Below are 225506 nucleotides of genomic sequence, written 5' to 3'. Positions count from 1 at the left end.
TTGGAAAAGGAGCTGCACAGCAGGACTCGGCCGTCTTCGTCGAAGGATTTGATCGTGCGTGGCCGCGGGTAGCTGTAGGAAAGTTCGCCATACACATCGTCTTCGATAATCGCCACGTCGAAACGCTGTGCGAGCAGCAACAACGCGCGTTTGCGCGATTCCGGCATGATGTAGCCCAGCGGGTTGTTGCAGTTAGGCGTCAACTGTATGGCCTTGATCGGCCACTGCTCCAAGGCCAGTTCGAGGGCATCGAGGCTGATCCCGGTGATCGGGTCGGTAGGGATTTCCAGGGCTTTCATGCCCAGGCCCTTGAGGGTTTGCATGGCGCCGTGAAAGCTTGGCGAGTCCACCGCCACAATATCCCCCGGATCGCAGATGGCGCGAATGCTGGTGGACAGCGCTTCGTGGCAACCGGTGGTCACCACCAGGTCGTGGGCCGTCAATTGGCAACCGGAATCAAGCATCAGGCGGGCGATCTGTTCACGCAGTTCGACGGTGCCGTAGATGTTGTCGTAATACAGGCCGGGCATGTCCTGCCGACGGCTGATCCGCGCCAGGCTGCGCAGCAGCGGTTTCATGGTCGGCGTGGTGATGTCCGGCATGCCGCGACCCAGTTGCACGACATCCTTGCGCGGGACGGCGCGGATCAATTCCAGCACCTGATCCCACTGCGAAATATCCACCGGTCGCTGGGCCGGGCGGCCAATGGCGGGCAGCTCCGGCAGTTCGCGACCCACCGGTACGAAGTAGCCGGACTTGGGTTTAGGAGTCGCCAGCCCGCTGTCTTCCAGCACGCGATAGGCCTGCTGCACCGTGCTCAGGCTGACCCCGTGCTCGACACTCAATGCCCGCACCGAGGGCAGCCGGTCACCGGGGCGATAGAAGCCCTGTTCGATACGCGTGCCGAGCAATTCGGCGAGGTTGACGTAAAGGGTCATGGCGCAGTCTCGGTGTGGGTGATTCGGTTAACCAATACAGATGGGGCGAAATTATAGGATTCAGACGCTGAATTGGAAAATCTGTATGGAGTTAATACAGATACTTTGAATCTGTAATGCTTTTCGCCGTCCGCGCATCATGAAAGCTCTGGCTACCCAAGTAAACAGGAGCAATCAAAATGAACGGCTTGAGTGATGTGCGGCTGACGATACACAGTCAGGAGCTGGCGGCAGGGCAAATCAACGGTGCACGCGAGGCGGTCATGCGCAACGCACCGTCCGGCCTGAGTCGCTGGGGCCTGTTCTGGCATCGCCTGCACACGCGCAAGGCGTTGCTGGAGCTCACGCCGCAGCAATTGAAGGATGTCGGATTGAGTCGGGAGCAAGCGCGGGAGGAGGGACTTAAACCCTTCTGGCGGATCTGAGTTTTGTGGCGGTCTTGCTGGCCTCTTCGCGGGCAAACCTCGCTCCTACAGGTTAGTGTTGATATTCCGACCGACGCATAACCTGTAGGAGCGAGGCTTGCCCGCGAAGGCGTCAATATAGGCTTTGAAAATCTTTCAGACCAACTCTTTCAGCCGATGCCACAACATCCCCAACGCCAACAGCGGCGAGCGCAGATGCTTGCCGCCGGGGAAGGTGATATGCGGCACCTTGGCAAACAAATCAAACCCGCCGCCCTGCTGCCCACTGATCGCCTCGGCCAGCAACTTGCCCGCCAAATGTGTGGCATTCACCCCATGCCCGGAATACGCCTGTGCGTAATACACATTCGGCTGATCCTTGAGTCGCCCGATCTGCGGCAGGCGGTTGGCGCCGATACCGATCATCCCGCCCCATTGATAGTCGATGTTCACCCCACCCAGTTGCGGGAACACTTCCAGCATCTTCGGCCGCATGTACGCGCCGATGTCCTTCGGATCGCGGCCTGAGTAGTGGCAGGCACCGCCAAACAGCAAGCGCCGATCCGCCGAGAGTCGGTAGTAATCCAGGGCCACCCGTTGATCGCAGACCGCCATGTTCTGCGGCAGGAGTGAGTGCGCCAGTTCTTCACTCAATGGCTCGGTGGCAATGATGTAGCTGCCGGCGGGCAGCACTTTGCCGCTGAGCTCCGGATTGAGTTCGTTGAGGTAGGCATTGCATCCCAGCACCAGCGTCTTGGCGCGAACCGAGCCTTGAGCGGTATGGACCTTTACTTCGGGGCCGTAATCGATGCGGGTCACCATCGATTGTTCGAACAGCTTCGCGCCCAACTGCTGCGCGGCGGAAGCTTCGCCCAGGGCCAGGTTAAGCGGGTGAAGATGGCCCGAACCCATGTCGATCAGGCCACCGACGTAACGGTCGGAACCCACCACCGTGTGCATTTCATTGGCTTGCAGCAGCCGGGTTTCGTAGCGGTAGCCGAGGCCGCGCAGCTCTTCGGCGTCTTCGGCAAAGCCTTCGAGGTCGCGGGGCTTGTTCGCCAGGTCGCAGTAACCCCAGGTCAGGTCACAAGGGATCTGAAAACGCTCGACGCGCTGGCGCACGATCTCTACCGCTTCCAGGCCCATGAGTTTCATCTGGCGCACGCCGTCCGCACCGATCACGCTGGTGAACTGATCGAGGCCGTGGCCGACGCCCCGAATCAATTGCCCGCCATTGCGTCCGCTGGCGCCCCAGCCAATTTTGTGTGCTTCCAGCAGCACCACACTGAATCCACGCTCGGCCAGTTCCAGCGCCGTGTTCAGCCCGGAAAATCCGCCGCCAACCACGCACACGTCCGCCACCAGTTCGCCTTGCAACACCGGATGATCGGGCTGCGGCAGGCTGCTGGCGGCGTAGTAGGAGGCGGTGTGCTGAGCACGGGCATTCATGTGAGCGTCCCTGATTCGTGTGTCTGGAAAATTTGACGGAGCATAAGCCGGACCTTCCGGCGCGAGCAACATTGGTCGGTTGATGCTGTCTGGATCGCGGCTTTTACGTCAGAATCCCGGTCTATTCCGCTTTTGGTTACCGCTTCGATGAGCTGCAACAGCCAGAAAATTCGCACGCTGCGCCAGCAGATTCCCTCGTTCGAGTGCGTGACCGGCTGCCATGACTGCTGCGGGCCGGTGACCACCTCGCCGGAAGAAATGTCCCGCCTGCCGCGCAAGACCCGGGCCGAACAGGATGCGGCGATGGATGAGCTCAACTGCGTGCACCTGGGACCCAATGGCTGCACGGTATATGACGAGCGGCCGCTGATTTGCCGATTGTTTGGTACCACCAAGACCTTGCCATGCCCGAATGGGCGGGGGCCGGTGGAGCTGATTCATCCGCGGGTTGAGAAGCAGATTCATGAGTACATGGCTTCTACCCGGCAGGTCCTCGTCTGAGGGAAGACCGAGTCGCCTGTAATCGCTAGCAGGCTAGCTCCCACACTGGATCTGTGTCGTGCACAGAATGTGTGTCCGCTGAAGATCAACTGTGGGAGCTAGCCTGCTAGCGATGGGGCATGAATAGACACCACAAAGTCTCAATCCGGAATCGGCAGGCACAAACTCTCTTTCACCTCTTCCATCACGATATAGCTCTTGGATTCGCGCACATGCGGCAGCTTGAGCAAAATGTCGCCCAGCAATTTGCGGTACGAAGCCATCTCGGAAATCCGCGCCTTCACCAAATAGTCGAAATCCCCTGACACCAAATGGCACTCCAGCACGTGAGGCAGCTTCAGCACCGCACGTCGGAACTCTTCGAAAGTATCGCCGGATTTGTAGTCGAGGCTGATCTCGACAAAGACCAGGAGACTACCCTTGAGGTGCTGCGGATTGAGCCGGGCGTTGTAGCCCATGATGATCCCTTCGCGCTCCAGCCGCCGGACCCGCTCGGTACACGGCGTGGTCGAGAGCCCGACCTTTTCCCCCAGCTCGGTGAAAGAGATGCGTCCGTCCGCTTGCAGGATCCGCAGGATATTGCGGTCGATCTTGTCCAGCTCACGTTTGGTTTGAGTGTTGGTACGCATAGGGGATGCGCCTCCGTGAAAAGGGTTTTTGCCGAGAATTCTCGCCAAATATAGGCAGTTATATAGTGAAAAGCACTGCCTAATCTTTTTTACACTGCGCACATCAATGCTCTACAACTACGAACGTCAGCGGCAAGCCGCGATGAGGGATATGAAAATGCGCGTTATGGTCTTGGGTAGCGGCGTCATCGGTACCACCAGTGCTTACTATCTGGCGCGTGCCGGGTTCGAAGTGGTGGTGGTAGACCGTCAGCCGGCCGCTGCCATGGAGACCAGTTTCGCCAACGCCGGGCAGGTATCGCCGGGTTATGCCTCGCCTTGGGCCGCGCCGGGCGTGCCGCTCAAGGCCATCAAGTGGCTGCTGCAGCGCCACGCGCCGTTGGCGATCAAGGCCACCGCCGACATCGACCAATACCTGTGGATGGCGCAGATGCTGCGCAATTGCACCGCCAGCCGTTACGCAGTGAACAAAGAGCGCATGGTCCGTCTGTCCGAGTACAGCCGTGACTGCCTCGACGAATTGCGCGCTGAAACCGGCATTGCCTACGAAGGCCGCAGCCTCGGTACGACCCAACTGTTCCGCACCCAGGCTCAGCTCGACAACGCCGCGAAAGACATCGCCGTGCTGAAAGAGTCCGGCGTGCCGTTCGAATTGCTCGACCGCGCCGGCATTGCTCGGGTTGAACCGGCGCTGGCCGGCGTCACCGATATCCTCGCCGGTGCCCTGCGCCTGCCGAACGACCAGACCGGCGACTGCCAGATGTTCACCGTTCGACTGGCCGAAATGGCCGTGAAACTGGGCGTGGAATTCCGCTTCGGTCAGGACATTCAGAAGCTCGACTACGCCGGTGATCGCATCAACGGCGTGTGGATCGACGGCAAGCTGGAAACCGCTGACCGCTACGTGCTGGCACTCGGCAGCTACTCGCCGCAACTGCTCAAGCCACTGGGCATCAAGGCCCCGGTGTATCCGCTCAAGGGTTACTCGTTGACCGTGCCGATCACCAACCCGGCGATGGCCCCGACGTCGACCATTCTCGACGAGACCTACAAGGTCGCGATTACCCGTTTCGACAACCGTATCCGCGTCGGCGGCATGGCTGAGATAGCCGGTTTTGACCTGTCGCTGAACCCGCGTCGACGCGAAACCCTGGAGATGATCGTCAACGACCTTTATCCTCAGGGCGGCGATCTGGCCCAGGCGAGTTTCTGGACCGGTCTGCGTCCGACCACTCCGGACGGCACGCCAATCGTTGGCGCTACGCCGTTCAGCAACCTGTTCCTGAACACCGGCCACGGCACACTCGGCTGGACCATGGCGTGCGGTTCCGGCCGTTTGCTGGCCGACCTGATGGCGAAGAAAACGCCGCAGATCAGCGCCGAAGGCCTCGATATTTCTCGTTACGGCACCAAACTTCAGGAGTCCGCAAAACATGTCAATCCAGCGCCAGCTCACCAATGAGCGCATGAGCCAGATCGTTGTCCACAGCGGCACCGTTTATCTGGCAGGGCAAGTCGGCGACGACATGAGTGCCGGGATTGAACAGCAGACCCGTGAAACCCTGGCCAACATCGAGCGATTGCTCGACCTGGCAGGCACCGACAAGAGCCGTTTGCTGTCGGTGACGATTTACCTGAAAGACATCGACGCGCATTTCGAAGGCATGAACGCGGTGTGGGACAAGTGGCTGCCAAAAGGCGTCGCCCCGGCCCGCGCGACGGTTGAGTCGAAGCTGTGCGAACCGGAAATCCTGGTTGAGCTGTCGGTTGTAGCCGCTCTACCGTAAGCCTGTCAGAAAGATCCCTCTCCCGGTGCTGTTGGCGGTTCACGCCGTCAGCCAGCGCCGGTTTTTATTTCCATGACCGCCTAGAAGCCTGCCGCCATGCGTCCAGCCCGTGCCCTGATCGACCTTCAAGCCCTGCGCCACAACTTTCAGATCGCCCGTGAACTCACGGGGGCCAAGGCCCTCGCCGTTATCAAGGCTGATGCCTACGGTCATGGCGCGGTGCGTTGCGCCCAGGCGCTGGAAGCCGACGCGGACGGGTTTGCCGTGGCTTGCATCGAAGAAGCCTTGGAGCTGCGCGCAGCGGGTATCCGTGCGCCGGTGTTGTTGCTGGAAGGTTTTTTCGAGGCCGATGAGCTGTCGCTGATCGTCGAGCATGATTTCTGGTGCGTGGTGCATTCCTTGTGGCAGCTCGAAGCCATCGAGAGCGCCGCGTTGAGCAAGCCGATCACGGTCTGGCTCAAACTCGATTCGGGCATGCATCGGGTTGGTTTGCATCCAAAGGATTATCAGGCGGGTTATCAACGGCTGCTGGCCAGCGGCAATGTGGCGAAAATCGTTTTGATGAGCCACTTCGCCCGTGCCGATGAGTTGCACGAGCAGGCCAGCGCCGAGCAGGTTGCGGTGTTTGAAGCGGCGCGTCAGGGGTTGTCCGCCGAGGTCAGCCTGCGCAATTCGCCAGCGGTGCTGGGATGGCCGCAGATCCCGAGTGACTGGGTGCGCCCGGGCATCATGCTCTACGGCGCCACGCCGTTTGAAGAAGCCAACGCCGTGGCGTCCCGTCTGCAACCGGTGATGACTCTTGAATCGAAAGTGATTTGCGTGCGTGAACTGCCGGCCGGCGAGCCAATCGGTTACGGCGCCAAATTCATCACCCCCAAGCCAATGCGCGTAGGCGTAGTGGCCATGGGGTATGCCGATGGTTACCCGCGTCATGCACCGACCGGCACGCCGGTGATGGTTGCCGGGCAGCGCAGCCAGTTGATCGGCCGCGTGTCGATGGACATGCTCTGCATCGATCTGACCGACGTGCCGCAGGCTGGCCTGGGTTCGACCGTCGAGTTGTGGGGCAAGAACATCCTCGCCAGCGAGGTGGCTGCCGCCGCTGACACGATCCCCTATCAGATCTTCTGCAACCTGCGCCGGGTGCCAAAGCTCTATTCCGAGGGTTAGCGGTCAGCAGGCCGTACCGGAAGTCGTTTGGCTGAACAGGATTCAGGCCAAAGTGTTGTAAATACTGAACGCTGTCGCCATGATAACGCTCAATATTCCAACAACCTGAATCCCTGGAGGCTCCAGCATTGGACGTCGGTGAACGACTGCAATCCATCCGTAAGCTCAAAGGTCTTTCCCAGCGTGAGCTCGCCAAGCGCGCGGGTGTCACCAACAGCACGATTTCAATGATCGAGAAAAACAGCGTCAGTCCCTCGATCAGTTCGCTGAGGAAGGTACTGGGCGGGATTCCCATGTCCATGGTCGAGTTCTTTTCCGAAGAAATCCTGCAGGAAAAACCGACGCAGATCGTCTACAAAGCCAACGAGCTGATCGATATTTCCGATGGCGCAGTGACCATGAAGCTGGTCGGTAGGGCGCACCCGAGCCGGGCTATCGCATTCCTCAATGAAATCTACCCGCCTGGCGCTGACACCGGTGACGAGATGCTCACCCATGAGGGCGAGGAGACCGGCATTTTGGTGGAAGGCCGACTGGAACTGGTGGTCGGACTCGAAACTTTTGTGCTCGAAGCCGGCGACAGCTACTACTTTGAAAGTACCAAGCCACACCGTTTCCGTAATCCGTTCGATGCGCCGGCGCGACTAATCAGCGCAGCTACTCCAGCGAATTTCTAAGAAAAGAGGCGTCCCGCCAGCATTGCGGAGGTGCCCGAGTTGTTTTTCCGCCACGCATAAGACCCCTTCGACTTTGGGGTTGTTTCAGTGCGGCGGGCTTACCGCTATACTTGCGCCCGCCTGCGAACCGTGGCCGTGGGCGTGACTAGCCACCATTGAGGGTGAACGCGTGAACCTAATTATGAAAATGCTGGCTGCACCAGCAACCGTATTGGCCCTATGGGCTGTCAGCGCTCAAGCTGCGACGAACGACGATATTGCAAAACGCCTTGAGCCCGTCGGCCAGGTTTGTGTGACGGGTAAAGAGTGCAAGGGAATGGAAGTCGCTGCTTCGGCGGGCGGCGGTGATGCCAAAACCCCTGATTCCGTGATTGCGAAACATTGCAACGCTTGCCACGGCACCGGCCTGTTGGGCGCGCCGAAAGTTGGTGATGCGACAGCCTGGGGCGACCGCGCCAAGAAAGAAGGCGGCCTTGACGGCTTGCTGGCGAAGGCGATCTCCGGCGTCAACGCAATGCCGCCTAAAGGCACCTGCGCCGACTGCTCTGATGCAGATCTCAAGGGCGCCATCCAGAAGATGTCCGGCTTGAAATAAGCCTTCATCTCCAGCGAAAAAGCCGCTTACGAGCGGCTTTTTTGTGCCTGCGATTTGCGTTCGGGGACTATTCTTTGCAGCAAAGGCCCGGCAAGCTCGGTCCAACCCCAATTCACGGAATGTAAGGGAGGATCAGATGGTGCAGCTGTGTTCTATCGAGCAGGCGGTCGATGATGTGTTGGCACGGTTGCCGGCGCATATCCACATGGGCTTGCCCCTCGGTCTGGGCAAACCCAACCACTTCGTCAACGCGTTGTTTCAGCGTGTCGCGCAACTGCCCGAACGGCAGCTGACCATTTACACCGCCCTGTGCCTGGGCCGTCCTGCCTTGGGTGACGGTTTGCAAAAACGCTTTCTCGAACCCTTCATCGAGCGAGTGTTTGGCGATTATCCAGAGCTGGATTTCCTCGCCGGCCTGCACAAAGACAACCTGCCGGCGAATATCCATGTCCAGCAATTCTTCATGCAGCCCGGTAGCCTGCTCCATAGCGCGTCGGCCCAGCAGGATTACGTCAGCAGCAACTACAGCCACGCTGCGCGGGACATCAACGCGGCCGGTTTGAACCTGGTCGCGCAACTGGTGGCCAGCCATTCCGAGCATCCCGATCGCCTCAGCCTGAGCTGCAACCCGGACATCACCCTCGACCTGTTTCCGATGATCGCCAAGCGCCGGGAAGCGGGGGAGACGATTCTGTTGGTGGGGCAAGTCCACAACGACTTGCCCTACATGCCGGGAGACGCCGAAATCGGCATCGACGCCTTCGATCTGCTGATCGACGAGAAGGACAACTCCACGTTGTTCTCCACGCCGAACATGCCCGTGGGTTTCCAGGATCACTTCATCGGCCTGCACGCGAGTACGCTGGTGCGCGATGGCGGCACCTTGCAGATCGGCATCGGTGCCATGGGCGATGCCCTGACCGCTGCATTGCTTGCGCGCCAGGCTGACAATGACGGTTACAAGGCGTTGCTGGCGGATATCAACCTCAGCCAGTGGGCGCAGTTGATCGAGCGCGAAGGCGGCATCGAACCTTTCGCCAAGGGCCTTTACGGTTGCAGCGAAATGTTCGTCAACGGCTTGCTGGTGCTGGCCGACGCCGGGATCGTGCGGCGCAAGGTCTACCCGGACGTGCCGACCCAGCAACAGGCGAATGCCGGCACCCTGGACGAGGCCGCGCAAACCGACGGCATCAGCGTGCACGGCGGGTTTTTCCTCGGGCCGCGCAGTTTCTACGAGCGCTTGCGGGAGTTGCCGCAAAGCAAGCGACTCGAATTCAACATGACTCGCATCAGCTACATCAACGAGCTCTACGGCCAGGAAGAACTCAAACGCTTGCAGCGCCTGGATGCGCGCTTCATCAACACCGTGTTCACCATGACCCTGCTCGGTGCGGGCGTGGCCGATCAGCTTGAGAGCGGGCGAGTGCTCAGCGGCGTTGGCGGGCAATACAACTTCGTCGCCCAGGGCCATGCGCTGGAAGGCGCGCGGTCGGTGCTGTTGTTGCGTAGCTGGCGCGAGGCGGGCGGTGAGGTCAGTTCGAACATCGTCTGGGAATACGGCCACTGCACGATCCCGCGGCATCTGCGGGACATCGTGGTCACCGAATACGGCATCGCCGATCTGCGTGGCAAGACCGACGCGGCGGTGATCGAGGCGTTGCTGAACATCAGCGACTCACGCTTCCAGCCGGGGTTGATCGAGCAGGCGCAAAACGTTGGCAAGTTGCCGAAGGGTTTCCGTATAGATCCGCGTTTTGCCGACAACAGTCCGGAGCGCTTGCAGGCGATTCAGGCGCGGCATGCGAATTTGTTTCCGGAGTATCCGCTGGGGTGTGATTTCACCGCTGAAGAGCGGGACCTGTTGCGGGCGTTGAACTGGTTGAAGAGCAAGTTCAAGCTCACGGAGATTCTGGAGCTGGGCAAGGCTGCGCTGGATGCGCCCGAGGCTTCGCAATACCCGGAGCATCTGGAGCGGATGCAGCTGACGAACCCGGAAGGGCTGAAAGAGGATTTGTTCCAACGGCTACTGCTCACCGGCCTCAAAGCCACCGCGCAGTAACAGCCAACACAAACCAACTGTGGGAGCCAGCCTGCTGGCGATGGCTGTCTGTCAGTCATGAAGATGTTGACTGACACGACGCCATCGCCAGCAGGCTGGCTCCCACAGGGGAAATGCGGTGTTGCGGGTTATTCGATGAAGGTGACAACGCCATCCTTCAGCGACTGCACACGAGCCAACGACTCAACCCGATAACCCTGCGCATCCAGTTCCGCACGGCCGCCCTGGAACGACTTCTCGATAACAATCCCCAAACCGGCCACGGTAGCGCCGGCCTGTTTGATGATCGAAATCAGCGCTTGCGACGCCTTACCATTGGCCAAAAAGTCATCGATGATCAGCACGCGGTCGCTGCTGGTCAGGTGGCGCGGGGAGATCGCCACGGTGCTTTCGGTCTTCTTGGTGAACGAGTAAACGGTCGCCGACAGCAGGTTTTCAGTCAGGGTCAGGGACTGCTGCTTGCGAGCGAAGATCACCGGCACGCCGAGGTTCAGACCGGTCATGATCGCCGGAGCGATGCCCGAGGCTTCGATGGTGACGATCTTGGTGATGCCCGAGTCCTTGAACAGCGCAGCGAACTCGTCGCCGATCAGCTTCATCAAGGCCGGGTCGATCTGGTGGTTCAAAAAGGCGTCGACCTTCAAGACCTGATCGGACAGCACAATGCCTTGTTCGCGAATTTTCTGGTGCAGTGCTTCCATGAAGCGTTCCTCTACTGGCGCCGGGTGCGCCCAGCTTGTAAAAAGTGTTTGGTTAAAAAGTAGGCAATTCTAGCGCTTTAACATCGCGCGTATATCAGCCAGTGCGGTATTTCCGCGAACCGCTTTAACTTCGACCGGCGTGTCGTCGTTGCCTTCCCACGCCAGGTCGTCCGGCGGCAGTTCATCAAGGAAGCGGCTCGGCGCGCAATCGATGATCTCGCCGTATTGCTTGCGCTTGGCGGCGAAGGTGAACGCCAGGGTCTGACGGGCGCGGGTGATGCCCACGTAGGCCAGGCGGCGTTCTTCTTCGATGGTGTCGGCTTCGATGCTGGAGCGGTGCGGGAGGATTTCCTCTTCCATGCCCATGATGAACACGTAAGGGAATTCCAGACCCTTGGAGGCGTGCAAGGTCATCATCTGCACGCCTTCGGCGCCGTCTTCCTCTTCCTGCTGACGTTCCAGCATGTCACGCAAGACGAGTTTGCCGATGGCGTCCTCGACGGTCATCTCGCCTTCTTCGTCTTTCTCCAAGGTGTTTTTCAAGGCCTCGATCAGGAACCAGACGTTACCCATGCGGTAATCGGCGGCCTTGTCGCTGGAGCTGTTGGTGCGCAGCCAGTTCTCGTAGTCGATGTCCATGACCATGCTGCGCAGCGCGGAGATCGGGTCTTCCCCGGCGCACTGCTCGCGGACCTTGTCCATGAAACGCTTGAAGCGCGACAGGCGATCGGTGAAGCGCGCATCCAGATGCTCGCCCAGACCGATTTCGTCGGTGGCGGCGTACATCGAGATTTTTCGCCCGGTGGCGTAGTTGCCAAGCTTTTCCAGCGTGGTCGAACCGATTTCCCGGCGCGGAACGTTGATCACCCGCAGGAAGGCGTTGTCGTCGTCCGGGTTCACGATCAGGCGGAAGTAGGCCATCAGGTCTTTTACTTCCTGACGTCCGAAAAAGCTGTTGCCGCCGGACAGGCGATACGGAATCTGGTGGTGCTGCAGCTTCAGCTCGATCAGCTTGGCCTGGTAGTTTCCGCGATACAGAATCGCGAAATCGCTGTACGGCCGGTCCGTGCGCAAGTGCAGGGTCAGCAGTTCCACGGCCACGCGCTCGGCTTCGGCGTCCTCGTTGCGGCAGCGGATCACGCGGATCTCGTCGCCGTGGCCCATCTCACTCCACAGCTGCTTTTCGAATTCGTGCGGGTTGTTCGAGATCAGCACGTTGGCGCAGCGCAGGATGCGGCTGGTGGAGCGGTAGTTTTGCTCGAGCATGACGACTTTCAGGGACGGATAGTCGTCCTTGAGCAGCATCAGGTTTTCCGGGCGGGCGCCGCGCCAGGCGTAGATCGACTGGTCATCGTCGCCCACCACGGTGAACTGGTTACGCGTGCCGATCAGTAACTTCACCAGCAAATACTGGCTGGCGTTGGTGTCCTGGTATTCGTCCACCAGCAGGTAGCGGACCTTGTTCTGCCACTTTTCGAGAATGTCGGGGTGTTCCTGGAACAGCTTCACCGGCTGCAGGATCAGGTCGTCGAAGTCCACCGCGTTGAACGCCTTGAGCGTGCGCTGATAGTGGGTGTAGACGATGGCGGCGGTCTGTTCCTTGGGGTTGCGTGCGTTTTCCAGGGCTTCGGGCGGCAGGATCAGGTCGTTCTTCCACGAGCCGATCATGTTTTTGATCTCGTCGACGCCGTCGTCGCCCGCGTATTCCTTCTGCATGATGTCGGTCATCAGGGCCTTGACGTCGGTTTCGTCAAAGATTGAAAAGCCCGGCTTATAGCCCAGGCGAACATGTTCCTTGCGGATGATGTTCAAGCCCAGGTTGTGGAAGGTGCACACCGTCAGGCCACGGCCTTCGCCGCCCTTGAGCAGGGTGCCGACCCGCTCCTTCATCTCGCGCGCCGCCTTGTTGGTAAAGGTCATGGCGACGATGTACTGGGCGCGGATGCCGCAGTTCTGGATCAGGTGCGCAATTTTGCGGGTGATCACGCTGGTCTTGCCGGAGCCTGCACCGGCGAGCACCAAAAGAGGGCCGCCGACGTAGCTCACGGCTTCTTGCTGCCGGGGATTGAGTCGGGACATACGAAATCAGGGAGTCATTTGCGAAATGGGCCGGCATTTTAACAGGCTCAGCGATTTGTGCTGCTCTCTCCGACTTGTGACGCAACACGCTTTCTCTAATTGCCGGTTTTGATACTTTCAAGCAGGATGCGCGGTGTATTGCGGCTAATGTTCGTATTCCAGACACAGCCACGTTTGATAACTGATGTCATTTGGTCATTGGTTACCGGCGCGGCATAATGCCCGCCGCCTACATCTTTGCAGAGTCTAGGGAGCTAGCTTGTCTACGCCTGTCGAACCCTTGCGTTTGCTGTTACTGGCCGAAGAGCCAGCGTGGGCAGCGTTGTTGCGCGAGTGTCTGGCTCCGATGGGGAGCTCGGCCGTGCTCATCAGCGCGCCAAGCTGGGAGTCGGTCAGCAGTCTGTTCGATGACAACCGCAGCGCGGTGTTGTTGACGATTCCTGCGCTTCAGCCTCTACCCGGTCGTTGCAGCTTGCCGACGGTGTTGCTGCTTGAGCACGAGCCACTGGCGCCACCCGATGGTGTGAGCGACTGGCTGGTGCGCGATCATCTCGATCCCGGCATGCTGCGCCGCTGCCTGCGCCATGTGCGTGAACGCGGCTTGCTGGAAAACACCCTGCAACGCCTGGCCGAACAAGATCCGCTGACCGGCATCGCCAACCGCCAGGGTTTCCAGACCTTGCTGGCCGCGCGTCTGGCGGAAAACGACGGCCGCGGGCTGGCCCTCGGTCACCTGGACCTCGACAACTTCCGTCACGCCAACGATGCCCTCGGCCACCAGGCCGGTGACCGGTTGATCCTGCAAGTGGTCGCGCGGCTGAAAAGCCAGCTTGAGGCCGGCGATCAACTGGCGCGGCTGGGCAGCGATGAATTCGCCCTGCTGATCGACACCCGCCGCGCGCCTCAGCGTGCCGAATGGATGGCCGAACGCATCACCGAAGCCCTGGCCGAGCCTTACTGGGTCGACGGCGAAAGCCTGTTGATCGGTTCCAGCCTGGGCATCGCCCACGCCAGGGCCCAGGCCGGCGCCGACCCGCTGATGTGGCACGCACACATCGCCATGCAGCAAGCCAAGAGCACTCAGGGCTGCACCTTTCATATCTTCAACGAACGCATCAACCGCAATGCCCGCAGCATGGCCGACCTCGAAAGCGAGCTGCGCCGGGCCTTGCGCCGTGACGAGCTGGAATTGCATTACCAGCCACGCATGAACCTTGAGGACGGCCAGATCGTCGGCCTTGAAGCCCTGGTGCGCTGGCGGCATGCCGAGCGCGGGTTGCTGGCGCCCAGCGAGTTCGTGCCGCTGGCCGAACAAAGCGGTTTGATCGTGCCGCTGGGTTACTGGGTGATTTCCCGGGCCCTGCGGGACATGCAGGCGCTGCGCGAACGTGGTTTGCCGGCGCTGCACATGGCGATCAACCTGTCGTTCCGGCAGTTTCAGGACAGCCAATTGCTGTCGACCCTGAGCCGGCTGATCGCCGAGCGTGGCGTCGAGGCGCAATGGCTGGAATTTGAACTGACCGAAACCGCGGTCATGCGCCGCAGCGATCTGGTCAAGCAGACCATGGACGCTCTCGGGCGCCTGGGCGTGCGCTTCTCGCTGGATGACTTCGGCACCGGGTTCTCATCCTTCGTGCACCTCAACAGCCTGCCGATTGCCTTGCTGAAGGTCGACAAGAGCTTTGTCGGCGGCATGGAGGAGCGCGAAGAGAATCGCAAACTGGTCCACGCCATGATCAACCTGGCGCACAACCTCAATCTTGAAGTGGTGGCTGAAGGCGTGGAGACGGCGGAGCAACTGGATTTGTTGCGCGGGTTTGGGTGCGATCAGGTGCAGGGGTATCTGATCAGCAAGCCGTTGCCGTTGGCGGAATTGGTTGAATATCTGACGTTTGGCAGCAGCCAACAGCCCGCCATGGAAGTCGTAGTCTAAACACGGACAAAAATGTGGGAGCGAGCTTGCTCGCGATGGCGGAGTGTCAGTCAACATCACTGTTAACTGAAAGGGCCTCATCGCGAGCAAGCTCGCTCCCACAGGGGATCTCAATCTGGCTGAGGGACTTCGAACCGGTGTACTGAAGGCTCCCGCCGAATCATCCGCTTCATCTTCCACTCAAACGCCAGCGTCAGACTCACCGCCGCGCACGCCAATCCCAGCGCCAACCCCCACCAGACGCCCGTCGGCCCCCAGTTCAAATGGAAGGCCATCCACCACGCGGCCGGTGCGCCGATCAGCCAATAGCAACCCAGCCCGACCAGGAACGTGGTCTTGGCGTCCTTGAGCCCGCGAATGCAGCCCATGGCGATGGTTTGCGTGCCGTCGAACAGCTCGAACCACGCCGCCACCGCCAGCAGGCTCACAGCCAGATTGATGACGTCTCGGAACGCCGGGTCGTTGTGGTCCAGGAACAAGCCGATCAACTGATTCGGCAGGAACCAGAAGACCATGGCAAAGCCCAGCATCGACGCCGCGCCAAAGGCGATCCCGACCCGACCGGCCAGGCGTGCATCGAGCAACTGCCCGGCGCCGTAATGCTGGCCGATGCGCATGGTGATCGCGTATGAAAGCCCTGCCGGGATCATGAACGCCACCGAAACAATCTGCAGGGCGATCTGGTGCGCCGCCAATTGCGTGCTGCCCATGGTGCCCATGCACAGCGCGGCAAACGCAAACAACCCGACTTCCACCGCGTAGGTGCCGCCGATGGGCAGGCCCAGGCGCCACAGCTCTTTCAGATACTGTCGGTTTGGCTTCGACAAACCCTGACGCAGCGGATAAGCGTCGTAAGCCGGATGCCGACGGATGTGCAGCGCCAGCGCCACGGCCATCAGGTTGGCGACAATCGCCGTAACCAGCCCGATACCCACCAGGCCCATTTTCGGCAGGCCGAACATCCCGGTGATCAACGCATAGTTGAGCAAGAAGTTGGCCACGGTGCCGCCGAGGCTGATGACCATCACCGGCGTCGCCCGGCCGATGGCGCTGGTGAAGCCGCGCAGGGCCATGAAACTCAGGTAGCCGGGCAGGGCGAACGGCAGGATCAGCAGGAACTGCCCGGCGGCCTGGACGTTGGTTTCGGTCTGGCCGAACAGCAGCAACACCGGTTTGAGGTTCCACAGCAGCAGACCGGCCACCAGCGCCATCAACCACGCCAGCCACAATCCGGCCTGGGTCAGTCGCGCGGCGCCAACGATGTCGCCCGCGCCCTGACGGATCGCCACCAGGGTGCCGACCGCCGCAATCACGCCGATGCAGAAAATCGACACGAACGAATACGTCGCCGCGCCCAGACCACCACCGGCCAACGCTTCCGGACTCAGGCGCGCCATCATCAAGGTGTCGGTGAGGACCATCAGCATGTGCGCCAACTGCGAGGCAATCAACGGCCCCGCCAGCCGCAGGATGGCCCAGAGTTCGGTACGTGCTGGATGCTGCATGGTCATCACGCCTCGATTATCAAAGTCGACAGGAGAGAGCCGATTCTCGGCGCTCTGCGGGCTTTTCACAAAGGGATAAAAAGGATGGGTGGCATGAGTCAGACTCATGCTGACAAGTTTCTGCTAACGTGGCGTAACCGCGCTATTGGAGCTTTGCGAATGTCCCGTCGTCTTCCTCCCTTGTATGCCTTGCGCGCATTCGAAGCGGCGGCGCGGCATAGCTCGTTTACCCGCGCCGCTGAAGAGTTGTCGATCACCCAAAGTGCGGTCAGTCGACACATTCGTACGCTCGAAGAGCATTTTGCCTGCCGACTGTTTCATCGCAGCGGGCGCAACTTGCAACTGACCGAGTCGGCGCGGCTGATCCTGCCCGGCATTCGTGAAGGTTTTACCGCGCTAGAGCGCGCCTGCAATACCTTGCGCGCCGAGGATGACATCCTGCGCATGAAAGCCCCGTCGACGTTGACCATGCGCTGGCTGTTGGCGCGCCTCAGCCGCTTCCGCCACTTGCAACCGGGCAACGAAGTGCAATTGACCAGCGCCTGGATGGACATCGACACCGTGGACTTCAACCACGAACCCTTCGACTGTGCCGTCATCCTCAGCACCGGGAATTTCCCCCCGGACTGGGAGGCCACGCTGCTGTTTCCGGAAGAATTGATCCCGGTCGGTGCGCCAAACCTGATGGACGATCAACCGTGGGATGTCGCGCGTCTGGCCAGCACTGAACTGCTGCACCCCGCGCCGGACCGGCGTGACTGGCGCACGTGGCTGTTACGCATGGGCCTGGCCGATCAGGTGTCGCTCAAGGGCGGGCAGGTGTTCGACACGCTGGAGCTGGGCATGATTGCGGCTGCGCGGGGCTACGGCGTGTCCATGGGGGATTTGCTGATGGTGGCGGAGGATGTCGCTCAGGGTCGTCTGAGTTTGCCGTGGCCGACTGCCGTCGCCAGCGGTGAGAATTATTACCTCGTCTGGCCGAAAACCCGCCCTGGAGGTGAACGTTTGCGCCGGCTCAGCGATTTCCTGCAAGGCGAGGTCCGGGCCATGGAATTACCGGATGTCGAGCGCTTGAGCTGAATCGATAGAGCCTCTGCAATAGAGGCCTTGCGCCATATCCCGGCTAATTACTCAAGTATTCAGGTTTGCCGCCGAAAATCTGCAGGTGGGACCTTCGTGCTGGTTCCAGGTAATTCCCCTTATTAGAATTTTGCCGAGTGTGCGTTGTGATCAGGATGATCCGGTCACTCGGCCAGGAGCTGTCATGTCTCAACCTCGTGCCCGGATCGCCTCACAGCTTGGTCTTGCGCTTGCCGTGATACTGGCGATTGTCATCACTGGCAGTACCGTGTTCGCCTTGCGCTCGCTGGACACCGCCAACCTCGCCACCCGCGAAGAGCACCTGGCCAGTGAAGCCCGGTTGCTGGCCGATCAGTTGAGTACCTTTCACGGCACGTTGCGTGAGAGCACCCAGCGTCTGGCCGGCCTGTTCGAGAAGCGCTTCAGCGCGGGTCTGAGCGTGCACCCGGACGAGCCGGTGGCCGTGGCGGGCGCGCAGACGCCTGGATTGCACCTGGGCAGCGAAGTGCTGAACAACAACTTCAAGGAAGTGGACGAGTTCAAGCAAATGACCGCGGGCGTTGCGACGGTGTTCGTGCGCAGTGGCGAAGACTTCGTTCGGGTCAGTACCTCTTTGACCAAGCAGGACGGCAACCGGGCCATCGGCACCTTGCTGGATCACGCTAATCCGGCCTATGCGCGCTTGATGGCGGGGCAGAGCTACGTGGGTCGCGCCTTGCTCTTCGATCGCTCCTACATGACGCAGTACACGCCCGTGCGCGACAGCAGCGGTAAGGTGATTGCCGTGCTGTTCGTAGGATTCGATTACACCGACGCGCAGAACGCGCAGTTCGAAAATCTCAAACGCTTCCGTATCGGCCAGACTGGCTCCCTGGCGTTGCTCGACGAGCAGAAAAAGTGGCTGGTGCCGATTGCAGGCGTGCAAGCGCTGGATCAGGCAGTCCCGGCCATCGTCGATCTGGCGAAAACCCCGGGCAAGGGTGACTTCTGGAGCGACAAGTCCGAAGATTTCTACAGCGTGGCGGTGCCGTTCGAAGGCGGCCCATGGTCGGTGGTGGCGAGCATGCCAAAAGCCGAAATCAGCGCCGTGACCTGGAGTGTCGGCATTCAATTGGCGATCGGCAGTCTGCTGGCGATGTTGATCGCGGTCGGCTCGGCAGTCTGGCTGCTGCGCAGCAAACTCGCGCCGCTGGGTGACCTGGTGCGTCAGGCAGAAGCCTTGGGCGCCGGTGATTTGAGTGTGCGCCTGAGCGTGTCGAGCAATGACGAAATCGGTCAGTTGGCCCGTGCCTTCAACCAGATGAGCCAGGCCTTGTCGACCATGGTCGAGCACATCCGCAAGGCCTCGGGCGAGGTCAACAGCCGTGCCCAAGCGTTGTCCGGCCTGTCCGGTGGCGCTTATGAAGGGATGGAGCAGCAGTCGGGCGAAATCACCAGCATGGCCGGCGCCGTGGAAGAGTTCAGTGCGACTTCGCTGAACATCGCCGACAACATGGGCAACACCCAGCGTCTGGCGCAGGAAAACGCACAACAAACGCAGATCGGTCGTACGTCGATGGATGAAGCGTCTTCGTCTCTTGAGCAAATTGCTGGCGCGTTGAACAGTACTGCGACGGTGATCAACACCCTCGGACAGCGTTCCCAGGAAATCGGCGGCATCGTCGGGGTGATTACCTCGATCGCCGATCAGACCAACCTGCTGGCGCTGAACGCGGCCATCGAAGCGGCCCGTGCCGGTGAGCAGGGTCGTGGTTTTGCGGTGGTTGCCGACGAGGTTCGCAACCTGGCTTCGCGTACGCGTCAGGCCACGGATGAAATCTCCGGGATGATTCAAAGTATCCAGCAGGAAACCGGTAACGCGATCAGCACCATGGAACAAGGCAATGTGCTGATGCAGGAAGGCTTGTCGCGTAATGCCAATGTGGCCTCGGCCCTGGCGCGGATCGATGAGCAGAGCCGTTCGGCAGGCCAGCAATTTGCGGCGATCACCACCGCAACTCAGGAGCAGAGCAGCACCGCGACGTTGCTCAGCAGCAACCTGCAAAGCATTGCGCTGGCGAACAGTGAGCAGCGTGAAGTGGTGTCGAACCTGGCCGTGACCGCCAAAGAGCTGGAGAAGCTGGCGGCGGACTTGCGTCATGAGGTTGACCGGTTTCGTTGAGTCGCCTCTGCAATAGCCATCGCGGGCAAGCCACGCTCCCACAGGTTATGTGTCGTTCCACTCTCTCGTGAACGACACAAATCCTGTGGGAGCGTGGCTTGCCCGCGATGGGCTCACCTCAATACTCAAGCCGAGTGACTAATCGCACTTGGCGTTGCTCGACACTTCCTTGCTCGCCAGTTTCAACTGCTTGCCCAGCTCCGCCGCGTTGGTGCTGCTGTAAACCCGGCCGCCGGTGTTTTCAGCGATGCAACGTGACGGGCCACCGGCACCGATTTTCACCACGTTGACCCGCAGGCGCGGTTGTTCCCTGGCGATTTGGCGGGACACGGCGCAGACATCTTTCTGGCAACCATCCTCACCGTCGACGAACATCACGATCACCGCATCGTTATTGCGTCCGTCGACGGTGCTTGCCGCGTGAGCCAGGCTGTCGGCCAGCGGTGTGCCGTCGTTGGGCACCAGGCCTCGAATCCCGTTGATCAGCCGCTGACGGTCGCCAAACTTGAACACGCCCTGGTCCGGTGTGCTTTCGCAGCCGGCGAAGGTGATGAGGCGCGTGTCGATCTTCGGATCGAGCCCGTTGATCATGCCGGCCAGCGAGTCCTTGGCGACGTCCATGCGGCTGGGTTTGGCAAAAATCTGCGTGGTGCGGTTCACATCCAGGTATTTGTTGAGCTCATTGCCGAAGAACCAGTCCTCGTCGGCTTTCACGGACTTGATGTTCAAATCCATCGAACCCGAGGTGTCGAGCACCACCACGAATTGCGGGATCTCTGCGTTCGGCGCTTTTTTGCGGCAAGCGAAGTTGTCCAGCGTTGGTGCCGGTGGCGGGGCGACAACCACAGGTTTTGGTGGCGGAACGGGCTTGGGTACCGGCACCGGTTCTGGCACGGGTGCGGGTGCGGGTTCCGGCTCTGGAACCGGTTCCGGCTCCACGACAGGCTCGGGCACAGGTTCAACCGGTTTCTCGACCGGTGTCACCACGGGCGCTACAGGTGGGACCACGACGACGGGTTCGCGGTGCATAAACCACCAGTAAGCCCAGAGCGCCAGGAGCAGCAACAGCAGCGCCAGCAAGGCGGCCGCGATCCACCAGCCACGGCGCGACGGCGGCACGACCGGCACTATCGGAGCCACCGGCGGCACGATCGGTTTGGGCGGACGTTGGTTCCAGCGCACCACCAGCGGCTCGCCATTGAGGCTGTAGAGTTTGTCCAGCTCGGGCGTGCCGAGCAGGCTGCGCAGGTCATCCGCGACCGTGGGCTGACCGCGTTTTTGCAGTTCGTCCGCCAGCTGTCCAAGGGACGTCTGACGCACTTCATAGGTTTCCAGCAAGCGTCGTTGCGCGTCCTCGTTGAGGTCGGCATAGGGCGTGGGTTGGCCACCCAGTTCGGTCCACCATTCCAGCACGTCGCCGCTGCCCATTCGCGGGATGGCGAAGAGGCTGGCGACGGTCGGCGGAAAGTGTTTCTGGATGAGGGCGACTTTGGCTTGCAGCGCACTCATCCCCTCCGGTGTGGCTTGCGCATCCCTGATGACCCGCTGCATGACGACGATTCCTGAAAAGGGTGCAGGCCTCCATCGAGAGGCCTGCGGGGTGAAAAGTTACTCTTCGTAACCGAGGCTGAATTGCAGCTGATTCACTTTCTTCTGCAAGACCTTCAGTTGTTCTTGCTTGGCGGCCAGCGTCGCAGGTGAGGCCTTGGTAACGGGCGCCGCCTGCGAGGCCTTGAGCTGCTGCTCGAGCCCGGCGATCTGCTTTTGCACCTGGCTTTCATTACCATGCCGGGCCTTGAGCGAGGTCAGCAACTGGCCCAGCGACTGGTTCAGCGCCGCCTGGGATTTCTGCTGGCTGGCCAGGTCGGTCTTGGTGCTGAGCTGCTGGGCCTGAATGTTCTCGTACACCTGGCGGAACATCGCGTTTTCCTGCCGGGACGCGGTCAGGGCCATTTCCTTCTGCTTGACCTGATCGCTGTAACCACCAGAGTAGTCGCAGTTCATCTTGGTCAGCATGCTGCTGTCGCGATTGGTCGCGTCGCATTCGCCTGGCTTGGTCGCGCAACCGCTCAAGGCCAGGACGGCGGTGAGGACCGCCAGCTGTCGTAGAGTCATGTGCTTAGCCCAGAGTGATCGCGGAGCGCTGGTTGTACAGACCGTCGACTTCCTTTTGCAGGGCGGCGACTTTCTGGTTCATTTTCATAATGCTCACGTCCACCTGCTTGATCTCGGCGCTGGCGCCTTGCGCACGCTCGGCGTCGGCCACTTTGGTGTACTCGGTGACCTTGTTGCGCATGTTGCCGAGGTCTTTACGCAGGCGCGCGATGTTCGAATCGATCTCGGCGATTTGCACTTGGGCCTTGGCCTTGTCGACTTTCTTGTTGGCGATGTCCTTTTTGATCTGGGCGATTTGCGCCTGATCATCATTGATCACTTGCTGAGCGGTCGCGGTACGGGCGATCACGTTCTGGGTGTCTTGCTCGACGTCGCTGTTCATCTTCGCCAGGCGGGTGGTGGTGTCGGAGTATTCGCTGCGACGCTGATCCAGGTAGTAGTTCGCGCCCATGGCCACGCCACACGCGGTAATACCGGCGGCAATGGCGCAAACCGCCTTGTTGCTGCTGTTGGACAGTGCGCAACCAAGGATGCCGACACCGGCGCCAACCGCGCAGGCCTGATAACCGGACTTGCTGAAGAACTCTGCGTCATTGCCCTGGGTCAGGCGCGGGTCGGCACCCTCGCTGCCGCCGAGCATCGAGCTGCCGGTGTTGGCGCAACCGGTCAGCAGCAGGCTGCCAGTGAGGACGAAAGCGATCTGAAGCTTGAAGCGAGTCCAAAGGCTGCGCGACATGGTGAAACTCCTTGGTGACGGTGTTGACTGTTGTTATTGAGAGAGTTATTGAGTGACGGTTTTGCAACTGGTCAGCCAGGCGTCAGTGTCGATCTTCTGCTTTTGCAGGAAGGTCTTCTGATTGGCCCAGTGGGTGCGCAAATAGGGTTTGAGTTCTTGCAGCTGTTTGTTGCGGGTGATGATTTCTTCCATCACCGGGACCTGCGCTTCAAGCAGCGGCTGGCCGTACAAGGTCGCCGACTCCACCAGGCTGCTGGCGTAGTAACGGCTGAGTTTGTGCAGGCGATCCTTCTGCTCGTCGAGCTTGCCTTTGCGCATGTCGCAGCTGGCATCTTTGTCCGCGGATTCGCAGTTCAGCTTGTAGTTCTTTTGCAAGAAGTCCACGTACTGGCCGTCGTCGAGCATCTTGGTGCAGAGGAACGCACCGAGGTTGAGGCTGGCGCGAATGGCCTGGTCGCGGGTTTCTTCCTGCTGCTGGTTGCTGGCGCGCAGTTGGTTTTCCAGGGCTTGGAGTTTTTCCTTGAGCGCTTTGTCTTCGATGCCCGAGGCCAGGGTGTTCAGGGATTGAACCGTGCCTTTATCGGCGGATTCGGTTTCCTTGCTGCCGGTGCCGAGTTTCTTCCAGCTGCTTTCAATGCTGGCGACACGCTCGCGTGAAGTCAGGGTCGGCGAGACCAGGACCAGTCGCATACCGGTGGTTTTGTTTTTTACCTGGCCTTCGGCGTTGTAGTACGGCTCTTCCTTGCGCAACCCGGTGCGCAGGTCGGCCTGAGCGGTCAGGTAGTTGCCGCCTCGGACCACGTAGCCACCGGCCTGACCATGCTGGCGGTCGAGTTTGTTCAGGCGGAACGGCTCGAACATCATTTCGTCGACGTTGCCGAGCATGTCGTGCAGGCCCAGCGGATTGGGTTTTTGCAGGCCGGACAGTTGCAGCTTGCCGTTGGACGATTGCGCCCCGGCGAACCATTCGTAAGCGTTGATGCCCTCGGCCATCGGATAGCGCGTGTCACGGAATTCCGCCGCGCCGACTTCCAGGCCTCCGCGCGCCGCGAACTCCCACTCGACTTCCGTCGGCAGGCGCAGGAAGCCCAGCGCGCCGTCTTCTTTCGGCAGCTTGGCCGCGGCGTTTTTGCGCAGCCACAGGTTGTACTTGTCAGCCGCTTCGACGGCTTGCACCCAGCTCACGGACACTTGCGGCAGGCGCATTTTGGTCGCGGCCGTAGGGCAGGTTGCGTCGGTCAGCGCGGCGTATTGGAGCTGACTCATCTCGTACTTGGCCATCAGGTAGTAGCGGGATTTGTCGTTTTTCGCGCCGGTGAAACTGCCGGCGATAAACGTCGGTCGAGTCTGTTCGACGTAACCGTATTCCGCGCCGTCCTGACCGATGTTGATCGGATAGTCGTCGAGCGGTCCGGCGACCGGAATGAACACTTTGCGAAACACCATCGAACCTTCGCACGGCATCGGCAACACGACGTCGCTGGCCTCGGGCATCGGGTTGTAATACCTCTCTTCCCAGCCCGCCGCCGAGGCGTCGAGCAGGTAGCCGAGGCTCAGGGGCAACAGCAAGCCCAAACGTTTATAGCTCACGCAGACTCTCCGCAGGTTGGATGTTGATCGCTCGCACGGCGCCGATCACGGCCACCAGTGCAGCGACCAGAAAGGTCAGGAGCAGGGCGGCGAGGCCGTGCCAGAGTGTGATGTGGCAGACAAAGGTGCCGGTGGCCTGGCTGCTGCCGAGCAGGTAGTCGAATAAATGGCTGCCCACGGCGTAAAAGCCCAACCCGCCGAGGTAACCGGCCAGACTCAGCACCAGCGCTTGCAGGACCACGAAACCGCCGACCGCCGTGCGTTTGAATCCCAGCAGGCGCAGGACCGCGAGGCTTTTGCGCTTGCGGTCGATGTTGGCCAGAAAGGCCCCGACCATCGACGCTACACAACCGATCAGCGCCGCCAGGGCAATCACCCCGAAGATCAACCCCAACACATGATTGATGGCTTTGACGTTGTCGATGTCGGCCAGTCGACTCGAGGTTTCGATGTGTTGTTCGTTGAGCCAGCGTTCCAGCGGTGCGACCTGGTCGATGTCGCGGGCGTAGAGGCGGGCGCGGGCATACAGCGGTTGCAGATCGCCCATCGGCTTGCCTGTTTCGATGCCGAACGCACTGACCTGATAACCGTCGCGAAAGCGCTCCAGGCTCAGCAGCAACGGCGGGGCGACAAACCCGGCCGCACGACCGAAACGCGCACCGTCGAGCACCGCCAGCACCGTCAACGTCATCTCGCCGCGTTCATTCACACCTTCCAGACGACGCAATACACGCATTTGCACACGGTCGCCGACCTTGGCCTGCAAGCGTTGCGCGGCGCGCTCGCTGAGTATCACTTGGTTGCCGGTGGGATTGAGTTGCGGCAGGTTCAGTTGCGGGTCGCCGGGTTCGGTGGCGATGATTTCCGCGCCTTCGACAAACCGTTGCATGCCGATCAGCAAATCCGCCTGGGTGTTGAGCGAGCGGGTCTGGCCGAGGGCAAAACCGGTCTCGGGACGCTGGCGCACGCGCTCGATCCAGGCGCTGTCGTAGTTGCCGTTGCTGAGCATCTTCACTTCAAGGTTGCGCGGGTCGCGCAGCAATTCGTCCTGCAACTGGCTGACAACGCCGTGTTTGAGGCCGAACAGCAGCAACAGCGGCGCGATCACCGCCACCAGCGAGGCGGCGATGCACAACGACACCTTGCGGTCGTGCCAGAGGTCTTGCAGGGCCAGTGAGCCCAGCAGGCGCAGTCGCTCAGTCCATCGGTTCAAACAGAGTCTCTCCCTGACGGCTGATAGCGCCGAGTCGCGGCAAGCCGAAATCCTTCAGCAGGGCCCAGTCATGGGAAACCACCAGGGCACTCAGGCCCATGCTCGACACCAGACTCAGCAGCAATTCGAACAAACGCCGGGCGCTGTGCGGGTCGAGTGCCGCTGTCGGTTCGTCGGCCAACAGCAGCAGCGGTTCATGGGCAATCGCACGAACGCAGGCCACGCGTTGGCGTTCACCGATCGACAGCGCTTGTGGCTGTTTATCCAGCAACCCTTGCAGGCGTAATACTTCAACCGCGTGATCGATGTGCGCGCTCTTTACCGGCATGCCGAGCAAGCGGCGAGGCAGGCTGATGTTGTCGCGCACGCTCAGGAACGGCAGCAAGCCGCCGCTCTGCAAAATGAACCCCAGATGACGCGAACGCACGGCTGCCAAGGCTGGCTGGTCGTCGCTGGCCAGCAATTGGGCGATGTCCTGATCGTCGGTTGCGCCCAGCCGAAAGCGCTCGAGTTCGACCGGCGCCAGCAACAGGCCGATGGCTTCGAGCAACGTGCTTTTGCCGCTGCCGCTCTCGCCGGTGATGGCGAGGATTTCCCCGGCACCGACCTGCAAGTGCGGCAGGCGCACGTGATGGGCCAGCGCGCCTTCACCACGGCGCACCAGCAGGTTCTTGATATCGAGCATCGGCGTCTCGTTAAGGCATCATTTCCAGGGGCACGGGGTAGACGTTGTCCCGTGCATCGCTGTCCTTGGCTAACGCCACCCAACGGTCGACGTCAGCGTTGTAACGCTGGTAGTGCCGCAGTTTGGTATTGAGCGTGCGGATGAATTTCTCCTGTGCCAGGCCATCCCAGCTTTTCCAGGTTTCTTCGTCCAGGTTCAGCACTTCGCTCTGGTAGGGCAGGTCTTCGAGGTACTCGCCGAGCACGCCCATGTCCGCCAGTTTGGCGTTGCCGTTCTGCTTGAGCTGGTTGGGATCGGCACCCATGGTCGCGGCGACCGAACGCAGGCGCTCGAACATTTCGGTCGGCGAGATCAGGCCTTCGTTGGCGGCGTCGAGGATCTTCTTCATCACGTCGCTCAAGTCACTGAGCTGGGATTTGGTCAGCAGCACCCGCACGTCGGTGGTCGGGATGTTCTGCTTGATCAGGTCGCGGTCAGTGATCCACGCCTTGAACACCAGAGGCGCCTTGCTGTTGGTCTTCTCGCCCAGATAAGCAAGTTGCATCGCGTGGCCGATCAGCGCCGCGTCTTCGAGCATTTTCTTCTCGGCCGGGTCCTGCTTGGCATTCACCGCACTGCCGATGGCGTCTTCGCCCATGTAGGCGGCTTTCACCTGTGTAGTGATCGCGGCGGCCAGTGCGTCGACCTTACGGCCGAACTCCTGCACATTGCCCGCATTTACCGGGTAGTACAGCGAGGTGTTGGTGCCCGGGTAAGTCGACAGATCCTGGTACTGCGCCGCGGCCTTGGCGTGGTCCTTGGCCCCGGCCGGGGTTTTCAAGTGCAGCGTATAGATAGCTACGCCCGGATTGGCGGCCTCGATACGCACCTGCGCTGCGCTCAATCCGGTCTTCGACAGTTTGTCGTCGCCCTCGATGGCGCCCGCATCGGTGATCAACACCACGTAGCGCGCACCGAACTGGCTCCAGTCGACTTTGTCGATGCTCTTCATGACGCCGGCAAATGAGTCCTCATCGAAGCTGCTGCTCGACACGCTGGCCTGTTTGAGGTCGGCGATCTTGGCGAAAAAGTCGGCACTGTCTTTCACCTTGGTAGGGTCGGCGTACATCTTGGTGGTGTATTCCAGCCCTGGCACCGCCTGGGTGTTGGAGCGGAAAGCGACCATGCCGAACTTGACCTGCTTGCCGAGGTTCTGCGCTTCGATCCGCTGATAGACCTTGCGGATCGCTTCTCGGGTGCGGTCGATGTACGGGTCCATCGAAATGGTGGAGTCGATGACAAACACCACCGCCGCGCTGAATTCCTTCAGCTGGCTGGCTGCTTTGTCCTCGGCTTCCTTGCCGCCGGCCGCGCCGCTCGCAGCACCGCCCTTGGCGTTCTTGTCATCCGGTTTACTGACCGATGCAACGTTAAGCAGACGTGTGCGGAAACCGCCTTCAGTCATCACTTCTTCGCCGCTGAGCACGGGCAGCAGGTAGAACTGCTTTTGCAGGTCGACGAAGTATTCAGGTTCTTCTGCCAGCACGCCGGGGGCTTGCTTGCCCTTTTTCAACGTGGCCCGCAGCGGGGCGACTTTGCTCACCGGGTCCGGCGCATCGAGGATGCCTTCGACCGTGGCGCGTTCCTTGAAGAACAGCAGCCGGTCGCGGTTGGCCGGGTTGGTGAAGGCCAGCGTCAGCTGCATTTTCCAGTCAGTGGTGCAGCTCGCGGGCAGCCAGCCAATGGTTTTGCCATAGCTGTCGGGGCCGACTTTCAGCCACTCAGCATTGGCCGCTTGCGCACGTTCGTACACATAGAAACGGCTGAACACCGGTTGCTCATCACCCGCAGCACCGCCCGCCGTCGGGCTGATTTTGCAACCCGGCGTGGTCAGCACGCGTTGGAACAAGGTCTTTTTACCGGCCTGGATCAATGGTTTGTCATCAGCCTGGGACAACGGGCTGATGCACAGCGCCAACAGTGCGGCGCCGCTCAGCAGAAAACGACTCAGGGGAGAACGCATCACTTCTGCAACTCCTCGAAACGCTGCTTGGCTTCGGCGTTGTTCGGGTCCTGGGTCAGGATCGTTTCGTACCAGTAGGCGGCGGTGGCGTTGTCCGCAGCCGGGAAGCACTCGCTGGCTTTCAGGTATTTCGGGTCGTATTCGCGGGCATAGGCGTTGGCAATCAAAGAGTCACCGGCCTGGGCACGATTGGCGTACAGACGCTGGGCGACGCCGCAGTGCTTGCCGGCCTTGGCTTCGTTGATGATCTCCAGCAACTTGGCGCTGTCGGGTGCAGCCTTGATGCAGGTCTGGACGAAGGTCAGCTCGGGCAGGCTGTTCATGCTGTCGAGGGTGCAGGCTTGTGCGTCGACGCCGACCGGTGCGGCGGCAGCAACTGCCGGGACAGGCGCTGGAGTGCGTTTGTAAAACCAGAATCCGGCCGCTGCGGCCACCAGCAACAGCACGACGAGCGCGAGGCCGATGAGGCCTTTGTTGCTCTTCTTCGGCGGAGGCGGGGTGTAGGCGGGTTCGTTGGGCACCGATTCCAGTTCGATTTCTGGCTCGTCGGTGGACAGGACCAATTCTGGCAATTCCGGAATTTCGGGTTCTGGCGCACTTGGTGCTGTCAGGTCTGCGCCGCCATAAGTCGAGCGCGTCTGGCCACCCGCAGTAGACGGCAGCAGGCCGAGGCCGGGGCGAATCACCCCTTTATCGCTATGATCGAGGCTCTGCTCACGCAGTTCGATCTGGAATTGCGCGTTGGCGCCGCCTTCGAGTAGCGGATCGACCACTTCCGGGCCGACCTGGGCCTCAAGGGCTTCACCACTGGCCGTAACGCTGAAGCGCGAGACCTTGAACCAGAACGGATTGTTGCTCCAGGCCTTCTGATCCTGGAGGTAGAAACCGTCCTGGTTACGCTGAATGGAGAACTCCAGCTGTTCTTCGCCACCCTGCCATTTCTTCACAGTGAGGCACGCCTGGCCAGGCACGTTGGGTTCTAAGGCGAGCAGGTCGACACGAATTGGCATTGCTTATCTCGCTGTGAAGGCTGTGAGCACATGGCCCAGCCGTTCATTCTGTTCAGGGGTGATTTCGCGACCGGCACCATGGCCGGCGTTGTCCTGCGTGATGTAGGCCAGGCCCGAAAGCCAGTCGCCCAGATAACGCTGCGCCTGGTTCGCCGGTTGTGGCGGCAACACCGGCACTTGTCCCGGACCGATGTCGGTGTAGAACGAGAACAACGGCGCCTTGGCACCGGCGCGGCTGTTCGGGCGCTCGTTGACCGGTTTTTGCAGGTAGCCAAACCAGGACACGAAATCGCGCAGCACCCGTTGCACTTCCAGCACTTGGCGCTCGACCAGTTGATCGCGCCGCGCGCCGCTTTGCGCACGCTTGAGCACCGCACGGCTCAGTTGGCCCGGCAAGTCCTGGCGGTAACCGGCGGTGATCAGCTCGTCGACCACCGCTTCGATCAAGGCCTTTTCCAGCCCCAACAGATTGAGCAGGCTTTGCCGGGTGGTCAGCTCGCGCAGGTGCGCAATCCAGGCCTTGAAAGCGGCTTTGGCAAAGCGGTGTTCGTTGCTTTGCAGTTCCGGCGCCGGGGTGTTGGTTTTGCTGCTGACCGGCGCTTCGTGATTCAGGTCGTCGCCGAAATCAAAGTCGAAACCGGCGTCGTTGCCGTACAGGCTCTGGCTCGGTGTCGGCGCGGCCGGCTCATCGCTGGCGGCGTGCGCGTCATCGGTTTCGTACACACCGCTTAGGTACAGGTCGCGCACCGATTCGCTCGGCATGTCGAGTTCATCGATGAACTCGCCGAGTACGGCCGGGCGACGGCCCAGCCCCGTCAGAATCATCTGCGCTTGGGCTTTCTTGGCGGCTGCCGCGCCGTCACCGTCGGCGTGATACCAGGTGCTCAAGCCGTGAGTGGTCAGGCCTTCGAGGCATTCGTTCAGCTGTTCGCGGATGCGCTGCAGTTTGAATTCAATGTTGGCCACGCCTTTGAAGCTGCCGCTGAAGTGGCTGATGCCACCGTCATCGTTGCGCAGCATTTCTTTCCAGGCGTTGGCAGGGTTGTTGATGTGTTTGCACACCAGCTCGTTGCCGGCGAAGCTTGTACCCAGGGCGTCGACGCGCTCCTGATAGCTGGCGTTGAGGCCGGTTTCGGCGCCGCTGGCGTCTTGCACGATGAACGCCGCATCCATGCGCGGTTTGCGCACCAGGAAGGTGTTCTGGAACGGCGTGCCGGCCCAATCGTTCATCCAGCTCAGGCTGCCGAAACGCTCGAGCATGGTCAGCTTGACCATGCCGTTCCAGCTCTCGTCGTACTGATCAGGCGTCAGGCTCAGGGAGTTGGTGATGCGCAGGTCGAGCATGGTCAGCGCCCAGATCAGGCCGGTGTCGCGTTTGCTGCGGGCGGCTGCGTCGGCGCCCTGGGTTTTCTCGATCCAGCGCGTCAGCACCGGGCCGACGTCGTTGACGTCGCTCTGTTTGGTCGAGCCGGTGCAGACCACCAGCGCGTTCATTTCCTGGTTGTCGGTGTAGCGTTCGAACAGGTAAGCGACCTTGCCGCGCAGGATCAGCTGCGAGACGGAGTTGTCCTTGGTAGCGGATTCCGGGTCGTTGGAGTTGGCGATTTCGTGCAGCTTTTTGCGCCCGCGATAACCGGGGAAGTCCAGCAAGTCGACCTGATTGACGATGTCGTCCGCCGGGGCTTCGATCAGGCCGAAGGTCATCTCGGCGGTCAGTGCCGCCAGTTGCGCAACCGGGATGCCCTGGCTGTTTTGCAAGCGTCCGTCGACCTGAGGCCGCACGTCGATCGGCAAGTCCCGCGGGCTGCCGAAGCGCTCGAGGATGTCGACGTTCATAATGCTGTCGCGCTGGCTGTAGGTGTCGTTTTCGAAACTCACCAAGGCCTTTAATGGCGCGAATACGGTCTCGGGCAAGCCGAGCTTGTGCAGCGCGCCAGCCAGTTGCTGGTACACGCGCGTCAGTTCGCTTTGCTCACCCCAAAGGATGGAAAACAGCTCGGCGCGTTCCTGGAAATTCAGGCGTGGCGCCAGTTGCAACGCCGTGGGCCAATACAGGTGTTCAAGCTTCTTCACCGAGTTGCGGAAGTTGTCCCGCAGGTAATCCCACAGTGACACCAGATCGTCGGCGTTGACGCCCGGTTGCATCGGCCCGGCCTCGCGGCCTTCGAACGGTTTCAGCACGCGCTGGATGCGCTCTTCGTCGATCTCGTAGGAGATCCGCTCAAGGTCGAAGTCCTTGAACCAGGAGTTGGCGAGAATCTTCGCCAGCTCGATTTCCTTGAACAGTGTCAGCTCGACCGGGAACTGCGGATCCTGGCTCGGTGTGGCCCGACGGCTGAAGCGCGTCACCAGGCCGGTGGCTTCCTTGCCGCCACCCACCGGGTTGATGTGCTTGATGAAGTCCAGGCGCTGGCCACCGAAATCGGTTTCCAGTTTGCCGTTCTGACCGGCCGCAAGCGCCGAGATCAGGTAGGACTTGCCGGCCTGGGACAAGCCGAAAAAGCCGATGGTCATCGGCGTGCAGGCCACGCGACCGAGGCTGTGAGCCAGGTTGCGGGCGCGGTGCAGGCGGATGTTCAGGTTGTCGGCTTCGCTGTCCAGGCGCGGCGCGTTGCCGCGCGTCTGGCCAATCCATTCCAGCGCCTGACCGGCACCTTTATAAACAGCGGCCCAACTGGCGGAGAGCTGAGTTTGATCGGGGGTCAGATCATTCATTTGCGTTTCACACTTCCACTGTCGAGCCAGTACTTGGTCTCGCTCAGGCCGGCGTCGAGCATGGTGTTGAGTTCCAGTTCGAGGTCGCTGCGCGGGTTGAAGTTGACGTTGTTACTGTTGGATTCGATGTCGCGTACCGAGAGGCGGTCGCTGACCAGATCCTGCTTGCGCGTGTACTTGTCGGCCGCTTTGACCTCGAAGCGCACCTTGAGCAGCGGCGCGCTGCCGTTTTCACCAATCGCGCGGGAGAACTTCTCCCGACCGGCCTTGGTGAAACGCAGGGTGTACAGCGGCGAAGCGGCCCAGCGATCGGCGGCCAACTGACGGAAACCGAGGCGCAGATCGCCGCGCATTTCCAGCTGCGGCGTGTCGGCGTCATCGCCCGTGCCGATTTCCGGCAACTTGATTTTGTAGTCTTCGGACTGGATGTCGCGGTACAGCACGTCGGCATCCTTGATCACGTTGTTCAGGTCGATGACACCGATATGCTTGACCGTCGAATACGGCTTGAGCGCCGAAGAGCGGAAGTAAAAATTCGGCACGCTGTGGTTGGCGCACAACAGGCAGAGCATGGCGCCCACCGAAGCGGTGCTTTTCGGGTCGTCGATGCGGCCGTTCTTGTGGAACGGATACCAGCCGCCGGTGCGGTAGTTTTGCAGCGCCAGAATGCGCCCCGGTGGCAGCGGCAGCACCTTGCGAATAAAGGCCTGGATGCCGGGCAGCCGCGAAGGGCGGCCGGTCAGCAGCAGGACATCGCACGGGTAATGGGCGACCACTTCACAGAGCGCACCGAGGATCTTGGTGATGTTGATCTGATCGTTGAGGAACGCGGCGTGGAGCTTTTGCAGGTCGAAACCGATCAGCGATTCGTAGAGGTCGAAACCGCTCTGGCCACCAACATCGCGACGCACGGCAGCGTTGACGTAGTCGAGCACGGTCTGGCTGATCGCGTTGTCGCCCAGTAACTGGCGGTAACTTTGTGGGCTGACTTCCTGCGGGACTTGCGGGTCGTAATGCTCGTAAGCCTTGAGCAACGCCAGGCCCAGCGGTGCGAACACCTGCAGGTTCAGTTGCTGGCGCAGGATCATGTCCTGGGCGCTGACCGATTCATCACCGCACAGCCGGGACATCAACGAATCCGGGGCTCTGACGCCGGCATTCTGCAAGGCCTTCTCGAAGCTCGGCAGGATGAAGTCCTGGATCACGTCCAGCAGGATGTCGTCGCCGGCCACTTTGAAGCCATCGCGAAAACGCTGTTCGGGCACGATGTGCACGTTGCTGCCGCTGCCCGTGTTGCCGGCGCGGTCGAGGCGATAGTCAGTGATGACCAGGTCGGTGGTGCCGCCGCCGATGTCGATGGTCGCCAGGGTAATGCGTTCGCGGTCGGTTTTGTCCGGCCGGGCGATGGTGTCGAAAAACTCTTCCGGGTGACCGGCGAAGTTCTCGTTGACCTCGGTGTACAGGTACACCAACTGGCCACACGAGGCTTCGTCCCATTCCACGCGGATGCTTGGGATCGGCGTGCGCGGGCTGACGGCCTGATCCTGATGCGGGTCTTCCTCGCCGGCGTGCCAGCCGAGGCTTTTCCACACCAGGCCGATGGCTTGCAGCATGCGCTCGTTGAGGATGCTGCGCTCGGCCTGCGGCATGCCCGGCGGCACGGTCAGGGTGATGCTGTTGAGCTGGCGCGGCACGCGGGTGTGACCCTGACGCGAGCGTTGGGCCGGGCTGTTGATTTGCGACAGCGCCTGGGCCAGCACTTCGGCGAGCATGAAGGTCATCAGCGAGCTGCGCGAGTAACGCGGCATGAACACCGGCAGACGATCGTCTTCTTCGAGGCTGTAAAGCGCCTCGCCGGTTTCATTGATCAGGTGCGAGAACGGCGCGGCCGTGGCGTACGGCTCGTTGTCGGTCTTGATGTAGGAGCAGTTGAAACGCCAGCCGTGGCCGTAGGCGTTCTCGTCCCACAGATAACGTTTCGGGCTGGACAGGCCAGTGGAACCTTCGGTGCCGCGACGACGGCTGGCCAGTCGGCTGGCCTCATTGCCGACGCGGGCGATCGTTGCCCACTGGAACGCATCGTGACGGCCACTCTTGACCGAGCAATGGTCCTTGCCGAAATACGCCTGGGCGAACTCGACGCGGCTTTCGAACGGCAGGTTGTAGGTGTGTTCGGGGGTGATCAGGTCGCGCAGTTCCAGCACGTAGTTCTGCTTCAGCCCGGAGCCGGCCTGGCCGTGATTCTCGATCAGGATGCCGCAGGTGCGCGAGTTGCCGACGTCCAGCACCAGGTCCACCGGAATCGGTTTGACCAGGCCATTGCTGTCGTTGGCGACCACTTTCAGTTCAGGGATTTCCACCTTCGGCCTTGCGGTCGACTGCGCCGCCGCTGACGGCGTGCTCAACAGGCTCAGCAGGTTGAGGTAGTGCGCCAGGTGGTGGTTGGCGCGGATATCGATGTCGAGCTCTTCGCGCGAACGGTGGGCATTGCCCTCGTTGAACACTTCGAGCAGCCATTCGTTGACCCACGGCTGCGCCAGGAACCAACGGGTTTCGCTGGCCTTGGTCGCCAGTTTGAAGGAAACGCCGGAACTGATGTCTTCTTCGTTCGGTGCCAGGTAGGCGGTGCCGTCACGCTTGGGCATGACGCGGCTGTCGAACGCCATCGTCAGGCGATGGGTATTGCCATCGATGTCGGGTGTCGCCAGTTTCACCAGGCGCATCCGCGACCAGTTGGTCGGGCCTTCGTCGAAGCGATGCGGCGGCATGAAGCGGAAAAACGGCGTCGGCAGCCAGACACCGTCCAGCAGTTCGAGGCTGCTTTTCATGTCGACGCTGAACGCCGGTTTGGCCTTCTCGACCTTTTCCGGTTCGGGCTCGTAGAAGTAGAAGTCTTTCTCTTCGTTGTACATCAGGCGGCAAATCAGCCCGCTGATCATCGGCGCGAACTCGCCCGCCGGTTCCTTGCGAGGATCCAGGCGCAGGGCGAAATCCATGAACTGGATACCGGTGTCACTGACGAGCGTGACGGTGTCTTCGAATTGGGTGACTTCAGGCAACATGTCGGGTTATTCCAGTCTTATTCGCCCATCTGCCGCATGGACATGGGGAATTGATCTTTTCCGTAACCGCCGGTGCAGTCCGCGACCGTGGTCGCCCCTTTGCGGCAGTTGACCTTGGGCATGTCGTAAGTGCTGCCATCGCCGCACACGGCCTGGCCCTGGCTGTCGATGGCGAGGCTGCCGCCCTTCATGGTGGCGGTGACCGGGCCGCTGCATTTCGAACCGTCGGCCTGGTGCACGGTGACTTCGCCTTTACCGTCTTTTAACTGGTATTCCAGACGCAGCGGCTTGCCGGTCCGGCGATCCTGAATGCCGGCACCGGCGCGGTACTGACCGTCGAGGAACTTGGCGGCACCGTCGGCGGCGTCAGGCGGAATGCTCAGGGCCGGGCCGGGTTTTGTGGTTGCGGTGGCGGGTTTTTGCGCGTCGGGCGGAGTGACGGCGGAAGGCGCCTCGGTTTTGGCTTCGGGTGGCGCGGTCGGTGATTCAGCGGCCGGGTCTTGGGTGACGTCGGCGGTCGCGGCGTCGGCTTCGTTACCGGCGACGGCCGGAGTTTCCACACCATGAGTGCCGGTCACGGCTGTGCCAGTGGTGGAGCCTGAAACGGTGCCGGTCACGGGAACGCCATTCAGTGTTGTGGCATTGCCGGTCAGTTGTGGCTCTTCCAGCTGTTTTTCCACCGGCACGATACCTTCGGGCAGCAAGTCCACCGCCACCAACGGAATCGGCACGCAACCGCGCAAGCCGAGCAACAGCCACAACAGCAGCAACAAGAACGGCAGCAGCAACAGCCACCACCAGCGACGCCACCACGGACGAGCCACCACCGGCACGACGGGCGCTACAACCGGTTCTTCGACCACGGGTGGCAGCGTGAACACGGGCGGAACCTGATAAAGGCAATGCAGGGGATCGCGATTACCGGTACCGGCGTGCTCGAAACCCCAGAAGGTCAGCACCGGTTTGCCTTGCACCAGGTAGACGAAGTTTTCGTCAGGGAAATGAATGACGCGCTTGAGCAACTTGCCGAACACGGCTTTGTCGCCTTGCTGCTGTTCAGCCGGATCAGTGCCCAGGAAACGCTGGCTCAATTCTTCGAGCGCAGTCTTCAGGGCTTCAAGTTGGCGACGGGCCGGTGCGCGTTCTTCTTCGGTCGCGCTGCTCCACGGGATGACATCGCCGTCGAGGCCGCTGTACCAATCAATCTGGTTGCCGAGTTCGTCGCTTTGAGGAATGGCCAGGTGATCGACCATGTCGGGGTTCTTGCGGCGAATGGCTTCGCGCAGTTGCAGGGCTGCCCGGTAGACCGGTTGACCTGTTTCGCCGAGGGCTGTGAATGACCCGCTCTTACCGCTGCGTAATAGTGCCCCGCGCATTCAAACTCCATATGTTCCGTTGCGCAAAAATGACAGACAAAAGTGTCTGTTCTTGCTCCTGCAATTAGCTGGCGACCTTAATGTCATAATGATGTCGCCGTCAATAAGAGGAGGCCCAAACCGTATGAGACTAACGTAAGTGTGCGGAGGTTGCATGAGGTCAATGTGATTTGAGTTTGTAAGACTCGGACGTCCGCTTTTTTAAGCTTGCTGAAACGTTTCATCAGCGCTATAAAAAACGCACAACTCCAAGAAAGGCTTTCCTCATGACCCCGCTCAAACTCGCCGTCGCCCTCGGCACGCTGACCGCTGCCTCCCACGCCATGGCCTGGGATTACGTGCTGCTCGACACCGACAAGGCTGCCCAGAACTGGCAGATCACCAGCCAGCAACTCGGCGTAAAAACCGACAAACCGTTCTCCGTGACCCTGCGCACCCTGCATGGCGGGCGGCAAGAGGGCGTCAGCATCGTCGACATCGATAACGGCACAATGAAACTCTCGGTGGTGCCGACTCGCGGGATGAACGTCCTGCAAGCATCGGTCGGTGATGTGCGCATGGGTTGGGATTCGCCAGTCAAGGACGTGGTCAATCCGTCCTTCATCGAACTCAATGGCCGCGGCGGACTGGGCTGGCTCGAAGGCTTCAACGAGCTGGTCGCCCGTTGCGGCTACGAGTGGGTCGGCCATCCCGGTATGGATAACGGCGAACTGCTGACCCTGCATGGCCGCGCCGCCAACATCCCGGCCAGCAAAGTGACCCTGCATATAGATGAAAAACCGCCGTACGCCATCAGCCTGCGCGGTGAGCTGAAAGAGCAGGCGTTCAAGAAAGTCGACTTCTCGGTGGTGACCGAACTGGTCACTGAGCCCGGTAGCGTTGCGTTTGCCCTCAACGACACCCTGACCAACAACGGTGATTATCCGAAGGAATATCAGGCGTTGTACCACAGCAATTTCAGCACCCCGTTCCTGGAACAGGGCGCCCGTTTTGCTGCGCCGGTTAAACAGGTGTCGCCGTTCAACGACAAGGCCAAAGGGGATTTGCCGGACTGGCAGACATACCGTGCGCCGACCAAGGACTATGACGAGACGGTTTACAACGTCGTGCCGTATGGCGATGCCAAGGGCGATACGTTGACTGTGTTGCATAACAAGGCGGGGAGTCTGGGCGTCTCCCTCGGCTTCAACACTCAAACGCTGCCTGTGTTTTCGCTGTGGAAAAACACCGATACCCAAGGCCAGGGCTATGTCACCGGGCTTGAGCCGGGGACCAGCTTTTCCTATAACCGGCGCTATCAGCGGCCGTTGGGCCTGGTGCCGACGATTGCTCCGAAGGAGAGCAAGCAGTTTCAGATCAGCTACAGCTTGTTGGCGGACAAGGGGGCTGTGGATAAGGCGCTGAAGCGGGTGAGTGATATTCAAGGTGGGCGAGAAACTGAGGTTCGGCAGGTACCGTTGGTGGATCTGAGCAAGGAGTAAGCAGCCTTGGAGATGAGCAGTGAGCCTGCGTTCACTGCTTATTGGAGGGCTAAAAGGGAAGTCTCATCTTTGAGGCTTGCGCGGCGTCAAACAAACGCCGGATGAAATCGAAGTCGTTCCAGGTTTGATTGGTATAAAACCGATATTCCTTATTTTCGATCTCGTCCAAGTAGTAGATGACGTACTCCGCATATTTTTCATCCGCGTTGAAGCTGTAACGCAATGAAAGAGAGAAGATTTTTTCTTTGAGTTTCACAAGCGAGTTGTTGTCGTCATAACTCCAGGAGAATTCGCCTTGCTCTATTCTCACGGTGAGTGTCTTGACGAAATCGAGAAATTTAGGCGGTAACATATTGTCGCCCTCTGGCTGGGTTGACCTTTTCAAGGTTCTCTTTAATGTTTTCGAGATTGTGGTGAATAAGAATTCTGATCGGTTTCTCGAGCGGAGCGCTTGCCGAAGCAAAAATACCTTTTCTGATGGCGATTTCAGTTTCTCCAAGGATTTTGTCAATCCTTTCGAACTCCTGACCTGTGCCGGGTATTTTGGCAAACAGAATCCTGAAATGCTGATAGCACTTCAGCGCCAATGGATAGTTTTCGGTGTCCACATAACCTGCTGCTTCATTGAGCGTCGCAAGGCATTCGCTTACGGCTGAGGCGCCTTCTACAGCTTTTGCCTCCTTGAGTACTTTTTTGGCTTCTGCACTGATGCTTCGTGAGTAACGAACACTGTGCAGAACTTCAGCTATTGAAATGATGAGCGCAACGATGGTTATCACCGTGCCGACGTAGGAAAAGTTGTTCAGGGATGTCGGAAAGCCAACAACGATTTCCTGCTGCAGCAGCGCCGCCCATACGATAGCAATGCTTATGAAGCAATAGACGAATCTGATCCAATGACTCTTTAGTAACTCCATGTATTACTGACGCTCTCTCTGAATAGTGATCTGAATGATTTGCTGGAATAGCCATCGGTTACGCTGAGGCTGGTCGGTATTGCAGCGCTTCTGCCAAATGCTCGCGTGTAATTGCATTTACCTGTTCAAGGTCTGCCAATGTACGGGCTACCTTGAGCAAGCGGTGGGCCGACCGGAGTGACAAGGTCAAACGCTCGCAGGCAGTTTCCAGCCACGCTTCGTCGGTTGTGGATAACTTGCAGTGTCGACGCAGCCCTGGCAAATCAAGGAATGCGTTGGCACAGCCTTGGCGTTTGTTTTGACGCTCGCGCGCGTCGGCGACCAGCACCGCAGCAGTGGCAGTGTCATCACCAGGTTTGAGCGCAGGATTCAACGCCGTGGCTTCCCGAGCGACGGTCAGATGCAGGTCGATCCGATCTAGCAGCGGTCCAGATAATTTGTTGCGATAACGCTGGACCATGTCCGGTGTACAACTGCATTTGCCGCTGGGTTCGCCAAGATATCCACACGGGCATGGATTCATCGCGGCCACCAATTGAAAACGGGCTGGAAACCGCACGCGATCCTTGGCTCGGGAAATCACGATATGGCCGGATTCCAGCGGCTCCCTTAAAACCTCCAACACTTTGCGGTCGAATTCCGGCAGTTCATCGAGGAATAGAACGCCATGATGGGCGAGGGTGATTTCGCCGGGTTGGGGTTTCGATCCACCACCCACCAATGCAGGGCCGGAAGCCGAGTGATGGGGCTGGCGGAATGGTCTTTGCGGCCAGTGGCTCAAAGGCACGCAACTGGTGACGGATTGAATAGCTGCGACTTCTAGCGCCTCGTTTTCGGCTAACGGGGGAAGCAGCCCCGGTAACCGACTCGCCAACAGTGTTTTCCCGGTCCCCGGCGGCCCGCTAAACAGCAGGTTATGAGCCCCAGCCGCGGCAATCAGCAATGCGCGCTTGGCCGAGATTTGCCCCTGCACCTCATTCAAGTCCGGATAGGGTTTGCTGGCGTAGAGCAAACCATTGGAAACGTAAGGTTCAACCGGCGTATGTCCATTGAAGTGCGCGACGGCTTCCAGCAGGTGGTCCACGGCAAACACCTTCAACCCGGACGCCAGGCACGCCTCCTCGGCGTTCGCTCGCGGCACCATCAACGAGCGTCCGGCCTTGCGAGCAGCCAGCGCAGCCGGCAACACACCTCTGACGGCACGTACCGCGCCTGACAACGCCAACTCTCCCAGGCATTCAATGTCATCCAGCGTCAATGTCGGCACCTGCACGCTGGCGGACAGAATCCCCAAGGCAATCGCCAGATCAAACCGTCCTCCATCCTTGGGTAAGTCTGCAGGCGCGAGATTCAACGTGATGCGCCGCGCCGGGAATTGCAGCCCCGAATTGATGATCGCGCTGCGCACCCGATCCTTGCTTTCCTTCACTGCCGCTTCGGGCAAACCGACCATTGTCAGCGATGGCAAACCGTTGGCCAGATGGACTTCGACGGTGACGGCAGGCGCATCCACGCCAATCTGGGCGCGGCTGTGAACGATGGAGAGGGACATGGTCGTTCCTTGAACTTTACGGGAACCGCTTCCTGCGGTTTTTGAAGGGTAGTCGGGTCGTGTGACGGCGCAGGCACCAAACTTTCGCAGGATGTTGCGAGTGGTTTGTGATGATGAAGCGTAAAGGAGTGTGGATCGCCGATGTAATCAGTCGCGGGATGATGTTTTTGTAGGACCTTGCCGAGATCAATGAAGGACGGCGGTGAAAGGGTGCGAGCGCTCTTGTCTGATTGACCGGGCTGCTTAAGATCATCAGCTGATCGCTGACGTTGGAGAGGGAAAAATGAGTAGTAGTGGAATGCGGCCGGTTCATCCTGGCGAAATCCTCAAGGAGGATTTTCTTGAGCCGTTGGGCATTTCAGAGTCCGCTTTCGCCCATTCGTTGAACGAGCCGGTAAAAGCGATAAACGAAATCGTGATGCAGCAGCGTTGTGTCAGTGCTGATCTAGCGGGGAAGCTATCTCGCCACCTGAACACCACGCCCGAGTTCTGGCTGAACCTGCAGTTGACTTACGATCTGCGTAAAGCCGAAATCGAGCGTGGTTGCGCTTTGGCCACCTAAAGCGATTGCAGCATCCGCGAAGCACGCTTCCACCACGGTGCATTGACCGCACGTTGCGTCCGCTCACCATCCGCAAGCATGTGCGGAACATCCTGCAACCGAATCCACGGCTGGTTATTCCAGTGCAGCAAACTCAGCGACATCTCTGGCCAGTTCAACAGACTCAGGACCGGGCGTTCGCTTGTTGCCGGTTGCTGGGCATCTCTGAGGGCTGGCACCACGTCGTGGGTCAGCCATTCACGCAGGCCCCGGTATTCGGGGCAGTAGTGGTAGACGAGTAGGGCGTAGACGCCGGATTCGCTGATTAGCAGGGTGTTTTCGATGCTGCCGTGGATGAGCATCTGCACAGTTTGTTGTTGGTCAGGGTCGAGTTTTCGGACGGCGCGTTCGTCGAGGAACAGTCGCAATAGGCGGCCTAGATCTCGGGCACTAAACCAGGCTTGGTTTTCCAACAGCAGGGCGTGGAGGTGGAGTTTGTGGCGGGTAAAGACGTTGGGTACCAGATAAGCGTCATCGCTATTCATTAATACAGCTCCTTTTGCTTAAGGGGCTGCCGTCAATCGTCGCCAAACGATTGGGGTGGCAGCTGTACGCGGGTTGGCGAACCGGAGCAAAAGGAACCCGGCAGACCCGAGGGTCTCCCACGCACAGCCGCCATGACTCGAGAGATGGTCGTCGTGCTCCTTAAGCTTCCAGGTCGCCAAACCCAGTGCTGAATATTCAGCTGAGGATGAGCTTAGGAACCTGGGCTTCACGGCGCTATCGGACGGCGGTGGTGATCTTTGTAGGACGTTGCCGAGATTGTGGCGGGGCGGAAGATCAAAAGCTCGCCGCCCTTGGCAACTCCTACAGGTAAATCTGAAGGTCGTTCCGACCTTATCGCGAGCAGGCTCGCTCCTACAGTGGATTGGGCTTCACCGTGGGATCGATGGGGTTACTCGGTGGGCGGACTCAGCTTCGCTTCCAGTTCCGCAACCTTCGCCTCAAGGCTCTCCAACCGTGCCCGAGTACGTGCGAGCACGACCATCTGGCTATCAAACTCTTCCCGGCTCACCAGATCCAGCTTGCTGAAGCCGCTCTGCAGCAGCGCCTTGAACTGGCTTTCAATTTCGCTTTTCGGCAACGGGGTTTCGCCGCTGAAGAGGCGGGAGGCGGTGCCGCTCAGGGCGTCGAGGAAGTCTTTGGGTGCGAGCATGGGAAATGTCCTGTCAACAATGGCGGGCAGTGTATCACGCAGTGTCTATAGTCAATTCCGACCGCAGGGATGCACGCTTTTCGCGCATGTGGATGGACGGCCGCGCACTGTTGTTGTGCGTATCCGCCGGGCCGTTTGGGCGAAGCGGCGGTTGGCAGCGGCCAAGGGATTGAATTCAGTGGGTTTTGGCGAGATGGCAAGCTTTCTGCTTAGTCGGTAGTGACCCATGCACTGATGCAGTCGCTGTGACGAATGCAGTGCGCCAAGCGGAACGGGGGAAGTGTTTCGTGCGGAGTGGTTAGCAGGCGTCGGACGGGCAATCAAAGGCCGACGATGCGTTACAAAGCCAGGCACTGCGCTTAGACTTGAGTCGGGTTTGTTTTCCTGGGGCAAGTCCACCAATTCGGGAGAGAGTTTTCATGAAGCTAGTCACTGCCATCATCAAGCCGTTCAAGTTGGACGACGTGCGCGAGTCGCTGTCCGAGATCGGCGTGCAGGGCATTACCGTTACTGAAGTCAAAGGCTTCGGTCGGCAGAAGGGTCACACCGAGCTGTATCGCGGCGCGGAATATGTGGTCGATTTTCTGCCCAAGGTGAAGATCGATGTCGCCATTGACGACAAGGATCTGGACCGGGTTATCGAGGCGATAACCAAGGCTGCCAACACCGGCAAGATCGGTGACGGCAAGATCTTCGTGGTCAATCTGGAACAGGCGATTCGCATCCGTACCGGCGAAACCGATACCGACGCGATTTAAACGCCGCCACAAACCCAACGCCCCAGGAGAAAACAATATGACTCTGCGTAAATTCGCAGGGCTAGGAGCCCTGTTGTCCCTCGTAATGCCCAGCCTGGCTATGGCGGCAGACGAAGTGGTGGCCCCAGTCCTCAATTCCGGCGATACAGCCTGGATGATGACCTCGACAGCCCTCGTGCTGTTCATGACCATTCCCGGCCTCGCGCTGTTCTACGGCGGCATGGTCCGGTCGAAAAATATTCTTTCCGTGATGATGCAGTGCTTCGCCATTACCGGTCTGATCAGCATTCTGTGGGTCATTTATGGCTACAGCATCGCGTTCGACACCACCGGTATGGAACAGGGCGTCGTCAACTTCAACTCGTTCTTCGGCGGCATGGGCAAGGCATTCCTCGCCGGTGTCACGCCTTCGAGCCTGACCGGTCCTGCGGCGCTGTTCCCTGAGGCGGTGTTCATCACCTTCCAGATGACCTTCGCCATCATCACCCCTGCGCTGATCGTCGGTGCCTTCGCCGAGCGGATGAAGTTCTCCGCCATGCTGATCTTCATGGGCGTGTGGTTCACCCTGGTTTATGCACCAATTGCGCACATGGTCTGGTCCGGCAACGGCGGCCTGATGTGGGACTGGGGCGTGCTCGACTTCGCTGGCGGCACCGTGGTGCACATCAACGCCGGTGTGGCCGGTCTGATTGCCTGCCTGGTACTGGGCAAGCGCAAAGGCTTCCCGACCACTCCGATGGCACCGCATAACCTCGGTTACACCCTGATGGGCGCCGCGATGCTGTGGGTCGGCTGGTTCGGTTTCAACGCCGGTTCCGCCGCTGCGGCCAACGGCACCGCCGGCATGGCGATGCTGGTGACCCAGATCGCCACCGCCGCCGCTGCACTGGGCTGGATGTTCGCTGAGTGGATCACTCACGGCAAACCAAGTGCACTGGGTATCGCTTCGGGTGTTGTGGCCGGTCTGGTTGCCATCACCCCGGCCGCTGGCACCGTGGGCCCGATGGGCGCGCTGGTCATCGGCCTGGCAGCGGGCGTGGTGTGCTTCTTCTGCGCCACTACCCTGAAACGCAAACTCGGCTATGACGATTCCCTGGACGCCTTCGGTGTGCACGGTATCGGCGGTATCCTCGGCGCGATCCTGACCGGTGTGTTTGCTGCACCTTCCCTGGGTGGCTTCGGCACCGTCACCGACATCGCCGCTCAAGTCTGGATTCAGTGCAAAGGTGTGGGCTTCACGGTGATCTACACCGCGATCGTCACCTACATCATTCTCAAGGTCCTGGACGCTGTCATGGGGCTGCGTATTACGGAAGAAGAAGAGGCCGTCGGCATCGACCTGGCACTTCACAACGAACGCGGCTACAACTTGTAGTACGCGCATAAAAAACTTGCCCGGCTTGCCGGGCATTTTTTTGTCTGGAGTTTGTCAGTGAAGGGCCTGCTGAAAGGTTTTTTCGTACACGTTTAGTGGCGTTTACGACGGGCGTTTTTCTGCGGCCAATGGCTTACATGATTGAAGGAATATTAGGGCCTTTGTTTTTTCCCAGAGCGCGCTAGAATGCGCCCCGAACGTGCGGAGAACTGTATGTGGCAACAGACTCTGATTACCCTGCGGGCACGGCCCCGGGGCTTTCATCTGGTAACGGACGAGTTACTCGCCGGCCTGCCTGAACTCAAGGCGTGTCGGGTCGGTCTGTTGCATTTGTGGCTGCAGCATACCTCGGCGTCGTTGACCATCAACGAGAACGCCGATCCGGCGGTACGTCGCGACTTCGAACGATTTTTCAATCGTCTGATCCCACAAGGAGCAGACGGCTATGAGCATAACGACGAAGGCCTGGACGACCTCCCGGCGCACTTCAAGGCCAGCGTGCTTGGCTGTCAGCTCAGTTTGCCGATTTCGGCAGGCCGACTGGCGCTGGGGACCTGGCAAGGTGTTTATCTGGGCGAGCACCGTGATCATGGCGGTGCCCGTAAAGTCCTCGCCACCGTGCACGGTGAAGAGGCATAAGCCGCTGGTCACAAGCGGTTACTGAATTTTTCCGGCGACTGTCGACAGACGGTGAAGCTGGGCTATAACTAATCTGCTTTTCGCAAGTCATGAGGTAGAACATGAGCGACGATGATCTGGAAAACGACGACCTCGAAGTAGGCGACGACGACGAAACCGAAGAAGGTCTGGAAACAGCAGCGGAAGACGTTGCTGAAGACGATGGCGGTGAAGCGCCCGTTCCGACCGCCAAAGGCAAAGCCAAGGCTGCGGTTTCGGTCGATGAACTGCCGAGCGTCGAAGCCAAGAACAAGGAACGCGATGCTCTCGCGCGGGCCATGGAAGAGTTTTTGGCCAAGGGCGGCAAGGTGCAGGAAGTGGAGGCCAACGTGGTCGCCGATCCTCCCAAGAAGCCTGACAACAAGTACGGCAGCCGGCCTATCTAAGCGTTTGCCCTTGCTTGCTGCAAAAGCCCGCCGTCGCTGCGGGCTTTTTCATGGGCGGAGCAAAAGTTTCGGGCTTGGCACGCCCCAATGTGGGAGCGAGCCTGCTCGCGATGAGGCCGTCACATTAAAATCTATGTCGGCTGACACACCGCTATCGCGAGCAGGCTCGCTCCCACAGGGGATATGTGTGATCTCAAGGATCATTGCTGGGCATTCCACCGCGCCAACAACGCCGGCAACTCGGTCAGGCTTCCAATCTCCGCATCCGGCGCCTTCTCGGCTTCCCACACTTTACCCGCCGGGTTAAACCAGATCGCCCGCAACCCCGCCTGCTGCGCTCCGGCAATGTCATCCCCTGGATGATCGCCAATATGCACCGCCGTCTCCGCCGTCGCCCCCCCGCGCTGCAACGCCTCATGGAACAGTCGCGCATCAGGCTTGGCGATGCCGATGTCTTCGGCGCACAAAGCGAACTTGAAGTAATCCGCCAGCCCCAGCCGGCGCACATCGGCGTTGCCGTTGGTGACCACGCCCAGGGCGTAATGCTTGGCCAGTGTCTCCAGCGTCGGCTCGACGTCGGGGAACACCTCAATCTGATGCCGGGCATGCAGAAACACTTCAAAACTCTTGTCGGCCAAGTCCGAAGCCTCGCCGTGGTTGTAACCGGCCTCTTCCAATGCATGGAACAACACCCGGCGCCGCAGCGCACTGATGCGGTGTTTCAGGCTCGGATCGCTGCTCAGGACCCGCTCGCGAATGGTCCACAAATGTTCCACCGGCACCGCGCCCAGGTTCGGTGCGTGCTCGGTCAGCCATTCGCGTAGTATGGCTTCGGCGCTGACGATCACCGGGGCGGTGTCCCACAGGGTATCGTCGAGGTCGAAGGTGATCAGTTGGATGGTCATGAATCATCGCCCTTAATGCGTTTGGCCCGTGGGTGGGCGCTGTCGTAGACCGTGGCCAGGTGCTGGAAGTCCAGGTGGGTGTAGATCTGGGTGGTCTTGATGTCCGAGTGGCCAAGCAATTCCTGTACGGCGCGCAGGTCCTGCGAGGATTCCAGCAAATGGCTGGCAAAGGAGTGCCGCAGCATGTGCGGGTGCAAGTTCTGCCCCAGCTCGCGCTCGCCGGCCGCCTTGACCCGCACCTGAATCGCCCGAGGGCCAAGGCGCCGGCCTTGCTGGCTGACAAACACGGCGTCGTCCGCCGGGTTGGTCAAGGCCCGCAGCGGCAGCCACAGCTCCAGGGCTTCACGGGCTTTTTTGCCCACGGGAAGCAGTCGAGTCTTGCTGCCCTTGCCGAGCACCTGAACCATGCCGTCGGCCAGATCCAGCTGATCCAGATTGAGTCCGGTCAGCTCCGACAGCCGCAAACCGGAGGAATAGAACAGCTCCAGAATCGCCTGATCCCGACGTGCCAGGAAATCATCCTCCACCGCGCCTTCAAGCAACTGCAGTGCGCGGTCAGTGTCGAGGGTTTTCGGCAGCCGACGTTCACCCTTGGGCGGCGCCAGACCGTTGGCCGGGTCGTGATCGCAGAGGCCTTCGCGGTTGAGGTAGTGATAGAGCCCACGAACTGCCGACAGCAGCCGCGCCAGGCTGCGGGATGATTGGCCCTGTGAATGCAGGCGCGCGATCAGGCTGCGCAGACGCTGAATATCCAGTGCGGCCCAGCTGCTGATGTTCTGTTTGACGCACCAGCCCAGCACTTTATCGAGGTCGCGGCGGTAGGCGTACAGCGTGTGGGGCGACACCTGTCGCTCACTGCGCAGGTGTTCGCAGTAAGCGTCCAGTTGTCGTTCCATGGTCAGCGTACCGAGCGCAGGGAGCTGTTGACCCGAGGCAGGACGCGACCCATGACTTCGGCGATGTAGCTCAGGAACAGCGTGCCGACCGAGCTTTTGTAGTGCTGCGGGTCGCGGCTGGCGATGGCCAGGACGCCGTGGATGCCTTGATAGCTGATGGCGACGACGGCGGTGGAGCCGATCTGCTTGCGCTGTTCCTCGCCGAACAGGAAGTCCAGTTCGTGCTCACGCAGGCTGCCGCTGACGCTTTTGTCTTCCGAGAGCAAGCCGCCAATGGCCGTTTGCGCGTCGGCATGGGTGACCCAGCGGCCCACCGGCATGGGATTGTCGCCCAGCAGGATCAGGCTGACAAAAGGCACCTGGAAGTCCTGGCGCAGACTGTCTTCGACGCTGATCACCACGTCTTCCAGGCTGTTGGCGTCCATCAGCGCGAGAATCAGGCGGCGGGTCTTGTCGAAGAGGCGGTCGTTGTCGCGGGCCACGTCCATCAAGTGCGAGAGGCGATGACGCAGCTCGATGTTGCGGTCGCGCAGGATCTTCATCTGGCGCTCGACCAACGAGACGGTATCGCCGCGCTGGTGCGGAATGCGCAAGTCCGGGAGCAGTTCTTCATGCTCGACGAAGAAATCCGGATGAGCCTCCAGGTACGCGGCAATCGCCGCCGCCTCAAGGCTTTCGGAAGAGGATTCGTCGGGCTGTTGGGCGGGAACCTGGGGCTTATCTTTCATGGATTCAACTCTCTCAAAGACGCACTTGTCCTTCATAAACGCGGACTGCCGGGCCGGTCATCATGACCGGTTGGCCAGGGCCTGCCCATTCAATGGACAAACGCCCGCCAGGCAGGTCGATCAATAGCGGCGAATCCATCCACCCCTGGCTGATCGCAGCCACTGCGGCAGCGCATGCGCCGGTTCCGCAGGCTTGGGTTTCCCCGGCGCCACGTTCCCAGACGCGCAACTGCGCACGGTTCCGGTCGATGACCTGGAGAAAACCGACATTGACCCGCGCCGGGAAGCGCGGGTGGTGTTCGATTTTCGGCCCCAGTTCATGCACCGGTGCGTTATTGATGTCGCTGACCCGCAGCACGGCATGGGGGTTGCCCATGGACACAGCGGCCAGTTCGACCGTCGCACCCTCGACATCGAGCTTATAACTCAGGGCCTGTTCTGGCGCCTCGAATGGAATCTCGGCCGGCACCAGGCGTGGTGCGCCCATGTTGACACCGATCTGGCCGTCGCTGCGGATATCCAGTTCGATGATGCCGCTTTTGGTCTCGACGCGGATCTGCCGTTTTGCGGTCAGGCGCTTGTCGAGTACGAAGCGGGCGAAACAGCGCGCACCGTTGCCGCACTGTTCCACTTCGGAACCGTCGGAGTTGAAGATCCGGTAGCGGAAATCCACGTCCGGGTTGCTCGGTGCTTCGACGATCAGCAACTGGTCGAAACCGATGCCGGTGTGCCGATCGCCCCATTGCTTGGCATGCTTGGGCAGAATGTGCGCGTGCTGGCTGACCAGGTCGAGGACCATGAAGTCGTTGCCCAGGCCGTGCATCTTGGTAAAACGCAGCAGCATGGTTTTACTCCGGCAGCAGGCTTTCGCCAGCAAACAACTCGGCTACCGTCTCACGGCGACGCACTTCAAATGCCTGATCACCGTCCACCAACACTTCAGCGGCACGGCCGCGAGTGTTGTAGTTGGAACTCATGACAAACCCGTAGGCGCCAGCCGAATGCACGGCCAGCAGGTCGCCTTCTTCCAGGGCCAACTCACGATCCTTGGCCAGGAAATCGCCGGTTTCGCAGATCGGGCCAACGATGTCGTAGGCACGAGCCGCGGTAGCGCGAGGGCGCACGGCGGTGACGTCCATCCAGGCCTGGTACAGCGCCGGGCGGATCAAGTCGTTCATGGCCGCATCAACGATGGCGAAATCTTTGTGTTCAGTGTGCTTGAGGTACTCGACCTGGGTCAGCAGCACGCCGGCGTTGGCGACAATGAAGCGGCCCGGCTCGAACACCAGCGCCAGGTCACGACCGTCGAGACGCTCGCGCACGGCTTTGATGTAGTCGGCAGCCAATGGCGGCTCTTCATCGCGATAACGCACGCCCAAACCACCACCGAGATCGATGTGGCGCAGGTAAATGCCGCAATCGCCGAGGCGGTCGACCAGGCCCAGCAGGCGGTCGAGGGCGTCGATGAAGGGCGGCAGGGTGGTCAGTTGCGAACCGATGTGGCAATCGACGCCGACCACTTCCAGGTTCGGCAGCTGCGCGGCGCGGATGTACACGTCTTCGGCGTCGGCAATAGCGATGCCGAACTTGTTCTCTTTGAGACCGGTGGAAATGTACGGGTGAGTGCCGGCGTCGACGTCCGGGTTCACGCGCAGCGAGATCGGCGCACGAACGCCCAGCTCGGCGGCGACCACTTGCAGACGCTCCAGCTCATCGGTGGATTCGACGTTGAAGCAATGGACGCCAACTTCCAGGGCGCGACGCATGTCGTCACGGGTCTTGCCGACGCCGGAGAAAACAATCTTGTCGGCGCTGCCGCCAGCGGCCAGTACGCGTTCAAGCTCGCCCCGGGAAACGATGTCGAAACCGGCGCCTAAACGCGCCAGGACATTGAGTACACCCAGGTTGGAGTTGGCCTTGACCGCAAAGCAGACCAGGTGCGGCATGCCGGCCAGCGCATCGGCGAAAGCCAGGTACTGGGCTTCAATATGGGCGCGGGAGTAGACGTAAGTCGGTGTGCCAAAGCGCTCGGCGATGGCGGACAGGGCAACACCTTCCGCGAACAGCTCACCGTCACGGTAGTTAAAAGCGTCCATGGCGTTCCCTTATTGGTAGACGTCGTGCTTGTGTGCTTTGGACGGCTGCTTTTGCGAGGACTGGGCCTGCTCGGCAGGGTCTTGGGAGTCATCGGGCAGGTACAGCGGGCCTTTTTGACCACAGGCCGACACAAGGCAGGCAACCGCGAAAAGCGCGGCAAGGGAAGAGATCAGGCGCTTCATGGCGAAATCCTTGAAAATGCGTTAATTGCGCCGGAGTATACCGACCACCCGGCAGCTTGCCTATGCGACGGGGCTCCCGTCCGGCGGGGCTTGGCCGATCCTCCTAGATCACGCATTCCCGGTGGGAGCGGGCTTGCTCGCGAAAGCGGAGTATCAGTCGACTTTTATATTGACTGACACACCGCTTTCGCGAGCAAGCCCGCTCCCACAGGTTTAGTGATCTGTCGGTTATCCTTTGCAATCACCGGGGCTCGGCCGTATCTTGCGGCGCTTGAGCGTGAACAGACACTTTTTGAGGTTGCCGTAATGAGTTTGACCGAAGCCCGTTTCCACGATCTGGTCGATGCCACCCAGCAGACGCTGGAGGATGTTTTCGATGAGAGTGACCTGGATATCGATCTGGAGAGCTCGGCCGGTGTGCTCACCGTCAAGTTCGAAAACGGCAGCCAGTTGATCTTCAGCCGCCAGGAACCCCTGCGTCAGCTGTGGCTGGCGGCGGTGTCCGGCGGTTTCCATTTCGATTACGACGCCGAGAGCGAGCGCTGGATGTGCGACAAGAGCGAAGAGCAGCTGGGCGAGATGCTTGAACGCATCGTCAAGCAGCAGGCTGGCGTCGAACTCGATTTCGAAGGCCTGTGAGATCGTGACGCAACCTGCGCCCGTTCGTCCGCCCAAGCCGCTCTACAGCAACGTCAGCCCGGCGGTGCCTTCGCCGTGCAGCGGTGTGTGCCGGCTGGACGAGCAGAAGGTCTGCCTCGGGTGTTTTCGCCATGTCGAAGACATCCGCGAATGGCGATCGGCGGACGATGATCGCCGCCGTGTGATCTGCGCCCAGGCAGTCCAGCGCAAAGTCTTGGCATAAGAGCTTTTGTGGCGAGGGAGCTTGCTCCCGCCGGGCTGCGAAGCGGCCCCAAAAAGCTCACGACTGCTGCGCAGCCGAGCGGGAGCAAGCTCCCTCGCCACAGGCAAGCCCCTCTCCAAAATGCCAGCGCAGGGTCGTGGTCGCCGCTGACTTGTATATTTATTGAGCTGTGATAGTGTCCAGAAACGCCTCAACCCATCGAGGCTCGTGAAAACCCCGCCTTTTTCTGGCGGGGTTTTGCTTTTTCTGTGCAGAAGAAAGGAGTCTGCCTCTATCATGACCGCACCTTCCATCACCCTTACTCGTCTGGACGTGCAACGTCTGGAACGCCTGATCGACAGCCTGGATGACACGCTGCCGGGCGTTATCGCGCTGCAAACCGAACTGGATCGCGCCGATACCCTGGTCGGTCACGAAGACGTGCCTGCCGATGTCGTGACCATGAATTCCCGTGTGCATTGCCGCGAAGAAATCAGCGGCAAGGACTACCACCTGACGTTGGTTTACCCCAAGGATGCCAACGCTGACGAAGGCAAGATTTCGATTCTGGCGCCAGTCGGCAGCGCACTGTTGGGCCTCAAGGTTGGTCAACACATCGACTGGCCAGCACCGGGCAGCAAGACCCTGAAACTGACCCTGCTGGAAGTCGAATCGCAACCGGCCGAGGGCGGCCACTTTCCGGAATAAACCGCTTAGACCTGCTCGAGCGCCTCATTCAACGCGCGCTCCAGGTCGGCCTTGTAGCGCAAGTACAGATTGCTTGAACTCTGAGCATCACCGAGCAGGCCCGACAAATCCAGATCGGTGATGTAGCAGCGATAGCGCTCGGCTTCCCGGCGCTGCTCGACGATTTCCTGGGCGACCACGCTGAATAACTGCTCGCCATACTCCAGCTCTGAAAATTCCCGCTGATTGCAATACAACGTGACCTGCACCTGGCCCGGTGCGGCTTTGCCGATGATCGCCTGCACGTCGTAGAACGGTTTGTTGATCGGGGTTTGCGGCGCTGGCCGGGCTTCGACTCGACGCGCTCGCCCGGGACCTGACGGCAATAGCTGGTAATACAACGTGTCCAGGTTCAGTGGCTGGGCGGTGTTCATCGGCAGCAAGGCGTCGCGTCGGTACTGGATCGATTGCAGGAACCGTTGCAGCGGCACCAGCAGGCTTTGCTCGTCGTGATAGGGCAAACGCTGCTGCCACAGGGCATTGAACTCATCCAGTACGTACAGATCAGCTTGCTGATCGTTGATTCGGTAAAACACCTGAATGCACTCGGGCTGGCCCATTGGCAGGAGCAGCGCCAAGTCGTGGTCTTCCAGGGCCATCGGGTCCAGGTGCAGCGGGCTGTAGCTCGCCAGTTCTTCACCCAGATAATCGAACAGCGCTGGCAGGGTGGCGAGGGCAACGTGATTGACGTGGCCGGGCACCAGTTCCAGAACGTGGTAATGCTGCTGGACTTGAACCAGGTAACGATGATTGAGCTTGCTCAACAGCAGGTTTTGCGCAGTATCGAGGACCTCTTCGACCCGTCGGGCGATGAATTGCGCACGGTTGTGGCAGAAGCAACGAACCCTCAATCTCGGTTGTTGGGGTCCGTCAGGCAGGTTGTTGAGGTAATCGCGCAGGCAGTCGAGCAGGGCGTGAGGGCCGTCGTAGCGGTTGACCAGAACTTCGTTCCAGCTGTTGAGCGTGACCTGGTCCAGGGTCAGCACCAGGTTTTCCCGCACCCCGGCGTAGCTCAGGGAGTCGGTGCGCTCGGTGGTCATCAGGATATTCAGGTCGCGATGGTGCTTGAGCGGATCGACGCCGACGTTCACCAGAATCAACACTTCACTCGGCACGCTGGCGCGCAACAACGGCTCTTCGGCAACGGTCGCCAACGGCAAGGCGATGCTTTGTTGCAGGCTGCCGAGCAGGTTGAACAGTTCAAATTCGCTCAAGTCGCTGGTGCCCGGATGCAAGGCGAGGCGGGTGCTGCTATCGATCACGCCATTGCGGTGGCACCAGGTCAGCAGCTCCAGCAATTGGCGGCTGCGCTTGATAGGCGCGAAATGTTCCCACTCGTGGGCTGTCAGACTGCCGTTATACAAACCCCACTGGGTTTGCCCGGGTTCTTTCTTGTTGGGCGCTTGCACCAGGGTCAGCGTGTCTTCGGCCAAGTCCGGGGCGATGCCAGGGTTGATGAACTCGACTTTGTCCGCCTTACGCTCAAAGGCTGCATACAGCCGTCGACCCAGCACGTTGAGGTCGCGTTTGTTGATCAGGCTGACGGTTTGCTCGTCGCGGGCGAACTGGGTCAGGAAGCGGTAGCTGTAGTTGAGCTCGTTGACCAAGGCTCGGCGCTCGGTGCTGACCTGGCGGACTTTCCATTGGCTGCGGCTGTCGAGCAGCGCCAGTTGCCGCTGATCCCAATTCCATTCATGAGCCAGTCGCTCAAGCAGTGAACGCTGCCAACTCTGGGTACGACTGCTGCCGGTGAGCTTGCGGTTGACCTTCAGGTACAGCGCGCGGCGTACCAGTTCCAGGCGCTCCGGCTCGCCACGAGCGGTCAGGTATTCCTCGATGCGTCGGTAAACGACGATATAGGGGTCGAGCTCGTCGAGGTCCAGTTGATTGGCGAATACCGCCTGCTTGAAACGCAGGCTCAGGCAGTGAACCTTCGGGTGTTCGCTGGCGTAAACCTCGATCAGCAGTAGCTTGAGCACGGACTTGTAGGGCGACTCGATGCCCTTGAACAACTGCCAGAGCCCGGCGCCGATAAATTCGCCGGGCGGGATATAGGCCAGATGCCCCAGGTCCAGCGCCTCGTCGGCGCGGATGAAACGCTTGGACAGCAGCGTGTGGGTATAACGGTCGTAGGCAGCTTCTTCGTAGACCGGCACCAGCCACCAGATCGGTGTGCGACCGGCCAGCCAGATCGCGGTGCGGTAGAACTCGTCCAGCAGCAGGTAGTGCTGGGTCGTGCCGCAGTCATCCGAGCTCAATTGCGTATCGCGCTCACCGAGCACGAAGCGGGCCGGGTCGATCAGAAAGAAATGGGCCTCGGCGCCCTGGCTGGCGGCCCAGACCTCGAGCAGTTGGCACTTTTTACGCAGCTCGGCGAGTTCGTTCTCGCTCAAGTCCGGCCTGTGACAGACCCACACGTCCATGTCGCTCTGATCGGCCTGGGCCAGGGTGCCAAGGCTGCCCATCAGGAACAGACCGTGAATCGGTCGCGGCGGGTTGCTGCCATGGCGCGGCTTATAGGAGAACGATCGGGTCAGGCGCTGGGCTTCAGCGAGAGCGTTGGCGTCCGGCTCGAAATTCGACAGCCCGGCCGGCGTGCTGCCCGACACATAACCCGGCAACAACGGATGATTCACGTGGAAGAACAGCGGCAGCAGCGTCAACACCGTTTGCTGGCGGGTCGACAACCCTTCCATGGCACGGGCCATGCGGCCTTCGTTGAGCTTGAGAAAACGTGCGCGCAGCTGGCTGAGAACCTTGCGGTCGATTCCCTCGTCCAGATCGGGGCGGATTTCATGGGTGCGGGTCATGTCAGCTCAAACCGGCTCGCGGGGCACGGACGTAGGGTCTGCGGATGAGGGGCAGTTTAGCGCCTCGGGCCCGGGACTTTTAAGCTGATTTTGTTTTTGACGTCAGATTTATATCGCGCGGCGATCGCAGATCACAAAGTGTGCCCGCGGAAATCCCGTAGCAGGGGTTTCCGTGGGCGATGCGGTAATACTCAGGCTGTTTCCTGGACGCTCAGGATCGTCAGAACGGTTTGTACATTTTGCGCGGCGTCACGACCCAGGCTGGTCAGATAACCACCATCGGGCTGGTCGATCAGTTCTTTTTCGTACAGGCGTTGAGCGGCAGCAATGGCTTTCGGGGCAGCGGTCTGATGAATTTTCAAACCTTCCTGGGAACTGTCCAGGTTGAAGAGGGCGAGGATTTCCAGTTCGGCAACCAACTCAGGGGTAAGCGACATAAGGACTCCAGACTTTCTAGGAATTGGACGACAGCGCCCCTAAGGTGAGCCCACTCGTGCGGCATGTCCAGTGCCTGCATCAGGGTTTTTTTCGCCTCGGGATGCGTTCCCCGGCGGGTGGTGCGGCAGCGGGGTGGATTCAGTGTAGTCAGGGTGCGGGGGAAGGCGGGGGAGATTGGTGACAATCTGTGTTGAGAGCGGGTTATGAGGCGAGGGAGCTTCTGCAGCAAAGGGGGCTTTTGTGGCGAGGGAGCTTGCTCCCGCTCGGCTGCGAAGCAGTCGCAAAGCTTGGGGCCGCTTCGCGCCCCAGCGGGAGCAAGCTCCCTCGCCACAGGAATCTGCGCCCTTGAGGTCGGAGTTACTTCTTTTCCGGCGGCAGCTCTGGCAACGCACGCAGTGCCGTTTCGTACCATTCGGTATTGAACGCGCGGTCTTCTTCGAGGATCGCGTCGATTTCTACCGCCAACACGTGAGCCATCAGGCTGAGGATTTCTTCACGCTCGTAACCCACCAGGGTCAGCTTGTTGAAGGTCGCCTTGGCGGCTGGCGGGTTGTCGCTTTCGATCTGGTTTTCGATGGCTTCGATCAGGGTGGTTTCGGTGAATTCTTCTTCGTCGTTATCGATGTCGGTTGGCTCGCTCATGGCAGGCTCCTCAAGTTTAAGGCGGCCAGTTTACCTGCATTCAGCGCTGTGATGCTGCTGGCAGAAATCGCCTCGGCGTTCTATAAACAGGCACTGCCAACCCCGCACGGCCTGGAGGCTATGTGATGCTCAAGCTTTATGGATTCTCCGTCAGTAACTACTACAACATGGTCAAGCTGGCGCTGCTCGAGAAGGGCGTGCCGTTTGAAGAAGTACCGTTTTACGCGGGCACCAGCCCGGAAGCATTGGCCATCAGCCCGCGTGGCAAAGTGCCGGTCTTGCGCACCGAGCAGGGCTTCATCAACGAAACGGCGGTGATCCTCGAGTACATCGAGCAAAGCCAGAAAGGTACGCCGCTGTTGCCTAGCGATCCTTTCGAACGTGCCCAAGTGCTGGCGCTGGCAAAGGAAATCGAGCTGTACATCGAGTTGCCGGCTCGCGCGTGCTACGCCGAGGCATTTTTCGGTATGCAGGTACCCGAGGCGATCAAAGACAAGACCAAGGCTGAATTGCTGCTGGGGTTTGCGTCCTTGGGCAGGCACGGCAAGTTCTCCCCTTATGTGGCGGGGGACAGCCTGAGCATTGCGGATCTGTACTTCCTGTACAGCGTGCCGCTGGCTTGTGCGGTGGCGCAAAAGCTGTTCGATCTGGATTTGCTGGCCGAGATGCCGGCGGCCAAGGCGCTGTTAAAACGTTTGGAGCAGAACCCGAACGTGCAGCGGATTGCGGCGGACAAGGAAGCGGCGATGCCGGCGTTTATGGCGATGGTCGCGTCCAAGAAGTAGGTTTGTAGTGTTCTGAAGTCAGTCATCGCGAGCAGGCTCACTCCCACATAGAACTTTGGTGTTCACAGAAATTGTGTGCACCATCAATCTAATGTGGGAGCGAGCTTGCTCCGGGCGGCGTTCCGACGATGCTTTTGACTTAGCGGCTGGCGAGCAATGCCTGACCGCGAACCACAGCCTTCTTGACCTGCGCCGGCGCAGTGCCGCCGATATGGTCACGGGCGTTCACCGAGCCTTCCAGGGTCAGCACGGCGAACACGTCCTGATCGATCTGGTCGCTGAACTTGCGCAGCTCCTCCAGGCTCATTTCCGCCAGGTCTTTACCGCTTTCCACGCCGTACTTCACGGCATGGCCGACGATTTCGTGGCAGTCACGGAACGGCAGGCCACGGCGTACCAGGTAGTCAGCCAGGTCGGTCGCAGTGGAGAAACCACGCAGCGCCGCTTCGCGCATCATCGCGTGCTTGGGTTTGATCGCCGGGATCATGTCGGCGAAGGCCCGCAGCGAGTCGCGCAAGGTGTCGGCCGCGTCGAACAGTGGTTCCTTGTCTTCCTGGTTGTCCTTGTTGTAGGCCAGTGGCTGGCCTTTCATCAAGGTCAGCAGGCCCATCAGCGCGCCGAAGACGCGACCGGTCTTGCCGCGCACCAGCTCTGGCACGTCCGGGTTTTTCTTTTGCGGCATGATCGAGCTGCCGGTGCAGAAGCGGTCCGGCAGATCGATGAACTGGAACTGCGCGCTGGTCCACAGCACCAGCTCTTCAGAGAAACGCGACAAGTGCATCATCGCGATGCTCGCGGCCGAGCAGAATTCGATGGCGAAGTCGCGATCGGAAACGTTGTCCAGCGAGTTGCCGCCGACCGCGTCGAAGCCCAGCAGTTGAGCGGTGAATTCGCGGTCGATCGGGTAAGTGGTGCCGGCCAGCGCGGCGCTGCCCAACGGCATGCGGTTGGTGCGCTTGCGGCAGTCCACCAGACGCTCGTAGTCGCGGCTGAGCATTTCGAACCAGGCCAGCATGTGGTGCCCGAACGTCACCGGCTGTGCGGTTTGCAGGTGGGTGAAGCCCGGCATGATGCTGCCGGCTTCGCGCTCGGCCTGCTCCAGCAAGCCTTTTTGCAGGCGGGTGATTTCCGCCAGGATCAGGTCGATCTCATCACGCAGCCACAGGCGGATGTCGGTGGCGACCTGGTCGTTGCGGCTGCGGCCGGTGTGGAGCTTTTTACCGGTCACGCCGATGCGGTCGGTCAGACGCGCCTCGATGTTCATGTGCACGTCTTCGAGGTCGATGCGCCAGTCGAACTGGCCGGCCTCGATTTCACCCTGGATGGTCTTCAAGCCATCAGTGATGCTGTCGCGCTCGGCGTCGGTCAGCACGCCGACCTTGGCCAGCATGGTGGCGTGGGCGATCGAGCCCATGATGTCGTGGCGATACAGGCGCTGGTCGAAAGTGACGGAGGCGGTGAAGCGGGCGACGAAGGCGTCGACGGGTTCACTGAAGCGGCCGCCCCAGGACTGATTGGTCTTGTCAGTGCTCATGAATTCGCTCGTGTCGGCTGGAGAAAAAATGACGGTGGAAGCTGCCGCGGATAATAACAGGGTTGCCAATCCTGTCGCTGACGCTGGTCGACAGGTTTTTTTTCCGAAGCGCAGTCCATACTCAGGACATGCCTTGTGGGAAATTACGCAACGATATTTTTCAATTGAGCAATATCGTCCCGGCAACCGTCTACAGTTGGACAATAGGATCAGCGCACTTCCCGGCGCTGCGGCTGACTATAAGAAGAGGGGGTGTTCATATTGCGTATCGGCAAACCCTACGGCGATACCTCGCTTACGCGGGCCAGAGCCTCCAATCACTTGGCAGATGAAAATTTAGCCGCCGGTCTCGCGGCACTTTTTGGCCCTCGCGCTAGTCTTAGCGTGGATCGCGGTGACGGACGTCACTTCACCTGTCTACGCTATCCTTGTGCGAGACTCACGCAGGAATCCAGCGCAATATGAATGTCCTGATCGTTGATGACGAACCCCTAGCCCGCGAGCGCCTGAGCCGAATGGTTGGCGAACTTGAGGGATACAGTGTCCTGGAGCCCAGCGCCACGAACGGCGAAGAGGCGTTGGCACTGATCGACAGTCACAAACCGGATATCGTGCTGCTCGATATCCGCATGCCGGGCCTCGATGGCCTGCAAGTGGCTGCCCGATTGTGCGAACGCGAAACCTCGCCCGCCGTGGTGTTTTGCACAGGGCCCGATGAATTTGCCGTGGAAGCCTTACAGGCCAGCGCCGTAGGCTATCTGGTGAAACCTGTGCGTACAGAACAATTGCATGAAGTACTAAAGAAAGCCGAGCGGCCCAATCGTGTCCAGCTCGCCGCCCTGACCCGCCCAGCGGCCGAAAGCGGTAGCGGCCCACGAAGCCACATCAGTGCCCGAACCCGTAAAGGTATTGAACTGATCCCGTTGGATCAGGTGGTCTACTTCATTGCCGATCACAAATACGTGACCTTGCGACATGAAGGCGGCGAAGTGCTGCTGGATGAACCGCTCAAGGCCCTGGAAGATGAGTTCGGCGATCGTTTCGTGCGCATCCACCGCAACGCTCTGGTCGCCCGGGAACGCATCGAACGCCTGCAACGCACGCCGCTTGGGCATTTTCAGCTATTCCTCAAAGGCCTTAATGGCGATGCCCTGATCGTCAGCCGTCGCCACGTGGCCGGCGTGCGCAAAATGATGCAACAGCTTTAATTCGCTGTTCACAGGCGAATTCCACACCCGTTTGCTGGACGTCCGAGGCCAGGGAGGCCACGCGGTTTCTGATACAAGTCAAAGTGGATTTGGCTGAGCTGTTATTATCCGCCGTATCTATTCAGTACGGATTGATCCATGTCCTCTCGCGAAATCCGCATCGCCACCCGCAAAAGTGCTCTCGCCCTGTGGCAGGCCGAATACGTCAAAACCCGTCTTGAAGTGGCCCATCCCGGTCTGATCGTGACGTTGGTGCCCATGGTCAGTCGTGGCGACAAGCTGCTCGACTCGCCCCTGTCGAAAATCGGTGGCAAGGGCCTGTTCGTCAAGGAACTGGAAACCGCGCTGCTGGAAAACGAAGCCGACATTGCCGTGCATTCCATGAAAGACGTGCCGATGGACTTTCCTGAAGGCCTTGGTCTGTTTTGCATCTGCGAACGCGAAGACCCGCGTGATGCCTTTGTTTCCAATACCTACGCCAGCCTGGATGAGTTGCCCCAAGGCAGCATCGTCGGCACTTCCAGCCTGCGCCGTCAGGCTCAGTTACTGACCCGTCGCCCGGACCTCGAAATCCGCTTCCTGCGCGGCAACGTCAACACGCGCCTGGCCAAGCTCGATGCCGGCGAATACGACGCCATCATCCTCGCAGCGGCCGGCCTGATTCGTCTGGGCTTTGAAGATCGCATCACCTCGGCGATCAGCGTCGACGACAGCCTCCCGGCCGGTGGCCAAGGTGCAGTCGGCATCGAATGCCGCAGCGCTGACAGCAAAATTCACGCGTTGCTGGCGCCACTGCATCACCAGGACACCGCCACCCGCGTGACCGCGGAACGTTCCCTCAACAAACATCTGAATGGCGGCTGCCAAGTGCCGATCGCCTGCTACGCCGTGCTTGAAGGCGAGCAGATCTGGTTGCGGGGGTTGGTGGGCGATCCGAGCGGCGGCCTGCTGCTCAGCGCCGAGGCCCGTGCGCCACGTGGCGATGCAGAAGCCTTGGGCGTGCAAGTGGCTGAAGATTTGCTGAGCCAAGGCGCCGACGACATTCTGAAGGCAGTCTATGGCGAGGCAGGTCACGAGTGACGGGCTGGCGCCTGTTGCTGACGCGCCCTGCGGATGAGTCGGCGGCGCTGACCAGCGTTTTGTCGCAAGTGGGGATTTTCAGCAGCAGCTTGCCGCTTCTGGAGATCGAGCCGATCCCTGTCTCTGACACAATGCGCGAGGTGATTCAGGGGCTGGATCGTTACTGTGCGGTGATCGTCGTCAGTAAACCGGCCGCCAGAATCGGTGTTGACCTGCTCAATCAGTATTGGCCGCAGCCACCGCACCCACGCTGGTTCAGCGTGGGCGCGGCGACTGCGCAGATTCTCGCGGATAACGGGCTGGAGGTGAGTTTCCCCGCCGAGGGCGATGACAGTGAAGCCTTGCTCGAACTTCCCTCGTTGCGCGAAGCAGTTGCCCGGCCCGATCCGCGGGTGCTGATCCTGCGCGGGGAGGGCGGGCGCGAGTTGCTGGCTGAGCGTTTGCGCGAGCTTGGTGCTAGTGTCGAATATCTGGAGTTGTACCGTCGCGGCCTGCCTCAATACCCGACGACGGTGCTGCCTGACCGGATCAAAGCGGAACGCTTGAACGGGCTGGTGGTCAGCAGTGGACAGGGTTTTGAGCACCTGCGCCAATTGGCGGGCGATACCTGGCCTGCGCTTGCGCAGTTGCCGTTGTTTGTTCCAAGCCCCAGGGTCGCCGAGCTGGCACGTGCCGCCGGGGCCCAAACAGTTGTGGATTGCCGTGGCGCCAGTGCCGCGGCTTTGCTGACGGCGTTACGGGAGCATCCCGAACCCGTTCTCTAATGCAAAGGATGGATACGTGAGCGAAACAGCCTTGCCTAAAGATGACGTGCTGCCGGTGCTTGAAGCGCCGGTTGAAACTCCACCCGCTGCTGAAGTGCAGCGCCGAGGCAATGGGCTGGCAATCGTCGCGCTGCTACTGGGCGCCGCCGGAGTGGCCGTCGGCGGCTGGGGTGTCTGGCAGGTGCGTCACCTGCAAGCAACCAATCAGCAGCAGTTGAGCCAGGTCCAGGCGTTGAACGATCAGGCGCAAAGTCTGAAGCTTAACGAACAGCGCCTCAGCGCGCGCCTTGAGCAAATGCCGGCGGCCGAAGAACTGGACGCTCGCAGCCGTCTGGTGACGCAGTTGCAAGGCGATCAGCAACGCTTGAATCAGCGTCTGGAAACCGTTTTAGGTGCGAGCCGCAAGGACTGGCGTCTGGCCGAAGCCGAGCACTTGTTGCGCCTGGCCAGCCTGCGTCTTTCTGCGTTGCAGGACATCAGCAGCGCTCAGGCCCTGGTCCAGGGCGCCGATGAAATTCTGCGCGAACAGAATGATCCGGGTGCCTATGCCGCTCGCGAGCAAGTGGCCAAAACCCTGGTGGCGCTGCGCAGCACTGCACAGCCGGATCGCACCGGGTTGTTCTTGCGGCTGGGTGCTTTGCGCGATCAGGTCATCGACCTCACCGAACTGGCACCCGAGTACAAGGACCGTGGCGAGTCGTTGCTGGGCCTGACGGCGGACGGTGACGGTGCCAGTCGTTGGGCGCAGTGGTGGGATCAGATTTCGCGCTACATCCGCATCGATTTCAACGCGGACAAGAACGTTCGTCCATTGCTGGCCGGGCAGAGCCTGAGTCAGGTGCGCCTGGCGCTGAGCCTGGCGCTGGAGCAGGCGCAATGGGCCGCGCTCAATGGTCAGGCAGCCGTTTACACCCAGGCGCTGGCGGAAGCGCGGGATGTACTGACGGGCAACTTCAACCAGGACAACCCTCAGAGCAAGGTCATGCTTGAACAGGTGGGCGAGTTGAGCAAGCAGCCGGTCACCGTGGTCACGCCGGACCTGACTGGCACACTGAGTGCGGTTCAGGGGTATCTGGAGCGGCGTAACGTCAATGCCGAAGACTCGATCAAACCGATGGCAAAACCGGGCGCGAACCCTGCGCAGGAGGCCACGCCATGAAACGCCTCTATGTGATCGTGTTCCTGGTCATCGCTGCGGCCGCCGCACTGGGCCTGGCGATTGCCGAGCATTCCGGTTACGTGTTGATCGCCTACAAGACCTTCCGCTATGAAGCGAGCCTCTGGGCCACCCTGGCGTTGGTCGCGGTGCTCTGGCTGGTGTTCTGGGGCATCAAGGCATTGGTCGAGCTGGTGACGACTTCCAGCGGCGTAGTCAACCCGTGGTCGCGGCGCAATCGCAGTCGCCGGGTGCAAGTGGCGATCGAGCACGGTCAGCTGGATTTGGCGGAAGGTCGCTGGGCCAGTGCGCAGCGTCATCTGCATCGCGCCGCCGAGGCCGAGCGCCAGCCACTGCTCTACTACCTCGGTGCTGCACGCGCCGCCAATGAACAAGGTCACTACGAGGAATGCGACAACTTGCTGGAGCGCGCCCTCGAACGCCAGCCCCAGGCCGAGTTGGCGATTGCCTTGAATCACGCCCAGTTGCAGAACGACCGTGGCGACACTGAAGGCGCCCTGGTGACGCTGCAAGCCATGCACGAGCGTCATCCTCATAACGTCCAGACCCTGCGCCAGTTGCAGCGCCTGCATCAGCAGCGCGGCGACTGGTCAGCAGTGATTCGCCTGCTGCCGGAGCTGCGCAAGGATAAAGTCCTGCCGCCCGCCGAACTGGCCGATCTGGAGCGCCGGGCGTGGGGTGAAAACCTTTCCCTGGCAGCGCATCAGGAAGCGGATGGCACGGTCGGTCTGCAATCGCTCAATCGCGCCTGGCAGCAGCTCACCTCGGCTCAGCGCCAGGAACCTCAGATGGTGCTGGCCTACGCCGAGCAGCTGCGGCAGCTGGGCGCACAGGTCGAAGCGGAAGAGGTGCTGCGCACGGCTCTAAAGCGCAAGTACGACAGTCATCTGGCTCGTCTCTACGGACTGGTTCGCGGTAGCGATCCGGCTCGTCAACTGCAAACGGCCGAGGGTTGGCTCAAGGATCATCCGGCCGACCCAAGTCTGTTGCTGACACTCGGCCGCCTGTGTCTGCAAAGCAGTCTGTGGGGCAAGGCGCGGGACTATCTGGAAAGCAGCTTGCGAGTGCAACGCAACCCGGAGGCTTGTGCGGAACTGGCGCGGTTGCTCGCGCAGCTCGGCGACACAGAGCGCAGTAATCAGTTGTTCCAGGAAGGTCTGGGTCTGCTGGACGAACGCCTTCTGGCGGCACCACTGCCAGCCCCCGTTTACGCCTGAAGCGACCCCTTTGTAGCCGCTGGCGCAGCCTGCGTCGGCCGGTCCGCGCTCGGGCGAAGTAGTCGTAAAACAGGCGCCACGGATGCATCAGGCAAATCGCGTTCAAATTGATGACGACTGCTCCGCAGCCGGACGCAAGCTGCGCCAGCTACTACAGGGGCGGGAGCCGTTGTTTGACGCGTGATTGTTTAGCATTGTGGTCCCTGATCGGCATCGTCCTACAGAGGACTACATCAAGTCCTCTCGACACTGTCGGGAATTCCCTACACTTCTGGTGAAGTGTCCGTGCTGGTCTGCCTTGAAAGGCTGGCGCGCTTTCCTCTACCGTAACCGCCTGTCTCTACTGTTACGGATAAGCCATGTTTTTGGCCTGCTCACGCTCCTTGTTTTTCATGGCTTTTATTGCAGGTGCCCTGGCCTTGGGCGTTTCCTATTACCTGGAATATGCAATCGGCCTTAAGCCTTGCGGGTTATGCCTGTTGCAGCGAGCCTGCCTGGCATTGTTTACCGGCGTCTGTCTGGTGGCTTCGGTGCATGGCCCCGGGCGCTTCGGGACTTTTCTTTATTGGCTGGTAGGTCTGTCATGCAGTCTGGCGGGCATGGTCATGGCGTCGCGGCAGGTGTTGTTGCAAAGCGATCCGGCGCATCAGCTATCGACCTGCTCAACCCATCCGGAGGCCCTGTACGAGAACTTGCCCTGGCTGTGCAAGGTGACGCGGATGTTCAAAGGGGACGAAGATTGCGCAGAAATTTCCTGGACGCTGTTCGACCTGAGCATCCCGGAGTGGAGTTTGCTGCTCTTCGTGGCGATGTCGATTCTGGGTGTTTATCAGCTGCTGCGCGTTGTCTGGCTTGCCTGCGAGAGACCGCTCAGCGGCATGTCGTCGCACCGGGGATTGACGGGTGATTAAACACTTGTATGAACTTTATCTCCTGCGTACCTTGAAGCCATTGTCGCGCGGGCATAATCTGGCCCGCACGTGTCATTGGAATTATGTTGCTCGATGACGCTCTGCCTGGCCGATTCTTGATTTTCAAGTTTGCGACAGGTGTAGGGCAGCATGACCCACAAGGGAAGAGAGATCACCATGCTCGAAAGTTGTCAGAATGCTCAGGAACGTTGGGGTGGAGTGCATCTGCTGATCGATCGCTGGTTGCAGGAGCGTCACGAACTGGTTCGGGCCTATGATGATCTCGGCGCCAAGCCTGAGTCTCTGGGCGAGAACCGCAAGCCGTTGCAGGAATTCTGCGGCGTGCTGGTTGATTACGTGTCGGCCGGGCACTTCGAGATCTACGAACAGCTGACTGGCGAAGCCAAGGCATTTGGCGACACTCGCGGGCTGGAGTTGGCCGAGACGATTTACCCGCGCATCGACGTCATCACCGAGAAGCTGCTGGCGTTCAATGACCTGTGTGATGCAGGCAGGTGCGTCGCGGAGAAATTCAAGGAGCTGGGCGGGCTGTTGCACGAACGCTTCGAACTGGAAGATTGCCTGATCGAAGTGCTGCATACGGCTCACAAGGAAGAGGACCCGGTTCAGGCCTGAACCTCTTCCTGCAAGACCCTCGCCTCCAGCGAGAAACTAAAAACGGTGCGCTATGCGCGCCGTTTTTCGTTTCCGGTTTTCAGCTTGTGGCACCGCGCAATTCAACTTCGAACACCAGTGGCGTGAACGGGGCGATCAGGTCGCCGGCACCGTCCGCGCCATAGGCTTGCGAAGAAGGAATCACCAGGCGCCATTTCGCACCGACCGGCATGTTTTGCAATGCGCTACGCCAGCCGCTGATCACGCTATCGAGACTGAACCACTGCGGCTTGCTGTTCTGGTCGAACACCGTGCCGTCGGGAAGGCGTCCGATGTATAAAACTTCGACCTTGCCGTTAGGGCCAGCCTTGGCGCCCGTGCCCGGTGCCAACTCGGTCAGCAGAATTCCATCCGCCAATTCACGAACACCCGGTTTGGCTTTTTCCTCGGTGAGAAAACGTTGCTCTTTTTCCAGTGCGACTTCACTTTGCGGGAGGGCGGGTTGCTCGGCGACCTGGGCTTCGTGCTCGGCCAGAATCTGTTCGATCTGCTCGTCTTTCAATGCCAGCGGCTTGCCTTGATAGGCTTGTTGCAGACCTTCGAGCAATGCCTGGAGTTGCAGATCCGGCACCTCTTGGCGCAAGCGTTCACCCAGGCTCGCACCCAGGCTATAAGCAAGATCGTGAGCCTCATTTGGGGTGGTTTTTTCGGCGGCCTGAGCCACGGAAAAACACACACACAACGATAAAAAAAAGTAGCGCGACATGGGCACACTCCGATCTGAGATGCGGTGGATTATGCCAGTGTGAATGCGCTCAAAGGTGAACTGGTTTTGCACCAGCGCAGAAGAATTTCAATCTGTTGCAACGCAGCGCTTTCGATACTGTCAACATGCCCTAGCGGCGGTGTCATCAGAGGTCTAGTATGAGCCGCACCCACGTCAGCCAGGAGGTAAACCATGTCGGCCACCAAGAAGCCTGTAAATACCCCGTTGCACTTACTCCAACAACTCTCGGGCAGCCTGCTCGAGCATTTGGAAAACGCTTGTTCCCAAGCCTTGGCTGATGCTGAAAAACTGCTCGCCAAACTGGAAAAGCAGCGCGGAAAAGCGCAAGAAAAATTGCACAAGTCCCGTACCAAATTGCAGGACGCTGCGGCAGCCGGTAAGGCCAAGGCACAAACCAAAGCGAAGGGTGCGGTGAAAGAACTTGAGGACTTGCTCGATGCCCTCAAGGATCGTCAATCCGAAACTCGCAGCTACATTCTGCAACTCAAACGCGATGCTCAAGAAAGCCTGAAACTGGCCCAGGGCGTCGGTCGTGTACAAGAGGCTGTCGGCAAGGCGTTGTCCCTGCGTTCGGCCAAGCCTGCTGCGGCACCTGCCAGGAAAGCCGCTGCCAAACCGACTGCTGCAAAAGCACCGGCCAAGCCTGCTGCCAAGGCATCCGTGAAAGCCGCAGCCAAACCTGTCGCAAAACCTGCGGCGAAAAAACCAGTCGCTGCCAGTGCTGCCAAACCGGCTGCTAAAACGACGGCTGCCAAAACTGCCGCCAAGCCAGTCGCTGCAAAAACAGCAGCCGCTAAACCTGCTGCAAGAACCGCAGCTGCAAAACCAGCTGCAAAATCGGCTGCAAAAACTGCCGCTGCCAAACCTGCTGCCAAGGCTGCCGCAAAACCTGTCGCGGCTAAAACCGCTGCAGCCAAGCCAGCCGCAAAACCAGCTGCGAAACCCGCTGCAAAAGCTGCGGCAAAACCGGCTGCGAAACCCGCTGTAAAAGCTGCGGCTAAACCCGCTGCCAAAACGGCTGCCGCAAAACCTGCTGCCGCCGCCAAGCCAGTCGCTGCCGCCAAACCTGCTGCAGCGAAACCAGCAGCCAAACCTGCTGTGGCTAAACCTGCCGCTGCTGCCAAACCGGCCACCACCAAACCCGCTGCCAAGCCAGCGGCGGCGAAGCCAGCTGCAAAACCAGCAGTGAAAAAACCTGTTGCCGCCAAGCCGGCCGCCGCGCCAGTTGCCAAGCCAGCCAACCCGGCTCCGGCAGCGACGTCTGCTTTAGCAGCAGCCACCTCGACAGCTACGCCAGCGCCAACGCCGGCCGCCGCATCGATCGCAGCAACCACCACCCCAACCAGCGCTTCCTAAGTGCCGGTTACCGCGACGCGCAGCTGATGCAGCGCGTCGCGGTCCAGGTTGGCGGCGCCTGCCGCCACACCTTCCAGCCAGGCCGTTAGATCGGTCGCCTCACACTGCGGCCAACTCTGCGCCGATCGCTCCAGTCGCAACAACAGATGTCGCTCGGCTTCCAGTTCCAGTGTCTTGACTTGTTCGCGCAACGTATTCAGCTCGGCGTCCTCAGTCGCGACGGTTTTCCATTGCATGCGCAATGCTCGCAGCGGTCGCACGACATCGGCGTCCCAGGGCTCGGTCACGTCGCGAAGTTGCTGCAATCGTTGCTCATTGCAGGTGACACCTCTTTCTCCCAGCCATACCCCACAGAGCAGCAGGCACACATTCACGCCTGCCGACTGCAATTGCAGGCACGCGCCTTCAACGCCGGGACGGGCATAAGAGGTAAGGGAAAAGCTCCACAGGTCAGAGGACATAGTGCTACTCGCGCCAGTTGCGAGCGAAGCTGGTAGACTCCGCCGCCATTATGATTCGACTTCAGAACCTGACTTTACAGCGTGGCCCGCAACGTCTGCTAGAAGACGCCGAGCTGACCCTGCACGCCGGCCACAAAGCCGGCCTCATCGGTGCCAACGGCGCCGGCAAATCGAGCCTGTTCGCCTTGCTTCTGGGCGACCTGCACCCGGACTCGGGTGATTGCTTCTTGCCGGCGGACTGGCGCATCGCCCACATGCGCCAGGAGATCGACACCCTCGATCGCGTGGCGGTCGACTATGTGCTCGATGGCGACCTGCGCCTGCGCGAGGTGCAACGCGACCTCGCCGCAGCCGAAGCGGCCCATGACGGAGCCGCTCAGGCCCGCCTGCACTCCGAGCTCGACAGCGCCGACGGTTACACCGCCGACGCCCGAGCGCGCAAGTTGCTGGCGGGGCTTGGGTTCACCAACGAGCAAATGGATCGCCAGGTAGGAGATTTCTCTGGTGGTTGGCGGATGCGTCTGAACCTGGCGCAGGCTTTGATGTGCCCTTCGGACCTTCTGCTACTCGACGAACCGACCAACCACTTGGACCTCGACGCCATCATCTGGCTCGAAGAATGGCTCAAAAGCTATCCCGGCACCTTGATGCTGATTTCCCACGACCGGGACTTCCTCGATGCCGTGGTCGATCACGTGGCTCACGTCGATCAGCGCAAGATCACCCTGTATCGCGGTGGTTACAGCGCCTTCGAACGCGCCCGTGCCGAACGTCTGGCCCAGCAACAGCAGGCCTACGAGAAGCAGCAGGTGCAACGTGCGCACATGGAAAGCTACATCGCCCGCTTCAAGGCCCAGGCCACCAAGGCCCGTCAGGCCCAGAGCCGGATCAAGGCGCTGGAGCGGATGGAAGAACTGTCCGCCGCCCACGTTGATTCGCCGTTTGACTTCGTCTTCCGCGAATCACAGAAAATCTCCAGCCCGCTGATTGACCTGTCTGATGCTCGGCTGGGTTATGGCGACAAAGCCGTGCTGGAAAAGGTCAAGCTGCAACTGACCCCCGGTGCACGGATCGGTTTGCTCGGCCCGAACGGTGCCGGTAAATCGACCCTGATCAAAAACCTTGCCGGTGAACTCTCGCCGTTGGCCGGTCGCCTGACCCGTGGCGAGAACACCGTCGTGGGTTACTTCGCCCAGCATCAGCTGGATTCGCTCGACGCCAAGGCCAGCCCGTTGCTGCATATGCAGCGCCTGGCGCCGACCGAGCGCGAGCAGACCCTGCGCGATTTCCTCGGTGGTTTCGACTTCCGTGGCGCGCGCATCGATGAGCCGGTGCTGAATTTTTCCGGCGGCGAAAAGGCCCGTCTGGCCCTGGCGTTGATCGCCTGGGGCCGGCCGAACTTGCTGCTGCTCGACGAACCGACCAACCACTTGGACCTGGAAATGCGCCTGGCGCTAACCATGGCGCTTCAGGAATTCAGCGGCGCGGTACTGGTGGTCTCCCACGATCGCCATTTGCTTAAAAGCACCACCGACAATTTCTACCTGGTGGCGGACGGCAAGGTCGAGGAATTCGACGGCGACCTGGAAGACTACACTCGTTGGCTGGTGGAGTACCGCCAGCGCAATGCCCCGGTCAGCAACACCCCGGTAAACCCGGACAAGACCGACAAGAAAGCCCAGCGCCAGGCCGCTGCTGCGTTGCGTCAGCAACTGGCACCGCACAAGCGTGAGGCTGACAAGCTCGAAGCCGAGTTGGGCAAGCTGCACGAGAAACTGGCGAAGATCGATACCAGCCTCGGCGACAGCGACATTTACGAACCGATGCGCAAGAACGATTTGCGTGATCTGCTGGCCGAACAGGCCAAGCTGAAGGTGCGGGAAGCCGAACTCGAAGAATCGTGGATGGAAGCTCTGGAACTGCTCGAAAGCATGCAGGCGGAGCTGGAGGCGCTGTCCTGATGGAAGCGTTCAAGCTGCCGCTGCCGGCGGGGTGGGGCGAGCCGATCTGGTTCGCCGCGCAAATCCTGCTGATCCTGTTGGCGGGTTACTTCGCCCAGCGCTTCGTCGCCAAATGCCTGACTCGCCTGGGCGAGCGCTATCCGTTTCCGCCGCAGTTGCTGATGCCACTGCGCGGCGGTTTGCGCTGGCTGATCATGGGCAGTGCGTTGATTTTCGTGCTGGAACGCCTCGGGGTCTCGGCCACGGTGCTCTGGACTGCGTTGTCCGGGTTTGTGGCGGTCGCGGCGGTGGCGTTCTTCGCGATGTGGAGCGTGCTCTCCAACCTGCTCTGCGCGATCCTGATCTTCACCGTCGGCCCGTTCCGTATCGGTGACGTCGTCGAGCTGGTGGACACCACCGACAAGCCCGGCGTCAAAGGTCGGGTGGTGGCGATCAATCTGCTCTACACCACGCTGATCGAAGCGGAAGAACTCGGGACCGGCAGCGCCATGGTGCAAGTACCCAACAGCCTGTTCTTTCAGCGTTCGGTTCGACGCTGGCGGGGCACGGATGTGTTTTCGTTGAGCGGGATCGAAAAGTAAGCCTTCTTTCGTCTGATATTCCGCCATCGCGAGCAGGCTCGCTCCCACAGGTTTTTGGGTTGGATTGCAGATATGTGATCAGCCGGGATTCCTGTGGGAGCGAGCCTGCTCGCGATAGCGGACTATCAGGCGATGAGCCTTTCGAGTCCTGAACGCTGGTCGGCGGCGGCAACATCCCTCAAAAAATCGGTAGTCATCCTCCCAAAGCCGCATTAGCTTAGACGTCTGTCACGAGTCTGAGTCGAGGTGTGCAATGGAGCTTCAAACATGGCTGGCGTTTTTTGCGGCCTGCTGGGTGATCAGTCTGTCTCCCGGTGCCGGCGCCATTGCGTCGATGTCCAGCGGTCTGCAATACGGTTTCTGGCGCGGTTACTGGAACGCCCTGGGCCTGCAACTGGGCCTGGCGGTGCAGATCGCGATTGTCGGCGCCGGGGTTGGCGCGATTCTCACGGCGTCGGCCACCGCGTTTTATGCGATCAAATGGTTCGGCGTGGCGTACCTGGTTTACCTTGCGATCAAGCAATGGCGCGCGCTGCCCAGCGACATGAGTGACGACGCCGCAGTGCGTCAGATCGGCAAGCCGCTGGCTCTGGTGTTCCGCGGTTTCCTGGTGAACATCAGCAACCCCAAGGCGCTGGTGTTCATGCTGGCGGTGTTGCCGCAGTTCATCGACCCACACGCGCCGCTGCTGGCCCAGTACCTGATCATCGGCGTGACCATGGTCTGCGTCGACCTGATCGTCATGGCCGGTTACACCGGGTTGGCGTCGAAGGTGCTGCGCCTGTTGCGCACGCCCAAGCAGCAAAAACGCATGAACCGCACGTTTGCCGGACTGTTCATCGGTGCGGCGGCGTTTATGGCGACGCTGCGCAAAGCGGCGGTGTAAACCTTTTTCCATGCTCATTCCCACGCTCTGCGTGGGAATGCCTCTACGGATGCTCCGCGTTCGGCTCTTGGGACGCAGAGCGTCCCTGGCTGCATTCCCACGCAGAGCGTGGGAACGATCATCGGCATCAGAGTTAGCGCAAGATGACCGGCGCAGTATCCGGCGGCAGGTCGTTGCGCGGCTCCGCTGGTCCTGACGGCGCATAACTGCCATCCCCGAGCTGTTCGCTCAACTGGCGAGCCACGTCCTCGCCCAGCGATCTCGACACGTCCCGCACCACCCGTGGCCGGTTCAGCGAAACATGGATATCCCGATCATTCACCAGTTTGGTGTCCTGTGCTTCGCCCATCGCCGTGAACGCCGAGGTGATCTCGTAAGTTTTGGTGTTGATCAGGCTGAAGTCCGCCACCAGGGTCAGTGCCAGCACCGCCGAATAGCTGTCAGTGTTGGCCAGCTCATTCATGTCCTGGGTGAAGTCGATGTCCGACAGCGTGCCGAACAGCACATAGTCGGCGCCTTTGAAGTGGCCGGCCTTGATGCGTTTGATCACGTCGTACACGTCGCTTTTGGCCCCGGCGGTGTAGGGCGTGCCCTGAATCAGCTGAAACATTCCGGTCTTGAGCATCTGGCCTTTGATGTCACCGCTGAAGCGCCGGATTTCGGTCTGTTCCAGGTAGCTGTTCTGCGTCGTGTACTCGTCATAACTGGAGGAGCCACTGGCGCCGTAATAATCCTGCTGCTGATTGTCCCGGGCCGAGATCACGTGAACGTATTGATCCACGCTGGCCTCATAGCCGAGGTCGGTGACAGCGATTTTCGGGGCCGCCTGGGCGCCAACGGCGCAGGCCAGGGCCAAGATGCCAATCCATGTACGCATTGCTTAGCGCTCCGTGGTTTTGCGGATTTCTTTCTCGTCCATCCACTCGGCCAGCCCGCTTTCGACGTCGATCAATTGCAGGCTGAATTTGTAGAAGACGTCCTTGTAATCATTGCTGCGCTTGACGATGGAGCTGATCGAGCCCTCCAGTCGATAGCGGGCGGCGATCATGTTGCCGGTTTTGGCCACCGTGCTTTTTTTGTACAGGCCACTCTGGTTTTGCAGCTTGAGGTGGTCAACCTGGCTCTGCATGTCTGTGTTGTCACTGGCAAAGCGTGCCGTGCCGGTGCGCATCAGCTGGGTCTTGATCGATGTGGTGATCTCGCGGGTGTCGATGTACTCGCTGGTTTTGTTCATCACGTCGTACACCTGAACCACCGGACGACCCTTCAGAGCGCCGGACTGGGCGAGTGAGCGGGTCATGCTTTCCGCAATCATTTGCAGGTCGGTCGAGCCGAATTCGTTGGTGACCAGTTCCACGGCTTTCGGGTCGCCGTAACTGATGTTGCCACTGCCCAACACCGGCGAGCGATTGTCCGCGCAGCCACCGATCAGCAGCGCGGCGAGGGCAAGGAACGAAACGCGTACAAACATGGGCGAAGTCTCAAGTGGGCGGTTCACGGCGTATTGATCTCCAGGCGGAAATCCACGGCTTGTGGCACGGGGGCAATGGCCGGCAGAAAACTCGTCTGCTCGGCATAAAGGGTCAGGCTTTTCCAGGTTTCGGCTTCGGCCACTGGAAAACCTTCCGGCCCCATCCAAAGATAGCGGTAATAGAGCGTTCGATTGCGAGTGTCGGTGTTGCTCAGCTGCGTGTTGACTGTCAGGAAACCGTTTTCCCTGGCCATGCGCATCGGACCGATGGCGACGTTTTCGATCGGTCCGGTGGCCATGACTTTGCTGGCGGCGCTGCCCGGTTCCGGCGGTGGCGGCGGGGTGGCGCAACCGGCCAACAGGGCCAGCGCAACAACGGCGAAGCATTTCAATCCCATGAAAATCTCCGTTCAGGGTTGGGCAGGGCTGATTGCAGCCTGCGGTGCGGGAAGGGTGTCGAGCTGCAGGGCGACATCGGCGGCGAATCGGCGGTTACCCACGGCGCGCAGGCTGAAGGCCTGGTGTGTCTGATCCACCTTGAACCTGACCGGTGTTGCGTCCGGCGCGTTGGGCAGCGTCAGTTGGTGCTGGCCTTTCTTGAGCCGCAGGCGGGCAACCAGCGTCTTGTCCGGCAACGTGCGCCAGCCGCGGGTGTCGGCATCCTCGCGTTGGGTCTGCTGCAGGATCGTTTCCTCAAGCTTCTCGGGTCTGTGCTTTTTCAGATAGGCCAGGTATTCGACATTGGACCGGGCGCGATGGAGCGTGCGCTGAATAATGCCCGGCATGTCATCACGCAAGGTGCGCCGCGACATATCACCAAAGCTGTTGAGCAACGTCAGTTTCTGTTTTTTGCCGTCCACCATCACGAAGTCCACCGGTGGCGTGGAGGTGTCAGGGACGAGGATCGGGAACGACATGTTGGTGATGTAGGTTTCACCTTCGACGTCCACCGAAATCGGCACGCGCACCGAACTGCGCGCTGGCGCCAGGCCGGTTTGCACGATCAGCAGAACGTCGACTTCGCCGGCCTTCAGCGGAGATTTGGCCAGGTTGCGCAGTGCTTGTTCGAGCAGCGGCGTGTTGGGGCGCAGTTCGATGGCCTGGCGATAGCCCGGCGCGGCGAGGTCTTTCTCGTTCAGCGATTCATAAATGAAACCGGCGAGGTAATGGCTGAATGCACTCTGGTAACTGTTCTTCAGTGAGACCACTTCGGGGGCGTCGAGGGTCGCCACGGGATAACCCTGAAGGTCCTGGAGTTTCAGAGAAACCCCTTGCTCCTTCGCCTGGTTTTCCAGTTCCAGGTACTGCTTGTCACGTTTGTCGGCGATGGTTGCTTCGCGCTCGTGGGTTTTCTTGATCATCACGCGAGCGATGTCCACTTCGGCACTGGAGAGGCTTGCCAGAGCCATTTGCGTGGTCAGGGCGACTTTCTCGAAGTCGTAGCCATCGTATAGGCGCACTTTGTCATTGGCGCCGTAGCTGTTGAATTCGGTGAATGCTTTGAAGGCGCCGAATCTCGGCGAGTTTTCCCAGCCCTCGATCAACTTGTCGGCGTAATCCCAGTTTGCGTGATTACCGGTGACATTGGCGCCGAGTCGCAATAATTCGCCTTTCTCCAGGTTAAAGAGCAGATCGCCCGGAGGGAAAGGATTGTTGCGGTCGAGCACGGCAACTGCGCCGTCGAGCTGACCCGCCTTGAAGTAATCGAGTGTCTCGTTCAGCTCCGCGCTGTAGTCACGCATGGTGGGGCAGCCGCTCAGTAGCAAGCATGCACTGAGTACAAACATGAAGCGCAGGCGGGTGGCCATTTGCTGTGTGTCTTCCTTGAAAATAAGCCGCCATGAGGCGGCAAATTATAGACTTGGATGATGGCACTTTGTTCCTGTACTCCAGCGGCCTCCGCAGACAAAGCTTGAGTGAAAGTCATTGGAAGTGAACAATGTGTTACTTCGTATTTCCAATTGAGATTCATTCATGACTGCCCCGTCCCGTTTCCTGGCCTGGCTGGTGTTGCCGTTGTTTGCCTTGTGCAGTTTCAATCTGCTGGCCGACACCGTGGAAGGCGCGCCGCAAGCCCTGCATTTGCTTGATTACATCGGGGCGGATTACCCGCATACGGTGCAAGGGGGCAAAGTCACCGACGAGTCCGAATACCGCGAGCAGCTGGAATTCATCAAGGTGTTGCAAGGCTTGATCGCCGCGATGCCGGCCAAACCGGAAAAAGCCGGGCTGGAGCAAGGCGTCAGTGCGCTGCGCAACGCCATCGCTGCCCGTCAGGACGGCGCAGACGTGGCCCGTCAGGCTCGGCAACTCGGTGCAAAACTGGCCGTGACCTATGAAGTCAGCCAAGCGCCGATCATTACCCCGGACCCGACTCGCGGGGCGCCGCTGTATGCCCAGAATTGCTCGGTCTGTCACGGCGATACGGGAGCCGGCGATGGCCCGGCGGGTGTCGGTCTGACGCCGCCCCCGGCCAATCTGCGTGACGCGGCACGCCTGGACCACCTGAGCCTCTACGCGATCTACAGCACCTTGGGCCTGGGCGTCGAAGGCACGGACATGCCGGCCTTCGCCGATCAGCTGGACGATCGTCAGCGTTGGGACCTGGCAACCTACATCGCCAGTTTCAGCGCCGATCCGGCCGCAGCAAAATCCGAAAAGACCTACAACATCGCCGACCTGGCGCGTCAGACGCCGGCCGAAGTGCAGGCTGCCGATGGCCCACAAGCCGCCGCGACGTTCCGTGCCCAGCGGGCACAACCGCCGCAGGTCAAGCGGGGCCCGGCGCAGTTGCTCGACTACACCGCGGCAACCCTGGACAAGAGCCTTTTGGCCTACCGTGCCGGCGATCACGATCAAGCCTATGACTTGTCGGTAGCGGCCTATCTGGAAGGCTTCGAGTTGGTCGAGAGCTCGCTGGACAACGTCGACGCCAACGTGCGCAAGGACACTGAAAAATCGTTGATGGCTTACCGTCAGTCGTTGCAGGACGGTTTGCCGGTGGCCCAGGCCCAGGAGCGTCTGGACGCGGCCAAGGCCAAGTTGAAGGAGTCCGCCGGGTTGCTGGGCAGCGACGGCTTGAGCTGGTCCCTGAGCTACATCTCCGGTTTGCTGATTTTGCTGCGCGAAGGCCTGGAAGCGATTTTGGTGTTGGCGGCAATCCTGGCGTTCCTGCGCAACACCGGCCAGCAGTCGGCGGTGCGCAGCGTCAACGTTGGTTGGGGCCTGGCGTTGTTGGCCGGTCTGGCAACCTGGGCGCTGGCGGCGTACGTGATCGATGTCAGCGGTTCGCAGCGTGAATTGCTGGAAGGTGCCACGGCATTGTTTGCCGCCGTCATGGTGCTTTGGCTCGGTGTGTGGATGCACGACCGTCGCCATGCGGCGGCGTGGCAGGACTACATCAAGAGCAGCCTGGTGGGCGGCGGTGGACGCTTCGGCTTCGCGACGCTGGCGTTTTTCTCGGTGTATCGCGAGCTGTTTGAAGTGATTCTGTTCTACGAGACCCTGTGGCTGCAGGCAGGTCCCGCCGGGCATAACGCGGTGCTGGCCGGTGGCGCGACGGCGCTGGTGTTGCTGGTCGGGCTGGCGTGGGTGATCCTGCGCGGCTCGCAGAAACTGCCGCTTTCGTTGTTCTTCAGCATCAACGCCGGACTGCTGTGCGCGCTGTCGGTGGTGTTTGCCGGGCATGGCGTGAAGGCGTTGCAGGAAGCCGGGATCTTCGGCACGCGGCCGGTGCCGTTCTTTGACTTCGACTGGCTGGGCATCCACGCGGATGCGTATTCGTTGAGTGCTCAGTTTGTGGCGATCGTTGCGATCATTGTGTTGTATGGCCGTAGCTGGGTGGCCGAGAAACGGCGGTTGCAGGTTTCTTAAAAGCATTCGCTGCGCTCATATTCGCGGGCAGGCTCGCTCCCACAGGTTTAGCGTTAACCTTGTGGGAGCGTGGCTTGCCCGCGATGCTTTTCAACTGAGGAAAACACGATGCGTGTCTGGATCGATGCCGACGCCTGCCCTCGGGCGGCCAAGGATCTGGTGGTGAAGTTCGCCCTCAAGCGTCAGTACGAAGTGGTGCTGGTGGCCGGGCAGCCGCAGATCAAGCCGGGGCTGGCCCTGGTGAAGCTGATCGTGGTGCCAAGCGGCCCGGATGCCGCCGATGACTATCTGGTGGAACACGCGGTGCCGGGTGAGCTGGTGATTTGCAGCGACGTACCGCTGGCCGATCGGCTGGTGAAAAAGGGCGTTGCCGCGCTGGATCCACGGGGCAAGGAGTTCGATGCGCAGAACATGGGCGATCGGTTGGCGGTGCGTAACCTGTTCACCGATCTGCGTGAGCAGGGCCAGATGAGCGGCGGACCGGCGCCGTTTGGTGAGCGTGAGAAACAGGCATTTGCCAATGCGCTGGACCGGATACTCACGCGGCTGACCCGCAAAACCTGAGCCTTACAAAGAACCCTGTGGGAGCGAGCCTGCTCGCGATGGCGGTTTAACAGTCAACATATGCGTTGAATCTTATGGCCTCATTTCGAGCAGGCTCTCTCCCACATTTGAATCGGGTCAGGCGTCGTTTTCGTGGGTCAGTTCAAGGACGCGGTCGACCAGTTTGTTGATCCCCGATGCGGCTTCACTGATGCTCTGCGCCAGCATGTACGCCGGGGTGCACACCAGTTTGCGCGCCTTGTCTTCGACAATGTCGCTCACCGCGCAATCTTTATGGGTAGCGCCCATCTTGTTCATGGCGGCTGCCGTTTCGGCGTCGTTGCCGATGGTGCAGGTCACGCCCGGCCCATAGATTTTCGCCGCCAGCGCCGGCGAAATGCAGATCAACCCCACCGGTTTGCCCGCTTCGGCAAACGCTTCGGTCAGCGCCAGGACGTCCGGTTGAACCGTGCAACCGGCGCCTTCGACGGCGAAGTTCGACAGGTTCTTGGCCGCACCGAAACCGCCGGGCACGATCAGCGCGTCGAAGTCTTCGACGCTGGCCTCACGAATATCCTTGATGTCGCCCCGGGCGATCCGCGCCGATTCCACCAGCACATTACGCGACTCGGGCATTTCGTCGCCGGTCAGGTGATTGATCACATGCAATTGCGAGATATTGGGGGCAAAGCACTGTACCTGAGCGCCACGCTGGTCCAGACGCAGCAAGGTAATCACACTTTCGTGGATCTCGGCGCCGTCGTACACGCCACAGCCGGAAAGGATCACTGCAATTTTTTTGCTCATGGGTTTTTCTCCAGATTCATGGCGTTAAATGTCCACTAATTTGTCACTCGTTGCCATAGGGTTAATTCGCGGCTACACCTAGCATCTGTCCTCAAGATTCCGATCAGGGCGCGTCAATGGACTTCATTCTGTATGCGGTGCCGTTTTTCTTTGTGCTGATTGCCGTCGAGCTGCTGGCGGACCGTTGGCGCGGGGTGAGCAATTATCGGGTGGCGGATGCGATCAACAGCATCAGCACCGGGGTGTTGTCGACCACAACGGGCCTGTTGACCAAAGGCGTCGGCCTGGTGACTTATGCGTTTGCCCTCAAGCATCTGGCGCTGTTCGAACTCGCGGCCGACAGCGTCTGGGTCTGGGTGTTTGCCTTCGTCCTCTACGACTTCTGCTACTACTGGCTGCATCGCATGGGCCACGAGCGCAACATCCTCTGGGCCGCGCATTCGGTGCATCACCAGAGCGAGGACTACAACCTCTCCACGGCCCTGCGCCAGACCAGTACCGGCTTCCTGCTGAGCTGGTTTTTCTACCTGCCGATGGCGGTGCTGGGCGTGCCGCTGCTGGTGTTCATCAGCGTCGCCGCGCTGAACCTGCTGTATCAATTCTGGGTGCATACCAAACACATTCCCAAGCTCGGCTGGTTCGAGTGGTTCTTTGTCACGCCGTCCAATCATCGGGCTCACCATGCACAGAACGCTCTCTACATGGATCGCAACTACGGCGGGGTGTTCATTATTTGGGACCGTCTATTTGGCTCGTTCCAGGAAGAGGACGACAACGAACCGGTGATTTTCGGCGTGACCACGCCGTTGGCGAGCTGGAATCCGCTGTGGGCGAACGTGCAGTTTTACGCGCAGCTTTGGGATGACGCGCGGCGGGCTGAAAGCAGATGGGACAAGCTGCGGATCTGGTTCATGCGCACCGGTTGGCGGCCAGCGGATGTGGCGGCCAGGTACCCGATGAACAAGCCGGACTTGAGTCAGTTCCGCAAATTCGAGGTGCCGCTGGACGGGCGTCAGCAGCTGTATGTGGCGCTGCAGTTCTGCGTCTACATTGCGCTGGGCAGCTACTTGATGAACCTGGAACCGCGTTTGCCGACAGCAGCGTTGGTGTTGGGCTGGGGCGCGGTGGCATTGGGGTTGTTTACGTTGGGCATGGCCCTGGAGAATCGCCCGCAGGCATTGAAGCTGGAGCTGCTGCGGCTGGTATCGAATGTGCCGCTGGTGTGGCTGGCGCCGGTGGTCGGGCTGTGGCCGGCCAGCGCGGTGGGCTGGATCGGCCTGCTCAGCTACAGCCTGCTCAGCGGCATCGGTCTCTACTGTTGCAGGGGCCGTTTCACTCGATTGGCGTCTTAGTCTCGGCGGCCTTGGCCAGTTCGGCTTGCTCGTCGGCGTAGATCTTCTTCGCCAGACGGGCATTCTTGAAGCGTCGGCGCAGCCACAGGCCCAGACCCAGTATCAGCAGCGCGCCGAGCACCCACAGTTCGTACTTCTTGACGCTGCCCAGCATGCCTTCGAGCACCGCGCCGAAGTGATACGCCGCCGCAGCCAGTGCAGCCGCCCAGATCGCAGCACCAATCCCGTTAAGCAGCAGATAACGTCCCGGTGGATAACCCGACAGGCCGATCGCCACCGGCATCACTGTGCGCAATCCATAAACGAAGCGGAAGCTCAGCACCCAGATGTCCGGGTGCTTGCGGATATGTTCCAGCGCCCGGTCACCCATCAATTGCCAGCGCGGTTTGCGCGCGAGCAATTTGCGGCCGTGTTTGCGCCCGAGGAAATACCACAGCTGATCGCCGGCATAACTGCCACAGAACGCCACGATCGTGACGATCTTGATGTCCATGTATCCGCGGAACGCGAGGAAGCCTGCGAGTACCAGGATGGTTTCGCCTTCGAAGAACGTGCCGAGAAAGAGGGCGAAGTAGCCGAATTCCTGAAGAAATTGTTGGAGCATTGTCTGGATGCTGGCGAAATGAACGCGCAGCCTAACCCTTCGGGCACATTCATGAAAGTGTCCAAATGTGTCTCGACGTGAACAATTCCTACAAGGACAATGGAATGCGGCTACGTGACGCAGGGATGCACATAACTGTCATACGTTGGTCATAATGGCCGCTTATAACTGTCACGCTCGCCCCCAGCGCGGGCTCAGGAGTCTGCCGTGAGCTTTACCCCCGCCAACCGTTTGTTTCCTGCAACCCGCCTGCGTCGCAACCGCCGTGATGATTTCTCGCGTCGACTGGTCCGTGAAAACGTTCTGACCGTCGATGACCTGATCCTGCCGGTGTTCGTGCTGGATGGTGAAAACCGTCGCGAAGCGGTGGCGTCGATGCCGGGTGTCGAGCGCCTGACCATCGATCTGTTGCTCGAAGAAGCGGCCAAGTGGGTCGAGCTGGGGATTCCGGCGTTGGCGCTGTTCCCGGTCACGCCGCCGGAACTCAAGTCGCTGGACGCTGCCGAAGCCTGGAACCCGGACGGCATTGCACAACGCGCCACTCGTGCCTTGCGTGCGCAGTTCCCGGAGCTGGGGGTGATCACCGACGTTGCGCTCGACCCGTTTACCACCCACGGTCAGGATGGCATCCTCGATGAAGAAGGCTACGTGCAGAACGACATTACCGTCGACGCACTGGTCAAGCAGGCCCTGTCCCACGCCGAGGCCGGCGCTCAGGTGGTGGCCCCGTCGGACATGATGGACGGTCGCATCCAGGCAATCCGCGAAGCGCTGGAGCTGGCCGATCACGTCAACGTGCGGATCATGGCCTACTCGGCGAAATACGCGAGCGCCTATTACGGCCCGTTCCGCGACGCGGTGGGTTCGGCGCTGAACCTGGGCAAGGCCAACAAGGCCTCTTATCAGATGGACCCGGCCAACAGCAACGAAGCCCTGCACGAAGTGGCGGCCGACTTGTCAGAAGGCGCGGATATGGTCATGGTCAAGCCAGGCATGCCGTATCTGGACATCCTTTACCGGGTCAAAGAAGAATTTAAAGTGCCGACCTTTGTGTATCAGGTCAGCGGTGAATACGCCATGCACATGGCGGCCATCCAGAATGGCTGGTTGAGCGAAGGGGTTATCCTCGAATCCCTGACCGCTTTTAAACGTGCAGGTGCTGATGGCATCCTGACTTACTTTGCCGTGCGTGCCGCCCAATTGTTACGAGAGCAGAAATAGCCCTCCCAGGAACATTCCATGAATACCGAAGGACTCACTGAAGTTGCCGTAAAAGAAGCTCAACCCGTGGTCGAGCAAATCGCCGAGACCCCGCCGGAGCTGGAGCCCGCTCCGCCCGCGGCGGTGTCCGAAACCGCAACAGCGGCACCGGCGATTGCCATTCCCGGTCTGGATGACAGCAGCCTGTATATCCATCGCGAGCTCTCGCAACTGCAGTTCAACATCCGCGTGCTGGAACAGGCGCTGGATGAGTCCTACCCGTTGCTGGAGCGGTTGAAGTTCCTGCTGATCTTCTCCAGCAACCTGGACGAGTTCTTTGAGATTCGCGTGGCCGGTCTAAAGAAGCAGATCACCTTCGCCCGTGAACAGGCCGGCGCCGATGGCCTGCAACCGCACCAGGCCCTGGCCCGCATCAGTGAGCTGGTGCACGGTCACGTTGACCGCCAGTACGCGATCCTCAACGATATTCTGTTGCCGGAACTGGAAAAACATCAGGTCCGCTTCATCCGTCGGCGCCACTGGACCACCAAGATCAAAACCTGGGTGCGCCGCTATTTCCGCGACGAGATCGCGCCGATCATTACCCCGATCGGCCTCGACCCGACGCACCCGTTCCCGTTGCTGGTGAACAAGAGCCTGAACTTCATCGTCGAGCTCGAAGGCATCGACGCCTTCGGTCGCGATTCCGGTCTGGCGATCATCCCGGCGCCACGCCTGTTGCCGCGCGTCATCAAGTTGCCGGAAGAAGTGGGCGGCGCGGGCGACAACTATGTGTTCCTGTCGTCGATGATCCACGCGCACGCCGATGACTTGTTCCAGGGCATGAAGGTCAAGGGCTGCTACCAGTTCCGCCTGACCCGTAACGCCGACCTTTCCGTCGACACCGAAGATGTAGAAGACCTGGCCCGCGCGCTGCGCGGCGAGTTGTTCTCCCGTCGCTACGGTGACGCGGTGCGTCTGGAAGTGGCCGACACCTGCCCGAAACAGTTGTCCGACTACTTGCTCAAGCAGTTCAACCTGCACGAAACCGAGCTATACCAGGTCAACGGTCCGGTCAACCTGACCCGCCTCTTCAGCATCACCGGTCTGGACAGTCAGCGTGAGCTGCAATACATGCCGTTCACCCCGCAGATCCCGAAACTGCTGCAGAACAGCGAGAACATCTTCAGCGTGATCAGCAAGCAGGACATCCTGTTGCTGCACCCGTTTGAGTCGTTTACCCCGGTGGTCGACCTGCTGCGTCAGGCTGCCAAGGACCCGCATGTATTGGCGGTCCGCCAGACTCTGTACCGCTCCGGCGCCAACTCGGAAATCGTTGATGCGCTGGTGGATGCCGCACGTAACGGCAAAGAGGTCACGGCGGTGATCGAATTGCGCGCGCGGTTCGATGAAGAGTCCAACCTGCAACTGGCCAGCCGTCTGCAAGCGGCCGGTGCGGTGGTGATCTACGGCGTGGTCGGCTTCAAGACCCACGCCAAGATGATGCTGATTCTGCGTCGCGAGGCCGGCGAGATCGTGCGTTACGCGCATTTGGGTACGGGCAACTACCACGCGGCCAACGCCCGTCTGTACACCGACTACAGCTTGCTGACCTCCGACGATGCCTTGTGCGAAGACGTTGGCAAACTCTTTAGCCAGCTGATCGGCATGGGTAAAACCCTGCGCATGAAGAAGCTGCTGCACGCGCCGTTCACGTTGAAGAAGGGCATGCTCGACATGATTGCCCGTGAAACCCAGTTCGCCCTCGACGGCAAACCGGCGCACATCATCGCCAAGTTCAACTCGCTGACCGATCCGAAGATCATTCGCGCGCTGTACAAGGCCAGTCAGTCCGGGGTGCGTATCGACCTGGTGGTGCGCGGCATGTGCTGCCTGCGGCCAGGCATTGCCGGAGTTTCGCACAACATCCACGTGCGCTCGATCATCGGCCGTTTCCTGGAACACACCCGGGTCTTCTACTTCCTCAATGGCGGCGAAGAACAGATGTTCCTGTCCAGCGCCGACTGGATGGAGCGCAACCTCGACAAGCGCGTCGAGACTTGCTTCCCGGTGGAGGGCAAGAAGCTGATCATGCGGGTCAAGAAAGAGCTGGAGCTTTACCTGACCGACAACACCCACAGCTGGAGCCTGCAGGCGGACGGTCGTTACATCCGCAACACGCCGACCGGCAACCAGAACCCGCGCAGTGCGCAGGCGACCTTGCTGGAGCGGTTGGGTAGTCCGATCCTGACCGTGCGTTAACGCACAAGTCGGGTAAAAAAAATGGCGATCCCTGCGGATCGCCATTTTTTTTAGTTCCGCCTGAGTAACCTGTGGCGAGGGAGCTTGCTCCCGCTGGACTGCGCAGCAGGCCTTCTTTTGGGGCCGCTTCGCAGCCCAGCGGGAGCAAGCTCCCTCGCCACAGGGATTGTGCCCGCTCCGGTTTTTAGCGGACGTTCAGGGTAAAGCTGACCCGGGTCAGCCATTCCGCTTCCAGGGCGAAGTCGGCCTGGGTCAGTTGGTTTTCGTCCAGCCAGTTTTCCGGAAACAACACATCTAGGCTGTCGCGCTTGGCGTGCAATACCACCTGCGGCATCTCTTGGGTGCCGCGGATGTGATGGAACAGGATCGCAAAGCGCAGCAGCACGCACAGGCGGATCAGCTTGATGCCGTCATCGCCAAAATCGGCAAACCGGTCCCGGGGAATATTGCGGCGGTGGCCACGCACCAGTAGCGCGAGCATCAGCTGGTCCTCGCGGGAGAACCCGGCCAGGTCCGAGTGCTCGATCAGGTAGGCGCCGTGCTTGTGGTACTGATAGTGAGCGATGTCCAGGCCCACTTCATGGACCTTGGCGGCCCAGCCGAGCAGTTCGCGCCAGACGCCGTCATCCAGGTCCCAATCCTTGGCCACTTGATCGAAGGCGTGCAGGGCTTTGCGTTCGACCCGCGCCGCCTGTTCCAGATCGACGTGATAGCGCTCCATTAGCGAGCTGAGCGTGCGCTCACGGACGTCTTCGTGGTGATGACGGCCCAGCAGGTCATAGAGCACGCCTTCACGCAGGGCGCCTTCACAGTGGTCCATGCGTTGCAGTTCGAGGGCGTCGAAAATGGCTTCGAGAATCGCCAGACCCGCAGGAAAAATCGCACGACGGTCGGGCTTGATGCCTTCGAAGTCGATTTTCTCGACATCGCCCAGCTTGATCAGTTTGCGCTTGAGCCAGGCCAGGCCTTCGGCATTGACCTCGCCCGTGCCATGACCGCCGGCCTTCAGTGCCAGGCCGATAGCGCGGATGGTGCCCGAGGAGCCGATGGCTTCATCCCAGGTCAGGCGGTGCAGGGCGTGTTCGATGCTCATGATCTCCAGCCGCGCTGCGGTGTACGCCTGGGCGTAGCGGGCCGGGGTGATCTTGCCGTCCTTGAAGTAGCGCTGGGTATAACTGACGCAGCCCATTTGCAGGCTTTCGCGCAGCAGCGGTTCAAAGCGCTGGCCAATAATGAATTCGGTACTGCCGCCGCCGATGTCGGCCACCAGGCGTTTACCCGGCGTGTCGGCGAGGGTGTGGGACACGCCGAGGTAGATCAGGCGCGCTTCTTCACGACCGGAGATGACTTCCACCGAGTGGCCGAGGATTTCTTCGGCGCGGCGGATGAATTCGCCGCGGTTGCGGGCTTCACGCAGGGCGTTGGTGCCGACGATCCGCACGGCGCCGGAGGGCATACCGTTGATCAGTTGGGCAAAACGCTTCAGGCAATCGAGCCCGCGCTGCATGGATTCTTCGTTGAGCTGGCGCTCTTCGTCGATGCCGGCGGCCAGCTGAACCTTCTCCCCGAGACGCTCGAGAATACGGATTTCGCCGTTCTGGGCCTTGGCCACGACCATGTGAAAGCTGTTGGAGCCCAGGTCGATTGCGGCGATCAGGGACAGATTCTTGGCTTGGGATTGCGGCATGGTCATGGGGTCTCGGTCGATAACCTCGACATCGTGCCACGATCAAAGGCTGCCGCCAACGCGCAGCGTTCAAAGCCTTGACCCAGAGCACGGACGGCAATGGTTCCTGTGGCGAGGGAGCTTGCTCCCGCTCGGCTGCGCAGCAGTCGCAAAACCTGCACATGCGATCTACTTGAAAGCGAGGTGATAGTTTTTAGGGCCGCTGCGCAGCCCAGCGGGAGCAAGCTCCCTCGCCACAAAGGGTTTAGCCTGTTGCTTCAACGGTGCCAATGAAGTTAGCCAACTCCGCCGTCTGCGGGTTCGCAAACAATATCTTCGGATCCCCCACCTCATGCACCTTGCCCTGATGCATGAACACCAACTTATCCCCAACCTCCCGGGCAAAACGCATTTCGTGGGTGACCATGATCAACGTCATGCCTTCCCTGGCCAGTTGCCGGACCACGCTCAGCACCTCATTAACCAATTCCGGATCCAGCGCCGAGGTGATCTCGTCGCACAGCAGCACCTTCGGCGACATCGCCAGCGCCCGGGCAATCGCCACGCGCTGTTGCTGCCCGCCCGACAGGCGATCCGGGAAGGCATCAAATTTCTCGCCCAACCCGACCCGTTCCAGCATTTCCCGCGCCAGCTCGACAGCCTTGGCCTTCGGCACTTTCTGCACCACTTGCGGCGCGAGCATCACGTTCTCGCCCACGGTCAGGTGCGGGAACAGGTTGAACTGCTGAAACACCATCCCGACTTTCTGCCGCAGGCTGCGCAGATCGGCACGGGCGGCGTCGAGGTATTCGCCGTCGACTTCGATCACGCCGTCGTTGATCGATTCCAGTCCATTGAGGGTGCGCAGCAAGGTGGATTTGCCCGAGCCGCTGCGGCCGATGATCGCCACTACCTGGCCTTCCTCGACGCTCAGGTCGATGCCTTTAAGTACATGGTGGTCGCCGTAATATTTATGCAGGGCGGAAATTCTAAGCAGAGGCATGCAGTCTCCTTTCCAGGTAGCGCGCACTGAGGGACAAGGGGTAGCAGAGCAGGAAGTAACCGAGGGCCACGAGGCCGTAGACCATGAAGGGTTCGAAGGTCGCGTTGGCGAGCATGCCGCCGGTTTTGGTCAGCTCGGTGAAGCCGATGATTGAGGTCACGGCGGTGCCCTTGACCACTTGCACCGAGAAGCCCACGGTCGGCGCCACGGCAATCCGCAGCGCTTGCGGCAGAATCACGTAGCGCAGTTGCTCCAGCGGGTTGAGCGCCAGGCTCGACGAGGCTTCCCACTGGCCGTTGGAAATTGAATCGACGCAGCCGCGCCAGATTTCGGCCAAATACGCGCTGGTGAACAGCGTCAGGGCCAGCGCCGCCGCCATCCACGGCGAAATCTCCACGCCGGCCAGCGACACGCCGAAAAACACCAAAAACAGCTGCATCAACAGCGGCGTGCCCTGGAACAGCTCGATGTACGTGCGGGCAATGTTGCGCGCCCAAGGCTTTTTCGAGATGCGCATGACCATGATCAGCAAGCCGATCAGCCCGCCACCGATAAATGCCACCAGTGACAGCGCCAGCGTCCATTGCAGGCCGGTGAGCAAGTTGCGCACGACGTCCCAGAACGTGAAATCGCTCATTGGCTGCTCCTCGTTATGTAACGACGCCCGATCCAGTTCAGCAACTGACGGATCAGCAGCGCCATGCACAGGTACAGCAGCGTGGTCAGGGCATAGGTTTCAAAGGCGCGGAAATTGCGCGATTGAATGAAGTTGGCGGCAAAGCTCAGCTCCTCGGTGGCGATCTGTGAGCAGACTGCCGAGCCGAGCATGACGATGATGATCTGGCTGCTCAGGGCCGGCCAGACTTTGCCCAGCGCCGGCAGCAGGATCACGTGGCGGAACGCTTCGAATCGGCTCATCGCCAAGGCAGCAGCGGCCTCCAGCTGTCCTCGGGGGATTGCCTGGATGCCGGCGCGGATGATCTCGGTCGAGTAGGCCCCGAGGTTGATCACCATCGCCAGCACCGCCGCTTGCCATTCCGAAATCTGCACGCCCAGCGACGGCAAACCGAAGAAGATGAAAAACAGCTGCACCAGAAACGGCGTGTTGCGGATCAACTCGACGTAGACCCCGAAGATCGTCGAGAACGGGCGGATATTCCACGCCCGCACCAACGCCCCGACAATGCCCAGGCCTACGCCGAACACAGCGCCGATGGCCGTCAGTTCAAGGGTGAACAGCGCACCGCGCAGCAGCAGGTCGGTGTTTTGCACCACCGGCAGAAAGTCGAACTGATAGGCCATAGCAAGTCTCCCGAGCGACGATCAGAGATCGGCCGGCAACGGCTCTTTCAGCCAGGTCCGGGAGTTCTTCTCCAGCGCGCCGTCGGTTTTGGCGGTGGCGAGGATCTGATTGACCTTGCCCAGCAGCGCCGGCTCGTTTTTGTTCACGCCGACATAGACCGGCGAGTCCTTGAGCTTCACTTTCAGTGCAGGCACGCGTTTCGGGTTTTTCTCGCTGATTGCCACCATCACCACGTTGCCGCTGGCGATCAGGTCGACTTGCCCGGCGAGGTAAGCGGCGATGGTCGAGTTGTTGTCTTCAAAGCGTTTGATGGTCACGCCTTCGGGAGCGATTTTGGTCAGTTCGATATCTTCGATGGCACCTCGGGTAACGCTGATGGTTTTGCCCTTGAGGTCGTCCAGGCCTTTGATGTCGGCGTCTGGCGGACCAAACACGGCGAGGTAGAACGGCGCATAGGCGCTGGAGAAATCGATGACTTTCTCGCGCTCGGGGTTCTTGCCCAGGCTGGAGATCACCAGATCGACCTTGCCGGTGGTCAGGAACGGGATGCGGTTGGTGCTGTTGACCGGGGTCAGTTCAAGTTTGACCTTGAGTTGGTCGGCCAGCAGTTTGGCGGTGTCGATATCGAGGCCGCGAGGTTTCATGTCGGGGCCGACCGAGCCGAACGGCGGAAAGTCCTGAGGCACCGCCACTTTGAGGACGCCGCGTTTGACCACATCCTCCAGGCCGTCGGCGTGAACGGGCGCCTGGCTCAGCATCAGGCTGGCAAACAGGGCGGTGAGCAGGGCGCTGTAACGCAGGGTCATGGCAAATCTCCGGATCGGCGAGAAGTGATTTCTGCGGATCGACAGAGCATGGGCCATGCCAAGAAGCGATTTTGGGTGCCCCAGGCCACGGTTTTGCTGGATTCATTCGGTCTTACTGGTCTGAACAGTGCAACGGCGTTTCGCACCCTCATAGCGCATCCGTGAAACGTGCCGAACCCCCATGGGGCACGACTTGCCGGGCGCCGCGAATAGCTTTACAACTAGCCGCTCATTGTCCTGGTTCGTCTGAAAAACCATGAATTCGATTTCCCGAGCCGTACCTGAAGTGGCGCTGCAAGCCATCCGGAAACTGATCACCGAACAGGGTTTTGTGCCCGGCGATGCCTTGCCTTCCCAGCGGGACCTGGCGGTGCAGTTGGGGGTCAGTCGGGCGTCGCTGCGTGAGGCGTTATCGTCGCTGAGTGCGTTGGGCGTGATCAGCATCCAGCCAGGCAAGGGTGTATTCGTGCAGTCGCCGGTCGATTTGCCGCGCGGCGATGCGGCGCTGAGCTGGCCCTTCGCGGCCCAGGCATCGCCGTTGGATATTTTCCAGTTGCGCTATGCCCTGGAAGGCTTTGCCGCCGGTTTGGCCGCGGTGACCCTGAGCACGCACGAACTCGATACGCTGGAAGACAACGTGGCCGCCATGCGCAACGAATTGAAGGCCGGGGACTTCGAGGCCGCGGCGCGACTGGATTTCGAGTTCCACCGACGCATCCTGCTGGCCAGCGGTAATCAGGCGATGCTGAGCATCCTGACGGCCAGCGCCGAGATTTTTCTGGAGAGCCAGAAGCTACCGTTCATCCGGGCCGAACGGGCCATGGAAACCTGGCAGGAGCACCGCAAAATCCTCCGCGCACTGGCCCGGCGCTCGTCCGGCGCGGCGCAGAAGGCCATGCAGGAACATGTGCGCAATGCAGCCCTGCGCACCGGAATTGCCTTCATCGCTCCCGCCACCCCGTGACTTGAGCTATACCCAAAGTCATGCGGCACCATAGCGAGACTCAATCAACTGCACCTTCCTGAACGAGGGAAGGGCGGCTATGATGGGCCACGTTTTTTTGCTTACAACCTGGAGACTTCCATGAGCAGCGATCTTATCAAACACGTCACCGACGCTAGCTTCGACGTCGACGTCCTCAAGGCCGAAGGCGCTGTACTGGTCGACTACTGGGCTGAATGGTGCGGCCCTTGCAAAATGATCGCTCCTGTTCTGGACGAAATTGCTGAAACCTACAAAGGCAAACTGACCGTTGCCAAGCTGAACATCGACGAGAACCAGGAAACCCCGGCCAAGCATGGCGTGCGTGGTATCCCGACGCTGATGCTGTTCAAGAACGGTAACGTTGAAGCGACCAAGGTCGGCGCACTGTCGAAGTCGCAACTGGCTGCCTTCCTCGACGCCAACATCTAAGCGTTGTCATAAAGCGTCAGGAAAAGGCCCCGCATATTGCGGGGCCTTTTCGTTATTGAGGGCTAGACGCTCCGAAACTCAGGTGGTACATTCGGCCCCGCACTGGTTTCTCCATTGCCCCCTGCTAGCCGTCGCCGACGCACTCCTTTTCGAATAAGTACGCGATCCTGTCGCCTTCTCTGCGGCGCGGCCTCATTAAGCCAAAAGCTTAATTTCCCCCCCTCCATAAATGATTACGTCATTCCTATATGAATCTGACTGAACTCAAGCAAAAGCCGATTACCGAACTGCTCGAATTGGCCGAACAGATGGGCATAGAAAATATGGCCCGTTCGCGCAAGCAGGACGTGATTTTCTCCCTGCTCAAAAAGCACGCTAAAAGCGGCGAGGAAATCTCCGGTGATGGCGTGCTGGAGATTCTCCAGGACGGCTTCGGCTTCCTGCGCTCCGCTGACGCTTCCTATCTCGCCGGCCCGGACGACATTTACGTCTCGCCGAGCCAGATCCGTCGCTTCAACTTGCGCACCGGTGACACCATCGTTGGCAAGATCCGCCCTCCGAAGGAAGGCGAGCGTTATTTCGCGCTGCTCAAGGTCGACACGATCAACTACGATCGTCCCGAGAACGCGAAAAACAAGATTCTCTTCGAGAACCTGACCCCGCTGTTCCCGACCGTGCGCATGAAGATGGAAGCCGGCAACGGTTCCACCGAAGACTTGACCGGTCGTGTCATCGACCTGTGCGCCCCGATCGGCAAAGGCCAGCGCGGTCTGATCGTTGCACCGCCGAAAGCCGGTAAAACGATCATGCTGCAGAACATCGCGGCAAACATCGCTCGCAACAACCCTGAAGTTCATCTGATCGTATTGCTGATCGACGAACGTCCGGAAGAAGTAACCGAAATGCAGCGCACCGTGCGCGGCGAAGTAGTTGCCTCGACGTTCGACGAGCCGCCAACCCGCCACGTGCAGGTTGCTGAAATGGTGATCGAGAAGGCCAAGCGCCTGGTCGAACACAAGAAGGACGTGGTGATCCTGCTCGACTCCATCACCCGTCTGGCTCGCGCCTACAACACCGTGATCCCGAGCTCCGGCAAAGTGCTCACCGGTGGTGTCGATGCCCACGCCCTGGAGAAACCGAAACGTTTCTTCGGCGCCGCGCGGAACATCGAAGAAGGCGGTTCGCTGACCATCATCGCCACCGCGCTGGTTGAAACCGGCTCGAAGATGGACGAAGTGATCTACGAAGAATTCAAAGGCACCGGCAACATGGAACTGCCTCTGGACCGTCGTATCGCTGAAAAACGCGTCTTCCCGGCCATCAACATCAACCGTTCCGGCACCCGCCGCGAAGAGTTGCTGACGGCCGACGACGAGTTGCAGCGCATGTGGATCCTGCGCAAGCTGCTGCACCCGATGGACGAAATCGCTGCCATCGAGTTCCTGGTCGACAAGCTGAAAACGACCAAGACCAACGACGAGTTCTTCTTGTCGATGAAGCGTAAGTAAGACGGTTTTTCAACCGCTAAAGATGGCGTCCTTCGGGACGCCATTTTTTTTTGCGGAAAAAGGGGAGGTTTACGGCTACGGTTGGTCAGTACAAAGGCAAAATGGGCATGCGCCCCAAAAAAACAATAACTGACTGGCCTTACTGTTTATGAGCACGCTTGCTTACCGAAGGGATATTGACGGCTTACGCGCAATCGCCGTGATTGCCGTGGTGCTGTTCCATTTTGGTGTTCCAGGGTTTACCGGCGGATTCGTCGGAGTGGACATCTTCTTTGTGATTTCCGGCTACCTGATCACCTCAATCATCTGGAACCAGCGCCAGGCCGGACGCTTCAGCTTTGTCGATTTCTGGGCCCGTCGTGCCCGACGAATCCTCCCGGCGCTGTTTGCGATGATCATTGCCGTGCTGGCGGTGGGCTGGTTCCTGCTGGCACCCAAGGACTATGAAGAACTGGGGCGCTCGGTGCGCTACCAGGTGATGTTCGTTTCCAACATCCTGTTCATGCGTCAGGACGGCTACTTTGACGTTGCTTCCGATCTCAAGCCGTTGCTGCACACGTGGTCACTGGCGGTTGAAGAGCAGTTCTACATCGTCTTCCCGCTGTTGCTGACGCTGTTGTCGAGTCGCCTCAAACATTGGCGCCTGGCGCTGTTTGCGGTGTTGCTGGTGTCCTTCGGCCTCAGTGTCTGGTCCGTTGCGCATCATCCTGAAAAAGCATTTTTCCTGTTACCGATGCGTGCCTGGGAGTTGTTGGCCGGCGCGATGCTGGCTGTTGCGCCCAGAGGCCCATGGCGCCTGACCACCGCTGGCGCTCAAGTGGTCAGCCTGACCGGGTTCGGGATGATTCTGCTGGCGGTGGTGTTTTACGACAGAACCACGCCATTCCCCGGTGCAGCGGCATTGCTGCCGACGCTTGGCGTGGTTGCGCTGATCTGGGCCAACGGCCACCGGCAGACCCTGGTCGGTGGATTGCTGGCCAGTCGCATGCTGGTCGGGCTCGGGCTGATTTCCTATTCCTGGTACCTGTGGCATTGGCCGGTGTTTGTCTTCGCCAGCTACGCCAGTGTCGAGGAGCCCGGTTCGTTTGATGTTGCCGGATTGATACTGCTCAGTCTGGTGCTGGGCTACTTGTCGTGGCGTTTCGTCGAAACGCCGTTCCGTGAGCGGCGGCTGTTGGCGGGGCGTCGGCAGATTCTGCTGGCGGCGGGCGTTGGTGTGCTGGTATTGGGTCTGGCCGGTCAAACGTTGCGCTGGACCGATGGCTTGCCTTCGCGCTTGTCCGATCAAGCGTTGCAGTACGCCACAGCGAAGGAATGGCGACCGGAACTGATGCGGTGCCTGGCCGACGACAAAACCCCTGACGACAAGCTCTTCTGTCACTACGGGGCGTCAGCGCTGTCCTCACGGGTGCTGGTCTGGGGCGACAGTCACGCGACTGCGCTGATTCCGGTGTTCGATGAGGGGGCGCAACAGCATGGCATCAGCGTGATTCTCACCAGTTCCCCGGGCTGCATCCCGGTTGAAGGGCTTGAACACGATCAGCGATGTGCCCGTTTCAATCGCCGGGTCGAGCAGGCCTTGAAGCCGCAATCAGTGAGCGACGTAGTGCTGGTCGCGCGCTGGAGCCTGTATCTTTATGGCGACGCGAAAGGCGATCTCGGGCATGCACTGAAAGATTCTCGTGGTCGCTACGACCGGGCCAATGCCGAGCAGCAACTGGCCGATGGATTACAGGCGACCGTCCGGCAATTGCGCAATGGCGGGCATCGCGTCTGGCTGGTCAAGGAAGCGCCGCTGCAACAATTCAGCCCGCCTTATCGCCTCAGCCGCCTGGCCATGTTGCATCGTCCGACCGATGACGTCGGGCTGGCAGTGGCCAGGCACTACAAGCGTCAAGCCTTCATCAGCCAACTGTTCGCGAGCATTGCGGCGGCCAACTCGGACGTGACCGTGGTGGATCCGGCACCGTTGCTGTGTGATCAGGCGGGCCTGTGCCGTGTCGAGCTCGACGGCCATTCGCTGTATACCGATGACAATCACCTGTCGGAGGTCGGTGCATGTTTCATCGCGCCGGTGCTTGAGCCGCTATTCAAGCGGTTGCAAACCCAGACACCACCGGCAATGGCAACGCAAATGCGGCCAAGTAAGCAGCGATAAGCTGCCAGCGGACGGCAGAGCAGGTAGGATGTACGCCTATTTTAGGGGTGCCATCGTCAATGAAATTCAAGGATCTTCGGGATTTCGTGCAGCAGCTTGAGCAGCGCGGAGAGTTGAAACGCATCCAGATCCCCGTCTCTCCAGTGCTGGAGATGACCGAAGTCTGTGATCGTACGCTGCGGGCAAAAGGCCCGGCGCTGTTGTTCGAAAACCCGACCGGCTACGACATTCCGGTGCTCGGCAACCTGTTCGGCACCCCCGAACGGGTCGCCATGGGCATGGGCGCCGAGGCGGTCAGCGAGCTGCGCGAGATCGGCAAGCTGCTGGCCTTCCTCAAAGAACCTGAGCCGCCGAAAGGCCTGAAGGACGCGTGGTCCAAGCTGCCGATCTTCCGCAAGATCATTGCGATGGCGCCGAAAGTCGTCAAGGACGCGGTGTGCCAGGAAGTGGTCATCGAAGGCGACGATGTCGACCTGGCGATGCTGCCGGTGCAGACCTGCTGGCCGGGCGACGTCGGTCCGCTGATCACCTGGGGCCTGACGGTCACCAAAGGTCCGAACAAGGACCGCCAGAACCTCGGCATCTACCGTCAGCAAGTCATTGGCCGCAACAAAGTCATCATGCGCTGGCTGAGCCACCGTGGCGGCGCGCTGGATTACCGCGAGTGGTGCGAGAAGCATCCTGGCCAGCCGTTCCCGGTCTCCGTGGCATTGGGCGCTGACCCGGCGACCATCCTCGGCGCCGTGACGCCGGTACCGGACAGCCTCTCCGAATACGCCTTCGCCGGTCTGCTGCGCGGCAATCGCACCGAACTGGTGAAATGCCGCGGCAACGACCTGCAAGTGCCGGCCACCGCCGAGATCATCCTTGAAGGCGTGATCCATCCAGGCGAGATGGCCGACGAAGGCCCGTACGGCGACCACACCGGTTACTACAACGAAGTCGACAGCTTCCCGGTGTTCACCGTCGAGCGCATCACCCACCGGATCAAACCGATCTACCACAGCACCTACACCGGCCGTCCGCCGGATGAGCCGGCGATTCTGGGCGTGGCGCTGAATGAAGTGTTCGTGCCGATCCTGCAGAAGCAGTTCCCGGAAATCACCGACTTCTACCTGCCGCCGGAAGGTTGCTCGTACCGCATGGCCATCGTGACCATGAAGAAGTCGTATCCGGGCCACGCCAAGCGGGTAATGCTCGGTGTCTGGTCGTTTTTGCGACAGTTCATGTACACCAAGTTCGTTATCGTCACTGATGACGACATCAATGCGCGGGACTGGAATGACGTGATCTGGGCCATCACCACGCGCATGGACCCCAAGCGCGACACGGTGATGATCGACAACACGCCGATCGACTACCTCGACTTCGCCTCGCCGGTCTCCGGCCTGGGTTCGAAGATGGGGCTCGATGCCACGCATAAATGGCCGGGCGAAACCACTCGCGAGTGGGGCCGGGTGATCGTCAAGGACGACGCCGTGACCCAGCGGATCGATGCCATCTGGAATCAGTTAGGAATAGATTGATGCGTGTAACCTTGCAGCCCTCCGGAGCAGTGCTAGAGATTCTGCCCGGCGAGCGGATTCTCGATGGCGCGCGGCGCATGGGCTTTGACTGCCCGCAAAGCTGCCGCAACGGTAATTGCCACGTGTGCGCGGCGTTGCTGGTGGAAGGTCGGGTCGAACAGGCAGGCCATGTGCGCGACCACGGCGAGTTCTACACTTGCATGGCAGAGCCGCTGGAAGACTGCATCGTGCTGTGGGATGGCGTGCTCGCGCTGGGAGAATTGCCGGTGCGCAGCTTGTCGTGTCAGGTCATTGAGTGCAGGGATGTGGGCGGCGATACCTTTCGCGTGCACCTGCGAGCGCCGGCCGGCAAGCCGCCGCGTTATCACGCCGGCCAGTACCTGATGATCGAGCGTGAGAACGGCGAGAAATCCGCCTTTTCCCTGGCCTCGGCACCCCATGCCGGGCGAGACCTGGAAATCCATGTGCTGGCGCGCGAAAGCAGTGCGCAGAACCTGATCGAACAACTGCAAGGCAACCCGCTGGTGCGGATCGAGATGCCGTTCGGCGATACCCACTTGGCCGAATTGCCGGACGGTCCGCTGGTGCTGATCGCCGCTGGCACCGGCATGGGCCAGATCCACAGCCTGATCGAACATTGCCGGGCTGCGGGCTTCAAGCACCCGGTGCATCTGTATTGGGGCGTGCGTCGGCCAGAAGACTTTTATGAAATCGAGCATTGGGATGAATGGCTGAAACTGCCCAATCTGTTCCTGCATAAAGTCGTCAGCGATCAATGCGGCTGGCAAGGGCGCTGCGGGATGCTGCATGAGGCGGTGTGTGAGGATTTCCCGGAACTGAAATCCTTGCATGTGTATGCCAGCGGCTCACCGGCCATGGTCTATGGCACGCTGGATGCGCTGGTTGACGCGGGGATGGATGCGCATCAGATGCGTGCTGATGTGTTTGCGTACGCGCCTAGAGGATAACGTCGACCCTGTAGGAGCGAGCCTGCTCGCGATGGGGGCCGGGACAACGCGTTCATCCTGTTGCAGCGCGTTATCGTTGACCTCCATCGCGAGCAGGCTCGCTCCTACAGTTTCCTTGGTTATAACTCCCTATATAGCCGATCGGTATTTATAAATTTATATAAATGCCGGTAGGTTATAACCCGATAAAGCAATTATTTAAGAACTGTGCCATGGCACTTAAATTGCCTTAAAACATATGTGCCTTATTGTTACAGCGGTGCGTTCTATTAAGTAATTCATTATTCGCGGGGAGCTGAACGCTATTCGCCATGAGCGCCATTGAATCTTCGTTTTTGAATCTGGCTTACCCTCCGCGGCTCGATCTGGGGCCGCAGCTTACGCACGAACAATTGCTCAGCTCGATGCAGTCGACCATGGCGCGTCACAAGGGCGGGCCGGTCTGGCTGTTCGCTTACGGCTCGCTGATCTGGCGCCCTGAATGCGCGGCGGTGGAGCGAGTGCGCGGTCGAGTCCATGGCTACCATCGCGGCTTGTACCTGTGGTCCCACGAACATCGCGGCACGCCGGAAGTCCCTGGCTTGGTCTTTGGCCTGGATCGGGGCGGCTCTTGCAGCGGCTTCGCTTATCGTTTGCCCGAAGAACAACTGGAAGCATCGCTGTATGCGCTTTGGCAGCGCGAAATGCCGTTCCCGTCCTATCGCCCACACTGGCTCAACTGCCGTCTCGAAGACGGAAGCCAGGTTCAGGCATTGGGATTTGTTTTGGAGCGACACCTGCCCAGCTATGCCGGCAACTTGCCGGATCATGTGCTGAGCCACGTGTTCGAAAACGCTTGCGGGCGTTACGGTACCACTCGCGATTATGTCGAGCAGACCGCCAACGCCCTGCGCAGTCACGCCATGCCAGACCGGAATCTGGAGGCGCGACTCAAGCGCTGCAAATCAAACGCTGATCAGGCGATCGCTTCGCGGCTCTGACTGGCGACGTTCTTGTGACCCAGCGTGGGTGCCAGGAAAGCCATCGCCAGCAGGCAGGCAACGACCAGCAGGATGAAACCGCCATCCCAGCCGAAATAGTCCACGGTGTAACCCATCAGGGCACTGGCCGCGACTGAACCACCCAAGTAACCGAACAGGCCGGTAAAGCCAGCGGCTGTACCTGCGGCTTTCTTCGGAACCAGCTCCAGCGCTTGCAACCCCACCAGCATCACCGGGCCGTAGATCAGGAAACCGATCGCGAACAGCGAGATCATGTCGACCATCGGGTTGCCCGGCGGATTGAGCCAGTACACGATTGTCGCAACGGTCACCAATGCCATGAACACCATGCCGGTCAGGCCACGGTTGCCACGGAAGACCTTGTCCGACATCCAGCCGCACAGCAGCGTGCCTGGAATGCCTGCCCACTCGTACAGGAAGTACGCCCACGACGTCTTGTCGAAGTCGAAGTGCTTGACCTCTTTGAGGTAGGTCGGCGCCCAATCCAGAATGCCGTAGCGCAGCAAGTAGACGAAGACGTTGGCCAGGGCGATGAACCAGAGCATTTTGTTGCGCAGCACGTATTTGACGAAGATGTCCTTGGCGCTGAATTCTTCTTCGTGGCTGGCGTCGTAGCCTTCCGGGTAATCGTTCTTGTACTTCTCGATCGGCGGCAGGCCAGTCGATTGCGGCGTATCGCGCATCACAATGAATGCAAAGACGGCGACCAGCAGCGCCACGGCGGCCGGGACATAGAACTTGCTGTGCCAGTCGTTGAACCAACCCATGCCGAGAATCGCCAACGGGCCGATCAAGCCACCACCTACGTTATGCGCGGTGTTCCAGACCGAAACCACACCGCCGCGTTCTTTCTGCGACCACCAGTGCACCATGGTTCGGCCACTTGGCGGCCAGCCCATGCCTTGTGCCCAACCGTTGATGAACAACAGGATGAACATCATGGTCACGCTGGACGTCGCCCACGGCGCGAAACCGAAAACGAACATCACCCCGGCAGAGACCACCAAACCGAAAGGCAAAAAGTAACGCGGGTTGGAGCGGTCGGACACGATGCCCATCAGAAACTTGGACAGACCGTAGGCGATGGCAATTGCCGACATCGCTACCCCGAGCTGGCCTTTTGTATAGCCTTGAGCGATCAGGTCCGGTATAGCCAGGGTGAAGTTCTTGCGCAGCAGGTAGTAACCCGCATACCCGATGAAAATACCGGCGAAGATCTGCCAGCGAAGGCGCTTGTACGTGTCATCGATTTTTTCTTCAGGCAATGGAGCCTGATGTGCGGCAGGACGAAAGAAAGCAAACATTCAAGAGCTCCAGATTCTTGTTTTGGCTGCGGATGCGAATGTTACAGTTTCGTTACCGAAAATAGCACCGGTTCGCATCGACCAAATAGCGGAAATGTGGGAGATCGTGTGTTCCTTTATGAACATGTCGCACAGGTATAAGTGGAGGACGTTGTGGGAAACGTCGCGAGTGGCCGTTGATGACGCCTTTCGGTCTTGGGTAGGACGGGGCTTTGGGAAATGTCCTGCGACCGAACAGGAAGTCGCGGCGTTCTGTTTCGGGCCCGTGAGCCATAACCTTTGTGCTGGTGCCGGGATTGGTATTTCAGTGGTGAAGGGGAGGGGATATGCGGTGGTTGGCGTTTGTGCTTTTGTTGGTTGGGTCGGTGGGTGTTTGGGCTGAGGAGGTGTTTTTGATTCCCGAGAGCAATCCGAAGCCGATTTATCCTAGAGAGCTGTTCAGGGCAGGGATCACGGGTGAAGTCCGGGTCAGATTCACGGTGTATGCCGACGGCTCGGTCAACAAATTAAGCATTTTGCAAAGCGACCATCCCGATCTGGCTGAAGCGGCCAGGAAGGCAATCACTCAGTGGCGTTTCAAGCCGTGGGCGGTCGAAGGTGACAAGCCCGCCGAACAGGAAGTGACGGCACCAATGGTTTTCAGACTGGATCTGGATACACCCATTCACGCTAACCAATGGCTCAAGCGGTTGAGATGCCGTGATGTTAATGAGGCGATGGGCGACACTCCGGAATACGCATGGGTTGATGCAGCCTTGTTTGGTTACACGCGGGCCTACCTGTCGAACGTGATTTATACGCAACAGTTGGAAAATGAGCAGCGCCTGGCATTAATTTCCAAGCTGAATAAGCGCGTGCCGAAAATTGTCAGGGATTGTCGGGCGAGTCCGGCTCGCAAATACATGAGCTTGCTGCCGGAAGATATTCGGAAGTTGCTTTAGCCCCGGACAATAAAAAAGCGGTCCGGACAATCCGGACCGCTTCTTGAGGCTCAGCGAACCTGAACCACCACCTTCCCGACTGCCTTGCGCTGGCCAAGATCATTGATCGCCTGCGCCGCATTGCTCAGCGGATACACCTGCGACACCAACGGCTTCAACTTGCCCTCGGCAAACCAGCCAAACAATTGCTGGAAGTTCGCTGCGTTGTCCTGCGGCTGACGTTGGGCGAACGAACCCCAGAATACGCCGACCACTGCCGCACCCTTGAGCAGCGCCAGGTTCACCGGCAGTTCCGGAATGCGTCCGCTGGCGAAACCCACCACCAGAAGCCGGCCATTCCAGGCGATGGCACGGATGGCCTGGTCGAACAGATCACCGCCGACCGGGTCGTAGATCACGTCGGCGCCCTGGCCGTCGGTCAGGCGTTTGATTTCGTCCTTGAGGCTGGTTTCGCTGTAGTTGATCAGCTCATCGGCGCCGGCCGCCTTGGCCACCGCAAGTTTTTCGGCGCTGCTGGCGGCGGCGATCACGCGGGCGCCCATGGCTTTGCCGATTTCCACGGCGGCCAGGCCGACACCCCCGGAAGCGCCGAGCACCAGCAGTGTTTCACCCGGTTGCAGGTTGGCCCGTTGCTTGAGGGCGTGCATTGATGTGCCGTAGGTCATGCTGAACGCGGCGGCGGTGTTGAAGTCCATCGATGGCGGGATCGGCAACACGTTGTAGCCCGGCACGGCGACCTGTTCGGCGAAGCTGCCCCAGCCGGTCAGGGCCATGACCCGGTCACCGACCTTGAGGTGGCTGACCTTTTCACCCACTGCGCTGACCACGCCGGCCGCTTCGCCACCCGGGGAAAACGGGAAGGGCGGCTTGAACTGGTATTTGCCCTCGATGATCAGCGTGTCCGGGAAATTCACCCCGGCGGCATGCACATCCAGCAGGATTTCATTCTTCTTCGCGACAGGACTGGCGACGTCTTCCAGCACCAGCGATTCGGCAGGGCCGAAGGCTTTGCACAGCACGGCTTTCATCAGGGCTATTCCTTTGGGAGTGATGGCCGATAAGTGTAGGTGTGTGAGTCGATGGGTCAACGAGCATGCCCGACCCTGATAGCCAGCCATAAGCTTGTGCTTGAGCGGCGGGTCGTTATGCTAGGCCGCAAACCGGATAAGGAGCGAATTGTGAAAGCGTGGATCATGTTGTTGCTGGCCCTGTCTCTGCCCGTGGCAGCGATGGCCGAAGAAGCCAAAGAAGGTGAAGCTCCGAAGGTCAATTACATCACCCTGAGCCCGCCGTTCGTGGGTAACTACGGGCTGGACGGTACGCCGAAGCTCAAGGTGTACAAGGCTGATGTGGCATTGCGGGTGACCGGCGACGAGGCGACCAAAGCGGTCAAGGCCAACGAGCCGTTGATCCGTAATCAGCTGGTGGCGTTGTTTGCGCAGCAGACAACCGAAGCGATGAGCAATGTTGAAGCCAAGGAAAAGCTGCGTCAGGAAGCCCTGAAACAGACCCAGCAAGTGATGAGCGATGAGACCGGCAAGCCGGTGGTTGAGGATTTGTTGTTCAACAACCTCATCATCCAGTAATGCTGGATCTGTAGGAGCCGGCTTGCTGGCGATAGCGGTTTAACATTCAACATCCATATTGATTGTTACATCGCCATCGCCAGCAAGCCGGCTCCTACAAAAAGCGTGTCAGCGCAGTGCAATCACCGCCGCCCACTGCTCAGCGGTAACCGGCATTACCGAAAGCCGCGACCCCTTCTGCACCAACGGCATCTCCGCCAACGCGGTTTGCTGCTTCAAATAATCCAGCTTCAACACCTTCGCAAACGTCTCGACATGCGCAACATCAATCGCGCTCCAGGCGTTTTTCTCTGCCGTGGCCTTTGGATCGTAGTAATGACTTTCCGGCTCCAGCGCCGTCGGGTCTGGATACGCCGCTTCAACAATCTTTCCGATCCCGGCAATTCCGGGCTCCGGGCAGCTGGAGTGATAGAAGAAAAACTCGTCACCCACCGCCATCGCCCGCAAAAAGTTACGCGCCTGATAGTTGCGAACCCCGTCCCAGCGCGCTTTGCCAAGCTTCGCAAGGTCTTTGATCGAGAGTTCATCGGGCTCGGATTTCATCAGCCAATAGGCCATGGGTTTTGCTCCTTGCGAGGTGAGTGGGCAAGTTGTCGGGCAATTTTATGACAAACCGACAGTCGGTTGACGCCAGCGTTTGCGTGTCAGTTCACGTTGTCGCAAAATGCCGGCCTTCTAAGCTTGACGCTGCTGCACGGCCTACACCTACAACGGAAACCGCTGCTGTCATCGTGTTGATATGCCTTTGGGGGGCAATCGATGAAACGCAAACCGGATTTACTATGGATTTTGGTTATTTTGTTCGGCCTCGGCGTCGTGACCACCGGCTATGCCCAAAGCCTGTGGAACAACAAGACCGACGCGCCGATCGAAATCGCACAGCAACAGCAGCCGTCGGCCTTCAAGCGCTGAGCCTGTTTCTGGACGCCACTGATTCCAGTGGCGTCTAGCCGGCGAAATACCACGCCTTGTCTGTAACCGTTCCTTGCAACGGCACATCCCAGCTTGCCTGAGCCAATCGTTCTACTTTCTGACATTCGTGGGCCAGCCCCAGTAGCGTCGGCTTGCGCCAGTTTTTTCGCCGCGCCAGGTAAGCGAGGCTTCGATCGTAGAAACCACCGCCCATTCCCAGGCGGCCGCCAACGTCGTCAAACCCCACCAGTGGCATCAGCACCAGGTCCAGCGCCCAGACTTTGCGTTGGCGGGCGAGGTTGTGCCGGGGTTCGAGAATACGAAAGCGGTTGGGTTTCAGTTTTTCACCGGGACGAATCCGCTGGAACACCATTTTGGTTCGCGGCCAGGCACTGAGCACCGGTAGATAAGTGGCCTTGCCCCGACGTTGCGCAGCGCGCAGCAGCACGCGAGGGTCGATTTCACCGTCGGTGGGCAGGTACAGGGAAATGTGTTTTGCTCGGCGGAACAGAGGGTGCTGGGCCAATTGCTTGTACAGCCCGCGAGCAGCCTGGCGCTGCTGACTGGGTGTCAGTGCGCGGCGGGCCTTGCGCAGCATGCGTCGAAGTTGCGGGCGGGGCAGCAGCGCAGGTTCGGTCATGGATTCAGGCTTCGACAGGACGGATACGTAAAGCGTATCCGTAAAAAAGCCGATGCCGGTATTTAAACCGGCATCGGACTGGAATCAGGCTCCCCGGATGTACCGCTGTCGACTTAGCCCTTGAACCCGAAAGTTCAAGGTGGAAGATGCAGTAGGCTTTAAGGCTTTCCGTCTAGCGGACATGCACACCAGCCCAACGTGCAACCTCCAGGGTATAGCAAATCGGCTCAGGGACATCGCCAACTGGCAAGCACCCCAGGGAGTGTTGCGAGTATACCCCAAGCGGTTTCGTGTTTCAGCCCTTGGTGACGTCCGGATCGGTGGCGAGCACCAGATCGACGCGATCCAGCAGGTCGCGAACCTGCTCGCGAGTCGAGCCGCTGGCCTGCACATCCGGGCGTTCTTCCTTGTGCAGAAGATCGTGGGTGATGTTCAGCGCGGCCATCACGGCGATGCGGTCGGCACCGATGACTTTGCCGCTGCTGCGGATTTCGCGCATCTTGCCGTCCAGGTAACGGGCGGCGCTCACCAGATTGCTGCGCTCTTCCTGGGGGCAAATGATCGAATACTCTTTATCGAGGATCTGCACGGTAACGCTATTGCTTGAACTCATGAGTCTTGCTCCAGGGCCTTGAGGCGCGAAATCATTGATTCGACCTTACGCCGGGCGATTTCGTTCTTTTCAATGAGGTGAGCGCGTTCCTCGCGCCAGGTTTTTTCCTGAGCTAATAGGAGTCCGTTTTGACTCTTAAGTTGCTCGACCCGATTAATTAGCAGTTCGAGTCTGGCCATCAGTGCTTGCAGGTCGGTGTCTTCCATTGTGTCCACTGAATAGTCTGATGGGTGGTAACGGGCGGACAGCCTTTAATAGTCTTGGCGAGTCTGTCGATGTAGGATACAAGGCCTTCATTCTAGACATAGCGCCGTCTGGCGCCTAGCTGCCCATGCCCATTCAGAATTCCCCGTACCAAGCCTTCGCCACGCTGCTGACTTCCAGCGGTCATAACGTCTCGCCTGCCGAACTGCATGGCCTGCTGCTCGGCCGCAGCTGCGCCGGTGCCGGCTTCGATGCCGAAGGCTGGCTGGTTGATGCTGCCGAGCTGCTCGAAAGCGAGCCACAGGACAATGTCCGCAATGCCCTGATCGGCCTGCAAGAGATGGTCAAAGGCGAACTCACCGGCGACGACGTGACCGTCGTTCTGCTGCTGCCGACTGATGACGAGCCACTGGCTGACCGTGCCGCTGCACTGGGCGAATGGTGTCAGGGCTTCCTCAGTGGTTTCGGCCTGAACTGCCGTGACAGCAGCATGCTGAGCACCGAAGCCACCGAAGTGTTGCAGGATCTGGCCGCTATTTCTCAGGTGCAAGACGCCCTGGAAGAGTCCGAAGACGGCGAAAGCGACTACATGGAAGTCATGGAATACCTGCGGGTTGCGCCGCTGCTGCTGTTCTCCGAAACCAAAAAAGCAGATGCGCCGGCTGCGGCCAAGCCGTCGTTGCATTAATCGCGAGCCAGGAAAAGCCATCTGCCCATGATTCATATCCCGAAATCGGAATACAGCCGTCGCCGCAAGGCCCTGATGGCGCAGATGGAACCCAACAGCATCGCCATCCTGCCCGCCGCCGCGGTGGCCATTCGCAACCGTGACGTCGAGCACGTTTACCGTCAGGACAGCGACTTCCAGTACCTCAGCGGCTTCCCCGAGCCTCAGGCCGTCATCGTCCTGATGCCCGGTCGCGAACATGGCGAATACATTCTCTTCTGCCGTGAACGCAACGCCGAACGAGAACTGTGGGACGGCCTGCGCGCCGGCCAGGAAGGCGCGATCCGCGACTTCGGCGCCGACGATGCGTTTCCCATCACCGACATCGACGACATTCTGCCGGGCCTGATCGAAGGGCGCGACCGGGTGTATTCGGCCATGGGCAGTAACCCGGAATTCGACCGGCACCTGATGGAGTGGATCAACGTGATCCGCTCTAAAGCGCACCTTGGCGCCCAGCCGCCGAACGAATACGTTGCCCTGGATCATCTGCTGCACGACATGCGCCTGTATAAATCGGCGGCAGAAGTGAAGGTGATGCGCGAAGCCGCACGGATTTCCGCCCAGGCGCATATCCGGGCGATGCAGGCCAGCCGGGCCGGGCTGCACGAGTTCAGCCTCGAAGCCGAGCTTGATTACGAGTTCCGCAAGGGCGGGGCGAAGATGCCGGCTTATGGCTCGATCGTCGCAGCCGGACGCAACAGCTGCATCCTGCATTACCAGCAGAATGACGCGGTGCTCAAGGATGGCGACCTGGTGCTGATCGACGCCGGTTGCGAGATCGACTGCTACGCCAGCGACATCACCCGCACCTGGCCGGTCAATGGAAAGTATTCGGCGGAGCAGAAAGCGATTTACGAGCTGGTGCTGGCGTCGCAAGAAGCCGCGTTTGCCGAAATCGCCCCGAACAAACACTGGAATCAGGCGCACGAAGCCACGGTCCGAGTGATTACCACCGGGTTGGTGAAGTTGGGCCTGTTGCAGGGCGACGTTGACGAGTTGATTGCCAGCGAAGCTTACAAGGCGTTTTACATGCACCGCGCCGGCCATTGGCTGGGCATGGATGTGCATGACGTCGGCGAATACAAGGTTGGCGGCGAGTGGCGTGTGCTGGAAGTCGGCATGGCGCTGACCGTGGAACCGGGCATCTACATTGCCCCGGACAACCAGAACGTAGCGAAGAAATGGCGCGGCATTGGCGTGCGCATCGAGGACGACGTGGTGGTCACCAAAAACGGCTGTGAAATCCTGACCCAAGGCGTGCCGAAAACGGTCGCCGAGATCGAGGCCTTGATGGCCGCCGCGCGGGCACAAGCCGCATGAGTCGAGTCAATCTGGCGATTATCGGTGGCGGTCTGGTTGGCGCCAGCCTCGCATTGGCGTTGCAGGCCGGGGCCAAGGCCCGTGGCTGGAAGATCGTATTGATCGAGCCATTCGCGCCGGGCCACACCTACCAACCGAGCTACGACGCCCGTTCTTCGGCGTTGTCCTACGGTGCCAAGCAGATTTATCAACGGTTGGGCGTGTGGCAGGAAATCTCCCGCCGCGCCGAGCCGATCAAACAGATTCATGTCTCCGACCGTGGGCGTTTTTCCACGGCGCGGCTGTCGGCGATGGAAGAGGGCGTTCCGGCGCTGGGTTATGTGGTGGAAAACGCCTGGCTCGGCCAATGCCTCTGGCAAGGCCTGGACAAGGACGTGGTCACTTGGCGCTGCCCTGCGGAAGTGACGCGCATGGAGCCGTTGACCGATGGCTATCGCCTGACCCTCAACGATGAAACCATGCTGGAATGCGACCTTGCAGTGCTTGCTGATGGCGGCCGATCCGGCCTGCGCGAGCAACTGGGGGTCGGCATCAAAAAGCGTCCGTACAACCAGAGCGCGCTGATCGCCAACATCACGCCGAGCGAAGCGCACAACGGCATGGCCTTCGAGCGCTTCACCGATGACGGCCCGATGGCGTTGCTGCCGTTGCCGGAAAACCGCTGCGCCCTGGTCTGGACCCGATTGGGCATGGACGCGCAACGACTGGCGGCGCTGGATGAACGCAGCTTCCTCAGCGAATTGCAGGGCGTGTTCGGTTATCGCCTCGGCACATTGAAGCAGGTAGGCGCGCGGCATCTTTACCCGTTGACGCTGATCGAAGCCGAAGAACAAGTGCGCCCGCATCTGGCGATCCTCGGCAACGCCGCGCACAGCCTGCACCCGATTGCCGGCCAGGGTTTCAACCTGTCGCTGCGTGATGCACAGGCTTTGGCCGATGCGCTGCTGGCGAGCGAAACATCCCCCGGCGACTTCGCGACCTTGCAGGCCTATCGCGAGCGCCAACGCATGGATCAGAACCTGACCGTGGGTTTCTCCGATCAGGTGACCCGTTTGTTCGGCAGCACCCAGCCACTGGTTTCGTTGGGCCGTAACATCGGCCTGCTCGGCCTCGATCTGCTGCCGCCGGCCAAACGCTGGTTCGCCCGGCAAGCCATGGGCCTGGGTACGCGTCCCGATGCTTAAGTGGCTGGTTGGCAAGTTCGGTAAAGCGCGGTTGATGCGTGGGTTCATGTCCTTCTATCCGCCTTACCTCGGTGCCGGCGTTCGAGTGCGGCACATCAGCGATGACTTTCGGGATATCCAGGTGTCCATGGGCCTGAGCTGGTACAACCGCAATTACGTCGGCACGCAGTTCGGGGGCAGCCTGTATTCGATGGTCGACCCGTTCTACATGCTGATGCTGATGGAGAACCTCGGTCACCGGTACATTGTCTGGGACAAAGCCGCTGACATCGATTTCATCGCACCGGGCAAAGGCCCGGTGTTCGCCCGTTTCAGCATCGACGATACCTTGCTCGACGAGATCCGCCGGCAGACGGCGGACGGCGAAAAATACCTGCCGCAGTTGCAGGTCGATATTCATGACGGCGCCGGCAACCTGGTGGCGCGGGTCGGAAAAACCCTTTACGTGCGGCTCAAGCCGCAAGCGAGACAGGCTTAAAGCATGGAAATGCGCGCAGATCTGCTGATTGTCGGGGCTGGAATGGTCGGTAGCGCCCTGGCGCTGGCGTTGCAGGACAGCGGACTGGAAGTCCTGCTGCTGGACGGCAGCCCGATGAGCGTCAAGCCCTTCGACGAACAAGCGCCGTTCGAACCGCGAGTGAGCGCCTTGTCGACGGCCAGCCATCGGATTCTCGAACGCCTCGGTGTCTGGGACGGTATCGCCAGCCGGCGCAGCAGCCCTTATACCGACATGCACGTCTGGGACGGCAGCGGCACCGGGCAAATTCATTTTTCGGCGACCAGTGTGCACGCCGAAGTGCTCGGGCATATCGTCGAGAACCGCGTGGTTCAGGATGCCTTGCTGGATCGTCTGCACGACTGCGACCTCGGGATGCTGGCCAATGCGCGCCTGGAGCAGATGCGCCGCTCCGGCGATGACTGGCTGCTGACCCTGGCCGATGGCCGCACCTTGCGCGCACCGTTGGTGATTGCGGCGGATGGCGCCAATTCGGCGGTGCGGCGCCTGACCGGCGTGGCCACGCGCGAGTGGGATTACCTGCATCACGCGATCGTTACCAGCGTGCGCAGCGCCAAATCCCATCAAATGACCGCTTGGCAGCGCTTCACCGACAACGGTCCGCTGGCGTTTCTGCCGCTGGAGCGAGACGGTCAGCAGGATTGGTGTTCGATTGTCTGGTCGACCACCCCAAGTGAAGCCGAACGGCTGATGGCGCTGGGTGACGCAGAATTTTGTCTTGAGTTGGAACGCGCCTTTGAAGGCCGACTCGGCACGGTGCTCAGCGCCGACCCGCGTGTGTGCGTGCCACTGCGTCAGCGCCATGCCAAGCGTTACGTGGCTGAAGGCCTGGCGCTGATCGGCGACGCAGCCCACACCATTCACCCGCTGGCCGGGCAGGGTGTGAACCTCGGTTTCCTCGATGCCGCCGTGCTGGCCGAAGTGCTGCTGCAAGCGGCGGAGCGCGGTGAGCGGTTGGCGGATGTGAAAGTGCTCAGTCGTTACGAGCGTCGGCGCATGCCGCACAACCTGGCGTTGATGGCGGCAATGGAAGGCTTCGAGCGTCTGTTCCAGGCTGATCCGTTGCCGGTTCGCTGGTTGCGCAATGCCGGGTTGAAGATGGTCGACCAGATGCCGGAAGCCAAGGCGTTGTTCGTGCGAGAAGCGCTGGGGTTGATCGGGGATTTGCCGGCGCTGGCCAAGGCCTGAGATCTTCGTTGTGGCTGATGGCCTCATCGCGAGCAGGCTCGCTCCCACAGTTGAAATGCAGTCCCATGTGGGAGCGAGCCTGCTCGCGATGGCGTCGGTACATTCAATACATCTCCGCGCCGTGCAACATCTGGTAACTCCTCCGCCAACTGATCGATTGAGATGGTAAATGTGAGTCCTTATCATTTGTCTTCAATTTTTCCAATCGAGAGACCGCTCCCATGTTGGCACCGAAGCGTCTACTGACTGCACTCGCCCTGACCCTGATCGGTAGCACCGCTGCCCAGGCCGCCGACGAGGTGGTGGTTTACTCCTCGCGTATCGACGAGCTGATCAAACCGGTCTTCGATGCCTACACCGCCAAAACCGGGGTGCAGGTGAAGTTCATCACCGACAAAGAAGCGCCGCTGATGCAGCGGATCAAGGCCGAGGGCGAGAACGCCACCGCCGACCTGCTGCTGACCGTCGATGCCGGCAACCTCTGGCAGGCGGAGCAGATGGGCATCCTGCAACCGTTCACCTCCAAGGTGATCGATGCCAATATCCCGCTGCAATATCGCTCCTCCGCTCATGCCTGGACGGGCCTGAGCCTGCGGGCGCGGACCATCGCCTATTCCACCGATCGGGTGAAGCCGGGCGAGCTGACCACTTACGAAGGGCTGGCCGATAAAAACTGGGAAGGTCGCCTGTGCCTGCGCACGGCGAAGAAGGTCTACAACCAGTCCCTGACCGCCACCATGATCGAAGTGCACGGTGCCGACAAAACCGAGAAGATCCTCAAGGGTTGGGTCAACAACCTGTCCACCGATGTGTTCTCCGATGACATCGCGGTGCTGGAAGCAATTAATGCCGGGCAATGCGACGTCGGCATCGTCAACACTTACTACTACGGCCGCCTGCACAAGCAGAAGCCTGACCTGGCGGTGAAGCTGTTCTGGCCGAACCAGGGTGATCGTGGCGTCCACGTCAACCTGTCGGGCATCGGCCTGACCAAGCACGCCCCGCACCCGGAAGCGGCCAAGGCATTGGTTGAATGGATGACCACCGCTGAAGCGCAGAAGATTTTCGCTGACGTGAACCAGGAATTCCCGGCCAACCCCGCCGTTCAGCCGTCTGCAGAAGTAGCGAGCTGGGGCAAGTTTGTGGCAGATACGCTGCCGGTGGAAATTGCCGGCAAGCGTCAGGCTGAAGCGATTCGGATGATGGATCGGGCGGGTTGGAACTGACACCCCTGTTATTGCGGCGAGTGGTTACCTGTGGGAAGGGAGTTTACTTGTGGCGAGGGAGCTTGCTCCCGCTGGGTTGCGAAGCAACCCTCAAAACATCCAGCGCTGCTCGCTCAAGATGATCTGATAACCTCCGGCGGTTGCTTCGCACCCGAGCGGGAGCAAGCTCCCTCGCCACAAATTGGAGCTGACTGCTGACCTGCGTCGGCTCCCTTATTTTTCTAGAGAATCCCCTTGGCCCACCCCGCCCAACGCCGCTGGTATCCCCTGGTCTTCGCCATCGCCGCGCTGGTCCTGCTGCCCCTGAGCGTCCTGCTTTTCTCCTGGCAAACCATCGATCATCAAATCTGGTCCCACCTCTGGGACACCCAGATGCCGCGCCTGCTGGGTAACACGCTGACGTTGGTGCTCGGCGTCGGTATCGGCGTCACGCTCCTGGGCGTCAGCCTCGCCTGGCTGACCAGCCTCTGCGAATTCCCCGGTCGGCGCTGGCTGGACTGGGCGCTGATGCTGCCTTTTGCGATTCCGGCTTATGTGCTGGCCTTCGTCTTCGTGGGCCTGCTGGATTTCGCCGGCCCCGTGCAAACCTTGTTGCGCGAATGGTTCGGCACCGGCCTCAGGTTGCCGCGAGTGCGTTCCACCGGCGGCGTGATCCTGGTGTTGGTACTGGTTTTCTATCCCTACGTTTACCTGCTGGCGCGCACCGCCTTCCTGGCCCAGGGCAAAGGTTTGATGGAAGCGGCGCGCGTGCTGGGACAATCCCCGTGGCAGGCGTTCTGGCGCGTTGCCTTGCCCATGGCGCGGCCGGCCATTGGTGCCGGCGTGGCGTTGGCGCTGATGGAAACCCTGGCGGACTTCGGTGCGGTGTCGGTGTTCAACTTCGACACGTTCACCACGGCCATTTACAAAACCTGGTACGGATTCTTCAGCCTCTCCACCGCCGCGCAACTGGCCAGCCTGTTGCTGCTGGTGGTGATGATCGTTTTGTACGGCGAACGTCGTGCGCGCGGGGCCAACCGTACGAGCAATGAGCGACCGCGGGTCAAGGCGCTGTACCACCTTCGTGGCTTCAAGGCGCTGGCGGCCATGAGTTGGTGTGGCCTGGTGTTCGCTTGTGCCTTCGTCATTCCGATGCTGCAACTGGTGGTGTGGTTCTGGCAGCGTGGGCGCTTCGATCTGGATGAGCGTTACGCCGGGCTGATCGTCCACACCTTGTACCTGGGCGGCATGGCGGCGTTGATCACCGTCAGCGTTGCCCTGGTGCTGGCATTTGCCCGGCGACTGGCGCCGACCCGGGCGATCCGCTCCGGTGTCAGCCTGGCCAATCTCGGCTACGCGCTGCCGGGGTCGGTGCTGGCGGTGTCGATCATGCTGGCGTTCAGTTATCTGGATCGCGAGCTGGTGATCCCGGTTTCGGGGTGGCTCGGCGGCGCCGGCAAGCCCTTGCTGCTGGGCAGTCTGTCGGCGTTATTGCTGGCCTATCTGGTGCGTTTCATCGCGGTGGCTTACGGGCCGCTGGAAAGCAGCCTGGCGCGAATACGGCCATCTTTGCCCGAAGCGGCACGTAGCCTTGGCGTCAGTGGGCCACGACTGTTTTTCAAAGTGTATCTGCCGTTATTGCTGCCCGGCACGTTGAGCGCCGCGTTGCTGGTGTTCGTCGATGTGCTCAAGGAAATGCCCGCGACCCTGCTAATGCGCCCGTTTGGCTGGGACACGCTGGCCGTCCGGATCTTTGAAATGACCAGCGAAGGCGAGTGGGCGAGGGCTTCGTTGCCCGCCCTGACCCTGGTTTTGGTCGGGCTGTTACCGGTCATCGGATTGATTCGACGTTCGGCGCATCGAAACGCCTAGGTGTCAGTCCTACACCTTGAGGCTACAATGCGCGGCATTCGGTGCGGTCCGTCCTACGGACCTGGTAGCTGAAACCGGCTGAAAGCCTTCTATTTCAAGGCTTTCGCCCGTTAAGCACTTGCCCGCACCTTCGCCACGCCCGGAAGGAGAAACCCATGGGACAGCGTACGCCTCTGTATGACCTTCATCTCGCCCTCGGCGCGAAGATGGTCGATTTTGGCGGTTGGGATATGCCTTTGCATTACGGCTCGCAGGTCGAGGAACACCATCAGGTGCGCCGCGATTGCGGGGTTTTCGATGTATCCCACATGACCGTGATCGATGTCGCCGGCCCCCAGGCCAAAGCCTGGCTCCAGCATTTGCTGGCCAATGACGTCGAGCGCCTGCACAGCCCCGGCCGTGCCTTGTACAGCACCATGCTCAACGAGCGCGGCGGCATCGTCGACGACATGATCGTCTACCGTCTCGAGGATGGTTATCGGCTGGTGGTCAACGCCTCCACCCGCAATCAGGATCTTGCCTGGATGCAGGCCCATATCGATGGTTTCGATGTGCAGCTCAATGAGCGCAGCGAACTGGCGATGCTGGCGATTCAAGGCCCCCATGCCCGCCACAAAATCTCCGAACTGGTCACCCAGTCCCGCGGCAACCTGATCCAGATGCTCAAGCCTTTCGAAGGCCAGCCTGATGGCGACTGGTTTATCGCGCGCACCGGTTATACCGGTGAAGATGGCCTGGAAATCGTGCTGCCGGCCAATCAGGCCCCAGGGTTTTTCAACGACCTGGTGGGCGCGGGCATTTCCCCTATCGGTCTGGGCGCCCGGGATACTTTGCGTGTCGAAGCCGGCATGAATTTGTACGGCCAGGACATTCATCAAGACGTTTCACCGCTGGCGTCCAACATGGCGTGGAGCATTGCCTGGGAACCGGCCACTCGCCAGTTCATCGGTCGCAGTGCCCTGGAAGCCGAGCGGGCGGGTGGCGTGCAGCACAAACTGGTCGGTCTGGTCCTTGAGGAGCGTGGGGTTTTGCGCGCTCATCAAGTTGTCCGTATCGCCAATGTTGGCGAAGGAGAGATCACCAGTGGTAGTTTCTCTCCTACGCTTAGCAAGTCGATAGCACTGGCGCGCGTGCCGATGGCAACTGCCGACCGCGCAGAAGTGGAAATCCGTGGCAAGTGGTACCCGGTCCGAGTGGTCAAACCGACCTTCGTACGCCATGGCAAAACCTTGATCTAACCTTTTTTGGCGGGCACGACCGCTGACAATTTTCTTGAGGACACAGAACATGAGCGATATCCCTGCCGACCTGCGTTTTGCCGAAAGTCACGAATGGGCCCGCCTGGAAGCCGATGGCACCGTCACCGTGGGCATCAGCGATCACGCTCAGGAAGCCTTGGGCGATGTGGTGTTCGTTGAGCTCACCGAAGTCGGAAAAGTCTTCGCTGCCGAAGATCAAGCCGGTGTCGTTGAATCGGTTAAAGCCGCATCCGACATCTACTCCCCGGTATCCGGTGAAGTGATCGCGATCAACGAAGACCTGAGCGCTAATCCGGAACTGCTCAACTCCGATCCGTACAGTGCCTGGATCTTCAAACTGAAGCCTAGCGACAAGGGTGAGCTGGACAAGCTGCTCGATGCAGCCGGCTACAAGGCCGCCATCGGCGAGTAAGCCTTAAGCGTCATCCCCAAAGCCCCGACTTGTCGGGGCTTTTTCATTCTCAAGATCAAAAGGATCGCAGCCTCGTTTCACTCGACAGCTGCTACAGGGGATCGCATTCGGATGTAGCAGCTGTCGAGTGAAACGAGGCTGCGATCTTTTGATCGTCAGAGGCACAGCGACATCGGCTGCTATGCTGGTTTGACCGTGTTGCATCGACGTTGAGCGCCAGTCAAGAGAGAGCCCGTCATGTCCCAGTTGCCGTCCTTGAGCCAGTTACGCGACCCCAATGCCTTTCTTCGCCGCCATCTCGGGCCCGATGCCGCCGAGCAACAGGCGATGCTCGACAGCCTCGGCCTCGGCAGCCGGGTCGAGCTGATCGAGCAGACGGTGCCGCCGGGAATCCGCCTGAACCGGGCACTCGATTTGCCGCCCGCCCTTGACGAAGAAGCCGCGCTGGCCAAGCTGCGCGGGTACGCCGAGCAGAACCAGGTCTGGACCAGCCTGATCGGCATGGGCTACCACGGCACCCTCACACCCACCGTCATTCTGCGCAACGTGCTGGAAAATCCCGGCTGGTACACCGCCTACACACCTTATCAACCGGAGATCGCCCAAGGCCGACTCGAAGCGCTGCTGAATTTCCAGCAATTGACCATAGACCTCACGGGGCTCGAACTGGCCAACGCTTCGCTGCTCGATGAAGCCACGGCGGCAGCGGAAGCCATGGCACTGGCCAAGCGTGTCGCCAAGTCCAGAAGCAATCTGTTCTTCGTCGATGAAAATTGCCATCCACAAACCATCTCCGTGGTGCAGACCCGCGCCGAAGGATTCGGGTTCGAGCTGATCATCGACGCTGTGGATAACTTGAAGCAGCACCAGGTGTTTGGTGCGCTGCTGCAATATCCGGACACCCATGGCGAGATCTGCGATCTGCGTCCATTGATCGATCATCTGCATGCCCAGCAGGCGCTGGCCTGTGTGGCGACGGATCTGCTGAGCCTGCTGTTGCTGACCCCGCCGGGGGAACTGGGCGCCGACGTGGTGTTCGGCTCGTCCCAGCGTTTTGGCGTGCCGATGGGTTACGGCGGACCGCACGCGGCATTTTTTGCTAGCCGCGAAGAGTACAAACGAGCGATTCCCGGGCGGATCATCGGCGTCTCGAAAGATGCTCGTGGCAACACCGCTTTGCGCATGGCCCTGCAAACCCGCGAGCAACATATCCGCCGGGAGAAGGCCAACTCGAACATCTGCACCGCTCAGGTATTGCTGGCCAACATCGCCAGTTTCTATGCGGTCTACCACGGTCCGGAAGGGTTGAAGCAGATTGCCCAACGCGTCCATCGACTGACCTGCATTCTCGCCGCCGGCCTTGAGCGTCACGGGATCACCCGCCTGAACACACACTTTTTCGACACGCTGACGCTGGAGGTCGGTGGCACACAGACGGCAATCATCGAAAGTGCCCTGACCGCACAGATCAATTTGCGCATTCTCGGGCGCGGGCAGTTGGGGCTGAGCCTCGACGAAACCTCTGACGAAACCACGGTAGCGAAACTGTTCGATGTATTCCTCGGTGCCGATCATGGGTTGATCGTCGATGAACTGGATGCTGAAGTCCTTGCTTCCGGTATTCCCGCAGGTCTGCTGCGCACCTCGCCTTATCTGCGTCATCCGGTGTTCAGCGCTCATCACAGCGAAACCGAGATGCTGCGCTACCTCAAGCAACTAGAGAACAAAGACCTGGCACTCAATCAGTCGATGATCCCGCTGGGCTCTTGCACCATGAAACTCAATGCCACCAGCGAGATGATCCCCATCACCTGGCCCCAGTTCGCCCACCTGCACCCGTTTGTACCGAAAGAGCAGGCAGTGGGTTATTCGCTGATGATCGAGGAGTTGGAGCGTTGGCTTTGCGCGATCACCGGTTTTGACGCGATCTGCATGCAACCCAACTCCGGCGCGCAAGGCGAGTACGCCGGGCTACTGGCAATCCGCAAATACCATGAGAGCCGTCATGAAGGAGCGCGAGACATCTGCCTGATCCCGTCCTCGGCCCACGGCACCAACCCGGCCTCGGCGCAGATGGCCGGGATGCGTGTGGTGATTGTCGAGTGCGACGAGGCGGGTAACGTCGATCTGGATGACCTCAAAGACAAGGCTGCGGAGGCGGGCGACAAACTCGCCTGCCTGATGGCGACGTATCCATCGACCCATGGCGTTTACGAGGAAGGCATCAGCGAAATCTGTGAAGTTATCCACAGCCACGGCGGCCAGGTGTACATGGATGGCGCCAACCTCAACGCTCAGGTTGGATTGGCGCGGCCGGCGGACATTGGCGCCGACGTGTCCCACATGAACCTGCACAAGACCTTTTGCATTCCCCATGGCGGCGGCGGGCCGGGCATGGGGCCGATTGGCGTGCGCGCGCACTTGGCGCCGTTCGTCGCCAATCACCCGGTGGTGCCGATTGAAGGGCCGCTGCCGCAGAACGGCGCGGTCAGCGCAGCGCCGTGGGGCAGTGCGAGTATTTTGCCGATCAGCTGGATGTACATCGCCATGATGGGGCCGCAATTGGCGGATGCCAGCGAGGTAGCAATCCTCGCCGCGAATTACCTGGCGCAGCATTTGTCCGGGGCCTTTCCGGTGCTCTACACCGGGCGTAACGAGCGGGTGGCTCACGAATGCATTCTGGATTTGCGGCCATTGAAGGCGCTGACCGGGATCAGTGAAGAGGACGTGGCCAAGCGCCTGATGGATTACGGTTTCCATGCGCCGACCATGTCGTTTCCGGTGCCGGGAACGCTGATGGTCGAGCCGACCGAGAGTGAGTCAAAGGCCGAGCTGGACCGGTTTATCGGCGCAATGCTGAGCATTCGCGCGGAAATCACCGAGGTGCAAAACGGTAATTGGCCGGCCGAAGACAATCCGTTGAAGCGAGCACCGCATACCCTGGCCGACATCACCGGCATTTGGGAGCGGCCTTACAGCATCGAGCAAGCGGTGACGCCGGATGCGCACACCAAGGCGCACAAGTATTGGCCGGTGGTGAATCGGGTGGATAACGTGTACGGAGACCGCAACTTGTTTTGCGCCTGTGTCCCGGTCGACGATTACCGCTGATAGTACCGTCCCCTGTAGGAGCGAGGCTTGCCCGCGAAAGCGGTGTGTCAGTTGACGTAAATGTTGAGAGTTAAATCGCTTTCGCGGGCAAGCCTCGCTCCTACAGGGGGTTTGTGTCGGGCAAAAAAATGCCGCTCATGTGAGCGGCATTTTTTGTTCAGCAATAGCGCTTATTCCGAGGCAACAGCATTCTTCGCCAGGATCGCATTCGCCAGTTCCATGTCCGTAGCCTGCAGGCCCGGATTGTCGGCGCGGACTTTCTGCATCGCGGCCTCCAGATAAGGACCGCGGATGCCGCCGTCACTGGCGACGAAGCTGCCGGCATCGTCCTGCGCGGCAACGATCAGCTTGTGATCCTTGAAGGTCAGGTAGGTCGAACCGGTGGTCGCACCGGACGAAATGACGTTACGCCAAAAGCTATCGGCCATCGCCGAACCGACTGGAAGGGACAACAAGGCGATGGTAGCGACAGCAAGTTTGAGACGCATGATGGTGACTCCACTGGTTAACTACGGGGTTGGATGCCGTTCCCCCAATCCAGTTCCGTGATGGCCGCGCCTACTTTTGCTCGCTCTGCGGCGTCACTCGCAATACTTCTTCAATCGTCGTCAAACCGGCGGCCACTTTCTGCGCCCCCGACAAACGCAAACTGCGCATGCCTTCCTTGAACGCCTGACGCCGTACCGCCAGCAAATCGGTGTCGGGATTGATCAGTGCTTTCACACCGTCAGTCAGTTGCATGATTTCGTAGACCCCGGCGCGGCCTCGATAGCCGGTGTCGCGGCATTCCAGACAGCCGATGGCGCGCTGGGCATTGGTGGGAAGCGGCGCTTGCCAGGGTTTGGTCAGGGTTTGCCAGTCTTCCTCACCCAACGTCAGCGGTGCCTTGCAGTGCGGGCACAAGGTACGGACCAGGCGCTGGGCCATGACGCCGAGTACCGTGGCTTTGATCAGGTAATGCGGCACGCCGAGTTCCAGCAAGCGGCTGATGGCGCTCGGCGCATCGTTGGTGTGCAGCGTCGACAGCACCAAGTGACCGGTCAGTGCAGCCTGGATCGCCATTTCCGCGGTTTCGAGGTCGCGGATCTCACCGATCATGATGATGTCCGGATCCTGTCGCATCAGCGCGCGCACGCCGGCGGCGAAGGTCAGGTCGATGTTGTGCTGGACCTGCATCTGGTTGAACGCCGGCTCGACCATTTCAATCGGGTCTTCGATGGTGCAGAGGTTGACCTCCGGCGTCGCCAGTTTCTTGAGCGTGGTGTAGAGCGTGGTGGTCTTGCCTGAACCGGTCGGGCCGGTCACCAGAATGATGCCGTTGGGCTGGCTCGTCATGTCCTGCCAGCGGCGCAGGTCTTCGGCGGAGAAACCCAACTGATCGAAATCTTTGAGCAGCACTTCCGGGTCGAAAATTCGCATGACCATTTTTTCGCCGAACGCCGTCGGCAATGTTGACAGCCGCAGCTCGACTTCGCCGCCGTCCGGGGTCTTGGTTTTCACCCGACCGTCCTGGGGTTTGCGCTTTTCCGCGACGTTCATCCGCCCGAGGCTTTTCAGGCGGCTGACGATGGCCATGGTCACTTGCGGCGGAAATTGATAGACGTTGTGCAGCACGCCGTCGATGCGAAAACGCACCGTGCCTTGCTCGCGCCGGGGTTCGATGTGGATATCACTGGCGCGCTGCTGGAAGGCGTACTGGAACAGCCAGTCGACGATGTTGACGATGTGGGCGTCGTTGGCGTCCGGTTCCTGATCGCTGGCGCCGAGGTTGAGCAGTTGCTCGAAATTGCCCAGGGAGCTGGTTTGCTGATCGGCATTGGTCGCACCGCTGACCGATTTGGCCAGGCGGAAAAACTCGACGCTGAAGCGCTGGATGTCCACCGGGTTGGCCACGACGCGTTTGATCGGCAGCTTCAACACGTGGGTCAGGTCAGCTTCCCAGCCGTTGACGTAAGGTTGGGCGCTGGCCACGGTCACCGCGTCGCGGTCGATGGACACCGCAAGAATCTTGTGGCGCTGGGCGAAGGCGTAGGACATCAGCGGGGTAATGGCCGCGACGTTGATTTTCAGCGGATCGATGCGCAGATAAGGCTGACCGGCCTGTTGTGACAGCCACAGGGTCAGGCTTTCCAGGTCGAGGTGTTTGCCCGGACGGCTGAGGTCGTCCAGGTGTTGGCTGGCGATGAATTCCAGGGGATGCATCTGGCCATTGGCGGCGTGGCGGCGACGGGCATTGAGCGCGTGTTCGGCCGAGTCCTGGCTGATAAAGCCCTGGGCGACCAGTTCACGCAGCAAATCATTGAGATCCAGCCAGCGGTCCTGAATGGCAAGTTGAACGGACATGCGGGCTCCTCATGAACAACAGTTCGCAAAGGATAGCCGCGGACCCGCCGACCGTTGGGCCACTACCCGACGAAGCCGTGTCGAGGTTTGTCAGCCTGCCGCCTGAGCCGGCGCTTCCCGCATGGAGTCAGCCGCTTGCAGCTCGACCGAACACACGCTGATCAGGTTACGTAATTTTTCCGCAATCACTTCGGCTCGATGCCAGCTCAGTCCGTCCATGACGATGTCGATCGACATCAAATCGTCCATCCGCTGCGCATTGACCGATTGCGGCGTCAGGAACTGTAAAGCGAAAAAGTTGAGCGCCCGGCAGAGCAGGTCCGGCTCGGCTTCGGCCAGCAGTTGGTAATGAACGCGGCAATGAGCGTTGCCGGCGTTCCAGACATCGGCGCGGGTGGGCGAGGTGTTCACAGCTTCCAGATGCGGCATGGTCGGTCTCCAAATCAATGGAGGAATTTTTACATTCGGTGCGGGGTATTTCTTATCTATGATTGGGCTTATTGCCTGCTTTTCGAATTGTTTGATTCGGCGGGCTATCAATCACGGGTTTATTTATGCACAACGAGCTGGATGGCTACGACCGCAAGATACTCGCGTTGCTGCAAGAAGACGCTTCGCTCTCCAGCGCGCAGATCGCCGAACAGGTGGGGCTCTCGCAATCGCCGTGCTGGCGGCGGATTCAGCGGATGAAGGAGGAGGGGATCATACGCGGTCAGGTAACGTTGCTCGACCGGAAGAAGATCGGGCTTAACACGCAGATTTTTGCCGAGATCAAACTCAACGCGCACGGGCGGTCGAACTTCACTGAGTTCACCGAGGCGATTCGCGGTTTTCCCGAAGTGCTGGAATGTTATGTGTTGATGGGGGCGGTGGATTTCTTGCTGCGGATTGTCACGGCGGACATCGAGGCGTATGAGCGGTTTTTCTTTGAAAAGCTGTCGATGGTGCCGGGGATTCAGGAAGTGAACTCGATAGTGGCGTTGTCGGAAATCAAGTCCACCACCAGTTTGCCGGTCTGAAGTTTTGCAGTGAATTTGCTGGCCTCATCGCTAGCAGGCTAGCTCCCACAGGGGAACGCATTCCAACTGTGGGAGCCAGCCTGCTGGCGATGGCGGTCTTACATACGCAGCAGCATTTTCCAGGCACGGTTCTGATACACCGCAATCGCCTGGAGTTTTGCGGTGACTGTGCTGGCCTCATCGCTAGCAGGCTAGCTCCCACAGGGGAGCGCATTCCAACTGTGGGAGCTAGCCTGCTGGCGATGGCGGTCTTACATACGCAGCAGCATTTTCCAGGCACGATTCTGATAAACCGCAATCGCCTGGAGTTTTGCGGTGACTGTGCTGGCCTCATCGCTAGCAGGCTAGCTCCCACAGGGGAACGCATTCCAACTGTGGGAGCCTGCCTGCTGGCGATGGCGGTCTTACATACGCAGCAGCATTTTCCAGGCACGGTTCTGATAAACCGCAATCGCCTGCTGCTTACGCGCATCCAGCGATTCATCGGTAATCGGCTCGTTAGCCAGTTGCGCCAACAGTTTCAGCTCACCGTACAAGCGATCCATTTCCGGGATGTCCAGCACGCCACGGGCGTGGTGTAGCCAGGCCTGGATGCGTTCGATGCGGGGCAGTTGCTCGGCCAGATCTTCCGGCTGTTGCTGATAACGCTGCAATTGCAGGGACGTCGCCTCTTCACCCAGCAAGCGCGGCAACCAGCTGCCCAATTGCGCAGCGCCCTGGCGATTGCCACGGACGTTACGATCAGCTGCCCAAGTGCGGGCCAGCAACCAGCGCGAAGTGTTCAGCGAGAACAAGCCCCAACGCGGGTCTTCCAGTTCTTCGAGGAACTGCTCCGGCGCGGCTTTGCGCACGTCTTCGTCGTCGATACCGGCTTGCACCAGTGGACGCCAGTCTTCGAGCAAGGCATCCAGTGCGATGCGCAGGTCGTGCGTCGACTGACGCGGTGCGGCTTGACCCAGGCTGCTGAGCAACGCGCGCAATTCAGCGAGGTTCTCGACCCAGTCCTGCAACAACCGCCAGTGGCCGTTGAAACGATACTGCTCGGCCAGACGCTGGCTGCTGCTCAGCAAATGCCAGCTCAGCGCGGCAAACGCATCATCCAGCGGCATTTCGGCAGTGATCTGCGGCGCCGGCAGGCTCAACGAATAGCTGTTGGCGTCGTACAAACGATAACCGCGCTCGGCCTTGCTGATGTCACACGGCATCAGGGCCAGGGTCGCGGCCAGTTCGGCAGCCAGTTCCAGCAGAGCAGCCGGCTCGCCTTCGCGCAGTTCCAGTTCCAGCTCGCAGATTTCTTCTTTCTGCTTGCCGACTACCACGTGGCCCAGGTCCAGCGCAGCTTCGATGACCACTTTGGTCTTGCCACGGCCCCAAGCGATTTCGGCGCGTTCGCGAACGAAATCGGTGGTGAAGATCGGCTTCAGGGTTTTCTTGTCCAGCTCGGCCAACTCTTCAGGCCAGCATTCGCCGTCGAGTTTTTTCACATCGAGCTTGGCTTTGGGCAGGTTCCAGTCGTATTCGTTACGCTCGGACAGACCGGCGACGCTCTGGCCACGGGTCTTGAGCGTTTGAATCACTTCTTCGCCATCCTTGCGCAGGCGCAGGGCAACCTTGGCGCGGGCCAGGTCGCGCTCAGGCGTGTCGAAGTATTGGTTCATCAACTCACGGCGTTCCCAGCCACTTTTGTTGCGTTTTTTCAGGAGCGGGTGCTCGCGCAGAGCAGCGAGGGTTTCGCGGCTGACGCGGAGTTTGATTTCGGTTTCTTTCTGCATGGCCGGAAAATCCAGGATCGGGAGCGCAGCCGGGGGAATGTGTGGCTGCCAAGGTCGTGCAGTGTACAGGACTCGTCCATCCTACGCGCCGCGGCGGTTTATTCCTGTCGCCAGATGGTTCTATGATGGACTTCAATTCGCGAGTTGGAGTCAGCGATGCCTTTGCCGTCCATGAAAGATCAGTTCGCTGCGCTGATTGCCGCGCCGTCGGTCAGCTGTACCCAGCCCAGCCTTGATCAATCCAATCGTCCGGTCATCGACTTGCTGGCGACGTGGCTCGGTGACCTGGGGTTTGCCTGCGACATCCAGCAGGTCAGCCCTGGCAAGTTCAACTTGCTCGCCAGTTTCGGTTCCGGCCCCGGTGGCCTGGTGCTGGCGGGTCATAGCGATACGGTGCCGTTCGATGGCGCGTTGTGGCAGACCGACCCGCTGAAGCTGACGGAAGTCGATGGCCGCTGGGTGGGCCTGGGCAGTTGCGACATGAAAGGCTTTTTCGCCCTGGCCATCGAAGCGGTGATTCCTCTGCTCGATCAGCCGTTCAAGCAACCGCTGCTGATCCTCGCCACGTGCGATGAAGAAAGCTCGATGTCCGGTGCTCGTGCTTTGGCCGAAGCCGGCCGTCCGTTGGGACGTGCGGCGGTGATTGGCGAGCCGACCGGCCTGAAGCCGATCCGCATGCACAAAGGCATCATGATGGAGCGCATCGACATCCTCGGGCAGAGCGGCCATTCCTCGGACCCGCGTCTGGGCCACAGTGCCCTCGAAGCCATGCACGATGCCATCGGTGAACTGCGTGGCTTGCGCCTGTTGTGGCAGCGTGAATTCCGCAATCCGCAATTCGGTGTGCCGACACCGACAATGAACTTCGGCTGCATCCATGGCGGCGACAACCCCAACCGCATCTGCGGCCAGTGCTCGCTGGAATTCGACTTGCGGCCGTTGCCGGGCATGGACCCCAAGGCCCTGCGCGCGGAGATTCTGCAGAGGCTCAAGCCGGTTGCCGAACGCCATCAGGTGAAGATCAACTACGCGCCGCTGTTCCCCGAAGTGCCGCCGTTCGAGCAGGCCGAGGACGCCGAATTGGTCCGGGTCGCCGAAAAGCTGACCGGCCATCTCGCCGAAGCAGTGGCGTTCGGCACCGAAGCGCCTTATCTTCAGCAACTCGGCTGCGAAACACTGGTGCTGGGCCCGGGCGATATTGCTTGTGCGCACCAACCGGGGGAATACCTCGAAATGTCACGTTTGCAGCCTACGGTGCATCTATTACGACAATTGATTGAACATTACTGCCTGACGCCGGCCAAAACGCCAGTGTCAGTCGGTTAAACCTGTAGGAGCCGGCTTGCTGGCGATGAACGATGACGCGGTTCTCCTGATGGACCGCGGCGCCTGCATCGCCAGCAAGCCGGCTCCTACAGGTATAAATTACCAGCGTCCCAACCCGTATTCATGAGGAGAGCGCGCGTGTCGCCAAGCCTGTTCCGACGATAACCATCAGCCCGCTGTGCGTTTTCAGTTTCGCCCATTTTTTGGCTGCTATTTATTACAGGCCCAGGTTCATGCCCGAATACGTTAATTGGCTTCGTCACGCTTCGCCTTACATCAATGCCCACCGCGATTGCACTTTTGTCGTCATGCTGCCCGGCGACGGCGTGGAGCATCCGAACTTCGGCAACATCGTCCACGACCTGGTGCTGTTGCATAGCCTCGGCGTGCGACTGGTGCTGGTTCACGGTTCCCGTCCGCAAATCGAAACCCGTCTCGCCGCGCGCGGCCTGACGCCGCATTACCACCACGGGATGCGCATCACCGATGCCGCAACCCTCGAGTGTGTGATCGACGCCGTTGGCCAGCTGCGCATCGCCATCGAAGCGCGGCTGTCCATGGACATGGCCTCGTCACCGATGCAGGGCTCGCGTCTGCGGGTGGCCGGCGGCAACCTGGTGACGGCACGGCCGATCGGCGTGCTGGAAGGCGTCGACTATCACCACACCGGCGAAGTACGCCGGGTCGACCGCAAGGGCATCAACCGTCTGCTGGACGAGCGCTCCATCGTGCTGCTGTCGCCGTTGGGCTACTCGCCGACCGGTGAGATCTTCAACCTTGCCTGCGAAGACGTCGCCACTCGCGCGGCCATCGACCTGGGTGCGGATAAGCTTCTTCTGTTTGGCGCTGACCTGGGCTTGATCGATGAAAACGGTCGGCTGGTTCGTGAGTTGCGTCCGCAACAAGTGCCGGCGCATTTGCAACGTTTGGGCAGCAACTATCAGGCGGAACTGCTGGATGCGGCCGCTGAAGCGTGCCGGGGCGGTGTCGCACGCAGCCATATCGTCAGCTACGCCGAAGACGGCGCGCTGCTGACCGAACTGTTCACCCGCGACGGTGGCGGTACGCTGGTGGCCCAGGAACAATTCGAAATTGTGCGCGAAGCGGCCATTGAAGATGTCGGTGGATTGCTGGACTTGATCAGCCCGCTGGAAGAGCAGGGGATTCTGGTGCGTCGTTCCCGTGAGGTGCTGGAGCGCGAGATCGAGCAGTTCAGCGTGGTGGAGCGCGAAGGCATGATCATCGCCTGTGCGGCGTTGTATCAGATTGCCGATTCGGATGCGGGGGAGTTGGCGTGTCTGGCGGTGAACCCGGAATACCGCCATGGCGGTCGCGGTGATGAGTTGCTGGAGCGCATCGAAACCCGCGCCAGGGCCCAGGGCTTGAACACCTTGTTCGTGCTGACGACCCGGACCGCTCACTGGTTCCGCGAGCGTGGGTTTGTGCCGAGCAGCGTTGAGCGCCTGCCGTCGGCGCGGGCGTCGCTGTACAACTATCAGCGTAATTCGAAGATCTTCGAAAAAACCCTGTAACCGCAGTCTTTTGTGGCGAGGGAGCTTGCTCCCGCTGGGGCCGAAGGCCTCCCAAACCCAATAACTCGGTCTATCAAACATAACGCGTTTACCGGGTTCGGGGCCGCTCCGCAGCCCAGCGGGAGCGAGCTCCCTCGCCACAGGTTTTGTGTTACTCCTGCACAAATCTCGCGCTGACATACGCCGAATAATCCGGCAGCACTGTCTCTACCTTCCCTTGCTCCTTCAGGAACTTCGCCGTCTCGCCAATCGCCTTGGCCGTGCCGCCGTCCAGCAGCGCGGTGGTTTGTTGGGCCTTGGCATTCGGGAACGCGGAGCCGGCCAGCAACTCCGGCACATCAGCCGCATTGGCACCGGTCAATTTAGCGATTTTCTGCACCGGTACCGAGTCAGCGGTCCAGCTGTCTTTATGCGCGGCATAGTCGGCGAACGAGTCGAGGGTGACCTTGGCGAATTTGGCCACAACGTCTGGATGCTTCTCAGCGTAATCCTTACGCACAACCCACACCTCGAACGTCGGCGCGCCCCACTGACCCACCTGTGCCGCGTCGGTCAAGGTCTTGCCTGTCTTGCGAATTTCCCCAAGCGCCGGCGACCAGACGAACGCGCCATCGATGTCGCCACGCTTCCATGCGGCAGCGATTTCCGCCGGTTGCAGGTTCACCACTTTGACCTTCGAGGCATCCAGGCCCCAGTGCTTCAGCGCGCTGAGCAGACTGTAATGGGAGGTTGAAACGAACGGGGTGGCGATCGTCTTGCCGATCAGATCTTCCGGTTTATCGATGCCACTGCCATTACGCACCACCAGTGCTTCGGCAGCGTTGATCTGTGCGGAAACTATGAACGCAACAATCGGCAGATTGCGCGAAGCGGCCGCCGCCAGCGGGCTTGAGCCGAGGTTGCCGATCTGTACGTCGCCGGACGCAATGGCGGTCACCACTTCCGGGCCGCTGTTGAAACGACGCCAGTCGATTTTCTCGCCGATGGTCGTTTCGTAAACACCGTCGGCCTGGGGGACTTTGCTGGGATCGATGCCGGTTTGATAGCCGACGGTGAGGTTCGCCGCGTGAGCGGAAACAGAAAGTACAAGCGATACACAAACTGTAACAAATGGTCTGGATAGTGCGCGTTTGGTCGTCATGGCGTCGCCTTTCGGTAGGGGATTGTTTCCGAATTGCGTCAACGCTAATCGATCTAAAAAAATGCTAACAAATACCTTTTAGGAATTAGCTTATGAGACGACCGCTCTGGCGCGGGGCGCTGAGCGTATTCCTAAAAGGTATTAAAAAAGAACTGACCAATTCTTTTTGGGTTTGTGACGAACTCATGACCCCGCAAGGACCAAAAAACGGGGATTAGACCATGGTCGTAGACACACATAGTTACGATTGACTTGTGGGTCACGGTCTGGCGCTAATCGCGCATCTTAGGATCTGGGGCATTGACTCCGGGCCAGGAATACAAGAATTAGAATCGAGAGGAGTGAAGCAATGAACAAGTCGACCTTGGCCTTGGCCGTGGCTGTAGGGGTTTTGGCGCAGCAGGCAGGCGCCGCCGGTTTCATCGAAGACAGCAAGGCTTCCGTTAGTTCGCGTACCTATTATTTCGACGCCGATAACCGCGAAAATGCTGTCAACACCACTTCCAGTACTCCTTCAAACAGACAGCGCGAGACCGCTGAAGGTCTGAAGTTCGATTACCTGTCGGGCTTTACCCAAGGTGTCGTCGGTTTCGGTATCGATGCCCAGGCGCTGGTTGGTATCCATCTGGACGGTGGCAAGGGCCATCACCCGGACAGCAACTCCTTCAATCCTAGCGATACCGATAAATCGGCATCGGATTCGTGGAGCCGTGTGTCGGGCAACGTCAAGGCGCGTTTCTCCAAGACCGAGGCCCACCTGGGCGGCGCTCTTCAGCCAAACATGCCGATCCTGATTGCGAACGACAGCCGCGTGCTGCCGCAAACCTTTGAAGGTGGCACCATCACCTCGAAGGAAATCGACAACGTCACCTTCAACCTGGGTCAGCTGGAGCACGCGACAGGTCGCGCCTCCTCGAACTCCACTGGCCTGTCTGTGGCGGGTGCTACTCAGGACAGCAACCAGTTCCGTTACGCCGGTGCTGACTGGAAGGTCACCAAAGACCTGACGCTGCAGTACTACTACGCGAACCTGGAAGACTTCTATAAACAGAACTTCCTCGGCCTGGTGCACGTTTACCCAATCGCCCCGAACCAGTCGTTCAAGACTGACCTGCGTTATTTCGACAGCAGCTCCGATGGCAAGAACGGCAACGGCAGCGCCGGGTACCAATTCAACAACAACGGTGGCTTTGCCAAGAACAAGGGCGAGGTCGATAACAAGACCTGGAACGCCACGTTCACCTACACCCTGGGTGGCAGCGCATTCCTGCTCGGGCATCAGCGTGTCAACGATGACGGCGGCTTTGTCTTCTTGAACCAAGGTAACGTTGTTGATGGCAACGGGCGTCCAGAAGGCGGCGGCGGCGCCAGCTTCTACTCGTTTACCGACGCCACGGTCGGCAGCTTCATCCGTGCCGGTGAAAACACCACGTACGGTCAGTACTCCTATGACTTTGCTTCGCTGGGCGTACCCGGCCTGAAAGCTTCGATTGGTTACCTGAGTGGTCAAGACATCAAAGCGACCAGCGGTAGCGGTAAAGACCTGAGCGAGCATGAGACCGACGCGCGTATAGATTACGTGATTCAAACGGGCGCGCTAAAAGGTTTTGGCACCACTCTGCGTCACGGTACTTATCGTGGCGACGGCACCTCCCTTGTTGACCAAGACCAGACCCGTCTGATCTTCAACTACACCTACAGCTTCCTGTAACAAGCTTCGCAAAAGAGCCTCGCCGTTTGGCGAGGTTTTTTTTGCGATTTTTTTCATATTCTAATTAGGCATTACGTAGGAATTTATTATTCTTTTTGGCTTTTAAAATAAACACCTAAAGTGCATTCCGCCGGTGCCGATACGTAGTGTCCAGCAGCGATTAAAATGCCGTTTTTTATTCCCGTACGGCATGAAAAATAATGAAATAAATATATTTACGTTTACCATGCCGGCCCATTCATTGCGCTAAGACCCTTGACTTAGACGCATCATTCGAGTGGCGCGCGGATTGCGGTTGGCGGTATCCGCACATTTCAGGATCCAGAGCATTCGACTCAGGACCGAAAAAATTAGAAACGATAGGAGCGAAACAAATGAACAAGTCCACCTTGGCCCTGGCTGTGGCCGTAGGGGTTTTGGCGCAGCAGGCAAGCGCCGCCGGTTTCATCGAAGACAGCAAGGCAACGTTGGGGCTGCGTAACTTCTACATCAATACCGATAACCGTGATGGTCCGGGCGCGAACAAAAACGAAGAGTGGGGCCAAGGCTTCGATCTGCGTTTCATCTCCGGTTACACCCAAGGCACTGTCGGCTTCGGTATTGACGCGATCGGCCTGCTGGGCGTGCGTCTGGATTCGGGCGGCGGAACCAACGGCGCCAGCAATAACTCGTACGGCGGCACTGTTTTCCCAAGCAAATCCAACGGCGAAGCGGTTGATAACTTCTCCAGCCTGGGCCTGACTGCAAAAGCCAAGATCTCCCAGACCGAACTGAAACTCGGCACGCTGCAGCCAAAAAACCCGGTTATCGTGACCAACGACGGTCGTCTGTTGCCACAAACCTGGCAGGGTGGTCAGATCACTTCCGGCGAGATCAAGGACCTGACTCTGGTCGGCGGTCAGATCGAAGCCGTGAAAGGGCGTAACTCCAGCAACAATGAACAGCTGAGCATCGGCGGTGCCAACGCTCGTACGGCCAGCGGTCGCGACAGCAACAAGTTCATCTATGCCGGTGGTGACTACAAAATCACTAAAGACCTGACCGCGCAGTACTACTACGGCAACCTGGAAGACTTCTACAAGCAACACTTCCTGGGTCTGGTGCATAACTGGGCAATCGGCCCGGGTGTGTTGAAGTCGGACTTGCGCTACTTCAACAGCTCTGATGACGGCGCTAACGGGCACGATCCGCTGTACTACAGCTCCGGCAACTACAGCAGCACTTCCAGTGGTAAAGGCAAGGTCGACAACAACTTGTACAGCGGCCTGTTCCTGTATTCCGTTGCCGGTCACACCTTTGGTGGTGGTTATCAGGTCAGCAACGGCAGCAGCGACTTCCCTTGGCTGAACCAAGGTGATGGCTCGTCGAACTACACCATCACCGACATGCAAATCCAGAAGTTCGGCCGTGCCGGCGAACGTACCTGGCAAGCTCGCTACTCGTTCGACTTCGCCAAAGTCGGCGTGCCTGGCTTGACCGCCGGTATGGTTTATCTGCGTGGCGACGATATCGACACCAACCGCACCGCTACTGCTGCAGCCGGTAACAACAGCACCGAGTGGGAACGCGACCTGACTGTCGGTTACGTCGTACCAGAAGGCCCGTTGAAAAACGTTGGCTTCATGTGGAAGAACGCTACATGGCGCACCAACATCCCGGGCGTTCGCTCCCAGGATGAAAACCGCCTGATCCTCAGCTACTCGATCCCGCTGTTGTAATAGCGTGTGGGAGCGAGCCTGCTCGCGAAAACGGTGTCATTCAGCACATTTGTGACTGACACGGCGCCGTCGCGAGCAGGCTCGCTCCCACAGTGGCTAATCGATGTAAAAAAAGCCCCGCCCGGCATCTCGCCGGGCGGGGCTTTTGCGTTTTCAAGGCGAGGTCACCCCCGTAATCCCGCCCTGAAATTTTCCCTCTTTGCAGCAACTCAAGGCCTTCTCGAACCTTGTCGGCGATGTTGGTCGGGATACGCCCGCAGGTCCAGTGAACAGATTTTTAATATTCACTTATGATCTAAATAAATCGATATTTATTCTTTTTAATCCATAGGGAACGCAGGCACAGTTGAGCTCAACCAGCACTCACCAGGAGCAGCAACATGAGCCTCAGACTGGGCGATATCGCCCCCGACTTCGAACAGGATTCCAGCGCCGGCACCCTCCGTTTCCACGAATGGCTGGGCGATAGCTGGGGCGTGCTGTTTTCCCATCCGGCGGACTTCACGCCGGTGTGCACCACCGAACTGGGCTTCACCGCCAGGCTCAAGGATGAGTTTGCCAATCGCGGTGTGAAAGCCATCGCCCTGTCCGTGGATCCGGTGGACTCGCACCACAAGTGGATCGAGGACATCAATGAAACACAGAACGCGGTCGTCAACTTTCCGATCCTGGCGGATGCCGATCGCAAGGTTTCGGACCTCTACGACCTGATTCACCCGAACGCCAATGACACCCTGACCGTGCGCTCGCTGTTTGTGATCGACCCGAACAAAAAGGTCCGGCTGACCATCACCTACCCGGCAAGTACCGGACGCAATTTCCACGAGATCCTGCGGGTGATCGACTCGCTGCAACTCACCGACAATTACAAGGTGGCGACCCCGGCCAACTGGCAGGACGGTGATGAAGTGGTGATCGTGCCGTCGCTCAAGGACGAGGACGAAATCAGGAAGCGCTTTCCCAAGGGCTATCGCGCGGTGAAGCCGTACTTGCGCCTGACGCCGCAGCCCAACAAGTAAATCCATAGCATTTTCGGTGTGGCTGAAATCGCTATCGCGAGCAGGCTCGCTCCCACAGGTAAACGCGATCCAATGTGGGAGCGAGCCTGCTCGCGAAGGGGACTGACAGACACCGCAATATCCATAAAGCAGGGGATTTCGGGCCGTTTATACGGCCCATTTTTTGGCCTGGACCAAGCTGTCTCGTATAGATCTACAACGCATAACCAAATGAATAAATATGATTTATGGATATAACAATCACCTGTTAAGGTCACTTCCATCAAAGCGAGATCGCAAACCGCGAATCGCCAACACCGTTCAAGGAATCGCCTGAATGCTGGTCGTCTCACTCGGTGGCAGTCCCAGCCAACGCTCCCGTTCCGGGGTGCTGCTGGAGCGCTCTCAACGCTGGTTGCAAGCGCAAGGTGTGGAAGTGGTGAGTTACCAGGTGCGGGACTTCCCGGCAGAAGACTTGCTGCATGCGCGCTTCGACAGCCCGAAGGTGATCGACCTGCTGCAACAGATTGAAAACGCCGACGGCCTGCTGATCGCCACCCCGGTTTACAAGGCGTCGTTCTCTGGCGCGCTGAAAACCGTGCTGGACCTGCTGCCCGAGCGCGCGTTGGATCACAAGGTGGTTTTGCCCATGGCCACTGGCGGCAGCATCGCGCACATGCTGGCGGTGGATTACGCGCTCAAGCCGGTGCTGTCGGCGTTGAAAGCTCAGGAAATGCTCCATGGGATTTTCGCGGTGGACAGCCAGATCGCTTACGGCGAAGGCAGCGCCCAGGCGCAGTTGGCGCCGGAGCTGGAACAACGATTGAACGAATCGCTGGAGTTGTTTTTCAGCGCCATGGCGCGACGGCCAAAGCCGCTCGATCCGAACCTGTTGAATGAACGTTTGTTGAGTGCTCGCTGGAGCATTTGAGCCCGCACCCAAGCCACCCCTGAATTTGCTTCACTCCACCTTACTCAGCCGCCAACGGCCAAGCAGGTGCAGCCAAAACCCAACCGCAAAAAAGGAGAGCGCCATGCGCACTGTCATTTTGCGTCGTGGTCTGGTCGCTCTGTTTGCAGCGGCTGTCACCTTCGGCGCCATTACTCACGCTCAAGCCGAGACTCTGCGAATCGGCTATCAGAAATACGGCACCCTGGTGCTGCTCAAAGCCAAAGGCACCCTCGAAAAACGCCTCGCCGCTCAAGGCGTTGATGTGAAATGGACTGAATTTCCCGGCGGCCCGCAGCTGCTTGAAGGCCTGAACGTCGGCTCTATCGATTTCGGTGTCACCGGCGAAACGCCCCCGGTTTTCGCCCAGGCTGCCGGCGCCGACCTGCTCTACGTTGCCTACGAACCGCCAGCGCCCAAAGGCGAAGCGATTCTGGTGCCGAAGGACTCGCCGATCAAATCGGTGCAGGACCTCAAGGGCAAGAAAGTCGTCTTGAACAAAGGCTCCAACGTTCACTACTTGCTGGTCCGTGCTTTGGAAAACGCCGGCCTCAAATACACCGACATCCAGACCGTATTCCTGCCGCCCGCCGATGCCCGCGCCGCGTTCGAACGTGGCAGCGTCGATGCCTGGGTGATCTGGGACCCGTACCAGGCTGCCGCCGAACAGCAACTGCAAGCGCGCACTTTGCGCGATGGCCAGGGCATCGTCGACAACCATCAGTTCTACCTCGCGACCAAACCTTACGCACAGAAAAATCCTGAGGTGATCAAGACCCTCGTGGAAGAAGTGCGCGCGGTCGGCGAATGGGCCAAAGCCAACCCTGAAGACGTGACTCAACAGGTTTCGCCACTGATCGGCTTGCCGGCGGACATCACCCTGACCTCTATGAAACGCCAAGGTTACGGAGCGCTGTTTCTGACCCCGGAAGTGATCGCCGCGCAACAGAAAATCGCCGACAGCTTCTATCAGCTCAAGCTGATCCCGAAACAGTTGAGCATCAAAGACGTGATCTGGACGCCACCGGCAGCCGTTGCCAACGCGCAGTAATCCGATTCCCCAAGGAGACCACTCCATGAGCCTCAATATTTTCTGGTTCCTGCCTACCCACGGCGACGGCCATTACCTTGGCACCGCCGAAGGCGCTCGCGCCGTCGACCACGGTTACCTGCAACAAATCGCCCAAGCGGCGGATCGCCTGGGTTTCGGCGGGGTGTTGATTCCCACCGGGCGCTCCTGCGAAGACTCGTGGCTGGTGGCGGCGTCGCTGATCCCGGTGACCCAGCGGTTGAAATTCCTTGTCGCGTTGCGCCCCGGGATCATTTCCCCGACGGTGGCCGCGCGTCAGGCCGCGACACTGGATCGCCTGTCCGGCGGCCGTGCGCTGTTCAACCTGGTCACCGGTGGTGATCCGGAAGAATTGGCCGGCGACGGTTTGTTCCTGACTCACGAAGAGCGCTATCAAGCCTCGGTGGAATTCACCCGCATCTGGCGCCGTGTGCTGGAAGGCGAAACCGTTGATTACGACGGTCAGCACATTAGTGTGAAGGGTGCCAAGTTGCTCTATCCACCGATCCAGCAACCGCGTCCGCCGCTGTACTTCGGCGGCTCGTCGGAAGCGGCGCAAGACCTCGCGGCCGAACAGGTGGAAATGGTCCTGACCTGGGGCGAACCACCTGCCGCCGTTGCCGAGAAGATTGAACAGGTGCGCGCCAAAGCCGCGAAGCTGGGTCGCACCGTGCGCTTCGGCATTCGCTTGCATGTGATCGTCCGCGAAACCAACGCCGAAGCGTGGCAAGCGGCGGATCGGCTGATCTCCCATCTGGACGACGAAACCATCGCCCGTGCCCAGGCTTCTCTGGCGCGTTTCGATTCGGTCGGTCAGCAACGCATGGCCGCGCTGCACGGCGGCAGCCGTGACAACCTGGAAGTCAGCCCCAACCTGTGGGCCGGCGTCGGTCTGGTGCGCGGCGGTGCTGGCACGGCGCTGGTGGGCGACGGTCCGACCGTGGCCGCCCGCGTGAAGGAATACGCAGACCTGGGCATCGACACGTTCATCTTTTCCGGTTATCCACACCTCGAAGAGTCTTACCGCGTTGCCGAGTTGCTGTTTCCGCACCTCGACATCGAACGTCCGCAGCTGCCACAAGGTGCCAACTACGTCAGCCCGTTTGGTGAGATGGTCGCCAACGACATTCTTCCCAAAGCCGCGTCCCAGAGCTGAGGCGCGCCATGAAGAAAATTATCCACAGCCTCGCGCCCTGGGCGTTGCCGGTGTTGCTGCTGGCGGTATGGCAGTTGTCGGTGTCGGCGGGCTGGTTGTCGACACGGATTCTGCCGGCGCCGATCGCCGTCATTGAGGCCGGCGTGAGCCTGGTGCGCAGCGGCGAAATCTGGACGCACCTGGCAATCAGCGGCTGGCGTGCCGCGCTGGGTTTCACCATCGGTGGCAGCATCGGTCTGGTTCTGGGTTTCATCACCGGCCTGTCGAAATGGGGCGAACGCCTGCTCGACAGTTCGGTGCAGATGATCCGCAACGTGCCGCACCTGGCGCTGATTCCTCTGGTGATCCTGTGGTTCGGCATTGATGAGTCGGCGAAGATTTTCCTGGTGGCATTGGGCACGTTGTTCCCGATCTACCTGAACACTTATCACGGCATCCGCAACGTCGATCCGGCGTTGGTGGAAATGTCGCGCAGTTATGGCTTGTCCGGTTTCAGCCTGTTTCGGCAGGTGATTCTGCCGGGGGCGCTGCCTTCGATTCTGGTCGGCGTGCGCTTCGCACTGGGCTTCATGTGGTTGACGCTGATCGTGGCAGAAACCATTTCCGCGAGCTCCGGCATTGGCTACCTGGCGATGAATGCCCGGGAGTTTTTGCAGACTGACGTGGTGGTGTTGGCGATTCTTTTGTACGCGGTGCTGGGCAAACTCGCCGACCTCGCGGCCCGTGGGCTTGAACGTGTTTGGCTGCGCTGGCATCCGGCTTATCAGGTTGCCAAAGGAGGTGCCGCATGACCGCTCAACAACCTCCACGCCTGCTGCGCGGAATTCCGCTGGTGGTGCGCAAGCTGCAAAAGACCTTTGGTTCACGGCAGGTTTTGCGCGAGATCGATCTGCACATTCCGGCCGGTCAGTTTGTCGCCGTGGTCGGACGCAGTGGCTGTGGCAAAAGTACCTTGCTGCGGTTGCTCGCCGGCCTCGACAAACCCACCGGCGGTGAATTGCTCGCCGGCTCCGCGCCGCTGAGCGATGCCCGGGAAGACACCCGATTGATGTTCCAGGAAGCCCGTTTGCTGCCGTGGAAAAAGGTCATCGACAACGTCGGTCTCGGGCTCAAGGGCAACTGGCGGCCGCAAGCGCTGGAAGCGTTGGAGTCGGTGGGTCTGGCAGATCGCGCCAATGAGTGGCCAGCGGCGCTGTCCGGTGGCCAGAAGCAACGGGTGGCCCTGGCTCGCGCGCTGATCCACCAACCGCGCCTGCTACTCCTGGACGAACCCCTGGGTGCGCTGGACGCCCTGACCCGAATTGAAATGCAGCAACTGATCGAACGGCTCTGGCAGAAGCACGGCTTCACCGTGTTGCTGGTGACCCACGACGTCAGTGAAGCGGTGGCGATTGCCGATCGGGTGATCCTGATCGAAGAGGGTGAAGTCGGCCTCGACCTGCACGTTGAGCTTCCACGCCCTCGGGCCCGTGGCTCCCATCGGCTGGCGGCGCTGGAAACCGAAGTACTCAATCGCGTACTCGCACTGCCCGGCCAACCGCCGGAACCGGAACCTGTTTCACCCTTGCCTACGCAGTTGCGTTGGGCGCAATAACTCAAGCCTTATCCAACGACAGGAATCAACATCATGACTATCAAAGCCATCAACGTTCGTAACCAGTTCAAAGGCTCGATCAAGGAAATCGTTTTGGGTGACGTGCTCTCGGAAATCGACGTTCAGACCGCTTCCGGCATCGTTACTTCGGTGATTACCACCCGCTCGGTGAAAGAGCTGGAACTGGTGGTCGGCAGCGAAGTGATCGCGTTTGTGAAATCCACCGAGGTGTCGATCGCCAAGTTGTGAGGGCGTGGGCAGTCAGTGAGATCGGCGGCGCGGCCATCGCGAGCAGGCTCACTCCCACACTTGATCTCGAGCGAACACAACATTTGTGTGCGACAAAGATCCCCTGTGGGAGCGAGCCTGCTCGCGATGGGGCCAGTGAGACGGATAACAATCAGGCTGGTACAGCGCGCTTCGGCAGGTAAGGCGGCAGATACAGCCCCAGATACGCATCAAACACCCGCATCCCTTCCTCAGCCATGCGCGGCGTGATCTGCCCATGCTGCTGCACCGAACGCGCATAAACGCGGTCGCCGAGCTCCATCGCCAATGCAAACACATCGACATCGCTTGGCAACTTCGGCAGCTCGAAGTGATGATCGAACAGCTTGTGCATCAGGTCGCCGAGTTCGATGTCGTGCTGGCGGTCGGCCTGGGTAACTTCGGTGAGGCCGTGCTGGGCGAGGATCAGTTGCCGGGCCGCAGCATCTTCGTCGTAGATGTCGAGCATGCGTTGTTCAACCAGCCGCGACAGGTCGCGCCAGCCGCCGAGGGCGTTGTGGTCGATGGGTGCTTGCAGGCAGGCGCGGAACGCCGCGTGGACGTCGGCGGTCAGGGCTTCGAGCAGCGCCGGGACGCTGGCGAAGAAATGGTAGACGGAGGAGGGCGGGATCTCCGCGCGCTCGGCGACGCTGTAGATCGACAGACTGGCCACGCCCTCGGCGGCCAGTAGCGTGCGGGCGGCATCGAGTATCGAATCGATCCGGGCCTGGCTGCGGGCGCGGGGTTTGCGAATAGTGGCGGTGCGCGTCATTGGAGTCCTCCTGCGGGGCAGGGGGCATTGTACGAGCAGGCATCTGTGTTGTCTGCCAGGACGCCATCGCTAGCAGGCTGGCTCCCACAGGGATTTCCGGTGTACACAGAATTTATGTTCACTGGAGATCAACTGTGGGAGCTAGCCTGCTAGCGATCCGCCGCAGGCGGCAATAAAAAACGCCGCAGGCCTTGTCAGCCTGCGGCGTTTGTTTTTACTGCAACCACTTACACAGTATGCAGGTACCAGTTGTACTCAAGGTCAGAGATGGAGTGTTCGAACTCCTCCAGCTCACTTTCCTTACAAGCCACAAAGATATCGATGTATTTCGGATCGATGTACTTGGCCATGACTTCGCTGTCGTCCAGCTCACGCAATGCATCGCGCAGGTTGTTCGGCAGGCTTTGCTCGTTCTGCTCGTAGGAGTTGCCTTCCACGGGCGCGCCCGGTTCGATCTTGTTGGTCAGGCCGTGATGCACGCCTGCCAGGACCGAAGCCATCAACAGATACGGGTTGGCGTCGGCGCCGGCCACACGGTGTTCGATGCGCACGGCATCGGAGGAACCGGTCGGCACGCGGATCGCCACGGTACGGTTGTCCAGGCCCCAGCACGGCGAGTTCGGCACGTAGAACTGTGCGCCGAAACGACGGTAGGAGTTGACGTTCGGGCAGAGGAAAGCCATCTGCGCCGGTAGGGTCTCGAGCACACCGCCGATCGCGTGACGCAGTGCGGCGTTCTGCTCGGGATCCTCGCTGGCAAAAATATTTTTGCCTTCTTTATCAAGAATCGAAATGTGTACGTGCAGACCGTTGCCCGCCTGGCCCGGGTAAGGCTTGGCCATGAAGGTGGTGTCCATCTCATGGTCGTAGGCGATGTTCTTGATCAGACGCTTGAGCAGGACCGCGTAGTCGCAGGCCTTGATCGGGTCGGCCACGTGGTGCAGGTTCACTTCGAACTGAGCCGGAGCACTTTCCTTGACGATCGCGTCGGCCGGGATGCCTTGCTCTTTCGCACCTTCCAGAATGTCCTGGAGGCAGTCGACGTATTCGTCGAGGTCGTCGATCAGGTAGACCTGTGTCGAGTGCGGGCGTTTGCCGGAGACCGGCGAGCGTGGCGGTTGCGGACGACCGTTCACGTTCTCCTGGTCGATCAGGTAGAACTCCAGTTCGAACGCAGCGCAGATGGTCAGGCCCATTTCATCGAACTTGCGCACGACATTAGCGAGCACTTCCCGCGGGTCGGCAAAGAACGGCTGGCCTTCAAGTTCGTGCATGGTCATTAACAGTTGCGCGGTGGGGCGCTTCTGCCAGGGTTCATTGCACAGGGTGTCAGGGATTGGATAGCAGATTCGGTCAGCATCGCCGATGTCCAGGCCCAGGCCGGTGCTTTCCACCGTCGAGCCATTGATATCCAGAGCAAATAGAGAGGCCGGCAGGTTGATGCCTTTCTCGTAAACCTTGTGGAGGCTGGTGCGTTCAATGCGCTTGCCGCGCACCACACCATTCATATCCGCAATCAGAAGGTCAACGTACAGAACCTCAGGATGTTCCTTAAGGAACGCGTTCGCTTCGTTAAGCTGAACGGCACGCGGGGGTACCGACATGATGCAACACCTTTGTTGTTAAAAATATCAATCATTGATCTCTTCGGGTTTCAGTCAACCCGAACGGCCTGCCGAAGTCAAGCGAGGCCTTTTTTGCCCTAAAAAAGCGCTCGTAGGGCTTTTTTGAGGCGGTTTGGGGCGTTTTTATGCCTTTGAGCGCTTTGGCGCCCGCGAGCTTGAGCGGGCCGTGTTGTATTTTTTACGGGGGTGTTGTGTAAAAAAATGAACAAGGCTAAGCTCGATTCAAACCCATAACAGCAATAATACCGGGGTGCTTCATGTCTCGCCTGCCGTTAATCGGCGTCGCCATCTGCTCAAGGCAGATCGGTCTGCATGCTTATCACATCAGTGGCGATCGTAGTGTCCACGCCAAGGCAAGCGTTGCCAAAGGCGTGCCGTCGACTCTTCCTTCCCCGACGATTCTGCTGTCCCCGTCCGATATTCTGGACGGTCTGTACGACATTCTCTTTACTGGCTCTCCTTCCAATATAGAACCGTTTCACGCTGGCAGCCCGACCAACGCGTCGGCTTCTGCTCATGATTCTGCACGTTCCACTACGCTCTCGCTGACCCACGCTATTACCCGTGTGGGTACTTGCACGCGGCCATTGCAGTGGCAATCTGTATCACGCGACGCCCATGCGTCAAACAACGCCTGACTTATAAGAGTCAGGAAACTCAGCCTAAGAGGCATTTATGAGTCACAACCTCGACCAGCTCACCGATTGGTTGAAAGACCACAAGATCACAGAAGTCGAATGCATGATCGCCGACTTGACCGGGATCACCCGGGGCAAGATTTCGCCGACCAACAAGTTCATTGCCGAAAAAGGCATGCGTCTGCCCGAGAGCGTTCTGTTGCAGACCGTGACCGGCGACTATGTCGAAGACGACATCTATTACGAACTGCTCGACCCGGCCGACATCGACATGATCTGCCGCCCCGACCAAAACGCGGTTTACGTGGTGCCGTGGTCCATCGAGCCGACCGCCCAGGTGATCCACGACACCTACGACAAGCAAGGCAACCCGATCGAGCTGTCGCCGCGCAACGTGCTCAAAAAAGTCCTGAAACTCTATGCCGACAGGGGCTGGCAGCCGATCGTGGCGCCGGAAATGGAGTTTTACCTGACCAAGCGCAGTGACGACCCGGACTACCCGCTGCAACCGCCGATCGGCCGTTCCGGGCGCCCGGAAACCGGTCGTCAGTCGTTCTCCATTGAAGCGGCGAACGAATTCGATCCGCTGTTCGAGGACGTCTACGACTGGTGTGAATTGCAGGAGCTGGACCTCGACACGCTGATCCACGAGGACGGCACGGCGCAGATGGAAATCAACTTCCGTCACGGCGATGCCCTGTCCCTGGCCGACCAGATCCTGATCTTCAAGCGCACCATGCGCGAAGCCGCGCTCAAGCACGACGTGGCGGCCACCTTCATGGCCAAGCCCATGACCGGCGAGCCGGGCAGCGCGATGCACTTGCACCAGAGCATCATCGACATCGAAACCGGCAAGAACGTCTTCTCCAATGAAGACGGGACCATGAGCCAACTGTTTCTGCACCACATCGGTGGCTTGCAGAAACTGATCCCCGAGCTGTTGCCGCTGTTCGCGCCCAACGTCAACTCGTTCCGCCGCTTCCTGCCGGACACCTCGGCGCCGGTGAACGTGGAGTGGGGCGAAGAGAACCGTACCGTGGGCCTGCGGGTTCCGGATGCCGGGCCGCAAAACCGTCGGGTGGAAAACCGTCTGCCGGGCGCTGACGCCAACCCGTACCTGGCGATCGCCGCGAGCCTGCTCTGCGGTTACATCGGCATGGTCGAAGGCTTGAACCCGAGTGCGCCGGTGGTGGGCCGTGGCTATGAACGCCGCAACCTGCGCCTGCCGCTGACCATCGAAGACGCGCTGGAACGCATGGAAAACAGCGCGACCGTCGAGAAATATCTGGGCAAGAAATTCATCACTGGCTACGTCGCGGTCAAGCGGGCCGAGCATGAAAATTTCAAGCGCGTGATCAGTTCGTGGGAGCGGGAATTCCTGCTCTTCGCCGTCTGATGCGCCGGGCGCGACTGCACTTGGTCGCGCCCTTCACTGAAATCTTAGGAGAATTCGCATGACCAGCAACAACCCGCAAACCCGTGAATGGCAAACCCTGAGCAACGATCACCACCTGGCCCCGTTCAGCGATTTCAAGCAGCTGAAAGAGAAAGGCCCGCGGATCATCACCAGCGCCAAGGGCGTTTACCTCTGGGACAGCGAAGGCAACAAGATCCTCGACGGCATGGCCGGCCTGTGGTGCGTAGCAATCGGCTACGGTCGCGATGAACTGGCCGATGCCGCCAGCAAACAAATGCGCGAATTGCCTTACTACAACCTGTTTTTCCAGACGGCTCACCCGCCGGTGCTGGAGCTGGCCAAGGCCATCGCCGACATCGCGCCGCAAGGCATGAACCACGTGTTCTTCACCGGTTCCGGCTCTGAAGGCAACGACACCATGCTGCGTATGGTTCGTCACTATTGGGCGATCAAGGGCCAGCCGAAGAAGAAAGTCATCATCAGCCGCAAGAACGGTTATCACGGTTCCACCGTGGCCGGCGCGAGCCTGGGCGGCATGACGTACATGCACGAGCAAGGCGACTTGCCGATCCCGGGCATCGTCCACATCGCCCAGCCATACTGGTTCGCTGAAGGCGGCGACATGACACCGGAAGAGTTCGGTATCTGGGCGGCCAATCAGCTGGAAGAGAAGATTCTGGAAGTCGGCGTGGACAACGTCGGCGCCTTTATCGCCGAACCGATCCAGGGTGCCGGCGGCGTGATCATTCCACCAGACACCTACTGGCCGCGCATCAAGGAAATCCTCGCCAAGTACGACATCCTGTTCGTGGCGGACGAAGTGATCTGTGGTTTCGGCCGTACCGGTGAGTGGTTCGGTAGCGATTTCTACGACCTCAAACCCGACATGATGACCATCGCCAAAGGCCTGACGTCCGGCTACATCCCTATGGGTGGCCTGATCGTGCGTGACGAAGTGGTTGCGGTGCTCAACGAGGGCGGTGATTTCAACCACGGTTTCACCTATTCCGGGCACCCGGTGGCCGCTGCGGTGGCACTGGAAAACATCCGCATCCTGCGCGAAGAAAAAATTATCGAGCGCGTTCATGCGGAAACGGCACCGTATTTGCAGAAACGCTTGCGGGAACTGAACGATCACCCGTTGGTGGGGGAAGTGCGTGGGGTCGGTCTGTTGGGGGCTATCGAACTGGTTCAGGACAAGGCCACTCGCAAGCGTTACGAAGGCAAGGGCGTGGGCATGATCTGCCGCACCTTCTGCTTCGACAACGGCCTGATCATGCGCGCCGTGGGGGACACCATGATCATTGCTCCACCGCTGGTGATTACCAAGGCTGAAATCGATGAGCTGGTAACCAAGGCACGCAAGTGCCTGGACCTGACCCTGAGTGCGTTGCAGGGCTAAGTGCTAGGCTCTGGGCGGGAGTCATGAAACTTTCGCTCAGAGCAGTTCTAAAGGGTGGCCTTTCCTTGAAAGACCGCCTCGGATCTTGCCAGACTAGCCGCGGTTCCAGTTGTCCGGGTTCGGCCGCTGAACAAAGTGGTTCAAAAAAGAAAAATTTGGAGCATTACGCATGAAGGCATTAGGAAAAAAGCTTGCTGGCAAGACACTCCTCGCCCTGTCCCTGATGGGCATGATGGCGAGTGCGGTTCAGGCGGACGACAAGGTGTTGCACGTCTATAACTGGTCCGACTACATCGCTCCGGACACCATCAAGAAGTTCGAAACCGAGTCCGGCATCAAAGTCGTCTACGACGTATTCGACAGTAACGAAACCCTGGAAGCCAAGTTGCTGGCAGGCAAGTCCGGCTACGACATCGTCGTGCCGTCGAACAACTTCCTGGCCAAGCAGATCAAGGCCGGTGTTTACCAGAAGCTGGACAAGTCCAAGCTGCCTAACTGGAAGAACCTGAACACTGACCTGCTCAAAGCGGTGTCGGTGAGCGACCCGGGCAACGAACATGCTTTCCCGTACATGTGGGGTTCGATCGGTATCGGCTTCAACGCCGAGAAGGTCAAGGCTGCACTGGGTGCCGATGCACCCACCAATTCCTGGGACCTGCTGTTCAAACCTGAAAACGCCGCCAAGTTGAAGTCGTGCGGTATCAGTTTCCTCGATTCGCCAACCGAGATGATTCCGGTGGCGTTGCACTACCTGGGCTATCCAACCGACAGCCAGGACAAAAAACAACTGGCCGAAGCTGAAGCACTGTTCCTGAAGATTCGTCCTTCGGTGGGCTACTTCCACTCGTCCAAGTACATCTCCGACCTGGCCAACGGCAACATCTGCGTCGCCGTGGGTTACTCGGGTGACATCTACCAGGCCAAGTCCCGTGCGGCTGAAGCTGGTGACAAGGTGAAAGTCAGCTACAACATTCCGAAAGAAGGTGCCGGCAGCTTCTACGACATGGTCGCCATCCCTAAAGATGCCGAGAACGTCGAAGGTGCCTACAAGTTCATGACCTTCCTGATGAAGCCGGAAATCATGGCTGAAATTACCAACGCCGTACGCTTCCCGAACGGTAACGCGGCCGCTACTGCATTGGTTGATAAAGAAATCACCGCCGACCCGGGCATCTACCCGCCGGCAGACGTGCTGGCCAAGCTGTACGCGATTGCCGACTTGCCGGCCGCGACCCAGCGGATCATGACCCGCAGCTGGACCAAGATCAAATCCGGTAAATAAGTAAAACCCTGTAGCAGCTGCCGAAGGCTGCGTTGAGGTCCGAAGGACCTCCGCTTTTTCAACAGCACAACTGCTCCGCAGTTGAACGCAGCCTGCGGCAGCTGCTACAGATCTTCATAAAGTTTGCTGGAACGGTTTTTCGAGGGTAAGTTGCGCGCCGGTTTTGTTGCTGGGCAGCCATGCCTGTCATGTAACGCGGGGCAACTTGGGCCCAACTAATTTTAGAGGACCTCCACTTGCCTATTTTTTCTTTGTTGCGCAATGCCATGCTGGTCGGCGCCGGGCTGACACTCGCTGTCAGTGTCCAGGCGGCCGGCACTGTGCATATTTATAACTGGTCGGACTACATCGGTCCGACCACCTTGGCCGACTTCCAGAAAGAGACCGGCATCAAACCGGTTTACGACGTCTTCGACTCCAACGAAACCCTGGAAGGCAAGTTGCTGGCCGGGCGTACCGGTTATGACGTGGTCGTGCCGTCCAACCACTTCCTCGGCAAGCAGATCAAGGCGGGCGCTTTCCAGAAGCTCGACAAGAAGCTGCTGACCAACTATTCCAACCTCGATCCGGTGCTGCTCAAGCGTCTTGAGCAAAACGATCCGGGTAACCTGTACGCCGTGCCGTACCTGTGGGGCACCAACGGCATCGGTTATAACGTCGACAAGATCAAGGCGGTGCTGGGCGTCGACAAGATTGATTCCTGGGCTGTGGTATTCGAACCGGAGAACATCAAGAAGCTGCACAGTTGCGGCGTGGCGTTCCTCGATTCCGCCGATGAAATGATGCCGACCGTCCTCAACTACATGGGCCTCAACGCCAACAGCACCAACCCCGAAGATTACAAAAAGGCCGAAGCCAAGTTGCTGGCGGTTCGGCCTTACGTGACGTACTTCCATTCTTCCAAATACATCGCGGACCTCGCCAACGGCGACATCTGCATCGCCATCGGTTTCTCCGGCGACATGTTCCAGGCCAAGGCCCGTGCTGAAGAAGCCGGCAAGGGCATGAACATCGCCTACTCGATTCCGAAAGAGGGCGGCGCGCTCTGGTTCGACATGCTGGCGATCCCCAAGGATGCGGCCAACGTCAAAGAGGCCCACGCCTTCATCAACTATTTGTTGAAACCCGAGGTGATCGCACAAGTCAGTGATTCCGTTGGCTATGCGAACCCCAACCCTGGCTCGGACAAATTAATGGAACAGTCCATCCGCACCGACGAGTCGGTTTATCCGCCGCAAGCCGTCCTCGACAAGACCTACGTGTCCGTCGAATTACCACCAAACATTCAACGTTTGATGACCCGCAGCTGGACCAAGGTCAAGTCGGGTAAATAGCGACAAGGCTCAAACTATCCAAGGTTCGCCCACCTCGGGCGTTCTGCAAATTTTGTTGGGAGTTTCGTAAATGGCAGTTGCCTCCGGCGCCTATAAGAAAGCCCTCGAGGGCGACCAGACACCTAAACAGGTGTTGGTCAAAATCGACCGGGTCACGAAGAAGTTCGACGAGACGATTGCCGTGGACGATGTGTCCCTGGAAATCAAGAAAGGCGAGATTTTCGCCCTGCTCGGCGGTTCGGGATCGGGCAAATCCACGTTGCTGCGCATGCTCGCAGGCTTCGAACGGCCCACGGAGGGGCGCATTTTCCTCGATGGCGTAGACATCACTGACATGCCGCCGTACGAGCGGCCGATCAACATGATGTTCCAGTCCTACGCCTTGTTCCCGCACATGACCGTGGCGCAGAACATTGCCTTCGGCCTCAAGCAGGACAAAATTCCTGCCGCTGAAGTCGATGCCCGTGTCGCGGACATGCTCAAGCTGGTTCAGATGACGCAGTACGCCAAGCGTAAGCCGCATCAGTTGTCCGGTGGCCAGCGTCAGCGTGTGGCCCTGGCGCGTTCCCTGGCCAAGCGGCCGAAGCTGTTGCTGCTCGACGAACCGATGGGTGCGCTGGACAAGAAGCTGCGTTCGCAAATGCAGCTGGAGCTGGTCGAGATCATCGAACGCGTCGGCGTAACCTGCGTCATGGTGACCCACGACCAGGAAGAAGCCATGACCATGGCCGAGCGCATCGCGATCATGCACCTGGGCTGGATCGCCCAGATCGGCAGCCCGATCGACATCTACGAAACCCCGACAAGCCGGCTGGTCTGCGAGTTCATCGGCAACGTCAACATCTTCGACGGTGAAGTGATCGACGACGCCGAAGGCTACGCGACCATTACCTGCAAGGACCTGGATCGCCAGATCTACGTCGGTCACGGCATTAGCACCTCGGTGCAGGACAAATCCGTGACGTACGCGATCCGTCCGGAAAAACTGCTGGTGACGCCGACCATGCCGACCTGCGAATACAACTGGTCCAGCGGCAAGGTGCACGACATCGCCTATCTGGGCGGGCACTCGGTGTTCTACGTCGAACTGCCGAGCGGCAAGATCGTCCAGTCCTTCGTGGCCAACGCCGAACGTCGTGGCCAGCGCCCAACCTGGGGTGACCAGGTTTACGTGTACTGGGAAGACGATAGCGGCGTGGTACTTCGCTCATGAACATGCGCAAATTCAAACGCCGCCTTAATCGAATAATTCCCGGTGGCCGCCAACTGGTCATCGGGGTTCCGTTCATCTGGCTGTTCCTGTTCTTTATGTTGCCGTTCTTCATCGTATTGAAGATCAGCTTCGCCGAAGCCGACGTGGCCATTCCGCCGTACACCGAAATCTACAGCTTCATCGACCAGAAGCTCCAGGTGCTGCTTAACCTGGGCAACTACGCGATGCTGGCCGGTGATGAGCTGTACATCGCCGCCTACCTCGGCTCGCTGAAGATGGCGCTGATCAGCACCGTCCTCTGTCTGCTGATCGGCTACCCGATGGCCTACGCCATTGCCAGTGCCCGTAAAGAGATGCAAACGGTGCTGGTGCTGCTGATCATGATGCCGACCTGGACCGCGATCCTGATCCGCGTGTATGCGTGGATGGGCATCCTCAGCAACAACGGTCTGCTCAACGGTTTCCTGATGACCATGGGCTGGATCGACGAGCCGTTGCAGATCCTCAACACCAACCTGGCGGTGTATATCGGCGTGGTTTATTCGTACCTGCCGTTCATGATCCTGCCGCTCTACGCCAACCTGGTGAAGCACGACAACAGTCTGCTGGAAGCCGCATCGGACCTGGGTTCGAGCACCTTCAACAGCTTCTGGAAGATCACCATTCCGCTGTCCAAGAACGGTATCGTCGCGGGCTGCATGCTGGTGTTCATTCCGGTCGTGGGTGAGTTCGTGATCCCGGAACTGCTCGGCGGTCCGGAAACCCTGATGATCGGTAAAGTGCTCTGGCAAGAATTCTTCAACAACCGCGACTGGCCGGTGGCGTCTGCGCTGGCAGTGGTGATGTTGCTGATCCTGATTGTGCCAATCATCCTGTTCAACCGTAGTCAGGCCAAAGAAATGGAGGGCAAGGAATGAAACGCTTCCGTTTCTCGAGTTTCATGCTGATAGCCGGTTTGCTGTTCATCTACGCGCCGATGCTGATCCTGGTGATCTACTCGTTCAACGCCTCGAAACTGGTGACGGTGTGGGGCGGCTGGTCGATCAAGTGGTACGTCGGGTTGATGGACAACACCCAACTGATGGGCTCGGTGGTGCGCTCGCTGGAAATCGCCTGCTACACGGCGGTGGCGGCGGTGGCCCTGGGTACATTGGCGGCCTTCGTCCTGACCCGTATCACCCACTTCAAGGGTCGCACGCTGTTCGGTGGCCTGGTCACCGCGCCGCTGGTGATGCCCGAAGTGATCACCGGTCTGTCGCTGTTGCTGCTGTTCGTGGCGATGGCGCAGATGATCGGTTGGCCACAGGAACGCGGCATCGTCACCATCTGGATCGCCCACACGACGTTCTGTGCGGCGTATGTGGCGGTGGTGGTGTCGGCGCGATTGCGTGAGCTGGACCTGTCCATCGAAGAGGCGGCCATGGACCTCGGTGCGCGGCCGTGGAAGGTGTTCTTCCTGATCACCATTCCGATGATCGCGCCATCCCTGGGGGCCGGCGGCATGATGTCGTTCGCCCTGTCCCTGGATGACCTGGTGTTGGCGAGCTTCGTGTCGGGCCCGGGTTCCACGACCCTGCCGATGGAAGTGTTCTCGGCGGTACGTCTGGGGGTTAAACCCGAGATCAACGCCGTGGCCAGTCTGATCCTGTTGGCGGTATCGCTGATGACGTTCCTGGTCTGGTTCTTCAGCCGCCGTGCCGAAGAAGCGCGCAAGCGAGCGATCCAGCAGGCGATCGAAGAAAGCGCTGCCGACTCCTGGAAACAACCGGACGTGCGTCGTGCCCAGCAGGCGCCGGAAGCGGCTTGAGCCTGATGGGTTGACCACAAATCTGTGGTCAACCCGGTTCCCTGTGGGAGCGAGCCTGCTCGCGATGGCGGACTGACACTCAACATCAATGTTGACTGTCACGCCGCCATCGCGAGCAGGCTCGCTCCCACATTTGCTTTATGCAGCCCAAGGGGACTTGCGGATGATCTCGACAAAGTTCATCGGCTTGAACCCCGGCTCGCTGTCCACCAGTACATCCGCGTTCACCGTGCCGAACGTGGTGTCCGGTTTGTGTTTGAAGCCGTTGGCGAACGCACACAGGATGCATTCCTTGAAACCTTCGCCCCGTGGATGCGCATGCACCACCGCTTCCCGCTGCACCGTGGAAAACGCGGCGTAGTCGATGCCCAGCACATCCATTTCCACACCGGCCGTGACCAGCGCAACGTTAGGCCGCAAGTGTTGCGGCACGCCCGGGGTGGTGTGCAGGGCAATCGACAGCCACACCTGTTCGATATCACCATCCGACAAACCATAAGGCTTGAGAAACGCCTTGGCGGCGTTGGCGCTATCGACTTCGAAACGCTCGTTGTCCGTGCGATGACCTTCCACCAGGCCCAGGTCATGGAACATGGCGCCGACGTAGAGCATTTCCGGATCGTAGGCCAACTGCTTGCGCTCACCGCTCAGGGCACCGAACAGAAACACCCGGCGCGAGTGGTGGTAAAGCAGGTCGGACTCGGCGTCGCGAATGTATTCAGTGGTGGCCCGGGCCAACGCGCTGTCGGGGATTTTGATACCGGCAATGTTGCTGCTCATGGTGCTTTCCTCGTGGGGAACGCCGTGGCGGCGCTGATGGAGCAAGTCTGTTCCCGCCTCCCCAACCGGACAATCGATCCATGGCTGCGATCCCGGCCAATGAACAGGCATATCGCGCCAACCTCGCTTGTTGCGCCCGGATTGGCTAGGGTTGACGCAGATAACCCGGGTTGTACGCATGCCCTGTAGCAGCTGCCGAGCCTGCGAGGCTGCGTTCGGCTGCGAAGCAGTCGTAAAATCAGACGCCTCGGTATTCCAGACAAACCGCATGCTCAGGGTTTACGACTGCTTCGCCCGAGCGCGGACCGAGCCGAACGCAGCCTCGCAGGCTCGGCAGCTGCTACAGGTCGTGTGCTGGCTCACAATTGAGGCGATCCCTGCCATGAGTAAAACCGTTGCCATCGTGGTGTTCTCAGGCGTCCAGTCGCTGGACGTCACCGGACCCATGGATGTGTTTTCCGAAGCCAATCGTTTTCTCGAGCCGCAAGACCATTACCGGTTGGAGGTTATCGGCGTCGAGCGCGGGGTGATGCCGTGCTCCAACGGTTTGTCACTCAATGCCCATCGGCATTTCAGCGAAGCGCTGGACGCCTTTGACTTGCTGCTGGTGGCCGGCGGGCCGCAGTTGCCGTTTCTGGATTTCGGAGCGGCATTCAATGCCTGGTTGCGTGATGCCAGTGCGTTGGCACAACGGTTTGGCTCGATCTGCAACGGCGCGTTCATGCTGGCCCGGGCCGGATTGCTCGAAGGACGGACCGTCACCACCCACTGGGGCGATGCCGCGGCGTTGGCCACGTTGTGCCCCTCGACTCAGGTTGAGGCCGATCGTCTCTACGTTCAGAACGGCGAGCTCTTCACCTCGGCCGGTGTCACGGCGGGGATCGATTTGTCGCTGTACTTGCTGGCGCAGGACCACGGAGCGGAAGTGGCGTTGAGCGTGGCCAAGCGGCTGGTGGTGTTCACCCAGCGCTCGGGCGGGCAATCGCAGTTCAGCCCGTTTCTCACGCCCCACGCCGAACCGACGTCGGCGGTGGCGCTGGTGCAGCTTTACGTCCTGGCCAACCTCACCGGCGACTTGACCATTGCCGATCTGGCGAGCGCCGCCAACATGAGCGCGCGTAACTTTTCCCGGGTGTTCGCCAAGGAAGCGAAAATCACCCCGGCGGAATTCGTCGAGCGGGCGCGTGTGGATGCGGCGCGGGTGCTGCTTGAAAGCACCCATTCGCCGCTCAAGACGGTGGCGTATCAGTGCGGATTTCGCGATGCCCAGCACATGCGCACAGTGTTCAACCGCCGGCTGGGGGTGACGCCGCAGCAGTTCAGGCTGAATTTTGCGGCGATGGTTTGAGCCATGAATATGCGTTGTTCTTGCGGGCCTCATCGCTAGCAGGCTAGCTCCCACAATGGATCTGCGTGCACAGGACCACTGTGGGAGCTAGCCTGCTAGCGATGAGGCCAGTCCAGCCATACAAATCTACTGAGCACTGCGCGCCGGCAACAGCTTCAGCGTACTGCGCGTATTGGCCGTGACTTCTTCGTCATTGAAATGCGCCTCGTAGTAAATCCCTTCGACATACGCCTCCGCCTGGTCGTCGTAGTGGCTGTCGAACGGCACGCCGCTCTGGCCGACCGGGTTGATGGTCAGGCTGTGGGCCGGGTCGGCGAAGTCGATCAGCCGCCGCGTCGACGGACCATAAGTCACGGGCCACGGTGCCGGGCCGATCTTGGCCGAGAGGTTGTTCGGCACTTCGTGGGTACCTGGCGCCGCGAACGGGCCGACGTTGAAGATCCGGTCGAGCGGCTTCTGCATGCCCAATGGATGACCATGGGTCAGGGTGTGCGCCTTGCCCCACTGCCATTGCGCGAAGTCAGCGCCAAGGGTGGTCTTGAGATGGGCGATGCTCGCTTGCCAGGCCACCTTCACCGTGTCGGCGCGGGTTTCCTTGCCTAGGGTGTTGCGGTTGTCCCACCACGGTGAGTCGGCGGTCGCGGCCAGGCGTGGTAGCGCGGCGTCGATCACACGGGTCGAGAGCAGGGTTTCGAAAAAATCATTGCCCAGCTCATCGTGCATCGTCGCGTCGGCCAGGTTGAACAGGAACTGGTTGAACAGCGTGGCGCTGGTGGAATCCAGCGGGTAATCGCCTTTCCATTGCGCCAGTTGCTCAACCAGTTTGAGCTCGGCAGGATCGCTGACCACTTCACGCAGCACCGGCAGCAGCGGCGCCAATAGACGCGGACCGTAGGCGGTGGTGGTGCCCAGTTGCAGCTTCTGGTTCGCCTCGTTGTCCCACTTCACGTTCTTGTCGCTGAGCTGGCGATTGAGTTGCTGGCCACGATCGGCGAGGTTGTAGTAGCCGGGAATCTCCATGCCGGTCGGCGACAAGGGCTGGAAGTTGGCCGAGACGATGTAGCCGCGCGCCGGGTTCTCTTCCTGCGGGTTGGCGCTGAACGGGTAGAAACCTTCCTTGTCCGCCTGATGGGTGCTGCCATCGAGGATGAATCCGGGTTTCACCCCGGCCGCGCGTTTGGGCAGCAGCGCCGAGGCCCACCAGCCGATGTCACCCTTGGCGTTGGCGTAAACGATGTTCAAGCCCGGCGCCTGAACCTTGGCGGCTGCGGCGCGAGCCTTGGCAAGAGTGTCGGCGCGGTTGAGTTGGTAGAAACCCTCGAGGATCGGGTTCGGCGTTTCAAGGAACGCCCACCACATGGCCACCGGCGTCTTGCCGGCGGCGGTGCCGAGTGCATCGTTGATGATCGGGCCGTGGGGCGATTGGCGTAGCGTCAGGGTGACCGGTGCCTGGCCCTTCACTGCGATCTGTTGCTCGGTGTTGACCATGTCGACCCAATTGCCGCGATACCAGACCTGGTTCGGGTTGTCCGGGTTGACCTTCTCGGCGATCAGGTCGAGGTCGTCGTTCTGGAACATCGTCAGGCTCCAGCCGAAATCCACGTTGTGGCCCAGAAAGGCAAACGGCACCAGTGCCTGATGATGACCGTACAGGTCGAAGCCCGGCGCCGATAGTTGCGCCTCGTACCACACCGACGGCACCGAGAAGCGAATGTGCGGGTCACCGGCCAGCAGCGGCTTCCCGCTTTTGCTGCGGTTGCCGGCAATCACCCAGGCGTTGCTGCCTTCGAATTGCGGCAGGCCGTTGTCGGCCAATGCCTGTTCGCTGAGGCGGGCGAGGGCGTTCAGGTCTTTCCAGTCGCCGGCGGCGAGGGCGGGGCCGGGTGTTGAGCGCGATTTGGCCAACACGCCCTTGGGCTGCCAGTCGAGGTCGAAAATGTTCAGGTACTCGGCGCCCAATTGGTCGCGCACAAACGTCAGCAAAGGTTCGGTGCGAAACGCGGCGGCAAAACTGTAAGCCATGTAACCGGCGACGCTGATGCTGTCTTCGGCGGTGAAAGGGCGCTTGTGGATGCCCAGTACGTCGAACTCCATGGGCGCCGCGTGAGTGTCTTGATATTGATTGATGCCATCCAGATAGGCTTCCAGCGCTTTCCACGCCGGTGACTGACGATCCAGCGCGGCCACGTAGCTCTCGGCGCGTTCGCGTATGCGCAGGCTGCGGAACAGTTTGTCGGTGTCGACCAGTTTCGGGCCGAGGATTTCTGCCAACTCACCCCGGGCGAGGCGGCGCATGGCTTCCATCTGGAACAACCGATCCTGAGCCTGCACATAGCCAAGGGTGCGGTAGAGGTCGGTTTCGTTTTCGGCGCGGATATGCGGCACGCCGCGCTCGTCGTAACGCACGGTCACCGAACCCTGAAGACGCTGCAACTCCACTTGGCCCTGACGCGTCGGCTGCTTGATGTACACGTACCCGCCGACCCCGATGACGAGCGTGACGATCAGCAATACCAGTACGGTCAGGACGCGTTTCATGGTGACTCCTTGTTCTTCGGGATTGCCGCCCGTGCGGGCTGCAAACATGTAGCACAGACCTCCTGTGCTGGGCATCGCGGTCCTGGAAAAGTCAGGATTGCCTTACTTCACTTCCTCCGGCCAAGGGCAGTAGCAACCGACCGCCAGCGTATGGGTGGCGCCCACCGCCCGACCTTCGCTGAGTGCTTGCAGGATGGGCTCGATAAAGCTGTTGTTCGAATTGCAGGTCAGGCCTTCGCTGTATGGGCCGAAATACGCCAGTTTGCCGCTGCGGTCCCAGATCGCCACCGCCGGGCTGGCAGGAATCTGTTCGGAGCCCGGGAGAAGGGTGATGGTTTTCAGGCGGCTCAAGGTGCTGGGCAACTGGCCGTGGCTGCCGGGTTTTTGTACCGCGTAAAACTCCACGCCCTGCGTTACGTAGTGCTCGACCAGTTCGGTCAGGTGTTGTTGGTTGCCGACATTGCACGGGCAGGCCGGATCCCAGAAATGCACCAGGCGGATGGCACCGGGGCCGGCGAGGTCGTCGGGCAGGCGCAGCGGGTCACCGGAAAATACCGCGGTGTGCGAACTGAAGGCGCGCAGGTAGCGACCCTGAAACCAGTCATAGGCCGCCCACAAGACGCCGGCACACACGAGGGCGAGCAGGCTGGCAAGCAGTGTGGTGCGGTAGGCCGGACGCATGGGTTTCAATCCTCGAAGGTCGGCTAGCTTGCCATGCTTGCCGCGACAGATGAATATCGCAGGCCCATAAAGTCTGTTTAGCGCTCTGGAATAGCTCATGTCTGCCACTTTCGACCCCGATCATTTGCGTGCCAGCCTGCGGCCACTGGCCGAGTGGCAGCCGCTTTCGGTGGAGGCGCTGGCCTATCAGCGCTTCTACGGGCTGGATTTTCCGGGGCGAACCCAGCGCAGCGGGTTGGGGCGTTTCGAGGTCGATGGCTATGAGGTGGTCAGTCAGGTCTGGTGGCCCGAGCTTGCGAAGGCGACGCTGTTTCTGTTCCACGGCTTCTACGACCACACCGGGCTGTACCGGCATGTGATTGAGTGGGCGCTGGATCAGGGCTTTGCGGTGATTGCCTGCGACTTGCCGGGGCATGGTCTGTCCAGCGGCGAGCGGGCGAGCATCAAGGATTTCGCCGAGTATCAGCACACGCTGGAAGGGTTGTTTGCCGAGGCGCAGTCGCTGGACCTTCCGCAGCCGTGGCATCTGTGCGGGCAGAGTACCGGCGGAGCGATTGTGATTGATCACGTGCTCAATCAGGGCGTGAACAGTCCGGCGCAAGGCCAGGTGATTCTGTTGTCACCCCTGGTTCGGCCGCGCGCCTGGGGTTGGTCGCAACTCAGTTATTACCTGCTCAAGCCTTTTGTGAAAGCCATCGCCCGGCGTTTCAGCGAGAACTCCAACGACCCTGACTTCTTGCCGTTCCTGCAAGCCGACCCGTTGCAACCGCTGCGATTACCGACGGCCTGGGTTGGCGCATTGGCGCGGTGGATCAAGCGAATCGAGGCGGCGCCGAACAGTCCACGGCAACCGCTGATTGTGCAGGGGCAGGCGGACATGACGGTGGATTGGGCGCATAACCTTGAGGTGTTGAAGGCCAAGTTCGATCGGCCGCAGGTGCTGATGTTGCCGGAGGCGCGGCATCATTTGGCGAATGAGACTTTGGCGATGCGGGAGGAGTATTTCGGGTTTTTGAGTAAGCGGATCAAGGGCCGGAATCTTTAGCGGCAGAGAGGGACTCATCGCGAGCAGGCTCGCTCCCACAGGGTTATGTATACACCGTACAAATGTGGGAGCGGGCTTGCTCCGGGCGGCGTTCCGACGATGGCGGTGTATCAGGCGCCGAAGATTACTGGTTGAGGTTCGAGGTGCTCTGCCCCACCGCCAACCCCGCCCGAATCGCCGCCAACGCGGCCTGGTAATACGCCTTGCCCTCGGTGGACTCGGCAAACGTGGCGAACTCTTCCAGCTCTTCATCCGACAAGTCGCGATAGACGTACAGCAACGTGTTGTTCAGATCAGCCCCGATTTGATCCATCAAGCGCTGGCGCTGTCCGTTCAACATGCCCTGCGCCTGCCCGCCACCGAGCAAACCGGGGATCATCGAACTCAGGCTGTCAGCCGCGACGCCGGCAATCGCCAGGCTGACTTCCGCACCGGCCTCGCGAGCGGGCAGGGCCTGGGCCAGGTGGCCGATGATCAACATGCGGCTGTCGCTGGCTTGAATCTTGGGCAAACCCTTGGCGTTTTTCGCCAGCTGATCGCGACGGGTCGCCAGCAATTCGGCGGCGACGATTTTCTTGCCCAGGGGCGATTGAAAGAAGGTCAGTGCGGGTTTCGGGTCGGAGAGGCTTTTGCGCAACTGCGCTTCGGCGCGTTGGTCCACGGCCTGGGGGGCGAAACGTTGATTGCTGTTGTTTACCAGGGCCTGAAACACAGCCGGTGGCAGGCTGTTCTGGTAGCGCTGCTGGGCGGCTGAAAGGGCGTCGTTAAAATGCGCGCGCTGATCTGGCCAACCGGCGACCTTGTACAACTGGTCGTGGCCGTCTGCCCAAGCGGGCAAAACACAGAGCATCAGCAGTGAAAAAAGCAAACGGCGCATAGGGACTCCTGTCAGCAGGCGACTATTCTCCGTGCGGCTTCCGTACTTGTCGAGAATTCGTATCAGTAATCCGACAAATCCTCCGCTGCGCGGCTCTGTCGGATTTGCAGGCACAGGCATACTATGCGCGCCATGCAAATATCCTCTGATCACCCGCTGCTGTTACGTATCGTCGACGACCTGGCCGAGCGCGGCTGGTCGCAGCAGAATATTTTCCTGCCTCTGGGTCTGACCCGGGAACTGGCGGCTGAGTGCCGTAAACGTGCCGCCGAGGGCGAACTGGCCCCGGCGGCCGTGGGGCGCGGGCCGACATCGGAGATTCGCGAGGGGATTCGCGGCGACCACATCCAGTGGATCGAACCCGGCCAGGCGTTGGCGTGCGACAGTTACCTGGGCTTGATGGACAGCCTGCGCGAGGCGATGAATCGCGGGTTGTATCTGGGCCTGGAAGATTTCGAAAGCCATTTCGCGCTGTACCCGCCCGGTGCGTTTTACCTCAAGCATGTCGATCGTTTTCGTGACGACGACCGGCGCATGGTCTCGGCGGTGATTTACCTCAATGACGCGTGGCTGCCCGAGCATGGTGGCCAGTTGCGCATGTACCTGAATGAAGGCATCGAACACGACGTGGTGCCCACCGGCGGATGCCTGGTGGTGTTTCTGTCGGGCGAAGTGCCCCACGAAGTCCTGCCCGCGACCCGGGATCGCCTGTCGTTGACGGGCTGGTTCCGGCGTCGTGGTAACGAGCCGTTCTGATCATGCAGAAAATTCTGGTAAGCCGCTGCCTGCTCGGCCACCGCGTGCGTTACGACGGCGGGGCGAGCGGGCCGTTCGATCAGCTTCAACAGTGGATCGACGAAGGCCGAGTGGTACCGCTGTGCCCGGAAGTGGCCGGTGGTTTGCCGACGCCCAGGGCCGCGGCGGAAATTCCGGGCGGGCAGGGCGGTGAAGTGCTGGATGGCCACGTCTCTGTAATCACCACCGAGGGTGAGGACGTCAGCGCCGAGTTTCTCTCGGGGGCTTATCAGGCTTTGGAACTGGTGCGAAAGCACGGTATCCGCATTGCGGTGCTCAAGGCCAACAGCCCGTCGTGCGGGAATGTGCTGACGTATGACGGAAGCTTCAGCGGCGTAAAGGTCAGTGGCGAAGGGGTGACGGCGGCGTTGCTCAAGCGCAATGGGGTGCAAGTTTTCAGCGAGCTGGAGTTGCCACAAGCGGCACAGGCTCTGGCAACACTCATCTAACAACCCGCACAAACCCCTGTGGGAGCGAGCCTGCTCGCGATGAGGCCATCCCAGTCAGCATTGATGTTGAATGTAAGGCCGCCATCGCGAGCAAGCCCGCTCCCACAGGGTTATTCGTCAGCTTGGGATCAAGGCTTCGGCGCCACACTGGTGTCCGCCTTAAACCACTTCTGCTCCAGCGCCTCCAGTCGCCCGTCCTCCTTTATCCGCTTCAGCGCACTCTCCAGGCTGGCGTGAAATGCCGGGTTGCCCTTCTGAAACGGAATCGCCAGGTCCACAGCCGGGGCGGCTTTCGGCTTTTCTTCTGTCAGCGACTGCACCAGCAGGATTGAACGCGGCTCTTCTTCTTTCTGCGCGATCAATTGCACATTGGTGTGAATGTAAGGTTCGGTGAAGTCGAAACGATCCTTCAGTTCCGGGGTCATTGCTATGTGGTTGATGGCGATGTCGTATTTGCCGGTTTCAACACCGGGCAACAGATCGGTGGAGTCTGTAACGACAAAGTCGGCGCGCACATCCAGTTCGTTGGCCAGCATTTGCCCCAACTCGACTTCGAAGCCAGTGAGTTTGCCGTCGTCCTTGAAATTGAAGGGCGGTGTATTAGCCTCGATAGCAATGCGCAGTTCGCCACGATCGAAGACATCGTCAATCAGTTCGGCATGAGCCAAAGGGCTCAAAAGGGGTAGCAGGCAGATCAGGCCAGGCAAAAAGCGCATGGTCACTCCTTTGAATTCATTATGGCGATGCTCTGATTCAGGCTCGCTTTGCTATGGTTGTCGAGGTCCTTCGACAACGAATGGCCGTGAAGTTGTCTCGGCCACGCGGATTTTACGGAAAAACTGGAGAAGAGAATGAAAACGTTTATGTCACGAGCAGCATTGGCTGGCCTATTGATGGGCGTTTCGGTGCTGGCCAGTGCTGCAACGCCGGCCCCCAAAGGCGCCGAAGTGTCCATCGTTTCTCCTGAAGATGGTGCGACTGTCCCGCAAACTTTCAAAATTAAATTCGCTGTGGAGAACGTTGCGTTGGCGCCGGCGGGCGATACCACCAAGAATACTGGGCACCATCATTTGCTGGTCGATGCCAAGGATGTAGTTGCAGCAGGGGCAGTCATCCCGGCAGATGCCAATCACGTTCATTTTGGTAAGGCGCAGACAGAAACCGAGCTGACGCTGACACCAGGCAAGCACACCTTGCAGTTGGAGTTGGGCGACATGAACCATATGGCCTTCGATCCACCGATCGTCTCCGAGAAAATCACCGTCAACGTTAAGTAACCTGCTCGGAATAAAGAACCGCGCCCATGAAAAAGGAGACCCCAAGGTCTCCTTTTTTTGTCGCTCAAGTCGCTGTCAGAACAACACGCGGCAACGAATAGTGCCGTTGATGTGCTGCAGCTTCTCTTGGGCAATTTCCGAGTAATCGGCGTCGACGTCGATCACGACGTAGCCGACTTTCTCGTTGGTCTGCAGGAACTGACCGGAGATGTTGATGCCGTTTTCGGCGAAGACCTTGTTGATCTCGCTCATCACACCCGGAATGTTCTCGTGGATGTGCAGCAGGCGGTGCTTGCCAGGGTGAGCCGGCAGGGCCACTTCCGGGAAGTTCACGGACGATACCGAAGTACCGTTGTCGCTGTACTTGACCAGTTTCTCTGCCACTTCCAGACCGATGTTGGCCTGCGCCTCAGCGGTGGAACCGCCGATGTGCGGGGTCAGGATCACGTTGTCCAGGCCACGCAGCGGGCTTTCGAACTCTTCGTCGTTGGAGCGAGGCTCTACCGGGAACACGTCGATGGCCGCGCCGATCAAGTGCTTGTCCTTGATCGCGTCCGCCAGGGCTTGCAGTTCAACGACCGTGCCGCGCGCCGCGTTGATCAGGATGCCGCCCTTCTTGATGGCGCGGATTTCCTTCTCGCCGATCATCCACTGGGTCGCAGCGGTTTCCGGAACGTGCAGGGTGACGATGTCGGACATGCCCAGCAGATCGTGCAAGTTGCCGACCTGAGTGGCGTTGCCCAGCGGCAGTTTGGTCACGGTGTCGTAGAAATACACCTGCATGCCCAGGCCTTCCGCCAGGACCGACAGTTGAGTACCGATCGAGCCGTAACCGACGATGCCCAGCTTCTTGCCGCGGATCTCGAAGGAGTTGGCTGCGCTCTTGATCCAGCCGCCACGGTGGCAGGAAGCGTTTTTCTCAGGAATGCCGCGCAGCAACAGGATCGCTTCGGCCAGCACCAGCTCGGCAACGGAGCGAGTGTTGGAGTACGGTGCGTTGAACACCGCGATGCCGCGTTCGCGAGCCGCGTTCAGGTCGACCTGGTTGGTGCCGATGCAGAAACAGCCGACAGCGACCAGTTTCTTCGCCTGATCGAAGATCTCTTCGGTCAGTTGAGTGCGGGAGCGAATGCCGATGAAGTGCGCATCAGCGATCTTTTCCTTCAGCTGGGCTTCCGGCAGAGAACCGGTGAGGTACTCGATGCTGGTGTAGCCCGCCGACTTGAGAACGTCGACAGCCGATTGGTGGACGCCTTCGAGAAGAAGGAACTTGATCTTGCTCTTATCGAGAGAAGTCTTGCTCATCTGCGTAAACCTGTATCCCGGAGAAAAATGGCAGGAAATGGTCAACAGATGCTGACCCCGACGGCAAGAAAGCCGTCGCCGCAGAATAGCCGTTGGGCTCTATGCTGCGGGGTCGGTATGCTAGCATACGCACCCCGCTAAACACTCATTCCTGCGACGTGAAGCGTTCTCAGGATGACCATGAATTGTTCGAGAGTTCTGTCGATGACCAATCCTGCCCTGATTGATGAGCTGAAGACCCTGGTAGAGCCTGGCAAGGTGCTGACCGACGCCGACTCCCTGAATGCTTATGGCAAGGATTGGACCAAGCATTTCGCCCCGGCCCCAACGGCCATCGTGTTTCCGAAGACCACCGAGCAGGTTCAGGCCATTGTGCGTTGGGCCAACGAGCACAAGGTGGCGCTGGTGCCGTCCGGCGGCCGCACCGGTCTGTCCGCCGCTGCCGTGGCGGCCAATGGTGAAGTGGTTGTGTCGTTCGACTATATGAACCAGATTCTCGACGTGAACATGACTGACCGCACGGCAGTGTGCCAGCCGGGCGTTGTGACAGAGCATCTGCAAAACGTCGCCGAAGAAAAGGGCCTGTACTACCCGGTGGACTTTGCTTCGGCAGGTTCGAGCCAGATTGGCGGCAACATCGGCACCAATGCCGGCGGGATCAAGGTCATTCGCTACGGCATGACCCGTAACTGGGTGGCTGGCATGAAAGTCGTCACCGGCAAGGGCGATCTGCTGGAACTCAACCGCGACCTGATCAAGAACGCCACCGGCTACGACCTGCGTCAGCTGTTCATTGGCGCCGAAGGTACCCTCGGATTTGTGGTCGAAGCGACCATGCGTCTGGACCGTGCGCCGAAAAACCTCACCGCGATGGTCCTCGGCACCGCCGATTTCGACTCGATCATGCCGGTGCTGCACGCGTTCCAGAGCAAACTCGACCTGACCGCCTTCGAATTCTTCTCCGACAAGGCCCTGGCCAAGGTCATGGCGCGCGGCGACGTGCCGGCGGCGTTTGAAACCGATTGCCCGTTCTACGCGCTGCTGGAATTCGAAGCCACCACTGAAGAAGTGGCCAACCACGCCCTGGAAACCTTCGAACACTGCGTCGAGCAGGGCTGGGTGCTGGACGGCGTGATGAGCCAGAGCGAAACCCAGTTGCAGAACCTGTGGAAGCTGCGCGAATACATCTCCGAAACCATTTCCCACTGGACGCCGTACAAGAACGACATTTCGGTCACTGTGTCGAAAGTCCCGGCGTTCCTGAAGGAAATCGACGCGATCGTCGGCGAACACTACCCGGACTTCGAAATCGTCTGGTTCGGCCACATCGGCGACGGCAACCTGCACTTGAACATCCTCAAGCCGGAAAACCTGAGCAAGGACGAGTTCTTCGCCAAGTGCGCGACCGTCAACAAGTGGGTGTTCGAAACCGTCGAGAAGTACAACGGCTCGATTTCCGCCGAACACGGCGTGGGCATGACCAAGCGTGATTACTTGACCTACAGCCGCTCGCCGGTTGAGATCGAGTACATGAAAGCCGTCAAAGCGGTGTTCGACCCGAACGGCATCATGAACCCGGGCAAAATCTTCGCTGTTTGACTTTTGAACTTAAGCGCTACGAAACAGGAGTCGGTAATGAGCTATCAGCACCAGTATGTCGACGGTACGCGTATTCATTTCCCGCTCGGGAAGGTGGTGTGCATCGGCCGCAACTACGCCGAACACGCCAAGGAATTGGACAACCCGGTGCCTACCGAGCCGCTGTTGTTCATCAAGCCGGGCAGTTGCGTGGTGCCGCTGGAAGGCAGTTTCAGCATTCCGACCGGGCGTGGCTCGGTGCATTACGAAGCGGAAATCGCGGTGTTGATCGGCAAGCCTTTGTCGACCAAGCCAAGCCGTGAAGAAGTGCTGGATGCCATCTCCGGCTTCGCCCCGGCCCTGGACCTGACGCTGCGTGACAAACAGGCCGAGCTGAAATCCAAGGGCCTGCCGTGGGAAATCGCCAAGTCCTTCGACGGCGCGGCGGTGATTGCGCCGTTTGTGGCCGGCAGCACCTTTGCTGACCTGACCGACATCGGCATTCGCCTGACCATCAACGGCGAAGTGCGCCAGGACGGCAACAGCAGTGCGATGCTCAACCCGATCGTGCCGATGATCCAACACATGGCCGGCTGCTTCTCGCTGCAGGCCGGTGATGTGATCCTGACCGGCACGCCGGTGGGCGTCGGTCCGCTGAATGTCGGCGACGAGATCGTGCTGGAACTGCCGGGCGCGAGCAGTTTCACCAGCTCCGTCCGTTAACCTTATAGAGCTGTTGTGGCGAGGGGATTTATCCCCGTTGGGCTGCGCAGCGGCCCCCAGGTTTTTGGGGTCGCTACGCGACCCAACGGGGATAAATCCCCTCGCCACACGGACATACGCTCACATTCAGAATTGTGAATCTGCCCGCAAACACGCATGGCTTTCCTGCCATTTCCCGTTTTTTTCACATCCTGTCTGGATAATTCCGCGGATTCTGGCGTCTGAGCCGGTCCCAATTGTGCTATTACCCGTAGCCTGAATTTCTGGAACGCATCCTGAATGGCCACCCGACCGCTGCCCACTGTCAAAACTGCCCGCCGCTCGCGCTTTGTCATGCGTTGGTATTCCTGGCTTTTGCTGGTGGCCGCCGCTGCTTATGGCCTCGCCTTTGCGATGCATTGGGATGATCGCGGTGTGCTCTGGCTGCGTGAACGTTTTGAAAGCCCTGCCGAGCGTCAGGAAAGTATCTGGCTGCCGGATTACCGCGCGGTGATCGACGCCAAGCTGCTACCGGGCATGGAGAAGGACGAAGCGTCGGACCTGGCCTACGACCCGCAAACCAAAACCCTGTTTTCCGTCATGGGCAAAAAACCGTTCCTCGTTGAGCTGAGCTTGCAGGGCGACGTGTTGCGCAAGATGCCGCTGGTGGGCTGGAGCAACCCGGAAGGCCTGACCGTGATGGGCAATGGTCTGCTGGCCATCGTCGATGAGCGTGAGCACATGCTCTCCATCGTCAAGGTCGATGCCGACACTCGCGAACTGAACCGCGATAACTTCCCTAAATACGACCTCGGCCCTTCGAAAGACCAGAACAAGGCCTTCGAAGCCATCGTCTATGACCCGCGCCATCAACAAATTCTGCTGGGTGAGGAGCGCCCGCCGGCGCTGTTCAGCTGGAAAAGCGACGGCAGCCAGATCCTCAAGGGCGACAAGCAGAAACTCGCCAATGACGAACTGGACATCCGCAACCTGTCGGGTCTGGCCATCGACCCGCGCACTGGCCACACCCTCGTGCTGTCCGCCGATTCCCACTTGTTGCTGGAACTGGACGAGAAGGGCGAGCAGGTCAGCTTCATGACGTTGCTGGGCGGTTTCAACGGTCTGAAGAAGACCATTCCGCGTGCCGAAGGCGTGACCATGGACGATGCGGGCAACCTGTACATGGTGAGCGAGCCGAACCTGTTCTACCGTTTCGAAAAGCAGAAATAGGCGCCGCGAATCCAGCAGTTGTGGTCAAAGGCAACTGGCCATTAAGCTTGAATTCATACAGGCGTGATATTTCATCCGCCTGTTTCTGTTTCCGAGCTCGCCTGAATGCGCCGACTTGCCCGTCCCAAACCCCTCATTCTGATCCTGACAGTGATTGCACTGATCGCGCTGGTTGCGGTTGGCCAATACATGCGTCTGTTCGAGCGCGCCTGGTTCAACCTGCACACCCTCTGGCAACCATTAAGCAGCGAATCCATCGGTCTGGATCAATACCGGGTGGAGATTGAAGCCCGGGTCATCGACGGGCTGAACGACGATGTTTCGGCGCTGACCTTCGATCCGGTGCGCAAAAGCCTGTTCACCGTCACCAACAAAAACGCAGAGATGATCGAGATGTCGCTGGACGGGCGGATCATTCGGCGCATTGCGCTGGTGGGTTTCGGCGACCCGGAGGCAGTGGAGTTCATCAGCGCTGACACGTACGTGATCACCGACGAAAGCCAGCAACGGCTGATCAAGATTCATCTTGAGGAGGGCACTACGTTCCTCGACGCGGCGGATGCCGAGCAGATGACCCTCGGCGTGCACATGAGCGGCAACAAGGGTTTCGAAGGCTTGGCCTACGACTCGGTGGGCAAGCGCCTGTTTGTCGCCAAGGAGCGTGACCCGATGCTGATCTACGAAGTGCAGGGCTTCCCGCATTACAACCCGGAGAAATCCTACGCGGTGCACGTGGTCAACAACCCCAAGCGCGACGCCGGGATGTTCGTGCGAGACCTGTCGAGCCTGCAATACGACGAGCGCAGCGGCCATTTGCTGGCGCTGTCCGATGAGTCGCGGCTGATTCTGGAGCTGGATGTGGACGGGCGACCGCTGAGCACCATGTCTCTGAGTAAAGGGCGTCAGGGGTTGCAGAAGACCGTGCCGCAAGCGGAAGGCATCGCCATGGATGACGACGGCACGATGTACCTCGTCAGCGAACCCAACCTCTTCTACGTCTTCAAAAAACCACCGCAACCCTAAGCAACACCCCAACCTCCTGTAGGAGCCGGCTTGCTGGCGATAGCGGTTTAACAGCCAACATGGATGTTGAATGTTAAGTCCTCATCGCCAGCAAGCCGGCTCCTGCAAGGGGTGGCGTATTTCTTACTCAGCGCGCAGGGTTTTCACGCCTTCACTGGTGCCCAACATCAGCAAATCCGCCGGACGCGCCGCAAACAGGCCATTGGTGACTACGCCAACAATCGCGTTGATCTGCGTTTCCAGCTCAACCGGGTTGGTGATCTGCATGTTGAACACGTCGAGGATGATGTTGCCGTTGTCGGTCAGCACGCCTTCACGGTAGACCGGGTCGCCGCCCAGTTTCACCAGCTCGCGAGCCACGTGGCTGCGGGCCATCGGGATCACTTCGACCGGCAGCGGGAACGCGCCAAGTACCGGCACCAGTTTGCTGCCATCGGCGATGCAGATGAAGGTCTTGGCCACGGCCGCGACAATCTTCTCGCGGGTCAGGGCCGCGCCGCCGCCCTTGATCAGGTTCAGGTGCTCGTCGCTTTCATCGGCGCCGTCGACGTAGAACTCCAGGTCGCTGACGGTGTTCAGCTCATACACCGGAATACCGTGGCCCTTGAGGCGGGCGGCGGTGGCTTCGGAGCTGGCGACTGCGCCATCGAACGCGCCTTTGTGCTTGGCCAGGGCGTCGATGAAGCAGTTGGCAGTGGAGCCGGTGCCGACCCCGACGATGCTCTTGTCGTCGAGTTTCGGGAGGATGAAGTCGACGGCGGCCTGAGCCACTGCCTGTTTGAGTTGATCCTGGGTCATGCGGGCTCCGAGGTGCCGAAGGAGGGAACGAAAGGCCGGCATTATAGGCTTGGCAATGTGGCAGGTCATTGCCCGATTGGCGGGTGGTGCAGATTTGCTTTTGTGGCGAGGGAGCTTGCTCCCGCTGGAGTGCGAAGCGCTCCCCTGCATTCATTCAGGTGCACAGCTCAAACAGTTTTACGACTGCTGCGCAGCCGAGCGGGAGCAAGCTCCCTCGCCACAATCAGTCCCTGGGGCTTTCGAGTGGCTAAAACCACCTGTTTAGTGTGGTCGCCCGCCCGAAAGCCGGGTTAGACTCCTTGACCCTGCCCAACCCGCTCAGTGATGCTTTCCGATGCTCGAACAGTACGTCAAAAAGATCCTCACCTCGCGCGTTTATGACGTTGCCGTAGAAACCCCATTGCAGACGGCCCGCCAGCTCTCCGAGCGGCTGGGCAACTCCATTTGGCTCAAGCGTGAAGACTTGCAGCCGGTGTTCTCGTTCAAGATTCGCGGCGCCTACAACAAGCTGACCCAGCTGAGCGACGAAGAACGCGCTCGCGGCGTGGTCACCGCATCGGCAGGCAATCACGCGCAGGGTTTGGCCCTGGCGGCGAAAGTGTTGGGCGTCAAAGCCACCATCGTGATGCCCAAGACCACCCCGGAAATCAAAGTAGAAGGCGTGCGTTCGCGCGGCGGTAAAGTGGTGCTGCACGGAGATTCATTCCCGGAAGCCCTGGCCTACTCGCTGAAACTGGTCGACGAAAAAGGCTACGTCTACATTCACCCTTACGACGATCCCCACACCATTGCCGGGCAGGGCACCGTGGCCATGGAGATTCTGCGCCAGCACCCTGGGCGTCTGGATGCGATCTTCGTCCCGGTCGGCGGCGGCGGGCTGATCGCCGGGATCGCGGCGTACGTGAAGTACCTGCGCCCGGAAATCAAAATCATCGGCGTCGAGCCGGACGATTCCAACTGCCTGCAAGCAGCCATGGCGGCCGGCGAGCGCGTGGTGCTGCCGACCGTGGGCCTCTTCGCCGACGGCGTCGCGGTGGCACAGATCGGTCAGCACACCTTTGATATCTGCAAAGACTACGTCGATGACGTCATCACCGTCAGCACCGACGAAATCTGCGCGGCGATCAAGGACATCTACGACGATACCCGCTCGATCACTGAACCTGCCGGCGCCCTGGGCGTGGCCGGGATCAAGAAATACGTCGAACAGAACGGCGTGACCGGCCACACCTTCGTGGCCATCGACTCCGGCGCCAACGTCAACTTCGATCGCCTGCGCCATGTCGCCGAGCGCGCCGAACTGGGCGAAGGTCGTGAGGCGATCATCGCCGTGACCATCCCCGAGAAGCCAGGCAGCTTCAAGGCGTTCTGCGAAGCCATCGGCAAGCGCCAGATCACCGAATTCAACTACCGCTACAACACCGGCAGCGAAGCGCACATCTTCGTGGGTGTGCAGACACATCCGGAAACCGACCCACGCAGTGCGCTGATTGCCAGCCTCGGCGAGCAGGGCTTCCCTGTGCTGGACCTGACCGATAACGAACTGGCCAAGTTGCACATTCGCCACATGGTGGGCGGTCGTGCGGCCCACGTGGTCGATGAAGTGATTCTGCGCTTCGAATTTCCGGAGCGTCCGGGCGCGCTGTTCAACTTCCTCAACAAGCTCGGCGGGCGCTGGAACATCTCGATGTTCCACTACCGCAATCATGGCGCGGCGGATGGCCGCGTGGTCGCGGGGCTGCAAGTGCCTCACGACGAACGTCATCTGGTGCCTGCGGCGCTTGAGGAAATCGGCTACCCGTACTGGGATGAAAGCGACAACCCGGCCTATCAGCTGTTTCTTGGCTGAGCGGCTACGCTGATGGGCAGGCTCTAAGGAAATCGAACTATGGAAACGTTAACCGCCCTGAAAGTGGCGCATATGGTGGCGACGGTGTTGCTGCTGGTCAGTGCGCTGGGGCTGGCGATCTGGGTCTGGCGCACGCGGCGTAACGGTGATGCGACAGCGCATGCCCGGACGCTTCAGCGACCGCGGGTGTTCATCTGGCTGTTGATGGGCCTGGCGCTGCTGAGCATGCCGTTTACCGGCTGGTGGATGGTGCATCTGGTGGGCTGGCCGCTGGGGCAGACCTGGTTGCTGGCGTCGAGTGTGCTTTACACCGTGGCGGCGTTGGGGTGGTTTTGGTTGCTGGTGCGGCTTAACAAGTTGCGCACTGCACCGGGAGGCAGCGGCAAGTTCACCTTTGCCCTCGCACTGTTCAGCTTCGTTTGTTTTGTCGCGATTGCGGGGTTGATGGGTGCCAAGCCTGTGTAGGAGCCGGCTTGCTGGCGATCAACGATAACGCGGTGTATCTGCAAAACCGCGTCGATCCGATCGCCAGCAAGCCGGCTCCTACAGGATGGTGCGATCAGTCGCGCAACGACATTACCGGCCAGCCACGCTTCTCGGCTTCGGCGCGTAAGTTAGGATCTGGATCGACCGCCACAGCGTGAGTCACCTGCTCCAGCAGCGGCAAATCATTCATCGAGTCGCTATAGAAGTAACTGTCTTCCAGCGAATACCCGGTCTCTTCCAGCCAACGATTCAACCGCGTGACCTTGCCCTCGCGGAAGCAAGGAACATCAGTGCTGCGCCCGGTATAACGCCCATCGACCATCTCGCATTCAGTGGCGATCAGGGTTTCAACGCCCAGGCGCTGGGCAATCGGCCCGGTCACAAAACGGTTGGTGGCCGTGATGATCACCAGTTTGTCGCCAGCCTCACGGTGCTTGGCCAACAATTCAATAGCCTTGGGCAGCACAATCGGCTCGATGCAATCGCGCATGTAATCCAGGTGCCATTGATCCAGCGTGGCCATCTCGGTGCGGCCGAGGACTTCCAGGCAGAAGTTCAGGTAGGCGTCGTTATCCAGCTTGCCGGCCAGGTAGTCCTGATAGAACTCGTCGTTGCGTGCCTTGTAGGCGACGGCGTCGAGGAAGCCGCGTTCGCACAGGTAATCGCCCCAGGCGTGGTCACTGTCGCCGCCCAAAAGCGTGTTGTCCAAGTCGAATAAAGCCAGCCGCATTGCAGTTACTCGCTGAAAAGTCTGTAGAAAGGCGTCCAGAATACGGACTTTTCACAAGAGTGCACATAAGGTAGGTCGGCTCGTTGCTGCCTTCACAACCTTTGTGGAACAATGCGGCGACATGCGTTTGCGAGGTTGTTGCCGTGATCGACCCCGATGGTTTCCGCCCCAATGTCGGGATCATTCTCACGAATGATGCCGGACAGGTGCTATGGGCTCGCCGTATCAATCAAGATGCCTGGCAGTTTCCACAGGGCGGGATCAACCCCCAGGAGACGCCGGAAGACGCCTTGTATCGCGAGTTGAACGAAGAAGTGGGTCTTGAGCGCGAAGATGTTGAAATTCTCGCCTGCACCCGGGGCTGGTTGCGCTATCGTTTGCCGCAACGTCTGGTCAGGACGCACAGCCAACCGCTGTGCATCGGCCAGAAACAGAAATGGTTTCTCCTGCGCCTGATCTCCAACGAGCAGCGGGTGCGGATGGATTTGACCGGTAAACCGGAGTTCGATGGCTGGCGCTGGGTCAGTTATTGGTATCCGTTGGGCCAGGTGGTGACATTCAAGCGCGAGGTGTATCGACGCGCTCTCAAAGAGCTTGCCCCGCGCCTTTTAACGCGCGACTGACGACGGAGTTCGACCCCGAGCCATGCTCAATACGCTGCGCAAGATCGTCCAGGAAGTTAACTCCGCCAAGGATCTCAAGGCGGCGTTGGGGATTATTGTGTTGCGCGTCAAAGAGGCCATGGGCAGCCAGGTCTGCTCGGTCTACCTGCTTGACCCCGAGACCAACCGCTTCGTGCTGATGGCCACCGAGGGCTTGAACAAGCGCTCGATCGGCAAAGTCAGCATGGCACCCAACGAAGGTCTGGTCGGCCTGGTCGGCACGCGTGAAGAACCCCTGAACCTCGAAAACGCCGCGGATCACCCGCGCTACCGTTACTTCGCCGAGACCGGTGAAGAACGCTACGCCTCCTTCCTCGGGGCGCCGATCATTCACCACCGCCGCGTCGTCGGCGTGTTGGTCATTCAGCAAAAAGAACGCCGCCAGTTCGATGAAGGTGAAGAAGCCTTCCTCGTGACCATGAGCGCACAGCTCGCCGGTGTAATAGCCCACGCCGAAGCCACCGGTTCGATCCGTGGCCTGGGCCGTCAGGGCAAAGGCATCCAGGAAGCCAAGTTCGTCGGTGTACCGGGCTCGCCGGGTGCGGCGGTCGGTACCGCGGTGGTCATGCTGCCGCCGGCCGATCTCGATGTGGTGCCCGACAAGACCATCACTGACATCGAAGCCGAGCTCGGCCTGTTCAAGACCGCCATCGAAGGCGTGCGCGCCGACATGCGCGCCTTGTCCGCCAAATTGGCCTCGCAGCTGCGTCCCGAAGAGCGGGCCTTGTTCGACGTCTACCTGATGATGCTCGCCGACGAGGCGCTGGGCAACGAAGTGACCACGGTGATCAAGACCGGTCAGTGGGCCCAGGGCGCGTTGCGCCAGGTGGTGACTGAGCACGTCAACCGTTTCGAACTGATGGACGACGCCTACCTGCGTGAGCGCGCCTCGGACGTCAAGGACCTTGGCCGGCGTTTGCTGGCGTATCTGCAGGAAGAGCGCCAGCAGAACCTGGTCTACCCGGAAAAAACCATTCTGGTCAGCGAAGAACTGACGCCGGCGATGCTTGGCGAGGTGCCGGAAGGCACGCTGGTCGGTCTGGTCTCGGTCCTCGGCTCAGGTAACTCCCACGTCGCGATCCTCGCTCGGGCGATGGGCATCCCGACGGTGATGGGTCTGGTTGACCTGCCCTATGCCAAGGTCGACGGCATCGAGTTGATCGTCGATGGCAATCGCGGCGAGGTCTACACCAACCCCAGCGACGTGCTGCGCAAGCAGTTCGCCGAGGTGGTGGAGGAAGAGAAACAACTGGCGCTCGGTCTTGATACCCTGCGCGACTTGCCGTGCGTGACCCTCGATGGCCATCGCATGCCGCTGTGGGTCAACACCGGCCTGCTGGCGGATGTTGCGCGAGCGCAGAAGCGTGGCGCCGAAGGCGTTGGTCTGTACCGCACCGAAGTGCCGTTCATGATCAACCAGAGGTTCCCGAGCGAAAAGGAGCAGCTGGCGATCTACCGCGAGCAACTCGCCGCGTTCCACCCGCAACCGGTGACCATGCGCAGCCTGGACATCGGCGGCGACAAGTCGCTGTCGTACTTCCCGATCAAGGAAGACAACCCGTTCCTCGGCTGGCGCGGCATTCGCGTCACCCTCGACCACCCGGAAATCTTCCTGGTGCAGACCCGCGCGATGCTCAAGGCCAGCGAAGGCCTGAACAACCTGCGGATTCTGCTGCCGATGATCTCCGGCACCCACGAACTCGAAGAAGCCCTGCACCTGATTCACCGGGCCTGGGGCGAAGTGCGCGACGAAGGCACCGATGTGCCGATGCCGCCGATTGGCGTGATGATCGAGATTCCGGCGGCTGTTTATCAGACCAAGGAGCTGGCGCGCCAAGTGGACTTCCTGTCCGTCGGCTCCAACGACTTGACCCAGTACCTGCTGGCGGTGGACCGAAACAACCCGCGAGTGGCCGACCTTTACGACTACCTGCACCCGGCGGTGCTGCAAGCCTTGCAGAACGTGGTGCGTGATGCCCACGCCGAAGGCAAGCCTGTGAGTATCTGCGGCGAGATGGCCGGTGACCCGGCGGCGGCGGTGTTGTTGATGGCGATGGGCTTCGACAGTCTGTCGATGAACGCCACCAACTTGCCGAAAGTGAAGTGGATGCTGCGCCAGGTCAACCTGAGCATGGCCAAGGAATTGCTGGCTGAGCTGATGACCATCGACAACCCGCAAGTTATCCACAGCTCGCTGCAACTGGCGCTGAAGAACCTTGGGTTGGCGAAGATGGTCAATCCGGCTGCCGCCAAAGCCCTCTAAATATGGACTGGCCCTGTGGCGAGGGAGCTTGCTCCCGCTGGAGTGCGAAGCGCTCCCAGTCCGGCCGATGAGTTGCTTTGGAAGGACCCATTGGCCGGTTGACGGCTGCTTCGCAACCGAGCGGGAGCAAGCTCCCTCGCCACAATTCATCGCCAGACGGTCAAATCTTTATCTCCACTTCCCCCAGATGCCCGCCATACGGTCCGAAACTCCTTTCGACCATAAGCCGCGTCCCATCCGCCTGAACAATCAACGCCGTACACGCCCGTGTCCCATACGTGGGACTGGCAATAAACACACTCGACAACAACGTCTCGGTCGCCAACCCCACCCCGGTGTCCGGCAACTCAGCAAACGGCGCTGTCTGCGGATCGTTCAGCAAGGCCAATAACGCCTCTGGCTGCGGATCCTCCAGCACTTCTTCCAGCGCCGCCCGCGCCTTGAGCAGTTTCGGCCACGGCGTGTCCAGACCGGCGTTCGACAACCCGTAAACCCCAGGTGGCAGCATCACCGCCTCAGACGCCCGCGCATTGAAGTGCCACAGTTCGTTGGCATTACCGATCAGCAGGTTAAACCCGGCATATTCAAGCGATCGTCTGACAACGTCGCTTAAGTAATCATCAATCGGCATGTTGCCCAAGAGAAAACCTGCCGCCAGTTCACCTCGCGATTTTCGCGACGGCGGCTGATGCGGATCACGGATATTTGTCAGCGCAGCGAAGCGCCCATTGGCCCCGATACCGAGCCAGGTGCCGCCGGCTTCCAGGTCGCGACCGGCATAGACCTGAGGCGCTTCGGGCCATTGCGCCAAAGGCAGGCTGGGCCGGGCATAGAATTCGTCGCGGTTGGCCGCCACGATCAGCGGCTGGGCGTGGCCCGGTCGCCAGGCAAAAACAATCAGGCACATAAGGTGGTCCTAGTGTGTTTTTTGCTCACTCTACGCAGTCGTCGTGTGGGTATCCATCGCCATCCAGTGGAGCTTGAGGCCATGCATCCGTTACCATGCCGCTCTCATTTGGGGATGCGCATGGAATTTCTGCTTTATCTGGCCCTCGGGGCCTGTGCAGGCGTGCTGGCCGGGCTGTTCGGGGTCGGCGGCGGGATCATCATCGTCCCGGTGCTGGTGTTCAGTTTCACCTTGCAGGGCTTCGACGCCTCGATCCTGACCCACTTGGCGGTCGGCACTTCCCTGGCGACGATCATCTTTACGTCGGTCAATGCGGTCCGCGAGCATCAGCGGCGCGGCGCAGTACGTTGGCCGATATTCGTCTGGATGACCGTTGGTATCCTGATGGGCGCCGGTTTTGGTGCGCTGACGGCCGAAGCCATCTCCGGCCCGAACCTGCAGAAGATCATCGGTGTGTTTGCATTGATCATCGCCGTGCAACTGGCGCTGGACGTCAAACCCAAGGCCAGCCGAACCGTGCCAGGCAAACTCGGTCTCACCGTGGCCGGCAGCGTGATTGGCTGGGCCTCGGCAATTTTCGGCATTGGCGGCGGCTCGTTGACCGTACCGTTCCTGACCTGGCGCAGCGTGCCGATGCAGCAGGCGGTGGCGACTTCGTCGGCCTGCGGTCTGCCCATCGCCTTGGCCAGTGCATTAAGTTTCATGATTCTGGGCTGGCACGATCCGTTGCTGCCGGCCCATAGTCTCGGTTTTATTTATTTGCCGGCGCTGCTGGGGATTGCCCTGACCAGCATGTTCTTCGCCCGCATCGGCGCACGACTGGCCCACAGGCTGTCGCCGAAGTTGCTGAAAAGGCTGTTCGCCGCTTTGCTGTTCTGCGTTGGCCTGAGCTTCCTGCTCTAGCTCGCAATGCTGGCTTAATCCTGAGGTGGCAGCGTCGCCCGGGAATTCTGGTTTCAACTTAACAAGGAGTCGCAATGCTGCCTTACCCGCAGATCGACCCGGTGGCCCTGGCCATCGGTCCGCTGAAAATCCACTGGTACGGTCTGATGTACCTGATCGGCATCGGCGGCGCCTGGCTGTTGGCATCGCGCCGGCTCAACCGTTTCGACCCGACCTGGACCAAGGAGAAACTCTCCGACATGGTCTTCTGGATGTCGATGGGCGTTATCGTCGGCGGACGCCTGGGCTATGTGCTGTTCTACGATCTGCACGCTTACCTGGCCAACCCGACGCTGATTTTCGAGGTGTGGAAGGGCGGCATGTCGTTCCACGGCGGGTTCATCGGCGTGATGCTGGCAGCGTTGTGGTTCGGCAAAAAGAACAACAAGTCGTTCTTCCAGCTGATGGACTTCGTCGCGCCAATGGTGCCGATTGGCCTGGGCGCCGGGCGTATCGGTAACTTCATCAACGCCGAGTTGTGGGGCAAGGCGACCGACGTGCCGTGGGCGATGATCTTCCCGACTGATCCGGCTCAATTGGCGCGTCACCCGTCGCAGCTGTACCAGTTCGCGCTCGAAGGCGTGGCGCTGTTCGCCATTCTCTGGTTGTTCTCGCGCAAGCCGCGGCCGACCATGGCCGTGTCCGGGATGTTCGCGCTGTTCTACGGCATCTTCCGTTTCATTGTGGAATTCGTCCGCGTCCCAGACGCGCAACTGGGCTATCTGGCCTGGAACTGGCTGACCATGGGCCAGGTACTTTGCGTACCGATGATCGTCGGCGGGCTGTTCCTGATCTGGCTGGCGTATCACCGCGCCCCGGCAACTCCAGCGGCCGCCGTATAAATTCGAATCCCGGGGTGACGACCCCGGGTTCAAGGACACAGGTAACTCATGAAGCAATATCTCGAACTGGTCGCCCACGTCATCAAGAACGGCACCAAACAGGCCAACCGTACCGGCGTGAACACCATCAGCTTTCCGGGCGCGATGCTGCGTTATGACCTGAAAGAAGGTTTCCCGGCGATCACCACGCGCAAGATGGCCTTCAAATCCGCCATCGGCGAGATGTGCGGTTTCCTGCGTGGCGTGAACAACGCCGCGGAATTCCGTGCGCTGGGCTGCAAGGTCTGGGACCAGAATGCCAACGAAAACGCGCAGTGGCTGGCCAACCCGTTCCGCCAGGGCGAAGACGACCTCGGCGAGATCTACGGCGTGCAATGGCGCAAATGGCCGGCGTACAAGCAGATCCCGGTCAGCAATCAGGCCGCCATCGAACAGACCCTGAGCCAGGGTTATCGTCAGATCGCCGAAGGCGAAGAAGACGGTCGGGCCTACGTGGTTCTGTACAAGGCGATCGACCAGATCCGCCAGTGCGTCGACACCATCATCAAGGACCCGGGCAGCCGCCGCATCCTGTTCCACGGCTGGAACGTCGCCCAGCTCGATGAAATGGCCTTGCCGCCGTGCCACCTGCTGTACCAGTTCCACCCGAATGTAGAGACCAAGGAAATCTCCCTGACCCTCTACATCCGCTCCAACGACCTGGGCCTGGGCACGCCGTTCAACCTCACCGAAGGCGCCGCGCTGCTGAGCCTGATCGGTCGCCTGACCGGCTACACGCCGCGTTGGTTCACCTATTTCATTGGCGACGCCCACGTCTACGAAAACCATTTGGACATGCTGAACGAACAGCTCACTCGCGAGCCGTTCCCGATGCCGAAACTGGTGATCAGCGACCGTGTGCCGGAGTTTGCCAAGACCGGTGTTTATCAGCCGGAGTGGCTGGAGTTGATCGAGCCGGGTGATTTCTCGCTTGAGGGTTATCAGCACCACGCGCCGATGACCGCGCCGATGGCGGTTTAAATCCGACTGAAAGCGATGAAATAAGATGGTTTCTGATACGAGCAGTGACGGTGGACTCCACCGTACCTGTTCGTATCATATAGAACTATTTAAGATTGAACCTTACTGCACCAAGCCCATACCAAAAATCAAAACTAGCTGAACTTGAAAGCAATGCAAGTTGTACGTAAATACTTGCCCCGCTGGAGCCTTGATAAAATTCGGGGGCTATAAAAAATGTATAGGCGGACCCTTGATGCTCTGCAGCTATAATCTGTTGATGTCGAGGTTGTTCTGAATGGTTCCACTGCATGACCAGATGAGTATGAGGTCCCAGGTTGGACAAGACCAGAGTTGTAACTATAAGTCCATTCGGGTACGCCTCTGCATCCAGAAAACCATCAATCACACCCTCGACGCTATTATTTCCTGCAGCTTCGAAGTGCGGTGAGACGAGTAGTCCCTTAGGTAGGGAAGGAACGTCATGTTCATCTAGGCGTTCACGGACGCAGACAATATCCGTAGGAACTCCTTCGAATTTTTTCACTTCGTCGCTTGGCAAAAGAAAGCGAAGTGGTTGCTCGATACACCTGACTTCCCGGCTCTCTGAGATGTACTTTCTGCTCCCGTCCCGTGCTGTCCACTCAACTCGCAGGTGATCGGATGGCTTGACGTCGTGTGACGTGTCTGCTGCCACCGTTATCCAGAATAGAAAGTGGTTATTCACAATGGGCAATACATATAGATCGCCAATGTAGCTGAGCGTCCCATAAAGTTCTTCATATTGGTTTTTTTTGTATTGAACAACTGGAGCAGGAGTTTCTGCGTCATGCTTACTTTTCGACGTATGAGTGTTAGTTAAAATTGGGCCGTCAAGTGGATATTTGCGTTCAGCGATATCATTCATGTTAGTTCCTCTGCAATTGCCAAAATTTCGGTTGGCTTATAAGAGAAAGGCTAAACGCTAATTGTGTGTGTATCTACTGTCATAAATGACAGGTGTGGATACTCATTTCGTATAAAGCGAATGGCTTATACATCTATTCGTTCTATGGAAGAATTAATTCTTCAAATAGCCACTGCCTAAAGATCAATGGCCGTGGCTTCGGCCGACATGAGAAGGCTCAACCTCGGTCGCCACAACCCCGCCACTCACTTCCAGCCGCTGCAAAATCCCGCACTGATCAATCTCCGGCCCCTCGCTACAGCGTTGGCGCAGGTCGAGCAGTTGCGCCTGCAATGCCATCAGCCCATCGATCCGCGCTTTCACGTGATGGATGTGTTCGTCGATCAACGCATTCACGCTTTCACACTGATCCTGCGGACTGTCGCGCAGAGCCAGCAGGCTCCGGATTTCCTCGAGCGTCATGTCGAGGGTGCGGCAATTGCGGATGAAGGTCAGGCGTTCGGCGTGGGCCTGGGTGTAGACGCGGTAGTTGCCGTCGCTGCGGGCCGGTTCCGGCAGCAGATTTTCGCGCTCGTAGTAGCGGATGGTTTCCACGGCGCAATCGGTGAGTTTGGCGAGTTCTCCGATCTTCATGACGGCAGTCTCCAAATAAGTGCTTGACCCTATAGTGGCTACAGGGTCTTTACTTGGCAACAGGCACCTTCATGGACGCAACCCAATGAGCGATTCCCTTCACACCCACAAACCCGAGGCTGATCACGATCACGATCACAGCCACAAGCTGCAGCCTGTGCAGAAACATGACCACGGCGGGCACGGGGACTCTTGCTGTTCTTCGAAAGCGGCAACGCCTTCGCTGATCAAGTTGAGCGGCAAGCCGACCGACGGCTCGCGGCTGAGCAGTTTCCGCATCGACGCCATGGATTGCCCGACGGAGCAGACGCTGATCCAGAACAAACTCGGCAAACTCGCGGGTGTGCAGCAACTGGAATTCAACCTGATCAACCGCGTGTTGGGCGTGACCCATGACCTGCCAACCACTGCGCCGATCATCGAGGCGATCAAGTCGCTGGGCATGGTGGCCGAACCGATGGAGCAGGGCAGCGAAGCGCCTGCGCCGATCCCCGAGAAAAAACACTGGTGGCCCTTGGCGCTGTCCGGCGTGGGTGCGCTGGCTGCAGAAGTGATCCACTTCACCGACGCCGCACCGACGTGGGTGGTGGCAATTATCGCGCTGATTTCGATCCTCAGTGGCGGCCTCACCACTTATAAGAAAGGCTGGATCGCGCTCAAGAACCTCAACCTGAACATCAATGCGCTGATGAGCATCGCGGTGACTGGCGCGATCCTGATCGGCCAATGGCCGGAAGCGGCGATGGTGATGTTCCTGTTCACCGTGGCCGAGTTGATCGAAGCGAGGTCGCTGGACCGGGCGCGCAACGCCATTGGCGGCCTGATGCAGATGACCCCGGAACAGGCCACGGTGCAGCTAGCCGACGGCAGTTGGGTCGAGCAAGACGTCAAAACCATCGAGCTCGGTGTACGAGTGCGGGTGCGTCCCGGCGAGCGGATTGGCCTGGACGGCGAAGTGGTGTCGGGCAGTTCGACCATCGATCAGGCGCCGATCACCGGCGAAAGCCTGCCGATCGAGAAGACGGTGGGCGATAAGGTCTTCGCCGGCACCATCAACCAGGCGGGCTCGCTGGAATACACCGTGACCGCCGCGGCCAATAACTCGACCCTGGCGCGGATCATCCACGCCGTGGAACAGGCCCAAGGCGCGCGGGCACCGACCCAGCGCTTCGTCGATCAGTTCTCGAAAATCTATACCCCGGCGGTGTTCTTCCTCGCCTTGGCGGTGGCGGTGATTCCGCCACTGTTCATGGGCGCCGTGTGGTTCGACTGGATCTACCGGGCGCTGGTCTTGCTGGTGGTCGCTTGCCCATGCGCCTTGGTGATTTCCACCCCGGTGACCATCGTCAGCGGCCTCGCAGCGGCAGCGCGTAAAGGCATCCTGGTGAAGGGCGGTGTTTATCTGGAGGGCGGTTACAAGCTCGATTACCTGGCCTTGGACAAGACTGGCACGATTACCCACGGCAAACCGGTGCAGACCGATTATTTGTCGCTTGATCCAACCGCTGACGCATCCGCCCCGGCGATTGCGGCGGCGTTGGCCGGTCGCTCGGATCACCCGGTGTCGCTGGCCATCGCCAATGCGGCTGTGGAAAAACAATTGGCGCCACTCGTTGTGGATAACTTCGAAGCCCTGGCCGGGCGTGGCGTTCGCGGTGACATCAACGGTCAGACCTACCACTTGGGCAACCATCGTCTGGTGGAAGATCTGGGCCTGTGTTCGCCTGCGCTGGAAGAAAAGCTGTTCGCGCTGGAAAAACAGGGCAAGTCCGTGGTGTTGTTGCTCGACACATCGGGCCCACTGGCGCTGTTCGCCGTCGCGGATACGGTCAAGGAGTCCAGCCGCGAAGCGATCCAGCAGCTGCACGATCTGGGCATCAAAACCCTGATGCTGACTGGCGACAACGTCCACACCGCTCAGGCGATTGCCGCGCAAGTCGGCATCGACGAGGCCAAGGGCGATCTGCTGCCGACCGACAAGCTGCAAGCCATCGAAGCGCTTTATGCACAGGGCCATCAAGTGGGCATGGTCGGCGACGGCATCAACGATGCGCCGGCGCTGGCCCGGGCCGAGATTGGTTTCGCGATGGCTGCGGCAGGCACCGATACCGCCATCGAGACCGCCGATGTCGCCCTGATGGACGACGATCTGCGCAAGATCCCCGCGTTCATCCGCCTGTCGCGGCAGACGTCGAGCATCCTCAAACAGAACATCGCCCTTGCTTTGGTCATTAAGGCGATCTTTCTTGGGGTAACCTTCGCCGGGATCGCCACCATGTGGATGGCGGTGTTCGCCGACATGGGCGTGAGCCTGTTGGTGGTGTTCAACGGTTTGCGCCTGCTGCGCAAGTAAGCGATGAGGAAAGGGTGTGCTGAGTGCCGAGCTGAAGGCGTTTTACATGGTTGCCCGCTTGGGCAGCATTACCCTGGCGGCGAAAAAGCTCGGCCTGAGTCAACCCACGGTGACCACGCAGATCCGTAATCTGGAAAGCCAGTACTCGGTTGAGCTGTTCTACCGTGGCGGCCGCCGCCTCAGCGTCAGCGATGAAGGCGCGCGACTGTTGCCGATGGTCAAGGCGTTGTTGCAGCAGGAAGCCGATATCGAGTTTTTCCTGCGCAACAGCGGCCAGGTCCAGGGCACGTTGCGCATCGCCGCCACGGCGCCGTATTACATCCTCGATCTGGTGAAGACCTTCCGCGAGCGCCTGCCGCAGGTGGAAGTGTCGGTGGAGATCGGCAACTCCCAGCAGGTGCTGGAGGCGCTGGAGGATTACCGGGTGGATGTCGCGGCGTCCTCGCAGTTGCTCGACGATGCGCGGCTCATTCGTCGGGTGCTCGGCAGCGATCCGCTGGTGCTGGCGGTGCATCGCAATCATCCGCTGGCGGTGCATGATCATGTGCCGCTGAGTGCGTTGGCCGGGCATACGTTGTTGATGCGCGAGTCCGGCTCGACCACTCGGCGATTGACCGAAGAGTTGCTGGCCAGCGCCGGGGTGAGTTTCGGGCCGCTGCTGGAGATTGGCAGCCGTGAATCAATTCGTGAGGCGGTGCTGCGCAACATTGGCATCAGCATCATTGCCCGGCAGGAAGTGCCGCATGACCCGCAACTGCGCGTGCTGACCATCGAGAATGCGCCGCAGATTCCCGAGTATCTGTACTGCCTCAAGGAACGCAAAGGCGCGCGGCTGCCGGCGGCGTTTCTGGGGTTGGCGCAGGAAATGGCCCCCGCGTAACGATCGTTCCCACGCTCCGCGTGGGAATGCCTCAACGGACGCTCCGCGTTCGGCTCTTGATGGGACGCGGAGCGTCCCGGGCTGCATTCCCACGCGGAGCGTGGGAACGATCGGCGGTGAACCCAAATCCCCGAATACCACTATCAGCCGTTTTTGCCTCACTGCCACATGACCGACGCATTACAAATCTAGGATGGCTCTCATCTGCTTGATGAGGTCTGTCCATGAACCACTCGATCGCAACTGCCCTGACCAACCCCGGCGCCCCGATGAAGGTGCGCGGCGTGCAGAAACGCTTTGGCGCCTTCACCGCGCTGGACAATGTTTCCCTCGACGTGGCGGCCGGTGAGTTGGTGTGCCTGCTGGGCCCGTCGGGCTGCGGTAAAACCACCTTGCTGCGCTGCATCGCCGGTCTGGAGAAGCAAGACAGCGGCGAGTTGTACCTCGGCGATCGCGACGTTTCCCACCTGGCACCTCAAGCGCGGGACTACGGCATTCTGTTTCAGTCCTACGCGCTGTTCCCCAATCTCACTGTCGAAGCGAACATTGCCTACGGCCTCGCTGGCAGTGGTCGCGATGAAGTGCGCAAGCGCGTGGGTCAGATGCTGGAACTGGTCGGCCTGATCGGCAGCGAGAAAAAGTACCCCGGCCAACTGTCCGGCGGCCAACAACAACGTGTTGCACTGGCTCGCGCATTGGCGCCGGCGCCATCGTTGTTGTTGCTGGACGAACCGATGTCGGCCCTCGACGCCCGGGTTCGCGAGCATCTGTGCACCGAGCTGCGTCAACTGCAACGCAACCTCGGCGTCACCACGCTGATGGTCACGCACAATCAGGACGAGGCCATGCTGATGGCCGACCGCATCGCCGTGATGAACAACGGCAAGGTCGAGCAGTACGCCACGCCGCAGGAAATCTACGACCGCCCGGCAACGCCGTTTGTGGCGGAGTTTGTCGGCCAAGGCAATTGGCTGCCGTTCAGCCGCAGCAGCGACAGCCACGCGCAGGTCGGCGGGATGAGCATGCGCCTGGCGGATGGCAGCGCTAAAACGACATCGGGCCGTTTGTTTTGCCGCCCGGAAGCGATCAACGTCAACCCGCTGGTGCATGAAGAAAACCTGTTCCCGGCCAAGGTTCGCGAGATCACCTTCCTCGGCAACCGCTGCCGCATGAGCTTCGAACTCGATCAACTGCCGGGTCATGCATTGCTGGCCGAACTGGCACCGGAAGCCATGCCGCGCCTTGGCGCCCAGCAGATCATGGTCGCCTTGCCACCGCGCAGCCTGCAGGTGTTTGCCTGATGAGCGCGAACATCGCGCTGCCGATCCCGCACAAGCAGGTTCGGCAGACCTCCCGTGCCGAGATCGGCGACCGGGTGTTCGTGGTCGGTGGCAAAGTCCTTTTACTGGTGCTGCTCGGCATTGCGGTGTTGATGCCGTTGCTGGCGATCTTCTGGCGCGGCTTCAGTTCCGAGGCCGGGCAGGGCGGAGGTCTGGTCGCGGCTCGTGAACTGGTGACCAGTGCGAACTTCCACTGGCTGCTCGGCAATAGTTTGAAAGTTTCCCTCAGCGTCGCGGCCATTGTCGTACCGCTGGCTTACCTGTTTGCCTACGCGCTGCAACGCACGTTGATTCCTGGAAAAGGTATCTGGCGCGGGATGTCGTTGCTGCCGCTGATGGCGCCGTCGATGTTGCCGGGCATTGCCCTGGTTTATCTGTTCGGCAACCAAGGCATGTTGCGTGGTTTGCTCTCGGACAATATCTACGGCTTCTGGGGCATTGTTCTGGGTGAGGTCATCTACACCTTCCCACACGCTTTGATGATTTTACTGTCGGCGCTTTCCCTGGCGGATGCGCGACTGTTCGATGCCGCCTCCAGCATGGGCGCCAGTCCGGCCAAAGCCTTTCGCAGCATCACCTGGCCGGCGACTCGTCAGGCCGTGTTCGCCGCGTTCTGTCTGGTGTTCACCCTGACCATCACCGACTTCGGCGTGCCTGTGGTAGTCGGTGGCGACTATCAAGTGCTGGCGCTGGAAGCCTACAAGGCAGTGGTCGGCCAGCAACAGTTCGGCCGCGGCGCATTGATCGGCATGGTCCTGCTGCTGCCGGCGCTGTTCAGTTTTGCGGTCGATGCCTGGTTGCGTCGGCGTCATGGCGACTCCATGAGCGGCCGGGCTCAGGTGTTTCAACCGGCGCCGTCGAAGCTGCGGGACGGCTGCTACCTGGCGATCGTGTTGCTGATCTGCGCGGTGTTGCTGCTGGTGTTCGGCATGGCGGTGTTCTCCTCGCTGGTGAAATTCTGGCCGTACAACCTGTCGCTGTCGCTCAACCACTACCAGTTCAACGACACCGCGGGTGGTGGCTGGCTGGCCTATGGCAACAGCGTGAAGATGGCTTTGTGCACCGCGTTGATCGGCAGCGTGCTGATCTTCACCGGCGCCTACTTGATGGAAAAAACCAAGGGCCAGCGCGGACTGAACCTGACCTTACGCATGCTCAGTTTCGTACCGATGGCGGTGCCGGGTCTGGTGCTGGGCCTGGGTTATGTTTTCTTCTTCAACCTTAGCGGCAACCCGCTGCACGTGCTCTACGGGACCATGACCCTGCTGGTGGTCTGCACCATTGCTCACTATTTGACCACCGCGCAAATGACCGCGACCACGGCGCTGCGCCAGCTCGACGCCGAGTTCGAAGCCGCCGCGTTGTCGCTCAAGGCGCCGCTGTATCGGCATTACCTGCGTGTCACCGTGCCGATCTGCCTGCCGGCGCTGCTGGACATCGTGCGCTACCTGTTCGTCTCGGCCATGACCACCGTCTCGGCGGCGATCTTCCTCTACAGCCCCGACACCATCCTCGCAGCGGTGGCGGTGCTGAACATGGATGACGCCGGCAACGTCGGCGGCGCGGCGGCGATGTCGACCCTGATTCTCTTGACCTCGGCGGGTGTGTCCCTGCTGCTGGCCTGGGCCTCGCGCGGTTTGTTGCGCCGCTCCCAGGCCTGGCGGCAGACCGCGCCTGGCAATTAATTCGCTGCTCCTAAAACCGAAAGCCCCTCAACTCAACAGGAAAACGATCATGTTCAAGCCCCTGGCCCTGGCCGCTGCTGTCCTCACCGCTTTCAGCCTGAACGCCTTCGCGGCGCAAACCGAGTTGACGGTGTACACCGCCCTCGAAGCCGAACAACTGAAGACCTACAAAGAAGCCTTCGAAAAAGCCAACCCGGACATCGAGATCAAGTGGGTGCGCGATTCCACCGGCATCATCACCGCCAAGCTGCTGGCCGAAAAAGCCCGCCCGCAGGCTGATGCCGTCTGGGGCCTGGCGGCGTCGAGCCTGGCGATCCTCGATCAGCAAGGCATGCTGCAAAGCTATGCGCCGAAGGACTTGGGCAAGATCGGCGGCAACTATCGCGATGCTGCTAACCCGCCAGCCTGGGTCGGCATGGACGTCTGGGCTGCGACCATTTGCTTCAACACGGTTGAGGCCGAGAAACAGGGTTTGAGCAAACCGGTGAGCTGGCAGGACCTGACCAAGCCTGAGTACAAAGGCAAGATCGTGATGCCCAACCCGGCCTCGTCCGGCACCGGTTTCCTCGACGTCAGCGCCTGGCTGCAAACCTTCGGCGAGAAGCAGGGCTGGCAGTACATGGACGACCTGCACCAGAACATCGGCCAGTACGTTCACTCCGGTTCCAAGCCTTGCAAACTGGCGGCGGCGGGTGAATTCCCGATCGGTATTTCCTTTGAATACCCGGCGGTTCAGTTGAAGCGCCAGGGTGCACCGCTGGACATCATCCTGCCGAAGGAAGGCCTGGGCTGGGAGATCGAAGCAACGGCTGTGATCAAGGGCACGCCGCATGAAGAGGCGGCGAAGAAACTGGCTGACTTCTCTGCGAGTCCGGCAGCGATGGAGCTTTATAAGGAGAACTTTGCCGTGCTCGCGCAGCCGGGGATTGCCAAGCCGCAGACCGAATTGCCGGCGGATTATGAGCAGCGTTTGATCAAGAACGACTTTGCCTGGGCCTCGAAGAATCGCGACGCGATCCTGACCGAGTGGCGCAAGCGGTATGACGGCAAGTCTGAAAAAGTCGCTGCCAAGTAAATCTTCGTAGGCTGACAGGGCCTCTTCGCGGGCAAGCCTCGCTCCTACAGATGATCGCGTATCCCTGTAGGAGCGAGGCTTGCCCGCGAAGGCGGCTTCGAATTCAGGACACCTCTTCATGACACAACACAACGACATGCTGATCGTAGGCGCCGGCATCCTCGGCCTGTCCCACGCCTACGCCGCCGCCAGGCGCGGCCTCAAAGTCACGGTTTTCGAACGCAGCGAAACGCCCTTGGGCGCCTCGGTCCGCAACTTCGGCCAGGCCCTGGTCACTGGCCAGCCCCCGGGCCCGATGCTCGAACTGGCCAAAGCCAGCCGCGAGATCTGGGGCCAATGGGCACAACTGGCCGGCCTGCAACTCAAGCGTAATGGCTCGTACCTGTTCGCCCGCACCGAAGCCGAAGAGCACTTGCTGGAAGCCTTCTGCGCCGGCCGCGCCGTGGAACACGGTTACCGCGTCGACCTGCTGCGCGGCGCTGCATTGCGCGACCTGTACGGCGGCCAGTTTCGCCATCATCGCGCCGCGTTGCACGGCATGGACGATCAGCAACTGTATTCGCGCGAAGCGATTCCGGCGTTGATCGACTACCTGCACCGCGAACTCGGCGTCGAGTTTCACTTCTCCACGTTGGTGCGCGACATCGAACCGGGTCGCCTGCACAGCACCGCCGGCACTTTCAGCGCCGAGCAGATCATCGTCTGTTCCGGCCACGACTATCAGACGCTGCTGGCCGAGCCGATCGCCACGCTCAACCCGCAAATCTGCCGCCTGCAAATGCTCCGCGCCCGACCGCAGATCAACCTCAATTTGCAACACGCGTTGCTCACCGGTTTAAGTTGCGTGCACTACGGCGCCTTCGCCGATCTGCCGGAAGCGGCGGCGGTGCAGGCGCAGATTCTGCGCGAGGAACCGCACCTGCACGAAAACGGTATCCACCTGCTGATCAGCCCGACGCCTTACGGCGAACTGATCATCGGCGACTCCCACCATTACGGCAGCGATCCGTCGCCGTTCAATGCTGAGTTTGTGGATAACTGGATGATTGAACTGGCCGAACAAACCCTGGGTTGCAAGGTGCAAGTGGTCGAGCGCTGGCAGGGTGTCTATGGTTCACGGGGACCAGGGCCGTTCTCGTTCTTGCGGCCGATGCCGGGTGTTAGCGTGGCGCTGATGCACACCGGGGTCGGCATGAGTGTCGGGCCGGCGATGGCCGAACGTAATGTCGCTCACGTGTTGGGGGAAGATTGATGGCGCGTCCTGAGCAAGTGATTGCCGAGGTGTTCGGTTTGTACGAGCGTTTTGGCGACAGCGATTACATCGGCGAGCCGGTGTCGCAGATCGAGCACATGTCCCAGGCTGCGGAATTGGCCATGGCGGAAGGCTTCGATGATGAAGTGGTGCTGGCCGCGTTCTTCCATGACATCGGGCATATCTGCACCGACAGCGCGGAGAACATGGGTGGTTTCGGCGTGGTCAGCCACGAGCGTCTGGGCGCTGATTATTTGCGTCGAGCGGGTTTCAGCGAGCGTCTGGCGCGGCTGGTGGAATACCACGTTCAGGCCAAGCGTTATCTGACACTCAAAGAGCCCGGGTACTACGAGCGATTGAGCGAAGCCAGCCGCCGGACCCTCGAGTATCAGGGCGGGGTGATGACGACTGCCGAGGCTGAAGCTTTCGAGCAGGACCCATTGTGCGAAGTCAGTTTGCGCATGCGGCAGTGGGATGAGTTGGCCAAGGAGATGTGGGTGCCGGTGATTGACCTGGGTGTATTGAAGGAGAAGGCGTTGCGGTTGTTGGCTGCGTAATAGTTCGAAACCGGGTCGCTGCCATCGCGAGCAGGCTCGCTCCCACAGGGGAACGCATTCCAATGTGGGAGCGAGCCTGCTCGCGATGGGGCCAGCCCAAGCACCTCAGTCACCAAGGTTTACAACTGCTGCGCCAACCCCTCAACCTGCTCCTGCCTTTCCGCCTGACTCAACTTGGGATGAGGATTCAACGACGACCACTGCGGATGCGCCCGGGCCTTGTGCAGGGCTTCGGGCAGTTTGCCTTCGCGCCAGGTCTTGTCCTGCGGCGTGGCCACCTGGATGCTGTCCATCGCCGCATGCCCACGCGCATTCAGCGCTTGCAGCAGTTGCCGCTGACGCAATGCCAACAATCTCAACACGCTGTCATCGACCGTCAATTCTCGCTGGCCTCTGATCTTGCCCATCAGCCGGCTGCCATAGCTGCGAGCGGTTTGCAGTGCGCCGCCGGCAATCGCGCCGGCCAGTGCCGCCGCGCCGAGGGTCAGGCCGCCCACCAGCAAGTCGACCCCGGCTCCGGCGGCTGCCCCGGCCGCGATGCCACCGCCGACTCTCACACCGAGTTGCTTGAGGGTTTCCGGGTTGAACAAATCATCGCCCCAACGACCATCAAGCAGCGGCAGATCACTGGCCGCCGCATCCTGTGGGCGGAAGGCGTAGAGCTTGAGCAAGGCTTCGACGCAGCGCTGTTCCCGTTGGCGAACGGCTTTGCGCAGTTCGCTGATGGCCTGCTGTTCCTGTTCCGCATCGCTGACCACGCTGCGCCGGCACGCGGCGCAATCGATCAGCAACTCGGAAATCAGCCGCGCCGCACTTTGCTGACGGGCCAGGCGTTGAGCCTGTTGATCGGCGATCAGGCGCTCCAATTGTTCGCGAGAGTTTTCCAACAGCAAGGCGAGGCTTTCATAGAGTCGGCGTTCGCCATCCTCGGGCGGCGCGACGCTGTCGAAACGCACCAGAGCATGCAAGCCCAAGCGCGCCAGGGCTTCACGCCAATCCGGTTCGCGATGGTTGGCGCTGCTGACGAAATTCAGCACCGGCAGCAGCGGTTTGCCGCAACTGGCCAGTACTTCCAGTTCGTCGCGGTACTTGGCCAGCACCGGCTCCCGGGCGTCAATCACATAGAGACCGGCGTCCGAGGCGAGCAATTGCCGTAGCACCTTGGCTTCCTGTTCAAAGCGCTGCCGGGCTTCGCTGCCCTCCAGGAATCGTGCCAGCCGTGCCGGGCCGTCGAGGCGTTCGCCGGGGCGCTCCAGGCGTTCGAGGTAGTCGAGCAGGGCGATGGCGTCTTCAAGGCCCGGCGTGTCGTAGAGATCAAGCAAGGGTTCGCCGTCCACCGACAATCGTGCGCCTTCGACATGGCGCGTGGTGCTGGGGCGATGGGACACTTCGCCGAATCCGACATCCCGGGTGAGCGTGCGCAGCAACGAAGTCTTGCCGACGTTGGTGTGGCCGACCACAGCCAGCTTCAAGGGCGCTTTCCAGGCGTTAGTCATGACCGGTCTCCAGCCAGTTCACCGGCACGCAATCGGCGAACGGCAGGTCCAGCTGTTGCAGCGCCACATGCCAGTCACCGAGGCGTTCGGCATCCAGTGCTTCGCCGGGCGGCGCTTGCAGCAACCAGACGCGGGTGGCGGCGGCATTGCGCGCCAGTTCGGCGATCAGTGCCAGGCTGCCACGGTCCGGTGAGCGTCGCGGATCGCAGGCAATCGCCAGGCGGGCCGGGGGGAAACGACTCAGCTGTTCGAGCAGTTTGTTGCGCGATTCACGACTGTCGAGGATGCCGGCATTGTTCACGGTTTTCGGCAATGGCGGCGGCCACGGGCGTTGATCGTCCAGCTCGATGGCCACCAGCAGCGCGCCATCGCTTTGCTGATCACTGACACCACTTTCGACACGATGAAGTTGCGCAGGCGCGGCATCGCTGATGCCGAGGCGTTCGCTGGTGGGCATCAGGCGTTCGCGCAGTTGGGCATAACCGGGCAGGTTCAAATCCAGGCGCAAAGCCGCTTGGCCGGATGTCCAGCGCCACCGGCAGAACATCGCCAGCAACAGACGCGGCAACACGCCGTAGACCAGCAACACGCCCACCAGCCACGCCGCCCAGGCCTGGCGAGCGCTTTCGATGTTCAGCGCGGCATCGCCACTGGCGCGGATCATCTCCACAGTGGGCACGCTGAAACCGAGCAAGGCCGGCAGGGCGCCGAGGGCCTGGGTCATGGCGACGAAGGTGTCGCCGTTGAGAATGGTGGTCTCCCAGACGAAGCCGTAGCGCCGGGTGGCCATCAACGTCAGCAAGATTGCCAGGGCGCTGAGCATCGCCAGCAACCACAAGCCGTTGACCAGCACGCCGATTGCCCAGCGATTGAGTTTGCGGCGCTGCAATAACAGCAGCAGGGCCGGCGCCAGTTGCGCGGCTTTGGCATCGCGAGCGAGTTTTTCGCTGAGCCACAGCCACAAGCGTCCAAGGCTGGCGCCGTGTTCACCGGCAAACACCAGCCCCAACGCCCAGCTCAACAGCAGAATAAGATTGAGCCCAAGCAGACTGCCAAGGGCCCAGAACACATTCACCGGAGTCTGGCCGTCACCCAGCGCGGCAAACGCCAGGCCAGCGCCGCTGACGATGGCCAGCACCGCCATGACGATCAGCGCCAGTCGCGCGCCTTGCAGCCAGTGGTTGAGGGCGTCGGCCAAACCGTCGCGCTCGGCCAGCCACACGGCCCGGCGCTGAATGCGCGTCGGCAGATCGCCGCCGGCGCTGCGGGCCAGTCGGTTGGCTTCCAGATCATCCAGGGGCCCGGCGTGTTCTTCACGCAGGCGCACCGTCTCGGTCAGCCAGAGGTTTTGCAGTGGAGTCAGTTCAGTCACGCAGCATCCCGTCGCTCAATTGAGCTGTGAGCATAACCGCTGTGGCGCTTATCGGGGTACGGGAGGCTCTGGTATCCTCGCCGGCATGACTAAATCACTCCCCCTCAGCCTGATCGCAGCCCTCGGTGAAAACCGTGTGATCGGCGTCGACAACAGCATGCCCTGGCACTTGCCGGGGGACTTTAAATACTTCAAGGCCACCACTCTGGGCAAGCCGATCATCATGGGTCGCAAGACCTGGGATTCCCTCGGTCGTCCGCTGCCTGGCCGGTTGAACATCGTGGTCAGCCGTCAGGCGGATCTGGTGCTGGAAGGCGCGGAAGTTTATCCGTCGCTGGAGGCTGCGGTGGTTCGCGCGCAGGAATGGGCGAACGAGCAGGGCGTCGACGAGGTGATGTTGATTGGCGGGGCGCAGTTGTATGCGCAAGGGATGGCGCAGGCGGATCGGTTGTATCTGACGCGCGTGGCGTTGAGTCCGGAGGGGGATGCGTGGTTTCCGGAGTTTGATTTGGGGCAGTGGAAGCTGGTGTCGAACATCGAGAATCCGGCTGCGGATGACAAGCCGGCGTATAACTTCGAGGTTTGGGAAAAAGCCTAAAAGCATCGCCAGCAGGCTGGCTCCCACAGTGGGTTTGAGGTGAAACACAGATTGTGTGAGCACCCCAAATCCCTGTGGGAGCCAGCCTGCTGGCGATAGCGGTCTATCAGACGCAGATCAAGTGTGAGCCAGCTCCCCATGCTCATCCGCACCCAGCAATTCTTTATCCGTCTGCTGCATCATCTGGCTGGTAATCGCCCCGGCCGTAATCGAACCACTCACGTTCAACGCCGTGCGGCCCATATCGATCAGCGGCTCAACCGAAATCAGCAACGCCACCAATGACACCGGCAAGCCCATCGCCGGCAGCACGATCAGCGCGGCAAACGTCGCGCCACCGCCCACGCCCGCCACACCGGCCGAACTCAAGGTCACAATCGCCACCAGCGTCGCGATCCACAGCGGGTCCAGCGGGTCGATGCCCACGGTTGGCCCAACCATCACCGCCAACATCGCCGGGTACAGGCCGGCACAGCCGTTCTGGCCAATGGTCGCGCCGAACGAAGCGGCGAAACTGGCGATGGACTGCGGGATGCCCAAGCGGCTGGTCTGCGCTTCAATGCTCAGCGGAATCGTCGCGGCACTGGAGCGGCTGGTGAAGGCAAACGTCAGCACCGGCCAGATCTTGCGGAAGAACCGTAGCGGATTGATCCCGGCCGCCGACACCAGCAGGCCATGGACCACAAACATCAGGCCCAGGCCGATGTAGGAAACCACTACAAAACTGCCGAGCTTGATGATGTCTTGCAGGTTGGAACCGGCGACCACTTTGGTCATCAGCGCCAATACGCCGTACGGGGTCAGCTTCATCACCAGACGCACCAGACGCATCACCCAGGCTTGCAGGGTGTCGATGGCGTTGATCACTTTCTGACCTTTCTCCACGTCATCCTTGAGCAGTTGCAACGCGGCGACGCCGAGGAACGCCGCGAAGATCACCACGCTGATGATCGAGGTCGGCTTGGCGCGAGCGAGGTCGGCGAACGGGTTTTGAGGAATGAACGACAGCAGCAATTGCGGCACATTCAGGTCGGCCACCTTGCCCGCATAATCGGTCTGGATGGTTTGCAGGCGGGCCATTTCCTGGGTGCCGGCCACCAGGCCTTCGGCGGTCAGGCCGAACAGGTTGGTCAATCCGATACCGATCAGCGCCGCGATGGCGGTGGTGAACAGCAGCGTGCCGATGGTCAGGAAGCTGATCTTGCCCAGCGACGACGCGTTATGCAGGCGCGCCACGGCGCTGAGGATCGAGGCGAACACCAGCGGGATGACGATCATTTGCAGCAACTGCACGTAACCGTTGCCCACCAGATCGAACCAGCCGATCGAGGCTTTCAGCACCGGGTTGCCGGCACCGTAAACGGTGTGCAGGGCAACACCGAATCCCACGCCGAGCACCAGCGCGAGCAAGACTTTTTTGGCCAAGCTCCACGTGGAGTGACGGGTTTGCGCCAGGCCAAACAGCAGGGCAAGGAACACCAGCAGATTGAGAATCAGCGGCAGATTCATAAGGACTCCAATAAGACTTGTGCCAGCCACCTTCCGGGGTGGCTGCGAACCGGCAAGCCTAACAGCTTGATTTCCAATGAATTAATATCAAAAAACTCTGGTGACTGTCGTTTTTGGAATAAGCCGATGTCGTTGTCGGGGATGCAGCTGGCGCAATAGGTGCGTTGACGGTCGCAGGCAGACGGGGACTGTCACACTAATTTGATAGCGTCGATATCTTTGAATCAGGGAGAAATGAAGATGAAGTTCGCACCAAAATTTCTGGTTGCCGCACTCTGTCTTGGCCTCGCCGGCCAGGTACTCGCCACGGATCTGAAGCATTGGCCTGCCGATCAGGCCAAGGCGCTGGACGCGATGATTGCGGCCAACGCCAACAAAGGTAACTACGCGGTGTTCGACATGGACAACACCAGTTACCGCTACGACCTCGAAGAGTCGTTGCTGCCGTACATGGAAAACAAAGGCCTGATCACCCGCGAGAAACTCGACCCCTCCCTGAAACTGATTCCGTTCAAAGACACCGCCGACCATAAGGAAAGCCTGTTCAGTTACTACTATCGCCTCTGCGAACTCGACGACATGGTTTGCTATCCATGGGTCGCCCAGGTGTTCTCCGGCTTCACGCTCACAGAGCTCAAGGGTTATGTCGATGAGTTGATGGCGTCCGGCAAACCGGTTCCGGCCACTTATTACGAAGGCGATGTGGTCAAGAAACTCGACGTCAACCCGCCGAAAGTTTTCACCGGTCAAACCGAGCTGTACAACAAGCTGATGGAGAACGGCATCGAGGTCTACGTGATGACCGCCGCCTCCGAAGAGCTGGTGCGCATGGTCGCTTCCGATCCGAAGTACGGCTACAACGTCAAACCGCAAAACGTCATTGGCGTGAGCCTGCTGCTCAAGGATCCCAAGTCCGGCGAACTGACCACATCGCGCAAGCAAATCACCGCGGGCAAGTATGACGAGAAGGCCAACCTCGGCCTCGAACTAACCCCGTACCTGTGGACCCCGGCAACCTGGATGGCGGGTAAACAAGCGGCGATCCTGACCTACATCGATGAGTGGAAAAAACCGGTGCTGGTGGGCGGCGACACCCCGAGCAGCGACGGTTTCATGCTGTTCCACAGTGTCGACGTGGCCAAGGGCGGCATCCACTTGTGGGTCAACCGCAAGGACAAATACATGACCCAGATTAACGGCATGATGGCCAAGCACGCCGCCGCACAGGCCAAGGAAGGGTTGCCGGTGACGGCGGACAAGAATTGGGTGATCGTCAAGCCTGAAGAAATTCAGTAAACACCAAAGATCCAATGTGGGAGTGAGCCTGCTCGCGATAGCAGTGCGTCAGTCAACATTGATGCTGCCTGACACACTGCTATCGCGAGCAGGCTCGCTCCCACAGTTGATCTCCAGAGTGATGATCGTTCCCACGCTCTGCGTGGGAATGCCTCTAGGGACGCTCCGCGTCCAGTGACGCGGAGCGTCACGGGCTGCATTCCCACGCGGAGCGTGGGAACGATCAGGCAAAAAAATGCCCCGCACTTGGCGGGGCATTTTTGTTTCAGCGATTGACGCTTACAGCCCGTCAAGCATCGCCTTGTTACGCACAGCACCCTTGTCGGCGCTGGTCGCCAACAAGGCGTAGGCTTTCAGTGCGGTGGTCACTTTGCGTGGACGTTTCTCAACCGGTTTCCAGCCTTTCTGATCCTGCTCGGCACGGCGCCCGGCCATTTCTTCGTCGCTGATCAACAGGTTGATCGAGCGGTTCGGAATGTCGATCAGCACTTTGTCGCCGTCCTGCACCAGACCAATCGCGCCGCCCGCAGCCGCTTCTGGCGAAGCATGGCCGATGGACAGGCCCGAGGTGCCGCCGGAGAAACGACCGTCGGTGAGCAGGGCGCAGGCTTTGCCCAGGCCTTTGGATTTCAGGTACGACGTCGGGTACAGCATTTCCTGCATGCCCGGGCCGCCTTTCGGGCCTTCGTAACGGATGATCACGATGTCGCCGGCCTTCACTTCGTCAGCGAGGATGCCGCGTACGGCGCTGTCCTGGCTTTCGAAGATCTTCGCGTTGCCTTCGAAGACGTGGATCGATTCGTCGACGCCCGCAGTTTTCACCACGCAGCCGTCCAAGGCGATGTTGCCGTAGAGAACGGCCAGGCCGCCTTCTTTCGAGTAGGCGTGTTCGACACTGCGGATGCAGCCGTTTTCACGATCGTCGTCCAGGGTTTCATAGCGGGTCGACTGGCTGAACGCGGTTTGCGTCGGGATGCCCGCAGGACCGGCCTTGAAGAAGTGATGCACCGCTTCGTCGTCGGTCTGGGTGATGTCCCACTTGGCGATGCCTTCGGCCAGGGTCTTGCTGTGCACGGTCGGCAGGTCGGTGTGCAGCAGGCCACCGCGGGCCAGGGAACCGAGGATGCTGAAGATCCCGCCGGCACGGTGCACGTCTTCCATGTGGTACTTCTGGATGTTCGGCGCGACTTTGCACAGTTGTGGCACGTGGCGGGAGAGGCGGTCGATGTCGCGCAGGTCGAAATCGATCTCGGCTTCCTGGGCGGCGGCCAGCAAGTGCAGGATGGTGTTGGTGGAACCGCCCATGGCGATGTCCAGCGTCATGGCGTTTTCGAACGCCTTGAAGTTGGCGATGTTGCGCGGCAATACCGATTCGTCGTTCTCGCCGTAGTAACGCTTGCACAGCTCGACGATGGTGCGGCCGGCCTGCAGGAACAGCTGCTCGCGGTCGCTGTGGGTGGCCAGGGTCGAACCGTTGCCGGGCAATGCCAGGCCCAGGGCTTCAACCAGGCAGTTCATCGAGTTGGCGGTGAACATGCCGGAGCACGAACCGCAGGTCGGGCAGGCGCTGCGCTCGTACTCAGCGACTTTCTCGTCAGAAGCGCTGGAGTCGGCGGCGATTACCATGGCGTCGACGAGGTCGAGACCGTGGCTGGCCAGTTTGGTCTTGCCGGCTTCCATCGGGCCGCCGGAAACGAAGATCACCGGGATGTTCAGGCGCAGGGACGCCATCAGCATGCCGGGGGTGATCTTGTCACAGTTGGAGATGCAGACGATGGCGTCGGCGCAGTGGGCGTTGACCATGTATTCGACGGAGTCGGCGATGATCTCGCGGCTCGGCAGCGAATAGAGCATGCCGTCGTGGCCCATGGCGATGCCGTCATCCACGGCGATGGTGTTGAATTCCTTCGCTACACCGCCGGCGCGTTCGATTTCGCGGGCGACCAGCTGGCCGAGGTCCTTGAGGTGGACGTGGCCCGGTACGAATTGGGTAAACGAGTTGGCAATGGCGATGATCGGCTTTTTGAAGTCGTCATCTTTCATCCCCGTGGCGCGCCACAGTGCGCGGGCGCCGGCCATGTTGCGGCCATGGGTGGATGTTTTCGAGCGGTAATCAGGCATGAAGCACTCCGGGCGGCTAATCAGGTATCAAAAGGGAAGTGAGCTTCTATTGACGTCTGGAACACCCAGAAATGGCCGTGTGTCCGGAAGTTGCCGATAACTTTGCGGGATCGCCGCGCGCTTCAGCTTGAGCTCATAAACCCGCCGGGGGATGACTGGCGATGAATGTCGCGATTCTACACGGCTGGCGTCAGGAGGGAATGCCGGGAAGTGTTGATCCAGCGCTGACACAACGTGCGGGATGACGACTGGCAGGTTTCAGCCCACCTTCAGCGCCAGATGCCTTCGTGTAATCAGTACATTCAAGCCAAGCCCCGTTGCACTCAAGGTAAGGAAACACAGGGCAAGTGCCGTGGTCAGGTCCTCGGACGCGAGATTGATCACCACGCTGATCACTCCGCCGCACATGAAAATCAGCACCCCGCCAACCGAGGTAGAGGTTCCGGCATTCTGTGGGTAGAGGCTCATGGCTTTGGAGTTGGCGATGGGCCTGGCAATGGTGGTGCCTGCGGTACAAATCAGCATGGGTATCAAAACCGCTGCGGCAGAGAGCCCGAACTGATCCGCCAACCACAGCATGACCAACCCTGACAAAGCGATCAGCCCCAGGCCAATGACTATTTGCGTGTTGGCCCGCAGGTGCCGATGCAGAACACTGGCGACAATCCCGCCAAATACATAGGCCACGCCATACAGCAACAACGCCCAGGCAAACTCGTATGGTGAAAGCGCCAGCCGCTCCATGAAAATGATTGGTGAAGTGACGATGAACGAGAAATGGCAGGTGAAAGCCAAGGCTGAAATAAGCCAGTAACCCATGAAGCGCAGATCTGAACACACCCGCCAATAGGCACTGAAAAATCGCTCATGTGTTGTGGTGTGAAGGTGCGGGTTTTCCCTGAGCAGGAAAAGGGCTTTGAGCCAGACAATGACAGCGAGGGTGATAAACACATAAAAGCTGCCCTGCCAGCCTAACTGCAATTGCAGCCACGTCCCGAGCAGGGGCGAAATCGAAATGAACACCCCGCCGCCGGTCACCATCCAAATTCTGATTCGCTCCTGTTCCTTGCCTACGAACAAATCCTGAACCAGTGCCTGTGACAGGACAAAGGATCCGCAGCCTACGGCCTGGATCACGCGGAAGAACAAAAACCAGCCATATTCGCTGGAAGCCACGCATCCCGCGGCACCGACCACCGCGATCGCGATACCTGCCAGCAGCAGCTTCTTGCGCCCCCATAAGTCTGACAACGGTCCCACCAGTACCACGGAGAACGCCAGGCCAATGGCGAACAGGCTGACGGATAGGGCAATGTCGGCCGGTGAGGTCCGAAAATAGTCAGAAAGATCGGGAAAGGACGGGAGCACCACATCCAGGGGAAAGACGCCAAGCAACGTCATGGTCATCAACAGAATGACCATCACACGATGTTTTTCGACACGGGGTACATGCTTTCCGTCATTCATCGAGAAGCCCTGCTCTGGAGAACAGTTGCCGATTGGCAGGCAGATCGAAGAAACCGGCCTTTTTCATTGCGTTGAGCGTGGCACCAGCACCCGAACGGGCGCGCAGGCGTTGTGCTTGCGGGCCGCTCAAATCACAAAGGATTTGCGCCACAGGCGCTTCACCCAGGCCGGCGCTGCGCAGACTTTCGCCAAGCCAGCGTTCATCGATTTCAAAGAAAATCAGCAGGATTTCCAGGAGCATCCTGGCGGTGAACGTGCGTTGGCCGCAGCTCAGCTGCAGCCACAGATAATGGAACACTTCGCAAAAGTAGCGGCTGTGTCGCGCCTCGTCGGCGAGGTGGTCCCTGAGCATTTCCTGAACGCTGCTGACCAGCGTGTCGCGGCAAACGTCGAGCAGTTCCTTGGCGATGATCGTTTCCGAGACGAAGCCGACGAGAAACCACCCCAGTGCTTTGTGCTTGTCCGGTGTGCGGTCGAGCAGGGCGTTCAGCCGGGCTATCCGCTGGGGCATGACCGGGCGATCAGTCATGCCGTAAATGTCAGCAATCTGCTCGGCGAGGCTATTGGAGAACAGCGCGTGATAAGCCTCATCGGTGTAGAGCTGCAGCGCGGCCGTTTTCATCCGTTGGGGGATGGAAACACCCAGTTCGTTGTGGACGATGGTTTCCACGGATCGGTTGACGATGCGGTGTTCGAGCAGGGTGGTGTAGTCGAGGAAATGCACCAAATGGTTGGCGGACAGACGGTGAATGATTCCTCTGCCTGCCGCTTTGATCGCCGGATGATTCAGGTAGGGCAGGAAGGCTGGTGGAAACCAGTGGCGTGTTTCCAGTTGCTGTTGCAGGTCCGAGGGCAGTTGATAGGCGTGTTCGCTGATGCGCACCGAGGCTCGGGTATTCCAGTCTCCAAGGGTGAAGCGATTGGGCCAAGAGGCGGGGAAGTACGCAGGTTCGATGAGGGGCTCGGTCATTGTTCCTGCCCTCGATTGCCAAGGAGCTCTTTCAACTCCTTGCACATCACTTGCCCGTCGCTCTGGCCGCAGCCGACAAAAAACAACGGTTGTTCTGCGCTGTCCTCAAGGCCCAACAGTGCTTCGACCTGATCATCCGTCAAGGCACCGGTCAGCCAGGTGTTCAATCCCAGCGAAGTGGCCGCCAGTTGAAAGGTCTGAGAAATATGGCCGGCCTCCACGTAGGCCATTCGGTAGGCCCGCGAGTGTTCATATTTCCACCACAGCTTGTCGAATCGACTGGTGATGAACAGGCCTGCGGGCAGGTTGTTGATGAAATGTTGCCCACACATCAGTTGCCCCAAAGGCTGAGGAGGCAGCGGATTAGCGAAACTCAGTGCGTGCCCGATGGGGTGATAGGCGTAGAGACCGGGTTGCAGGCCGCTGACGTTCTGCACCAGCAGAAAGCCTTCGCAGGCATTCAGTCCGCCACCGGACGGGCTGCTTCGCCGGGCGCCGAGGCCTTCGACAATGCTTTCGTCGACGTCGTTTTCGCGCTCATGCAGATAGCCAAGGGACAGGTACAGCAATGTACTCACCGCTTCGAGGGAAACGGCTTCACCCGTGAAGGTGCGGCAGGTTTTCCGGTTGACCAAGGCGTTTGCCAGGGAGCCTTCCGGCAGGGAGGAAGGTTTTGGCAGGGCAATCAGCTCGCCTCCCATGTGTTCCGAGCGCCTGGCTTTTGGTGAAGGTGTGGCCAACACGTCAGTGCAATGATCAAGGTATTGTTTTGACCATTCATTAATGTCTTGCGGAATATGTTCACACGGGATGTTCTTGGTGCCGATATGATATATCTTCGATAGTTCATCCCAGCCCCATTCAATAATGTCTGCTGTTAATGTTGTCAGAATCCCGGCGTCGAGTAGTTGAGTGTCAATGGTATTGCGGTAATTGAACTTTTCGGGGTTGTCGATAAGTTCGGCCAGTCGAGTCGAATACTTGAGGTTAAGTTCAAATTGCTTATGGTTCTTGTAATCCCAGACTATTTGACCAGGCGTACGAGGAAGTATGAATAAATAAGGGCTGATCTGCATGATGGGCGGTTCGCTCTGGGCAATGCCATAGAAAACGCTGGGTAGCCGGCACTCCCCAGCGTCTCATTTACTTAGCGGGCTTTAGGGGCAACCAGAAAAGCCAGGTTAGCGATGCTGTTAGCTTCCAGAGTAATTGCTTTCATGTGGAACTCCTTGTAATTGAAAGTGAGTGTCACTTCGTTGTGACACTTTCAATCATAGAGTGTAATGAGCGCTTATCAAGGCAATATTAGGTAGGAATCTTCCAGAAATTTTGTCGGAACGATCATGGGCGTGAACAAGTTTTGTCAGGGGTATTCTTTTTAATTAAAAATGCAGGGAAATGTCCTGCAAGTTTGTAGGACTGCAAGTGTAGGAAGTTTGAGGGGGTTCAATAACAGATAATAGAACGGGGAGCCGGCTGGCTCCCCGTCAAACCGGCGTAATCAGCTGTTTGGCAGCAACCGGCAGGTGATGCTCTTGATGTAGCGGGTTTCGGCGATGGCCGGGTGGACCGGGTGATCCGGGCCCTGGCCGCCGCGTTCGAGCATCTGGATGTTGCGGTCCAGGTGACGGGCGCTGGTCAGCAGGATGTTTTGCAGATCGTCTTCGGGCAGGTGCATCGAGCACGACGCGCTGACCAGGATGCCATCCTTGCTGAGCAGGCGCATGGCTTGCTCGTTCAGGCGACGGTAGGCGCCTTCACCGTTCTTCATGTCTTTCTTGCGTTTGATGAAGGCGGGCGGATCGGCAACGATCACGTCGAAGCGTTCTTCGCTGGCTTTCAGCTCTTTGAGGGCTTCGAACACGTCGCCTTCGATGCAGGTCATTTTCTCGGCGAAACCGTTCAGCGCGGCGTTTCGCTCGACGCCGTCGAGGGCGAAGGCCGAAGCGTCGACGCAGAACACTTCACTGGCGCCGAACGCGGCCGCTTGCACACCCCAGCCGCCGATGTAGCTGTAGAGATCGAGTACGCGTTTGCCTTTGGCATAAGGGGCCAGGCGCGCGCGGTTCATGCGGTGGTCGTAGAACCAGCCGGTTTTCTGACCCTGGATGACCGGTGCTTCGAATTTCACGCCGTTCTCTTCCAGCGCGACCCACTCCGGCACCAGGCCGAACACGGTTTCGACGTAGCGGTTGAGGCCTTCGGCATCACGGGCAGCGGAGTCATTCTTGAACAGGATGCCGCTTGGCTTGAGCACTTGAGTCAATGCCGCGATCACGTCTTCTTTATGGGCTTCCATGGTCGCCGAAGCGATCTGCACCACCAGGATGTCGCCGAAACGGTCGACCACCAGGCCTGGCAGCAGGTCGGAGTCGCCGTAGACCAGGCGATAGAACGGCTTGTCGAACAGGCGATCGCGCAGGGACAACGCAACGTTCAGGCGATGGACCAGCAGCGACTTGTCCAGCGGCAACTTGATGTCGCGCGACAGCAGACGGGCGCAGATCAGGTTGTTCGGGCTCATGGCCACGATGCCCAGTGTCTTGCCGCCGGCGGCTTCGAGGATCGCCTGGTCGCCGGCTTGAAAACCGTGCAAAGGGGTCGCCGCTACATCGATTTCGTTGCTATAGACCCACAAGTGGCCGTTTCGCAGGCGACGGTCGGCGTTGGCTTTGAGGCGCAGGCTAGGCAGGGACATGACGTCGCTCCGGAAAAAAGAGCGGGAGTATAGCGTGTTGCAGCGCTGACAGGTTTGGAGGTGGACATGTGGCGAGGGGGCTTGCCCCCGTTCGGTCGCGAAGCGGCCGCTAAACATGCGAGCGCGGTCTGCCTGATAAATCACAATGAACGATTTCAGGGCCGCTTCGCGCCCCAACGGGGGCAAGCCCCCTCGCCACAGGAGGGTGCGCTGTACTTTGAAGAGGGATTGGGCATTTGATGAAACTTTGGCCGATGTGCAGGGCGGTCTGTCGGATCCAACTTTATAAAGGTTAGAATCGCCACCTGGCCCAGAGTGTGTACTTATGTCCCAAGAGCTGACTTCCGAACAGATTCAACAGTCCCTGCAAGGCATCAGCGTGCCTGCTCAGCCGCAAATCATGGTGGATTTGCAGATGGAGCAGTACATGCCCGACCCGGACCTGGAAGTGATCGCGAAGCTGATCTCCCAGGACCCGGGACTCTCTGGCGCCTTGCTGAAGATCGTCAACTCGCCGTATTACGGCTTGAGCAACAAGATCGCTTCGATCCAGCGTGCGGTGAACCTGCTGGGCAGCCGTTCGATCGTCAACCTGATCAATGCGCAGTCGATCAAGGGCGAGATGAATGACGACACCATCGTCACCTTGAACCGTTTCTGGGATACGGCTCAGGACGTGGCGATGACCTGCCTGACTCTGGCCAAGCGCATCGGCGCCCAGGCGGGTGATGAAGCGTACGCGCTGGGGCTGTTTCACGACTGCGGCGTGCCGCTGATGTTACAGCGCTTCCCCAATTACATGACCGTCCTGGAAGAGGCCTACGCCAACGCCAGTGCCGAATGCCGGGTGGTCGACACCGAGAACCGGGTGTTCAACACCAACCACGCAGTGGTCGGTTATTACACGGCCAAGTCCTGGCGTCTGCCGGAGCATGTGACCGCCGCAATCGCCAATCACCACAATGCCCTGGCGATTTTCAGCGACGAGTCTTCGCGCAATGCTCAGCTCAAGAACCTGCTGGCGATCCTGAAAATGGCCGAGCATATTTGTGCGTCGTATCGGGTGTTGGGTAATCAGATCGAAGACCACGAATGGAACAGCATCGGACCTCTGGTGCTCGATTATGTTGGCCTCTCGGACTACGACTTCGAGACCCTCAAGCAAACGATTCGCGACCTCGGCGCTCACCGCTGAGCATCGGCTGCTTCATCTATTCGAGAGCCCTGATTCGAGTACACCATGCCTGAATTGCCAGAAGTCGAAACCACTCGCCGCGGGATTGCGCCGCACCTGGAAGGCCAGCGCGTCAGCCGGGTGATCGTGCGTGAGCGACGCTTGCGCTGGCCGATTCCTGAAGACCTCGATGTGCGACTGTCCGGCCAGCGTATTGTGCTGGTGGAACGCCGCGCCAAGTACCTGTTGATCAATGCCGAAGTCGGCACGCTGATCAGTCATTTGGGCATGTCGGGCAATCTGCGGCTGGTGGAAGTCGGTATGCCGGCGGCCAAGCATGAGCATGTGGACATCGAACTCGAATCCGGCCTGGCCTTGCGTTATACCGACCCCCGCCGGTTTGGCGCGATGCTCTGGAGCCTCGACCCGCTCAACCACGAACTGCTGATTCGCCTGGGGCCAGAGCCGTTGACCGACCTGTTTGATGGCGATCGTTTGTTCCAGCAGTCTCGGGGACGATCCATGGCGGTCAAGCCGTTCATCATGGATAACGCGGTGGTGGTCGGCGTTGGCAATATCTACGCGACCGAAGCCCTGTTCGCTGCCGGTATCGACCCGCGTCGCGAGGCCAGGAGCATTTCCCGGGCGCGCTATTTGAAGCTGGCGATCGAGATCAAACGCATTCTGTCCGCCGCCATCGAGCGTGGCGGTACGACGTTGCGGGACTTTATTGGCGGTGACGGTCAGCCGGGTTATTTCCAGCAGGAATTGTTCGTCTACGGACGTGGCAATCAACCGTGCAAAGTCTGTGGCACTGAGCTGCGGGACGTGAAACTCGGGCAGCGCGCCAGCGTCTTTTGCCCACGCTGTCAGAGCTGATACGTCCTACGGTCTATAGTCAGTGTTCTTACTGCCTAGCCGAAGGACCGCGCCATGAATTCGTTTCGAACCCTTGTTGTTGCGCTGCTGCTGAGCGTCGGTGCGCCAGCGCTGGCGGCAAACAGCGGCAGCGGTGACCCGCGTTACACCATCCAGAACCCCCCGGCCTACGCCATGCTCGGCGACTTGCTGATCGCCCGACCCTTGTTGGTCGTGGCGACGGTGATCGGTGCCGGGGCGTTTGTGGTGTCGTTGCCGTTTACCGCGCTGGGCGGCGGCATTGGCGATGCGGGGCAGGCGTTGGTGGTTGATCCGGCGAAAGCGGCGTTTGTGCGGTGCCTGGGGTGTATCGGGGAGGGGTTTGAGCAGCGGGAGTGAAGCCTTAAAAGCTTCGCGGGCAAGCCTCGCTCCTACAGGATCGTGTAAACCTGTAGGAGCGAGGCTTGCCCGCGAAGGCGTCCTCACAGACGCCAAATGAATCAAGCCTTCCCGGTAATAACCCGATACTTCGCCATCAACTGCTCTTCAGTCTCCGGATGCGCTTCATCCAGCGGAATGCAATCCACCGGGCAAACCTGCTGGCACTGAGGTTCGTCGTAGTGGCCGACACACTGTGTGCACAGGTTCGGGTCGATCACGTAGATCTCTTCGCCTTGGGAAATGGCGGCGTTCGGGCACTCGGGTTCGCAGACGTCGCAATTGATGCAATCGTCGGTGATGATCAGGGACATGCTAACTCCAGCCAGGGCGCAAGGCCCGGGCGCAATAAACCAATGCGCGCAATTGTGCCGCATTGGCGCCCGCAGTGCACGCGGGCGCCGCTTGAGCGGTCGTTACTTCTTGAAGCGTTCGGTGAGGGCATCCGCCACCACAGGGTGGACGAACTTGGTGATATCGCCACCCAACGCTGCGATTTCACGAACCAGCGTCGAGGAAATGAACGAATAACGCTCGGACGGTGTAAGAAACAGGCTTTCCACATCCGGTGCCAGTTGGCGGTTCATGTTGGCCAGCTGGAATTCATATTCGAAGTCCGACACCGCACGCAAACCACGCAGGAACACGTTGGCGTTCTTCTCTTTGGCAAAGTGCGCCAACAGCGTCGAGAAACCGACGACTTCTACGTTCGGCAGATGTTTAGTGACCTCGCGGGCCAGCGCCACACGTTGTTCCAGGGGAAACAACGGGTTTTTTTTCGGGCTGGCAGCGACGGCGATGATCACATGATCGAACAGGCGCGCGGCGCGTTCGACCAAGTCGCCATGGCCCTTGGTAATAGGGTCGAAGGTACCTGGGTACAACACTCGGTTCATCGCGTCGTCCTGGCGGGAGTCCGTTGGGGAGTCGGATGGTATCGCAGCCTTCCCGGTCGGCCAAGTCGCCTTTTGGGTAAGAAAGCACTATAGACGATGGGAATATTCGCTCTTTTCACGGGTTTTTCAAACGTTCGGCGAGGGAAGTCGCCAGTTGCGCGGTCAACCCGTACACCGACAATTGCGGGTTTGCGCCAATGCTGGTGGGGAACAGCGAGCCATCGTGGATCGACAGATTGCTGATCTGGTGATGCCGGCCAAGGCTGTCGGTCACGGCGTTTTTCGGGTCTTCACCCATGGCGCAACCGCCCATCACATGAGCGCTGCCCAGGCGGGTGCGATACAACTCAAGGCTCAAACCGTCGATCAACGTGCGCGCTTCGGCCAGGGTTTTCACATAACGCGCGTCGGCGTGCATCGGCATGACCGCGTTGGCGCCACCGGCAAACTGGATTTCGGCCATGCTGTGGAAGGCCCGGCGCAAGCCGTCCCAGGTATAGGGTGAAACCTGATAGTCGAGCACTGGCGTGTTGTCACCGCGCAATTCGACACTGCCGCCGGGGCTGTCCGGGTGAAAACCGTCGCGCAACAGCGCCAGCATCGCGTGGGTGTGGGGCAGATTTTCCATGTGCCCGGCATTTTCCTTGCCGAAACCACCGAGCAGGGTGGAGGCCAGCGCCGGGTGCAGCGGTGGCACCTCCAGTTTGTAGGACATCTTTCCGGTGGTGCCGTCCTGCCACTGGAAATGGTCTGAATAGATCGACTGCGGCGCTCCATAGAACGGGTTGATCACATCGTCGAAAAGCCCGGCGGACATGTTCACCAAGTGCAGGAACGTCCGTTTGCCCAGGCGTGTGTGCGGATCGGGCGCCTCCGAACGCAGGAGCAGCGCCGGGCTGTTGATCCCGCCGCCAGCGAGCACGTAATGCCGCGCCTTGACCGTAATCGTGCGTCCGGTAGGCGCGACGCAGCGGTCGTCCATCGCTACACATTGCAGGCCGGTGACCTTGCCGTCCTTGATCGAGAGCTTTTCGGCGCGGGCCAGATAAAGCAGCTCGCCACCTTTTTCCAGAGTCGCGGGAATGGTCGTGACCATCATCGACTGCTTGGCGTTGGTCGGGCAGCCCATGCCGCAATAGCCGAGGTTCCAGCAACCGCGCACGTTGCGCGGGATCACATGCCAGCTGTATCCAAGCTGCTCGCAGCCTTTGCGGATCACGTCGTTGTTGGCGTTGGGCGGCACCATCCAGGGGGCAACGCCCAGGCGTTGTTCCATTTTCTCGAACCATGGCGCCATCTCGGCCGGGCTATGGCCTTTGACGTCGTGTTCTTTGGCCCAATGTTCGAGTGTCGGGTCGGGGGTGCGAAAGCTCGACGTCCAGTTGATCAGCGTGGTGCCGCCCACCGCGCGGCCCTGGAGAATGGTGATCGCGCCGTCCTTGCTCATGCGGCCGATGCCTTCCTGATAGAGGTTGGTGTAGGCCTGGTCTTCAAGCATCTTGAAGTCGCTGCTGGTCTTGAGCGGACCTTCTTCGATCAGCAACACCTTGTAGCCGGCGGCGCTGAGGATCTCGGCGGTGGTCCCGCCGCCCGCGCCGCTGCCGATGATCGCCACGTCCGCTTCGAGGGTCAGGTCCTGGGTCAGTTGCGAGCCGTTGTAGGTTTTCCAGCCTCGGGCCATGCCTTCGCGGAACGGGTCGGGTACGGGCATCTTCGGGTTCTCTTGTTGTTATGGTTTGGAGGCAGTGGTGTTTATCAGGAAGCCATCGCGAGCAGGCTCGCTCCCACAGGGTTACGCGGTCTATGTGGGAGTGAGCCTGCTCGCGATGGGCCGCCTCGGTCTAAACCGTAGGTGGCCCGGGATACCCGCAATGCACCCACGATTCCGCCCGGCTGTACCAGGCCATCATCACCAGTTGCAGCAACGAGCTATGCCCCATGCGCAACAGGCTCAACGAGCTGTTTTCCCAGCGATCAAGAAAATGCCGGATCTCATCGGCACTGGCGTTTTCCCAGCTCCCCCAGATCCCGGTCAGTGGCCCGCGAGTCACCGCCATTCCCAGCACGTCGAACAGTTGCTGGGTCAGCTTGAGCATTTCCGGCGACAGGTGATTCAGGTCGTTATCAAGGGTTTCAAGGGTGCCATCGACGGCCGCCGGCATCTTCTCGACGGCCACGGCGCCCTGGAGCATCACCGGCACCAATGCCCGCAGAAACAACAGATCGCCACTGCGCAGAATCGCAAAACCGTTGGCCGGGATGCTCGATGAGCAACCGCTGAGGCTCGCGCCCAATCCGGCCGTGGCCAGGAAAGCACTCGCGCCGAGGCTGAATTTGAGCAGGCCGCGCCGTGACAGCGCGGGTGTAGCGGACGGGCTTGGGCTCATTATTGTTGTTACCCGACGGTGTGATCGTTAGCGGATAAACAGCTTCTGGATCAGTTTCTGAATGGACTTTCCGTACGGCGGATAAATCAGTTTCGCCGCGTTGAAACGTTGCTTGATCAGCACGCCTTTGGCCTTGCTGAAGGTCAGAAAGCCTTCATGACCGTGGTAATGGCCCATGCCCGAGGCGCCGATTCCACCGAACGGCATATCGTCCTGGGCCACGTGCAGCAAGGTGTCGTTGAGGCAGACGCCGCCGGAATGGGTTTCGTGGAGTACGCGGTTCTGTTCGCGCTTGTCGTAGCCGAAGTAATACAGCGCCAGCGGACGAGGTCGTTGATTGATGTAGGCAAACGCCTGATCAAGATCCTTGTACGGAACGATTGGCAGCAGCGGGCCGAAGATTTCGTCCTGCATTACGGTCATGTCGTCACTGACGTTGAGCAGCACGCTATGACTCATGCGCCGGCCCTGGCCCTGATCGAACAGCGGAATCAGCAGCGCGCCCTTGCTGGTGGCGTCACTGACGTAGCCGTTGAGCCGTGCCAGTTGTCGGTCATTGATGATCGCGGTGTAGTCCGGGTTGTCGGCCAGTGTCGGATAAAACCCTCGAACCGCCTGGCGATAGGCTTCGACGAAAGCGCCGACACGAGCTTCCGGCACCAGCACGTAGTCCGGGGCCACGCAGGTTTGTCCGGCATTCAGAGTCTTGCCGAAAGCGATGCGTTCGGCGGCGTCCTTGAGCGGCACGTCGAGGGACACGATGGCCGGGGATTTGCCACCCAGCTCAAGGGTCACCGGCGTCAGGTTCTCAGCCGCCGCGCGCATCACGTGTTTGCCGATGCTGGTGGCGCCGGTGAACAGCAGGTGATCGAACCGCAGCCGGGAGAACGCGACACCGATATCGGCTTCGCCGAGCACCACGCAGACCAGGTCTTGCGGGAAGATCCGGCCCAGCAATTCCTTGAGCAGCAAACCGGTGGCGGGGGTCGACTCACTGAGTTTCAGCATCACCCGATTGCCCGCCGACAACGCACCCACCAACGGCCCGATGGCCAGGTAAAGCGGGTAGTTCCAGGGCACGATCACACCGACCACGCCCAGCGGTTGGTAAACAACCTTGGCCGAAGCCGGCTGAAAAGCGATACCGACCTTGCGCCGCGAGGCTTTCATCCAGCCTTTGAGGTGCTGACTGGCGTAATGAATCCCGTGCAGGCTGGGCATCAGTTCGGCGAGCAGGGTTTCGTCGGCGCTGCGGTGGCTGAAATCCTGGCTGATCGCATTGATCAAGGCCTGGCGTTCATTGCTCAGCAGATCCCGCAGGGCCTTGAGCCATTGTTGGCGCTGGGCGGCCGGTGGCATCGGGTTGGCCGCATATGCCGCACGTTGCGCATCAAACAGGGCCTGGAGCTCGTCCAGAGGCTGTTGCAGGTTCTGCAAGTACGCGATGTCGGCGGTCATGATCGGCTCCGGTTTTTGTTGTAATGAGGCACTTTTTAGAGTCTATGCTCTAGCAAGTCAAATGAGATCCTGGTGCAGCATTGTTTTATCCACTCGCCGATAGGTCGTAAGATGCCCGGCAACGCACTCTGAATTAAAGCTCAAGCCATGGCCCCTCGGATCAAAACCAGCGAGCGCATCGTGCAGAACAGCCTGGAGCTGTTTAATCAACAGGGCGAGCGCAGCATCAGCACCAACCACATTGCTGCCCACATGGAGATTTCTCCGGGCAACCTGTACTACCACTTCCCCAACAAGCAGGCGATCATCGCCGTGTTGTTCAGTGAGTACGAAAGCCTGGTGGACAGCTTCCTGCGCCCGCCCCAGGGCCGCGCGTCCACGGTGGAAGACAAGCGCTTCTACCTTCAGGAACTGCTGGCGGCGATGTGGCGCTACCGGTTTTTGCATCGTGATCTTGAGCATTTGCTCGACAGCGATCCCGAACTGGCCGCCCGTTACCGGCGTTTCTCCCAGCGCTGCCTGATCCATGGCACCCACATCTACGCCGCCTTCGTCGACGCCGGCATCCTGCAAATGGACAAGGTCCAGATTGAATCCCTGACGCTCAATGCGTGGATTATCCTGACGTCCTGGGTGCGTTTTCTGTGCACCACGCGGGAAAACTCCAATCACCTGAGTGAGCAGGCGATTAAACGTGGGGTGTATCAGGTGCTGGTGCTTGAGGCCGGTTTCGTCACGGACCAGTCTCGTGATGCGGTCAACGCGCTGTACGAAGAGTTTTACGTGCCGCTGGCCCAGGCCCTTGAAGAAGTGCAGTAGGATTCAAGACCGACTTAATCACAGGAGCCCGTTATGCCCATTGCGCAACTGATCAGCCCGCAAGCGTTGGACCTGAAAAAGGATGCGCCTGGGCTGGTGATTCTGGATTGTCGTTTTGCCCTCGAAGACCCGGACTACGGCCAGCGCAGCTATGCCGAAGGGCATATCGCCGGGTCGAGTTTTGCCGATCTTGAGCGTGATTTGAGCGGGACAGTCGTTAAAGGTGTGACCGGGCGCCATCCGCTGCCTGAAGCTGAAGACTTGATCGAGCGCCTGCAAGCCTGGGGCATCAACGCCGACAGCGAAGTGGTTTTGTACGACGACGGCCCCGGTGCCTACGCGGCGCGGGCCTGGTGGTTGCTGGTATGGCTGGGCAAACGTGATGGCGTGTTCATTCTCGATGGCGGGCTCAAGGCCTGGCACGCAGCCGGATTGCCGCTGAGTCTGGATAGGTGCGACATCAAGCGCGGCACCTTCACCGGGACGCCAGACAATGCGCTGCTGTTGAGTGCCGAACAGCTTCAGCAGCGTCTCGGCCAGCCCGCGCTGACCTTGCTCGACGCCCGCGCCTTGCCACGCTTCAAGGGCGAAGTCGAACCGATCGACCCGATTGCCGGGCACATCCCCGGTGCGCAATGTGCGGCCTTCACCGAGAACCTGGGCAGTGACGGGCGCTTCCTGCCGGCTGGGCAGCTCAAACAACGCTTTGCCGCGACACTCGGCGATCGTGCGCCGACCGACTTGGTGGCTTATTGCGGATCCGGCGTGACGGCTTGCCATAACCTGTTCGCCCTGTGCCTCGCGGGTTATCCGTTGGGCTCGTTGTATGCCGGGTCGTGGAGCGAGTGGATCAACGAACCTCAACACGGCATCGCCATCGGGGAATAAACACTGATCCCCTGTAGGAGTGAGCCTGCTCGCGATAGGGGTGGATCAGTCGGTAGAGATGTCGAATGTTAAACCGCTATCGCGAGCAGGCTCGCTCCCACATGGGTATTCCGGCTGTTTTGAAATCTCAGATCAGCCGAGCACTGCGATACGCCCCCGGTCCAACTCCGTAAGCCTGCTTGAACTGCCGACTCAGATGGCTCTGGTCGGCAAATCCCAGTTGCATCGCGACTTCCAGTGGCAAACAACCGTTCTGTAACAGCGCCCTAGCCTGCGCGATGCGTTGTTGCATCAGCCAGGTGTGGGGCGGCATGCCCGTGGCGCGGCGGAAGACCCGGGCGAAATGAAACGGTGACAGGTTGACCGCTGCCGCCAGTTCTTCCAGCGAAGGCGGCGCGGCCAATTGTGCTTGCAGCACGTCCTTGGCCAGCGCCACCGCCCGGTGCTCCTTGCCGGGTTTGCCGGCAATCGGCACGGCCGCATGTCGTTGCAGCAGCATCAGCATCATCTCCCGCCAGACCGTTTGCTGTTGCAGGGCCGTGGACGGACTTTCCAGCAAGCGATGCAATTGGCAGAAACCCTTCACCAGATCCGGATCGCGGTACAGCGTTGCGCCAAACCCCGGCAGGTTAGTGGTTGGCAGCTCTAGTTCATCCAGCAACGAGAGAATCTGCCCGCTGTCCGGATAAAACGCCCGGTACAACCAACCGTCCTCCGTGCCCTTGTGGCCGGTGTGCAGTTCATCAGGGTTGATCAGCACCAGCGTGCCGCTGCCGGCCAGGTGTTCGGCGCCGCGATAGCGATAACGCTGGGCGCCGGCCATGATCATGCCGATGACATAACCGTCATGCACATGGGGCGCGAAGCGGTGTTCGATGTAGCGCGCGGACAATAACTCGATGCCAGCCAATGGCGCCGTTTGCCAGAAGCGGATCGACTCGCTCTGATCGGCGTCCATGGTTACCCGCGACCCACGGCGCTCAGCCACTGCGGAATGCGTCGTTCCAGGTAATAACCCGGTTGCCGGAACGAGCCATCGACAAAACCGACATGCCCGCCCTTGGCTTGCAGCTCGAATTGAGTGGAGGCGGACAATTCCGACGTTTGCGGCAAGCTATGGGGGAACACGAAGGGGTCGTCAGCCGCCTGGATGATCAGGGTTGGCGTGCGGATCTCGCCCAGGAAATACCGGCTCGAAGCGCGGCGATAGTAATCCTCGGCATCGACGAAACCATTGAGCGGCGCCGTGATCCGGCCATCGAAATCCCAGAAGGTGCGCATGTTCTCCAGCGAGCCCAACGCCGCCAATGCCGCCAGTCCATCCTCGCGTCCGTCATGCTGGAACTGGCGCTGCTTGTTCTTGATGTAAGCCACCATCTCGCGCATGAAGTGCGCCTGATAGACCTTCGAAAAACCCTGGCCGATACGATCGGCGCATTGATCGAGACGAAACGGCACCGACACCGCCACCGCGCCTGATACGCCGCTGTCACTGCCGGTTTCGCCCAAATGCTTGAGCAAGACGTTGCCGCCCAGGGAATAGCCGACCGCATACAGCGGTGCGAGAGGGCGCTTGGCCCGCAGATGTTTGATGGCTTCGGCCAGATCTTCGCTGGCGCCGGAATGGTAGCTGCGCGCCAAAAGATTCGGCTCGCCCGAGCAGCCGCGCCAGTTCAACGCGACGCTGGCCCAACCCTGGGCAGCGAACGCCTTTTGCACTCCGGCCACGTAAGGCGAATTCGAAGAGCCGGTCAGCCCGTGCAACACCAGCACCAACGGCGCATCGGCGGTGTGCGGGCCGTGCCAGTCCATGTCGAGAAAGTCGCCATCCTCAAGCCACAAGCGTTCGCGCTCGCGTTCGATGTGCGTGGTTTTGCGCCACAGCGGTCCCCACAAGGTTTGCAGGTGCGGGTTGCCGAGGCCGAAGGCGGGGGTGAAGCGTTCTGACGGAAAGGACACGATTGCTCTCGATGCAGCGGTGCGCAACCGGTGCGCACCTTTTCAGGCCGGTCGGTTAACCGGCGATCTCTGCCATACGTTGCCACAACGCGTAATACACCCGCCCGGATTTCTGCTCCCGGTGCAGGCGCCAGTTGCCTGGCAAGCCAAGGCTCGACGGCGCGTTTTCGCTTTCAGTGTAGATCCAGGCCTCATTGGCCAGCCACTGACGCTCTTCAAGCAGGGTGCAGACGGTCGGCAACAGGTCCTGGTTGAACGGCGGGTCGAGGAACACCAGGTCGTAGGCGGTCGCGGTCTGGGTTTCCAGGTAGCGCAGGGCATCGGCGGTTTGAATCTGGCCGGTGGTGCAGCGCAACGTGCCCAGGTGCTCCTTGATGCTGGCGACCGCGATGTTGCTGGCGTCCAGCGCCTGACCCATCGCCGCGCCACGGGACAAGGCCTCGAGGAACAAGGCGCCGCTGCCGGCAAACGGATCAAACACTTTGGCCCCGGCAACGTACGGCGCGAGCCAGTTGAACAGGGTTTCACGGACCCGGTCCGGGGTCGGGCGCAGGCCCGGGGCGTCCGGGAAGCTCAGCTTCCGGCTGCCCCATTCGCCGCCAATGATGCGCAGTTGGTTCACGCCGTTGTGTACGTTGTGAACAGGTTTTTTAGGACGAGTGGCCATTAATGCTCCGGAACCCCGAGCGGCTGCTCGGCAGGTTTATCAGTTGGGGCCGGTAACGGCTTTTGCGGCACGGTCGGGCCAGCGCTGACGATGACCATTTTGTCCGTGCTCAAGTGTTTGTTCAGTGCGGCTTTGACCTGCTCGACGGTCAGGCTCTGCGACTCACGCATGAAGTCGTTCAGATAACTCAGCGGCAGGTTGTAGAAACCCATGGCGCCGAGCTGGCCGACGATATCGGCGTTGCTGGCGGTGGACAGCGGGAAGCTGCCGGCCAATTCACGCTTGGCGTCGTCGAGTTCTTTCTGGGTCGGGCCGGTTTTAAGGTAGTCGGCAAGAACATCCTGCACCAGTTTCAGCGTGCCTTCGCTCATTTCTGCGCGGGTTTGCAGGTTAATCATGAACGGACCGCGCGCCTGCATCGGGGTGAAGCCCGAATAGACGCCGTACGCCAGGCCACGCTTCTCGCGCACTTCGCTCATCAAGCGAGTGCCGAAACCACCGCCGCCAAGAATCTGGTTGCCCAAGGACAGTGCCGCGTAGTCCGGATCGTCACGGTCGATGCCCAGTTGCGCAAGCATCAGGTTGGTTTGCTTGGACGGGAACTCGATGTGGCCGATGCTGGCTTTTGGTTCTTCAGGCTGCGGGATTTTCGCCAGTGCCGGGCCTTTTGGCAGCGCGCTGGAGACTTGCGCGGCAATCGCTTCGGCTTCGGCGCGGGACAAGTCGCCCACCAGTGCAATCACCACGTTGCCGGCTGCGTAGGCTTTCTCGTGGAACGCCTTGAGTTGCGCCACGGTAATCGCCGGGACGGTTTTCGCCGTGCCGTCACTGGAATGCGCGTAAGGGTGATCGCCGTACAAACGGTTCATCAACTCCAGGCTCGCCAGTTTGCCCGGGTTCTGCTTCTGGTATTCGAAACCGGCGAGCATCTGGTTCTTGATGCGCGCAAAGGAGTCGGCAGGGAAAGTCGGCTTGCCGACGACTTCAGAGAACAGCTTCAGCGCGGGCTCGCGCTTGTCGGCGGCGCTTAGGCTGCGCAGGGAAGCCAGAGCCATGTCCTTGAACGCGCCGTTGCCAAAGTCTGCGCCCAGGCCTTCGAAGCCCTGAGCGATGGCGCCGACATCTTTACCAGCCACACCTTCGTTGAGCATCGCGTTGGTCAACAGGGCGAGACCGGGCGCGTTGCCGTCCTGGCTGCTGCCGGCGGCGAAGATCAGGCGCATGTCGAACATCGGCAGCTCGCGGGCTTCGACGAACATCACCTTGGCGCCTTCGGCGGTGTTCCAGGTCTGTACGTCGAGGGAGCGGTGGCTCGGTGCCTTGCCGTCGAGTTCGGTCAGCGATTGCAGCTTCTGGCTGGATTTGGCCTTGTCGAGCGCTTCGCTGGCCGTGGTGTCATCGCTTTTCGACAGATAAAACGCAGCGGAGCCGATCAGTACGGCTGCGATCAGGCCGATCAGGGCCAGACGGGATTTCTTACGCTCACTCATGAGTCGTCTCCAGTGGCAGTACATGGGCGACGCTGAGACGTTCGCGGGTGAAATACAGCTTGGCGGCTTTCTGGATATCTTCCGGGGTCACGCTTTCGAGGTCGGCGAGTTCGGTGTCCATGAGTTTCCAGGACAGGCCGACGGTTTCCAGTTGGCCGATGGAGGTGGCCTGGCTGGTGATCGAATCACGCTCGTAGACCAGGCCGGCGATGACCTGGGCGCGGACGCGTTCCAGTTCTTCGGCGGACGGCGCGGTGGTTTTCAGCTGTTCGAGCAGCTTCCACAGGCCGGCTTCAGTCTGGGCCATGGTTTTCTTTTTCTGCGTGTTCGGCGTGGCCGACAAGGTGAACAGGCTGTCGCCGCGGGTGTAGGCGTCATAACTCGACGAACCACCGGACACCAGCTCTTCGCCGCGTTCCAGTTGCGTCGGGATGCGACCGCTGTAGCCGCCGTCGAGCAGGGCCGAGATCAGGCGCAAGGCGTTGACCGAGCGTTTGTCTTCGGCGGTGGCGATGCTCGGCACGTTGAAGCCCAGCATCAGGCTCGGCAATTGGGTCTGCACGTGCAGGGTGATCTGGCGCTCGCCGGGTTCGGCCAGTTCCAGCGGGATTTTCGCCGGCGGCACATCACGTTTGGCGATCGGGCCGAAATAACGCTGGGCCAGGGTTTTGACCTCGTCCGGGGTCACGTCGCCGACCACCACCAGCGTGGCGTTGTTCGGCACGTACCAGGATTGGTACCAGTGGCGCAGCTCTTCGACTTTCATGCGGTCCAGGTCCGCCATCCAGCCAATGGTCGGCGTGTGGTAACCGCTGGCCGGGAAGGCCATGGCCTTGAAGCGTTCGTAGGCCTTGGACATCGGTTTGTCGTCGGTGCGCAGACGACGTTCTTCTTTAATGACTTCGATTTCCCGGGCGAACTCGTCGGCCGGCAGGCGCAGGCTGGCCATGCGGTCGGCTTCCAGCTCGAAAGCCACGCCGAGGCGGTCGCGGGCCAGCACCTGGTAATACGCCGTGAAGTCATCGCTGGTGAAGGCGTTCTCTTCGGCGCCGAGGTCGCGCAGGATCAGCGACGCTTCACCGGGGCCGACTTTCTCGCTGCCCTTGAACATCATGTGTTCCAGGGCGTGGGACAAACCGGTCTGGCCCGGCGTCTCGTAACTTGAGCCGACCTTGTACCAGACTTGGGAAACCACCACTGGCGCGCGATGGTCTTCGCGCACAACGACCTTCAGGCCGTTATCCAGAGTGAATTCGTGAGTGGGTTGTGGATCGGCAGCCAGGGCCGAGAGGGGCAGACAAACTGTGCTGAGCAGCAGGCCTGCAGCGCGGCGGGCTAAAGCATTCATTCGTTTTTAAACCTGTTGAGCTGCCCGCTTGGTCTTAGCGTCGGCGGGCGAGAGGGTGCTAGGATACTGATCCGTTTTACTGGCGGCCACGCCTATCAGGCCTTTGATCGGTCAGCAGGTTGTTTGGGTTTGCGGCGGAAGCTTTGAGTTTGTCAGCTAAACTCTGCGTTTTCGCCGACGATGCCGTTCCAGTCCTTCGTATTAGTCAACCTTTGAGGTGCTGTTTGCACCTCGACAAAATGTTGCGCGTGAACAAGCTGGGTCAATCGCAGTCTGTTCTGCATCGAATATTTATTTGCCGGGGCGCCCTTAGGCGCGTCGCTACCGTGAGATAGCCGTCCTCCATGTTTGGTTCCAACGACGACAAGAAGACCCCAGCTGCGGCTGGCGAGAAGAAAAGCCTGTTCGGATGGCTGCGCAAAAAGCCGCAGGAACCCGTCGTCGAACAGCCACAACCACTTCCTGAGCCAACACTTGCACCGGTAATAGAAGAAGAGCCGGCGCCAATTGTCTTGCCGATTGCCGAGCCTGTGCTGCAACCGGTGGCTGAACCCGAAGTCGTTGCCGAGCAACCGCTGGCACCCGCTACAGAACCGTGGCTGACGTTGCCGGTGGCGGAAGAGCCGGTGGCCTTGGTTGAAGACGAGCTGGCGCCGCATGTGACGCCGCCGATTCCTGCGCCGACTGCCTTTGTGCCTGAGCCTGTTCAAGTGCCGGTTATTGAGCCTGTCGTTGCGCCGGTTGTCGTAGCCGAACCTGAGCCGATTGCTCCAGAACCGGTGATTCCTGCGTTTGTCGCTCCTGTGGTTGACGCGCCTGCGCCTGCTCCGGTTGTTGCTCCGGTAGTCACCACGCCCGACGTTCCCGTCGAAGTCCCGGTCGAGACGCCGCGTACCGAAGAAACCAAAGCCGGTTTCTTCGCGCGCCTCAAGCAAGGCTTGTCCAAGACCAGCGCCAGCATTGGCGAAGGCATGGCCAGCCTGTTCCTGGGCAAGAAAATCATCGATGACGAGCTACTCGAAGACATCGAAACCCGTCTGCTGACCGCCGACGTTGGCGTCGAAGCGACTTCGGTGATCATCCAGCGCCTGACCCAAAAAGTCGCGCGCAAAGAGCTGGCCGATGCCGATGCGCTGTACAAATCCCTGCAAGCTGAACTCGCGGCGATGCTCAAGCCTGTCGAGCAGCCACTGAAAATCACCTCGCAGAACAAGCCCTTCGTGATTCTGGTGGTTGGCGTCAATGGCGCCGGCAAGACCACCACCATCGGCAAACTGGCGAAGAAGCTGCAGCTTGAAGGCAAGAAAGTCATGCTTGCGGCCGGCGATACTTTCCGCGCCGCCGCCGTCGAGCAGTTGCAGGTGTGGGGCGAGCGCAACAAGATTCCGGTCATCGCCCAGCACACCGGCGCCGACTCGGCTTCGGTTATCTTCGATGCCGTGCAAGCCGCCAAGGCCCGTGGCATTGACGTGTTGATCGCTGACACCGCCGGTCGCCTGCACACCAAAGACAATTTGATGGAAGAGTTGAAAAAGGTTCGCCGGGTCATCAGCAAGCTCGACGCCGATGCGCCGCACGAAGTGCTGTTGGTGCTCGACGCCGGTACTGGCCAGAACGCCATCAACCAGGCCAAGCAATTCAACCAGACCGTCGAACTGACTGGCCTGGCGCTGACCAAGCTCGACGGCACCGCCAAGGGTGGGGTGATTTTCGCCCTGGCCAAGCAATTTGGTTTGCCGATTCGCTACATCGGCGTCGGTGAAGGCATCGATGACTTGCGTACTTTTGAGGCAGAACCCTTTGTCCAGGCATTGTTTGCCGAGCGGGAGCGTTCATGATTCGTTTCGAACAGGTCGGTAAGCGCTACCCGAACGGTCACGTCGGCTTGCATGAGCTGAGCTTTCGAGTCCGTCGGGGCGAGTTTTTGTTTGTGACCGGGCATTCCGGCGCCGGTAAAAGCACCTTGCTGCGGCTGCTGCTGGCGATGGAGCGTCCAACCACCGGTAAATTGCTGCTTGCCGGCCAGGACCTCGCCACCATCAGCAATGCGCAGATTCCTTATCTGCGGCGGCAGATCGGTGTGGTGTTCCAGAATCACCAGTTGCTGTTCGATCGCACGGTGTTCAATAACATCGCGCTGCCGTTGCAGATCCTTGGCCTGTCGAAGGCCGAGATCGTCAAGCGCGTGGATTCGGCGCTTGAGCGCGTGGCGCTGTCGGATAAAACCGATCTGTATCCTGGCGACCTGTCCACCGGTCAGCAACAGCGCGTCGGCATCGCCCGCGCCATCGTCCACCGTCCAGCCTTGCTGCTGGCGGACGAACCGACCGGTAACCTCGACCCGCGCCTGGCGGCAGAGATCATGGGCGTGTTCGAAGACATCAACCGTCTGGGCACCAGCGTGCTGATTGCCAGTCACGACCTGGCGTTGATCGCCCGTATGCGTCATCGCATGCTGACCCTGCAACGCGGCCGACTGATCGGCGACGGGGAGGCGAGCGAATGAGTGCGACACGCAGCCCCAAGGTTTCCGAACGTGTGGCGCCGAAAGCCGCCGATCCGCAACCGCAGAAGAAAAAACGCGACGATGACGACGGCCCGGATTTCGCCACGCTGTTTCGCGCCTGGATAGAAAGTCATCGCGCCAGTTTGCTGGATAGCTTGCGTCGATTGGGCAAACAGCCGATCGGCAGCTTTTTCACCTGCATGGTGATGGCGGTTGCCCTGAGTTTGCCGATGGGCCTGTCACTTTTGCTAAGTAACGTCGAGCGTCTGGGCGGTTCCTGGCAGCGAGCGGCGCAGATTTCCCTGTACCTGCAACTCGAGGCGAGTCCTGCTGAGGGCGAGTCGTTGCGCGAGCAGATCAAAGGCATGCCCGGCGTCGCGGAGGCGGAATATGTCGGTCGTGATCAGGCGCTGGAAGAGTTCCAGCAACAGTCCGGTCTGGGCGAGGCGCTCAAGGAGCTGCCGGAAAACCCGCTGCCAGGCGTGGTGCTGGTGACCCCGAACGAAGTCGACAAGCCCGCGCTTGAAGCATTACGACAAAAACTTTCCGAGTTGCCGAAGGTACAACAGGCGCAACTTGATCTAGTCTGGGTCGAGCGTCTGGCAGCGATCCTCAAGCTGGGTGACCGTTTTGTCTTCGGTCTGACCGTGCTTCTGGTTTCTGCATTACTTTTGGTGATAGGCAATACCATTCGTCTTCATATTGAAAACCGCCGCACAGAGATAGAAGTGATTAAACTCGTCGGCGGCACGGACAGCTATGTACGCAGGCCCTTTCTGTATATGGGCGCGTTGTATGGTTTCGGTGCGGGGATGCTTTCCTGGGGTGTATTGGCGTTCGGCCTGAACTGGCTGAACGACGCAGTGGTTGGGCTGGCCGGTTTGTACGGCAGTGATTTCGCTCTGGCCGGAGTGCCAGTTGCCGACGGTCTGTCTCTCTTGCTTGGCGCGGTGCTGTTGGGGTATATCGGTGCATGGATTGCAGTCGCACGCCACCTGAGGGAGCTTGCGCCTAAGTAGTATCATTTTGCTCGTATTGACCTTTCAGCGTTTATGGGAACTTGTCTTTCGGTTTCCGGTCAATTTTCGCAGTGCTGAACTGCACGAGTTTGTAAGTGGGAGGTTTTTTCGTATGACCAATTCTTTGCAACCTGCATATGCTCTGGTCCCGGGTGCGAACCTGGAGGCCTATGTGCACACCGTGAACAGCATTCCATTGCTGACTCCGGAGCAGGAGCGTGAACTGGCCGAGAGTCTCTATTATGAGCAGGATTTGGGGGCGGCTCGGCAGATGGTGCTCGCCCACCTGCGTTTTGTTGTGCATATCGCCCGTAGCTATTCCGGCTACGGCCTGGCTCAGGCTGACCTGATCCAGGAAGGCAACGTCGGCCTGATGAAGGCGGTGAAGCGCTTCAACCCGGAAATGGGTGTGCGCCTGGTTTCGTTCGCGGTGCACTGGATCAAGGCGGAAATTCACGAGTTCATCCTGCGCAACTGGCGCATTGTGAAAGTCGCGACCACCAAGGCCCAGCGCAAGCTGTTCTTCAACCTGCGCAGCCAGAAGAAACGCCTGGCGTGGCTGAACAACGAGGAAGTCCACCGTGTGGCGGAAAGCCTCGGCGTAGAGCCGCGGGAAGTGCGCGAGATGGAAAGTCGCCTGACCGGCCATGACATGGCCTTCGACCCGGCCGCAGAAGCGGACGACGACAGTGCTTTCCAGTCGCCGGCCAACTATCTGGAAGACCACCGGTACGACCCGGCCCGTCAACTGGAAGATGCCGACTGGAGCGACAACTCCAACCACAACCTGCACGAAGCGCTGGAAGTGCTGGACGACCGCAGCCGTGACATCCTTTATCAGCGCTGGTTGGCTGAAGAGAAAGCCACGCTGCACGACCTGGCGCAGAAGTACAACGTGTCGGCCGAGCGTATTCGTCAGCTTGAGAAGAGCGCGATGAACAAGCTCAAGTTGTCGATCGCCGCTTAACCTGCGCGCCCGGCAATAAAAAACGCCCCGATCATTGATCGGGGCGTTTTTGTTTGTACGCATTCTTTCCGTACGACGCCGGCCCCTGTGGGAGATTCTATGTTGCCCGGCAACCCTGAATTCTCAGGCTGACAGGTATTCGCTCTGATTTTTCATCAGGGCAAATGCCACCCGACAGAGCTTTCGGGCCAAGGCGACCAAAGCCTGGGTTTTCGAGAAGCCTCTAGCCAGGTATGCCTCGTAAAACGGCTTCCATTTAGACGAGCGACACGCCGCCATTGCGGCGTTGTAAGCCAAACGACGAACCTCCGGATCTCCTTTTTTGGTCAGGTACCGCCGCCCATTCTTCTTGCCGGAATCGTCGACTGCCAAGTCCATTCCCAGGAATGCGATGAACGCATCGCTGTTCGCAAAATCACCCCGCATAAAAGTCGTCGCTAACCCCGTTGCGGTCAGCTCCCCAACGCCTTCTATGGCTTTGCAGCGATCAATATTCGCCTCAATCCCTGCCTCTTTGCTGACCTTGCGCAGCAGTTTCTGAATAGCCTGATCCGCTTGCTTGAATGCCTTCTGCTGAGCGGCCTGCACTTTCTTCAACAAGGGTTCATTGGCCCAACTCAACATCAGCCCAGCATGGTTCTGGATCAGCGTTGCACGTCTATGGAGAAGGCTTTTCAGTGAGCTGTAGGCCTTGGGTGGCGGGCTCCAGACCCGCAGTTTGGTTTGTTCATTCTCCAAGTAACGCGCCAGCAAACGCGCATCGCAGGGATCATTCTTGGCTCGTTGTCCGACGCCACGGCGGTAATGACTTACCCGATAAGCGTCCACCACGTAGACCTGATGACCCATTTCATGAGCCAACTCAACCGTGTCCAGGTGGTAAATGTTGGTGGCTTCAACGGCGATAGCGCTTTGGGCGGGCAGGGTTTTAAGCCAACGTTTAAGGGTGGTTCGATCGTTCTTGATGTCTTGAATGATTTGCAGGTCGGTGCGATAGACAGCAATTTGGGCCTTGGCGATATCGATACCAACAACCGTCTGCGAAGTAAGGATTGTCATGACAAATCCTCGGAGCTAGGGTTTAAGTGCTTGTTGGGGTCTACCGTTGCGCTGGCTTGTCTCTATCGTCGGTTTACCGATGAATTCCTTATCGGCGCTTTGGGTAGAAGGGGCGGGACGAGAAGTCTCCCACGGTCTGTACTGGTCAGAGTCAGAATCGAGTCTGTAGTCCCGCCCACCCCTTCAAGTCTAAACATACAAGCGAGCCTGCTCGCGATAGCGTCGGATCAGTCGCCATGGGTGTTGAATGATCAACCGCTATCGCGAGCAGGCTCACTCCCACAGGGGATTATCAGTGTTCATTAGAGTGATCGGCTACTGAGCCCAGGGCGCCCGGCGCGAATCATTGAGCCCCACCAAATAGCTATCCCCGCCCAACTGACTCATCTGCTGCCGAATCCACCCGGCCCGACGCGCAACATAGTTGGTCGGATGACTCGCACTCCACACCCGCGGATTAGGCAGCACCGCCGCCAGCAAGCTTGCCTGTTGACGGGACAACGACTTGGCGCCAACACCAAAGTGATGCCGGGCCGCCGCTTCCGCGCCAAAAACCCCGTCATCCCACTCAACGCTGTTCAGGTACACCTCAAGAATCCGCTGCTTGGGCCAGAGCACCTCGATCAACCCGGTGAACCAGGCTTCCAGGCCTTTGCGCAGCCAGCTGCGCCCAGACCACAGAAACAGATTCTTCGAGACTTGCTGGCTCAGGGTGCTGGCACCGCGAATCGAACCGCCGAGTTCGTTATGGGCCAAGGCTTTCTGGATCGCCCCAAAGTCAAAACCCCAATGCTCCGGGAATTTCTGATCCTCGCCCGCAATCACCGCGACTTTCAGGTCATCGGAGATTTCATCCCAGGGCTTCCAGGTGCGTTGCAGGTCAATCGGCTCGCCGTCGAACCAGGACTCGACCTTGCGCTCGACCATCAAGGCCGTTCCCGGTGGCGGTACCACGCGAAAAATCAGAACCAGCAATACGCTGCCGCCCGCGAACCAGAGCAGGGCCTTTGTAAATCGTCGCAAAAAAATACGCAGCATAGAGATGGCTTGGCCGAACCCGTTGAGCGGGCCATTATACAGACCCTGTTGATCGAGTCTGACTGGAGTTCTTCATGCTGCGTGGCTTTCTGATGCTGGCCGCTTTCTTCGGCTTCACTGGTGTTGCCCTTGGCGCGTTCGCCGCTCACGGCCTGAAAAACCGTCTGACCCCTGAGTATCTGGCGATCTTCCACACCGGCGTCACCTATCAATTGGTGCACACCCTGGCGCTGCTGGGCGTGGCGCTGCTGGCCACGCAGATTCCGGGTCGCCTGACCACATGGGCCGGCGCTTCGTTTGCCATCGGTATCCTGCTGTTTTCCGGCAGTCTGTACCTGCTGACCCTGACAGGCGTCAGCAAGCTCGGGATCATCACTCCCTTCGGCGGCCTGGCATTCCTGGTCGGCTGGTTCTGCCTGGGGCTTGCCGCCTGGCGGTTGAGCTGACCGGGCGGTCCATTTCATGACGAATGGCTTGGGTCGCCAAGACTGATCGGGCTAGAATGCCAGCCCCTAAAAATGATGGCGGCATTCGGTATGCGCATTCAGTTGAACGGCGAATCCCTTGAACTGCCCGACGGTGAAACCGTTGCGGCCCTGCTGACCCGTCTGGAACTGACCGGACGCCGGGTGGCGGTCGAACTCAATCTGGATATCGTCCCGCGCAGCCAGCATGCCGACACCACGCTGAACGACGGCGACAACGTCGAAGTGGTGCACGCCATCGGCGGCGGCTAGTCGCCCGGCCCACAAGGGCACAGAATTCTGCAAGAACCTCACCCCTACAGAGGATTTCCCATGAGCATCGTTCGTAGCGACAAGCCCTTCGTCCTGGCCGGTCGTACTTACCAGTCGCGTTTGCTGGTAGGCACCGGCAAGTACCGTGACATGGAAGAAACTCGCCTGGCCATCGAAGCCTCGGGTGCCGAGATCGTCACTTTCGCCGTGCGCCGCACCAACCTCGGCCAGAACCCGGGCGAACCGAACCTGCTCGAAGTCCTGTCGCCGGATCGCTACACCTTCCTGCCGAACACTGCCGGTTGCTTCGACGCGACCGAGGCTGTGCGCACCTGTCGCCTGGCCCGTGAGCTGCTCGGCGGCCACAACCTGGTGAAGCTGGAAGTACTGGCGGACCAGAAAACCCTGTTCCCCAACGTGATCGAAACCCTCAAGGCCGCCGAAGTGCTGGTCAAGGAAGGCTTCGACGTGATGGTCTACACCAGCGATGACCCGATCATCGCCCGTCAACTGGCGGAAATTGGTGTTATCGCGGTCATGCCACTGGCAGGCCTGATCGGCACGGGCCTGGGGATCTGCAACCCGTACAACCTGCAGATCATCCTCGAAGAAGCCAAGATCCCGGTGCTGGTGGATGCCGGTGTCGGTACCGCTTCCGACGCCACTATCGCCATGGAACTGGGTTGCGAAGCGGTGCTGATGAACTCGGCCATCGCCCATGCACAACAGCCGATCATGATGGCCGAAGCCATGAAACACGCCATCGTTGCGGGCCGCCTGGCCTACCTCGCCGGCCGCATGCCGAAAAAACTCTATGCCAGCGCCTCCTCGCCGCTGGATGGTCTGATCAAGTAAGAGCCATTGATGACTGAATCAAACGACACGCCAATCCAGACGGAAGAAGGCGAAGAGCGCCAACACCGCCGCATCAAGAGTTTTGTGATGCGCGCCGGGCGCATGACTGAAGGCCAGCAAAAAGGCCTGGAGCAGGGCACGCCTCTGTTCGTCCTGCCGCTGGCCGATGCGCCGGTGGACTTCGACCAAGTGTTCGGTCGCTCCGCGCCGCGCTCGCTGGAAATCGGTTTCGGCATGGGTCATTCGCTGCTGGAAATGGCCGCGGCTTCGCCGGAACAGGATTTCATTGGTGTGGAAGTTCACCGTCCGGGTGTTGGCGCGCTGCTCAATGGCGTGCTGACCCAGGGCCTGATCAACCTGCGGGTCTACGATTGCGACGCGATCGAAGTGCTCAACCGTTGCGTGGCCGACAACAGCCTCGATCGCCTGATGCTGTTTTTCCCGGACCCATGGCACAAGAGCCGTCACCACAAGCGCCGTATCGTTCAGGCGTCCTTCGCTGAACTGGTGCGCAGCAAGTTGAAAGTCGGCGGCATCCTGCACATGGCCACCGACTGGGAACCGTACGCCGAGTACATGCTGGAAGTGATGAACGTCGCACCGGGTTATCGCAACCTGGCCGAAGACGGCAAATGCGTCCCGCGCCCGACCGAGCGCCCGATCACCAAGTTCGAACGCCGTGGCGAACGTCTTGGGCATGGCGTGTGGGACCTGAAGTTCGAAAAACAGTCCTGAGCCCTACGCAACAAAAAACTGTGGGAGCGAGCCTGCTCGCGATAGCGGTCTGACCGTCAACGAAGATGTTGAATGTCAGGCCCTCATCGCGAGCAGGCTCGCTCCCACATTTGTTTTGTGTCGGGTTCAAGAATGATGCCTGGCCGCCGAAAGCCCTACGTCCCCACTTGTAAAGGAAGACAAGGTTTTGAAATTCATCCTTGCCTGCATTCTTGTATTCAGTGCTCTGCCTTCACTGGCTGGCGCGTCGACGCTGACCATTGACGATTACTTCGAGCGTGCCCAAGACGCGGCCGATCAGATCAAACGTAACGCGGATGAGTTGGTCAGGCTGGAAGCAAGCGGGGAGCTCGACTTCAAGAACAAACCCGAACAAATAGCCAACATGGAAAGTGATCTGACGGCCTTCAAATACAATTTGAAGATGGCGTCTGATGGCGGGCATCCAATCGCGAGCTATTTGCTGGCCAACACGCTGAGCAAGCCGGGCCCTACGGAACAACAGCGCAGGGAAACCTGCGATCTTTATGAAAAAGCCATGGGCCAGGGTTTACTGGCGGCGGCCGTTGCCTACTACCATCGATGTGATGAGTTTTATATGAAGTCTGACCGGCGCGATGCCGGTCACTTGAAATACCTGCAGACGCTTGAGGAACTGCTTCAGCAGCGAGATATTTTTGCTGATTTTTATCCGATGCCGGCCAAACGCGCCCTGTGCTTTCAGGACTTGCAGCCAGGCTTGTCAAAAGAACGAGTGATAGGGTCCTTGCAGGCGCGTGCTGTCGCGTTGATGCTCACAGAAGATCAGTATCGGGCCGAAGCCAATTACATTCTGGCAATAAGCCGAGTTAATGAGAGCGGCAGGCTCGACCGTCAGAATGTTGAGTATCTGGACAAAGCCGAAGCGTTGGGCTGCCACGACTTCATGGGAATCAATGCCAGGATCCGCAGCGGAGCCAAGTCCGCGGACAAGCCATAAAGGGCATTCGCAATACAAAAACTGTGGGAGCGAGCCTGCTCGCGATAGCGGTCTGACCGTCAACGAAGATGTTGAATGTCAGGCCCTCATCGCGAGCAGGCTCGCTCCCACAGTTGTTTTGGGTGTAGCCAAAGGTCAGCGGCGGTCGGCGACTACGCCAATCAACACCAGCACCACCAACAACACCGGCGCCAGGCTGTAGTTGTTGAACTGGCTCAGGCCTTTGATGATCCATGGCGTGGCATAGATCAACGCCACGCCGCTCCCGATCATGCACACCAGAGCGAGCAACGGCACGCGCAGGGCGCCGGCGATGCTGCCCAGGCGTTGGTCGACCCAGCCTTTGATGTCGGCGCCGAACAGCACCAGCAGACAGCCCACCAGCGCCAGAGAGATTTCCGACAGGTTGCTGCGGCTCCAGCGGGAGACGGTGGCGAGCAGGTCGAGTATCAAATCCATTCGTTTTCCCCTAAGGCTGAAATCAGCTCAGAAATGTTTGCAGCAAGTCATTGAGAAACAGCTGTCCGCGATCGGTCGCCGCGAGACGTGACGGTTCGACCTGCAACAGGCCGCTTTGTTCGGCGACCCGGCGGCCTTCTGCGAGGCTTTCCAGGCTCAGCCCGGTGCGTTCCGGATACAGCCGCGACTCGACGCCTTCGGTCAGGCGCAAGGCATTCATCAGAAACTCGAACGGCAACTCATCGTTGGTCAGCGCTTTCTCGCCGGCCTTGAAGCTTTTTGCCGGGTTCAGATAATCCTTCGGCAGGCGCGTCTTCCAGGTGCGCACGATGCGCCCGTCCGGATGGCTGAGCTTGCCGTGGGCGCCGGCGCCGATGCCGATGAAGTCGCCGAAACTCCAGTAATTGAGGTTATGCCGAGCCGGGCGACCGGGTTGCGCATAGGCCGAGACTTCGTATTGCGCGTAACCGTGTTCGGCGAGCAGCGCCTGGCCGGCTTCCTGAATGTCCCACAGCGTGTCGTCTTCCGGAAGCACAGGTGGCTGGTTCCAGAACACCGTGTTCGGCTCCAGCGTCAGCTGATACCAGGACAGATGCGTCGGCTTCAGGGCGATGGCCTGGCGCAGGTCGCTCAACGCATCGTCCAGCGACTGATCCGGCAAGCCGTGCATCAAGTCCAGGTTGAAGTTATCGAACCCGGCCTGACGGGCCATGCCGGCAGCACGCACTGCTTCGTCGCCGTTGTGAATCCGCCCCAGCGCCTTCAGCTTCTCTTCCTGAAAACTTTGAATGCCGATCGACAGGCGATTGATGCCCAGCGCGCGGTAGGCGAGGAATTTCTCCTGCTCGAACGTTCCGGGATTGGCTTCCAGGGTGATTTCGATATCGCTGGCAAACGGAATGCGCTGCTCGACGCCTTTGAGCAACCGGCCCAGGGCTTCGGCGCTGAACAGGCTCGGCGTGCCGCCTCCGAAGAAGATCGAACTCAACTCGCGACCGTAGACCGCGTGCAAATCCTGATCGAGGTCGGCCAGCAACGCGTCGACATACTCTTCTTCCGGCAGCACGGGGCTGGCGGTGTGGGAGTTGAAGTCGCAATAAGGGCATTTGCGCACACACCACGGGATGTGGATGTACAACGCCAGGGGCGGCAGCACGGGGAGCGCGGCCCGGGGCGATGATGTGGCACCGCCGAAAATCAGCGGTGACGCGGATGATTCGTGGGTCATTTCAAGCCCAAACGCTGGCGCAGCAGATCCATTGCACGGGCGCGGTGGCTGATGAGGTTCTTGTCGCTCGGGCTCAGCTCGGCGCTGGAACAATCGCGCTCCGGCACCCAGAACAGCGGATCGTAGCCAAAACCATGCTCGCCACTGGCGGCCGGCAGGATGCGCCCGTGCCACAAGCCTTCGCAAAGGATCGGCAACGGATCGTCAGCATGGCGCACCAGCGCCAGCACACAAACGAACTGCGCACCGCGTTCGGCTTCCGGTACGTCTTTCAACACGTCGAGCAGCTTGGCGTTGTTCGCCGCATCGCCCTGACCGTCAGCGTAACGAGCCGAGTAGATCCCCGGCGCACCGCCAAGGAAATCCACCGCCAGCCCGGAATCGTCGGCCAGCGCCGGCAGGCCGGAGATGCGCGCGGCATTGCGGGCCTTGAGGATGGCGTTCTCGACGAACGACAGGCCGGTTTCTTCAGGCTCGACACTGCTGAACTCGCCGATCGAGCGCAGTTGCACCGATGCGCCGAGCATGGCCTGGAGTTCCTTGAGTTTGCCGGCGTTGTGGCTGGCCAGTACGAGTTGCGTGAAGTTCATCATTCGCCGGGGAAAAGTTCTTGGTTGAAATTGATGGTGTTGGTTTTATCGCCGTTCTGCACCTTGATCTCGAAGGTGCGGACTTCCTGCTGATCGACCGGGAACTGGGCGATGTAGTAGATCGCGCCTTGCTCGGTGATCTGTTTGAATTTCAGCGGCACGCTTTGGCTGGTCAGGTCTTTGACCGTTCCACTGACTTGAGCCATCAGCGGTTTGCCTTCCTTGATCACCGAAACGTTGATCACACCCTGGTTCTTGCTGCGGGTGAGCTCCGCGGCTTTAGCGATCTCGGGTGTCAGGAAGGTGGAGTTGAAGGTGTTGTAATGCACCGTCACATCGCCAAACTTTTCCTGACGATCACCTTTGATGACGTCGGCGGCCATGGCGGTGACGCTCAGGCAGGCAGTAAGTACAAACAGCGCTAGACGACCCATGATCGTTCTCCTTGGAATGTCGTGGTTCAGACCGCGATCTTGTGATCCTGCAACCCTGGGCTGCTGACGCGGTAAATACCGATTTCACCTAATAGATTAGGCCATAGCTTACTGGCCCACCCGTGCCGATGCTGTTGATCCACGGCAAGGCGATCAATGACCTTCGCTTCACGTTCGCGGCACAACGCTTCAAAGTCTTCGAAGGTGCAGAAGTGGATGTTCGGCGTGTTGTACCAGGTGTACGGGAGAAAATCGGACACCGGCATCCGGCCCTTGCTCGCCAGGTACCAGCGGCAGCGCCAGTGACCGAAGTTGGGGAAGGTGATGATGCACTGGCGGCCGACCCGCAGCATTTCGTCGAGGATCTTGTCCGGGTAGTGCACCGCTTGCAGTGCCTGGGTCATGACCACGACGTCGAAGCTGTTGCTGGCGAAGTTGCCCAGGCCCTTGTCTAGGTCCTGCTCGATGACGTTGATGCCTTTGGCCACGCACTCGGCGATGTTGTCCGGGTCGTTCTCCAGGCCATAGCCGGTCACTTGTTTGTTATCGCGCAGCCAGGTCAGCAGCTCACCGTCGCCGCAACCGAGGTCGAGCACGCGGCTGCCGGCGGGGATCCATTCCTGGATGATTTCCAGATCAGCTCTCATGGCTTTCTCACAACGTAATACGGTTCATGTAATTGCTGAACGCCTGCAAGTAACGCGGGATCGGAATCAGGAAGGCGTCGTGGCCTTGCGGAGCGTCGATCTCCAGGTAGCAGACGTCTTTCCTGGCCGCCATCAACGCGTCCACCAGTTCCCGCGAGCGGGCAGGGGAGAAGCGCCAGTCGGTGGTGAAAGACATCACGCAGAACTTGGCCTGGGCATTGGCGAAAGTTTTCGCCAGGTCATCGTCGAAGTTGGCCGCCGGATCGAAGTAGTCCAGCGCCTTGGTCATCAGCAGGTACGTGTTGGCGTCGAAACGCCCGGAGAACTCTTCGCCCTGATAACGCAGGTAGCTTTCGACCTGGAACTCGACGCTGTGGAAGTCGTAGTTGAGCTTTTCGCTCTTGAGGCCACGGCCGAATTTTTCGCCCATCGAGTCGTCGGACAGGTACGTGATGTGCCCGACCATCCGCGCCAGCATCAAGCCGCGCTTGGGGATCACGCCCGCCTCCTGGAACGAACCGCCGTGGAACTCGGGGTCGGTGAGGATCGCCTGGCGTGCCACTTCGTTGAAGGCGATGTTCTGCGCCGACAGCTTGGGGGCTGAGGCGATGGCCAGGCAGTGGCGAATGCGATCGGGGTAAGTGATGCTCCACTGCATCGCCTGCATGCCGCCGAGACTGCCGCCGATCACGGCGGCCCATTGGTTAATGCCGAGCAGATCAGCCAGGCGCGCCTGACTGTGCACCCAGTCTTCCACGGTCAATACCGGGAAGTCGGCACCGAAGGGCTTGCCGGTTTCCGGGTTGACGCTGCTTGGGCCGGTGGAGCCGTTGCAGCCGCCGAGATTGTTCAGGCTGACCACGAAGAACTTGTTGGTGTCTATCGGCTTGCCGGGGCCGATGCAGCTGTCCCACCAACCGGGTTTGCGGTCGTCGGGGCTGTGGAAGCCGGCAGCGTGATGGTGACCCGACAGGGCGTGGCAGATCAGCACGGCGTTGCTCGCCGTGGCGTTCAGCGTGCCGTAGGTTTCGTAAATGAGGTCATAAGCTGGGAGCGAACGGCCGCAGGCCAAGGCCAGGGGTTCACTGAAGTGCGCCACTTGCGGCGTCACCAGACCAACAGAATCGGCGGGAAAGGCAGTTGGCATCGACCCTGCTCTCGTTGAAATGAGGCGTAAGTCTAAAGACCGCTGCCTTCAGCAGCAAGCTAACGCCGGGCCTGATTTTTTCCCTGTAAAACCGAGGCGCGGCAATCGCGAGCAGGCTCACTCCCACAGGGGAACGCATTCCAATGTGGGAGCGAGCCTGCTCGCGATGAACGATGACCTCGATCAGCCTGACTGTCGTAGCAGATCCGGCAATTCCGGCAGCTTCTTCGGCGAACAGATCCGCACTCGTTTCTGCCGATTTAGCTCTCCGCTAATTAAACTCACCTGGCTCTTGGAAACCCCAAACGCCTTCGCCAGGAACGCCATCAGATACGCATTGGCCTTGCCTTCAACCGGCGGCGCGGTCAGGCGGATCTTCAGTCGATCACCGTGCAGCCCGCAGAAATCATCGCTGCGGGCTGCCGGTTGCAGGTGACACTCCAGAATCAGGTCGTCACCGTCCCAGCGAAAGTAGCTCATCAGATCAGGCCGAGCAGCCCCTGCGGCATCAGGGCGTAGTACGCAAGGCGCGGGATCAGCCAGCTTTGCAGCAACTGGATCACGATAAACGCGAAGATCGGCGAGATGTCGAGGCCGCCCAGGTTCGGAATGATCCGGCGGAACGGGGCGAGTACCGGTTCAGTGATCTGCGCGACCAGCTCTGCGCCCGGATTGTGGCTGCCCGGTGCGACCCAGGACAGAATCACGCTGATGATCATCGCCCAGAAAATAATATTCAAAAACAGCGAGAAGAGCGCGATCAGCGCCCATGGCAACAGGAACAGCCAGTCGACCATGAAGCCTTTGAGCAGCAGGATCACCGCGATCAGGAGCATCTGCAGGATCAGCGCCAATACCAGTGACGACATGTCCAGTCCGAACATGCTCGGGATGACCCGGCGCAGCGGCTTGAGCAGCGGTTGAGTCGCTTTCACGATGAACTGGCAGAGCGGGTTGTAGAAATTCGCCCGAACCAGTTGCAGGATGAAGCGCATGAGCACGATCAGCAGGTACAGGCTGCCCAGGGTTTTAATTATGAAAATGGCAGCGTCATTGAGTCCAAGCATCATTGATTCCTTTGTAAGAGCTGATTAGCGGCCAAGTTGCTCAGCCATCTCGGCCGAGCGGTGCGCAGCGGCGCCGAGTGCTTTTTCTACCAGCGCTTCGAAGCCGCCG

213 protein-coding genes, 1 other RNA gene and 1 pseudogene (2 of these 215 cut by a window edge) are annotated in these 225506 nt (G+C 60.0%); 116 read left to right on the top strand and 99 right to left on the bottom strand.

The features are described 5' to 3' along the window. Positions 1–938, bottom strand: partial view of an aminotransferase-like domain-containing protein gene (locus ACA070_RS30250; protein ID WP_497449454.1) — the 5' portion only. It extends 496 nt beyond the left edge of the window; only the first 938 of its 1434 coding nucleotides appear in the window; it begins with the start codon at positions 936–938; its stop codon lies off the left edge, out of view. Positions 939–1117: 179 nt separating this feature from the next. On the opposite strand from ACA070_RS30250, the gene ACA070_RS30245 reads away from it, so the two are divergent. Next, positions 1118–1363, top strand: coding sequence for a DUF1127 domain-containing protein (locus ACA070_RS30245; RefSeq protein WP_497449453.1), 246 nt, complete (start codon positions 1118–1120; stop codon positions 1361–1363). A 135-nt stretch (positions 1364–1498) separates the two neighbouring features. On the opposite strand, the gene ACA070_RS30240 is transcribed toward ACA070_RS30245, so the two are convergent. Further along, on the bottom strand, positions 1499–2791 hold the full coding sequence (locus ACA070_RS30240; protein ID WP_497449452.1) for an NAD(P)/FAD-dependent oxidoreductase: 1293 nt from the start codon (positions 2789–2791) through the stop codon (positions 1499–1501). A gap of 147 nt (positions 2792–2938) precedes the next feature. On the opposite strand from ACA070_RS30240, the gene ACA070_RS30235 reads away from it, so the two are divergent. After that, positions 2939–3292 carry a YkgJ family cysteine cluster protein gene (locus ACA070_RS30235; RefSeq protein WP_497449451.1) on the top strand — a complete coding sequence of 118 codons (354 nt, stop codon included), beginning with the start codon at positions 2939–2941 and terminating at the stop codon, positions 3290–3292. Between the two features lie 140 nt (positions 3293–3432). On the opposite strand, the gene ACA070_RS30230 is transcribed toward ACA070_RS30235, so the two are convergent. Further along, entirely contained in the window at positions 3433–3921 is a 489-nt protein-coding gene (locus tag ACA070_RS30230; RefSeq protein WP_010465173.1) for an Lrp/AsnC ligand binding domain-containing protein, read from the bottom strand. A 157-nt stretch (positions 3922–4078) separates the two neighbouring features. Here ACA070_RS30230 and dadA point away from each other — a divergent pair, with 157 nt between their 5' ends. The 6 genes from dadA (at position 4079) to ACA070_RS30200 (ending at position 10209) form a co-directional block, all read left to right on the top strand. Beyond that, positions 4079–5383, top strand: a complete 1305-nt coding sequence (gene dadA, locus ACA070_RS30225) for a D-amino acid dehydrogenase (protein ID WP_497449450.1) — start codon at positions 4079–4081, stop codon at positions 5381–5383. Continuing rightward, entirely contained in the window at positions 5355–5708 is a 354-nt protein-coding gene (locus tag ACA070_RS30220) for a RidA family protein (protein WP_109626698.1), read from the top strand. The genes dadA and ACA070_RS30220 overlap by 29 nt, the downstream gene beginning before the upstream one ends. A 96-nt stretch (positions 5709–5804) precedes the next feature. Then, a complete protein-coding gene (gene alr / locus ACA070_RS30215) occupies positions 5805–6878 on the top strand; it encodes an alanine racemase (protein WP_497449449.1) in 1074 nt (357 codons plus the stop codon). A 128-nt stretch (positions 6879–7006) separates the two neighbouring features. Then, positions 7007–7555 (top strand): cupin domain-containing protein, encoded by a 549-nt coding sequence (locus ACA070_RS30210; RefSeq protein ID WP_007947433.1) that lies wholly within the window; start codon positions 7007–7009, stop codon positions 7553–7555. Positions 7556–7736: 181 nt separating this feature from the next. Then, on the top strand, positions 7737–8150 hold the full coding sequence (locus tag ACA070_RS30205) for a c-type cytochrome (RefSeq protein ID WP_131060704.1): 414 nt from the start codon (positions 7737–7739) through the stop codon (positions 8148–8150). Positions 8151–8286: 136 nt separating this feature from the next. Then, positions 8287–10209 (top strand): acetyl-CoA hydrolase/transferase C-terminal domain-containing protein, encoded by a 1923-nt coding sequence (locus ACA070_RS30200; RefSeq protein ID WP_497449448.1) that lies wholly within the window; start codon positions 8287–8289, stop codon positions 10207–10209. 128 nt (positions 10210–10337) lie between these two features. On the opposite strand, the gene ACA070_RS30195 is transcribed toward ACA070_RS30200, so the two are convergent. Continuing rightward, a complete protein-coding gene (locus tag ACA070_RS30195) occupies positions 10338–10910 on the bottom strand; it encodes a xanthine phosphoribosyltransferase (RefSeq protein ID WP_123434901.1) in 573 nt (190 codons plus the stop codon). 69 nt (positions 10911–10979) lie between these two features. Next, positions 10980–12989 carry a DNA helicase Rep gene (rep, locus tag ACA070_RS30190; RefSeq protein WP_497449447.1) on the bottom strand — a complete coding sequence of 670 codons (2010 nt, stop codon included), beginning with the start codon at positions 12987–12989 and terminating at the stop codon, positions 10980–10982. A 259-nt stretch (positions 12990–13248) separates the two neighbouring features. Between rep and ACA070_RS30185 the strand changes: the two genes are divergently transcribed. Continuing rightward, positions 13249–14922, top strand: coding sequence for a putative bifunctional diguanylate cyclase/phosphodiesterase (locus ACA070_RS30185; protein WP_497449446.1), 1674 nt, complete (start codon positions 13249–13251; stop codon positions 14920–14922). Positions 14923–15032: 110 nt separating this feature from the next. On the opposite strand, the gene ACA070_RS30180 is transcribed toward ACA070_RS30185, so the two are convergent. Further along, positions 15033–16427, bottom strand: a complete 1395-nt coding sequence (locus tag ACA070_RS30180) for a NorM family multidrug efflux MATE transporter (RefSeq protein WP_497449445.1) — start codon at positions 16425–16427, stop codon at positions 15033–15035. Positions 16428–16586: 159 nt separating this feature from the next. On the opposite strand from ACA070_RS30180, the gene ACA070_RS30175 reads away from it, so the two are divergent. Together ACA070_RS30175 and ACA070_RS30170 are read left to right on the top strand one after the other, a co-directional pair. Further along, entirely contained in the window at positions 16587–17507 is a 921-nt protein-coding gene (locus ACA070_RS30175) for a LysR substrate-binding domain-containing protein (protein ID WP_497449444.1), read from the top strand. Between the two features lie 184 nt (positions 17508–17691). Next, a complete protein-coding gene (locus tag ACA070_RS30170; RefSeq protein ID WP_497449443.1) occupies positions 17692–19668 on the top strand; it encodes a methyl-accepting chemotaxis protein in 1977 nt (658 codons plus the stop codon). Between the two features lie 138 nt (positions 19669–19806). On the opposite strand, the gene ACA070_RS30165 is transcribed toward ACA070_RS30170, so the two are convergent. Genes ACA070_RS30165 through ACA070_RS30115 form a run of 11 tightly spaced genes read right to left on the bottom strand, consistent with a single transcriptional unit; the run spans position 19807 to position 36172 of the window. After that, positions 19807–21219, bottom strand: coding sequence for a vWA domain-containing protein (locus ACA070_RS30165; protein WP_497449442.1), 1413 nt, complete (start codon positions 21217–21219; stop codon positions 19807–19809). Positions 21220–21276: 57 nt separating this feature from the next. After that, positions 21277–21783: a hypothetical protein gene (locus ACA070_RS30160; RefSeq protein ID WP_497449441.1), complete on the bottom strand. Its 507-nt coding sequence runs from the start codon at positions 21781–21783 to the stop codon at positions 21277–21279. Between the two features lie 4 nt (positions 21784–21787). Next, on the bottom strand, positions 21788–22519 hold the full coding sequence (locus ACA070_RS30155) for a hypothetical protein (RefSeq protein WP_497449440.1): 732 nt from the start codon (positions 22517–22519) through the stop codon (positions 21788–21790). Positions 22520–22564: 45 nt separating this feature from the next. Then, on the bottom strand, positions 22565–24109 hold the full coding sequence (locus tag ACA070_RS30150; RefSeq protein WP_497449439.1) for an SUMF1/EgtB/PvdO family nonheme iron enzyme: 1545 nt from the start codon (positions 24107–24109) through the stop codon (positions 22565–22567). After that, positions 24099–25322 carry an ABC transporter permease gene (locus tag ACA070_RS30145; protein ID WP_497449438.1) on the bottom strand — a complete coding sequence of 408 codons (1224 nt, stop codon included), beginning with the start codon at positions 25320–25322 and terminating at the stop codon, positions 24099–24101. Before ACA070_RS30145 ends, ACA070_RS30150 begins: the two co-directional genes overlap by 11 nt. Beyond that, the gene (locus ACA070_RS30140) at positions 25306–26007 is read right to left on the bottom strand and encodes an ABC transporter ATP-binding protein (RefSeq protein WP_497449437.1); all 702 of its coding nucleotides are present in this window, start codon (positions 26005–26007) and stop codon (positions 25306–25308) included. The genes ACA070_RS30145 and ACA070_RS30140 overlap by 17 nt, the downstream gene beginning before the upstream one ends. Positions 26008–26017: 10 nt before the next feature. Further along, positions 26018–28009 carry a vWA domain-containing protein gene (locus ACA070_RS30135; RefSeq protein WP_497452042.1) on the bottom strand — a complete coding sequence of 664 codons (1992 nt, stop codon included), beginning with the start codon at positions 28007–28009 and terminating at the stop codon, positions 26018–26020. Then, positions 28009–29019 (bottom strand): hypothetical protein, encoded by a 1011-nt coding sequence (locus ACA070_RS30130; RefSeq protein WP_497449436.1) that lies wholly within the window; start codon positions 29017–29019, stop codon positions 28009–28011. The genes ACA070_RS30135 and ACA070_RS30130 overlap by 1 nt, the downstream gene beginning before the upstream one ends. A 3-nt stretch (positions 29020–29022) precedes the next feature. Further along, complete coding sequence (locus tag ACA070_RS30125; protein ID WP_497449435.1) at positions 29023–31734, bottom strand: putative virulence factor; 2712 nt, start codon at positions 31732–31734, stop codon at positions 29023–29025. Further along, entirely contained in the window at positions 31731–34796 is a 3066-nt protein-coding gene (locus ACA070_RS30120) for a virulence factor SrfB (protein ID WP_497449434.1), read from the bottom strand. The genes ACA070_RS30125 and ACA070_RS30120 overlap by 4 nt, the downstream gene beginning before the upstream one ends. Before the next feature lie 17 nt (positions 34797–34813). Next, positions 34814–36172 carry an SrfA family protein gene (locus tag ACA070_RS30115; protein ID WP_497449433.1) on the bottom strand — a complete coding sequence of 453 codons (1359 nt, stop codon included), beginning with the start codon at positions 36170–36172 and terminating at the stop codon, positions 34814–34816. Positions 36173–36438: 266 nt separating this feature from the next. On the opposite strand from ACA070_RS30115, the gene ACA070_RS30110 reads away from it, so the two are divergent. Then, entirely contained in the window at positions 36439–37653 is a 1215-nt protein-coding gene (locus tag ACA070_RS30110) for an aldose 1-epimerase family protein (RefSeq protein WP_497449432.1), read from the top strand. Positions 37654–37702: 49 nt separating this feature from the next. Here the strand turns inward: ACA070_RS30110 and ACA070_RS30105 are convergent, their stop codons facing one another. The 3 genes from ACA070_RS30105 to ACA070_RS30095 are packed head-to-tail and all read right to left on the bottom strand — an operon-like array spanning position 37703 to position 40122. Further along, the gene (locus ACA070_RS30105; protein WP_497449431.1) at positions 37703–38005 is read right to left on the bottom strand and encodes a hypothetical protein; all 303 of its coding nucleotides are present in this window, start codon (positions 38003–38005) and stop codon (positions 37703–37705) included. After that, complete coding sequence (locus ACA070_RS30100; protein ID WP_497449430.1) at positions 37992–38570, bottom strand: hypothetical protein; 579 nt, start codon at positions 38568–38570, stop codon at positions 37992–37994. The genes ACA070_RS30105 and ACA070_RS30100 overlap by 14 nt, the downstream gene beginning before the upstream one ends. 58 nt (positions 38571–38628) lie before the next feature. After that, positions 38629–40122 carry a YifB family Mg chelatase-like AAA ATPase gene (locus ACA070_RS30095; RefSeq protein ID WP_140675434.1) on the bottom strand — a complete coding sequence of 498 codons (1494 nt, stop codon included), beginning with the start codon at positions 40120–40122 and terminating at the stop codon, positions 38629–38631. A 283-nt stretch (positions 40123–40405) separates the two neighbouring features. Here ACA070_RS30095 and ACA070_RS30090 point away from each other — a divergent pair, with 283 nt between their 5' ends. Further along, positions 40406–40684: a HigA family addiction module antitoxin gene (locus ACA070_RS30090; protein ID WP_497449429.1), complete on the top strand. Its 279-nt coding sequence runs from the start codon at positions 40406–40408 to the stop codon at positions 40682–40684. Here the strand turns inward: ACA070_RS30090 and ACA070_RS30085 are convergent. Both ACA070_RS30085 and ACA070_RS30080 read right to left on the bottom strand, forming a co-directional pair. Then, on the bottom strand, positions 40681–41208 hold the full coding sequence (locus ACA070_RS30085; protein WP_497449428.1) for a BRO-N domain-containing protein: 528 nt from the start codon (positions 41206–41208) through the stop codon (positions 40681–40683). The genes ACA070_RS30090 and ACA070_RS30085 overlap by 4 nt on opposite strands. A 410-nt stretch (positions 41209–41618) precedes the next feature. After that, complete coding sequence (locus ACA070_RS30080; RefSeq protein WP_497449427.1) at positions 41619–41879, bottom strand: accessory factor UbiK family protein; 261 nt, start codon at positions 41877–41879, stop codon at positions 41619–41621. Positions 41880–42298: 419 nt separating this feature from the next. Between ACA070_RS30080 and glnK the strand changes: the two genes are divergently transcribed. The 4 genes from glnK (at position 42299) to sutA (ending at position 45076) form a co-directional block, all read left to right on the top strand. After that, positions 42299–42637: a P-II family nitrogen regulator gene (gene glnK, locus ACA070_RS30075; RefSeq protein WP_002555808.1), complete on the top strand. Its 339-nt coding sequence runs from the start codon at positions 42299–42301 to the stop codon at positions 42635–42637. A 37-nt stretch (positions 42638–42674) separates the two neighbouring features. After that, a complete protein-coding gene (locus ACA070_RS30070; protein WP_497449426.1) occupies positions 42675–44012 on the top strand; it encodes an ammonium transporter in 1338 nt (445 codons plus the stop codon). Positions 44013–44225: 213 nt separating this feature from the next. After that, complete coding sequence (locus ACA070_RS30065) at positions 44226–44651, top strand: secondary thiamine-phosphate synthase enzyme YjbQ (protein WP_497449425.1); 426 nt, start codon at positions 44226–44228, stop codon at positions 44649–44651. Positions 44652–44752: 101 nt separating this feature from the next. Further along, positions 44753–45076 (top strand): dormancy-specific transcriptional regulator SutA, encoded by a 324-nt coding sequence (sutA, locus tag ACA070_RS30060; protein WP_497449424.1) that lies wholly within the window; start codon positions 44753–44755, stop codon positions 45074–45076. Between the two features lie 200 nt (positions 45077–45276). Here sutA and ACA070_RS30055 read toward each other — a convergent pair whose 3' ends face one another. The 6 genes from ACA070_RS30055 to lptM are packed head-to-tail and all read right to left on the bottom strand — an operon-like array spanning position 45277 to position 49884. Next, the gene (locus ACA070_RS30055) at positions 45277–45981 is read right to left on the bottom strand and encodes an HAD family hydrolase (protein ID WP_497449423.1); all 705 of its coding nucleotides are present in this window, start codon (positions 45979–45981) and stop codon (positions 45277–45279) included. Beyond that, positions 45978–46877, bottom strand: coding sequence for a tyrosine recombinase XerC (gene xerC, locus ACA070_RS30050; protein ID WP_497449422.1), 900 nt, complete (start codon positions 46875–46877; stop codon positions 45978–45980). Before xerC ends, ACA070_RS30055 begins: the two co-directional genes overlap by 4 nt. Positions 46878–46879: 2 nt before the next feature. After that, positions 46880–47605 carry a DUF484 family protein gene (locus ACA070_RS30045; RefSeq protein ID WP_497449421.1) on the bottom strand — a complete coding sequence of 242 codons (726 nt, stop codon included), beginning with the start codon at positions 47603–47605 and terminating at the stop codon, positions 46880–46882. A 13-nt stretch (positions 47606–47618) separates the two neighbouring features. After that, positions 47619–48449 carry a diaminopimelate epimerase gene (gene dapF, locus ACA070_RS30040; RefSeq protein ID WP_461956267.1) on the bottom strand — a complete coding sequence of 277 codons (831 nt, stop codon included), beginning with the start codon at positions 48447–48449 and terminating at the stop codon, positions 47619–47621. Positions 48450–48453: 4 nt separating this feature from the next. Further along, the gene (gene lysA / locus ACA070_RS30035; protein ID WP_497449420.1) at positions 48454–49701 is read right to left on the bottom strand and encodes a diaminopimelate decarboxylase; all 1248 of its coding nucleotides are present in this window, start codon (positions 49699–49701) and stop codon (positions 48454–48456) included. Between the two features lie 9 nt (positions 49702–49710). Beyond that, complete coding sequence (lptM, locus tag ACA070_RS30030; RefSeq protein ID WP_497449419.1) at positions 49711–49884, bottom strand: LPS translocon maturation chaperone LptM; 174 nt, start codon at positions 49882–49884, stop codon at positions 49711–49713. A gap of 306 nt (positions 49885–50190) precedes the next feature. On the opposite strand from lptM, the gene cyaY reads away from it, so the two are divergent. From cyaY to rnk, 3 genes are all read left to right on the top strand, one after another. Further along, positions 50191–50523: an iron donor protein CyaY gene (gene cyaY, locus ACA070_RS30025; protein WP_131060737.1), complete on the top strand. Its 333-nt coding sequence runs from the start codon at positions 50191–50193 to the stop codon at positions 50521–50523. A gap of 4 nt (positions 50524–50527) precedes the next feature. Continuing rightward, positions 50528–50746 carry a DUF1289 domain-containing protein gene (locus tag ACA070_RS30020; protein WP_314640211.1) on the top strand — a complete coding sequence of 73 codons (219 nt, stop codon included), beginning with the start codon at positions 50528–50530 and terminating at the stop codon, positions 50744–50746. Between the two features lie 276 nt (positions 50747–51022). After that, the gene (gene rnk / locus ACA070_RS30015; protein WP_497449418.1) at positions 51023–51433 is read left to right on the top strand and encodes a nucleoside diphosphate kinase regulator; all 411 of its coding nucleotides are present in this window, start codon (positions 51023–51025) and stop codon (positions 51431–51433) included. 5 nt (positions 51434–51438) lie between these two features. Here rnk and ACA070_RS30010 read toward each other — a convergent pair whose 3' ends face one another. The 3 genes from ACA070_RS30010 to ACA070_RS30000 all read right to left on the bottom strand — a co-directional run bounded on the left by ACA070_RS30010 (position 51439) and on the right by ACA070_RS30000 (position 55362). Next, complete coding sequence (locus ACA070_RS30010; protein ID WP_497449417.1) at positions 51439–54282, bottom strand: class I adenylate cyclase; 2844 nt, start codon at positions 54280–54282, stop codon at positions 51439–51441. Between the two features lie 191 nt (positions 54283–54473). After that, a complete protein-coding gene (locus ACA070_RS30005; RefSeq protein WP_094470036.1) occupies positions 54474–54719 on the bottom strand; it encodes a TIGR02647 family protein in 246 nt (81 codons plus the stop codon). A 358-nt stretch (positions 54720–55077) separates the two neighbouring features. Further along, positions 55078–55362, bottom strand: a complete 285-nt coding sequence (locus tag ACA070_RS30000; RefSeq protein ID WP_497449416.1) for a hypothetical protein — start codon at positions 55360–55362, stop codon at positions 55078–55080. A 125-nt stretch (positions 55363–55487) separates the two neighbouring features. Between ACA070_RS30000 and ACA070_RS29995 the strand changes: the two genes are divergently transcribed. Then, positions 55488–56147, top strand: a complete 660-nt coding sequence (locus ACA070_RS29995) for a glutathione S-transferase family protein (RefSeq protein ID WP_497449415.1) — start codon at positions 55488–55490, stop codon at positions 56145–56147. 139 nt (positions 56148–56286) lie between these two features. Here ACA070_RS29995 and argH read toward each other — a convergent pair whose 3' ends face one another. Further along, the gene (gene argH, locus ACA070_RS29990) at positions 56287–57681 is read right to left on the bottom strand and encodes an argininosuccinate lyase (protein ID WP_123509691.1); all 1395 of its coding nucleotides are present in this window, start codon (positions 57679–57681) and stop codon (positions 56287–56289) included. 461 nt (positions 57682–58142) lie between these two features. Here argH and ACA070_RS29985 point away from each other — a divergent pair, with 461 nt between their 5' ends. From ACA070_RS29985 to rsd, 7 genes are all read left to right on the top strand, one after another. After that, positions 58143–58889, top strand: coding sequence for a LytR/AlgR family response regulator transcription factor (locus tag ACA070_RS29985; protein ID WP_497449414.1), 747 nt, complete (start codon positions 58143–58145; stop codon positions 58887–58889). A gap of 138 nt (positions 58890–59027) precedes the next feature. Continuing rightward, positions 59028–59969 (top strand): hydroxymethylbilane synthase, encoded by a 942-nt coding sequence (hemC, locus tag ACA070_RS29980; RefSeq protein WP_497449413.1) that lies wholly within the window; start codon positions 59028–59030, stop codon positions 59967–59969. Further along, entirely contained in the window at positions 59966–60733 is a 768-nt protein-coding gene (locus ACA070_RS29975; protein WP_497449412.1) for a uroporphyrinogen-III synthase, read from the top strand. The genes hemC and ACA070_RS29975 overlap by 4 nt, the downstream gene beginning before the upstream one ends. A 16-nt stretch (positions 60734–60749) precedes the next feature. Then, a complete protein-coding gene (locus ACA070_RS29970) occupies positions 60750–61892 on the top strand; it encodes a uroporphyrinogen-III C-methyltransferase (RefSeq protein WP_497449411.1) in 1143 nt (380 codons plus the stop codon). Further along, positions 61889–63127: a heme biosynthesis protein HemY gene (locus ACA070_RS29965; protein ID WP_497449410.1), complete on the top strand. Its 1239-nt coding sequence runs from the start codon at positions 61889–61891 to the stop codon at positions 63125–63127. The genes ACA070_RS29970 and ACA070_RS29965 overlap by 4 nt, the downstream gene beginning before the upstream one ends. 359 nt (positions 63128–63486) lie before the next feature. Beyond that, on the top strand, positions 63487–64038 hold the full coding sequence (locus ACA070_RS29960) for a disulfide bond formation protein B (protein ID WP_497449409.1): 552 nt from the start codon (positions 63487–63489) through the stop codon (positions 64036–64038). A gap of 177 nt (positions 64039–64215) precedes the next feature. Further along, the gene (gene rsd, locus ACA070_RS29955) at positions 64216–64674 is read left to right on the top strand and encodes a sigma D regulator (RefSeq protein ID WP_497452041.1); all 459 of its coding nucleotides are present in this window, start codon (positions 64216–64218) and stop codon (positions 64672–64674) included. A gap of 79 nt (positions 64675–64753) precedes the next feature. Here rsd and ACA070_RS29950 read toward each other — a convergent pair whose 3' ends face one another. Further along, on the bottom strand, positions 64754–65419 hold the full coding sequence (locus tag ACA070_RS29950; protein WP_462029532.1) for an FKBP-type peptidyl-prolyl cis-trans isomerase: 666 nt from the start codon (positions 65417–65419) through the stop codon (positions 64754–64756). 192 nt (positions 65420–65611) lie between these two features. On the opposite strand from ACA070_RS29950, the gene ACA070_RS29945 reads away from it, so the two are divergent. Continuing rightward, positions 65612–66796, top strand: coding sequence for an AlgP family protein (locus tag ACA070_RS29945; protein ID WP_497449408.1), 1185 nt, complete (start codon positions 65612–65614; stop codon positions 66794–66796). On the opposite strand, the gene ACA070_RS29940 is transcribed toward ACA070_RS29945, so the two are convergent. Further along, positions 66793–67257: a TIGR02444 family protein gene (locus ACA070_RS29940; protein WP_497449407.1), complete on the bottom strand. Its 465-nt coding sequence runs from the start codon at positions 67255–67257 to the stop codon at positions 66793–66795. The two genes, ACA070_RS29945 and ACA070_RS29940, sit on opposite strands and share 4 nt — an antisense overlap. 50 nt (positions 67258–67307) lie before the next feature. Between ACA070_RS29940 and ACA070_RS29935 the strand changes: the two genes are divergently transcribed. From ACA070_RS29935 to rhtB, 3 genes are all read left to right on the top strand, one after another. Further along, entirely contained in the window at positions 67308–69218 is a 1911-nt protein-coding gene (locus ACA070_RS29935) for an ATP-binding cassette domain-containing protein (protein WP_497449406.1), read from the top strand. Continuing rightward, positions 69218–69799, top strand: coding sequence for a mechanosensitive ion channel domain-containing protein (locus ACA070_RS29930; RefSeq protein ID WP_497449405.1), 582 nt, complete (start codon positions 69218–69220; stop codon positions 69797–69799). The genes ACA070_RS29935 and ACA070_RS29930 overlap by 1 nt, the downstream gene beginning before the upstream one ends. Positions 69800–70052: 253 nt before the next feature. Then, a complete protein-coding gene (rhtB, locus tag ACA070_RS29925) occupies positions 70053–70685 on the top strand; it encodes a homoserine/homoserine lactone efflux protein (protein ID WP_403099641.1) in 633 nt (210 codons plus the stop codon). Positions 70686–70818: 133 nt separating this feature from the next. Here rhtB and ACA070_RS29920 read toward each other — a convergent pair whose 3' ends face one another. From ACA070_RS29920 to ACA070_RS29905, 4 genes are read right to left on the bottom strand one after another with little or no spacing between them, the layout of a single operon-like run. Further along, positions 70819–71562 carry a penicillin-binding protein activator LpoB gene (locus ACA070_RS29920; RefSeq protein WP_497449404.1) on the bottom strand — a complete coding sequence of 248 codons (744 nt, stop codon included), beginning with the start codon at positions 71560–71562 and terminating at the stop codon, positions 70819–70821. A gap of 3 nt (positions 71563–71565) precedes the next feature. Next, entirely contained in the window at positions 71566–72156 is a 591-nt protein-coding gene (lpoB, locus tag ACA070_RS29915) for a penicillin-binding protein activator LpoB (RefSeq protein WP_497449403.1), read from the bottom strand. Between the two features lie 23 nt (positions 72157–72179). Further along, positions 72180–72554 (bottom strand): YcfL family putative periplasmic lipoprotein, encoded by a 375-nt coding sequence (locus ACA070_RS29910; protein WP_497449402.1) that lies wholly within the window; start codon positions 72552–72554, stop codon positions 72180–72182. 12 nt (positions 72555–72566) lie between these two features. Then, positions 72567–73964: a COG3014 family protein gene (locus tag ACA070_RS29905; protein ID WP_497449401.1), complete on the bottom strand. Its 1398-nt coding sequence runs from the start codon at positions 73962–73964 to the stop codon at positions 72567–72569. A 166-nt stretch (positions 73965–74130) separates the two neighbouring features. Between ACA070_RS29905 and ACA070_RS29900 the strand changes: the two genes are divergently transcribed. Together ACA070_RS29900 and ACA070_RS29895 are read left to right on the top strand one after the other, a co-directional pair. Further along, on the top strand, positions 74131–76029 hold the full coding sequence (locus ACA070_RS29900; RefSeq protein ID WP_497449400.1) for an FTR1 family protein: 1899 nt from the start codon (positions 74131–74133) through the stop codon (positions 76027–76029). 108 nt (positions 76030–76137) lie between these two features. Continuing rightward, on the top strand, positions 76138–76593 hold the full coding sequence (locus ACA070_RS29895) for a YaiI/YqxD family protein (RefSeq protein WP_497449399.1): 456 nt from the start codon (positions 76138–76140) through the stop codon (positions 76591–76593). Between the two features lie 117 nt (positions 76594–76710). On the opposite strand, the gene elbB is transcribed toward ACA070_RS29895, so the two are convergent. Beyond that, positions 76711–77379 carry an isoprenoid biosynthesis glyoxalase ElbB gene (elbB, locus tag ACA070_RS29890; RefSeq protein ID WP_497449398.1) on the bottom strand — a complete coding sequence of 223 codons (669 nt, stop codon included), beginning with the start codon at positions 77377–77379 and terminating at the stop codon, positions 76711–76713. Between the two features lie 116 nt (positions 77380–77495). Between elbB and ACA070_RS29885 the strand changes: the two genes are divergently transcribed. Further along, complete coding sequence (locus tag ACA070_RS29885; RefSeq protein ID WP_497449397.1) at positions 77496–78731, top strand: sterol desaturase family protein; 1236 nt, start codon at positions 77496–77498, stop codon at positions 78729–78731. On the opposite strand, the gene ACA070_RS29880 is transcribed toward ACA070_RS29885, so the two are convergent. Beyond that, on the bottom strand, positions 78712–79335 hold the full coding sequence (locus ACA070_RS29880) for a DedA family protein (protein ID WP_497331789.1): 624 nt from the start codon (positions 79333–79335) through the stop codon (positions 78712–78714). The two genes, ACA070_RS29885 and ACA070_RS29880, sit on opposite strands and share 20 nt — an antisense overlap. Before the next feature lie 207 nt (positions 79336–79542). Here ACA070_RS29880 and hemB point away from each other — a divergent pair, with 207 nt between their 5' ends. Together hemB and ppk1 are read left to right on the top strand one after the other, a co-directional pair. Further along, the gene (gene hemB / locus ACA070_RS29875; protein WP_222588946.1) at positions 79543–80556 is read left to right on the top strand and encodes a porphobilinogen synthase; all 1014 of its coding nucleotides are present in this window, start codon (positions 79543–79545) and stop codon (positions 80554–80556) included. A gap of 18 nt (positions 80557–80574) precedes the next feature. Next, positions 80575–82797, top strand: a complete 2223-nt coding sequence (ppk1, locus tag ACA070_RS29870) for a polyphosphate kinase 1 (RefSeq protein WP_497449396.1) — start codon at positions 80575–80577, stop codon at positions 82795–82797. Between the two features lie 184 nt (positions 82798–82981). Here ppk1 and ppx read toward each other — a convergent pair whose 3' ends face one another. The 5 genes from ppx to ACA070_RS29845 all read right to left on the bottom strand — a co-directional run bounded on the left by ppx (position 82982) and on the right by ACA070_RS29845 (position 87575). Next, positions 82982–84484: an exopolyphosphatase gene (ppx, locus tag ACA070_RS29865; protein WP_497452040.1), complete on the bottom strand. Its 1503-nt coding sequence runs from the start codon at positions 84482–84484 to the stop codon at positions 82982–82984. Positions 84485–84728: 244 nt separating this feature from the next. Further along, positions 84729–85466, bottom strand: a complete 738-nt coding sequence (locus tag ACA070_RS29860) for an amino acid ABC transporter ATP-binding protein (protein WP_497449395.1) — start codon at positions 85464–85466, stop codon at positions 84729–84731. Then, positions 85453–86103, bottom strand: a complete 651-nt coding sequence (locus ACA070_RS29855) for an amino acid ABC transporter permease (RefSeq protein ID WP_497449394.1) — start codon at positions 86101–86103, stop codon at positions 85453–85455. The genes ACA070_RS29860 and ACA070_RS29855 overlap by 14 nt, the downstream gene beginning before the upstream one ends. After that, on the bottom strand, positions 86100–86768 hold the full coding sequence (locus tag ACA070_RS29850) for an amino acid ABC transporter permease (RefSeq protein ID WP_497449393.1): 669 nt from the start codon (positions 86766–86768) through the stop codon (positions 86100–86102). Before ACA070_RS29850 ends, ACA070_RS29855 begins: the two co-directional genes overlap by 4 nt. A 21-nt stretch (positions 86769–86789) precedes the next feature. Next, positions 86790–87575: a transporter substrate-binding domain-containing protein gene (locus ACA070_RS29845; protein WP_497449392.1), complete on the bottom strand. Its 786-nt coding sequence runs from the start codon at positions 87573–87575 to the stop codon at positions 86790–86792. 256 nt (positions 87576–87831) lie between these two features. Here ACA070_RS29845 and ACA070_RS29840 point away from each other — a divergent pair, with 256 nt between their 5' ends. The 7 genes from ACA070_RS29840 (at position 87832) to ACA070_RS29810 (ending at position 96129) form a co-directional block, all read left to right on the top strand. Continuing rightward, the gene (locus ACA070_RS29840) at positions 87832–88539 is read left to right on the top strand and encodes a FadR/GntR family transcriptional regulator (RefSeq protein ID WP_497449391.1); all 708 of its coding nucleotides are present in this window, start codon (positions 87832–87834) and stop codon (positions 88537–88539) included. A gap of 120 nt (positions 88540–88659) precedes the next feature. Further along, positions 88660–88989 carry a thioredoxin TrxA gene (trxA, locus tag ACA070_RS29835; protein ID WP_008150340.1) on the top strand — a complete coding sequence of 110 codons (330 nt, stop codon included), beginning with the start codon at positions 88660–88662 and terminating at the stop codon, positions 88987–88989. 248 nt (positions 88990–89237) lie between these two features. Continuing rightward, positions 89238–90497, top strand: coding sequence for a transcription termination factor Rho (gene rho, locus ACA070_RS29830; protein WP_007942421.1), 1260 nt, complete (start codon positions 89238–89240; stop codon positions 90495–90497). Between the two features lie 148 nt (positions 90498–90645). After that, positions 90646–92655: an acyltransferase family protein gene (locus ACA070_RS29825; RefSeq protein ID WP_497449390.1), complete on the top strand. Its 2010-nt coding sequence runs from the start codon at positions 90646–90648 to the stop codon at positions 92653–92655. 59 nt (positions 92656–92714) lie between these two features. Next, positions 92715–94181, top strand: coding sequence for a 4-hydroxy-3-polyprenylbenzoate decarboxylase (gene ubiD, locus ACA070_RS29820; protein WP_007942423.1), 1467 nt, complete (start codon positions 92715–92717; stop codon positions 94179–94181). After that, complete coding sequence (locus ACA070_RS29815) at positions 94181–95149, top strand: CDP-6-deoxy-delta-3,4-glucoseen reductase (RefSeq protein WP_497449389.1); 969 nt, start codon at positions 94181–94183, stop codon at positions 95147–95149. Before ubiD ends, ACA070_RS29815 begins: the two co-directional genes overlap by 1 nt. Positions 95150–95460: 311 nt before the next feature. Next, on the top strand, positions 95461–96129 hold the full coding sequence (locus ACA070_RS29810) for a gamma-glutamylcyclotransferase (protein WP_497449388.1): 669 nt from the start codon (positions 95461–95463) through the stop codon (positions 96127–96129). On the opposite strand, the gene glpT is transcribed toward ACA070_RS29810, so the two are convergent. Beyond that, positions 96105–97454 carry a glycerol-3-phosphate transporter gene (gene glpT, locus ACA070_RS29805; protein WP_497449387.1) on the bottom strand — a complete coding sequence of 450 codons (1350 nt, stop codon included), beginning with the start codon at positions 97452–97454 and terminating at the stop codon, positions 96105–96107. The genes ACA070_RS29810 and glpT overlap by 25 nt on opposite strands. 326 nt (positions 97455–97780) lie before the next feature. Here glpT and ACA070_RS29800 point away from each other — a divergent pair, with 326 nt between their 5' ends. Further along, positions 97781–98395 (top strand): energy transducer TonB, encoded by a 615-nt coding sequence (locus ACA070_RS29800; RefSeq protein ID WP_497449386.1) that lies wholly within the window; start codon positions 97781–97783, stop codon positions 98393–98395. Between the two features lie 50 nt (positions 98396–98445). Here ACA070_RS29800 and ACA070_RS29795 read toward each other — a convergent pair whose 3' ends face one another. After that, positions 98446–99423, bottom strand: coding sequence for an NADPH:quinone oxidoreductase family protein (locus ACA070_RS29795; protein ID WP_219094980.1), 978 nt, complete (start codon positions 99421–99423; stop codon positions 98446–98448). Positions 99424–99573: 150 nt separating this feature from the next. Here ACA070_RS29795 and ACA070_RS29790 point away from each other — a divergent pair, with 150 nt between their 5' ends. Next, positions 99574–99981: a flagellar basal body-associated protein FliL gene (locus ACA070_RS29790; protein ID WP_094470070.1), complete on the top strand. Its 408-nt coding sequence runs from the start codon at positions 99574–99576 to the stop codon at positions 99979–99981. Positions 99982–100089: 108 nt separating this feature from the next. Here the strand turns inward: ACA070_RS29790 and ACA070_RS29785 are convergent, their stop codons facing one another. Continuing rightward, the gene (locus tag ACA070_RS29785; RefSeq protein WP_497449385.1) at positions 100090–100539 is read right to left on the bottom strand and encodes an EVE domain-containing protein; all 450 of its coding nucleotides are present in this window, start codon (positions 100537–100539) and stop codon (positions 100090–100092) included. Positions 100540–100740: 201 nt separating this feature from the next. On the opposite strand from ACA070_RS29785, the gene ACA070_RS29780 reads away from it, so the two are divergent. Further along, the gene (locus ACA070_RS29780) at positions 100741–100893 is read left to right on the top strand and encodes a hypothetical protein (protein WP_007942433.1); all 153 of its coding nucleotides are present in this window, start codon (positions 100741–100743) and stop codon (positions 100891–100893) included. 34 nt (positions 100894–100927) lie between these two features. Here the strand turns inward: ACA070_RS29780 and ACA070_RS29775 are convergent, their stop codons facing one another. The 4 genes from ACA070_RS29775 to ACA070_RS29760 all read right to left on the bottom strand — a co-directional run bounded on the left by ACA070_RS29775 (position 100928) and on the right by ACA070_RS29760 (position 102352). Then, positions 100928–101533 (bottom strand): 5-formyltetrahydrofolate cyclo-ligase, encoded by a 606-nt coding sequence (locus ACA070_RS29775; protein ID WP_497449384.1) that lies wholly within the window; start codon positions 101531–101533, stop codon positions 100928–100930. 86 nt (positions 101534–101619) lie between these two features. Continuing rightward, a non-coding RNA gene (gene ssrS, locus ACA070_RS29770) (6S RNA) lies at positions 101620–101798 on the bottom strand. Positions 101799–101828: 30 nt separating this feature from the next. Next, positions 101829–102146, bottom strand: a complete 318-nt coding sequence (locus ACA070_RS29765; RefSeq protein WP_007942435.1) for a cell division protein ZapA — start codon at positions 102144–102146, stop codon at positions 101829–101831. After that, entirely contained in the window at positions 102143–102352 is a 210-nt protein-coding gene (locus tag ACA070_RS29760) for a TIGR02449 family protein (protein WP_003213954.1), read from the bottom strand. The genes ACA070_RS29765 and ACA070_RS29760 overlap by 4 nt, the downstream gene beginning before the upstream one ends. A gap of 125 nt (positions 102353–102477) precedes the next feature. Between ACA070_RS29760 and ACA070_RS29755 the strand changes: the two genes are divergently transcribed. The 10 genes from ACA070_RS29755 to gcvP all read left to right on the top strand — a co-directional run bounded on the left by ACA070_RS29755 (position 102478) and on the right by gcvP (position 115148). Next, complete coding sequence (locus ACA070_RS29755) at positions 102478–103038, top strand: YecA/YgfB family protein (protein WP_497449383.1); 561 nt, start codon at positions 102478–102480, stop codon at positions 103036–103038. Between the two features lie 27 nt (positions 103039–103065). After that, on the top strand, positions 103066–104400 hold the full coding sequence (gene pepP, locus ACA070_RS29750; RefSeq protein ID WP_461977698.1) for a Xaa-Pro aminopeptidase: 1335 nt from the start codon (positions 103066–103068) through the stop codon (positions 104398–104400). Further along, positions 104397–105584, top strand: a complete 1188-nt coding sequence (gene ubiH, locus ACA070_RS29745; protein ID WP_497449382.1) for a 2-octaprenyl-6-methoxyphenyl hydroxylase — start codon at positions 104397–104399, stop codon at positions 105582–105584. The genes pepP and ubiH overlap by 4 nt, the downstream gene beginning before the upstream one ends. Further along, on the top strand, positions 105577–106062 hold the full coding sequence (locus tag ACA070_RS29740; protein ID WP_497449381.1) for a DUF4442 domain-containing protein: 486 nt from the start codon (positions 105577–105579) through the stop codon (positions 106060–106062). The genes ubiH and ACA070_RS29740 overlap by 8 nt, the downstream gene beginning before the upstream one ends. A gap of 9 nt (positions 106063–106071) precedes the next feature. Next, complete coding sequence (locus tag ACA070_RS29735; RefSeq protein WP_497452039.1) at positions 106072–107289, top strand: 2-octaprenyl-3-methyl-6-methoxy-1,4-benzoquinol hydroxylase; 1218 nt, start codon at positions 106072–106074, stop codon at positions 107287–107289. A gap of 221 nt (positions 107290–107510) precedes the next feature. Next, entirely contained in the window at positions 107511–108515 is a 1005-nt protein-coding gene (locus tag ACA070_RS29730) for an extracellular solute-binding protein (RefSeq protein ID WP_497449380.1), read from the top strand. Between the two features lie 234 nt (positions 108516–108749). Continuing rightward, positions 108750–110366, top strand: coding sequence for an ABC transporter permease (locus ACA070_RS29725; protein WP_462029556.1), 1617 nt, complete (start codon positions 108750–108752; stop codon positions 110364–110366). A 155-nt stretch (positions 110367–110521) separates the two neighbouring features. Continuing rightward, positions 110522–111604, top strand: a complete 1083-nt coding sequence (gcvT, locus tag ACA070_RS29720) for a glycine cleavage system aminomethyltransferase GcvT (protein WP_109635741.1) — start codon at positions 110522–110524, stop codon at positions 111602–111604. 49 nt (positions 111605–111653) lie between these two features. Continuing rightward, on the top strand, positions 111654–112037 hold the full coding sequence (gene gcvH, locus ACA070_RS29715) for a glycine cleavage system protein GcvH (RefSeq protein WP_497449379.1): 384 nt from the start codon (positions 111654–111656) through the stop codon (positions 112035–112037). Between the two features lie 237 nt (positions 112038–112274). Continuing rightward, positions 112275–115148, top strand: coding sequence for an aminomethyl-transferring glycine dehydrogenase (gcvP, locus tag ACA070_RS29710; RefSeq protein ID WP_497449378.1), 2874 nt, complete (start codon positions 112275–112277; stop codon positions 115146–115148). Between the two features lie 170 nt (positions 115149–115318). On the opposite strand, the gene ACA070_RS29705 is transcribed toward gcvP, so the two are convergent. The 3 genes from ACA070_RS29705 to ACA070_RS29695 form a co-directional block, all read right to left on the bottom strand. Further along, a complete protein-coding gene (locus tag ACA070_RS29705; protein ID WP_169857239.1) occupies positions 115319–115639 on the bottom strand; it encodes a DUF2388 domain-containing protein in 321 nt (106 codons plus the stop codon). Between the two features lie 67 nt (positions 115640–115706). Further along, positions 115707–117491, bottom strand: a complete 1785-nt coding sequence (gene tfpB / locus ACA070_RS29700; RefSeq protein ID WP_438658239.1) for a type IV pilus assembly ATPase TfpB — start codon at positions 117489–117491, stop codon at positions 115707–115709. Between the two features lie 90 nt (positions 117492–117581). Beyond that, positions 117582–117920 carry an ACT-like domain-containing protein gene (locus ACA070_RS29695; RefSeq protein WP_497449377.1) on the bottom strand — a complete coding sequence of 113 codons (339 nt, stop codon included), beginning with the start codon at positions 117918–117920 and terminating at the stop codon, positions 117582–117584. A gap of 125 nt (positions 117921–118045) precedes the next feature. Here ACA070_RS29695 and ACA070_RS29690 point away from each other — a divergent pair, with 125 nt between their 5' ends. Next, positions 118046–118510, top strand: a complete 465-nt coding sequence (locus ACA070_RS29690; RefSeq protein WP_497449376.1) for an Lrp/AsnC family transcriptional regulator — start codon at positions 118046–118048, stop codon at positions 118508–118510. Between the two features lie 404 nt (positions 118511–118914). On the opposite strand, the gene ACA070_RS29685 is transcribed toward ACA070_RS29690, so the two are convergent. Beyond that, positions 118915–120282 carry a CYTH domain-containing protein gene (locus tag ACA070_RS29685; protein WP_497449375.1) on the bottom strand — a complete coding sequence of 456 codons (1368 nt, stop codon included), beginning with the start codon at positions 120280–120282 and terminating at the stop codon, positions 118915–118917. A 156-nt stretch (positions 120283–120438) separates the two neighbouring features. Between ACA070_RS29685 and argE the strand changes: the two genes are divergently transcribed. Both argE and argA read left to right on the top strand, forming a co-directional pair. Further along, positions 120439–121608 carry an acetylornithine deacetylase gene (argE, locus tag ACA070_RS29680; protein WP_497449374.1) on the top strand — a complete coding sequence of 390 codons (1170 nt, stop codon included), beginning with the start codon at positions 120439–120441 and terminating at the stop codon, positions 121606–121608. A gap of 233 nt (positions 121609–121841) precedes the next feature. Continuing rightward, positions 121842–123140: an amino-acid N-acetyltransferase gene (argA, locus tag ACA070_RS29675; RefSeq protein WP_438658244.1), complete on the top strand. Its 1299-nt coding sequence runs from the start codon at positions 121842–121844 to the stop codon at positions 123138–123140. Between the two features lie 151 nt (positions 123141–123291). Here the strand turns inward: argA and tauA are convergent, their stop codons facing one another. After that, the gene (gene tauA, locus ACA070_RS29670) at positions 123292–124281 is read right to left on the bottom strand and encodes a taurine ABC transporter substrate-binding protein (protein WP_497449373.1); all 990 of its coding nucleotides are present in this window, start codon (positions 124279–124281) and stop codon (positions 123292–123294) included. A gap of 349 nt (positions 124282–124630) precedes the next feature. Here tauA and ACA070_RS29665 point away from each other — a divergent pair, with 349 nt between their 5' ends. The 9 genes from ACA070_RS29665 (at position 124631) to ACA070_RS29625 (ending at position 133725) form a co-directional block, all read left to right on the top strand. Further along, entirely contained in the window at positions 124631–125992 is a 1362-nt protein-coding gene (locus ACA070_RS29665; RefSeq protein ID WP_497449372.1) for an OprD family outer membrane porin, read from the top strand. Positions 125993–126366: 374 nt separating this feature from the next. After that, positions 126367–127710, top strand: coding sequence for an OprD family porin (locus ACA070_RS29660; RefSeq protein WP_497449371.1), 1344 nt, complete (start codon positions 126367–126369; stop codon positions 127708–127710). 380 nt (positions 127711–128090) lie between these two features. Next, entirely contained in the window at positions 128091–128729 is a 639-nt protein-coding gene (locus tag ACA070_RS29655) for a peroxiredoxin (protein ID WP_497449370.1), read from the top strand. Between the two features lie 316 nt (positions 128730–129045). Further along, the gene (ssuE, locus tag ACA070_RS29650) at positions 129046–129639 is read left to right on the top strand and encodes an NADPH-dependent FMN reductase (RefSeq protein WP_497331729.1); all 594 of its coding nucleotides are present in this window, start codon (positions 129046–129048) and stop codon (positions 129637–129639) included. A gap of 103 nt (positions 129640–129742) precedes the next feature. Then, on the top strand, positions 129743–130708 hold the full coding sequence (locus tag ACA070_RS29645; protein ID WP_497449369.1) for a sulfonate ABC transporter substrate-binding protein: 966 nt from the start codon (positions 129743–129745) through the stop codon (positions 130706–130708). A 25-nt stretch (positions 130709–130733) separates the two neighbouring features. Then, positions 130734–131882 carry an FMNH2-dependent alkanesulfonate monooxygenase gene (gene ssuD, locus ACA070_RS29640; RefSeq protein ID WP_461956205.1) on the top strand — a complete coding sequence of 383 codons (1149 nt, stop codon included), beginning with the start codon at positions 130734–130736 and terminating at the stop codon, positions 131880–131882. 8 nt (positions 131883–131890) lie between these two features. After that, positions 131891–132673, top strand: a complete 783-nt coding sequence (gene ssuC, locus ACA070_RS29635; protein WP_131061041.1) for an aliphatic sulfonate ABC transporter permease SsuC — start codon at positions 131891–131893, stop codon at positions 132671–132673. Next, a complete protein-coding gene (gene ssuB / locus ACA070_RS29630; RefSeq protein ID WP_461977662.1) occupies positions 132670–133476 on the top strand; it encodes an aliphatic sulfonates ABC transporter ATP-binding protein in 807 nt (268 codons plus the stop codon). The genes ssuC and ssuB overlap by 4 nt, the downstream gene beginning before the upstream one ends. A 33-nt stretch (positions 133477–133509) precedes the next feature. Further along, positions 133510–133725: a TOBE domain-containing protein gene (locus ACA070_RS29625; protein ID WP_003229256.1), complete on the top strand. Its 216-nt coding sequence runs from the start codon at positions 133510–133512 to the stop codon at positions 133723–133725. Between the two features lie 151 nt (positions 133726–133876). On the opposite strand, the gene ACA070_RS29620 is transcribed toward ACA070_RS29625, so the two are convergent. Together ACA070_RS29620 and ACA070_RS29615 are read right to left on the bottom strand one after the other, a co-directional pair. Next, positions 133877–134515 carry a TetR/AcrR family transcriptional regulator gene (locus ACA070_RS29620; protein ID WP_497449368.1) on the bottom strand — a complete coding sequence of 213 codons (639 nt, stop codon included), beginning with the start codon at positions 134513–134515 and terminating at the stop codon, positions 133877–133879. A gap of 227 nt (positions 134516–134742) precedes the next feature. After that, entirely contained in the window at positions 134743–136119 is a 1377-nt protein-coding gene (locus ACA070_RS29615; protein WP_028623670.1) for a glutamine synthetase family protein, read from the bottom strand. Between the two features lie 278 nt (positions 136120–136397). Here ACA070_RS29615 and ACA070_RS29610 point away from each other — a divergent pair. From ACA070_RS29610 to ACA070_RS29575, 8 genes and pseudogenes are all read left to right on the top strand, one after another. Continuing rightward, positions 136398–136712, top strand: a pseudogene (locus ACA070_RS29610) (gamma-glutamyl-gamma-aminobutyrate hydrolase family protein); the annotation flags it as partial. 103 nt (positions 136713–136815) lie between these two features. After that, the gene (locus ACA070_RS29605; protein ID WP_497449367.1) at positions 136816–138174 is read left to right on the top strand and encodes a glutamine synthetase family protein; all 1359 of its coding nucleotides are present in this window, start codon (positions 136816–136818) and stop codon (positions 138172–138174) included. Positions 138175–138232: 58 nt separating this feature from the next. Beyond that, positions 138233–139597 carry an aspartate aminotransferase family protein gene (locus ACA070_RS29600; RefSeq protein WP_497449366.1) on the top strand — a complete coding sequence of 455 codons (1365 nt, stop codon included), beginning with the start codon at positions 138233–138235 and terminating at the stop codon, positions 139595–139597. Between the two features lie 169 nt (positions 139598–139766). Continuing rightward, on the top strand, positions 139767–140879 hold the full coding sequence (locus ACA070_RS29595; RefSeq protein WP_497449365.1) for a polyamine ABC transporter substrate-binding protein: 1113 nt from the start codon (positions 139767–139769) through the stop codon (positions 140877–140879). A gap of 236 nt (positions 140880–141115) precedes the next feature. Beyond that, the gene (locus ACA070_RS29590) at positions 141116–142213 is read left to right on the top strand and encodes a polyamine ABC transporter substrate-binding protein (RefSeq protein WP_497449364.1); all 1098 of its coding nucleotides are present in this window, start codon (positions 141116–141118) and stop codon (positions 142211–142213) included. 70 nt (positions 142214–142283) lie between these two features. Continuing rightward, positions 142284–143426 (top strand): ABC transporter ATP-binding protein, encoded by a 1143-nt coding sequence (locus tag ACA070_RS29585; protein WP_462029579.1) that lies wholly within the window; start codon positions 142284–142286, stop codon positions 143424–143426. 35 nt (positions 143427–143461) lie between these two features. Then, positions 143462–144343 carry an ABC transporter permease subunit gene (locus tag ACA070_RS29580; protein WP_178082364.1) on the top strand — a complete coding sequence of 294 codons (882 nt, stop codon included), beginning with the start codon at positions 143462–143464 and terminating at the stop codon, positions 144341–144343. Then, entirely contained in the window at positions 144340–145233 is an 894-nt protein-coding gene (locus tag ACA070_RS29575) for an ABC transporter permease subunit (RefSeq protein WP_010466694.1), read from the top strand. Before ACA070_RS29580 ends, ACA070_RS29575 begins: the two co-directional genes overlap by 4 nt. A gap of 138 nt (positions 145234–145371) precedes the next feature. Here the strand turns inward: ACA070_RS29575 and ACA070_RS29570 are convergent, their stop codons facing one another. Further along, the gene (locus tag ACA070_RS29570) at positions 145372–146013 is read right to left on the bottom strand and encodes an HD domain-containing protein (protein ID WP_497449363.1); all 642 of its coding nucleotides are present in this window, start codon (positions 146011–146013) and stop codon (positions 145372–145374) included. A 382-nt stretch (positions 146014–146395) separates the two neighbouring features. Here ACA070_RS29570 and ACA070_RS29565 point away from each other — a divergent pair, with 382 nt between their 5' ends. Beyond that, complete coding sequence (locus ACA070_RS29565) at positions 146396–147361, top strand: GlxA family transcriptional regulator (protein WP_497449362.1); 966 nt, start codon at positions 146396–146398, stop codon at positions 147359–147361. A gap of 126 nt (positions 147362–147487) precedes the next feature. On the opposite strand, the gene ACA070_RS29560 is transcribed toward ACA070_RS29565, so the two are convergent. Further along, positions 147488–149899: a penicillin acylase family protein gene (locus ACA070_RS29560; protein ID WP_497449361.1), complete on the bottom strand. Its 2412-nt coding sequence runs from the start codon at positions 149897–149899 to the stop codon at positions 147488–147490. A 102-nt stretch (positions 149900–150001) separates the two neighbouring features. Next, positions 150002–150580 carry a DUF6436 domain-containing protein gene (locus tag ACA070_RS29555; protein ID WP_497449360.1) on the bottom strand — a complete coding sequence of 193 codons (579 nt, stop codon included), beginning with the start codon at positions 150578–150580 and terminating at the stop codon, positions 150002–150004. A 97-nt stretch (positions 150581–150677) separates the two neighbouring features. On the opposite strand from ACA070_RS29555, the gene bipL reads away from it, so the two are divergent. Beyond that, entirely contained in the window at positions 150678–151625 is a 948-nt protein-coding gene (bipL, locus tag ACA070_RS29550) for a phospholipase BipL (RefSeq protein ID WP_497449359.1), read from the top strand. A gap of 124 nt (positions 151626–151749) precedes the next feature. On the opposite strand, the gene ACA070_RS29545 is transcribed toward bipL, so the two are convergent. After that, entirely contained in the window at positions 151750–152502 is a 753-nt protein-coding gene (locus ACA070_RS29545) for a DUF2059 domain-containing protein (protein WP_497449358.1), read from the bottom strand. 123 nt (positions 152503–152625) lie between these two features. Here ACA070_RS29545 and ACA070_RS29540 point away from each other — a divergent pair, with 123 nt between their 5' ends. Beyond that, positions 152626–153258 (top strand): 2OG-Fe(II) oxygenase, encoded by a 633-nt coding sequence (locus ACA070_RS29540; protein ID WP_462029586.1) that lies wholly within the window; start codon positions 152626–152628, stop codon positions 153256–153258. 2 nt (positions 153259–153260) lie between these two features. Then, positions 153261–153746, top strand: a complete 486-nt coding sequence (locus ACA070_RS29535) for a 2-thiouracil desulfurase family protein (protein WP_497449357.1) — start codon at positions 153261–153263, stop codon at positions 153744–153746. 128 nt (positions 153747–153874) lie between these two features. Here the strand turns inward: ACA070_RS29535 and ACA070_RS29530 are convergent, their stop codons facing one another. After that, positions 153875–154462 carry a transporter substrate-binding domain-containing protein gene (locus ACA070_RS29530; protein WP_497449356.1) on the bottom strand — a complete coding sequence of 196 codons (588 nt, stop codon included), beginning with the start codon at positions 154460–154462 and terminating at the stop codon, positions 153875–153877. A 135-nt stretch (positions 154463–154597) separates the two neighbouring features. On the opposite strand from ACA070_RS29530, the gene ACA070_RS29525 reads away from it, so the two are divergent. After that, positions 154598–155023 (top strand): DUF4399 domain-containing protein, encoded by a 426-nt coding sequence (locus ACA070_RS29525; RefSeq protein WP_403107571.1) that lies wholly within the window; start codon positions 154598–154600, stop codon positions 155021–155023. Between the two features lie 75 nt (positions 155024–155098). Here the strand turns inward: ACA070_RS29525 and serA are convergent, their stop codons facing one another. Next, a complete protein-coding gene (serA, locus tag ACA070_RS29520) occupies positions 155099–156328 on the bottom strand; it encodes a phosphoglycerate dehydrogenase (RefSeq protein ID WP_462029590.1) in 1230 nt (409 codons plus the stop codon). 204 nt (positions 156329–156532) lie between these two features. Here serA and ACA070_RS29515 point away from each other — a divergent pair, with 204 nt between their 5' ends. The 4 genes from ACA070_RS29515 to ACA070_RS29500 all read left to right on the top strand — a co-directional run bounded on the left by ACA070_RS29515 (position 156533) and on the right by ACA070_RS29500 (position 160861). Then, on the top strand, positions 156533–157927 hold the full coding sequence (locus tag ACA070_RS29515; protein WP_131061064.1) for a D-2-hydroxyglutarate dehydrogenase: 1395 nt from the start codon (positions 156533–156535) through the stop codon (positions 157925–157927). Between the two features lie 36 nt (positions 157928–157963). Further along, the gene (locus tag ACA070_RS29510) at positions 157964–158629 is read left to right on the top strand and encodes a fumarylacetoacetate hydrolase family protein (RefSeq protein ID WP_497449355.1); all 666 of its coding nucleotides are present in this window, start codon (positions 157964–157966) and stop codon (positions 158627–158629) included. Between the two features lie 279 nt (positions 158630–158908). Further along, a complete protein-coding gene (locus tag ACA070_RS29505; RefSeq protein WP_497449354.1) occupies positions 158909–159838 on the top strand; it encodes an SdiA-regulated domain-containing protein in 930 nt (309 codons plus the stop codon). A 105-nt stretch (positions 159839–159943) separates the two neighbouring features. Beyond that, complete coding sequence (locus ACA070_RS29500; protein WP_497449353.1) at positions 159944–160861, top strand: SdiA-regulated domain-containing protein; 918 nt, start codon at positions 159944–159946, stop codon at positions 160859–160861. Positions 160862–160984: 123 nt separating this feature from the next. On the opposite strand, the gene rpiA is transcribed toward ACA070_RS29500, so the two are convergent. Beyond that, the gene (gene rpiA, locus ACA070_RS29495; protein ID WP_497449352.1) at positions 160985–161659 is read right to left on the bottom strand and encodes a ribose-5-phosphate isomerase RpiA; all 675 of its coding nucleotides are present in this window, start codon (positions 161657–161659) and stop codon (positions 160985–160987) included. Positions 161660–161993: 334 nt separating this feature from the next. On the opposite strand from rpiA, the gene ilvA reads away from it, so the two are divergent. Both ilvA and ACA070_RS29485 read left to right on the top strand, forming a co-directional pair. Further along, positions 161994–163508 carry a threonine ammonia-lyase, biosynthetic gene (gene ilvA, locus ACA070_RS29490; protein ID WP_461977618.1) on the top strand — a complete coding sequence of 505 codons (1515 nt, stop codon included), beginning with the start codon at positions 161994–161996 and terminating at the stop codon, positions 163506–163508. 39 nt (positions 163509–163547) lie between these two features. Next, positions 163548–163973 (top strand): DUF2269 domain-containing protein, encoded by a 426-nt coding sequence (locus ACA070_RS29485; protein WP_497449351.1) that lies wholly within the window; start codon positions 163548–163550, stop codon positions 163971–163973. Between the two features lie 94 nt (positions 163974–164067). Here the strand turns inward: ACA070_RS29485 and ACA070_RS29480 are convergent, their stop codons facing one another. Continuing rightward, the gene (locus ACA070_RS29480) at positions 164068–164724 is read right to left on the bottom strand and encodes a histidinol-phosphatase (protein ID WP_497449350.1); all 657 of its coding nucleotides are present in this window, start codon (positions 164722–164724) and stop codon (positions 164068–164070) included. A gap of 143 nt (positions 164725–164867) precedes the next feature. Between ACA070_RS29480 and ACA070_RS29475 the strand changes: the two genes are divergently transcribed. Both ACA070_RS29475 and ptsP read left to right on the top strand, forming a co-directional pair. Further along, positions 164868–165347, top strand: a complete 480-nt coding sequence (locus tag ACA070_RS29475; RefSeq protein WP_007945562.1) for an RNA pyrophosphohydrolase — start codon at positions 164868–164870, stop codon at positions 165345–165347. Between the two features lie 22 nt (positions 165348–165369). Then, positions 165370–167649 (top strand): phosphoenolpyruvate--protein phosphotransferase, encoded by a 2280-nt coding sequence (gene ptsP / locus ACA070_RS29470; RefSeq protein ID WP_497449349.1) that lies wholly within the window; start codon positions 165370–165372, stop codon positions 167647–167649. A 160-nt stretch (positions 167650–167809) separates the two neighbouring features. Here the strand turns inward: ptsP and ACA070_RS29465 are convergent, their stop codons facing one another. After that, positions 167810–168556, bottom strand: a complete 747-nt coding sequence (locus ACA070_RS29465; RefSeq protein WP_497449348.1) for an NRDE family protein — start codon at positions 168554–168556, stop codon at positions 167810–167812. Between the two features lie 120 nt (positions 168557–168676). Here ACA070_RS29465 and ACA070_RS29460 point away from each other — a divergent pair, with 120 nt between their 5' ends. The 3 genes from ACA070_RS29460 to ACA070_RS29450 all read left to right on the top strand — a co-directional run bounded on the left by ACA070_RS29460 (position 168677) and on the right by ACA070_RS29450 (position 171360). Beyond that, complete coding sequence (locus tag ACA070_RS29460) at positions 168677–169459, top strand: sulfite exporter TauE/SafE family protein (protein WP_462029600.1); 783 nt, start codon at positions 168677–168679, stop codon at positions 169457–169459. A 74-nt stretch (positions 169460–169533) separates the two neighbouring features. After that, positions 169534–170340, top strand: a complete 807-nt coding sequence (gene lgt, locus ACA070_RS29455; RefSeq protein WP_497449347.1) for a prolipoprotein diacylglyceryl transferase — start codon at positions 169534–169536, stop codon at positions 170338–170340. Positions 170341–170388: 48 nt separating this feature from the next. Next, a complete protein-coding gene (locus tag ACA070_RS29450; protein ID WP_497449346.1) occupies positions 170389–171360 on the top strand; it encodes a thymidylate synthase in 972 nt (323 codons plus the stop codon). Between the two features lie 85 nt (positions 171361–171445). Here ACA070_RS29450 and ACA070_RS29445 read toward each other — a convergent pair whose 3' ends face one another. Further along, positions 171446–172246, bottom strand: a complete 801-nt coding sequence (locus ACA070_RS29445) for a hypothetical protein (RefSeq protein ID WP_497449345.1) — start codon at positions 172244–172246, stop codon at positions 171446–171448. Positions 172247–172429: 183 nt separating this feature from the next. After that, entirely contained in the window at positions 172430–172879 is a 450-nt protein-coding gene (cadR, locus tag ACA070_RS29440; RefSeq protein WP_497449344.1) for a Cd(II)/Pb(II)-responsive transcriptional regulator, read from the bottom strand. 85 nt (positions 172880–172964) lie between these two features. Between cadR and ACA070_RS29435 the strand changes: the two genes are divergently transcribed. From ACA070_RS29435 to ACA070_RS29405, 7 genes are all read left to right on the top strand, one after another. Next, a complete protein-coding gene (locus tag ACA070_RS29435) occupies positions 172965–175232 on the top strand; it encodes a heavy metal translocating P-type ATPase (protein WP_497449343.1) in 2268 nt (755 codons plus the stop codon). 16 nt (positions 175233–175248) lie between these two features. Next, positions 175249–176112, top strand: coding sequence for a LysR family transcriptional regulator (locus tag ACA070_RS29430; RefSeq protein WP_033060537.1), 864 nt, complete (start codon positions 175249–175251; stop codon positions 176110–176112). 224 nt (positions 176113–176336) lie between these two features. Next, positions 176337–177413 carry a putative 2-aminoethylphosphonate ABC transporter ATP-binding protein gene (locus tag ACA070_RS29425; protein WP_497449342.1) on the top strand — a complete coding sequence of 359 codons (1077 nt, stop codon included), beginning with the start codon at positions 176337–176339 and terminating at the stop codon, positions 177411–177413. Beyond that, positions 177413–179137 carry a putative 2-aminoethylphosphonate ABC transporter permease subunit gene (locus tag ACA070_RS29420; RefSeq protein WP_497449341.1) on the top strand — a complete coding sequence of 575 codons (1725 nt, stop codon included), beginning with the start codon at positions 177413–177415 and terminating at the stop codon, positions 179135–179137. Before ACA070_RS29425 ends, ACA070_RS29420 begins: the two co-directional genes overlap by 1 nt. A gap of 49 nt (positions 179138–179186) precedes the next feature. Further along, positions 179187–180212: a putative 2-aminoethylphosphonate ABC transporter substrate-binding protein gene (locus ACA070_RS29415; protein WP_497449340.1), complete on the top strand. Its 1026-nt coding sequence runs from the start codon at positions 179187–179189 to the stop codon at positions 180210–180212. Positions 180213–180330: 118 nt separating this feature from the next. After that, on the top strand, positions 180331–181464 hold the full coding sequence (locus ACA070_RS29410; RefSeq protein WP_497449339.1) for a TIGR03364 family FAD-dependent oxidoreductase: 1134 nt from the start codon (positions 180331–180333) through the stop codon (positions 181462–181464). Further along, entirely contained in the window at positions 181464–182021 is a 558-nt protein-coding gene (locus tag ACA070_RS29405; protein ID WP_497449338.1) for a phosphonate degradation HD-domain oxygenase, read from the top strand. Before ACA070_RS29410 ends, ACA070_RS29405 begins: the two co-directional genes overlap by 1 nt. Before the next feature lie 119 nt (positions 182022–182140). Here ACA070_RS29405 and ACA070_RS29400 read toward each other — a convergent pair whose 3' ends face one another. Then, entirely contained in the window at positions 182141–183517 is a 1377-nt protein-coding gene (locus ACA070_RS29400; protein WP_497449337.1) for a GTPase/DUF3482 domain-containing protein, read from the bottom strand. Continuing rightward, positions 183510–184889, bottom strand: a complete 1380-nt coding sequence (locus tag ACA070_RS29395) for a DUF2868 domain-containing protein (RefSeq protein WP_497449336.1) — start codon at positions 184887–184889, stop codon at positions 183510–183512. Before ACA070_RS29395 ends, ACA070_RS29400 begins: the two co-directional genes overlap by 8 nt. A gap of 85 nt (positions 184890–184974) precedes the next feature. Here ACA070_RS29395 and ACA070_RS29390 point away from each other — a divergent pair, with 85 nt between their 5' ends. After that, positions 184975–185487, top strand: coding sequence for a dihydrofolate reductase (locus tag ACA070_RS29390; RefSeq protein WP_497449335.1), 513 nt, complete (start codon positions 184975–184977; stop codon positions 185485–185487). A 117-nt stretch (positions 185488–185604) separates the two neighbouring features. Here ACA070_RS29390 and ACA070_RS29385 read toward each other — a convergent pair whose 3' ends face one another. Beyond that, entirely contained in the window at positions 185605–186996 is a 1392-nt protein-coding gene (locus tag ACA070_RS29385) for an L-cystine transporter (RefSeq protein WP_497449334.1), read from the bottom strand. Between the two features lie 240 nt (positions 186997–187236). On the opposite strand from ACA070_RS29385, the gene ACA070_RS29380 reads away from it, so the two are divergent. Then, positions 187237–188292, top strand: a complete 1056-nt coding sequence (locus ACA070_RS29380) for an HAD family hydrolase (RefSeq protein WP_497449333.1) — start codon at positions 187237–187239, stop codon at positions 188290–188292. A 279-nt stretch (positions 188293–188571) separates the two neighbouring features. Here the strand turns inward: ACA070_RS29380 and ilvD are convergent, their stop codons facing one another. The 5 genes from ilvD to ACA070_RS29355 all read right to left on the bottom strand — a co-directional run bounded on the left by ilvD (position 188572) and on the right by ACA070_RS29355 (position 195548). Then, positions 188572–190413, bottom strand: a complete 1842-nt coding sequence (ilvD, locus tag ACA070_RS29375) for a dihydroxy-acid dehydratase (protein ID WP_497449332.1) — start codon at positions 190411–190413, stop codon at positions 188572–188574. Between the two features lie 258 nt (positions 190414–190671). Further along, positions 190672–191880 carry an MFS transporter gene (locus ACA070_RS29370; RefSeq protein WP_497449331.1) on the bottom strand — a complete coding sequence of 403 codons (1209 nt, stop codon included), beginning with the start codon at positions 191878–191880 and terminating at the stop codon, positions 190672–190674. Continuing rightward, a complete protein-coding gene (locus tag ACA070_RS29365; RefSeq protein WP_497449330.1) occupies positions 191873–192850 on the bottom strand; it encodes a diiron oxygenase in 978 nt (325 codons plus the stop codon). The genes ACA070_RS29370 and ACA070_RS29365 overlap by 8 nt, the downstream gene beginning before the upstream one ends. Next, entirely contained in the window at positions 192847–193926 is a 1080-nt protein-coding gene (locus tag ACA070_RS29360) for a SagB family peptide dehydrogenase (protein WP_497449329.1), read from the bottom strand. The genes ACA070_RS29365 and ACA070_RS29360 overlap by 4 nt, the downstream gene beginning before the upstream one ends. Before the next feature lie 425 nt (positions 193927–194351). Next, positions 194352–195548: a class I SAM-dependent rRNA methyltransferase gene (locus tag ACA070_RS29355; RefSeq protein ID WP_003195152.1), complete on the bottom strand. Its 1197-nt coding sequence runs from the start codon at positions 195546–195548 to the stop codon at positions 194352–194354. A gap of 379 nt (positions 195549–195927) precedes the next feature. On the opposite strand from ACA070_RS29355, the gene ACA070_RS29350 reads away from it, so the two are divergent. Genes ACA070_RS29350 through ACA070_RS29340 form a run of 3 tightly spaced genes read left to right on the top strand, consistent with a single transcriptional unit; the run spans position 195928 to position 197979 of the window. Beyond that, a complete protein-coding gene (locus tag ACA070_RS29350) occupies positions 195928–196743 on the top strand; it encodes an HDOD domain-containing protein (RefSeq protein WP_497452038.1) in 816 nt (271 codons plus the stop codon). Between the two features lie 45 nt (positions 196744–196788). After that, positions 196789–197601 (top strand): bifunctional DNA-formamidopyrimidine glycosylase/DNA-(apurinic or apyrimidinic site) lyase, encoded by an 813-nt coding sequence (mutM, locus tag ACA070_RS29345; protein ID WP_497449328.1) that lies wholly within the window; start codon positions 196789–196791, stop codon positions 197599–197601. Positions 197602–197655: 54 nt separating this feature from the next. Further along, complete coding sequence (locus tag ACA070_RS29340) at positions 197656–197979, top strand: multidrug transporter (RefSeq protein ID WP_131061097.1); 324 nt, start codon at positions 197656–197658, stop codon at positions 197977–197979. A gap of 101 nt (positions 197980–198080) precedes the next feature. On the opposite strand, the gene ACA070_RS29335 is transcribed toward ACA070_RS29340, so the two are convergent. The 5 genes from ACA070_RS29335 to ACA070_RS29315 form a co-directional block, all read right to left on the bottom strand. Next, complete coding sequence (locus tag ACA070_RS29335) at positions 198081–198332, bottom strand: YfhL family 4Fe-4S dicluster ferredoxin (protein ID WP_048722619.1); 252 nt, start codon at positions 198330–198332, stop codon at positions 198081–198083. A 102-nt stretch (positions 198333–198434) separates the two neighbouring features. Next, complete coding sequence (gene coaD / locus ACA070_RS29330) at positions 198435–198914, bottom strand: pantetheine-phosphate adenylyltransferase (RefSeq protein ID WP_131061099.1); 480 nt, start codon at positions 198912–198914, stop codon at positions 198435–198437. Between the two features lie 115 nt (positions 198915–199029). Continuing rightward, positions 199030–200625 carry a GMC family oxidoreductase gene (locus tag ACA070_RS29325; protein ID WP_497449327.1) on the bottom strand — a complete coding sequence of 532 codons (1596 nt, stop codon included), beginning with the start codon at positions 200623–200625 and terminating at the stop codon, positions 199030–199032. A 130-nt stretch (positions 200626–200755) separates the two neighbouring features. After that, on the bottom strand, positions 200756–201301 hold the full coding sequence (locus ACA070_RS29320; RefSeq protein ID WP_497449326.1) for a twin-arginine translocation pathway signal protein: 546 nt from the start codon (positions 201299–201301) through the stop codon (positions 200756–200758). Positions 201302–201328: 27 nt separating this feature from the next. Beyond that, entirely contained in the window at positions 201329–202759 is a 1431-nt protein-coding gene (locus ACA070_RS29315; protein ID WP_497449325.1) for a coniferyl aldehyde dehydrogenase, read from the bottom strand. A 147-nt stretch (positions 202760–202906) separates the two neighbouring features. Here ACA070_RS29315 and ACA070_RS29310 point away from each other — a divergent pair, with 147 nt between their 5' ends. Both ACA070_RS29310 and ACA070_RS29305 read left to right on the top strand, forming a co-directional pair. Continuing rightward, positions 202907–203578, top strand: a complete 672-nt coding sequence (locus tag ACA070_RS29310) for a TetR/AcrR family transcriptional regulator (protein WP_109635625.1) — start codon at positions 202907–202909, stop codon at positions 203576–203578. Between the two features lie 33 nt (positions 203579–203611). Then, positions 203612–204466, top strand: a complete 855-nt coding sequence (locus ACA070_RS29305; protein WP_497449324.1) for a sulfurtransferase — start codon at positions 203612–203614, stop codon at positions 204464–204466. Positions 204467–204593: 127 nt separating this feature from the next. Here ACA070_RS29305 and ACA070_RS29300 read toward each other — a convergent pair whose 3' ends face one another. From ACA070_RS29300 to ACA070_RS29280, 5 genes are read right to left on the bottom strand one after another with little or no spacing between them, the layout of a single operon-like run. Further along, complete coding sequence (locus tag ACA070_RS29300) at positions 204594–205424, bottom strand: AraC family transcriptional regulator (RefSeq protein ID WP_497449323.1); 831 nt, start codon at positions 205422–205424, stop codon at positions 204594–204596. Between the two features lie 2 nt (positions 205425–205426). After that, positions 205427–206425 carry a hydrolase gene (locus tag ACA070_RS29295; protein WP_461956147.1) on the bottom strand — a complete coding sequence of 333 codons (999 nt, stop codon included), beginning with the start codon at positions 206423–206425 and terminating at the stop codon, positions 205427–205429. 55 nt (positions 206426–206480) lie between these two features. Then, the gene (rsmD, locus tag ACA070_RS29290; protein WP_109635619.1) at positions 206481–207092 is read right to left on the bottom strand and encodes a 16S rRNA (guanine(966)-N(2))-methyltransferase RsmD; all 612 of its coding nucleotides are present in this window, start codon (positions 207090–207092) and stop codon (positions 206481–206483) included. Next, entirely contained in the window at positions 207092–208582 is a 1491-nt protein-coding gene (locus tag ACA070_RS29285; RefSeq protein ID WP_497449322.1) for a M16 family metallopeptidase, read from the bottom strand. The genes rsmD and ACA070_RS29285 overlap by 1 nt, the downstream gene beginning before the upstream one ends. Then, positions 208575–209930: a M16 family metallopeptidase gene (locus tag ACA070_RS29280; RefSeq protein WP_497449321.1), complete on the bottom strand. Its 1356-nt coding sequence runs from the start codon at positions 209928–209930 to the stop codon at positions 208575–208577. The genes ACA070_RS29285 and ACA070_RS29280 overlap by 8 nt, the downstream gene beginning before the upstream one ends. 344 nt (positions 209931–210274) lie before the next feature. Between ACA070_RS29280 and ftsY the strand changes: the two genes are divergently transcribed. The 4 genes from ftsY (at position 210275) to rpoH (ending at position 214422) form a co-directional block, all read left to right on the top strand. Next, positions 210275–211768 (top strand): signal recognition particle-docking protein FtsY, encoded by a 1494-nt coding sequence (ftsY, locus tag ACA070_RS29275; RefSeq protein ID WP_497449320.1) that lies wholly within the window; start codon positions 210275–210277, stop codon positions 211766–211768. Next, positions 211765–212436, top strand: coding sequence for a cell division ATP-binding protein FtsE (ftsE, locus tag ACA070_RS29270; protein ID WP_497449319.1), 672 nt, complete (start codon positions 211765–211767; stop codon positions 212434–212436). Before ftsY ends, ftsE begins: the two co-directional genes overlap by 4 nt. After that, on the top strand, positions 212433–213455 hold the full coding sequence (gene ftsX, locus ACA070_RS29265; RefSeq protein ID WP_497449318.1) for a permease-like cell division protein FtsX: 1023 nt from the start codon (positions 212433–212435) through the stop codon (positions 213453–213455). The genes ftsE and ftsX overlap by 4 nt, the downstream gene beginning before the upstream one ends. Before the next feature lie 112 nt (positions 213456–213567). After that, positions 213568–214422 (top strand): RNA polymerase sigma factor RpoH, encoded by an 855-nt coding sequence (gene rpoH / locus ACA070_RS29260; RefSeq protein WP_007897890.1) that lies wholly within the window; start codon positions 213568–213570, stop codon positions 214420–214422. A 123-nt stretch (positions 214423–214545) separates the two neighbouring features. Here the strand turns inward: rpoH and ACA070_RS29255 are convergent, their stop codons facing one another. Beyond that, positions 214546–215481: an IS110 family transposase gene (locus ACA070_RS29255; RefSeq protein ID WP_497447458.1), complete on the bottom strand. Its 936-nt coding sequence runs from the start codon at positions 215479–215481 to the stop codon at positions 214546–214548. A gap of 315 nt (positions 215482–215796) precedes the next feature. Beyond that, on the bottom strand, positions 215797–216519 hold the full coding sequence (gene mtgA, locus ACA070_RS29250; RefSeq protein ID WP_497449317.1) for a monofunctional biosynthetic peptidoglycan transglycosylase: 723 nt from the start codon (positions 216517–216519) through the stop codon (positions 215797–215799). 74 nt (positions 216520–216593) lie between these two features. Here mtgA and ACA070_RS29245 point away from each other — a divergent pair, with 74 nt between their 5' ends. From ACA070_RS29245 to ACA070_RS29225, 5 genes are all read left to right on the top strand, one after another. Continuing rightward, positions 216594–216965 carry a DUF423 domain-containing protein gene (locus ACA070_RS29245; protein WP_497449316.1) on the top strand — a complete coding sequence of 124 codons (372 nt, stop codon included), beginning with the start codon at positions 216594–216596 and terminating at the stop codon, positions 216963–216965. 90 nt (positions 216966–217055) lie between these two features. Continuing rightward, positions 217056–217256 (top strand): sulfur carrier protein ThiS, encoded by a 201-nt coding sequence (thiS, locus tag ACA070_RS29240; RefSeq protein WP_165557463.1) that lies wholly within the window; start codon positions 217056–217058, stop codon positions 217254–217256. 60 nt (positions 217257–217316) lie between these two features. Then, complete coding sequence (locus tag ACA070_RS29235) at positions 217317–218111, top strand: thiazole synthase (protein ID WP_008068101.1); 795 nt, start codon at positions 217317–217319, stop codon at positions 218109–218111. Between the two features lie 9 nt (positions 218112–218120). Then, positions 218121–218846 carry a tRNA (guanosine(46)-N7)-methyltransferase TrmB gene (gene trmB, locus ACA070_RS29230; RefSeq protein ID WP_497449315.1) on the top strand — a complete coding sequence of 242 codons (726 nt, stop codon included), beginning with the start codon at positions 218121–218123 and terminating at the stop codon, positions 218844–218846. Between the two features lie 187 nt (positions 218847–219033). Beyond that, positions 219034–219825: a hypothetical protein gene (locus ACA070_RS29225; RefSeq protein WP_497449314.1), complete on the top strand. Its 792-nt coding sequence runs from the start codon at positions 219034–219036 to the stop codon at positions 219823–219825. 135 nt (positions 219826–219960) lie between these two features. Here ACA070_RS29225 and ACA070_RS29220 read toward each other — a convergent pair whose 3' ends face one another. The 9 genes from ACA070_RS29220 to proC form a co-directional block, all read right to left on the bottom strand. Then, positions 219961–220284, bottom strand: coding sequence for a DUF3392 domain-containing protein (locus tag ACA070_RS29220; RefSeq protein ID WP_131061120.1), 324 nt, complete (start codon positions 220282–220284; stop codon positions 219961–219963). A 22-nt stretch (positions 220285–220306) separates the two neighbouring features. Continuing rightward, a complete protein-coding gene (hemW, locus tag ACA070_RS29215; RefSeq protein ID WP_497449313.1) occupies positions 220307–221512 on the bottom strand; it encodes a radical SAM family heme chaperone HemW in 1206 nt (401 codons plus the stop codon). Then, the gene (rdgB, locus tag ACA070_RS29210) at positions 221509–222105 is read right to left on the bottom strand and encodes an RdgB/HAM1 family non-canonical purine NTP pyrophosphatase (protein ID WP_497449312.1); all 597 of its coding nucleotides are present in this window, start codon (positions 222103–222105) and stop codon (positions 221509–221511) included. The genes hemW and rdgB overlap by 4 nt, the downstream gene beginning before the upstream one ends. Then, positions 222102–222536 (bottom strand): DUF4426 domain-containing protein, encoded by a 435-nt coding sequence (locus ACA070_RS29205; RefSeq protein ID WP_497449311.1) that lies wholly within the window; start codon positions 222534–222536, stop codon positions 222102–222104. The genes rdgB and ACA070_RS29205 overlap by 4 nt, the downstream gene beginning before the upstream one ends. Before the next feature lie 26 nt (positions 222537–222562). Beyond that, positions 222563–223183: a methionine biosynthesis protein MetW gene (gene metW / locus ACA070_RS29200; protein ID WP_462029640.1), complete on the bottom strand. Its 621-nt coding sequence runs from the start codon at positions 223181–223183 to the stop codon at positions 222563–222565. A 7-nt stretch (positions 223184–223190) separates the two neighbouring features. After that, the gene (gene metX / locus ACA070_RS29195; RefSeq protein ID WP_497449310.1) at positions 223191–224330 is read right to left on the bottom strand and encodes a homoserine O-succinyltransferase MetX; all 1140 of its coding nucleotides are present in this window, start codon (positions 224328–224330) and stop codon (positions 223191–223193) included. A 183-nt stretch (positions 224331–224513) separates the two neighbouring features. Continuing rightward, positions 224514–224810, bottom strand: coding sequence for a DUF167 domain-containing protein (locus tag ACA070_RS29190; protein WP_497449309.1), 297 nt, complete (start codon positions 224808–224810; stop codon positions 224514–224516). Then, positions 224810–225397: a YggT family protein gene (locus tag ACA070_RS29185; protein WP_497449308.1), complete on the bottom strand. Its 588-nt coding sequence runs from the start codon at positions 225395–225397 to the stop codon at positions 224810–224812. Before ACA070_RS29185 ends, ACA070_RS29190 begins: the two co-directional genes overlap by 1 nt. Before the next feature lie 24 nt (positions 225398–225421). After that, on the bottom strand, positions 225422–225506 hold the 3' end of the coding sequence (gene proC, locus ACA070_RS29180) for a pyrroline-5-carboxylate reductase (RefSeq protein WP_497449307.1). Its footprint extends 734 nt past the window's final position; the window shows 85 of its 819 coding nt (coding positions 735–819); its start codon lies off the right edge, out of view; its stop codon occupies positions 225422–225424.

The organism is Pseudomonas sp. LBUM1678 (genome assembly GCF_059695575.1).
This window is presented reverse-complemented; position numbering and strand designations above follow the sequence as displayed.

Excerpts from the sequence above, each read along its gene's own strand:
- ACA070_RS29255 (WP_497447458.1), bottom strand. The coding sequence starts at position 215,481 with ATGACAATCCTTACTTCGCAGACGGTTGTTGGTATCGATATCGCCAAG.
- ACA070_RS29900 (WP_497449400.1), top strand. The coding sequence starts at position 74,131 with ATGACTGCCCCGTCCCGTTTCCTGGCCTGGCTGGTGTTGCCGTTGTTT.
- ACA070_RS29320 (WP_497449326.1), bottom strand. The coding sequence starts at position 201,301 with ATGAGCCCAAGCCCGTCCGCTACACCCGCGCTGTCACGGCGCGGCCTG.
- ACA070_RS29405 (WP_497449338.1), top strand. The coding sequence starts at position 181,464 with ATGGCGCGTCCTGAGCAAGTGATTGCCGAGGTGTTCGGTTTGTACGAG.
- ACA070_RS29340 (WP_131061097.1), top strand. The coding sequence starts at position 197,656 with ATGAATTCGTTTCGAACCCTTGTTGTTGCGCTGCTGCTGAGCGTCGGT.
- ACA070_RS29285 (WP_497449322.1), bottom strand. The coding sequence starts at position 208,582 with ATGAGTGAGCGTAAGAAATCCCGTCTGGCCCTGATCGGCCTGATCGCA.
- ACA070_RS29565 (WP_497449362.1), top strand. The coding sequence starts at position 146,396 with ATGAGTAAAACCGTTGCCATCGTGGTGTTCTCAGGCGTCCAGTCGCTG.
- ACA070_RS30200 (WP_497449448.1), top strand. The coding sequence starts at position 8,287 with ATGGTGCAGCTGTGTTCTATCGAGCAGGCGGTCGATGATGTGTTGGCA.
- ACA070_RS29685 (WP_497449375.1), bottom strand. The coding sequence starts at position 120,282 with ATGCAGAAAGAAACCGAAATCAAACTCCGCGTCAGCCGCGAAACCCTC.
- mtgA (WP_497449317.1), bottom strand. The coding sequence starts at position 216,519 with ATGCTGCGTATTTTTTTGCGACGATTTACAAAGGCCCTGCTCTGGTTC.
- ACA070_RS29545 (WP_497449358.1), bottom strand. The coding sequence starts at position 152,502 with ATGCGCCGTTTGCTTTTTTCACTGCTGATGCTCTGTGTTTTGCCCGCT.
- ACA070_RS29800 (WP_497449386.1), top strand. The coding sequence starts at position 97,781 with ATGCGGTGGTTGGCGTTTGTGCTTTTGTTGGTTGGGTCGGTGGGTGTT.
- ACA070_RS30240 (WP_497449452.1), bottom strand. The coding sequence starts at position 2,791 with ATGAATGCCCGTGCTCAGCACACCGCCTCCTACTACGCCGCCAGCAGC.
- ACA070_RS29765 (WP_007942435.1), bottom strand. The coding sequence starts at position 102,146 with ATGAGTTCAAGCAATAGCGTTACCGTGCAGATCCTCGATAAAGAGTAT.
- ACA070_RS30120 (WP_497449434.1), bottom strand. The coding sequence starts at position 34,796 with ATGTTGCCTGAAGTCACCCAATTCGAAGACACCGTCACGCTCGTCAGT.
- ACA070_RS29360 (WP_497449329.1), bottom strand. The coding sequence starts at position 193,926 with ATGCAGATCAGCCCTTATTTATTCATACTTCCTCGTACGCCTGGTCAA.
- ilvD (WP_497449332.1), bottom strand. The coding sequence starts at position 190,413 with ATGCCTGATTACCGCTCGAAAACATCCACCCATGGCCGCAACATGGCC.
- argH (WP_123509691.1), bottom strand. The coding sequence starts at position 57,681 with ATGAGCACTGACAAGACCAATCAGTCCTGGGGCGGCCGCTTCAGTGAA.
- ACA070_RS29740 (WP_497449381.1), top strand. The coding sequence starts at position 105,577 with ATGCTTAAGTGGCTGGTTGGCAAGTTCGGTAAAGCGCGGTTGATGCGT.
- hemW (WP_497449313.1), bottom strand. The coding sequence starts at position 221,512 with ATGACCCACGAATCATCCGCGTCACCGCTGATTTTCGGCGGTGCCACA.
- hemC (WP_497449413.1), top strand. The coding sequence starts at position 59,028 with ATGTCCTCTCGCGAAATCCGCATCGCCACCCGCAAAAGTGCTCTCGCC.
- ACA070_RS29465 (WP_497449348.1), bottom strand. The coding sequence starts at position 168,556 with ATGTGCCTGATTGTTTTTGCCTGGCGACCGGGCCACGCCCAGCCGCTG.
- xerC (WP_497449422.1), bottom strand. The coding sequence starts at position 46,877 with ATGGAACGACAACTGGACGCTTACTGCGAACACCTGCGCAGTGAGCGA.
- ACA070_RS29850 (WP_497449393.1), bottom strand. The coding sequence starts at position 86,768 with ATGGCCTATCAGTTCGACTTTCTGCCGGTGGTGCAAAACACCGACCTG.
- ACA070_RS29500 (WP_497449353.1), top strand. The coding sequence starts at position 159,944 with ATGCGCCGACTTGCCCGTCCCAAACCCCTCATTCTGATCCTGACAGTG.
- ilvA (WP_461977618.1), top strand. The coding sequence starts at position 161,994 with ATGCTCGAACAGTACGTCAAAAAGATCCTCACCTCGCGCGTTTATGAC.
- ACA070_RS29510 (WP_497449355.1), top strand. The coding sequence starts at position 157,964 with ATGAGCTATCAGCACCAGTATGTCGACGGTACGCGTATTCATTTCCCG.
- ftsX (WP_497449318.1), top strand. The coding sequence starts at position 212,433 with ATGAGTGCGACACGCAGCCCCAAGGTTTCCGAACGTGTGGCGCCGAAA.
- ACA070_RS30205 (WP_131060704.1), top strand. The coding sequence starts at position 7,737 with ATGAAAATGCTGGCTGCACCAGCAACCGTATTGGCCCTATGGGCTGTC.
- ssuD (WP_461956205.1), top strand. The coding sequence starts at position 130,734 with ATGAGCCTCAATATTTTCTGGTTCCTGCCTACCCACGGCGACGGCCAT.
- ppk1 (WP_497449396.1), top strand. The coding sequence starts at position 80,575 with ATGAATACCGAAGGACTCACTGAAGTTGCCGTAAAAGAAGCTCAACCC.
- rnk (WP_497449418.1), top strand. The coding sequence starts at position 51,023 with ATGACCGCACCTTCCATCACCCTTACTCGTCTGGACGTGCAACGTCTG.
- cyaY (WP_131060737.1), top strand. The coding sequence starts at position 50,191 with ATGAGTTTGACCGAAGCCCGTTTCCACGATCTGGTCGATGCCACCCAG.
- sutA (WP_497449424.1), top strand. The coding sequence starts at position 44,753 with ATGAGCGACGATGATCTGGAAAACGACGACCTCGAAGTAGGCGACGAC.
- rsmD (WP_109635619.1), bottom strand. The coding sequence starts at position 207,092 with ATGGCCACTCGTCCTAAAAAACCTGTTCACAACGTACACAACGGCGTG.
- cadR (WP_497449344.1), bottom strand. The coding sequence starts at position 172,879 with ATGAAGATCGGAGAACTCGCCAAACTCACCGATTGCGCCGTGGAAACC.
- dadA (WP_497449450.1), top strand. The coding sequence starts at position 4,079 with ATGCGCGTTATGGTCTTGGGTAGCGGCGTCATCGGTACCACCAGTGCT.
- ACA070_RS29840 (WP_497449391.1), top strand. The coding sequence starts at position 87,832 with ATGAATTCGATTTCCCGAGCCGTACCTGAAGTGGCGCTGCAAGCCATC.
- ftsE (WP_497449319.1), top strand. The coding sequence starts at position 211,765 with ATGATTCGTTTCGAACAGGTCGGTAAGCGCTACCCGAACGGTCACGTC.
- ACA070_RS30070 (WP_497449426.1), top strand. The coding sequence starts at position 42,675 with ATGACTCTGCGTAAATTCGCAGGGCTAGGAGCCCTGTTGTCCCTCGTA.
- rdgB (WP_497449312.1), bottom strand. The coding sequence starts at position 222,105 with ATGATGAACTTCACGCAACTCGTACTGGCCAGCCACAACGCCGGCAAA.
- ACA070_RS30010 (WP_497449417.1), bottom strand. The coding sequence starts at position 54,282 with ATGACCCGCACCCATGAAATCCGCCCCGATCTGGACGAGGGAATCGAC.
- ftsY (WP_497449320.1), top strand. The coding sequence starts at position 210,275 with ATGTTTGGTTCCAACGACGACAAGAAGACCCCAGCTGCGGCTGGCGAG.
- ACA070_RS30165 (WP_497449442.1), bottom strand. The coding sequence starts at position 21,219 with ATGCAGCGGGTCATCAGGGATGCGCAAGCCACACCGGAGGGGATGAGT.
- lgt (WP_497449347.1), top strand. The coding sequence starts at position 169,534 with ATGCTGCCTTACCCGCAGATCGACCCGGTGGCCCTGGCCATCGGTCCG.
- ACA070_RS29280 (WP_497449321.1), bottom strand. The coding sequence starts at position 209,930 with ATGAATGCTTTAGCCCGCCGCGCTGCAGGCCTGCTGCTCAGCACAGTT.
- ACA070_RS29660 (WP_497449371.1), top strand. The coding sequence starts at position 126,367 with ATGAACAAGTCCACCTTGGCCCTGGCTGTGGCCGTAGGGGTTTTGGCG.
- ACA070_RS29960 (WP_497449409.1), top strand. The coding sequence starts at position 63,487 with ATGTTTTTGGCCTGCTCACGCTCCTTGTTTTTCATGGCTTTTATTGCA.
- coaD (WP_131061099.1), bottom strand. The coding sequence starts at position 198,914 with ATGAACCGAGTGTTGTACCCAGGTACCTTCGACCCTATTACCAAGGGC.
- ACA070_RS29760 (WP_003213954.1), bottom strand. The coding sequence starts at position 102,352 with ATGGAAGACACCGACCTGCAAGCACTGATGGCCAGACTCGAACTGCTA.
- ACA070_RS29905 (WP_497449401.1), bottom strand. The coding sequence starts at position 73,964 with ATGGCCACCCGCCTGCGCTTCATGTTTGTACTCAGTGCATGCTTGCTA.
- ACA070_RS30095 (WP_140675434.1), bottom strand. The coding sequence starts at position 40,122 with ATGTCCCTCTCCATCGTTCACAGCCGCGCCCAGATTGGCGTGGATGCG.
- ACA070_RS29305 (WP_497449324.1), top strand. The coding sequence starts at position 203,612 with ATGCCCATTGCGCAACTGATCAGCCCGCAAGCGTTGGACCTGAAAAAG.
- ACA070_RS30090 (WP_497449429.1), top strand. The coding sequence starts at position 40,406 with ATGAGTAGTAGTGGAATGCGGCCGGTTCATCCTGGCGAAATCCTCAAG.
- ACA070_RS29385 (WP_497449334.1), bottom strand. The coding sequence starts at position 186,996 with ATGAATCTGCCGCTGATTCTCAATCTGCTGGTGTTCCTTGCCCTGCTG.
- ACA070_RS29605 (WP_497449367.1), top strand. The coding sequence starts at position 136,816 with ATGAGTCACAACCTCGACCAGCTCACCGATTGGTTGAAAGACCACAAG.
- ssuE (WP_497331729.1), top strand. The coding sequence starts at position 129,046 with ATGCTGGTCGTCTCACTCGGTGGCAGTCCCAGCCAACGCTCCCGTTCC.
- gcvP (WP_497449378.1), top strand. The coding sequence starts at position 112,275 with ATGTCCCAGTTGCCGTCCTTGAGCCAGTTACGCGACCCCAATGCCTTT.
- ACA070_RS29535 (WP_497449357.1), top strand. The coding sequence starts at position 153,261 with ATGCAGAAAATTCTGGTAAGCCGCTGCCTGCTCGGCCACCGCGTGCGT.
- ACA070_RS30045 (WP_497449421.1), bottom strand. The coding sequence starts at position 47,605 with ATGAAAGATAAGCCCCAGGTTCCCGCCCAACAGCCCGACGAATCCTCT.
- ACA070_RS29480 (WP_497449350.1), bottom strand. The coding sequence starts at position 164,724 with ATGCGGCTGGCTTTATTCGACTTGGACAACACGCTTTTGGGCGGCGAC.
- ACA070_RS29435 (WP_497449343.1), top strand. The coding sequence starts at position 172,965 with ATGAGCGATTCCCTTCACACCCACAAACCCGAGGCTGATCACGATCAC.
- ACA070_RS29945 (WP_497449408.1), top strand. The coding sequence starts at position 65,612 with ATGTCGGCCACCAAGAAGCCTGTAAATACCCCGTTGCACTTACTCCAA.
- ACA070_RS30130 (WP_497449436.1), bottom strand. The coding sequence starts at position 29,019 with ATGCCAATTCGTGTCGACCTGCTCGCCTTAGAACCCAACGTGCCTGGC.
- rpiA (WP_497449352.1), bottom strand. The coding sequence starts at position 161,659 with ATGACCCAGGATCAACTCAAACAGGCAGTGGCTCAGGCCGCCGTCGAC.
- ACA070_RS29735 (WP_497452039.1), top strand. The coding sequence starts at position 106,072 with ATGCGCGCAGATCTGCTGATTGTCGGGGCTGGAATGGTCGGTAGCGCC.
- ACA070_RS29540 (WP_462029586.1), top strand. The coding sequence starts at position 152,626 with ATGCGCGCCATGCAAATATCCTCTGATCACCCGCTGCTGTTACGTATC.
- ACA070_RS29380 (WP_497449333.1), top strand. The coding sequence starts at position 187,237 with ATGAAGTTCGCACCAAAATTTCTGGTTGCCGCACTCTGTCTTGGCCTC.
- ACA070_RS29595 (WP_497449365.1), top strand. The coding sequence starts at position 139,767 with ATGAAGGCATTAGGAAAAAAGCTTGCTGGCAAGACACTCCTCGCCCTG.
- ACA070_RS29220 (WP_131061120.1), bottom strand. The coding sequence starts at position 220,284 with ATGGATTTGATACTCGACCTGCTCGCCACCGTCTCCCGCTGGAGCCGC.
- ACA070_RS29310 (WP_109635625.1), top strand. The coding sequence starts at position 202,907 with ATGGCCCCTCGGATCAAAACCAGCGAGCGCATCGTGCAGAACAGCCTG.
- ACA070_RS29965 (WP_497449410.1), top strand. The coding sequence starts at position 61,889 with ATGAAACGCCTCTATGTGATCGTGTTCCTGGTCATCGCTGCGGCCGCC.
- ACA070_RS29450 (WP_497449346.1), top strand. The coding sequence starts at position 170,389 with ATGAAGCAATATCTCGAACTGGTCGCCCACGTCATCAAGAACGGCACC.
- ACA070_RS30155 (WP_497449440.1), bottom strand. The coding sequence starts at position 22,519 with ATGTCGCGCAGCCTTTGGACTCGCTTCAAGCTTCAGATCGCTTTCGTC.
- ssuC (WP_131061041.1), top strand. The coding sequence starts at position 131,891 with ATGAAGAAAATTATCCACAGCCTCGCGCCCTGGGCGTTGCCGGTGTTG.
- ACA070_RS29995 (WP_497449415.1), top strand. The coding sequence starts at position 55,488 with ATGCTCAAGCTTTATGGATTCTCCGTCAGTAACTACTACAACATGGTC.
- elbB (WP_497449398.1), bottom strand. The coding sequence starts at position 77,379 with ATGAGCAAAAAAATTGCAGTGATCCTTTCCGGCTGTGGCGTGTACGAC.
- ACA070_RS29910 (WP_497449402.1), bottom strand. The coding sequence starts at position 72,554 with ATGGGATTGAAATGCTTCGCCGTTGTTGCGCTGGCCCTGTTGGCCGGT.
- ACA070_RS29775 (WP_497449384.1), bottom strand. The coding sequence starts at position 101,533 with ATGACCGAACCTGCGCTGCTGCCCCGCCCGCAACTTCGACGCATGCTG.
- ACA070_RS29185 (WP_497449308.1), bottom strand. The coding sequence starts at position 225,397 with ATGCTTGGACTCAATGACGCTGCCATTTTCATAATTAAAACCCTGGGC.
- ACA070_RS30230 (WP_010465173.1), bottom strand. The coding sequence starts at position 3,921 with ATGCGTACCAACACTCAAACCAAACGTGAGCTGGACAAGATCGACCGC.
- lysA (WP_497449420.1), bottom strand. The coding sequence starts at position 49,701 with ATGGACGCTTTTAACTACCGTGACGGTGAGCTGTTCGCGGAAGGTGTT.
- ACA070_RS30175 (WP_497449444.1), top strand. The coding sequence starts at position 16,587 with ATGTCCCGTCGTCTTCCTCCCTTGTATGCCTTGCGCGCATTCGAAGCG.
- ACA070_RS30235 (WP_497449451.1), top strand. The coding sequence starts at position 2,939 with ATGAGCTGCAACAGCCAGAAAATTCGCACGCTGCGCCAGCAGATTCCC.
- rho (WP_007942421.1), top strand. The coding sequence starts at position 89,238 with ATGAATCTGACTGAACTCAAGCAAAAGCCGATTACCGAACTGCTCGAA.
- ACA070_RS29785 (WP_497449385.1), bottom strand. The coding sequence starts at position 100,539 with ATGGCCTATTGGCTGATGAAATCCGAGCCCGATGAACTCTCGATCAAA.
- ACA070_RS30245 (WP_497449453.1), top strand. The coding sequence starts at position 1,118 with ATGAACGGCTTGAGTGATGTGCGGCTGACGATACACAGTCAGGAGCTG.
- ACA070_RS29530 (WP_497449356.1), bottom strand. The coding sequence starts at position 154,462 with ATGCGCTTTTTGCCTGGCCTGATCTGCCTGCTACCCCTTTTGAGCCCT.
- ACA070_RS29245 (WP_497449316.1), top strand. The coding sequence starts at position 216,594 with ATGCTGCGTGGCTTTCTGATGCTGGCCGCTTTCTTCGGCTTCACTGGT.
- ACA070_RS29755 (WP_497449383.1), top strand. The coding sequence starts at position 102,478 with ATGCCCATTCAGAATTCCCCGTACCAAGCCTTCGCCACGCTGCTGACT.
- rpoH (WP_007897890.1), top strand. The coding sequence starts at position 213,568 with ATGACCAATTCTTTGCAACCTGCATATGCTCTGGTCCCGGGTGCGAAC.
- ACA070_RS29585 (WP_462029579.1), top strand. The coding sequence starts at position 142,284 with ATGGCAGTTGCCTCCGGCGCCTATAAGAAAGCCCTCGAGGGCGACCAG.
- serA (WP_462029590.1), bottom strand. The coding sequence starts at position 156,328 with ATGAGCAAGACTTCTCTCGATAAGAGCAAGATCAAGTTCCTTCTTCTC.
- ACA070_RS30125 (WP_497449435.1), bottom strand. The coding sequence starts at position 31,734 with ATGAATGATCTGACCCCCGATCAAACTCAGCTCTCCGCCAGTTGGGCC.
- ACA070_RS29355 (WP_003195152.1), bottom strand. The coding sequence starts at position 195,548 with ATGTCCCTGCCTAGCCTGCGCCTCAAAGCCAACGCCGACCGTCGCCTG.
- ACA070_RS29570 (WP_497449363.1), bottom strand. The coding sequence starts at position 146,013 with ATGAGCAGCAACATTGCCGGTATCAAAATCCCCGACAGCGCGTTGGCC.
- ACA070_RS29600 (WP_497449366.1), top strand. The coding sequence starts at position 138,233 with ATGACCAGCAACAACCCGCAAACCCGTGAATGGCAAACCCTGAGCAAC.
- bipL (WP_497449359.1), top strand. The coding sequence starts at position 150,678 with ATGTCTGCCACTTTCGACCCCGATCATTTGCGTGCCAGCCTGCGGCCA.
- ACA070_RS29795 (WP_219094980.1), bottom strand. The coding sequence starts at position 99,423 with ATGAAAGCCGTGCTGTGCAAAGCCTTCGGCCCTGCCGAATCGCTGGTG.
- ACA070_RS29880 (WP_497331789.1), bottom strand. The coding sequence starts at position 79,335 with ATGCTCCAACAATTTCTTCAGGAATTCGGCTACTTCGCCCTCTTTCTC.
- ACA070_RS29930 (WP_497449405.1), top strand. The coding sequence starts at position 69,218 with ATGGAAGCGTTCAAGCTGCCGCTGCCGGCGGGGTGGGGCGAGCCGATC.
- ACA070_RS29410 (WP_497449339.1), top strand. The coding sequence starts at position 180,331 with ATGACACAACACAACGACATGCTGATCGTAGGCGCCGGCATCCTCGGC.
- rsd (WP_497452041.1), top strand. The coding sequence starts at position 64,216 with ATGCTCGAAAGTTGTCAGAATGCTCAGGAACGTTGGGGTGGAGTGCAT.
- metX (WP_497449310.1), bottom strand. The coding sequence starts at position 224,330 with ATGCCAACTGCCTTTCCCGCCGATTCTGTTGGTCTGGTGACGCCGCAA.
- ACA070_RS29300 (WP_497449323.1), bottom strand. The coding sequence starts at position 205,424 with ATGGACGCCGATCAGAGCGAGTCGATCCGCTTCTGGCAAACGGCGCCA.
- ACA070_RS29525 (WP_403107571.1), top strand. The coding sequence starts at position 154,598 with ATGAAAACGTTTATGTCACGAGCAGCATTGGCTGGCCTATTGATGGGC.
- ACA070_RS29190 (WP_497449309.1), bottom strand. The coding sequence starts at position 224,810 with ATGAGCTACTTTCGCTGGGACGGTGACGACCTGATTCTGGAGTGTCAC.
- ACA070_RS29515 (WP_131061064.1), top strand. The coding sequence starts at position 156,533 with ATGACCAATCCTGCCCTGATTGATGAGCTGAAGACCCTGGTAGAGCCT.
- ACA070_RS30115 (WP_497449433.1), bottom strand. The coding sequence starts at position 36,172 with ATGCGCGGGGCACTATTACGCAGCGGTAAGAGCGGGTCATTCACAGCC.
- ACA070_RS29205 (WP_497449311.1), bottom strand. The coding sequence starts at position 222,536 with ATGGGTCGTCTAGCGCTGTTTGTACTTACTGCCTGCCTGAGCGTCACC.
- ACA070_RS30140 (WP_497449437.1), bottom strand. The coding sequence starts at position 26,007 with ATGCTCGATATCAAGAACCTGCTGGTGCGCCGTGGTGAAGGCGCGCTG.
- ubiH (WP_497449382.1), top strand. The coding sequence starts at position 104,397 with ATGAGTCGAGTCAATCTGGCGATTATCGGTGGCGGTCTGGTTGGCGCC.
- ppx (WP_497452040.1), bottom strand. The coding sequence starts at position 84,484 with ATGCCGCAATCCCAAGCCAAGAATCTGTCCCTGATCGCCGCAATCGAC.
- ACA070_RS29235 (WP_008068101.1), top strand. The coding sequence starts at position 217,317 with ATGAGCATCGTTCGTAGCGACAAGCCCTTCGTCCTGGCCGGTCGTACT.
- ACA070_RS30110 (WP_497449432.1), top strand. The coding sequence starts at position 36,439 with ATGACCCCGCTCAAACTCGCCGTCGCCCTCGGCACGCTGACCGCTGCC.
- ACA070_RS29625 (WP_003229256.1), top strand. The coding sequence starts at position 133,510 with ATGACTATCAAAGCCATCAACGTTCGTAACCAGTTCAAAGGCTCGATC.
- argE (WP_497449374.1), top strand. The coding sequence starts at position 120,439 with ATGCCTTTGCCGTCCATGAAAGATCAGTTCGCTGCGCTGATTGCCGCG.
- pepP (WP_461977698.1), top strand. The coding sequence starts at position 103,066 with ATGATTCATATCCCGAAATCGGAATACAGCCGTCGCCGCAAGGCCCTG.
- ACA070_RS29810 (WP_497449388.1), top strand. The coding sequence starts at position 95,461 with ATGAGCGCCATTGAATCTTCGTTTTTGAATCTGGCTTACCCTCCGCGG.
- glnK (WP_002555808.1), top strand. The coding sequence starts at position 42,299 with ATGAAGCTAGTCACTGCCATCATCAAGCCGTTCAAGTTGGACGACGTG.
- ACA070_RS30135 (WP_497452042.1), bottom strand. The coding sequence starts at position 28,009 with ATGCGTTCTCCCCTGAGTCGTTTTCTGCTGAGCGGCGCCGCACTGTTG.
- rhtB (WP_403099641.1), top strand. The coding sequence starts at position 70,053 with ATGGAGCTTCAAACATGGCTGGCGTTTTTTGCGGCCTGCTGGGTGATC.
- ACA070_RS30100 (WP_497449430.1), bottom strand. The coding sequence starts at position 38,570 with ATGGAGTTACTAAAGAGTCATTGGATCAGATTCGTCTATTGCTTCATA.
- ACA070_RS29335 (WP_048722619.1), bottom strand. The coding sequence starts at position 198,332 with ATGTCCCTGATCATCACCGACGATTGCATCAATTGCGACGTCTGCGAA.
- lptM (WP_497449419.1), bottom strand. The coding sequence starts at position 49,884 with ATGAAGCGCCTGATCTCTTCCCTTGCCGCGCTTTTCGCGGTTGCCTGC.
- ACA070_RS29985 (WP_497449414.1), top strand. The coding sequence starts at position 58,143 with ATGAATGTCCTGATCGTTGATGACGAACCCCTAGCCCGCGAGCGCCTG.
- ACA070_RS29400 (WP_497449337.1), bottom strand. The coding sequence starts at position 183,517 with ATGACTAACGCCTGGAAAGCGCCCTTGAAGCTGGCTGTGGTCGGCCAC.
- ACA070_RS29575 (WP_010466694.1), top strand. The coding sequence starts at position 144,340 with ATGAAACGCTTCCGTTTCTCGAGTTTCATGCTGATAGCCGGTTTGCTG.
- ACA070_RS29460 (WP_462029600.1), top strand. The coding sequence starts at position 168,677 with ATGGAATTTCTGCTTTATCTGGCCCTCGGGGCCTGTGCAGGCGTGCTG.
- tauA (WP_497449373.1), bottom strand. The coding sequence starts at position 124,281 with ATGACGACCAAACGCGCACTATCCAGACCATTTGTTACAGTTTGTGTA.
- ACA070_RS29895 (WP_497449399.1), top strand. The coding sequence starts at position 76,138 with ATGCGTGTCTGGATCGATGCCGACGCCTGCCCTCGGGCGGCCAAGGAT.
- ACA070_RS29885 (WP_497449397.1), top strand. The coding sequence starts at position 77,496 with ATGGACTTCATTCTGTATGCGGTGCCGTTTTTCTTTGTGCTGATTGCC.
- argA (WP_438658244.1), top strand. The coding sequence starts at position 121,842 with ATGCCCGAATACGTTAATTGGCTTCGTCACGCTTCGCCTTACATCAAT.
- ACA070_RS29370 (WP_497449331.1), bottom strand. The coding sequence starts at position 191,880 with ATGAATGACGGAAAGCATGTACCCCGTGTCGAAAAACATCGTGTGATG.
- ACA070_RS30065 (WP_497449425.1), top strand. The coding sequence starts at position 44,226 with ATGTGGCAACAGACTCTGATTACCCTGCGGGCACGGCCCCGGGGCTTT.
- ACA070_RS29620 (WP_497449368.1), bottom strand. The coding sequence starts at position 134,515 with ATGACGCGCACCGCCACTATTCGCAAACCCCGCGCCCGCAGCCAGGCC.
- ubiD (WP_007942423.1), top strand. The coding sequence starts at position 92,715 with ATGAAATTCAAGGATCTTCGGGATTTCGTGCAGCAGCTTGAGCAGCGC.
- ACA070_RS29390 (WP_497449335.1), top strand. The coding sequence starts at position 184,975 with ATGACTAAATCACTCCCCCTCAGCCTGATCGCAGCCCTCGGTGAAAAC.
- mutM (WP_497449328.1), top strand. The coding sequence starts at position 196,789 with ATGCCTGAATTGCCAGAAGTCGAAACCACTCGCCGCGGGATTGCGCCG.
- ACA070_RS30170 (WP_497449443.1), top strand. The coding sequence starts at position 17,692 with ATGTCTCAACCTCGTGCCCGGATCGCCTCACAGCTTGGTCTTGCGCTT.
- tfpB (WP_438658239.1), bottom strand. The coding sequence starts at position 117,491 with ATGTCCGTTCAACTTGCCATTCAGGACCGCTGGCTGGATCTCAATGAT.
- ACA070_RS29950 (WP_462029532.1), bottom strand. The coding sequence starts at position 65,419 with ATGTCGCGCTACTTTTTTTTATCGTTGTGTGTGTGTTTTTCCGTGGCT.
- ACA070_RS29655 (WP_497449370.1), top strand. The coding sequence starts at position 128,091 with ATGAGCCTCAGACTGGGCGATATCGCCCCCGACTTCGAACAGGATTCC.
- ACA070_RS29365 (WP_497449330.1), bottom strand. The coding sequence starts at position 192,850 with ATGACCGAGCCCCTCATCGAACCTGCGTACTTCCCCGCCTCTTGGCCC.
- ACA070_RS29825 (WP_497449390.1), top strand. The coding sequence starts at position 90,646 with ATGAGCACGCTTGCTTACCGAAGGGATATTGACGGCTTACGCGCAATC.
- ACA070_RS30160 (WP_497449441.1), bottom strand. The coding sequence starts at position 21,783 with ATGACTCTACGACAGCTGGCGGTCCTCACCGCCGTCCTGGCCTTGAGC.
- ACA070_RS30180 (WP_497449445.1), bottom strand. The coding sequence starts at position 16,427 with ATGCAGCATCCAGCACGTACCGAACTCTGGGCCATCCTGCGGCTGGCG.
- lpoB (WP_497449403.1), bottom strand. The coding sequence starts at position 72,156 with ATGTTTGTACGCGTTTCGTTCCTTGCCCTCGCCGCGCTGCTGATCGGT.
- ACA070_RS29665 (WP_497449372.1), top strand. The coding sequence starts at position 124,631 with ATGAACAAGTCGACCTTGGCCTTGGCCGTGGCTGTAGGGGTTTTGGCG.
- ACA070_RS30055 (WP_497449423.1), bottom strand. The coding sequence starts at position 45,981 with ATGACCATCCAACTGATCACCTTCGACCTCGACGATACCCTGTGGGAC.
- gcvT (WP_109635741.1), top strand. The coding sequence starts at position 110,522 with ATGGGACAGCGTACGCCTCTGTATGACCTTCATCTCGCCCTCGGCGCG.
- ACA070_RS29560 (WP_497449361.1), bottom strand. The coding sequence starts at position 149,899 with ATGAAACGCGTCCTGACCGTACTGGTATTGCTGATCGTCACGCTCGTC.
- ACA070_RS29325 (WP_497449327.1), bottom strand. The coding sequence starts at position 200,625 with ATGCCCGTACCCGACCCGTTCCGCGAAGGCATGGCCCGAGGCTGGAAA.
- gcvH (WP_497449379.1), top strand. The coding sequence starts at position 111,654 with ATGAGCGATATCCCTGCCGACCTGCGTTTTGCCGAAAGTCACGAATGG.
- ACA070_RS29425 (WP_497449342.1), top strand. The coding sequence starts at position 176,337 with ATGAACCACTCGATCGCAACTGCCCTGACCAACCCCGGCGCCCCGATG.
- alr (WP_497449449.1), top strand. The coding sequence starts at position 5,805 with ATGCGTCCAGCCCGTGCCCTGATCGACCTTCAAGCCCTGCGCCACAAC.
- ACA070_RS29445 (WP_497449345.1), bottom strand. The coding sequence starts at position 172,246 with ATGAATGATATCGCTGAACGCAAATATCCACTTGACGGCCCAATTTTA.
- ACA070_RS29940 (WP_497449407.1), bottom strand. The coding sequence starts at position 67,257 with ATGTCCTCTGACCTGTGGAGCTTTTCCCTTACCTCTTATGCCCGTCCC.
- ACA070_RS29415 (WP_497449340.1), top strand. The coding sequence starts at position 179,187 with ATGTTCAAGCCCCTGGCCCTGGCCGCTGCTGTCCTCACCGCTTTCAGC.
- trmB (WP_497449315.1), top strand. The coding sequence starts at position 218,121 with ATGACTGAATCAAACGACACGCCAATCCAGACGGAAGAAGGCGAAGAG.
- ACA070_RS30080 (WP_497449427.1), bottom strand. The coding sequence starts at position 41,879 with ATGCTCGCACCCAAAGACTTCCTCGACGCCCTGAGCGGCACCGCCTCC.
- ACA070_RS29920 (WP_497449404.1), bottom strand. The coding sequence starts at position 71,562 with ATGCGTACATGGATTGGCATCTTGGCCCTGGCCTGCGCCGTTGGCGCC.
- ACA070_RS29730 (WP_497449380.1), top strand. The coding sequence starts at position 107,511 with ATGTTGGCACCGAAGCGTCTACTGACTGCACTCGCCCTGACCCTGATC.
- trxA (WP_008150340.1), top strand. The coding sequence starts at position 88,660 with ATGAGCAGCGATCTTATCAAACACGTCACCGACGCTAGCTTCGACGTC.
- ACA070_RS29695 (WP_497449377.1), bottom strand. The coding sequence starts at position 117,920 with ATGCCGCATCTGGAAGCTGTGAACACCTCGCCCACCCGCGCCGATGTC.
- ACA070_RS29935 (WP_497449406.1), top strand. The coding sequence starts at position 67,308 with ATGATTCGACTTCAGAACCTGACTTTACAGCGTGGCCCGCAACGTCTG.
- ssuB (WP_461977662.1), top strand. The coding sequence starts at position 132,670 with ATGACCGCTCAACAACCTCCACGCCTGCTGCGCGGAATTCCGCTGGTG.
- ACA070_RS30000 (WP_497449416.1), bottom strand. The coding sequence starts at position 55,362 with ATGAGCGAGCCAACCGACATCGATAACGACGAAGAAGAATTCACCGAA.
- ACA070_RS29485 (WP_497449351.1), top strand. The coding sequence starts at position 163,548 with ATGGAAACGTTAACCGCCCTGAAAGTGGCGCATATGGTGGCGACGGTG.
- ACA070_RS29855 (WP_497449394.1), bottom strand. The coding sequence starts at position 86,103 with ATGAGCGATTTCACGTTCTGGGACGTCGTGCGCAACTTGCTCACCGGC.
- ACA070_RS30085 (WP_497449428.1), bottom strand. The coding sequence starts at position 41,208 with ATGAATAGCGATGACGCTTATCTGGTACCCAACGTCTTTACCCGCCAC.
- ACA070_RS29420 (WP_497449341.1), top strand. The coding sequence starts at position 177,413 with ATGAGCGCGAACATCGCGCTGCCGATCCCGCACAAGCAGGTTCGGCAG.
- ACA070_RS30105 (WP_497449431.1), bottom strand. The coding sequence starts at position 38,005 with ATGTTACCGCCTAAATTTCTCGATTTCGTCAAGACACTCACCGTGAGA.
- metW (WP_462029640.1), bottom strand. The coding sequence starts at position 223,183 with ATGAGAGCTGATCTGGAAATCATCCAGGAATGGATCCCCGCCGGCAGC.
- ACA070_RS30005 (WP_094470036.1), bottom strand. The coding sequence starts at position 54,719 with ATGTCGCTTACCCCTGAGTTGGTTGCCGAACTGGAAATCCTCGCCCTC.
- ACA070_RS29845 (WP_497449392.1), bottom strand. The coding sequence starts at position 87,575 with ATGACCCTGCGTTACAGCGCCCTGCTCACCGCCCTGTTTGCCAGCCTG.
- glpT (WP_497449387.1), bottom strand. The coding sequence starts at position 97,454 with ATGTTTGCTTTCTTTCGTCCTGCCGCACATCAGGCTCCATTGCCTGAA.
- ACA070_RS29505 (WP_497449354.1), top strand. The coding sequence starts at position 158,909 with ATGGCCACCCGACCGCTGCCCACTGTCAAAACTGCCCGCCGCTCGCGC.
- ptsP (WP_497449349.1), top strand. The coding sequence starts at position 165,370 with ATGCTCAATACGCTGCGCAAGATCGTCCAGGAAGTTAACTCCGCCAAG.
- ACA070_RS29860 (WP_497449395.1), bottom strand. The coding sequence starts at position 85,466 with ATGCCTCTGCTTAGAATTTCCGCCCTGCATAAATATTACGGCGACCAC.
- ACA070_RS29315 (WP_497449325.1), bottom strand. The coding sequence starts at position 202,759 with ATGACCGCCGACATCGCGTACTTGCAGAACCTGCAACAGCCTCTGGAC.
- ACA070_RS29815 (WP_497449389.1), top strand. The coding sequence starts at position 94,181 with ATGCGTGTAACCTTGCAGCCCTCCGGAGCAGTGCTAGAGATTCTGCCC.
- thiS (WP_165557463.1), top strand. The coding sequence starts at position 217,056 with ATGCGCATTCAGTTGAACGGCGAATCCCTTGAACTGCCCGACGGTGAA.
- dapF (WP_461956267.1), bottom strand. The coding sequence starts at position 48,449 with ATGCTGCTGCGTTTTACCAAGATGCACGGCCTGGGCAACGACTTCATG.
- ACA070_RS29690 (WP_497449376.1), top strand. The coding sequence starts at position 118,046 with ATGCACAACGAGCTGGATGGCTACGACCGCAAGATACTCGCGTTGCTG.
- rep (WP_497449447.1), bottom strand. The coding sequence starts at position 12,989 with ATGTCCCGACTCAATCCCCGGCAGCAAGAAGCCGTGAGCTACGTCGGC.
- ACA070_RS30195 (WP_123434901.1), bottom strand. The coding sequence starts at position 10,910 with ATGGAAGCACTGCACCAGAAAATTCGCGAACAAGGCATTGTGCTGTCC.
- ACA070_RS30220 (WP_109626698.1), top strand. The coding sequence starts at position 5,355 with ATGTCAATCCAGCGCCAGCTCACCAATGAGCGCATGAGCCAGATCGTT.
- ACA070_RS29615 (WP_028623670.1), bottom strand. The coding sequence starts at position 136,119 with ATGTCGGTACCCCCGCGTGCCGTTCAGCTTAACGAAGCGAACGCGTTC.
- ACA070_RS29780 (WP_007942433.1), top strand. The coding sequence starts at position 100,741 with ATGAAACGCAAACCGGATTTACTATGGATTTTGGTTATTTTGTTCGGC.
- ACA070_RS29645 (WP_497449369.1), top strand. The coding sequence starts at position 129,743 with ATGCGCACTGTCATTTTGCGTCGTGGTCTGGTCGCTCTGTTTGCAGCG.
- ACA070_RS29555 (WP_497449360.1), bottom strand. The coding sequence starts at position 150,580 with ATGCGTCCGGCCTACCGCACCACACTGCTTGCCAGCCTGCTCGCCCTC.